Raw genomic sequence first — 226,852 nt, 5'->3', positions numbered from 1 at the left:
CGTCCTCGGCCACCACCGTGCACCCGTCCCCGACCAGATCCGCCGCCTCCTTCAGGAACGGCATCGAGGCCCGCGTACGCCCGCAGTACAGCAGCCGCACGTCCACGTCCTCCGACAGGGCCCGCAGCATCGGCAGGACCGGGGTGATCCCGATGCCGCCGGCCACGAAGACGTAGGCGGGGGCCTTCACCAGCGGGAACCGGTTGCGCGGGCCGCGCACCTCCAGCTCGATACCCTCGGTGAGCTGCTCGTGCACCTCCCGCGAGCCGCCCCGGCCGTCCTCCACCAGCCGCGCGGCCACCTCGTACGCCGAGGAGTCCGCCGGGTCCCCGCACAGCGAGTACTGGCGCACCAGCCCCGACGGCAGCACCAGGTCCAGATGCGCGCCCGGCTCCCAGGCGGGCAGGTCGCCGCCCTCCAGGCGGAGCCGCACCACGCCGTCCGCGATGCGCTCGTGCCCGGTGAGCAGCAGCCGCAGCGCCCGCGTGCGGGGGCGCCCGGAGACCGGCGGGTCCAGCGCCGGCATCGGCCACAGCGGGGAGTCCTTGACCCGGCGGCGCAGCGCCCGCCGGGTCAGCAGCCCGGCGCCCACCAGGAGCGCGGCGGCGGCGACGGAACGGGTGGTCTGCTCAGGCATCGTGCTCCGCCTTCTCCGCGGCCAGCGCCGCCGGGGACGAGGCCAGGTAGGCCACCGCCTGCGCGGTCGAGCCCTCCTGGGACGGGTGGTAGGCCCGGCTGAGATAGCGCGGGACGGACTTCAGCAGCGCGCCCGTCGCGGGCAGCGTGCCCCGGCGGCCGCCGGCGTAGAACTCCCGGAACGACGCTTTGCCGCCGGTCAGCGTCGGGTCGTGCTCCATGAAGAAGCGGGCCCCGCGCTGCCACAGGAACATCAGCGCCCCGAAGGCCAGCGCCCAGGTCCGCACCCGGCGCCGGTAGTCGCCGTCCACGTGCGTGAAGAGGTCGAAGGCGACCGAGCGGTGCTCGACCTCCTCCGCGCCGTGCCAGCGCAGCAGGTCCAGCATGGTCGGATCGGCGCCCCGCCGGTCCAGCTCGGCCGCGTTCAGCACCCAGTCGCCGAGGAACGCGGTGTAGTGCTCGATCGCCGCGATCAGCGCGATCCGCTCCAGCAGCCACCAGCGCCGCGCCCGGCCCGGCGGCAGGGTGCGGTCCCCGAGCAGCTTCTCGAAGAACCAGTCGACCTGCGCGGTGTACGGCGTCGGGTCGAGCCCCTGCTCGCGCAGATGCGGCAGCACCTCGTCATGGGCCTGGGAGTGCATCGCCTCCTGCCCGATGAACCCGATGACGTCCTCCCGCAGTCGCTCGTCCCGGATCAGCGGCAGTGCCTGCTTGTACACATGGACGAACCAGCGCTCACCGGCGGGCAGCAGCAGATGCAGCACATTGACGGTGTGCGTGGTGAACGGGTCGCCGGGCACCCAGTGCAGCGGGGTGTCCTCCCAGGCGAAGGACACCTTGCGCGCCTTCAGCGGGATGCGCTCGGCCTGCACCGGCCGGGCCTGCTTGTTAGACATGGCGTCAATGTACTGATGGGTACTCCGTCTGAGAACCCCCGTGCGACGCCTTGTTCGGCAAACTGTCAGCAGCGCCCGGTCAGTGCAGCCCGCTGATCTTCCGGCCGCCCTCCAGGGTGCCCGCCAACTGCGCCTGGGCGCCCTGCTCGGCCTTGGCCACCAGCAACTGGCCCTGTCCGGACGCGGTCACCCCGCCCGAGGACCGGATCGAGGTCACGCCCCGGCTGCCCGCCGCCAGCAGATACCAGTGGCCGCCGCTGGACTTCCACAGCACCCCGGCCAGCACATGCGGAGCACGCGGCCCGCACGCCGTGGTGTCGGTGCCCTTGGCCACGACCGCCCCGGCCGGACCGCCCGGCGTACGGAACTGCGCCAGCGCGGCCGTGCCGTCGCCGCGCCAGGTCTCCGCCCGCGTGCACACCCACTGCCCGGAGCCGCTCGCGTCCGGCAGCGGCTGCTCGGCGAACGCCCACGCGTTCACGGCGCGCACCCCGGCCGCCCGCTCCGCCGCCAGCGAGCAGGCGAACGGCGCCCAGGCGCGCAGCCCTTCGGCCCCGGTCGCCTCGCGGGTCGCACCCGGCCGGCCCGCGGTGAGATGGGCCGGCACCAGCTCGCCCAGGTCGCTGGAGAGCTGGGTGCCCGAGCCGTCCGTCAACTGGAGCACGGTCCAGGAGGTGCAGTCGCCCGTCCGCAGCGCCGGGCTGGCCAGCGGGGAGGTGACCCCGTCGGTCAGGGTGAGCGCGGTCGGCGCCGACTCCGGCTTGGCCAGGTCCCGTCCGGCCGCCTTCTTCACCCAAGGGGCGGTCAGATAACGGACGTTGCCGTCGGAGCGGCCGAGCACCAGCGCGCTCGCCTCGGCGCCGGTCGCGCCGTCGACGCGGGCGAAGTCCAGGGCCGCGCCCTCGGTGCCGTCCCTGGGCTCGGCGTAGCGGGCGATGCGCAGACCGTCGTAGAGGATCACCACGCGGGCCGCGTCCACGTCGCCCGCGTACAGGAGTTGGGGCGGTCCGGCCGGGCCGCCGGTGAAGGTGCCGGGGGTGGCCGAGACGCGGACCGTGGCGCCGGGACGGGCCCAGACCGCCAGCGCGCGGCGCAGCAGGCCGTCGTCACCGGTGAGCGGGCCGCGCGCGGGCCACACCGAGAAGTCGGTACGGGCCGAGGTCTTCCACGCGGCCGGGGTCACGCGCTGCACCTTGGCCGGGTCGAGCGCGGCCACCGCGGCCGGGTTCTCCGCGTACGCGGGGGCGGCGGCGCCGTCCGGGCCCCAGCCGCCGCCGGGCAGCGCGACCAGCACGCAGGCCACCGCGAGCGCGGCCACCGCGGCCACCGCCGCCTTGGTGTGCTGGCGGCGGCGCATCAGGTCGGTGGGCCGGGCCTGGAGCGAGCAGGCGTCGAACTCGGGGGAGGCGAGCAGCGCGTACTGCGCGGGCACCCCGTTCGCCCCGGCCAGCGCGGACTCGGTACGGGTGACCCCGGCGGCCTTGAGGATCTTGCGCACGTCGTCGTCCGCCAGCCCCTCCAGGCCGCGCAGGACATAGGCGGCACGGGCCGGACCGGTGAGGGCCGACAGCCGTTGGTCCAGGGCGAGTTCGTCGGCGCCGCCGGAGCGCGGGAAGAGCCTCAGACCCCACACCTGGGGGAGCGGGGCGGGCAGTTGGGACAGCTTGGGGAGTCCCTTGCGCGGCGCGGACGCCTCCAGCGCGCTGCGCAGCACCCTCAGCCGGACGAACTCGTAGCCGGCGTCGCCGTTCCGGCCGGTCGACTGGGCCGGGATCAGCGCGCGCTGCTTGCGGCCGCGCGGCAGGGCGCGCTGGGCGAGGGCGTGTGCGGTCAGGACCCGGCGCCCCCGGCCGAGAGCGGGCGGGAGCACCAGGTAGGCGAGCCGGACCAGCCGCGGATAGTGCTCGACGAGCGCGGCCTCGGCCCGGCCGACATCGACGGCCGGGTCCTGGTTCCGGGAGGAGGCGGGTGCGTGACGCTGGGCTACATCCTGTGACTGCACATCGGGGAGAACGAGCGAGGCGGCCGTAGGTCACCGCCGCACGGGTGATGTGCGGCCCGGATCACGCCGGTTCGGTCAGCAGGCGGGCGTAGTTGGCCATCGACCGCTGGTAGCGCGGGAGATGGGGGGCCAGCGCGCCGAGCACCAGCGAGAGGCCCTCGCGGTCCCGGCCCAGGCTGGACAGGCACAGCGCCAGACAGGCCCGTACCGCGTCGTTCAACTCGTCGGAGTGGGCGTCGAGTTCCGGGGTGAGCAGGGCGACGCCCTCCTCCGCGTGTCCGGTGTTCCGGAGCGAGCTGGCCAGTTGGATCTTCGTCCGCCGGGCCTTGTACGGGTTCGCCTCCGTGAGGCCGTTGTCCAGGGCCGCGCGGTACAGGCCGACCGCGTCGGCCGAGTGGCCGGTCGAGTCGAAGGCGCAGGCCCGCTCGAACAGGCCCAGCGGATGGTCCTCGGGCAACTCGGCGGCCAGCTTGTCGATCACGGCGCGGAAGCCCGCCGCGTCGTCCTCGGGCCAGGTGTCCAAGGCGGCCCAGGCGGCCGCCACGCGCTCTTCCCAGTCTCGGTCCATCGGACCACTCTGGCAGGCACCGGGCATACCGATCAAGGGATTTGAGCATGTCGGGCCTCGCAGCCGTACCCGTTGCGAGGGCCCGCGTGCGGGATGCTGAGGGCCCACCAGGACCACCGGGACCGGAGGAACGGATGAGGATGACCAGCGCGGTGCTCGTGGGCGCCGTGGTGCTGACGCTGGCGGGCTGCGGCGCGGACCAGGACGACTCGGCGAGGGTGCCGGCCACCGCGACCGGGAGCCTGGAGAGCCTGGCCGCCGAGGTGAAGTGCCGCCCGGACATGCAGACCGACGCCGACGAGATCCGCCAGGCGCTCTGCAAGAACGCCGACGGGAAGTTCGTCCTGGCCACCTTCGCCACCGACCGGGGCCAGCGCGAGTGGATCAACGACGCGAAGGACTACGGCGGTCACTACCTCGTCGGCCGCAAGTGGGTCGCCGTGGGCGACGACGGCGTGGTCGACGCGCTGCGCGGCACGCTGGGCGGCGAGGTCGAGGTGGGCACCGACCACAGCGGGCACGGGGCGAAGCACTCCGGCTGACGCGGTACACACACGGCGAAGGCCGGTGACGGAGTTCCCGTCACCGGCCTTCTGCCGTGATCCCCCGAGGAGGGGGGTCTTCGGAGGATCACGAGCTGTGGATCACCTGTTGTGCGTCACGCGGTGTGGCTCACGAGCAGTTCTGACCGCGGTTCACACAGTTGGCGATCTTGTTGGCGAGATTGTTGGTGGTGATGCTGATGAAGTCGTCGTGGTCGGTGGAGGGCTTGTGGAGCTGCTCCGGGAAACCGTCCACGGCGTAGGCGTTCTTCACCTGGCCGTTCTCGATGGTGGGCGGCGTGATGTCGTACACCAGGCGCATGGTGAGCTGCGGAATGGCCTTGAAGCCGTTCTGGCAGTTGCCATTGGCGTCCGCGAAGGCCACGTGGGTGCGGTGGTTGGCGCTGTCGGTGTTCTGGCCGTCCCAGCAGCTCTGGAAGGCGAAGGACCGCACGACCTTGCTGCCCTGCGGGCAGATCGGGTACTGCTCGGTGAGCTGGACCTTGTTCTCGAACCCGGTGCAGCTCCAGTGCGCGTTGGCGTTGGCCAGACCGTTGGTGGTGGTCTTCGCGTCACCGGTGATGATCCGCAGGAACTGCGGCATCGCCACGACCTTGCCGGTGGGGCTGCCGACGTACTTGATCTGCGCCTGGACCGGCGTCAGGATCTTGCCGACGTTGCCCTCCTTGCCGCCGCCGTCGTTGTTCTGGTCGAAGTCCTGCGAACCGTCCTGGACGCGGACGACCGGCCAGTAGTACGACGACAGGTCGCTCTTGTTCTGACAGCTCGTGCCGCCCTGGAGGAACGTGTCGTTGCTGGCGAACGCGTCGATCTTCTGGTTGCCGACGTAGTCGTGCAGGTGGTGCGCGCCGTTCTTCACGCCGGGCGCCACGATGACGTTGTCGGTGTTGTGGTTCTTGTTGGTGTTCACACCGCAGCGGGTGGTGAAGGTGCCCCGCGAGGCGTTGCGGGCGTTGCGCGGCTTGGCCTTCACGTTGGCCTGGGCCTTGGTGATGTCGACGAAGTCGGCCGCGACGGGGCCGTTGCCGGCCTGGCCGCCGATGTTGCCGCCCTGCTGGCCGCCGTTGTTCTGGCCGCCCTGCTGGCCGCCACCCTGCTGCTGGCCGCCGTTGTCCTGGCCGCCACCCTGCTGCTGGCCCCCGCCCTGCTGCTGACCGCCGTCCTGACCGCCCTGCTGACCGCCCGCGTTGGTCTGGTCGGCCGGGGTGCCGGTGCAGTTGGCCAGCGTGTCCAGGTCACCCGGGGCGGTGCCGCCCACGCGGGTGATCTCCAGCTTGATCCGGTCCAGGATGTTCTGGCGGCGGTCCTTGAGCGGCTGGAGGATGCTGTTCTGGACGAAGCTCGCGTCCCGCGTCTGCGCGTCCCGCGTGGTCGCCAGGCGCTGGTACGCCTCGGTGATCTGCCGGTCCAGGTTGGACAGTTCACCGGCGACATCGGTACGCGCCTTGTCCGGCACGTTGGTCAGCTTCTGGCCGACGTCCGGGCACGAGATCGTGGCGACCTGCGCGGCCGCGGCCTTGGTGCGGTTGCCTCCCCACGCGTCATTGTCCGACTCGTGAGCCGAGGCGTAGAAGTTCGCCCAGATCAGCCCGCCCCCGCCGAGCGCTAGGGCCGCCGATGCGGCGGTGACCTTGATGGCCAGCGGCGAACGGCGTTTACGTGTGTTGCGTCCCATGGAACTCCTCTGACTTCCTTGCGGGGCAGCTTCGAGGCGCCCGACAGGAGTGAAGCGGCGCCCTTCCATACGCACGCCGCCCCAGAGGTGTTCACCGGTCTCACAAATATTTCCCAGGTCTACCCGCGCTCGGCGGGTGAAATGCCTTCTGAACTGGGGGAGTTGGAATTCGCCCTGAGTGCCGCCGCCTCCTTGTCCGCGGGCACGCCCGGCGCCTTCCGGCCCGGCCGCCCGGGCACCTGCCCGCCGATCGAGGTCAGCCAGCGCCAGGTGTCGGCGACCGTCTCGTCCACCGGCCGGCAGTGCAGCCCGGTGGCCAGCGCCCGCGACACGTCCCCGCGGTGCACACAGGACAGCTCGCCGTCCGGCGGCGCCCAGACCGGCAGCTCGGTCCACGGCTCGATCCCGGCCGCGAGGACCGTCTCCGGGTCGGTCCAGCGCAGCTCGGCCACCGAGCCGGTGACCTCCCGGCACCGCTCCAGCAGCTCACCCATGGTGGTGTGGCCCGGCGCGCTCGCCAGGTCGTACGGCCCGCTCAGCCCCTTGTCCAGCGCGCTCAGCACCCAGTCGGCCAGGTCGCGGGCGTCGATGTACTGGATCGGCATCTCCCGCGGGCCCGGCGCCAGCACCTCACCGCCGCGCGCGATCCGGGTGAGCCAGTACGGGAGGCGGCCGACGTTCTCGTAGGGGCCGAGGATCAGGCCGGCCCGGACCAGCAGGGTGCGGTCGGGGCCGAAGGTGTCCAGGACGGCCAGCTCGCCGCCCCGCTTGTCGGCCGCGTAGTCGGTGGCGTCCGCGTCGGCGGCGCCCTCCACCAGGGGGCCCTCCTCGGCGAGGCCGCCCAGGGTGGGCCAGGGCCAGGTGTAGACGGAGCGGGTGGATATGTAGGCGTACCGCTCGGCGCGGTCCTTCAGGAGGCGGGCCGTTTCCAGCACGGTCCTCGGCGCGCCCGTCCAGGTGTCCACGACGGCGTCCCAGCGGGTGTCGTCGGCGGTGAGCGCGGCCAGGCCCTCGGGTGTGGTGCGATCACCATGCAACGACCGCACGTCCGGCGGGGGTTGGCGGTTGCCGCGGTTGAACGCGGTCACCTCCCAGCCCCGTTCCAGCGCGGCCTCCACCACGGCCCGGCCCACGAACTCGGTTCCGCCCAGCACGAGTAGCTTCATGCCGGGGATCATGCCCGGAGCGGACGCGGGCGGCACCCACGTCCGCTCAGAGCGGATCGGCTCAACCGGCCGTCGGGGGCGTGTACTTGTAGCCCACCCGGCGCACGGTCTGGATGGCGTGCCGGTACCGGGCGCCCAGCTTCCGGCGCAGCCGGGCGATGTGCACGTCGACCGTACGGCCGTCGCCGACGTGGCCGTATCCCCAGACCGTGGTGACCAGTTGGTCGCGAGTGTGCACCCGGTGCGGATGCGCCACCAGATGCGCGAGCAGCTCGAACTCCAGGTAGGTCAGGTCGAGTTCACGGCCGTCGACATGGGCGATCCGGCGTACCGCGTCGATCCGCACCACCGGCTCGGGGGCGGGCTCGGCCGGGGCGGGGACGGCCACCGGCGCGAAGGGCGGCCGCTGGTCGGCGGGGACCAGGACCAGGTAGCCGACCATCGGCGGGCGGCCGGGGAGGTCGGGCAGGGTGTGCGGCGGGGCGGGCAGCCAGGTGGCGCCGGGCGGGAGCAGGTCCGCCATGGTCTCCGCGACCGCCTCCGGGACGGCGGGGGAGGGCAGATGCCACTCCTCGTCCCGGTCGACGGCGCGCAGCCGGTGCCGGGGGCCTTTGGCCGGGGAGGCGGGGCGGTCGGTGAGGGTGGTGGCGGTGGACTGAGGACGGTGGGTCGCCATGAGAGGTCAGCTCTTTCGCGCGAGGAGTGTCGTCGGGCGAGGCGGCGGCCGTGACTCGTGGTCCGGGACTGGTGGTCGGGGACTGGTGGTCGGGCGCACGCCAGGGGGACGTTCGTCGTGACGCGCTGGCCGGAGGCCGTTCAGGTCCGTGAGGGCGGTGGTGTCCGGCGCTCAGGGACCGACGGTGCTCAGAGGGCTCGCGCGGTGGCCGCGCGGCAACACTCTCGGTCGAAGTCGTCGTGCTGACGGGAAGGCCAGAACGGCTCCAGGTCCTCACGACCCGTAGCTACGAAGTTCTGGATGCCGACCATGCGCCCATTGAAGCAGACGCGGGCGCCGCCGAGGAGCCCTCTCTCACCCCTCGGACGCCTCCTTGACACCTTCTTGGCCGAAACCCGCTGCCGGCCGGGGGTACGCCGAAGGGCGCCCACCGGCTCGGCGGGCGCCCTTCGGCGTATGCGGGATCAGACCTGGCCGGCCTTCTCCAGCGCGGCGCAGCAGGTGTCGACCAGGAGACGCGTCACCACGTACGGGTCGACGTTGGCGTTGGGGCGGCGGTCCTCGATGTAGCCCTTGCCGTCCTTCTCGACCTGCCACGGGATGCGGACCGAGGCACCGCGGTCGGAGACGCCGTAGCTGTACTCGTTCCACGGGGCGGTCTCGTGCAGGCCGGTGAGGCGGTCATCGATGCCGGCGCCGTAGTTCTTGACGTGATCCAGCGGCTTGGAGCCCTCGCCGAGGGACTCGCAGGCGGTGATGATCGCGTCGTAACCCTCGCGCATGGCCTTGGTGGAGAAGTTGGTGTGCGCGCCCGCGCCGTTCCAGTCGCCCTTGACCGGCTTGGGGTCGAGGGTGGCGGAGACGCCGAAGTCCTCGGCGGTGCGGTACAGCAGCCAGCGGGCCACCCAGAGCTGGTCGGAGACCTCCAGCGGGGCGAGCGGGCCGACCTGGAACTCCCACTGGCCGGGCATGACCTCGGCGTTGATGCCGGAGATGCCGAGACCGGCCTTGAGGCAGTTGTCCAGGTGGGTCTCGACGATGTCACGGCCGAAGATCTCGTCGGCGCCGACACCGCAGTAGTAGCCGCCCTGAGGGGCCGGGAAGCCGTTCTCCGGGAAGCCGAGCGGGCGGGTGCCGTCGAAGAAGGTGTACTCCTGCTCGATGCCGAAGATCGGCTCCTGGGCGCCGAAGCGCTCCTCGGTCTCGGCGAGCGCGGCACGGGTGTTGGACACGTGCGGCGTCATGTCGATGTCGAGGACCTCGCACAGCACCAGGATGTCGTCGCCGCCGCGGATCGGGTCCGGGCAGGTGAAGACCGGCCTGAGCACGCGGTCGGAGGCGTGGCCCTCGGCCTGGTTGGTGGAGGAGCCGTCGAAGCCCCAGATCGGAAGCGCGTCGAGACCGGCCGGGGCACCCGTGATGATCTTCGTCTTGGAACGGAGCTTGGCCGTCGGCTGGGTGCCGTCGATCCAGATGTACTCGGCCTTGAAGGTCACGGGGACACATCCTTCGGGGTGGTTCGGGCGCACACGAGGTGCCGCGACGCCGCGGCACGGGCGCCGCGTCGATATGTCCGGCAGCGTGCCAACAGGCGATTTCCCGATCATTGCCCGTGTGTGAACCCCGTGTTACCTGGAGGTTCTGTGTTGCGGCTCACCATGTGGTCGCCGCACATGACGGAGGCGGGGTCCGGGGGCGCCGCCTGTTCCTCCTGCGCGGGTGGGTGCGCAAGGCGGCGAGCCACGGACCCCGCCCGTCGGTACGGGGTGTGCGGGGTGCGGGAGACCGGGGAGCGGCCCGGAGCCGACATCGCGGTCGGTCCGGGCCGTCGTCTCACCGGTTTCCGTTCACCTCGTGGCGCCTCACCCCACCTTCTCGATCACGGCGCGGCGGATCAGGAACTTGCCCGGTTCCCGGACCTGCTCGAAGGCCGCGTTGTTGAGAAGGGCGCAACTGCCGGACACCGAGGCGACCTTGACGGTCGTGGACTTGTTGTTGTCCAGGTTGGTGACCTTCAGCGTGGTCCCGATCGGGAACTGGTTGCTGGACGCGGCCGGGGCGCCGCCCTCGCCGGAGAGCGTGACGGTCGAGCCGTTGCAGACCTGCTGGCCGGAGGCGGCGGCGCCACCGCCGCCTCCCTGCGCGGGCGGAGCGCTCTGCGCGGGCGGCGCACTCTGCTGACCGCCGGCCTGCTGCCCGCCACCGGCCTGCTGCCCGGCGCCCTGCTGGCCCGCGCCCTGCTGGTTGCCCGCCTGGGAGCCCTGAGCCGACTCCCCAACGGTGCAGCCGGCGGCCTGCTGCTGGACCTTGATCTGTGCGATGACCGCCTCGCGGTTGGCGATCCGGGCCGAGGACTGCGCGTCCGGGTTCGCCTTCTGGTCCGCGATGAACTTCTGGTTGTTGCCGAGGGCGGTGGCGAACCCCTGGCACACGGTCGAGTCCGCGGCGGACGACAGGGTCTTGGCGTCCTGCGGGCTCTGCGCCGCGTTCGAGGTGGCCGCCAGGGCGAAGGCCCCACCGCCCGCCACCGCGGCGGCGCTGACGAGCAGCGCGATCTTCTTCTTGGTGCCGAGACTTCTCCTGCGCGACATCGGCGCCTCCAGGGGGGTAGGGGAGCGTACGCCGCTATGTACGGGAGGCCCGGCCGCCGTGTCTCAACGGTGACACGCGTTGCGTAAGTGACCTACGTCATACGGAAGTTGGCCCGCCCCGCCGCAGAGCGTCCCGCACCGCCTCCTCCGACCGCGCCACCAGCGCCGTCCCGTCCTCGGCGGTGATGATCGGCCGCTGGATCAGCACGGGGTGCTCGGCGAGCGCGGAGATCCACCGCTCCCGCGCATCCGCGTCCCGGGCCCACTCCTTCATCCCCAGCTCCCCGGCCACGGCTTCCCCGGTCCGGGTGATGTCCCACGGCTCCAGCCCGAGCCGCCCGAGCAGCTCCCGGATCTCCGAAGCGCTCGGCACGTCCTCCAGATACCGGCGCACGGTGTACCCGGCTCCCTCGGCATCCAGTACGCCGAGCGCGCTGCGGCACTTGGAACAGGCGGGGTTGATCCAGATCTCCATGGGGGTACGGTACGCCGCGCCCGCCCTGTTCGATTTCCTGGCACCCCTCGCGCCACTCGTGTGACAGTACGCCAATTACCGGTCCCACCAGGGGATTCCGTGCTTCTTCACGCCCTCCCCGTTGTCGGTGGGCGCCGGTAGACTGGGGGCAGTGTTCGAGAGGATTCGCCGGGGGGTTCCGGTGGGTGCTCCGCTCGCCACAGGAGGGTGTTCCGTGTCCGTTGCCGCTCTGAGGAACAAGCCGTCGCCGACCCAGTCCACCGCCAGGCGGCCCGTGCCGCTCGACTCGCCGTACACGCCCGCCGTGAAGCGTCCGCTGCCCGCCGGGCGGCCGCGTGAGTGGTACGTGACGCACAACCGGCGTCTGAAGGCCATGCGCCTCGCCATAGCCCTGCTCGACTCGGGCGTCTATCTCCCGGCCCAGGCCCGCGACGAGGAGATACGCGACACGGCGGACCGGCTCGGCGTCCACCCGCCGTCCGCCACGACCTGCCGCATGGTCCGGGCGCTCCTCCACTGATCCCTCCGGCCGGGCGCCTCCCGGGGGCGCCCGGCACTCACCCCGCCGGCAGCTCGGCCGCCGGCCTGCGTCCGTCCTCCGGGTGATCGCGGAACCACAGCCCCAACCTGTGCTCCGCGTCCGGAAGTTCGAGCCTGTTGTTCACTCACGGTCACCGAACCCGGAAAAGGAGATGCACTCACAGTAGCCGCGCCGGTACGTTGAATCGCCAGGAGGTTCCGTCATGAGCGTTCTCATCGTCGCCGCCACCCTCACTCTGGCCGTTCTCGGTATCGGTAACCACCTCTACTGGCTCGCCGCCGTCGCCCTGCTCTGCCTGTACTACAGGGGCGGCCGTGGCTCGCCACCACCACCCCCGCCGCCCGGCGGAGGTCCGCCCCCGGAGACGTACCGCGCCTACCGCGACCGCCGTGACCGGCAGGCCAAGTGGGAGCGGCGCTACCGCCGCGAGCGTCCTCACGAGGCGCGGCGGCTGCAGCGGGAGAAGAGCCGCTAGCCCTTCAGCCCGTCATTCCCGGCGCGTCCCACAGCGGGAACCACCGGGACGTGTCCTTCTCGATCCGCAGGTCCCCCTCCAGCGCCGACGCCACCTGAAGCTCCAGGGTGTTGTCCCGGCGCTGGTGGCCGGGGCGGGTGCACAGCGGGTAGAAGGTGCCCCGCTTGTAGAGGTAGACCAGGGCCAGCCGGCGGTCGTCGTCCTGGTCCGCCCGCTCGAAAGCCGCGAGGGAACACAGCAGTTGGGGGCCGAAGCCGTTGGCCTCCAGCGAGCTGTTCACCGCGTGGAGGTCGTTCACCAGCTCGGGGAGCTGCTCGGGGGAGCGGTGGGAGCTGAGCCAGGAGTAGCCGTAGTCGTCCTGGGTCAGCTCCACCGGAGGGCCCTCGCGCCCGGCGTCCGCGTCCAGCAGGGCCCGCACCTCACGGTGCGTCTGCTCGAACGCCGCGCCCTCCACCGTGGCGAAGCACACCGCGCCCGCGCCGGTCGGCGTGAACCCGGCCGCCGCCTGGAGGGTGATCGCCGCCGAGGGCAGCGCGAAGAGCTGGTCGAGATCGGGCGCCACCGGCTTCGTACGCCCCAGCAGGATGTCCAGCAGACCCAATGATCAGCCCGTCTTCTCGGGGGCGGCGGCCTCGCCCAGCTCCGCGGAGATCCGGCCCAACTGGGCGAGCCGCTGCTCCAGGGGCGGGTGAGTGGAGAAGATCCGCTCGATGCCCGGCTCCTTGCCGGTCGCGGGGGTGAAGTAGAACGCGTTGAACGCCTGCGCGGTGCGCAGATCCTTGGTCGGGATACGGGCGATCTCCCCGGACACCTTCGTCAGCGCCGACGCCAGCGCCGAGGGGCGGCCGGTCAGATGCGCGGCCGCGCGGTCGGCGGCCAGCTCGCGGTACCGGGAAAGTGCCCGGATCAGCAGGAAGCTGATCGCGTACACGGCCGCCGAGACACCGATCACCGCGGCGAAGACCGCGGCGGTGTTCTGGTCGCGCCGGCCCCCGCCGAAGAGCTGCGAGTAGAACATGAACCGGACGATCAGCCCGGCGATCACACCCAGGAACGAGGCGATCGTGATCACGGCGACGTCCTTGTGCGCCACGTGCGACAGCTCGTGCGCCAGCACACCCTCCAGCTCGGCCGGCTCCAGCCGCCGCAGCAGCCCGGTGGTCACACAGACCACCGCGTGATCGGGGTTCCGGCCGGTGGCGAACGCGTTCGGCATGTCCAGCTCGGACACGGCGATCACCGGCTTCGGCATGTCCGCGATGGCACACAGCCGGTCCACCACCGCGTGCAGCTCGGGACACTGCTCCCGCTCCACCACATGCCCGCGCATCGCGAACATCGCGATCTTGTCGGAGAACCAGAACTGGGCCACGACCATCACGGCCACCAGCACCGCGACGACGATCCACGACTTCAGCAGCACGATCAGCGCGGCGACGAACCCCACGTACAGCAGCCCGAGCAGAAACATGGTGACCGTCATCCGCACGGTCAGCCGACGGTCACTGCGAAAACGGCTCCGCATCCCGCATCACCCCATACTCGGCCTCTCCCCCTGCCTCCAGTGTGCACCCGGCGCGGCCCATGCCGGTGCCCGCGACCGGCAAAGGCTTTCCCCGCGTCGCCGAGCAGCGACAGGGCCGCCGGGTCTCTGCCGTTGACCGGGTCCCTGCCGTTAATAGGGCGACCTCATCCGTGCCCAGCCCAAGAGCACGATCACCGCGGCCACGCAGCCCAGTACCAGGACCGTCGACAGCCACGAGCTTCGGCGGGAGCCGTGGGACGGGGCCGGGTCGGCGCGGAACGGGATCGGGTCCGGGGGGTTCTCCTTCCAGCGGGCCGCGAGCATGCGGGCCCGCGCGGACGGCTCCTTGTGTTCGGAGGCGTCGGCCCACCTGAGGTCGAAATCCCGCTGCTCGTCGTCCTGTTCGGCCATGTCACGCAAACCCTTTCCTACTCCCCGAGGGTCATGATCCCCCGAGAGTAGGAAGCGCGAGCGGCGCAAAAGGTTGCACGCCTGCGGCTCCGGATGCCGAGCGGGAGGTGCTCACCTAGCATCGGATAAGTGCCGCAGAGCGGGACGCGTTCCGTGTCGTCCCGGCGACCGAAGGCGGCCAGCCCACCGACCGCGCCGGACTTCCCACTCCGAGTGCGCGGCCATCCGAACCGTGCAGTCCCGTACCGCACGCGGGGTGGAAGGAAGGTACGTCCATGAATGCACAGCGCACCAGGCGTTTCGTGGCGGCGTCCGCCGCCGGTCTCCTCCTGGCGGCAGGCGGAGCGATCGCCACCGCAGGCACCGCCTCGGCCAGCACGACCACCCAGGTACCGACCAATCGCGGCTGCGGCTGGTGGGGCAACTGCGGCTACGGCTACGGGCCGGGCTACGGCTTCAACCACGGCTACGGCCCCGGCTACGGCTACAACAACGGCAGCGTCGTGGTGATCGTCGTTCCTGGATGATCACGCCAGAGCAGGCGCGGAGGGCCGCCGTCCCGGCTGGGGTGGCGGCCCTCTTCGTCACGTGGCGTCCGGCAGCTCCACCGTGATCCTGAGCCCGCCCGAGGGGCGCGGGGCGAGGGTCAGGGTGCCGTCGTGGGCGTGGGTGATGGTCTGGACGATCGCCAGGCCGAGTCCCGCGCCCGCGTGGTCGCTGTGGACACGCTCGGTGCCGCGCCGGAACGGCTCGGTGAGCGTCGCGGCCAGCTCGGGGGAGAGGTGCTCGCCGGTGTTCTCGACGGTGAGCGCCACCGTGCCGGGCCGCGCCGCCGTACTGACCCACACCCGGCCCTGACCAGGCAGGTTGTGGACGATCGCATTGTGTACGAGGTTCATGGTGAGCTGGAGCAGCAGCGCCTGCGACCCCCTCGTGGGCGTGATCTCGCCCGAGGTCTCCAGGGAGATGCCGTGCTTCTCCGCGAGCGGCAGCAGCGTCTCGGTCGCCTCCTCCGCCAGCAGGGACAGGTCGACGTCCTCCCGGCCGAAGGCCCGCTGCTCGGCCCGGCTGACCAGCAGCAACGCCTCGGTGAGGTCGATCGCGCGGGCGTTGACGGCGTGGAGGCGGTCGAGGAGTCCGGCGGTGTCGTGCTCGGGGTCGGTGCGGGCCACGTCCAGCAGGGCCTTGGAGATCGCCAGCGGGGTGCGCAGCTCGTGCGAGGCGTTGGCCGCGAAGCGCCGCTGTTCGGCGACGTGCGCGTCGAGGCGGGCCAGCATCGTGTCGAAGGCGTCCGCCAGCTCGCGGAACTCGTCCCGCCGTCCCGGCAGCCGGATGCGGTGCGAGAGGGAACCGTTCGCCGCCTTCCGGGTCGCCTCCGTGACGCGGGTCAGCGGCGCGAGCATACGGCCCGCGAGGAACCACCCGCCGGCCAGGCCGAACACCAGCAGGAACGCCAGTACCCCGGCCGCGCGCGGCGCGAAGACCCGCAGCAGGTTGGAGCGGACCGGGAAGACGTCGTACCGGATCGGCGTGCCCGAGGGCACGATCAGCGCCCGCTCTGGCACGTACCGCAGCAGGAACAGCCACACCGCGCCGAGCAGCAGCGCGCCGGCGAGCATGAGGAACCCGGCGTAGCTCAGAGTGAGCCGGAGGCGGACGCTCGGTCCCGGCGCCCTATCCACGCCCGCTCCCGGCGTCGATGCGGTACCCGACCCCCGGCACGGTGGCGATGAGCCAGGGCTCGCCGAGCCGCTTGCGCAGGGCGGAGACGGTGATGCGTACGGCGTTGGTGAACGGGTCGGCGTTCGCGTCCCACGCCCGCTCCAGCAGTTCCTCCGCGCTGACCACCCCGCCCTCGGCGGCGACGAGCACCTCCAGCACCGCGAACTGCTTGCGGGTCAGCGCGACATGACGCCCGTCCCGCTGGACCTCCCGGCGGAACGGGTCCAGCCGCAGCCCCGCGATCTCCCGTACCGGCGGCCGGTGATGGGCCCGCCTGCGGTCCAACGCCCGTAGCCTGAGCACTAGTTCGCGCAGGTCGAAGGGTTTGGTGAGGTAGTCGTCGGCGCCGAGCCCGAAGCCGGACGCCTTGTCGTCCAGCCGGTCGGCGGCGGTGAGCATGAGGATCGGCATCCCGCTGCCGGAGGCGACGATCCGCCGCGCGACCTCGTCACCGGAGGGGCCGGGGATGTCCCGGTCGAGCACGGCGATGTCGTACGCGTTGATCCCCAGCAGCTCCAGCGCGGTGTCCCCGTCACCCGCGATGTCCGCCGCGATCGCTTCCAGACGCAGGCCGTCCCGGACGGCCTCCGCCAGATAGGGCTCGTCCTCGACGATCAGCACACGCATGCCATCGAGGCTACGAGGCGCCGCGTATCGTCCGCATATCGGAAACCGCATACGCCGTCGCAACACCGCACCCTCTTGGCTGGGCGCATGATGCGAAACGCGCTCCGCGCCTGTTCCCGCCCGGAGCCCTGGAAACGCGGCCCGGTGATCGCCGCGTCGGCGCTGCTGCTGGGCCTGCTCCTGCTGCTGCACGCGACGCTCCCGGACTGGGCGGGCCTGGGAAGCCTGGTGGAGAACGTCCTGCCGTGGCTCGGCCTGTTCATCCCGCTCCTGCTGGCGGCCGCCCTGTGGCGCCGCTCCCTCTCCGCGGTGACCGCGCTGGTGCTCCCGGCCGTGGCCTGGACGACCCTCTTCGGCGGCCTCCTCCACGACAAGTCCCGCCCGGGCGGCGACCTCACCGTGGCCACCCACAACGTGGGCGCCGCCAACCCCGACCCGACGGCCACCGCCCACACCCTCGCGTCCTCGGGCGCCGACCTCCTGGCCCTGGAGGAACTGACCCCGCAGGCGACCCCGCTGTACGAGAAGGCCCTGGCGCCGGCGTACCCCCACCACGTGATCCGAGGCACGGTCGGCCTCTGGAGCAAGCTCCCCCTCTCGGCCACCCACCCGATCGACATCATGAACTACGGCCCGCTGGCGGCCACCAAATCAGCCGCCGCCAAGCTCCCCGAGAACCGAGCCCTCCGCACCACGGTGACCACCCCCGACGGTCCCCTGGCGGTCTACGTGGCCCACCTCGGCTCCGTCCGCCTCATGCCCCGCAAGGGCTTCTGGACCGCGAGCCGCGACATAGGCGCCGCCGCCCTCACCAAGGCCGTCACCACCGACCCCAGCCCCCGAGTCCTCCTCCTGGCCGACCTGAACGGCACCTGGGACGACCGGGCCTTCACAATCCTCCGCACCCACCTCCACTCCACCCAGCAGACCTCCGGCACCGGCTTCGGCTTCACCTGGCCGTCCGCCTTCCCCATGGCCCGCATCGACCAGATCCTCTACCGCGGCCTGACCCCCAACCACTCCTGGACCCTCCCCAGAACGGGCAGCGACCATCTGCCGGTGGCGGCGACGCTGACCTGGTGAAACAGAACCGCCCCCGCCTCCAGAAAGGAGACGGGGGCAGAGCCTGGCTTCAAGCAGCGGCGATCACACGTCGTAGTACAGCTCGAACTCGTGCGGGTGAGGACGGAGCTGCAGGGGCGCGATCTCGTTCGTGCGCTTGTAGTCGATCCACGTCTCGATGAGGTCCGGGGTGAAGACGTCGCCCTGGAGGAGGAAGTCGTGGTCGGCTTCGAGGCGGTCGAGGACGGCCGGGAGGGAGGTGGGGACCTGGGCGACGCCCGCGTGCTCCTCGGGGGCCAGCTCGTAGAGGTCCTTGTCGATCGGCTCGGCCGGCTCGATCTTGTTCTTGATGCCGTCCAGGCCCGCCAGGAGCAGCGCGGAGAAGGCGAGGTACGGGTTGCCCGAGGAGTCCGGCGCGCGGAACTCGACGCGCTTGGCCTTCGGGTTGGAGCCCGTGATCGGGATACGCATCGCCGCGGAGCGGTTGCGCTGCGAGTACACCAGGTTGATCGGCGCCTCGAAGCCCGGCACCAGACGGTGGTACGAGTTCACCGTCGGGTTGGTGAAGGCCAGCAGCGACGGGGCGTGCTTGAGGATGCCGCCGATGTAGTAGCGGGCCATGTCCGACAGGCCCGCGTAACCGGCCTCGTCGTAGAAGAGCGGGGCGCCGCCCGACCACAGCGACTGGTGGACGTGCATGCCCGAACCGTTGTCGCCGAAGATCGGCTTCGGCATGAAGGTCGCGGTCTTGCCGTTGCGCCAGGCCACGTTCTTCACGATGTACTTGAAGAGCTGGAGGTCGTCCGCCGCGGCGAGCAGCGTGTTGAACTTGTAGTTGATCTCGGCCTGGCCGGCCGTGCCCACCTCGTGGTGCTGGCGCTCGACCTTGAGGCCGGCCTTGTCCAGCTCCAGGGAGATCTCGGCACGCAGGTCGGCGAAGTGGTCGACCGGCGGGACCGGGAAGTAGCCGCCCTTGTAGCGGACCTTGTAACCCCGGTTGTCCTCGAGCGCGCCGGTGTTCCAGGCACCCGCCTCGGAGTCGATGTGGTAGAACGCCTCGTTCTCGGCGGTCTTGAAGCGCACGCTGTCGAACACGTAGAACTCGGCCTCGGGGCCGAAGAACGCGGTGTCGGCGATGCCGGTGGACGCCAGGTACGCCTCCGCCTTCTTCGCCACGTTGCGCGGGTCACGGGAGTACTGCTCGCCAGTGATCGGGTCGTGGATGAAGAAGTTGATGTTCAGCGTCTTGTCACGGCGGAAGGGGTCCACACGGGACGTCGACAGGTCGGCGCGGAGCGCCATGTCGGACTCGTGGATGGCCTGGAAACCGCGGATCGACGAGCCGTCGAACGCCAGCTCCTCGTCCGGGTCGAACGCCTCGACGGGCACGGTGAAGTGCTGCATGACGCCCGGCAGGTCGCAGAACCTGACGTCGACGAACTTGACGTCCTCGTCCGCGATGAACTTCTTGGCCTCGTCGGCGTTCTGGAACATCCAGCTCCTCCTACTCCCGACCGTTCCCGCCGGGGTGGTAGATCGTTCGTGCGGCCAGTGCGGTGGCACACGCTGGTCTCGACCCTAGGGATGGGTGATTTCTCGGGCGTGACTCGTTTGTTTCGCAGAAGTTAACCAGCCACCCCTACACCGTAGCCCCGACACACCCCTGCGCGTACTGCCCGAAAGCGGGCGCAGTACCGTGGTCGGGTGGACAACAGGGAAGTGATGGGGTCGTGGCTCTCCGGGCCGCGGGCGGCCATGGAAGAAGCGGGCGCCGACTTCGGGTACCGGGGCGAGCAGCTCGGGCTGCCGGAGAGCGGGCCGAACTCGATCGCCCGTCCGGGTCGCCGGCTGGGCGCGCTCGCCGTGGACTGGGGGCTGTGCGTGCTGATCGCATACGGCCTGATCACCCACGGCAACTCCCCGGCCACCAGCAACTGGGCGCTGCTCGTCTTCTTCGTGATGAGCGCGCTCACCGTGGGCACCCTCGGCTCCACGCCGGGCAAGCGGCTGCTCGGGCTGCGCGTCGTCGCCCTGGAGACCGGCACCGTCAACCCGCTGCGCGCCCTGCTGCGCACCTTCCTGCTCTGCCTGGCCGTCCCCGCCCTGGTCTGGGACCGCGACGGCCGCGGCCTGCACGACCGCCTCGCCAAGACCGTCGAGGTCAGGATCTAGCACGCGGCAAGAAGACAAGAACAGGAAGGGGCGCCCGGAGAGATCTCCGGGCGCCCCTTCTCATGTCGTAGGAGGAACTAGCGGCCCCTGCCGCCGCCCTTGGGCATCCGCATGCCCTTCGGCATCGGACCCTTGGGAAGCGGCATGTTGCTCATCAGGTCGCCCAGCGCCCGCAGCCGGTCGTTGGTGGCGGTCACCTGGGGGCCGGTCAGCACCCGCGGGTACTTCAGCATGGTCGTCCGCAGCTTCTTCAGCGGGACCTGGCCCTCACCGTCACCGACGATCACGTCGTGCACCGGCACGTCCGCGACGATGCGGTTCATCTTCTTCTTCTCGGCCGCCAGCAGGCTCTTCACCCGGTTCGGGTTGCCCTCGGCCACCAGCACGATGCCGGCCTTGCCGACCGCCCGGTGCACCACGTCTTGGCTGCGGTTCATCGCCACCGCGGGGGTGGTCGCCCAGCCCCGGCCGATGTTGTCCAGTACCGCGGCCGCCGCACCCGGCTGGCCCTCCATCTGCCCGAACGCGGCCCGCTCGGCCCGGCGCCCGAACACGATCGCCGTCGCCAGCAGACCGAGCAGCAGGCCCAGGATGCCGCCGTAGACGGGGTGCCCGATCAGGAAGCCGATCACGAGGAGGACGGCGAAAATGCCGAGCCCGACAGCCGCGAGTACAAGACCGATCGTCTTGTCGGCCTTGCGGGTCATCTTGTACGTGAGGGCGATCTGCTTCAGTCGCCCTGCGCTCGCGGCGTCCGCCGCGGTTTCCTTCCTCGCCATGCCCACGAGTCTACGTGGCCGCCGGAACACTCTCGACGGCGGTGCCCGGCGTAAGGCGGGGGTTACGGACGGGTGGCGGCGCGGTCGAGGATCTGCTGCGCCTCGACCCGGTCCTTGGCGCGGCGGCGGTCCTCCAGGACGGAGGTCCAGGCGTTGCGGCGGGCGGTGCGCTGACCGCCCTGAAGCAGCAGCGTCTCGACCGCGCGCAGGGCGACGGTGAAGGACGGGATGGCGGTGGCGCGGACGGGTGCGGCCTGCATGATCGAGGTCCCCCCTCGGTGCGGGTGGTGTACGGGGCGTGATTCCAGGGTCACTGATTGGTGTTACCAGCGCGTGACCGACCGGTCAAACGGTGGTGAAGCCTCGCCGCCGGTTCCGTACACGCCGACGCGGCCCCGCCATGCGCCCTCATCAGCGAGGACGGACGGGACCGCGTCGACTCGGCCATTACTGGCCAGTAGGAACTTGTGCGTGATTTCACACGACTCGCTCACACCGCCTGGGCGGCGATGTACGTACCACGCTTCTCGATCGCCATCCGGTAAAGGCGCCCGGCGCGGTAGGAGGAACGGACCAGCGGGCCCGACATCACACCGGAGAAGCCGATCCGCTCGGCCTCCTCCTTCAGCTCCACGAACTCCTGCGGCTTCACCCAGCGCTCGACGGGGTGGTGGCGCACGGAGGGGCGCAGGTACTGGGTGATGGTGACCAGCTCGCAGCCGGCGTCGTGGAGCTGCTGGAGCGCCTCCACGACCTCCTCGCGGGTCTCGCCCATGCCGAGGATCAGGTTCGACTTGGTGACCAGGCCGAAGTCACGGGCCTCGGTGATGACCTTCAGCGAGCGCTCGTAGCGGAAGCCGGGGCGGATGCGCTTGAAGATGCGCGGGACCGTCTCGACGTTGTGCGCGAAGACCTCGGGGCGGGACTCGAAGACCTCGGCGAGCTGCTCGGGCACCGCGTTGAAGTCGGGGGCCAGCAGCTCGACCTTGGTGCGGCCGGCCTCGCGGCCCGCGGTCTGGGCGTGGATCTGGCGCACGGTCTCGGCGTACAGCCAGGCGCCGCCGTCGGCCAGGTCGTCGCGGGCGACACCGGTGATCGTGGCGTAGTTGAGGTCCATGGTGACCACGGACTCGCCCACGCGGCGCGGCTCGTCCCGGTCGAGGGCCTCGGGCTTGCCGGTATCGATCTGGCAGAAGTCACAGCGCCGGGTGCACTGGTCGCCGCCGATGAGGAAGGTCGCCTCGCGGTCCTCCCAGCACTCGTAGATGTTCGGGCAGCCGGCCTCCTGGCACACGGTGTGCAGGCCCTCGCTCTTCACGAGGTTCTGCATCTTGGTGTACTCGGGTCCCATTTTCGCCCGCGTCTTGATCCACTCGGGCTTGCGCTCGATGGGGGTCTGGCTGTTACGGACCTCCAGGCGCAGCATCTTGCGTCCGTCGGGTGCGACTGCGGACACGACCGGCTCCCTGCTTGTTGCGAAGTTGAGTCTTCGATTCTTCGGCGTACACCAGAGTACGCCCGTGTTCTTCGGGCCCTACCGGGGGCGAAAACCTCGCGGACGCAGGCCGCATTCCCGGATCAGACCGCGGGGGCCTTCTCGATCACCCGGGGGGCGAGGACGGCCTCGGCCATGACCTCGCGCAAGTGGCGTTCGACCACGGGCACGACCTCCTCGATCGTGATGTCCCGGCCCAGCTCGTGCGCGAGCGAGGCGACGCCGGCGTCACGGATGCCGCACGGGATGATGCGGTCGAACCAGCGGTTGTCCGGGTTCACGTTGAGGGCGAAGCCGTGCATGGTGACGCCCTTGGCCACGCGGATGCCGATCGCGGCGATCTTGCGGTCCTCGCGGCGCTGTCCCGCGTTGGAGGGCGCGTACTCCGGGCCGTTCAGCCGGGGGTCGAACTCCTCGTCGGCGATCCGGGGGTCGAAGTCCAGGGAGAGACCGCCGAGGCGCTGCTCCACCGGGTCGCCCAGCACCCAGACACCGCTGCGGCCCTCGATACGGGTGGTCTGCACGCCGTACTCCGCGCAGGCGCGGATCAGGGCCTCCTCCAGGCGGCGGACGTGGGCGATGACGTCCACGGGGCGCGGGAGCTTCTGGATCGGGTAGCCGACGAGCTGGCCCGGACCGTGCCAGGTGATCTTGCCGCCCCGGTCCACGTCGATCACGGGGGTGCCGTCCAGCGGGCGCTCGCTCGGGTCGGTGCGGCGGCCGGCGGTGTACACCGGGGGGTGTTCCAGCAGCAGCACGGTGTCGGGGACCTCGTCGGCGAACCGGGCGGCGTGCACCCGGCGCTGCTCGTCCCACGCCTCCTGGTAGTCGACGGCGTCCGCGCCGAACCCCATGTGGACGAACCGCAAGTCACTCACGGCAAGCGCCTCCCTAAGCCGGGCACCCCTCGTCGGGTCTGTCAGGCGCGTACGGCGCCCACGCCACTGTACGTCCGGACGGGTGACGTCAGCCGCGCGGGTAATCCTCACACGATCGGATGAATGCACGGGGAACTGTGCGAGGGCTTGTTCACTCTCCGCTACATTCGCGCCGTTCGTGAGGCCAAAAGGGCTGTTCACAGCCCGTCCCGGCACCTCAGTGGCCTGTCAGGCAGGAGACCGCACCGCACATGACGGACCGACCCGCGCAGCGCACCCCCAACCGCCAGCTCGCCGCGCTCATCGCAGAGGCGGGGTTCTCCAACGCGGGTCTGGCCCGTCGCGTCGATCAGCTCGGCCTGGAACACGGGCTGGACCTCAGATACGACAAGACCTCCGTCACCCGCTGGCTGCGCGGCCAGCAGCCCCGCGGGACCACGCCCGCGCTGATCGCCGAGGTCTTCACCCGCCGCCTCGGCCGCCGGCTCACCGCCCAGGACCTCGGTCTGGACGCCTGTGCGCCGGTGTACGCCGGGCTGGAGTTCGCGGGCACGCCCGAGGAGGCCGTCGACATCGTCAGCGGGCTGTGGCGCAAGGACTCGGGCAGCCATGCCGAGCTGCGGAAGATCGCGTTCACGCCCGCCGGGCTGGTCGTGCCCAGCCGGGACTGGCTGATCGGCAAGGCCGACGACCGGGTGGCGCGGGAGCCCGCCGTCCGGGTACCGGCGCAGGCCGGGCCCGTACGCGCCCCGGCGCCCCCTGTCGAGCGTCCCTCCGGGCACCGGGTGACCGGCGGGGACCTCGCCGCGCTGCGCTCGGTGGCGGAGCTGTTCCGGGCGCTGGACGACCAGTACGGCGGCGGGCACGCCCGGCAGGCCCTCGTGCGCTATCTGGAGCACGAGTGCGAGCCGATGCTGCGCGGCAGCTACTCCGAGCAGACCGGCCGCAGGCTCTTCGGCGCGGCCGCCGACCTCACCCGGCTGGCCGGCTGGACCTCGTACGACATCGCCGCGCACGGGCTCGCCCAGCGGTACTTCGTACAGGCGCTGCGGCTCGCCCAGGCGGCCGGGGACCGGGCCTACGGCTCCTATGTGCTGGTCACCATGAGCCGCCAGGCCGTGTACCTCGGGCACGGGCGGGAGGCGGTCCAGTTGGCGCGGGTCGCCCAGCAGGGGATCGGCACCGGCGCGACGCCCGTCGTGCAGGCCCTGCTGCACGCGGCGGAGGCGCGGGCGCACGCCCTCCTCGGAGAGACCAGGGCGTGCACCGGCGCACTGGTACGCGCCGAGCGCGCCCTGGAGACGGCACGGCCCGGTGACGACGTGCCGCACTGGGCGCGCTTCTTCGACGAGGCCCAGCTCGCCGACGAACTCGGCCACTGCCACCGGGACCTCCACCAGTTCCGGGCGGCCGCCCAGCACGCCGAGCGCTCCCTGCGGCTGCGCTCCGCCACGCACGCCCGCAGCAGGCTCTTCTCCCGAGTCGTCCTGGCCACCGCCCGCCTCGGCCTCGGAGACCTCGACCAGGCATGCACCCTCGCCGCCGAAGCCGCCACCCAGGCCGCCGAAATGCGTTCGGTCCGAGCCGTGGAATACATCCGCGACTTCGAACGCCGCCTGGAGCCCTACCGCGACGCCGCCCCGGCCCGTGGATACCGGGAGAGGGTGGCGGCGCTGGGGTAGCGACAGGGGGGCGCCCCTCAGGGGCTGGGCCGCCGGCGGGAGGGCTGCCTGGCACCGGGCGTCCGGTGCCAGGCGCGGAGCTGGCGGGTCCCCGGCCGGGGACCCGGTTCAGGCTGCTCGGGGCATGGTTGCCGGGGGGTCGCTCAGGTGCAGCGACGTGGTGGCGCCCAGGTCGGTCAGGATGGCTGTGGTGGCTCGGGTGGCCGCGTGGAGGGTGCCCTGGAGGGTGCCGGTGTCGCGGTGGTCGCCGCAGACGTAGAGGCCCGCCAGGAGGCGTACCGGGCGGTGGGGGTCGTACGCGGGGCGTGTGGCCGGGACGGCGTCGGGGGTGTGGTGGACGGCCAGGGTCTCCCAGCGGGTGGTGGGGGTGCCGTACAGGCGGGCCAGGTGGGTGCGGACGGCGGAGTCGATGTCCTCGGGCGGGGTGCCGAGCACGGTCGAGGAGATCAGGGTGCGGCCCGCCGGGGCGCGGCTCGGGTCGACGTTGCTGATGACCGCCGTGTGCGCGACCGGGCCGCCCCGGTCCGCGTCCAGCAGCAGCGAGGTACCCGTGGACAGCGCCGGGCCGGGATCGTCGGTGGTGTGGTGGACGACGGTCACCGGGTGGAAGTCGGGGACGCGGAGCCCCGGCAGCAGCTCGGCCGCCGCACGCGCGTCCGTGGCCAGCAGCACCGCGCGACAGCGCAGTACGCCGTGCTCGGCGGTGGTGACCGAGGTGGTGGAGACCGAGGTGACCCGGACCCCGGTACGCACCGTGCCCGGCGGCAGGGCGTGCGCCAGCAGCTCGGGCAGCACCTCCGCGCCCCCTTCCGGCACGCCCAGCCGCCCCCCGGCGAACGCCCGCAGGGCGAGGTCGGCGGCCCGGCTGGACGTGCCCAGCTCCGGGTCGCACAGCAGCGCGGCGAGCAGCGGACGCAGGAAGCCGTCGACGGTACGGGCCGGAATCCCGCGCGCCGCCAGCGCGTCGGCGGCGGCCTGCTCCGGGCGGGCCAGCAGCCGGTCCACCGGCGTGGCCGCGATCCGGGCCAGCGCGGCGTTCAGCCGGGCCTGGTCCCACGCCCCGCCGACCGGCGTCCCGGTCCGGCCGGGCAGGACGGCGACCGGCCCCCTGGGGGCGCTCGCCAGGGCGCGCGCCACATGGAGTGCGCCCCTGGCGCCCCCTACGGGTGCCGGCGCGCCCGCGCGGTGCCTGCGGCCGTCCCGGTGCAGCAGCACGCCGGGCGCGAACTGCCGCAGCGCGAGCGGCTCCAGCCCCGGCACGGTGCGCAGCTCGGGGCCGGGTGTGGTCAGGGGCCGTCCGACGCGGTCGAGACGGAAACCGTCGACCCGCTCGGTCGACATGCGGCCGCCCACCGAGGGGGCGGCCTCCAGGACTGCGGTCGTCAATCCTGCGCTGGTCAGCCGATGGGCCGCCGAGAGTCCGGCGACCCCGGCCCCCACGACGACGACGTCCACCTGGTACGCGGGCTCAAGCACGAGGCCCCTCCTGTGGTTGCGCGGCCGGTGGAGAGGTCATGCCCTCAACCGGCCCGCCGGATACGCGAGTTCGGGTCGAGGTTAGGGTCATTGTCGGTCAATGCCAGTCGCGCATCGGCAGAGCACGGTCGCACGGCGGTCGCATACGGTCATGATCGCTCGGTGCCCGCCAGGATCACGCCTATGCCACCGGTCTACTCCGCCGCGCGGATCGTGTCCTCGATGCCGGGGAACGCGAACTGGAACCCGGACTCCAACAGCCGCTTCGGCACCACCCGCTGACTGCCCAGCACATCCCCCGCCATCTCGCCCAGCACCGTCTTCAGCACCGCGGCCGGCACCGGGAACGGGGTCGGCCGGTGCAGCACCCGGCCCATCGCCTCGGTGATCTCCTGGTTGGTCAGCGGATGCGGCGCGGTCAGGTTGAACGGCCCGGACAGGTCGTCCCGGTCCAGGATGTGCCGGATCGCCGCGACCTCGTCGTGCAGCGCGATGTACGACCAGTACTGCTTCCCGCTGCCCAGCCGCCCGCCGAGCCCCGCCTTGAACAGCGGGAACATCCTGGCCCACGCCCCGCCCCCGGCGGCCACCACCAGCCCGGTGCGCACGAACGCCGTCCGCACGCCCGCCTCCCGCACCGGCGCGGCCGCCTCCTCCCACTCCTCGCACACCGAGGGCAGGAAGCCGTCGCCGGGCGGGGCGTCCTCGTCCGTGATCCGGTCGCCGGTGTCGCCGTAGAAGCCGATCGCGCTGCCGTTCACGAAGACGCGCGGGGGCTCCGGCAGGGAGGCGACCGCCTCGGCGAGCGTGGTCGTGCCGAACACCCGGCTGTCGCGGATCACCCGCTTGTACTCCGGCGTCCAGCGCTTGTCGCCGATCCCGGCGCCCGCCAGGTTCACCACCGCGTCGACGCCGGCCAGCCCGGCCGCGTCCACATAACTCTCCTCGGGGTCCCAGCGCACCTCGTCGGGGCCCTGCGGCTCGCGCCGGACCAGCCGCACCACCTGGTGCCCGTCGTCGGTGAGGGACCGCACCAGGGCGCTGCCGATGAGACCGGACGCACCGGTCACCGCGATTCGGGAAGAGTCCATGATCCCAGCATGCCCCGCGGACCCGGAATCAGAGCGGCCGTCCACCCCCTCCGGTCCCTCCGGCACTCCTACGGCTCACGACGTGATCAGGTCACCCGTGTCCACCGCCACCGTCGCCGTCTCCGCGCGGGCCGCGTCCGCCGAGACCTCCGACGCCGTCAGCGCGTACCCCGTCTCGGCGCTGGAGGTGGAGCGGGCGAAGACCACGCCGAAGACCCGGCCGTCGGTGGTCAGCAGCGGGCCGCCGGAGTTGCCCGGCCGGACGGTGGAGCGGATGGAGTAGATCTCGCGGGTGACCGTGCGGTCGCTGTAGATGTTCTGGCCGGTCGCCCGCACCCGGTTCGCCACCGTCGCCGCCTGGAGGTCCAGGCTGCCGTCCTGCGGGTAGCCCGCGACCACCGCCGACTCGCCGCGCCGGGCGGAGGAGTCGAAGGGCAGCACCGGGGCGCGCAGACCCGGTACGTACAGCACGGCCACGTCCTTGTTCGGGTCGAACAGCACCACCCGCGCCTGGTACACCGCGCCGACCCCGCCGATCCGTACCGTCGGGCGGTCGATGCCGGCCACCACGTGCGCGTTGGTCATCACCCGGCGCGGGGCGTACACGAAGCCGCTGCCCTCGCGGCCCTCGGCGCCCGCCGACCCCTCGATCTTCACCGTGCTGCGCCGGGCCGCCTCCGTGGCCGCCGGGGTCACGCTGTCGCCGGACGGCTCGGCCACCTGCGCGGTCGACTCGTTCTCGAAGGGGTTGAACACCTGCGGGAAACCCGCCTCCGTCAGCGCGGAGGTCGCCCGCGAGAACCAGGCGGGGGTGGTCTCCGGCATCGTCTGCTGCACCGCGCCCAGCAGGGCGGAGTTACGGATCGCCGTCGTCACCGTCTGCGAGGGCGCCGCGCCCAGCACGCTCGCCGCGACCCACGCGACCAGGAGTACGGCGACCCCGTTGGCCGCGGCGCCCCCGATGCCGTCCGCCACCCGCAGCGGGCTGCTGCCCGCCCGGTCCATCCGGCTGCGCAGCCTGAGCGCCAGCCGGCCCGCCAGCTCGTGCCCGATCACGCCCGGCACCAGCACGGTGAGCACCGCGACCACCGTCGCGGCCGCCGAACCGCGCGTCACCAGCCCCGTCACCCACGGCAGCGCCCACACGCCGATCGCCGCACCGCCCACGAAACCGGCCAGCGAGACACAGCCGGCCACCAGGCCGCGCCGGTACCCGGAGGCCGCGTAGAGCAGGATCACCAGCACGAGCAGCACGTCGAGCAGGTCCACGAGGCCGCCTTTCTCCAGGACCCCCTAATACGGGCGGGACGGGCCCGCTGATCAGTCCCACGCCAGGGCGAACGGACGAGGGCCTCCCGTATGCGTGTACCCACAGAAACGCCCCGGACCTGGACGATGGTTCCACCGGGTGGCACACCACACATCGCGGACCCGCCGTGCCGGACCGATGGTGGGATCATGAAGTGGACGCGCCCGTGGCGTACCGCGCGCCTGCCCGGCGTCCTGGCGGCCCTGACCGCCCTCGCCGCCCTGCTGCTCCTCGTACGGGGCAGCGAACGCGCCGTCACGGCCCGCAACGCGCATCCCGCCCCCAGCACCGCCCCCGCCCACCGCGCGCCCCGCCCGGCCATCCTGCCCCGCTCCGCCTGGCTCGACCGGGCCACCCTGCGCCGCCAGCCGCCGCCGCGCCACGACGACCGGGTCGTCGCCGTCTTCATCCACCACACCGACTCGCCGAACGACTACCACTGCGCCGACGCCCCGCGCGTCATCCGCTCGCTGTACTCCGGCCAGACCGGCGCCCGGCACTGGGACGACATCGGCTACAACTTCCTCGTCGACCGCTGCGGCACCATCTACGAGGGCCGCGCCGGGGGCGCCGACCGGCCGGTCACCGGGGCCCACACCCAGGGGTTCAACCACCGCTCGGCGGGCATCGCCGCACTCGGCACCTTCACCGCGGGCGCCTCCGTCCCCGCGGCCATGACCCACGCCATCGCGGCCCTCGCCGCCTGGAAGCTCGGCCCCTCCGACACCGACCCCCGCGTCCGCGTACGCCTCACCTCCACCAGCGACCTCAGCCGCTACCACTCCGGCACCCCCGCCAGCCTCCCCGCCGTCGCCGGCCACAACGACGCCTACGCCACCACCTGTCCCGGCGCGGCCCTCACCGCCACCCTCCCCGCGATCCGGGCCGAGGCAGCCCGCCTCCAGGGCCGCACCCGTTAGGGGGTGTCTCGTCGATCACGCCTGACCGGCGAGACACCCCCTAGCCCGCCACGACCGCCCACGCCTCGATCTCGACCCGGAACTCCGGCCGCACCAGCCCCGCGACCCGCACGAGCGAGCAGGCGGGCGGATGCTCCGGGTCCTGATGCTCGTCCCGGACGCGCCGGAAGGCGGCGAGGTCGCCGAGATCGGTCAGGAAGACGGTCAGCTTTGACCACGTGCCGCAGATCCGACCCCGCCGCCCGCAGCGCGGCCGCGAGGTTCGCGTAGACCTGCCGCACCTGCGCCTCGGCGTCCCCCTCGCCCACCGGCCGGCCCTCGGCGTCCATCGGGACCTGACCGGACGAAGGGCCCCATGATCACGCCGCGTCCCCGGCCGGGTCAACGCCCGCTCACGGCTTGAAGCGCTCCCACAGGGTGGGGTACCGGTCCGCAAGGGTGCCGTCGTTGTCGAAGTCGACGGGGGTGCCGGAGGGTTCGGTGGGGGCGGGGGCGATGCCGAGGTCGGGGGCGACCACGCCGGTCAGGCGTTCGTACGCCTCGTCGGCCGCGTAGCCGAGTTCCTCGCCGTCGCCGTCCATCTCCTCGTCGAACTCGTCCAGGAGGTCCGCGAGGGAGTCGGGGTCGTGGAGGGCGCCCTCGAAGACCTCGCGGCCCTGGCCGATGAGCCAGCAGCGGAAGTAGTCGAAGGCGTCGTCGCTCGCGCCGCCCAGCAGGAGGAAGGCCGCGCCCCACAGGTCCCAGCGGTAGGCGCGGTTGTAACGGGCCTCGAAGTGACGGGCGAAGTCCAGCACCATGTCCGGGTCGTACTGGAGCAGCCGGTCCACCAGCAGGTCGGCCTGCTCCTCGGGGTCGCCCTCGGCGGCCTCGCGGGTGGCGTCGATCAGCTCCCAGAACTCCGTCTCGTCCATCACGCCACCAGCATCGGGCCTCCACCCCCGCCCCGCACGCGGAAACGGCACGGGAACCCGCGGGAGAACGAAGAAGGGGTACGGCAGCATGCCGTACCCCTTCACCGGACCTCAGGCGGTCACAGCCCGTACTTCTCGCGGGCTTCCTTCACCGCCGTCGCCTTGACCTCGCCGCGCCGGGCGAGCTGGGCCAGGGCCGCGACCACGATCGACTCGGCGTCGACACCGAAGTGCCGGCGGGCCGCCGCGCGGGTGTCGGAGAGGCCGAAGCCGTCCGCACCCAGCGAGGACCAGTCCTGGTCGACCCACTGCGCGATCTGGTCCGGGACCTGGCGCATGTAGTCGGAGACCGCGAGGACCGGGCCCTCGGCGCCCTGGAGCGCCCGCCGCACGAACGGCACCCGCTCCTCGCCGCGCAGCAGGGCCGCGTCGGCGTCCATCGCGTCCCGGCGCAGCTCGGACCAGGAGGTCGCGGACCACACGTCGGCGGCCACCCCCCACTCCTCGGCGAGCAGCTTCTGCGCGTCCAGCGCCCAGTGGATCGCCGTGCCCGAGCCCAGGAGCTGGATGCGGGGGGCGTTGGCCGGGACGGTGACGCCCGCGGACTCGGCCGTGTTGAACCGGTACAGGCCCTTGACGATGCCCTCGTCGATGCCGGGGACGGCGGGCTTGGCCGGCTGCGGCAGCGGCTCGTTGTAGACCGTCAGGTAGTAGAAGACGTCCCTGTCCTCGCCGGGCGCGGCCTCGCCGTACATCCGGCGCAGACCCTCCTTGACGATCACGGCGACCTCGTAGGCGAACGCCGGGTCGTACGTCAGCGCCGCCGGGTTGGTCGCGGCGATCACCGGGGAGTGGCCGTCGGCGTGCTGGAGGCCCTCGCCCGTCAGGGTCGTACGGCCGGCCGTCGCGCCGACGAGGAAGCCGCGGCCGAGCTGGTCGCCGAGCTGCCACATCTGGTCGGCCGTGCGCTGCCAGCCGAACATCGAGTAGAAGATGTAGAACGGGATCATCGCCTCGCCGTGCGTCGCGTACGCGGTGGACGCGGCGATGAAGTCGGCCATCGAACCGGCCTCGGTGATCCCCTCGTTGAGGATCTGGCCGTTCTTGGCCTCCTTGTAGTACATCAACTGGTCGCGGTCGACCGGCTCGTACGTCTGGCCCTTGGGCGAGTAGATGCCGAGCGACGGGAAGAGCGACTCCATGCCGAAGGTGCGCGCCTCGTCGGGGACGATCGGCACCCAGCGCTTGCCGGTCTCCTTGTCGCGGACCAGGTCCTTGACCAGGCGGACGAACGCCATGGTGGTGGCGACGTTCTGCGAACCGGAGCCCTTGTCGAAGGAGGTGAACGCCTTCTCCGCCGGGGCGGGCAGCGGCGCCAGCGCGTGCGTACGGCGGGCCGGGGCCGGACCGCCGAGGGCCGCGCGGCGCTCCTGGAGGTAGCGGACCTCGGGGGAGTCGGCGCCGGGGTGGCCGTAGGGCACCTGGCCGTCGGCGAACGCGCTGTCCGCGATCGGCAGGTCAAGCAGGTCCCGCATCGCCTTGAACTCGTCCACCGAGAGCTTCTTCATCTGGTGGTTGGCGTTCTTGGAGGCGAAGCCCGGGCCGAGGGTGTGACCCTTGACCGTCTGGGCCAGGATCACGGTCGGCGCGCCCTTGTGCTCCACGGCGGCCTTGTACGCGGCGAAGACCTTGCGGGCCTCGTGACCGCCGCGCGACAGGTGGAAGCACTCGAGGATCTTGTCGTCGCTCAGCAGCTTCGCCATCTCCACCAGCGCCGGGTCGGCGCCGAAGAAGTCCTGGCGGATGTAGGCCGCGTCGCGCGTCTGGTACGTCTGGATCTGGGCGTCCGGCACCTGGCGAAGGCGACGGACCAGCGCGCCCGTGGTGTCGAGCTGGAACAGCTCGTCCCAGGCGGTGCCCCACAGCGTCTTGATCACGTTCCAGCCGGCGCCGCGGAACTGGGCCTCCAGCTCCTGCACGATCTTGAAGTTGGCGCGGACCGGGCCGTCGAGGCGCTGGAGGTTGCAGTTGATGACGAACGTGAGGTTGTCCAGCTCCTCACGCGCGGCGAGCGCGAGGGCCGCCGTCGACTCCGGCTCGTCCATCTCGCCGTCACCGAGGAACGCCCACACGTGCGAGGCGGAGACGTCCTTGATGCCGCGGTTGGTCAGGTAGCGGTTGAACCGCGCCTGGTAGATGGCGGAGAGCGGGCCGAGGCCCATCGACACCGTCGGGAACTCCCACAGCCAGGGGAGCCGGCGCGGGTGCGGGTACGACGGCAGGCCGTTGCCGCCCGCCTCCTGGCGGAAGTTGTCCAGGTGCGCCTCGGTCAGCCGTCCGTCGAGGAAGGCGCGGGCGTAGATGCCGGGGGAGGCGTGACCCTGGATGTAGAGCTGGTCACCGGAGCCGTCGGCGTCCGGGGACTCCTTGCCCTTGAAGAAGTGGTTGAAGCCGGTCTCGTACAGCCACGCGGCCGAGGCGAAGGTGGCGATGTGGCCGCCGACGCCGTGCTTGCTGCCGCGGGTGACCATCGCCGCCGCGTTCCAGCGGTTCCACGCGGTGATCCGGGTCTCCATCGCCTCGTCACCGGGCACGCCCGGCTCGGCGGCGGTGGGGATGGAGTTGACGTAGTCCGTCTCCAGGAGCTTCGGCAGCGCGACACCGCCCGCCTCGGCACGCTCCAGCGTGCGCCGCATCAGGTACGCGGCGCGGTGCGGGCCCGCTTCCCTGGCCACGGCGTCCAGGGAGGCGCGCCACTCGGCGGTCTCCTCGGGGTCGCGGTCCGGGAGCTGGTCGAGCGCGCTCGGCTGGATGGCGTTGGGGTCGGTCATCTCGCCGCCTTCCTCAGTCGAAGGGGGAATCCCTCATGGGTGAGGGTTCGGGGTTGCCCTTGGTCTTTGGCAGGACAGGGCGAGAACTCGGTAGAAGTCCGTCGGTGACAATAACTCCCTGATCGATGATCGATCAAAGGTTTGGGGACGAAAACCCGGTCTTGAGGCGAAAGTAGGCACCCGGTGTCTTTCGTCCAGGCACCCGGTGCCTTGTTTTCCCAGGTGAGCGGGGTGCTGCTCAGTCGGTTCAGGGGCGGTTCAGGGGCGGTTCAGGGGCGGGGCGCGCAGCCCAGCACGTGCGCCTTCACCAGCTCGGCGATCCGGGGGTCGCGGCGCTGGAACGCCTGCACCAGCTCCTCGTGCTCCTCGGCGTACGACTGCTGGACGGTGCCGAGCCAGCGGATCGACAGGGCGGTGAACACCTCGATGCCCAGGCCCTCCCAGGTGTGCAGCAGCACCGAGTTGCCCGCGGCGCGGACGAGTTCGCGGTGGAAGCCGACGGTGTGGCGGACCTGGCCGGTGCCGTCGCCGGCCCGGTCGGCCTCGTAGAGGGCCGCCACGTGGGGTTCCAGGGCCGCGCAGCTCTCCGCCAGGGTCTCGGCCGCGAGTTCCGCCGCGATGGCTTCCAGCCCGGCCCGTACGGGGTAGCTCTCCTCCAGGTCGGCCGCGGTCAGGTTGCGTACGCGGACGCCCTTGTTGGGGGCGGACTCGATGAGGCGGAGGGACTCCAGTTCGCGGAGCGCCTCTCGTACCGGGGTCTGGCTGACCTCCAGTTCGGTGGCGATCCTGCGTTCCACGATGCGCTCGCCCGGCTGCCAGCGGCCGCTGACGATGCCCTCCACGATGTGCTCGCGGATCTGTTCGCGCAGCGAGTGGATTACGGGCGCGGTCATGGGGGCTCCTTTTCAAGGGGCGTGGCTCTATGACCATACGGGGGCCCCGCGGGTGCCTGGCGGCGCATCGGGGGGCTTTTGCCCAGGTGAGACGAGTTGCACAGGGTGTTTTCGATCGGTCTCGCCGTGGGGGTGTCGGTTTGGGGTGGGTGCGGCGGCGTCGTGGCTGGTCGCGCAGTTCCCCGCGCCCCTGGGTGGGTGCAGTTCACCTGCGCTGAAACGGCGAAGCCCCCTGTCCTTCGACAGGGGGCTTCCTCACAGGCCAGGGAGTTACAGGCCGGGGAGTTACAGGCCGAGCTCTACCTCGAACTCGCCTGCTTCCAGGATCTGCTTGACCGTGGTCAGGTAGCGGGCCGCGTCGGCGCCGTCGACCAGACGGTGGTCGTAGGAGAGGGTCAGGTAGGTCATGTCGCGGACGGCGATGACCGTGCCCTCCTCCGTCTCCAGGACGGCCGGGCGCTTCACCGTGGCGCCGATGCCGAGGATGGCGACCTGGTTCGGCGGCACGATGATCGTGTCGAACAGGGCGCCGCGCGAACCGGTGTTGGAGATGGTGAAGGTCGCGCCGGACAGCTCGTCCGGGGTGATCTTGTTGGCGCGGACCTTGCCGGCCAGCTCCGCGGTCGCCTTGGCGATGCCCGCGAGGTTGAGGTCACCGGCGTGCTTGATGACCGGGGTCATCAGGCCCTTCTCGGAGTCCACCGCGATACCGACGTTCTCGGTGTCGAAGTAGGTGATGGTGCCCTCGGCCTCGTTGATGCGGGCGTTGATGACCGGGTGGGCCTTCAGCGCCTGCGCGGCGGCCTTGACGAAGAACGGCATCGGGGAGAGCTTGACGCCCTCACGGGCGGCGAAGGAGTCCTTCGCCTTGCCGCGCAGCTTCATCAGACGGGTGACGTCGACCTCGACGACCGAGGAGAGCTGGGCCTGCTCGGTCAGCGCCTTGACCATGTTGTCGCCGATGACCTTGCGGATGCGGGTCATCTTGACGGTCTGGCCACGCAGCGGGGAGACCTCCAGCGCCGGGGCCTTCTTCGCGGCGGCCGGAGCCTGGGCCGCGGCCGGAGCCGGGGCGGCGGCGGCCTTCGCGGCCTCGGCGGCGGCGATGACGTCCTGCTTGCGGATGCGGCCACCGACACCGGTGCCCTTGACCGAGGCCAGGTCGACACCGTTCTCGGCGGCGAGCTTGCGCACCAGCGGGGTCACGTAGGCGCCCTCGTCGGTCGCCTGGGTGGCGGTCGGCGCGCTCGGCGCGGTGGCCGGAACGGCCGGAGCCGGGGCGGGCGCGGGAGCCGGGGCCGGGGCGGACGGGACCGGGTCGGGGGCCGGCGCGGTCTGCTGCTGCGGAGCCGGAGCCGACGGGGCCTGCGGGGCGGGAGCCTGCGGGGCCGGGGCGGCGGGCGCCTTCGGGGCCTCGGGAGCGGCGGCCGGGGCGGCACCCGCGACGCCGATGACGGCGAGCTTGGCGCCGACCTCGGCGGTCTCGTCCTCGCCGACCACGATCTCCAGCAGGGTACCCGAGGTGGGCGCCGGGATCTCGGTGTCGACCTTGTCCGTGGAGACCTCGAGCAGCGGCTCGTCGGCCTCGACGGAGTCGCCCACCGACTTCAGCCAGCGGGTGACGGTGCCCTCGGTGACCGACTCGCCCAGCGCGGGCAGGACCACGTCGGTGCCCTCGGCGGAACCGCCGCCGGAGGTGGCCTCGGCGGTCGGCGCCGGGGCGGGCGCCTCCTGCTCGGTGGAGGGGGCGGACTGCGGGGCCTCGGCGGCGGGGGCCGGAGCCTCGGCGGCAGGGGCCTCGGCGGCCGGGGCCGCGGTCTCGGCGGGGGCGCCGGAGCCGTCGTCGATCAGGGCCAGCTCGGCGCCGACCTCGACGGTCTCGTCCTCGGCGACCTTGATGGAGGCCAGCACACCCGCGACGGGGGCCGGGATCTCGGTGTCGACCTTGTCGGTGGAGACCTCGAGCAGCGGCTCGTCGGCCTCGACGCGCTCGCCCTCGGCCTTCAGCCAGCGGGTGACAGTGCCCTCGGTGACGCTCTCACCGAGCGCCGGAAGGGTTACGGAAACCGCCATGGTTTCGGTTGCTCCTTAGGAATTGCGGAAGTCTGTGTCGTCGCGCCCGGGGGCCGAAGGCTCAGTCGTGGGCGTGCAGCGGCTTTCCGGCCAGCGCCAGGTGCGCCTCGCCGAGCGCCTCGTTCTGCGTCGGGTGGGCGTGGATGAGCTGGGCCACCTCGGCGGGCAGCGCCTCCCAGTTGTAGATGAGCTGGGCCTCGCCGACCTGCTCGCCCATGCGGTCGCCCACCATGTGGACACCGACCACGGCGCCGTCCTTGACCTGGACGAGCTTGATCTCGCCCGCGGTCTTGAGGATCTTGCTCTTGCCGTTGCCCGCGAGGCTGTACTTCAGGGCGACGACCTTGTCCGCGCCGTAGATCTCCTTGGCCTTGGCCTCGGTGATGCCGACGGAGGCGACCTCCGGGTGGCAGTACGTCACACGCGGGACGCCGTCGTAGTCGATCGGGACGGTCTTCAGACCGGCCAGCCGCTCGGCGACCAGGATGCCCTCGGCGAAGCCGACGTGGGCGAGCTGGAGGGTGGGGACGAGGTCACCGACGGCCGAGATGGTCGGCACGTTGGTGCGCATGTACTCGTCGACCAGGACGTAGCCGCGGTCGATGTTGACGCCCTGCTCCTCGTAACCGAGGTTCTGGGAGACCGGGCCGCGGCCGACGGCGGCGAGGAGGACCTCGGCCTCGAACTCCTTGCCGTCGGCGAGGGTGACCTTGACGCCGTCCTGGGTGTACTCGGCCTTCTCGAAGAAGGTGCCCAGGCTGAACTTGATGCCGCGCTTGCGGAACGCGCGCTCCAGCAGCTTGGAGGAGTTCTCGTCCTCGACCGGCACCAGGTGCTTCAGGCCCTCGATGACGGTGACGTCGGCCCCGAAGGACTTCCACGCGGACGCGAACTCGACGCCGATGACACCGCCGCCGAGGATGATCGCGGACTTGGGCACGCGGTCCAGGACGAGGGCGTGGTCGGAGGAGATGATGCGGTCGCCGTCGATCTCCAGGCCCGGCAGCGACTTCGGCACGGAGCCGGTCGCCAGCAGGATGTGGCGGCCCTCGATCCGCTGCCCGTTGACATCCACCGACGTGGGGGAGGACAGCCGGCCCTCGCCCTCGATGTACGTCACCTTGCGGGAGGCGATCAGGCCCTGAAGGCCCTTGTACAGGCCCGAGATCACGTCGTCCTTGTACTTCTGGACGGCGGGGACGTCGATGCCCTCGAAGGTCGCCTTGACGCCGAACTGCTCGCTCTCGCGGGCCTGGTCGGCGATCTCGCCCGCGTGCAGCAGGGCCTTGGTGGGGATGCACCCCTTGTGCAGGCAGGTGCCGCCGACCTTGTCCTTCTCGATCAGGGCGACGTCCAGGCCAAGCTGCGCTCCGCGCAGGGCCGCGGCGTAACCACCGCTGCCACCGCCGAGGATCACTAGGTCGAAAACGGTGCTGGCGTCGTTCGCCACGTCACGTCCTCCATGCATGTGCGCCTGTGCCGGTCTCCGATGACCGGCAGGCGGCTGGTGTCCGGCCGCTCAATGCTTCGGCCCTGTGGTGGGGGCCCTGTCCTGCCGGGCTCCATCTTTGCACCTGTCGGGGGTGCGACGGACGCCGGGCCGGGGTGTGAGACGCCCCACGTCCGCTCCGGACGCCTCACGCCGGGGGCGCGGACCCGCCAGGTCCGCGCCCCCCCAGGGTGCCGTGGCCGGGTCAGCCGAGGTCGCCGTCGGCGGTCTGCTCGGCCAGCCGCACCAGGGTGCGCACGGCGGTGCCCGTACCGCCCTTGGGCGTGTAGCCGAAGGGGCCGCCCTCGTTGAAGGCCGGGCCCGCGATGTCCAGGTGGGCCCAGGTGATGCCCTCGCCCACGAACTCGCGCAGGAACAGGCCGGCCACCAGGCCGCCGCCCATCCGCTCGCCCATGTTGGCGATGTCGGCGACGGGGGAGTCCATGCCCTTGCGCAGGTGCTCGGGGAGCGGCATCTGCCAGGCCGGCTCGCCGGACTCCTCGGCCATCTCGTGCAGCGAGGTGCGGAAGGCGTCGTCGTTCGCCATGATCCCGAAGGTGCGGTTGCCCAGCGCCAGCACCATCGCGCCGGTCAGCGTGGCCACGTCCACGATCGCGTCCGGCTCCTCGGCCGAGGCCGCCCACAGCGCGTCGGCCAGCACCAGGCGGCCCTCGGCGTCGGTGTTGAGCACCTCGACGGTCTTGCCGCTGTACATGCGCAGCACGTCACCGGGGCGGGTGGCGGAGCCCGACGGCATGTTCTCGGCGAGCGCCAGCCAGCCGGTCACGTTCACCTTGAGGCCGAGGCGGGCGGCCGCGACGACGGCGGCGAACACGGCGGCGGCACCGGCCATGTCGCACTTCATCGTCTCGTTGTGCCCGGCGGGCTTGAGCGAGATGCCGCCCGAGTCGTAGGTGATGCCCTTGCCCACGTAGGCGAGGTGCTTGTCCGCCTCCGGGTGCTTGTACGCCAGCTTCACCAGGCGCGGGGTGGACGCCGAGCCGCCGCCGACGCCGAGGATGCCGCCGTAGCCGCCGTCCTTCAGCGCCTGCTCGTCCAGCACCTCGATGGTCAGGCCGTGCTCGTCGGCCGCGGCCTGGGCGATCGCGGCGAACGCCTCGGGGTCCAGGTCGTTCGGCGGGGTGTTGACGAGGTCGCGGGCGCGGTTCAGCTCCTCGCCGATCGCCGTCGCGCGGTCGACGGCGGCCTGGTAGCCGGCCTCGCCCTCCGCGCCGCCGAGCAGCACGGCCTCGCCGAGCGGGCCGCTGTCGTCCTTCGCCTTGCCGTCCTTCGGGCTCTCCTTGTACGCGTCGAAGGCGTACGCGCCGAGCAGCACGCCCTCGGCGACCGCGGCCAGCGCGCCGGGGCCGTCGACGGGGAGCGCGAAGGAAGCCTTCTTGGTGCCGGACAGCCCGCGGGCGGCCACACCGGCGGCCCGGCGCAGCGCCTCGGCGTCGTACCCGGCGTCCGCCTCGGGCTCGGCGCCCAGTCCCACCGCCACCACGAGCGGGGTGTCGAGACCGGCGGGGGCGGGCAGCTTGGTCAGCTCGCCCTCGGCGCCCGAGGCACCGAGGGTCTTCAGGACGCCGGCCAGCCCGCCGTCGTACGCCTGGTCCACGGCCTCGGCACCGGGCGCCACGACGGGGCCCGTGCCGGCCTTGGCGACACCGATCACGATCGCGTCGGCCCGCGGGCCCGGCGCCGCGGCAGGCTTGAGAGTCAGAGCAGTCACGGTGGTGAAATCTCGCTTCCGATGTGAAGTTTGCTGGGGCCGTTTGCGCAAGCCGGTCGTCCGCGAGGGGCGACCGCCGCAAGGGGTGGGTCGACTCCCTGTCGGCGAACACCCGCCACGAGACTACGCGCGTACGTGCGATCGCTCATGGCCGAGGACCACCCCGGCCGCCCGCACTTCGGGCACCGCTGTCAGCCGGGCGGGACAACTTGCCCCGGGTACGGCACAGTTGCCGTGCTCAGCCGGTCCCGCCCAGGCACAGCACGAGCAGCGCCGCCGTGGCCGAGGTCTCCGCGAGGGCGCCGAACACGTCCCCGGTGACCCCGCCGAAGCGCGCGACGCAGCGGCGCAGCAGGAGTTCGGCCGGGACCAGGCAGAGCGGTACGGCCGCCGCCGCGCGCACCGCCTCCCACGGCCCGAGCAGCGCCCCGCCCGCCCCGGCCGCCAGCGTCACCGCCGCCCCCACCGCCAGCGCCCCCACCGCCGGCACCACCCCGGCCACCGCCGCCCCCAGCCCCTCCGGACGCGCCGCCGGCACCCCGGTGCGCGCGGCCAGCGTGAGCGCCAGCCGGGCCGCGACCCCGGAGACGACGGCCCCGAGCGCGCCCCGCGCCCAGGAGTCGCCGTACAGCCCGGCGAGCGCGGCGACCTGGGCCAGCAGCGTCAGCACCAGGGTGAGCACACCGAACGGCCCGATGTCGGACCGCTTCATGACGGCGAGCGCCTCCTCGGCGGGCTTGCCGCTGCCCAGCCCGTCGGCGGTGTCCGCGAGCCCGTCCAGATGCAGCCCGCGGGTGAGCGCGGCCGGCACGGCGGCGGAGGCGACGGCGGCGAGCAGCGGGCCCGCGCCGAGCAGCAGGAGCGACAGGCCGAGCCCGGCCGCCGCGAGGCCGACGGCCAGCCCGGTCAGCGGGGCGCACAGCATGCCCGCCCGCGCGGCCGTCCGGTCCCAGCGGCGCACCTGGACCGGGATCACGGTGAGGGTGCCGAAGGCGAAGCGTGGTCCGTCGAGGAGGCCGTCCGGCGGGGGTGTCTCGGGCATCGGCGCAGGCTACCGGGGCGGTCGCCGGGCCCGGTCGGCGGGCCGGGGATAAAGTGCGCACATGGGGCACTGGTGGGAGCGGAACATCCTGGAACCGGGCAAGCTTCCGCTGCTGCTGGCCCTCTTCTCGTTCGTGCTCACCTTCGTCGTGACCCGGATCATCGTCCGGCTGATCCGCGCCGGGAAGGGCCCGTTCGGCAACGTCCAGGCGGGCGGGGTGCACATCCATCATGTGGTGCCCGGTGTGGTGCTGACCGTCGTCGGCGGCTTCGGCGCCGTCGCCAGCGACCGGCACGGGGCGGGCGGCGCGATCGCCGCCGTGGTCTTCGGGACCGGCGCCGGGCTGGTGCTGGACGAGTTCGCGCTGATCCTGCATCTGGACGACGTGTACTGGAGCGCGGAGGGCCGCAAGAGCGTCGAGGTCGTGGTCATCACGGCCGCGCTGGTCGGGCTGCTGCTCGCGGGCTTCTCCCCGTTCGGCGTCAACGACCTCTCCCAGGACGAGCTGCAGGACCGGGGCGGGGTCATCGCGTTCGTCGCGGCCAACTTCCTCGTGTCGCTGGTCGCGTTGAGCAAGGGCAAGACCCGTACCGCCGTGTTCGGGGCGATCGTGCCGCTGCTGGCCCTCGCGGGCGCCCTGCGGCTGGCCCGGCCGGCCTCGTTCTGGGCGCGGCGCTTCTACGGCCGCCGCCCGCGTGCCCGGGCCCGGTCCCTGCTGCGGGCCTACCGGCACGACCGGCGCTGGGCGGGGCCCCGGCGGGTGGTTCAGGACTGGATCGGCGGCAAGCCGGACCCGTCCCCGGCCCGGCTGCCCAGGGGCGACTGAAGTCCCGCCAGGCACAGGACGCCCACGGCGAGCAGGGCCGCGAGGTGCTCCTTGCCGGCCAGGTTGTCCTTCAGCAGCACCTCGGTCACCATCGCGGCCGGTACCGCCGCCGCCGTCACGCGGGCGCGGTGCCGTACCGCGACGTACACCGCGAGCCCGACCACGGCCGCCGACGGGCCGGTGTCCACCACCAGCGCGTCCGAGGCGGGCAGGCCGAAGGGGGCGTGCGGGCCGAGGGCGATGCCGGCCCGGGCGTACAGGGTCCCGGCGAGGGTGGCGGCGTAGGCGATGAGCAGGGTGCGGCGGCGGCCCAGGCAGAGTTCCGCGATGCCGAACACGAAGAGCACCTGGGCCAGCGCGCCCCACACCGGCAGATCCAGCGCTGGCACGAACAGGGAGAGCGGGGTGCGCAGCAGGGCCAGCCACAGCGGATCGGCGGCCCGCACGGCACCGGCCGCCTCCACCAGGGCGAAACCCCAGGGCTGGTTCTGCACGAACTGGAGCAGCGCGGTCAGGCCCACCGCGGCGAGCGTCAGCGGGGCCGCGAGCAGCGGGCCGCGCGCGAGCAGCGCCGTGCGCAGGGCCGCGTACAGCGGGCCCCACTCGGCGCGCGCCCACGCTCTCACCGGTGGGTCTCCAACTGTCTGCGGTGCAGCCACTTCGGCAGGCCCGGCGCCTCGAGGAACCCCTCCGCGCGGGCCGCCGCCAGGGCGATGCGGGGCAGGTCGGCGCTCTTCTCGAAGAGCAGGAAGCGCGGCTCCCAGATGGGCCGGTACTTGGCGTTGGCCCGGTACAGCGACTCGATCTGCCACCAGCGGGAGAAGAAGCTGAGCAGCGAGCGCCACAGCCGCAGCACCGGCCCGGCGCCGAGGCGGGCGCCGCGCTCGAACACCGAGCGGAACACGGCGAAATTCAGCGAGACCTGGGTGACCCCGATCTCCCGCGACCGGCGCAGGAGGTCGATCACCATGAACTCCATCAGGCCGTTGTCGCTGTCCCGGTCACGGCGCATCAGGTCCAGCGAGAGCCCGCCGGGGCCCCACGGCACGAACGACAGCAGGGCGCGCAGCCGGCCCTCGGCGTCGGTGCACTCCAGCATCACGCACCGGCCGTCCTCGGGGTCCGCGAGCCGGCCCAGCGCCATGCTGAAGCCGCGTTCGGTGGCGCCGTCCCGCCAGTCGTCGGCCCGCTCCACCAGCCGGGCCATCTCGGCCGCCGGGATGTCCTCGTGCCGCCGCATCCGCACCTCGTACCCGGCCCGCCGCACCCGGTTGTACGCCTGGCGCACGGTGCGCATCGCGCGGCCCTCCAGGGTGAACTCCGCGACGTCCACAACGGCTTCGTCGCCGAGTTCGAGGGCGTCCAGGCCGTGCCGGGCGTAGACGGTCCCGGCCTCCTCGCTCGCGCCCATCACCGCGGGAATCCAGCCGTGGGCCCGCGCCTCGGTGAGCCAGGGCGCGATGGCGCCGGGCCATGCCTCGGGGTCGCCCAGCGGGTCGCCGGAGGCCAGGCTGACCCCGCCCACCACCCGGTAGGCGACGGCCGCCTTGCCGGTCGGGGACCACAGCACGCTCTTCTCCCGGCGCAGCGCGAAGTAGCCGAGGGAGTCGCGTTCGCCGTGCTTGTCCAGCAGCTCCCGCAGCCGCTTCTCGTCGTCCTCGGTGAGCGGGTCGACGGCACGGCGGGAGCGGAACGCGGCGTACAGGACGGCGAGGAGGAGGGCCGTGCTGAGCACATTGACGCTGACGTCGGCCCAGTTGGGCGGGTCGATGCCCAGGAAGCCGGACTCCTCGGTGGCCACCGAGACCAGGCGCAGCGTGCCGTACTGCCAGCGCTCCCAGAAGGTCGAACGGGCCGCGTCCGGCGCCTGGTTGGTGGCCGTCACCAGCAGCGCGGCAAGCAGTGAGGCGGCCGTACCGCCGCCCAGGGCGACGCTCGCGGCGAGCCGGGGGTTGGCGCGGTCGCCCTTGGCGTAGAACTCCCGGCGGCCGAGCAGCAGGACGGTGACGAAGGCGGCCGTCAGCGCCAGCGAGACCCAGTTCTGCGGGGAGCGGCGGATCTCCGGGAACGCCATGGTGACCGCGAACAGGGCCAGGAAGGCCCCGCTGAGCACCAGGTTGAGAATCCACGCGGCCCGCTTGCGCCGCCGCATGGTGATGGCCAGGAACGCGGTGAACACACCCGAGGCGAAACCGGCCGTCAGCAGGTACGGCGTGAACAGGTTCTCCTGGTTGTGGCGGCGCACGTCCTGGCCCAGCGAGACCCACACCGCGCTGAGGAAGTTGACGAACGCGACGGCCCGCAGGTACCAGACGGCCGCCGCGGCGGCCCGGCGGGACGACACCCCGCCCGGCCGCCGCCCCGGCTCGGTCCGCCGGTCCGGTTCCGTCCGCTGGTCCGGCTCGCTCCGTCGCTCGGCAACTCGGGCATCTCCCATGAGCGGGGATCATATGTCCGCATTTGCCGTGAATCGCGCTCATCGGCGCGGTGGGGTGCGCCCGCGCTAGAGGCTGCTCTCCTGGGACTCCACGGGCTCCGCAGACCCCTCGGACTCCGCAGGCTTCTCGGACTCCGCAGACTCGTCGGGCTTCTCCGTCTCCGCCCGCTCCGGCAGCTCGGCGGCCAGTGCGGCGGCCGAGCGGACCAGGGGGAGGGCCAGCAGGGCGCCCGCGCCCTCGCCGACCCGCACGCCCTGGGTCAGCAGCGGCTCCAGCGCCATCCGGTCCAGCGCCTTCGCCTGCCCCGGCTCGCCGCTGTCGTGGCCCGCGAGCCACCAGTCCGGCGCCCGGAACGCCACCCGCTGGCCCACCAGCGCGCAGGCCGAGGCCACCACGCCGTCCAGGATCACCGGCAGCTTGCGCACCGCGCACTGGAGCAGGAAGCCGGTCATCGCCGTGAGGTCGGCGCCGCCCACGGTCGCCAGCAGTTGGAGCTGGTCGCCGAGGACGGGGCGGGCCCGGCGCAGGGCGTCGCGGACGGCCGCGCACTTGCGCATCCAGGCCAGGTCGTCGATCGCCTCGCCGCCGCGCCCGGTCACCACCGAGGCGTCCGTGCCGCACAGCGCGGCCACCAGCACCGCCGCCGCCGTCGTGCCGCCCACGCTCACATCGCCGAGCACCACCAGGTCCGTACCGGAGTCGGCCTCCTCGTCGGCCACGGCCATGCCCGCGCGGAACGCCGCCTCGGCCTCCTCGGTGGTCAGCGCGTCCTCGACGTCGATCCGGCCGCTGCCGCGCCGCACCCGGTACCGGGTCACCTCGGCGGGGAAGGCGTCCGGGTCGCAGTCCAGGGCCAGGTCGACCACCCGTACCGGCACGTCCAGCCGGCGGGCCAGCACCGCGGCCGGGCTCGCGCCCTCCAGCACCGCCCGGACCAGGTCGGCCGCGCCGCCCTCCGGACGCCGGGAGACGCCGAGGGCGGCGATGCCGTGGTCACCGGCGAAGAGGACCAGCTTCGGGTGCTCGACGGGCCGTACCGGCACCGCGCCCTGCGCGGCCGCCAGCCACTCGCCCAGCTCGTCCAGCCGGCCCAGCGCGCCGGACGGTACGGCCAGGCGCTCCCGCCGTGCCTCGGCGTCCCGGCGCACGCCGCCGTCCGGGCGCTCGATCAGATCGGTGAAGTCGTCGAGTTGAAGGCTGTCCATTCGCGGAACAGTACCGCCCGCGCGCGAGGCGCCCCGCGCCACACCGCCACCACGCCCGGCGCACGTCATTGCACCCAAGATCGGCATCCCATACGTTCCGGTTTACCGCGAAATGCCGTACAGGAGCCGCCATGCCGTCCTCGCCCTCCGCCCCGCAGGTCAGCGACCGGTTCCCCGGCCCGCGCCGCGAGGACTGTCCCTGGTGCGGCTCGGGCCGCCTGCGCACCCGGCTGCGCGGGCCCCGCGCGCTGGCCCTCGACGAGTGCGGGGCGTGCGCCCACGCCTTCCAGAACCCCCGGCCGCCCGCCGGCGCCCCCTCACCGGCCGGCCGCCGCTCCCACCGGGCCACCGCCCGCGCCCTCGCCGGACTGACCGACCCCGAGAGCTGGCTCGACGTCGGCACCGGGCACGGCCACTTCCCCGAGGCCGCGCGGGAGTTCTTCCCGTACACCAGCTTCGACGGGCTCGACCCCACCGCGCGGGTCGAGCGGGCGCTCGCCGAGGGGCGGGTCGAGGAGGCCCACCGGGGGCTGCTCACCACGCCCGGCGTCACCGACCGGCTGCGCGCCCGCTACGACGTGGTCAGCCTGCTCCACCACCTGGCCCACGTCCCCGACCCGCGCGCCGAACTCCGTGCCGCGCTGGCCGTGCTCCGCCCCGGCGGCCACCTCGTCATCGAGGCCGCCGCTCCCGACAGCGCCTACGCCACCCTCCTGGGTCCCCACTGGCTCCCGCACCGGCACGCCCACCTGCTCCCGCTGCCCAACCTGGAGGCCGAACTCCTCGCGCTGGACTGCGCGGTCACCACCACGGCCCGCGTCCACCAGCCCCAGGACCTCACCGCGACGTTCCCCCGGCCCCTGCGCGCCCCCCTGACGGCGGCCACCGCCCTGGACCGCCTCCTGGCCCCCCTGACCCGCCGCACCCGTTTCGCCAACACGTACCGCCTGGTGGCCCGCAAACCAGGCCGGTTCTAGCCCCGCAGCACCAGCGCCTGCCCCGCCACCACCAGGACGACCTGCTCGCACTCCGAGGCGAACGCCGTGTTCAGGCGGCCCAGTTCGTCGCGGTAGCGGCGGCCCGAGGGGGTGGCGGGGACGATGCCGGAGCCGACCTCGTTGGAGACGGCGACCACCGTGCGCGGAGTCTCGCGTACCGCCCGGGTCAGTTCGTGGACCCGGTCGCGCAGCGCCTTCTCGCCGCCGTCGGCCCACTGGGCGTCGTCCCAGGCGCCGACCGCGTCCATCACGTCGGCGAGCCAGAGCGAGAGGCAGTCGATGAGCAGGGGCGGGCCGTCCTCGGCGAGGAGCGGCACCAGGTCCGTCGTCTCCGCCGTACGCCAGGAGCCGGGACGGCGTTCGCGGTGTGCGGCGACCCGGTCCGCCCACTCGCGGTCCCCGGCGCGGGTGCCGCCCGTCGCCGCGTAGACCACGTCCGGGAACGACTCCAGCCGCCGTTCCGCCTCCACCGACTTGCCCGAGCGGGCGCCGCCCAGCACCAGCGTCCGGCGCGGCACGTCCGGGACCAGGTCGTACGCGCCCACCACCAGCGTCACCCCGTCCGGCACCGCCCGCGCCCCGGCCGCCGCCAGCCGCCGGGGCAACTCCGTCGCCTGCGGCACGTCATGGTCCAGGTGGACGGCGACGACATCGGTGGCCGGACCCACCCCGCCGGCCGCCCGCAGCCGGGCCAGCGCGTCCGGGCGCCCCACGAGATCGGCGAGCACCATGTGGTACGGCTCCGCCACCCGCTCAAGCCCCGCCGGGGAGCCGCCCGGCGGCAGGTACAGCAGCCTCAGCCCGTCCGGCCCGGTCACCTCGTACCCGGTGCCGCCCGCGTCCATCGCCAGCGCCCGGACCCGATGCCCCGTCAGGAGGGTCAGCTCCCGGCCGTCCGGCACCCGGACCGGCTGGGGCAGCCCGGCCGGGACCTCCACGGCGGGTCCGTCGTGCGGGTGGGTCAGCAGCACCTGGCGGACGCGGCCCAGCGAATGCCCGGCGCGGGCCGCGGCGAAGGCGGCGCCCGGTGTCAGGTCCAGCAGCAGGGCCCCGTCCACCAGCAGGGCGGTGGCCGCCCGCGCGTCCGGGCCGAGCGCGCTCGCGCACACGGCGCAGGGGCAGTCGGGGCGGGGCAGTCCCGAGGGGGCACCGGTGCCGAGCAGAGTGACGTCCACGGAACCGATTTTCACCCGTCCCGGCGGCGCCCGCGCACCGGGTCACCTGAGCGGACGATGATCCACGATGTCCTGTGGGCGGCGCCGCCGACCGCATACGCTGCCCGCAGGAGTCGGATCGAAGGAGGCCCGCATGACAGCTTGGACGTGGCGGTTCGAGAAGGCCGACGGGACGGAGGTCCCGCCCGCCGTGGAGCCCGAGGAGTTCACCACCCAGGGCGACGCCGAGTCCTGGGTCGGCGAGAACTGGAAGGCGCTGCTGGAGGGCGGCGCGGACCAGGTGCGCCTCTTCGAGGAGGGCACCGAGATCTACGGGCCGATGAGCCTCGACGCCGAAGGGGTCTGACCCCGGCCCAGCGGGGGCGGGGACAGTCCCGCTCCCGTCTGGGTGCCCTCACTGCTCCCCGAGCGTCACCTCGGCCGTGCGCCGCGCACCCGAGCGCTCGTAGGTGACCTCGACCTTGTCGCCGGGCTTCTTGTCCGCCAGCACCTCGGCGAGTTCGGTGGTGGTACCGACCGGGCTGTCGCCCAGCCGGGTGATCACATCGCCCGCCTTGAGCCCCGCCTTCGCCGCCGGGCCGCCCTGCGACACCGTGACCACCGCCGCCCCGGCGGGCCGGTAGCCGTCGTCCACCACCGTGCGGACCGTGACGCCCAGGGCGGCCCGGCCCGAGTCGGTGACCTTGCCGGTGGCGATGATCTGCCCGGCGACCGTACGCACCATGGACGCCGGGATGGCGAAGCCGATGCCCGGCGCCGCCCCGCCCTCCATGCCGGGGTCGGCCGCGCCCAGCGTCGGGATGCCGATGACCTGGCCGTTCAGGTTCACCAGGGCGCCCCCGCTGTTGCCCGGGTTGATCGCGGCCGAGGTCTGCACCATGTTGGGGATCGTGGCGCCCGTACCCCCGTCGTCGCCCGGCTCGCTGACGGTCCGTCCGGTGGCCGAGACGATGCCCTGGGTCACGCTGGAGGACAGCCCCAGCGGTGAGCCCATGGCCAGCACGATCTGGCCGACCTCCACCTCGTCCGAGCCGCCGAACTCCGCCGGGCGCAGGCCTGCCGGGACCTTGTCCAGCTTGATCACCGCGAGGTCCTGCTCGGGGTAGGAGTAGACGAGGCTCGCCGACAGCGGTTCCTCGCTGCGGGCCGTGGTCACCCGGAAGGTCTTCTCCGAGCCGACCACGTGCGCGTTGGTGACGAGGTGGCCCTTGTCGTCGTAGACCACGCCCGAGCCGAGGGACTGCCCCGCCTGGATCTGCACCACCGAGGGCAGGACGTCCTTGATGACCTTCTGGTACTGGTCCTGGAGGTCGTCCGCCGCCATCGGCAGCGCGGCCTGCGCGGTCGACGGGCCGCCCTTCCGGGCCGAGGTGGCCGGGTCCGAGCAGCCGGCCACGAGGACGGCGGCGCACACCAGCACGACGGCCACGGCACCCCTGCGCCGGGCCCGGATACGGGAAGCGTCCATGGACGAGTCTCCCCACGGGTCATGCGGACCGGCCCGCCAAGTACGCCCGAACGGGACTACCCCCGCACCCCGCACAGGTGCAGCAGCTCCGCGACCCCCCGGTACGGGTCCGTGCGGCCCGCGCGTTCCTCGACGGCGAGGAGGGTCTCCAGCTCGTCGGGGGAGACGGGGGAGACGGGCGCGGAGGGGACACGGTCGGTGAAGACCTGGACGCCGTACCAGGCGTACAGCGGGGCGGCGATGCCGTGCAGGGTGGCCGTCAGGGCGGCCAGGCGGTCGGCGCGGCCCTCGGGGGCGGGGGCCGCCGGGGCGTCGCCGTCGGCCTCGGTGCGGGAGCGGGGGAGCAGGGCGGCGCTGTCCAGCGCGGCCAGCGCCCCGGCCCAGTCGCCGCAGAGGCCGGGCCCCATGGCGAGGGCGTCGCCGTTGCGCACCAGCAGGGACAGCAGCCCGCCGGGCGCCAGCATCCGGGCCAGCCCGGCCACCAGCGCGTCCGGCTCCTCGACGTGCATCAGCACCCCGTGGCACAGCACCACGTCGAAGCTGCCCGGCAGGAAGTGCACCCCGGTGTCCCGGCCCTCGCCCTGCACCAGCCGGACCCGCTCGCGGATGCCGTCCGGCTCACCGGTCAGCGCCGCACGGGCGGCCGCGACCAGCTCCGGGTCGCGCTCGACCCCGGTGACCATGTGGCCGAGCCGGGCCAGCCGCAGCGCCTGCGCGCCCCGGCCCATGCCGACGTCGAGCACCCGCAGCCGCCGCCCGACGGCGAAGGCACGGGCGAGCTGCTCGTCCAGTTGCCGGGTGACCAGGTGCTGCCGGATCAGCTCGCCCGGCGTGTGCGGCCCCGCGAGGGCCGCCGTGCCGTGAGCGGCGTCTGCGCTCAGGGCCGCTCTCCGCGCTTGACCTGCGGCTTGGGCAGCCGCAGCCGGCGCATCTGGAGCGAGCGCATCAGGCCGTACATGACCGCGCCCCGGCGATTGGCGTCCGGGAACTTCTCGGCGAGCCGCTTCCGCAGCCGGTAGCCGCTGAAGGCGGAGTCCACGAGGATCAGCACGATCACGATCAGCCACAGCAGCAGCGCGATGCTCTGGATCGAGGGAACCCGCACCACGCTGAGGATCAGGATCACGATGGCCAGCGGCAGGAAGAACTCCGCCACGTTGATCCGCGAGTCGACCCAGTCACGGGCGAACTTGCGCACCGGCCCCTTGTCCCGGGCGGGCAGGTACCGCTCGTCGCCCCCGGCGAGCGCGCGGCGCTGCCGGTCCAGGGCCTGACGGCGGTCCTCGCGCTGCCGCTTGGCGGCGTCCTTGCGGGACACGGGCGTACTGGCGACACTGCGGCGCTGGGTCTGGGCCTCACTGCGCTTCGGCGTGGGCCGACCCTTGGGGGCCTGCGGGTCGCGGGGCTGCATGGAGCCGGTCACCTGCGCCTTGTCGGCGGGTGCCTTCTCTTCCTTCGCACGGCTACGGAACACAAAACCCAAGGGTACGGGCATCACCGGCATGGACCCCAGTCCCTCGGGGAACGATCCGGCAACGCCGGACGTCTATCGGGGTACGAAGAGGACGTCACCGGCGCTTTCCGGGCGAGTCGTGCCCCGGCGCGGCGTCATCCCCGGGGACCACCTACTCCTCACGCCGGAGGGTCCGGGCCCGGGCTCGTCCTTGGGGAGGAGCGCATCGCTCCCCGAACGGTGCGGTAATGGTGGCAGGGCCCGTACTGTGGGTTCTGTCGCAGGATCGGTGAGCTGGAGTCCGTCAGAAGGGGGCGCGCGAAGCCCATGAGCGGTGTCATGAAGCGTATGGGGATGATCTTCCGCGCGAAGGCGAACAAGGCCCTTGACCGGGCCGAGGACCCGCGCGAGACCCTCGACTACTCGTACCAGAAGCAGTTGGAGCTGCTCCAGAAGGTGCGGCGCGGTGTCGCCGACGTGGCGACCTCCCGCAAGCGCCTGGAGCTCCAGCTCAACCAGTTGCAGCAGCAGTCCGGGAAGCTGGAGGACCAGGGCCGCAAGGCCCTCGCGCTCGGCCGGGAGGACCTCGCCCGCGAGGCGCTGTCCCGCCGCTCCGCCCTCCAGCAGCAGGTCACGGACCTTCAGACGCAGCACGCCACCCTCCAGGGCGAGGAGGAGAAGCTGACCCTCGCGGCCCAGCGCCTCCAGGCCAAGGTGGACGCCTTCCGTACGAAGAAGGAGACCATCAAGGCCACCTACACCGCCGCCCAGGCGCAGACCCGTATCGGGGAGGCGTTCTCCGGCATCTCCGAGGAGATGGGCGACGTGGGCATGGCGATCCAGCGGGCCGAGGACAAGACGGCCCAGCTCCAGGCCAGGGCCGGCGCGATCGACGAGCTGCTCGCCTCCGGCGCGCTGGACGACCAGTCCGGCATGGCCAAGGACGACATCCAGGCCGAGCTGGACCGCCTCTCCGGCGGTTCGGACGTGGAGCTGGAGCTCCAGCGGATGAAGGCCGAGCTGGCCGGCGGCTCCTCCGGCAGCCAGCAGGCCATCGAGGGCGGGACGGGCGGTCAGCAGGCTCAGCAGCAGCCGCAGGACACCCCCCGCTTCGACAAGCAGTAGCCCGCCGCCGGGACCCGAGCCGAGGAGGCCGTAGTGATCGTACGGATCATGGGTGAGGGCCAGGTGAGGCTGGACGACTCCCGCTTCCCTGAGCTGAACGCGCTGGACGACGAACTGCTCGCCGAGGTCGAGGGCGGTGACGAGGAGGGCTTCCGGCGCACCCTGCACGCGCTGCTGGAAGCCGTCCGGAAGCTGGGCACCCCGCTCCCGGACGACTCCCTGGAGCCCTCCGAGCTGATCCTGCCCGCCCCGGACGCCACCGTGGCGGAGGTCCGGGAGATGCTCAGCGACGACGGGCTGATCCCCGGCTGATCAGCCCGGGTCCACGTCAGCCCAGTGTGAAGACGGTGGAGCGGGACTTCTGCCACTCCGGGTGGGCGAGGTCCTTGGCCTGGGTGCCGTCGCCGTAGAGGTCGGCGCTGCCGTCGTCGGTGATGAGCTGGACCCGGCCGCCGGACACGTCCAGGTCGGGCACCGACACCACGGACTCCCAGCCGCCCGCGTCCGCCGTGGGCAGGTCCAGCACCTTCACCGGCTGGTGCCCGGCCACCCCGTCCCAGCGGTACAGGGCGTAGGGCGCGCTGTTGTCCTCGGCCGCCCAGGACCCGGCGACGATCAGGTACTGCCCCTTGTCGTTCCGGCGCAGATCACGCACCGAGAGACCGCCGAGGTCCAGCTCGACGGGGGTGCCGAAGGCCGCCTTCGTGCCCCGGACCACCTGGTCCATGTTGGTCACCGGCACGATCAGCGCCCTCCCGCCGCTGCTCGGCGGTACCAGCGGGGCGCGGAAGCCGACGTAGGCGGTGGTGGTGGAGCCGGGCGCGAACTCCAGGCCCTCCACGTTGAGGCCGTCCACCTGCTTGGGGGTCTGGCCGTCGGCGGTGGCGGCCGCGAAGCCGTACCGGTCGCCGTTGGCCTTGTCCCAGGCCACCAGGTCGTCCCGCAGCCTGTGTCCGGCGGTGCCGAAGGCGACCGACGTGGTGGCGCCGGAGCCGGAGAGAGTGGTGGTGAAGACCGTGTTCCGGTCCGGCTTGTACTCGCCGTCCTTGTTGTTGCCGAGCGAGCCGGTCCAGTAGACGGTGTTCCCGGCGCGGGCCGCGCCCTCGATGTCCACCTCCTTGTCGGCGCCCAGCGCGGAGGACAGGTCCCAGCTCCTCACCGGCGCGCCCGAGGCCGAACCGTCGTACAGGCGCAGGGTGTTGTCCTCGTCGTTGGCCACCAGGACATAGCCGCCCCCCGCGTCCACGGCGGCGGAGGCGTCCGAGGCGCCGGTGAGGTAGCGGGCGTCGGCCGGGCGCTGGACGGCGGGGGAGGCCGCGTAGTGCAGGGTCGTGGTGGCGGACTTGCCGTCGGCGCCGGTCACCTTGAGCGTGAGGTCGGCGTACCCCTGGGCGCGGGCGGTCACCGCGACCGTACGGCTGCCGCCGGTGCCGGTGACCCGGACGTCCCCGGGGCCCGCCACCGTGCTGCGGCTGCTCCTGGACGCCGTCACCGTCAGCCCCGAGGCGTCCGCGCCGCTCTGCGCGACGGTCACCGTGACCACCGGGTCGCCGGTCGCGCCGACCGCGCCGGACAGGTAGGCGGCCGACAGCTTGATCGTGGGGGTGCCGGTGGACGCCGCGTGCACCGTGCCGGCCGGGCCGAGCACGGCCAGCAGGGCGACCGCGGTGGCGGTGGGGAGCAGACGGGAGACGGGAGGGCGCACGGTCACTGCCTTTCGACGACGACGCATCCGGTCCGGGCGGCCCGCATGCCGGTGAGAAGGCTCGGGCGGCCCGGCCAACGGCGGGCGTCCACCACGGGTATCCCCGGCGAACACCGCCCGACACCTGACGCCCCCCACCGCGGCCCACCCGTACCCGGACTTTCCCGGCGCCCCGTACTGTTCACCGGGTGAGCACTCTGCGACGCGCCCGGCACCAGTTCACGGCGCACCCCCTCACACTCGACGCGGTCATCGCGGGGGCCGTGCTGCTGTGCATGATCAGCAGCGCCTTCGCCGCACCGGACGGCGACCACGGCGTGGACTGGGGCGCCCGGCCGCCGGGCGTCCTGAGCCTGCTGCTGATGGTCCTGGCCGCCGCCGCCCTCGTACTGCGCCGCCGCTCCGCGCTCGCCGTACTGGCCGCCACCGGCACCTTCGCCCTGGTCGAGTGCGTCACCGGCGACCCGCGCGCCCCCGTGGCGATGACCACCGTCATCGCCCTGTACACCGTCGCCTCCACCACCGACCGCGCCACCACCTGGCGGGTCGGCCTGCTCACCATGACCGTGCTGACGGCCGCCGCCATGCTAGCCGGACCACTGCCCTGGTACGCGCAGGAGAACATCGCCCTCGTCGCCTGGACCGGCATCGGCGCCACCGCGGGCGACGCGGTGCGCAGCCACCGCGCCTTCGTCCAGGCCATCCGGGAGCGCGCCGAACGCGCCGAGCGCACCCGCGAGGAGGAGGCCCGGCGCCGGGTCGCCGAGGAACGGCTGCGCATCGCCCGCGAACTGCACGACGTGGTCGCCCACCACATCGCGCTGGTCAACGTGCAGGCGGGCGTCGTCGCCCACGTCATGGACCGGCGCCCCGACCAGGCCAAGGAGGCCCTCGCGCACGTTCGCGAGGCCAGCCGCTCCGCGCTGGACGAACTGCGCGCCACGGTCGGCCTGCTCCGCCAGTCCGACGACCCCGCCGCGCCCACCGAACCCGCCTCCGGCCTCGGCCGCCTCGACGAACTCGCCGGGACCTTCCGCAACGCCGGGCTGCCGGTCCAGGTGGCCCGCGCCGACCAGGACACCGAACTCCCGGCCGCCGTCGACCTGGCCGCCTACCGGATCGTGCAGGAAGCCCTCACCAACGCCCACAAGCACGCCGGGGCCGGCGCCAAGGCCGAGGTCAGTGTCGTACGGGTCGGCCCGAACATCGAGGTCAGCGTGCTGGACGACGGCGCCGGAGCCACCGGGGCGACCGGCACCGGCGGCGGGCACGGGCTGCTCGGCATGCGCGAGCGGGTCACCGCGCTCGGCGGCACCCTCACCACCGGCCCCCGGTACGGCGGCGGCTTCCGCGTCCATGCCATCCTGCCGGTCCAGACCCGTGCCGGGGCCGAGAGGAAGCCCGTATGACCATCCGTGTCCTGCTCGCCGACGACCAGGCGCTGCTGCGCAGCGCGTTCCGGGTGCTGGTCGACTCCGAGCCCGGCATGGCCGTGGTGGGGGAGGCGTCCGACGGCGCCGAGGCGGTCCGGCTGGCCAAGGAGTGCGCCGCCGACGTCGTCCTGATGGACATCCGGATGCCCGGCACCGACGGCCTCGCCGCCACCCGCATGATCGGCGCCGACCCGGCCCTGGCCCACGTCCGGGTGGTCATCCTGACCACCTTCGAGGTCGACGACTACGTGGTACGGGCGCTGCGCGCGGGCGCCTCCGGGTTCCTCGGCAAGGGCAGCGAGCCCGAGGAACTGCTCACCGCGATCCGGCTCGCCGCGAGCGGAGAGGCGCTGCTGTCCCCGGCCGCCACCAAGGGCCTGATCGCCCGCTTCCTCGCCCAGTCCGACGCCCCCGCCCCCGACCCGGCCCGGCTGGCCAGGCTCGACGCGCTCACCGTCCGGGAGCGCGAGGTGCTCGTGCTGGTGGCCGGCGGGCACTCCAACGACGAGATCGCCGAGCGTCTCGAGGTCAGCCCGCTCACCGTGAAGACGCACGTCAACCGGGCCATGGCCAAGCTGGGCGCCCGCGACCGGGCCCAGCTCGTCGTCATCGCCTACGAGTCCGGGCTGGTCCGCCCGAGGTCGGACTGACCCCCGGCCGCCCTACTGCGCGGGGAGTACCGGCCCGCCCCCGAAATGGACCTGGGGCCTACGGGCAGGGCCCCGGCGATGGACCAGGGTGTGAGGTGGGCGCACAGACGCGTCCCGCCGCAGCTTCTGCCGCTCACAGAAGAGAGACCCTGTCCCATGTCCTGGCTGTCCCGCTTCAGCCTCGCGCAACGGGCCCTGATCGGCCTGATGTCGCTCATCGCGCTGGTCTTCGGACTCATCGCGATACCCCAGATCAAGCAGCAACTGCTGCCCACCATCGACCTGCCCATGGTCTCGGTGATCGCCCCCTACCAGGGCGCCTCGCCCGACGTGGTGGAGAAGCAGGTCGTCGAACCCATCGAGGACAGCCTCCAGGGCGTCGACGGCGTCACCTCGGTCACCTCCACCGCCAGCGAGGGCAACGCCGTGATCATGGCGTCCTTCGACTACGGCAACGACACCAAGCGGCTCGTCACCGACGTCCAGCAGGCCGTCAACCGTGCCCGTGCCCAGCTCCCGGACACCGTCGACCCCCAGGTCGTCTCCGGCTCCACCGACGACATGCCGACCGTGGTGCTCGCCGCGTCCTCCGGCACCGACCAGCAGGCGCTGGCCGACAAGCTGGACCGTACGGTCGTCCCCGCGCTGAAGGACATCGACGGCGTCGGCCGGGTCCAGGTCACCGGCGTGCGCGACCTCCAGGTCGCCGTCACCCCCGACGACGCCAAGCTCGCCAAGGCCGGGATCGGCCCGGCCGCGCTGATCCCGGCGCTCCAGGCGGGCGGCGCGTCCGTCCCGGCGGGCTCCTTCGACGAGAACGGCGCCAACCGCACCGTGCAGGTCGGCGGCGGCTTCACCTCGCTGGACCAGATCAAGGACCTGCGCGTCGCGGGCCAGGGCGGCAAGCCCGTACGCCTGGCCGACGTGGCGACCGTCGCGGAGCGGCCGGCCCCGGCCGACTCGCTGACCCGGACGGACGGCAAGCCGAGCCTCGCCGTCAACGTCACCATGGACCACGACGGCAGCGCCGTCGCCATCTCCGACGCGGTCGAGGACCAGCTTCCGAAGCTCCGGGCCGACCTCGGCAAGGACGCGAAGCTCACGGTCGTCAGCGACCAGGGGCCCGAGGTGTCCAAGGCCATCGACGGCCTGACCACCGAGGGCGCGCTCGGCCTGCTGTTCGCCGTGCTGATCATCCTGGTCTTCCTGGCCTCGGTCCGCTCCACGCTGGTCACCGCGGTCTCCATCCCGCTCTCCGTGGTGCTGGCGCTGCTGGTGCTGTGGACGCGTGGTCTTTCGCTGAACATGCTCACGCTGGGCGCGCTGACCATCGCCATCGGCCGGGTCGTGGACGACTCGATCGTGGTGCTGGAGAACATCAAGCGGCACCTCGGCTACGGCGAGGAGCGCAAGGAGGCCATCCTCGGCGCCGTCCGCGAGGTCGCCGGCGCGGTCACCTCCTCCACCCTCACCACGGTCGCCGTCTTCCTGCCGATCGGCCTGGTCGGCGGCATGGTGGGCGCCCTGTTCGGCTCGTTCAGCATCACCGTGACGGCCGCCCTGCTGGCCTCGCTGCTGGTGTCGCTGACCGTGGTGCCGGTGCTGTCGTACTGGTTCCTGCGCGCCCCCAAGGGCACCCCCGAGGACGCCGAGGAGGCCCGCCGCCGGGCCGAGGAGAAGGAGGCGAACAGCCGCCTCCAGCGCCTCTACGTCCCCGTCCTGCGGTTCGCCACCCGGCGCCGGCTGGTCAGCCTGCTGATCGCGGTCGTCGTGCTGTTCGGCACCTTCGGGATGGCCGGGCTGCTGAAGACCAACTTCTTCGACCAGGGCGAGCAGCAGGTCCTCACCGTCAAGCAGAAGCTGAAGCCCGGCACCAGCCTCGCCGCGACCGACGCCCAGGCCCGGCGGGTGGAGAAGCTGCTCGGCGGGATCGACGGCATCAAGGACTACCAGGTCACCGTCGGCTCCTCCGGCTTCATGGCCGCCTTCGGCGGCGGCACCGACACCAACCAGGCGTCGTACCAGATCATGCTGAAGGACTCCGGCTCCGCCGCCGACGTGCAGCGGGAGCTGGAGGACGGGCTGAAGAAGCTGGACGGCGCGGGCACCACCACCGTCTCGGCGGGCGCGGCCTTCGGCAACCAGGACCTCAGCGTCGTGGTCAAGGCCGCCGACCCCGCGACCCTGCGCACGGCGGCCGAGAAGGTGCGCTCCACCGTGGCCGGCCTGGACGACGTCACCGACGTCACCAGCGACCTCGCGCAGAGCGTGCCGCGCATCTCGGTGCGCGCCAACGCCAAGGCGGCCGCCGCCGGGTTCGACGAGCAGAAGCTCGGCGCGGCGGTGGCGCAGTCGGTGCGCGGTGTCCCGGCGGGCAAGGCCGTCCTGGACGACACCGAGCGCGACGTCGTCGTACGGTCCGCCCACCCGGCCGCCACCCTGGCCCAGTTGAAGGACCTGCGGCTCGGCGCGGTGAAGCTCGGTGACATCGCCACGGTGAAGCTGGTCGACGGACCGGTGTCGATGACCCGGATCGACGGTCAGCGCGCGGCGACCGTCACGGCCAAGCCGACCGGGGACAACACCGGCGCGGTCAGCGCCCAGCTCCAGTCGAAGATCAAGGCCCTGAAGCTCCCGGCGGGCGCCACGGCCGAGATCGGCGGGGTCTCCTCCGACCAGGACGACGCCTTCAAGAACCTGGGTCTGGCCATGCTGGCGGCGATCGCCATCGTGTTCATGCTGCTGGTGGCGACGTTCCGCTCGCTGATCCAGCCGCTGATCCTGCTGGTCTCCATCCCGTTCGCGGCGACCGGCGCGATCGGCCTGCTCATCCTCACCGGCACCCCGATGGGCGTCCCGGCGATGATCGGCATGCTGATGCTCATCGGCATCGTGGTGACCAACGCGATCGTGCTGATCGACCTGATCAACCAGTACCGCTCGCAGGGGCACGGGGTCGTCGAGGCCGTCGTGGAAGGCGGCCGGCACCGGCTCCGCCCGATCCTCATGACCGCCCTGGCGACGATCTTCGCCCTTCTGCCGATGGCGCTCGGCGTCACCGGCGAGGGCGGCTTCATCGCCCAGCCGCTGGCGGTCGTGGTGATCGGCGGCCTGATCACCTCCACCCTCCTGACCCTCCTCCTCGTCCCGACGCTCTACGCGATGGTCGAACTCCGCAAGGAACGCCGTGCGGCGAAGAAGGCGGCGAAGCGGGCGCCGGAGGCCGAGCAGCACTCCTCGGACGAACCGGAGACGGCCGGAGTCTGACCGGCACCACCCAGAGCGGAGGCCCGTCGGACACCCTCAAGGTGTCCGGCGGGCCTCCGTCGTACGCGGGCAACCTACGGCAGCGCCAGCATCCGCTCCAGGGCCAGCTTGGCGAACGCCTCCGTCTCGCGGTCGACCTCGATGCGGTTGACCAGGGTGCCCTCGGCGAGGGACTCCAGGGTCCAGACCAGGTGGGGGAGGTCGATGCGGTTCATGGTGGAGCAGAAGCAGACCGTCTTGTCGAGGAAGACGATCTCCTTGCCCTCGGGCGCGAACCGGTTCGCCAGCCGCCGGACGAGGTTCAGTTCGGTGCCGATGGCCCACTTGGACCCGGCCGGAGCCGCCTCCAGCGTCTTGATGATGTACTCCGTCGAGCCGACGTAGTCCGCCGCGGCCACGACCTCGTGCCGGCACTCGGGGTGGACCAGGACGTTCACGCCGGGCACCCGCTCCCGCACGTCCTCGACCGACTCCAGGCTGAACCGCCCGTGGACGGAGCAGTGGCCGCGCCACAGGATCATCTTCGCGTCGCGGAGCTGCTCGGCGGTGAGCCCGCCGTTCGGCTTGTGCGGGTTGTAGAGGACGCAGTCCTCCAGGGACATCCCCATGTCGCGGACGGCGGTGTTGCGGCCGAGGTGCTGGTCGGGCAGGAACAGCACCTTCTCGCCCTGCTGGAACGCCCACTCCAGCGCCCGCTCGGCGTTGGAGGAGGTGCAGATGGTGCCCCCGTGCTTGCCGGTGAACGCCTTGATGTCCGCGGAGGAGTTCATGTACGACACCGGCACGACCTGCTCGGCGACGCCCGCCTCGGTCAGCACGTCCCAGCACTCCGCGACCTGCTCGGCCGTGGCCATGTCGGCCATCGAGCAGCCGGCCGCGAGGTCCGGCAGGACGACCTTCTGGTCGTCGGTGGTGAGGATGTCGGCCGACTCGGCCATGAAGTGCACACCGCAGAACACGATGTACTCGGCGTCCGGGCGGGCGGCCGCGTCACGGGCCAGCTTGAAGGAGTCACCGGTGACGTCCGCGAACTGGATGACCTCGTCGCGCTGGTAGTGGTGGCCGAGGACGAAGACCTTGCTGCCGAGCTTCTCCTTGGCCGCGCGGGCACGCGCCACGAGGTCCGGGTCGGACGGCTCGGGCAGATCGCCGGGGCATTCGACGCCCCGCTCGCTCCTCGGGTCGGCCCCGCGGCCGAGCAGCAGCAGGGCGAGCGGAGACGGCTGTACGTCGAGCTGCGGGGACTGGGCGGTGGTCACGGCACCTACCCTTTCTACTTTTCGTCTAACTGACGTTATCTATCATAACCGCTTCACGTCACTTTGACGATGGCGATAGCGTCCATGTGACGTGAATCCCGGCTTCTCCGGCACCGGCCCGCTGCCCCCTCTTCCGCCCGTGTGCGAGCATGAAGGGAGAGCGAAACGCGGCCAGACGGTCCGCCCGGCCCGGAATGAATCGGCCGGCGCGCCGGTTGCACTGGTCGGAAAGCAGTCTCCGTACAACTTGGGAGAGATGTAGATGTCCGTATCGGACGAGACCAGCACCGTCACCGACGGCATCATCGTGACCGACGCCGCCGCGGCCAAGGTCAAGGCGCTGCTCGACCAGGAAGGCCGGGACGACCTCGCCCTGCGGGTGGCCGTCCAGCCCGGCGGCTGCTCCGGTCTGCGCTACCAGCTCTTCTTCGACGAGCGCTCGCTCGACGGCGACGTCGTGAAGGACTTCGACGGCGTCAAGGTCGTCACCGACCGCATGAGCGCCCCGTACCTGGGCGGCGCCACCATCGACTTCGTGGACACGATCGAGAAGCAGGGCTTCACGATCGACAACCCGAACGCGACGGGCTCCTGCGCCTGCGGCGACTCCTTCAGCTAACCGGTCCCACAGCCGGGACACGACGGCGGCGGCCCCTCCTGGCGAGGGGCCGCCGCCGTCTTCGTGTGCGGAGGTGTCAGCGGGGCAGCAGGCTGTGCTCCGCCTTCGGGACCCGGTCGCCGTCGGCGCCGACCACCGCGCGGTCCGCGAGGGGGGCGTCCAGGGAGACGGTGCGGGCGTACTCCTTGGCCATGGCGACGCAGTTGCCCGGCTGCGGCTTCTCGGTGACCGTGACCGTCACCCGGCCCGCGCTCTCGTCCGCCGACGCGCGGTACTCGGAGCACACGCCGCCCATGAAGCGCACGGTCACCTTCCGGCCCTCGGCGCGGTACCCCTGCACCTTCACCCCGCGCTCCTTCGGCGCCTCGGTGGCCGGCGAGGCGAGGTACTCCGGGTCGACCGCCGGGTGCGCCACGGTGAAGCCCCCACGGGCCGCCGAACCGCGCACCTCGAACAGCCAGGACGGTACGAGGGCCCGGCGGCCGTCCACCGACTGCGCGGCCAGCCCGAACACCGCCTTCTCGACCGTCACCGAGTCCGTCGTGGGCGCGGCGGGTGAGCCGGTGCCGGCGCCGCACGGCTGCTCCAGCCGGTCCTTCAGCGGCACCGGGCTCGCACAGCCGCCGATGCCCGCCCGGTGGCCCGGCGCGGGCCGCTTGTTCATCAGCTTCACCGTGTCGGCCGCGCCCAGCACGGGGTACGTGTCGCCCTTCGTGAGCCGCGCCAGCATGCCGTGGCCGCCGACGATGTCACCCTTCTCGTCCACGGTCAGGCCGGTCGTCCAGCCGTAGGTGGGCAGACCGTCCACCACCGGGTCGGCGTTCACCACCCGCCTTGCGCCCATCACCTGGTTCGCGTCGACCTTCGCGCCGTCCTGCCCGAGCGCCTTCAGCACCGGCCGCGCCACCCGCTCCGCCTCCGCCGTATTGACCGGCTCGTCCGCCGGGGCGGCCGGGTCCTGCGCGCAGACGGTGATCTTGCGACAGTTGTCGGTACCGGGCGCATACCGGGCGTACGACCAGTCGGCGCCGGTGACCCGCAGCACGGGCCCGCCCTCCCGCTCTCCGGCCCGCCAGCCGTTCCCGTCGGCCACGGGGGTGCCGTCGATCCCCAACGCCTGTGCCAGCCGGGCTACTTGGTCTTTGCCGGCCTTGTCCTCCGCGAGGTGGACGGGGGCGGAGCGGGGGCCGTCGGGGAGGTCGCCTTCGACGACGTAACGGACGCTGCCGTTGGGGTCGGGCTCGCCGACGGCGATACCGGCTCGGCCGGTGCCGGTGCCGGTGCCGGTGCCGGTGTCAAGGGCGAGCGGCGGGGGAGCGCCGTTGCTCCCGGCCGGCTTCGCGTCGGCCCCGGCCCCGGAGGCCAGCCAGGCGCCCCCGCCGCCGACGAGCAGCACGGCGGCAGCGACAGAGGCGACGATCGCGGCGGTACGGGGGCGTCCGGCGGGGCCTTCCCGGCCGGCCCGTTCGACAGCGGGAACATCACCCACGGCCTCCGGGCTCCCCAGAGCCTCCGCCGCCTCGGCGAAACCCCGGCGCTCTGCCACCTCCGCAGCCCCTGCCGCGTCCGCGTCCTTGGGGGCCTTGGGGGCCTTGGGGGCCTCCAGGCTCTCCGAGGGGCCCGCGGCTCCGGAGGTCTCCGGGCTCTCTGCGGGCCAGGGGGTCTCGGGGCTCTCCGTGGCGTTCGCGGCCTCAGGGGCTTCCTGAGCATCCGCGGTCCCGTCGGCCGCCGGGTCCTCCGACGCCTCCGTGACCTCCCGACGCTCTGCTGCCTCCGCGGTCGCGGGGGTCTCCGGGGCGCCCTCGGTTGCGTCGGCCTCCCGGCCTTCCGTGTCCCCCTGTGCCGCCGATGCCTCTGCTGCCTCCGCGGTCGCGGGGGTCTCCGGGGCGCCCTCGGTTGCGTCGGCCTCCCGGCCTTCCGCGTCCCCCTGTGCCGCCGATGCCTCTGGTGTCGCCGAGGTCGCCGCAGGGCCCTCCTCCGACTTCGACCGGTCCGGGTTCTCGGGTCGCTCCGTGGTCACCGCATCGCTCCTCGCTGCTCGTGCCCCGCGTCTCCCGCGCGGGGGACGGCGGTGGGACGCGTGAGGGGGGCGCGCGGTTCCCTGCCGCGCGCCCGGCGAAGAACCCCGTCGAACCGCCGGAGGCAGCCTCAGTCGCCGTAGTCGGACATCGCGTCCACCAGCCGGGCCGAGCGGACCGGAACCCGGACCCCGTGGATCAGCGAGGGCGGGACAGGGCGGGTGACCTGGTGCTCGGGCGGAGCCCAGTGCGGAGCCATACGGGCGCAGTCGCCGCGCAGCGCGGGGAGGTCCACTTCGAGGTCGTCGGGCCTGAGGTTCGTCATGAGCGCACCGTAGGCACGGCGAGGGCGGTGAAGAAAGATCTACTATCGGGTAGTTTTCCCCGCTTCAGCGGGTGCCCGATTACGGGTAGCGTGAACTGTCAGCTCCCCCTCCCGCCAGGAGAACGCCTGCCGTGCGCATCGCAGTCACCGGCTCCATCGCCACCGACCACCTCATGACCTTCCCCGGCCGCTTCGCCGACCAGTTCGTAGCGGACCAACTGCACACGGTCTCGCTCTCCTTCCTCGTCGACAACCTGGACGTGCGCCGGGGCGGCGTGGGCGCCAACATCGCCTTCGGCATGGGCCAGCTCGGCACCCGGCCGATCCTCGTCGGCGCCGCGGGCTTCGACTTCGACGAGTACCGCTCGTGGCTCGACCGCCACGGTGTGGACACCGAGTCGGTCCGTATCTCGGAGACCCTGCACACCGCACGCTTCGTGTGCACCACCGACTCCGACCACAACCAGATCGGCTCCTTCTACACCGGCGCCATGAGCGAGGCCCGGCTGATCGAGCTGAAGACGGTCGCGGACCGGGTCGGCGGCCTCGACCTCGTCCTGATCGGCGCCGACGACCCGGAGGGCATGCTCCGCCACACGGAGGAGTGCCGCTCCCGGTCCATCCCGTTCGCCGCGGACTTCTCCCAGCAGATCGCCCGTATGGAGGGCGAGGAGATCCGGATACTGCTGGACGGCGCGACGTACCTGTTCTCCAACGAGTACGAGAAGGGGCTCATCGAGTCCAAGACCGGCTGGAGCGACGAGCAGATTCTCGCGAAGGTCGGGCACCGGGTGACCACGCTCGGCTCGCGGGGTGTGCGGATCGAGCGGGTCGGCGAGGACCCGATCGAGGTCGGGTGCCCCGAGGAGGAGCGCAAGGCCGACCCCACCGGTGTCGGCGACGCCTTCCGCGCCGGGTTCCTGTCCGGGCTCGCCTGGGGGGTCTCGCACGAGCGTGCCGCTCAGGTCGGGTGCATGCTGGCGACGCTCGTCATCGAGACCGTGGGTACGCAGGAGTACCAGCTCCGGCGGGCGCACTTCATGGATCGGTTCACGAAGGCGTACGGCGAGGACGCGGCTGCTGAGGTTCGTGAGCACCTGAGCTGATTGCTCGCCTCGACGGGTCCGTGGTTCGCTGCGGGCCCGTCGTGGCTTGTCGCGCCCACGCGGCGGAGCCGCAAATCCAATGCAGCCCCGCGCCCCCGATCAGCTCGGCCCCCTGATCAGCTCAGCCGGCGGACGACGTAGGCACTGCCCCGCTCCGCCTTCTCCTCGCCCACGTACTCCTGGCCCCGCATCTCGCACCAGGCCGGGATGTCCAGGCGGGCCGCCTCGTCGTCCGACAGGACCCTCACCGTGCCACCCACGGGGACCTCGGCGAACACCTTGGCCAGTTCGATCACCGGGATCGGGCAGCGCTTGCCGAGGGAGTCGACCACCAACTCGGCCGCCCGTTCCTCCACCTGGGGCTCCGGAGCGCCGAGCTGGGCGCGGACCCCCGCCACCACCCCCGGCAGCACCTCCAGGAAGCGGTCGACCTCCTCCGACGCGACGCCCAGCGGCAGCGACACGCGGACGTTGCCCTCGCTCAGTACCCCCATCGCCCTGAGCACATGGCTCGGTGTCAGGGTGCCGCTGGTGCAGGAGGAGCCGGAGGAGACGGAGAAGCCGGCCCGGTCCAGCTCGGACAGCAGCACCTCCCCGTCGACGTACAGGCAGGAGAACGTGACGATCCCCGGCAGCCGCCGCTCGGGATCGCCCACCACCTCCACGTCCGGCACCAGGCGCGGCACCCGTGCCCGAATCCGCTCGGTCAGCGCCCGCAGCCGTACCGCCTCCGCGTCGGCCTCGGCCCGTACCGCCCGCAGCGCGGCCACCGAGGCCACGATCGCCGGGATGTTGCCGAAGCCGGCGACGCGCCCCGACTCCCGTTCCTCGCCCGGGCCCTGCGCCGCGAAGCGCACGCCCTTGCGCACCACCAGCAGGCCCACGCCCGAGGGGCCGCCCCACTTGTGCGCGCTTGCCGTCAGCAGCGACCAGCCCTCGGGCACCGGTCCCCAGCCCAGCGACTGGGCCGCGTCCACCAGCAGCGGCACCCCGGCCGCCCGGCACGCCCCGGCCACCTCGGCCACCGGCTGCACCGTGCCCACCTCATGGTTGGCCGACTGCAGACACGCCAGCGCGGTGTCCGCCCGCAGCGCCTCCGCGTACGCCGACGGGTCCACCGCTCCCGCCCGGCTGACGCCCACTCGGGTGACAGCACCGCCCCCGGCCTCGAACGCGTCCGCCGAATGGAGGACCGAGGAATGTTCGACCGCTGACACGATCAGGTGACGTCCGACGCGTCGCCGCCCGGCCAACGCCCCCGCCACACCGTCCTGGACGGCCCGCGTCCCGGACGAGGTGAACACCACCTCGTCCGCCCGGCACCCCACCGCCTCGGCCGCCGCCTCCCGCGCCGCGTCCAGCAGCATCCGGGCCCGCCGCCCCTCGCGGTACAACCGCCCCGGATCGGCCCACCCCTCGTCCAAAGACGCCAACAACGCCTGACGAGCGACAGGATGAAGAGGAGCACCGGAAGCAACATCGAAGTAGGCCACACGGCCACGGTAGAACGCCGGTCCACCGGTCCCACCCAGGGGCGCGGGGAACTGCGCGACCAGCCCACCGCCTCCCGCACACACCCCCAAACCACCCCAACAACGGCGATTGGTCCCCCTGATCCACCCCTCAGAACGACCCGACGACGCGTATGCCCCCCTCCCCGCGAACCGTCGGAGACCGTCGGCTAGGGTTTGGTCCGCATAAACATCCAAACCCCTGCCCGACGCAGGGCGGCGACCGACCAGCGAGAAGGCCGCAGCCGACCGCGCGGGCGAGACTCTCGGGAAGGCGCTACGTGAGTCCCAACGGCTCCGACCTCCCCCTTCGCCCGAAAGGCGTGGGCGGTACCCCCAAGCCGCGGCGCGCGACGCGGAAGCTGCTGCAGGCACTGACCGCGGGCCTGGTCCTTGCGACCGCGACCGGTTGCACATACAAGGACTTCCCCCGCCTCGGCATGCCCACCCCGACCACGGAAGAGGCTCCCCGCATCCTCTCCCTGTGGCAGGGTTCGTGGGCGGCCGCGCTCGCTACCGGCGTGCTGGTGTGGGGCCTGATCCTGTGGAGCGCCATGTTCCACCGGCGCAGCCGCACCAAGGTCGAGGTTCCGCCGCAGACGCGGTACAACATGCCCATCGAGGCGCTGTACACGGTGGTTCCGATCATCATCGTCTCGGTGCTCTTCTACTTCACCGCGCGGGACGAATCGAAGCTCCTCAGCCTGGAGAAGAAGCCGGACGTCACGGTCAACGTGGTCGGCTTCCAGTGGAGCTGGGGCTTCAACTACATCGAGAATGTGCCGGGTTCCACCGGTGACGCCAAGAAGGACCCGAACCTCGCGGCCATCCCCACGCGGTTCGTGGACCAGTTCCCGGCCAACGCCGGTGGCGTCTACGACGTCGGTACGCCGGGTACGCGGAACCCGCAGACCGGCAACCCCGGCCCGACGCTGTGGCTGCCCAAGGGCAAGACGGTCCGCTTCGTGCTGACCTCGCGTGACGTCATCCACGACTTCTGGGTCGTGCCCTTCCTGATGAAGCAGGACGTCATTCCGGGCCACACCAACGCCTTCCAGGTGACTCCCAACAAGGAGGGCACCTTCATGGGCAAGTGCGCGGAGCTCTGCGGCGTCGACCACTCCCGGATGCTGTTCAACGTGAAGGTCGTCTCCCCGGAGCGGTACGAGCAGCACCTCAAGGACCTCGCCAAGAAGGGGCAGACCGGTTACATTCCCGCCGGCATCGCGCAGACGAGCCACGAGAAGAACCGGGAGACGAACAACCTGTGAGCATCCTCAATGAACCCCAGGGTGCCGGCGCGACCGAGGACTCGAACGACAACGAGTTGTTGATCCGGCGCAAGCAGCCCGGCAACGTCGTGATCAAGTGGCTGACGACCACTGACCACAAGACGATCGGCACGCTGTATCTGGCGACGTCGTTCGCGTTCTTCCTCATCGGTGGCGTGATGGCGCTGCTCATGCGTGCCGAGCTGGCGCGCCCGGGCATGCAGATCATCTCCAACGAGCAGTTCAACCAGGCGTTCACGATGCACGGCACCGTGATGCTGCTGATGTTCGCCACCCCGCTGTTCGCCGGTTTCGCCAACTGGATCATGCCGCTCCAGATCGGCGCGCCCGACGTGGCGTTCCCGCGGCTGAACATGTTCGCCTACTGGCTCTACCTGTTCGGCTCGACCATCGCCGTGGGTGGCTTCCTCACCCCGCAGGGCGCGGCCGACTTCGGCTGGTTCGCCTACTCCCCGCTGTCGGACGCGGTCCGGTCGCCGGGTGTCGGCGCCGACATGTGGATCATGGGTCTGGCCTTCTCCGGCTTCGGCACGATCCTCGGCTCGGTCAACTTCATCACCACGATCATCTGCATGCGTGCTCCGGGCATGACGATGTTCCGCATGCCGATCTTCGTGTGGAACGTGCTGCTGACCGGTGTGCTGGTCCTGCTGGCCTTCCCGGTGCTGGCCGCCGCGCTGTTCGCCCTGGAGGCGGACCGCAAGTTCGGCGCGCACATCTTCGACGCCGCCAATGGCGGGGCCTTGCTGTGGCAACACCTCTTCTGGTTCTTCGGCCATCCAGAGGTGTACATCATCGCGCTGCCGTTCTTCGGCATCATCTCCGAGATCATCCCGGTGTTCTCGCGCAAGCCGATGTTCGGCTACATGGGTCTGATCGCGGCCACGATCGGCATCGCCGGTCTGTCCGTGACCGTGTGGGCGCACCACATGTACGTCACCGGCGGTGTGCTGCTGCCGTTCTTCTCCTTCATGACGTTCCTCATCGCGGTCCCGACCGGTGTGAAGTTCTTCAACTGGATCGGCACGATGTGGAAGGGCTCGCTGTCCTTCGAGACACCGATGCTCTGGACGACCGGCTTCCTGATCACCTTCGTCTTCGGTGGTCTGACCGGTGTCATCCTGGCCTCGCCGCCGATGGACTTCCACGTCTCGGACTCGTACTTCGTGGTGGCGCACTTCCACTACGTGGTGTTCGGCACCGTCGTCTTCGCGATGTTCGCCGGCTTCCACTTCTGGTGGCCCAAGTTCACCGGCAAGATGCTGGACGAGCGCCTCGGCAAGATCACCTTCTGGACGCTGTTCATCGGCTTCCACGGCACCTTCCTGGTCCAGCACTGGCTGGGCGCCGAGGGCATGCCGCGCCGGTACGCCGACTACCTGGCGGCCGACGGCTTCACCGCGCTGAACACGGTCTCCACGATCGCCTCGTTCCTGCTCGGTCTGTCGATCCTGCCGTTCCTCTACAACGTGTGGAAGACCGCCAAGTACGGCAAGCCCGTCGAGGTGGACGACCCGTGGGGCTACGGCCGTTCGCTGGAGTGGGCGACCTCCTGCCCGCCGCCGCGCCACAACTTCCTCACCCTGCCGCGGATTCGCAGCGAATCCCCGGCGTTCGACCTGCACCACCCCGAGATCGCCGCGCTGGAGCAGCTTGAGCACGCCGGTCACGGCGCCGCCATCGCGGGCAGCAAGGAGGCCGGCAAGTGAAGATCCAAGGTCGGATGTTCTTCTGGCTGAGCATCTTCGTCCTGGTCATGGCCGTCGTGTACGGCGTGTGGTCGAAGGAGCCGGCCGGCACCACGGCGCTCTTCCTGGCCTTCGGCCTGTGCATCATGATCGGCTTCTACCTGGGCTTCACCGCCCGGCGGGTCGACGCGGGCGCGCAGGACGACAAGGAGGCCGACGTCGCGGACGGCGCGGGCGAGCTGGGCTTCTTCAGCCCGCATAGCTGGCAGCCGCTGTCCCTGGCGGTCGGCGGCGCGCTGGCCTTCCTCGGCATCGCGGTCGGCTGGTGGCTGCTGTACTTCTCGGCACCCCTGATCGCCGTCGGTCTCTTCGGCTGGGTGTTCGAGTACTACCGCGGTGAGAACCGCACCCAGTAACACCCCCAGCGGCACAGCACCACAGCGCAGGACACGGCGGGAGCCCGGACACTCCATCAGGAGCGTCCGGGCTCCTCCCTTTGTCGCGGTGTCCGTTTGCCGCAGTGTCCGTCCCTCATACGGGTTACGTGCCGAGCCAGTGAGGTCTTCATCTCATAGCGTGATCATATGAATCAGACTGCGCGGACCCGCACCGTGGTCAGCTCCGCCATGCTGGTGGCCGCCCTCGGCGCGGGCGTCACCGGCTGCGGTTCGGACGGCAATGCCCTGTCGTCCAAGCCGTACGACGCGGCCGACCAGATCGTCTTCAACGCGCCCACGGACAAGGCGAAGCAGGCCGATCCGGACAAGCCCCTCGAGGTCACCCTGAAGAGCGGCGAGGGCCGGATCACCGATGTCACCGCCATGGACGCCACAGGACGCTATGTGGCGGGTGAACTCGCCGCCGACGGCGGGCGCTGGCACAGCACCTCCCCGCTGGCCGCCAACGCCCATTACACGGTCCGCGTGAGCACCGAGGACGAGGACGGCGCCCCCGGCCGCAAGATCCTCAACTTCGACACCACCAAGACGGTGAGCAAGAAGAGCCTGGGTGTCACCTTCGGGCCCGAGGCGGGGGAGTACGGCGTCGGACAGCCCGTCGTCGCCAACCTCGACCAGCCCATCAAGGACAAGGCCCAGCGGGCCGTGGTGGAGAGCGGGCTGCGGGTGGACTCCGTCCCCGCCGTGCAGGGTTCCTGGTACTGGGTCAGCGACAAGGAACTCCACTACCGGCCCAAGGAGTACTGGCCGGCCCACGCCACCGTCCAGGTGCACAGCAACCTCGACGGGATCAAGATCACGGACCGGCTGCGCGGTGGCAAGAGCAAAGACCTGAAGATCACCATCGGGGACAAGGTGGAGGCCATCACCGACGCCGCCACCCACCAGCTCACGTTCTACAAGAACGGTGAGGCGATCAACACCATCCCGGTGACCACCGGCAAGCCCGGCTTCGAGACCCGCAACGGCGTCAAAGTGGTCCTGGAGAAGCAGTACTTCGTACGGATGCGCGGTACCACCGTCGGCATCGCCGAGGGCACCTCCGACTCGTACGACCTGCCGGTGTACTACGCCACTCGCGTCACCTGGTCGGGTGAGTACGTGCACGCCGCGCCCTGGTCGGTCGGCTCGCAGGGCTACGCCAACGTCAGCCACGGCTGCACCGGGATGAGCACCGGGAACGCCGAGTGGTTCTACGACCACGTCCGGGCCGGCGACATCGTCAAGGTCGTCAACTCCAACGGCCATGCCATGGAGGACTTCGGCAACGGTTTCGGCGACTGGAACCTGGACTGGAAGAAGTGGGGCGCCGGCAGCGCCCTCACCGGCGCCGCCCAGAACGGGTCGGCGCCCAGGGACTCCGTACGCCTGCGCCCCGCCGCCGCATGACGCTCCGGGGTGCGGGAGCCGGACGGAGCCCCGCACCCCTTCAGCGGGCCCTCCTAGGCGTTCTGGAGGCGCTTGCGGCGCAGCAGGGAGGCCAGCGCCTCCGCGAACTCCATCGGGTCGACCGGCAGCGTCACCGCCGCGTCGGCCCGGCTCCAGGTCGCCAGCCAGGCGTCCTGGGGGCGGCCCATGAGCAGCAACACCGGGGGAGCGTCGAAGACTTCGTCCTTGATCTGACGGCACACCCCCATGCCGCCCATGGGCACCGCCTCGCCGTCCAGTACGCAGACGTCGATGCCGCCGCGGTCCACCTCGCGCACCACGGCTTCGGGCGTGGCGCACTCGACGAACTCCACCAGGGGCACGTCCGGAGCCGGCCGGCGGCCGGTGGCGAGCCGTACCTGTTCACGGGTGTTGGAGTCGTCGCTGTACACCAGCACAGTGGCGGTCGGCTGCATGCTTCCTCCGAGACGTCGGCGTCTTACGGACAGGCCGTTGTGGGCCGGATGCTACTCCCTGGGACAGCACGTCAACACCGGTACGACAGGCGAAGACACTCCGAACGGCACCCCCGGAGTGAGGGCGAGATAAGCGACCGACATAATGTCGGTCGTGGCGACAGCAACGACAGTAGATACCGGGCACGCGCACCCGTCGGTCAACCGGCCGAACCTCACCAGCGTCGGAACCATCATTTGGCTGAGTTCCGAGCTGATGTTCTTCGCGGCCCTCTTCGCGATGTACTTCACCGCTCGATCGGTGACCGGACTGGATCACTGGAAGGAGATGGCGCACGCGCTGAATGTGCCCTTCTCCGCGACGAACACCACGATCCTGGTGCTCTCCTCCCTGACCTGCCAGCTCGGCGTGTTCGCCGCCGAGCGCGGGGACGTGAAGAAGCTCCGCGGATGGTTCATCGTCACCTTCGTGATGGGTGCGATCTTCATCGGCGGACAGATCTTCGAGTACACGGAACTGGTGAAGAAGGACGGCATCTCGCTGTCCTCCGACGTCTACGGCTCCGTGTTCTACCTGACCACCGGCTTCCACGGCCTGCACGTGACGGGCGGACTCATCGCCTTCCTGCTGGTCCTCGGCCGCACCTACGCGGCCAAGAGGTTCACTCACGAGCAGGCGACCGCCGCCATCGTCGTGTCCTACTACTGGCACTTCGTCGATGTGGTCTGGATCGGCCTCTTCGCCACGATCTACTTGATCAAGTAGCGGGCACCGCCCGCACATCCAGAAGCACCGACGCAGAAGATCCTGACACCGGGGTAATCCGTGAAAAAGCTCTCCGCACGACGACGCCATCCGCTGGCGGCGGTCGTCGTCCTACTCCTCGCGCTGGCGGCCACTGGGGGGCTGTACGCCGCGTTCGCGCCCGCGGGCAAGGCGCAGGCCGATGAAACCTCCCAGTCCCTGACCATCAAGGAGGGCCAGAAGCTCTACTCGGTGGGCTGCGCAAGCTGCCACGGCACCGGTGGCCAGGGAACCTCCGACGGCCCGAGCCTGGTCGGCGTCGGCGCCGCCGCGGTCGACTTCCAGGTCGGCACCGGCCGCATGCCCGCCTCCAGCTCGCAGATGGCCCAGATCCCGGCCAAGAAGCCGATCTACAACCAGGCCCAGATCGACCAGCTCGCCGCGTACGTCGCGTCGCTGGGCGCCGGACCGAACGTGCCGACCAAGGAGCAGTACTCCAAGGAAGGCGCGGACATCGCCGCGGGTGGCGAGCTGTTCCGCACCAACTGCGCGCAGTGCCACAACTTCACCGGCAAGGGTGGTGCCCTGACCAAGGGCAAGTACGCGCCGAGCCTTGAGGACGTCGCGCCCAAGCACATCTACGAGGCCATGCAGACCGGCCCGCAGAACATGCCGTCCTTCCCCGACACCACCATGACGGAGAAGAACAAGAAGGACATCATCGCGTACCTGAACGCGGTCAACAGCAGCGAGACCGAGAACCCCGGCGGCCTCGAGCTGGGCGGACTCGGCCCGGTCAGTGAGGGTCTGTTCGCCTGGATCTTCGGCCTCGGCGCGCTGATCGCCGTCGCCATCTGGGTCGCCGCTCGGACCGCAAAGGCCAAGAAGTCATGAGTAGCCAAGACATTCCAGAAGAGAACCTGCCCGCCGCGCAGGACCACCCGCACGGCTCGGTGAGCGTCGCGGACGAAGAGACCCCGTTCGCCGATCCGGGTATGCCGCCGCACGAGCACCGTGTGCAGGACATCGACGAGCGGGCCGCCAAGCGGTCCGAGCGCGCGGTGGCCCTGCTGTTCACGATCTCGATGCTGGCCACCCTCGGCTTCATCGCGTCGTACGTGACGATCCCGCACGACAAGTCGATCTTCGTCTTCCCGATCGGGCACATCAGCGCGCTCAACTTCGCGCTCGGCCTGACCCTCGGTACGGCGCTGTTCTGCATCGGCGCGGGCGCCGTCCACTGGGCGCGCACCCTGATGTCCGACGTCGAGATGGTGGCCGAGCGCCACCCGATCGCGGCGGAGCCCACGGTCCGTGCCCAGGTCTTCGACGACTTCCGCCAGGGAGCCGCCGAGTCCGGCATCGGCCGTCGCAAGCTGATCCGCAACACGATGTTCGGCGCGCTCGCCCTGGTGCCGCTCTCCGGCGTCATGCTGCTGCGCGACCTCGGTCCGCTGCCGCACAACTCGCTCCGCCACACGCTGTGGGCGAAGGGCAAGCTCCTCGTCAACGTCAACACCAACGAGCCGCTGCGTCCCGAGGACGTGGCCGTCGGCTCGCTGACCTTCGCCAAGCCCGAGGGCCTGGAGGAGACGGACGAGGACTTCCAGGACCAGATCGCCAAGGCCGCCCTGATGATCGTCCGGCTCCAGCCGAACGACATCAAGGACAAGCAGGAACTGGCCTGGTCCCACGAGGGCATCGTCGCGTTCTCGAAGATCTGCACCCACGTGGGCTGCCCGATCTCCCTGTACGAGCAGCAGACGCACCACGTGCTCTGCCCGTGCCACCAGTCCACCTTCGACCTCTCCGACGGTGCCCGAGTGATCTTCGGCCCCGCCGGTCACGCCTTGCCGCAGCTCCGCATCGGTGTGAACGACGAGGGCTACCTCGAGGCGCTCGGCGACTTCGCGGAGCCCGTCGGTCCTGCATTCTGGGAGCGCGGATGAGTACTGAAGCGAACGAAGCCCCCCGCTCGCGCGGGAAGGCGCCGGCCGGCGAGCGCATCGCCGACTGGGCGGACGGCCGGCTGGGGATCTTCTCCCTGGCCAAGGCCAACATGCGCAAGGTCTTCCCGGACCACTGGTCGTTCATGCTGGGCGAAGTCTGCATGTACAGCTTCCTCATCATCATCCTGACCGGTGTGTACCTGACGCTGTTCTTCCACCCGTCGATGAACGAGGTGGAGTACCACGGCAGTTACGTCCCGCTCCAGGGACAGCTCATGTCGGAGGCGTTCAACTCGACCCTGCACATCTCCTTCGATGTGCGCGGTGGCCTGCTCATCCGGCAGATCCACCACTGGGCCGCGCTGATCTTCCTCGCGGGCATGTTCGTGCACATGATGCGCGTGTTCTTCACCGGCGCGTTCCGCAAGCCGCGTGAGGTCAACTGGCTGTTCGGCTTCCTGCTGTTCGTCCTCGGCATGTTCACCGGTTTCACCGGTTACTCGCTCCCGGACGACCTGCTCTCCGGCACCGGTGTGCGCTTCACCGAGGGCGCGATCCTGTCCATGCCGATCGTCGGCACGTACATCTCGTTCTTCCTCTTCGGCGGCGAGTTCCCCGGCCACGACTTCGTGGCCCGGTTCTACTCGATCCACATCCTGCTGCTGCCGGGCATCATGCTCGGCCTGATGGTGGCGCACCTGATCCTGGTCTTCTACCACAAGCACACGCAGTTCGCGGGTCCGGGGAAGAAGGAGACCAACGTCGTCGGCATGCCGCTGCTGCCGGTGTACATGGCCAAGGCCGGAGGCTTCTTCTTCCTGGTCTTCGGTGTCATCGCGGCCATCGCGGCCGTCGCGCAGATCAACCCGATCTGGGCGATGGGCCCGTACCGGCCCGACCAGGTCTCCACCGGCGCCCAGCCCGACTGGTACATGGGCTTCGCCGAGGGTCTGGTCCGCTACATGCCGGGCTGGGAGATCAACTTCTGGGGCCACACGCTGGTCCTGGGCGTGTTCATCCCGCTGGTCCTGTTCGGTGTCGTGCTGATGGCCATCGCGGTCTACCCGTTCATCGAGTCCTGGGTCACCGGTGACAAGAGCGAGCACCACATCCTGGACCGCCCGCGCAACGCCCCGACGCGTACCGCGTTCGGCGTCGCCTGGATCACGGTGTACATGATCGGTCTGGTCGGCGGTGGCAACGACCTGTGGGCCACCCACTTCCACCTGTCGATCAACCAGGTCACCTGGTTCGTCCGGATCTTCTTCTTCGCCGGACCGGTGATCGCGTTCATCGTCACCAAGCGGATCTGCCTCGGCCTCCAGCGCCGGGACAAGGACAAGGTGCTGCACGGCCGGGAGACCGGCATCATCAAGCGCCTGCCGCACGGTGAGTTCATCGAGGTGCACGAGCCGCTCAGCCAGGACCAGCTCCACACCCTGACGGCGCACCACCAGTACGAGCCCGCCGAGATCGGCCCCACGGTCGACGAGAACGGGGTCGAGCGCAAGGTGAAGCCCACCGAGCGGCTGCGGGTCAAGCTGTCCAACGCCTACTACGGCAAGGACAACCAGATCCCCAAGCCGACCGTCGACGAGTACAAGGAGATCACGAGCGGCCACGGCCACCACTGATCCCCGCGCGCGTCGCCACGCCACGGCCGAAGGGCCCCGTCCGGAACACCGGCGGGGCCCTTCGCCCTGTTCGGGCTGGATAGGGTGGGACCGGGCACCCCGCGTGCCCGGAACACCTGTCTTCCTCACACACACCCAGGAGCGGCCTGATGAGCGCTGTGACCCCCGCTGGAGGCGACACCGCGGCGGGCCGTTCCTGGCCCGAGGTACTGAACGCCCTGCTGGAGGGCCGGGACCAGAGCGCCGACGCCACCGCCTGGGCGATGGACCGGATCATGCGCGGCGAGGCCACGGACGCCCAGATCGCGGGCTTCCTGGTGGCGCTGCGCGCCAAGGGCGAGACGGTCGAGGAGATCACCGGCATCGTCCGGGCGATGTACGACCACGCCAATGTCATCGAGGTGCCCGGCCGGACCGTGGACATCGTCGGCACCGGCGGGGACGGCGCCAAGACGGTGAACATCTCCACGATGTCCTCCATCGTGGTCGCCGGCACCGGCGCGAAGGTCATCAAGCACGGCAACCGGGCCGCGTCCTCCGCGTCCGGCTCCTCCGACGTGCTGGAGCGGCTCGGGGTCAACCTGGAGCTGACGCCGAAGCGGGTGGCCGAGGTAGCCGAGGAGGCGGGGATCACCTTCTGCTTCGCGGTCAAGTTCCACCCGGCGCTGCGCCATGTCGGCGCCGCCCGCGGCCAGCTCGGCGTCCGTACGGTCTTCAACGTGATCGGTCCGCTGACCAATCCGGCACGGGTGCGGTCCCAGGCGGTGGGCGTGGCCAACCTGGCCATGGCACCGATCGTCGCGGGCGTCTTCGCCGAGCGCGGCAACTCCTCGCTGGTCTTCCGGGGCGAGGACGGGCTGGACGAGCTGACCACGACCTCGCCCTCGCGGGTGTGGATCGTGCGCGACGGCAAGTTCACCGAGGAGGTCTTCGACCCCCGTGACGTCGGCATCGAGCTGGTGCCGGTGGAGGCGCTGCGCGGCGGTGACCCGGCGTACAACGCGATGGTGGCCCGCAAGGTGCTGGAGGGCGAGCGGGGACCGGTGCGGGACGCGGTGCTGCTGAACTCGGCGGCCGCGCTGGTCGCGCTGGACCCGACGCGGGAGCCGCTGGCGGACCAGCTCCGGGCGGGCATGGCGAGAGCGGCGGAGTCCATCGACTCCGGGGCGGCGGCGCGCACGCTGGAGCGGTGGGTGGCCGCCAGCAACCGGTAGGAGTCGTTCCGCGGGGGCGGCGGGGAGCGGTTGCTCCTCGCCGCGTCGGCGTTCCGGCATCCGGACGTCGGTTGCGCCGCGCGCTCCGTTTGGCTAGCTTCCCGATCAGGTCATGAGCGACAGCCATGCGGCCCCGGCCGGCTGTCCGGCAACCCTCCGTCCGTGGCGGGGTGCTCCGGGTGAGGACCAGGCCGTGGTCCAGAAGGTCCACGGCAAGCGCGGACCCCTCGAGAACCAGGGGTCCTGGTCGTACGAGGGAGCCTTCTTCCGTGAGCAAGCGAATGCGCTAGGGCCGCCGAGCCCCGCCTCCGCACACCCCCTTCCACCCTTTCTCCGGTGCCGCGTCCGCATGCCCTGCGCGCGGTGACTCCGGCCTGCCTCACGGGAGTTCAGCCATGTCCGTCTCCACCGCCTTCGCCCCCGCCGCCACCGATGTCGTCCCCGCCCCGCTGCCCGTGCTCGGCCGGGACGTCCGCGTGCCGCTCGTCACCGGGGGAGAGGTCGGCTACGCCGCGCTCGACTACGCCGCCAGCGCCCCCGCGCTCCAGCGGGTCTGGGACGACGTCGCCGCCTACGCCCCCTACTACGGCAGCGTGCACCGGGGCGCCGGACACCTCTCGCAGCTCTCCACCGAGCTGTTCGAGAACGCCCGCCGCACGGTCGCGGAGTACCTCCACTGCCGGGAGGACGACCAGGTCGTCTTCACCCGGTCCACCACGGACTCGCTGAACCTGCTGGCCCGCGCGCTGCCCGCCGGGTGCCAGGTGTACGTCTTCGAGACCGAGCACCATGCCGCGCTGCTGCCCTGGCGCGCGGCCGACGTGACCTTCCTGGACGCCCCGCGCAGCCACGAGGGCGCCGTGCGCACGCTGGAGCGTGCCCTCGCCGGCCGGGACACCGCGCGCCCGTCGCTGGTCTGCGTCACCGGTGCCTCCAATGTCACCGGCGAGGTGTGGCCGGTGCGTGAGCTGGCCGCCGCCGCGCACGCGGCCGGGGCGCGGATCGTGCTGGACGCCGCCCAGTTGGTGCCGCACCAGGCGGTGAGCGTGCGCGAGCTGGACGTCGACTGGATCGCGTTCTCCGGGCACAAGCTGTACGCGCCCTTCGGCTCCGGGGTGCTGGCCGGGCGGGCGGACTGGCTCTCCGCGGCCGAGCCCTACCTCGCGGGCGGCGGCGCCAGCCGCACGGTGGCACGGCGGGCCGACGGCTCGGTGGAGGTGGAGTGGCACGAGGGTGCCGCCCGGCACGAGGCGGGGTCCCCCAATGTCATCGGCGCCTACTCGATCGCCTCGGCCTGCCGGGCGCTCGCCGAGGCCGGTCCCGAGGCGCCGGCCGCGCGTGAGCGGCATCTGCTGGGTCTGCTCCGGGCGGGCCTCGCCGAGGTGCCGGAGGTGCGGGTGCTCTCCCTGTTCGGAGACGACGCCCCGCGCGTGGGCGTGCTGTCCTTCGTGGTGGAGGGCTGGAACAGCTCCCACCTCGCCGCCGCGCTCTCCGCCGAGTACGGCATCGGCGTCCGCGACGGCCTCTTCTGCGCCCACCCCCTGGTGCACGCCCTCCTCGGGGCGAACGCCGCCGAACAGGCCGGCTGCGGCACCGGCACCCTGAACGCCGTCCGCGTCAGCTTCGGCGCGGGCACCCCGGACGAGCACGTCACCCGGTTCGTCACAGCGGTCCGCGAACTGGTCACCCGGGGCGCCCGCTGGACCTACCGCACGGAGAACGGCCGCTGCGTCCCGGAGAGCTGACCGCGTACCGGGGGAGGGGACCAGCCGGGGGAGGGGACTAGTTGTCCAGGCCGATCGCGAAGGCCGCTTCCAGGTCGTGCTGGGAGTAGGTGCGGAAGGCGACGTGGGTGTCGGTGCCCTCCACGCCCTGGATCTTGCTGATGCGGCCGGGGATGACCTCGGCGAGGTCCTCGTGGCGGGCCACGCGGACCATGGCGATGAGGTCGTAGGTGCCGGTGACGGAGAAGACCTCGCTCACGCTCTCCAGCGCGGCGATCTGCTCGGCGATCTCCGGAATCCGGTCCACGCTGGTCTTGATCAGGACGATCGCGGTGATCACGGCTGGTTCTCTCCCTTGGACGCCGGAGCCGGGGCGGCCCCAACTCTAGTCTCGCCCGGACCCTCCTTCTCGCACCGCCTGCGCCCGTACCGGAGCCAGGCGTAGCCGAAGCCGAGGCAGAAGCCGATCACATGGGCGAGGTAGGCGACGCCGGGACCCTCGGGCGCGCGGCCCGCCGCGTACCACTGCAGGCCGGCCCAGAAGGGCAGCACCACCCAGGCCGGGAAGCGCAGCGGGAGGAAGAAGAGAAACGGGAGGAGACTGGTGACACGGGCCCGCGGAAAGAGGTGGAGGAAGGCGCCGAGGACCGCGGAGATGGCCCCCGAGGCGCCGACCAGGGACTGCTCGGAGTCCGCGTTGGCCAGCGCGTACCCGAGCAGGGCGAGGTAGCCGCAGCCGACGTAGAAGAGGGCGAACTCGACGCGGCCCATCCGTTCCTCGGTGAGCACGCCGAAGACGAAGAGGAACAGCATGTTGCCGAGCAGATGCACCCAGCTCCCGTGCACGAACAGCGCGGTCACCGGCGTGAGCGCCTCGCGCACCGGCTCCGCGAAGAGCCCGGCCGGGATCACCCCCCAGTGCCGGAAGTACGCCCGCTGCGCCGCGAGCAGGGCGTCCCCGGTGCCGTACGTGTGGGTGAAACCGGAGGCCGGGCCCAGCAGGAAGATCAGGCAGCACAGGGCGATGAGGCCGTATGTCAGCGGCGCCGGGTTGCCCCGGACCGCCCTGACGGTCCGGGCGGCGGTCGTGCTCCACTCTCTGATCATGAATACAGAGCATGACGTAACCGGACGCACTGGTACAGACCGCCTCGCCGCTTCGGACAGGCGGGCGGCGAACACCCGGCAGGCCGTAGGGTTACGGCCACACGCGCCGGACCGGCGCGCGTGATGTCCGCCAGACGCGACGAGAAGGAAGCGAGCTGCGCCATGACGGTTCCTCCGCCGACCGCCACGACACGCTGGCGCTGCACCCTGTGCGGCAACCTCACCCGGTTCGACGTGACCCGCTCCACCAAGGCCGTCGAGTACGTCCACCTCGACCTGGCCGGGGAGCCGACGGTCGAGGAACGCGAGGTGGTCAGTGAGACCATCGAGTCGGTCCGCTGCCGCTGGTGCAACGCGGTGGACCAGGTGGAACTCGTGGACAGGCCGGGCGCCGCCTCCTGAGGGCGGGGCGGTCCGCGCGGGATCGGACAGGTGGATCGGGCATGTCGGGCATTGGGGTGTGACGGATGGTGGAGACCGCGGGCGGGGGGCCGGAGGACGGCACCGCCGAGGTGCTTGACCGTCCGCTGCCCGACGGCGTGCGCCGCCGGGTCGTGGGAATCGTCTCGGACGCCTTCGGTGCCCTGACCATGGCCGAACTGCCCGCCCCCTTGCGGCAGTACGCCCGGTTCACACCCAACCGGCGGGCCAAGTTCGCCGGGAACGCGATGGCCGCCGCCCTGGAGACCGAACGCCTCTTCCGGCAGCGGATCGCCGAGCGGTACAGGGAGACCCAGCCCGAGCTGTGCGGCGCGCTGGAGGCGGGCGCGCCGCCCCCGGCCGCCGACCCCCTCGACGTCGCGGCCGCCGCCTATGTGCTGCGCCCGCCCGGCTGGGCCAAGCTGGTCGCCGCGGCCGGCGAGGAGGCGCAGCGCGCGGACGCCGAGCGGGTGGACGAGGAGAGCCGCGCCGAGCTGGAGAAGCTCCGCGAGGAACTGGAGCGGGCCCGCGAGCACACCAGAGCCGAGACCGCCCGGCTGCGCGCCGAGCTGGACGCGGCGAAGAAGGAGACCGACGCGCTGCACCGCAAGCTGCGCTCGGCCCTGAGCGACGTCAAGCGCGGGGAGGCGGCGCTGCGCAAGGAGCGCGCCGAGACCGAGTCCGCGCGGGCCGAGGGCCAGGCCGCCGTCTCCGCCGCCGAGAGCGAGTCGCGCCGGCTCAAGACCCGCCTCGGCGAGTCGGAGGCCGCGCTGGAGGCGACCCGCCGCGCGGTCCGCGAGGGCCGCAGCGTGGAGGACATGCGGGTACGGCTGCTGCTCGACACCGTCCTGGAGGCGGCCCAGGGGCTGCGCCGTGAACTCGCCCTGCCCCCGGTGTCGGTGCGCCCGGCGGAGACCGTGGACGCCGTCGAGCCGGGCCGGATGACCCCCAAGGACATCGCCGCCCGCGCCCTGTCCGAGCACGACCCGGCCATCCTCGACCAGTTGCTCGCGCTGCCGCAGGCCCATCTGGTGGTCGACGGCTACAACGTCACCAAGACCGGCTATCCGCAGATGCCGCTGGAGAAGCAGCGGCTCAGACTGCTCGGCCAGCTCTCCGCGCTCGCCGCGCAGACCGGCGCCGAGGTCACCTGTGTCTTCGACGGCGCCGAACTGGCCGCCCCGGTGCTGCTCGCGCCGCCGCGCGGGGTCCGGGTGCTGTTCTCCAAGCCGGGCGTGACGGCGGACGAGCTGATCCGTCAGCTCGTGCGCGCCGAACCGCCGGGCCGGCCCGTCATCGTGGCCTCCACCGACCGTGAGGTGGCGGACGGGGTCGCACGCGCCGGAGCGCGCCCCGTGGCCTCTGCGGTACTTCTCAAGCGACTGTCCTGAACGCCCGACGGACGTGGCACATGCCCGGATTGGGGGCGTCTGTGGACGACAGAGGGTCAACCTGATGTCACGTGTGGTGCGTTGAGTGCAAAATATGCAGTGAGGGACTGGATTTTTTGCTGTGAGGATTTGAACTGATCACAACTGGGTCACTAGGGTCAGTTCGAACCTCCGAGCGGGTGATCACTCACAAGAAGGAGTTCCTCCTCCGTGGCGTCCCATCGTCGACCCAAGCAGCCGAGCCGCACGCGCATCACCGTGCTGACCACGGCGGCGGCCGCCGCAGTCGCGCTGAGCGCGAACGCGGCCAACGCAGCCCCGAGTGAGAAGCCGGGCAAGACCGAGGTCAAGGCGCAGGTCGACAAGCTCTACGAGCAGGCCGAGCAGGCCACCGAGAAGTACAACGGCGCCAAGGAGAAGCAGGAGAAGCTCCAGAAGGAGATCTCCACCATCCAGGACAACGTCGCCCGCGGCCAGCAGGACCTCAACAAGCTGCGCGACGGCCTCGGTTCGCTCGCCACCGCCCAGTACCGCAGCGGCGGCATCGACCCCTCGGTCCAGCTCTTCCTCTCCGCCGACCCGGACGACTACCTCGACAAGGCGTCCACGCTCGACCAGTTGAGCGGCCAGCAGGTCGAGGCGCTGAAGAAGATCCAGGACAAGCAGCGCGAACTCGCCCAGGACCGCGCCGAGGCCACCGAGAAGCTCAAGGACCTCGCCGCCACCCGCACCGAGCTGGGCAAGAAGAAGAAGGAGGTCCAGGGCAAGCTGGGCGAGGCGCAGCGCCTGCTCAACACCCTGACCGCCAAGGAGAAGCAGGCCCTGGCCGCCGAGCAGCAGCGCGCCGACCGCTCCTCCAGCGAGCGCGTCCAGCTCGGCCACGCCGTGCCCGCTTCGGGCCGCGCCGGAGCCGCGTTCTCCGCCGCCCAGAGCAAGATCGGCACCCCGTACGTCTACGGCGCCACCGGCCCCTCCGCGTACGACTGCTCGGGTCTGACCTCCTGGGCCTACGCCCAGGCCGGGGTCTCCATCCCGCGCACCTCCGAGTCGCAGGCCAACATCGGCACGCGGATCTACTCCACGAGCGACCTCCAGGTCGGCGACCTCGTCTTCTTCTTCAACGACATCCACCACGTCGGTCTCTACGCGGGCAACGGCCAGGTACTGCACGCCCCGCGCACCGGCACGGTCGTCCGCTACGAGTCCATGAGCACCATCGGCGGCCCGTTCATGTTCGGCGTCCGCGTCTGACACAGGCTCCGGCCGACGTGCCACACCCGCCCGAACGGGCGAATCACGGCACCGCGCGACCCCTGGCGCCCCGCCGCTGACCTGCGTCGGCGCCGGGGCGTCACCGTGTGTGCGCACGGCGGTCGTTGGCCGGTGGGTGCCGCTGCGGCTACTGTCTGGCGCGTTTCCCCGGCACCGAGGGCCCCCGCCCGTCCGCGCGCCGGGGGGACGGTTCCCGTCGTCCAGGGGAAGGACCGCCGTGGCGTCCCATCGCCGTCCCGCAACATCCGGCTGCGACCGGGGTGCCGCCGCCCTGTGCGTGCTGTCGGCCGCGGCCGCCGCCCTCGGCGCCGTGCCCGCCGCCCACGCGAGCCCCCGCGACGGCGCCCGCGCCGAACTGGACCGGCTCTACGCGGCGGCCGAGCGCGCCACCGAGGACTACGACCGGGCCGACGAGCGCGCGGACAAGCTGCGCCACCAGGTCCGGGACGCCCAGGACCACATCGCCCGCACCCAGCAGCGGGTCAACACCCTGCGGGAGCACCTCGGTTCGCTCGCCGGCGCCGAGTACCGATCCGGCGGCATCGACCCGGCCGTCGCCCTGCTCTTCTCCGCCGACCCCGACGACTACCTCGACAAGGCGTCCGTCGTCGACCGCATCGACACCCGGCGGGCCGGGCAACTGCGCGAACTGAGCGGTGCGTTGCGCGACCTCGCCCAGGAGCGGGCCGAGGCCCAGGCGAAGCTCGGTGACCTGGAGCGCACCCGCAAGGCGGTCGCCGCGCACAAGCGGAACGTTCGCGAGCGGCTCACCCGCGCCCGGCGCCTCTTCGACTCCCTGTCCGCCGCCGACCGCGCCGACTACAACCGGTCCTCCCGCTCCGGCCGCCCCGATCTCACCGGCCTCGGCGACCTGAACCCCCGGGCCGCCGCCGCGCTCGCCGCGGCCCGCTCCGCGCTCGGCCGGCCGTACGTGTGGGGTGCCAACGGGCCCTCCGGCTTCGACTGTTCGGGCCTGATGCAGTGGTCGTACGCCCGGGCCGGCGTCCAGCTCCCGCGCACCTCGCAGGCCCAGCGGGGCGCCGGGCACCAGGTCCCGCTCTCCCAGGCCCGCCCCGGCGACCTGGTGATCTACCGCTCCGACGCCAGCCATGTGGCGATGTACGCCGGCAACGGCCAGGTCATCCACGCGCCCCACCCCGGCGCGGCGGTGCGCTACGACCGGGTCGGCATGCTCCCGATCTCCGCGGTGACCCGGCCCTGAGCCCAGCCCACACCCCGTACGATCGGACGGTGGCCGGCCGGGAGAGAGCGTGGCGAGCGGTGGCGGCGGGACTCTGCCTGCTGCTCCTGCCGGCGTTCTCCGGATGCGGCCACCGCGACCCCGGCACCGGCGCCCGCGCCGAGGTGCAGCGGGTGCTCGACCGCAGGGCCACCGCCCTGCTCGGCCACGACGAGGCCGCGTACGCCACCACCGGCACCCGCACCCCCTACACCCGGCTCCGGGCGCTCCCGCTGGCCGCCTGGTCCTACCGGATCACCTCGCTGCGCACCGACGGGACCAGCGCGGAGGCCGAGCTGAGCTACCGGGTCGCGGGCCAGGACACCGCGCCCGTCACCGCCCGCCGCACCCTCACCCTGAGCCACACCGCCGACGGCGGCTGGTACGTCGCCGCCGAGGGGCCCGCCCAGGGCGCCGGGCAGCAGCTCTGGGACCAGGGGGCGGTCGGCGCCGTCAGGGGCGCGCACAGCCTGGTGCTGGGCACCGGGCAGAGCACCGACGAGCTGCGCGGCTACGCCCGGCTCGCGGACCGCGCCGTACCGGCCGTCTCCCGCGCCTGGGGCGCCCGCTGGGCCCGCCGGGTGGTGGTGCTGGTGCCGCGCTCGCTGGACGGCATGGCCGCGCTGCTCGGCTCGCCCGCCGCCCAGTACCGGGGCATCGCCGCCGTCACCACCGCCGAGACACCGGGCGCCGGACGGGCCCCCGCCGACCGGGTGGTGATCAACCCGGAGGCGTACGCGGCCCTCGGTGACCTGGGCAAACAGGTGGTGCTCACGCACGAGACCACCCATGTGGCCACCCGCTCCGCGACCACCGCCGCCACCCCGCTCTGGCTGTCCGAGGGGTACGCCGACTGGACCGGCTACCTCGGCACGGGCCGCACCCCCGCCGAGGCGGCCCCCGAGCTGACCCGCGCCGTCGCGGACGGCCACGTCCCGGCCGCGCTCCCCACGGACAAGGACTTCGGCTTCACCGGCGACCCGGCCGGGCTGGCCCGGTCCTACGAGTCGGGCTGGCTGGCCTGCCGGATGATCGCCGAGCGCTGGGGCGAGGAGGAGCTGCGCGCCTTCTACCGGGCCGTCGGCGCCCACGGCACCCGGGCGGGTGCGGTCGAGGGAGCGCTGAAGACGGTGCTGGACACCACCCCGGAGGAGTTCACCGCCGCGTGGCAGGACTACGTCCGGGCACAACTGGGCTGAGTCTCAAGGGGAGACGGGCGACTGCGCCGCGGCGGGGGCGGACGCGAGGGGCACCGGGGACACGGTGGAGCGCCACAGGCGGCGGCCCGCCGCGAGGGAGGCGGCGACCAGCAGGCCGTTGCGCACGACCATCAGCGTCACGCCGTACCAGTCGCTCGTCACCACGTGGATGAAGCCGATCGGGAACTCCAGCAGCGTCACCAGGGACGCCACGGCCACCATCAGCGCGGGCGCCGTCATCCGGGTCGCGCGGTGGGTCAGGCACACCGCGGCCAGGCCGGTCAGCCACACCAGGTACTGCGGGCTGATCACCCGGCTCGTCACCGTGAACAGCAGCACCGCCGTGAACGCGGCCTCGGGGAGCGTCAGTTCGTCGGTCCGCGCCACCCGCAGCCGCCACAGCACCAGCCAGCCGAACGCGGCCCCGGTCAGCACCAGTGCGGCCGTGCTCACCACCCCGACCCACGGGCCCAGGAACTCGATCGAGCCGTAGTTCAGCAGTACCTGACCCTCCCAGCCGAAGTGCCGGGCCACATGGAAGACCAGCGCGCCCAGCGACTCCACCTCGGTGCCCCGGTCCCGCTGGAAGGTCAGGAAGGCGAACGCGCCCGGCATCGACACCGCGAACAGCGCCGCCAGCCCCGACGCCGTCACCGCCGCCGACGCCCATGGACGGCGCCGGAAGGAGCCCGTCAGCAGCAGCGCCGGCCAGACCTTCACCATCGCGCCGAGCGCGGTCAGCACCCCGAACGCGCGTGGATGCCGGGCGGCCACCAGCAGGGCGGCCACGGCCAGGGCGGTCACCATCACGTCGTAGCGCGCGTACACCGTCGGTCCGAGCAGCGGGACGGCCGCCGTCCACAGCCACGCGCCGCGCGGCGAGCGGTCCGGCCCGCGGCCGTGGCGCACCAGCAGGGCGAGCACCACGAGGTCGGTGAGGCAGCACAGGACGAAGAAGGCGTGCGTGTAGTCCAGGAACGGCAGCAGGCCGGGGGAGAGGACCGCGAGCGCCGCCGCGGGCGGGTACTGCCAGGTCACGTCGTCCAGCGGAAACGTTCCTTGCCGCAGGACCTCGTACCAGCCGCGGTAGATCACCGACACGTCCGAGGTGACGTCCGGGCCCGCGACGGTGATCACCTTGAACACGGTCAGCAGCAGGACGGCACGGCTCGCCGCCCACACCGCCGCGAGCCACGCCAGGGACCGCCCGGCGCCCTTCGTGTCCACGTGATCCCCTGCCGTTCGGTCGTGTGTCGTGCGCGTCGGAAGACTCATGATGTCCTTTACGGCCGTGTCCCTGCCACAGACTCCGCCCGGCCGGGGACCCGGCGGGCCACCCGGTAGGGTCGGCGGCGATGCACAAGACCCTGATCGTGACCAACGACTTTCCGCCCCGCCCCGGCGGCATCCAGGCGTTCCTGCACAACATGGCGCTGCGCCTGGACCCCGACCGGATCGTCGTCTACGCCTCCACCTGGAAGCGCGGCCGGGAAGGCGCCGAGGCGACCGCCGCCTTCGACGCCGAGCAGCCCTTCACCGTCGTACGCGACCGTACGACCATGCTGCTGCCCACGCCGGCGGCGACCCGGCGGGCGGTGGGGCTGCTGCGGGAGCACGGCTGCACCTCCGTGTGGTTCGGGGCGGCGGCGCCGCTCGGGCTGATGGCACCCGCGCTGCGCCAGGCCGGCGCGGAGCGGCTGGTGGCCACCACCCACGGTCACGAGGCGGGCTGGGCCCAGTTGCCCGGCGCCCGCGCCCTGCTGCGCCGGATCGGTGAGTCCACCGACACGATCACCTACCTCGGCGAGTACACCCGGTCCCGGATCGCGGCCGGGCTCACCCCTGAGGCGGCCGGACGCATGGTCCAACTGCCGCCCGGTGTGGACGAGAAGACCTTCCACCCCGGCTCCGGCGGGGACGAGGTGCGCGCCCGGCTCGGGCTCGCCGACCGGCCGGTCGTGGTGTGCGTCTCCCGGCTGGTGCCGAGGAAGGGCCAGGACACCCTGATCCAGGCGATGCCCCAGATCCTCGCCGCCGAGCCGGACGCCGTCCTGCTGATCGTGGGCGGCGGCCCCTACGAGGCCGACCTGCACCGCCTGGCCGCCGAGACCGGCGTCGCGGACTCCGTACGGTTCACCGGCGCGGTGCCCTGGGCCGAGCTGCCCGCGCACTTCGGTGCCGGGGACGTGTTCGCCATGCCGTGCCGCACCCGGCGCGGGGGGCTGGACGTGGAGGGGCTCGGCATCGTCTACCTGGAGGCGTCCGCGACCGGGCTGCCCGTCGTCGCCGGTGACTCCGGCGGCGCCCCGGACGCCGTGCTCGACGGTGAGACCGGCTGGGTGGTGCGCGGCGGCGAACCCGCCGAGGCCGCCGAGCGGATCACCGCCCTCCTCGCCGACGAGGGTCTGCGCCGCCGCATGGGCGAGCGCGGGCGGAGCTGGGTCGAGGAGAAGTGGCGCTGGGACCTGCTGGCCGAACGGCTGAAGGTGCTGCTCTGACGCGGCGGCGCCGGGGACTCCCCGGCGCCGCTCCGCTCTGTGACGGTGCGTCAGGAGACGGTCTGCTTGGCGTAGATGGCCTCGATGTCAGCCGCGTAGTCCTTGGCCACCACGTTCCGCTTCAGCTTCAGCGAGGGGGTCAGGTGCCCTGACTCCTCGGTGAACTGGATCGGCAGGATACGGAACTTGCGCACCGACTCCGCCTTGGAGACCGCCGCGTTGCCGTCGTCCACGGCCGCCTGGATCGCCGCGTTCAGCTCCGGGTCGTCGCGCAGCGAGTCCGCCGTGGAACCGGCCGGCTTGCCGTGCTCGGCGGCCCAGCGGCCCAGGAACTCCTCGTCGACGGTGACCAGCGCGCCCACGAACGGCCGCCCGTCGCCCACCACCATGCACTCCGCGACCAGCGCGTGCGCCCGGATGCGGTCCTCGATCACGGCCGGGGCGACGTTCTTGCCGCCCGCCGTGACGATGATCTCCTTCTTGCGGCCGGTGATCCGGAGGTAGCCGTCCTCGTCCAGGGTGCCGATGTCCCCGGTGTGGAACCAGCCGTCGGCCAGCGCCTCGGCGGTCGCGTCCGGGTTGTTCCAGTACTCCTTGAACAGGTGCTCGCCGTGCAGCAGCACCTCGCCGTCGTCCGCTATCCGCACGACCGAGCCGGGCAGCGGCTGGCCGACCGTGCCGATCTTCTGCCGGTCCCACGGGTTGAACGCCGTGGCCGCGCAGGACTCGGTCAGGCCGTAGCCCTCCAGCACCGAGAAGCCGATGCCCCGGAAGAAGTGGCCGAGCCGCTCGCCCAGCGGGGCGCCGCCGGAGATCGCGTACTCACCCCGGCCGCCGAGCACCGCGCGCAGCTTGCCGTAGACCAGCTTGTCGAAGACCTTGTGCTTGAGCTTGAGCTTCAGCGACGGGCCCGCCGGGGCGTCCAGCGCGCGGCTGTAGGCGATGGCCACGTCCGCGGCCTTGTCGAAGATCGCGCCCTTGCCGTCGGCCTGCGCCTTGGCGCGGGCGGTGTTGTAGACCTTCTCGAAGACGCGCGGGACGCCCAGGATCAGGGTCGGCCGGAACGCGGACAGTTCGTCGGTGAGGTTCTTGATGTCCGGGACGCAGCCCAGCTTGATCGGCGCCATCATCGGCGCCACCTGCACCAGCCGCCCGAAGACGTGCGCCAGCGGCAGGAACAGCAGCACCGAGCACTCACCGGTGCGGAACAGCGGGCGCAGCCGTTCCACGATGTTGCCGCACTCCGCGAAGAAGCTGCGGTGGGTCAGCACACAGCCCTTGGGGCGGCCGGTGGTGCCGCTGGTGTAGACGATGGTCGCCGGGTCGTCCGCCTTGGCCAGCGAGCCGCGCTCGGCGACCGTCGCGTCCGAGACGTCCTGCCCGAGCCGCGTCAGCTCCTCCAGGTCACCGGCCTCGATCTGCCACACGTGCTTCAGCGCCGGCAGCGACTCGCGCACCGAGTCCACGGCGGCGGCGTGGCCGTCCAGCTCGACGAAGGCGGCGGTCGCGCCCGAGTCGGAGAGAATCCAGCGGACCTGCTCCGGTGAACTCGTCTCGTACACCGGCACGGTGACCGCGCCCGCGCTCCAGATGGCGAAGTCCAGCAGGGTCCACTCGTAGCGGGTGCGGGACATCAGGCCGACCCGGTCGCCCGGCTGCACACCGGCGGCGATCAGGCCCTTGGCGGCGGCGTGCACCTCGGTGAGGAACTGCCGGGCCGTCACGTCCTGCCAGGCACCGCCCACCTTGCGGGCGATGACGGCGACGTCCGGATGCTGAGCGGCGTTTCTGCGGACGATGTCCGTCAGGTTGCCGTCGGCGGGGACCTCGTACAAGGCCGGAAGGCTGAACTCGCGCAAAACTGCTGCTCCTCGGGGCGGGTGCTCGGGGGGTACCGCCTGCCGGGGTGTTCTCCGGAGCACGACCGGACTGCCCGGACGTTACCCGCCGGTATGACCTCTGGGACAGGGGGTCCGTGCCAGATGTTCGCTGCGTCACACGGGATAACCCGCTTGGGCGCACAGTAGTCCACCTCTTGACCAACGGGCGAGTAACCGCAGGCCAGACGGGCCACTGTTCACGTAGACCGCACACCTCTACCCTTGATCGCCATGGCTTCCACACCCGCCCGCGGCCCCCGCACCCGCGTACACGTGATCAGCGACGTGCACGGGAACGCCCGTGATCTCGCGCGGGCCGGGGAGGGCGCCGACGCGCTGATCTGCCTCGGCGACCTCGTCCTCTTCCTCGACTACGCCGACCACTCGCGCGGCATCTTCCCCGACCTGTTCGGCGCGGAGAACGCCGACCGGATCGTGGAGCTGCGCACCGCCCGCCGCTTCGAGGAGGCGCGCGCCTTCGGACGGAAGCTGTGGTCCGGGATCGGCGCCGACCGGGACGCCGCCATCGAGCAGGCGGTACGCCGCCAGTACGCCGAGATGTTCGCCGCCTTCCCCACCCCGACCTACGCCACCTACGGCAACGTCGACATGCCGCCCCTCTGGCGCGAGTACGCCGGACCGGGCACCACCGTGCTGGACGGCGAGCGGGTGGAGATCGGCGGCCGCGTCTTCGGCTTCGTCGGCGGCGGCCTGCGCACCCCGATGAGAACGCCGTACGAGATCGACGACGAGGAGTACGCGGCGAAGATCGAGGCCGTCGGCGAGGTCGACGTGCTCTGCACCCACATCCCGCCCGAGGTGCCCGAACTCGTCTACGACACCGTCGCCCGCCGCTTCGAGCGCGGCAGCCGCGCCCTGCTGGCCGCCATCCGGCGCACCAGGCCGCGCTACTCCCTCTTCGGCCACGTCCACCAGCCGCTCGCCCGCCGGATGCGGATCGGCGCGACCGAGTGCGTGAACGTGGGGCACTTCGCGGGGACCGGCAAGCCGTGGGCGCTGGAGTGGTGACGGCGGCCCGGGGCCGGCGCGGTAGCCTTCACGCTGCACACACGTGCGCACCCCGCGCGTGAGAGAACGTCCGGCCGCATCTGGAGGAGCCACGGCGATGGCGGAACACACCAGTTCGAGCATCACGATCGAGGCGGCCCCGGCCGATGTCATGGCGGTGATCGCCGACTTCTCCCGCTACCCGGACTGGACCGGCGAGGTGAAGGAGGCCGAGGTCCTGGAGACCGACGGCCGGGGGCGCGCCGAGGAGGTCCGCCTCGTCATGGACGCGGGCGCCATCAAGGACGACCAGACCCTCGCCTACACCTGGACCGGCGAGCACGAGGTCTCCTGGACCCTGGTCAAGTCCCAGATGCTGCGCTCCCTGGACGGCAGCTACCTGCTCAAGCCCGCGGGCGCCGGGTCCACCGAGGTCACCTACCGCCTCACGGTCGACGTCAAGATCCCCATGCTCGGCATGATCAAGCGCAAGGCCGAGAAGGTCATCATCGACCGCGCGCTGGCCGGCCTGAAGAAGCGCGTCGAGACGGGTTCCTGACCCCCGCGACCGCTCCGGCCGCCGTGCGGCTCCGTTACCGTTCAGCCTCATGCGCACCCTCCTGATCACCGGGCCCGGCGGCAGCGGCCGCACCAGCGTCGCCGCCGCCACCGGGCTCGCCGCGGCCCGCACCGGCGCCCGAGTGCTCGTGCTCGGCGCCGACCGGGCCGACACGCTCGGCGCGGCCCTGGGCACGGTGACGGGACCCACGCCCACCGAGGCCGCCGAGAACCTCACCCTCTGTCGCCCCGACGCCGGTGCCCGCTTCCGCGAGGACCTCACCGCCTTCCAGCACCGCGCCGGAACCGTCCTCGACCTGCTCGGCGCCTCCCGGCTGGACGCCGAGGAGGTCACCCCGCTGCCCGGCGCCGAGGAACTCTCCGTGCTGCGCGCCCTGCGCGACGCGGCCCTCTCCGAGCGCTACGACCTGCTCGTGGTGGACCTCCCCCCGCTGCCCCAGGCCCTCGCCCTGCTCGCGCTGCCCGGGGAACTCCGCCGCTACCTGCGCCGCCTCCTGCCCCCCGAGCGCCAGGCCGCCCGCGCCCTGCGCCCCGTCCTCGGCCGCCTCGCCGGGGTCCCGATGCCCGCCGACTGGCTGTACGAGACGGCCGCCCGCTGGGACCTGGAACTCGCCGCCGTCGAAGCCGTCGTCGCCGACCGGGGCACCACCGTCCGCCTGGTCGCCGAACCCGGCCCGGCCGGGGAGGACGCCGTACGCACCGCGACCCTCGGCCTCGCCCTCGCCGGACTGCGCGCCGAGACCCTGATCGCCAACCGCGTGCTCCCCGAGTCCGCCGACGGCACCTGGCTGGCCGGTCCCGTCGCCCAGCAGCGCAAGACCCTGGCCGACTGGGCGGAGGAGTACGACGTGCACACCGTCCCGCACCTCGGCCACGACCCGCGTGGCACCGACGACCTCACCGCGCTCGCCCCGCCCGGCGTCAACCCCGCGCCCGACCCCGTCGAGTGGCCGGTCACCGACCGCCTCGCCGAGGACGGCACCCTGGTCTGGCGCCTCCCGCTGCCCGGCGCCGTACGCGACGACCTCGACCTGATCCGGCGCGGCGACGAACTCGTGGTCACCGCCGGACCCTTCCACCGGATCGTCGCCCTGCCCTCCGCGCTGCGCCGCTGCACGGTCGCCGGGGCCGCCCTGACCGACGGCGAGCTGTGTGTCCGGTTCGCGCCCGACCCCGCCCTGTGGCCCGGCACGGAACGGTGAACGGGCTGCGCCGTTCGGGTAACGTCGAAGACGCGAACCGTAGTCAGGAGCCCGCCATGAGCGAAGAGCGCCCCGCACCCCAGCCCCCCGAGGAGCCCGAAGCTCCCGAAGCGCCGCGCACGGGCGACGCCGACGCCTGGGCCACCGCCACCGCCGAGGACCTGGCCGCCGAGAAGGCCCGCCGCCGCGGCACCAGCCCGCCGCCGCCCGGCACGGCCGCCGAGGAGCTGCGCCGGCTGATGGACTCCGTGGCCGACAAGCTCTCCGGCCTCCAGTCCCCGCTGCTCGGCGCGGTCGCCGGGCCCGCCGCCCAGCAGGCGGTGCGCCAGATGGTCCAGCAGGCCAAGGCCGCCGTCGAACCGGTCGTCGAGCGCAATCCGCAGGTCTTCGACCACCTCGCCGCCGCCGGGAGCGAGCTGCTCGCCGCCTACCGCTCGGCCGTCCAGGCCCAGGAGCGGCGCTGGACCACCGGCCCCACCCCGCCCCCGGCCGACCCCCCGCCCGGCGGGCGCCGCGGCCCAGGTGAGGGCACCGGGCCGGGCGAGCGCATCGACCTGGACTGACGGTCTGTCCCGGTGGGGCCTCGGGTACCGTTGGCCCTAGCGGGGCTCGACCGGAACTGAGGGATTCATGGGACTCACCATCGGCGTCGACATCGGCGGCACCAAGATCGCGGCCGGCGTGGTCGACGAGGAAGGCAACATCCTCTCGACCTTCAAGGTGCCGACCCCCAGCACGCCCGAGGCCATCGTGGACGCCATCGCCTCGGCCGTGGAGGGCGCGCGTGCCGGACACGACATCGTCGGCGTGGGCATCGGTGCGGCCGGCTACGTGAACCGGCAGCGCTCGACCGTGTACTTCGCGCCCAACATCGACTGGCGCCAGGAGCCGCTCAAGGAGAAGGTCGAGGCCCGCGTGGGTCTCCCGGTCGTCGTGGAGAACGACGCCAACGCGGCCGCCTGGGGCGAGTACAAGTTCGGCGCGGGCAAGGGCCACCGCAACGTCATCTGCATCACGCTCGGCACCGGCCTGGGCGGCGGCATCATCATCGGCAACAAGCTGCGCCGGGGGCACTTCGGCGTGGCCGCCGAGTTCGGCCACATCCGGATGGTCCCGGACGGCCTGCTGTGCGGCTGCGGCTCGCAGGGCTGCTGGGAGCAGTACGCCTCCGGCCGCGCCCTGGTCCGCTACGCCAAGCAGCGCGCCAACGCCACCCCGGAGAACGCCGAGATCCTCCTGGGCCTCGGCGACGGCACCCCGAACGGCATCGAGGGCAAGCACATCTCGGTGGCCGCCCGTCAGGGCGACCCGGTGGCCGTGGACTCCTACCGCGAGCTGGCCCGCTGGGCGGGCGCCGGCCTCGCGGACCTGGCCTCGCTGTTCGACCCCTCCGCCTTCATCGTGGGCGGCGGCCTCTCGGACGAGGGCGAGCTGGTCCTCGACCCGATCCGCAAGTCCTACAAGCGCTGGCTGGTCGGCGGCAACTGGCGCCCGGTGGCCGACGTCATCGCCGCCCAGCTCGGCAACAAGGCCGGCCTGGTGGGCGCGGCGGACCTGGCGAGGGAGCCGGACCCGGTGATGTAGACCGGACGAGGTACCGACTTCAGGGGCGCGGGGAACGATCCTCGCGCCCCGAGTAGGTTGATCACATGCCAACCCCGTTCCCCAACTCCCGTACGGAGTCAGACGGTTCCGCGATCATCAGGGTCCTCAGCTACAACGTCCGCTCCCTGAGGGACGACACCGACGCCCTGGCGCGAGTGATCAACGCCTGCGCCCCGGACGTACTCCTCCTCCAGGAGGCCCCCCGCTTCTTCCGCTGGCGCAAGAAGCTGGCCCGCCTGGCCAAGGCCACCCGCCTCGTCTACCTCACCGGCGGAGCCCCCGCCGCCGGCCCGGCGATCCTCTGCTCCCTGCGGGCCACGGTCGAGCACACCGAGGACGTCCTGCTGCCCCTCACGCCGGGCCAGCACCGAAGGGGCCTCGCCACCGCGATCGTCCGCTTCGGCAAGGCCCGCACCGGGCTCGTCTGCTGCCACCTCGGCCTCCAGAAGGCCGAGCGCCAGACGCAGAGCGGCCTGCTCCTGGACCGCCTGGGCACCCTGGGCGTGGAGCACGCCGTGATCGGCGGCGACCTGAACGAGGGCCCGACCGGCCCCGCCTTCACCCTCCTCGCCGATGCCCTCCAGGACGCCGCGACCGTCGCGCCCCAGGGCGGCACGGACACCTTCCCCGCCGAGGCACCCGCCCGCCGTATCGACGCCGTCCTCGCCACCAAGGGCGTCGAGGTACTGGCCTGCGGAGTACCCACCGACCTGCCCGGCGTCACCGGGAGCGACCTGAGGGCGGCCACGGACCACCTTCCGGTCCTGGCCGCCCTCAGAATCCCGGCGAGCGCCTGAGCGGGGTGTCTCAGACGACGGCCCCCCGGCCGGGGTCGTCGTCATCGTCGTCGTCCGTGCGCATCCGGGTCACCAGGGTGACGAAGCCGCCGAGGAACCCGCCGATGGCGAGCGTCGTCAGCCACCAGGTCATCTCCCAGCCCAGCAGCACGGCGAGCAGCAGGAGGACCGGCCCGCCGACCACTCCGAGCCAGGCGAACTTGGCGGTGGTGTCGGCGACGGGCAGCGGGGGCGGCTCGGGCGGGACGAAGTGACCCTCGTCATCGTCATCGTCATCGTTGTCGGCGCCGCCGCCGCCCTCGTCGGTGGGCTCGGCCGGGGTGTGGTCGCGGGGGCCGACGCCGGGCGCGAAGGTGACCGAACTGCCCAGCGGCCGTACCGGCGCGGGCTTCCGCTCGGTGCCTTCCTCGTCCTCGTCCTCGTCCGGCTCCGGGTCCTTCTCCAGCAGCGCGAGGTCCTCGATGGAGCGGAAGGGCCTGGAGCCGGGCGGGTCCGGCGGCTCGTCGCCGTACCCCGCGACGATGGCCCGCCAGGCGGCGTCCTCGTCGAAGGGCGTACCGTGCTCGTCCGGCTCGCGGCCCTCGCGGTCGGAGTCGTGCTCAGCCAACGGGGGCCGTCCCTTCCTTGCCGACACGGGGAGCGATCCGGTCGATGAAGGCGAGGCTCTCCTCGACGATCCGGTCCGCGTCATGGTCCAACGTCGCCACGTGGTAGCTCTGTTCCAGCACGCTCTCCGTTACGTCCGTGGAGGACACCCGGCTCAGCACCCGCGCCGAGTCGGCCGCCGGGACCACGTGGTCCACCGCGCTGCGCAGCAGCAGCAACGGCTGCGTGACCTGCGGCAGCTCACCGTCCAGCACGCGCAGGAAGCGGCGCAGGGAGTGGGCGGCGTGCAGCGGGACCCGGTCGTAGCCCAGCTCGGTGGTGGCGCCCTTGGCGATGTCGCTGGCGATGCCCTTGGTGGAGGGCACCAGGTGCCGGACGACGGGCAGGGCGTGCGCGGCGAGTCCGTGCACCCGGTTCGCCGGGTTGACGACGACCACTCCGGCGACGCGCTCGCCGTGCCTGGCCGCCAGCCGGAGCGCCAGCGCCCCGCCCATGGACAGACCGGCCACGAACACCTGTTCGCAGCGTTCGGAGAGCTGCCACAGCTCGCGGTCGACGTGCGCGTACCAGTCCTCCCAGCCGGTGGCCCGCAGGTCCTCCCAGCGGGTGCCGTGTCCGGGCAGCAGGGGCAGCGACACCGACAGATCGTGCGCGGCGAGGTGCTCCGCCCAGGGGCGCAGCGACTGGGGCGAGCCGGTGAAACCGTGGCAGAGGAGAACCCCCACCTCCCCGCCGTCGTGGCGGTACGGCTCGGCTCCGGGAAGGACCGGCACCTTTGGGGCTCCTGTTCCGGTATGTGGATCTATGGGGAGTGCGGTACTGGCGGATGTGGGTTCACCGTACGCGACCGCATCGCCACCGACCAGGGTCGTCGGCGCCATTGGCGGCGGTCCGGGATAAGGTCTGTGCGACGGAATCGGGAGGCACGTGGGTGTTGTACGGCACGATGAAGGTTGCCATCGGAGGGCCGCTGAAGGTCGCCTTCAGACCCTGGGTCGAGGGGCTGGAGAACATCCCGGCCGAGGGGCCCGCCATTCTGGCGAGCAATCACCTCTCGTTCTCGGACTCGTTCTTCCTGCCCACGATGCTGGACCGCAAGGTCACCTTCATCGCCAAGGCCGAGTACTTCACCACCCCCGGACTCAAGGGACGGCTGACGGCCGCCTTCTTCAAGGGCGTCGGGCAGCTCCCCGTCGACCGGTCCGGCGCGCGGGGTGCGGGCGAGGCCGCGATCAAGAGCGGCATAGAGGTGCTGGAGCGCGGTGAGCTGTTCGGCATCTATCCCGAGGGCACCCGCTCTCCCGACGGCCGCCTCTACCGGGGCAAGCCCGGCGGTCTGGCCCGCGTGGCGCTGGCCACCGGGGCGCCGGTGATCCCGGTGGCGATGATCGACACCGAGAAGATCCAGCCGCCCGGCAAGGTGATGCCGAAGCTGATGCGTCCCGGCATCCGGATCGGCAAGCCGCTGGACTTCAGCCGCTACCACGGCATGGACCACGACCGGTTCGTGCTGCGGGCGGTGACGGACGAGGTCATGTACGAGATCATGAAGCTCTCCGGCCAGGAGTACGTCGACATCTACGCGACCGCCGCCAAGCGGCAGCTCGCGGAGGCGGCGAAGGCGGCGAAGGAAGCCGGCAAGGCCGGGAAGGCGGAGAAGACCGGGGCCTAGCGACCCGGCTCGGGGGAGGCGGGGGCGCCATGGCCAGGGGCGAACGGGTCATGCGGATGTCGGTCGAGCTGCCGCTGTGGCGCGCGCTCACCGGCTACCGCGTCCTGACCATGCTGTACGCGCTCGGTCTGGGCGCCACCGCCTACACCCACTTCGTCCGCCCCTGGGTGGCCCTCGCCTACTACGCCCTGCTGGTGCTCTGGACGCTCGCCACCGTGACCCGGGTGACCAGTGCCGCCCGCTGCACCCGGCGGTTCCTCGCGGCCGACCTGGCCGTGGCGGTGCTCGGCATCCTGCTCACCCCGCTCGCCGACGACCCGCACCGGATCGCGGACGGCGGCCCCACCCTGCCGTCGATATGGACGGCAGGCGCGGTGCTGGCCTTCGCCCTCAAGGGCGGCTGGCGCTGGGCGGCCGGTGCCTCCACGGCGGTCGCCGTGGCCAACCTGGTCGAGCGGGGCGCCCCGGCGCGGGACACCGTGCACAACGTGATCCTGGTCTGGGTCGCCGCCATCGCCATCGGCTACGTGGTCGAGGTGGCCCGCGCCTCCGAGCGCACCCTGGCCCGTGCCTTGGAGATCGAGGCCGCCACCCGCGAACGCGAGCGCCTCGCCCGCGACATCCACGACAGCGTGCTCCAGGTGCTGGCCATGGTCCAGCGGCGCGGCGCGGTCATCGGCGGCGAGGCGGCCGAGCTGGGCCGGCTCGCGGGGGAACAGGAGATCGCCCTGCGCACCCTGGTCTCCGGCGGCCTGCTCCCCGCCGGCCGCACCCCCGCCGACCCGCCCCCCGCTGACACCGGCCCGCTCGACCTGCGCTCCCTGCTCGCCCCGTACGCCGGGTCGCGCGTGAGCCTCGCCGAACCCGGAGCGCCGGTCACGCTGGAGGCGACGGCGGCGCGGGAGCTGGCGGCCGCCGTCGGGGCCGCGCTGGACAATGTGCGCCGGCACGCGGGCGAGGAGGCCCGCGCCTGGATTCTGGTCGAGGACGAGCCCGACGGGATCGTCGTCACCGTCCGCGACGACGGCCCCGGCATACCCGAGGGCCGGCTCGCGCTGGCCGAGGGCGAGGGCAGGCTCGGGGTGGCCCAGTCGATCCGGGGACGGCTGCGCGACCTCGGCGGCAGCGCCGAGGTGATCTCCGTGCCCGGCCAGGGCACCGAGGTCGAGTTGAAGGTACCGAAGAGCGCCGAGGCGGCGCGGGGGAAGGCGGAACGGCGATGACCGAGCAGGACCCGATCAAGGTGATGGTGGTCGACGACCATCCCATGTGGCGCGACGCGGTCGCCCGCGACCTGGCGGAGTCCGGGCTGAACGTCGTCGCCACCGCGGGCGACGGCGAGCAGGCGGTGCGCCGGGCCAAGGCCGCCGCCCCCGACGTACTCGTGCTCGACCTCAACCTGCCCGCCAAGCCCGGTGTGCAGGTCTGCAAGGAACTCATCGCCCACGACCCGGGCCTGCGCGTCCTGGTGCTCTCCGCCAGCGGCGAGCACGCCGACGTGCTGGAGGCGGTGAAGTCGGGGGCCACCGGCTATCTGCTGAAGTCCGCCTCCACCGGCGAACTGCTGGACGCGGTCCGCCGTACCGCCGTCGGCGACCCGGTGTTCACCCCCGGCCTCGCCGGACTGGTCCTCGGCGAGTACCGGCGGCTGGCCGCCGAGCCCGCGCCCGCCCCCGAGGCCGGGACACCGGGCGCGCCCCGGCTCACCGACCGGGAGACCGAGGTGCTGCGCCTGGTCGCCAAGGGGCTGAGCTACAAGCAGATCGCGGAACGCCTGGTCATCTCGCACCGCACGGTCCAGAACCACGTCCAGAACACCCTGGGCAAGCTCCAGCTCCACAACCGGGTGGAACTGGTGCGGTACGCGATCGAGCGGGGCCTGGACGACGACTGATTCACCGGTTTCGCCCTTCCCACCTCGTTGTGTGACCTGTATCACCATTACCGTGGCTGAGTCGGTTACCGCGGCGAAGGGACGGACCATGCGCGTCGGAGTGCTGACCGGGGGCGGCGACTGTCCGGGCCTGAACGCCGTCATCCGGGCCATAGTCCGCAAGGGTGTCCAGGAGTACGGCTACGACTTCACCGGCTTCCGGGACGGCTGGCGCGGCCCCCTCGAAGGCCGGACCGTCCCCCTCGACATCCCCGCCGTGCGCGGCATCCTCCCGCGTGGCGGCACCATCCTCGGCTCCTCGCGCACCAACCCCCTCAAGGCCGAGGACGGGGTGCGCCGGGTCCGGGCGAACCTCGCCGAGCAGGGCGTCGACGCGCTGATCGCCATCGGCGGCGAGGACACCCTCGGCGTCGCCGCCACGCTGTACGAGGAGCACGGCGTGCCCTGCGTGGGCGTGCCCAAGACCATCGACAACGACCTCTCCGGCACCGACTGGACCTTCGGCTTCGACACCGCCGTCAACATCGCCACCGAGGCCATCGACCGGCTGCACACCACCGCCGAGTCCCACATGCGGGTGCTGGTCTGCGAGGTGATGGGCCGGCACGCGGGCTGGATCGCGCTGCACTCCGGGCTCGCCGGCGGCGCCAACGTCATCCTCATCCCCGAGCACCGCTTCGACCTCGACGAGGTGTGCGGCTGGATCACCTCCCGCTTCGAGGCGGCGTACGCCCCGATCGTGGTCGTCGCCGAGGGCGCGATGCCGAGCGAGGGCGACATGGTGCTCAAGGACGAGTCGCACGACTCCTTCGGGCATGTGCGCCTCTCCGGGGTGGGGGAGTGGCTGGCCAAGCAGATCGAGCAGCGCACCGGCAAGGAGGCCCGCACCACCGTGCTCGGGCACGTCCAGCGCGGCGGCACCCCGAGCGCCTTCGACCGCTGGCTCGCCACCCGTTTCGGGCTGCACGCCATCGACTGCGTCCACGACGGCGACTTCGGCAAGATGGTCGCCCTCCAGGGCACCCGCATCGTCCGCATCCCGATCTCCGAGGCGACCGCCGAACTGAAGACGGTCGACCCGGAGCTGTACGCGGAGGCCGGGGTGTTCTTCGGCTGAGCCCCGCTACGAGCCGGTGCGCGCCGTCAGCAGTCCGGAGACCAACTCCCGCACCAGGCCGGCCCCGTTGACGGTCAGCACCGACTCCGGGTGGAACTGCACCGACGCGAACCGGCCGGCGCGCAGCGCGTGCACCTCGCCGTCCTCGGTACGGCTCACCTCGACGCCGTGCGCGGCCAGTTCCCGCGCCGCCTCGTCGTCGCAGCGGGCCGTGAAGCTGTTGTAGAAGCCCACCGTCTCCGCGCGCCCGAACAGGTCGATCACCGTCTGCGCCCCCTGGTACGGCACCCGCTTGCGGACGATCTCCAGCCCCAGTTCCGCCGCGATCAGCTCGTGCCCCAGGCACACCCCGAGCACCCCGTGCCGGTGCCCGCGCAGCACGGTGGCCGTCAGCTCCCGCAGCGCCCGCATCTTCGGGTCGGCCGCGTCCGAGGGGTCACCGGGGCCGGGGCCCAGCACCACCGGGCCCTCGTGCGCCCGCACCGCCTCGGTGAGCCCCGGCTCGTCGAAGCGCCGTACCGTCACCTCCAGGCCGGCCGAGCGCAGGACGTGGGCCAGCATCGCGGTGAAGGTGTCCTCGCCGTCGACCACCAGCGCGTGCGCGCCCAGCGGGGCGGCCGGCTCCCGCATCCGCAGCCAGAACGGCGCCAGCGCCGCCCGGCGCCCGTCCAGTGCGGCCCGCACCCGAGGGTCGTCCGCCAGCCGGGGCCGCTCCCGCTCGGTGTGCGGCCGGGCCGGGCGCACCCCGAGGGCGGCCAGCACGCCCGCGGCCTTCGCGTGGGTCTCGGCCACCTCGCCGGCCGGGTCCGAGCCGCGCACCAGGGTCGCGCCGACCGGCACGCTCAGCCGGCCGTCGGCGGCGATGTCGGCGGTGCGGATCAGGATGGGGGAGTCCAGGGTGCGGGCGCCCCCGGCGTCCCGGCCGAGCAGGGCGAGCGCGCCCGCGTAGTAGCCGCGCCCGGTGGGCTCGTACCGCTCGATCACCCGGCAGGCGTTCTGCACCGGGGACCCGGTGACGGTGGCGGCGAACATGGTCTCGCGCAGCACGTCCCGCACGTCCAGCGAGGTCCTGCCGCGCAGCTCGTACTCGGTGTGCGCGAGGTGGGCCATCTCCTTCAGCCGGGGGCCGATCACCACCCCGCCCCGGTCGCCGACGGTGCACATCATCTTCAGCTCCTCGTCGACCACCATGGACAGCTCCTCGGTCTCCTTGGCGTCGGCGAGGAAGTCCAGCAGGTGCTCCGGGGTCGGACCCTCGGCCGGATAGCGGTACGTCCCGCTGATCGGGTTCATCACCACCGTGCCGCCGGACATCCGCACATGGACCTCGGGACTCGCCCCCACCAGCGTCCGGGCGCCGGTGTGCACCACGAACGTCCAGTACGCGCCCCGCTCGCCCGCCAGCAGCCGCCGGAACAGCGCGAGCGCGTCGGCCCGCGAGAAGCCGGGGATCTCGCCCCGGTAGGTCCGCCGGATCACGAAGTTGGCGCCCTCGCCCCGCCCGATCTCCTCGCGCAGCACCCGGCCGACGATCTCCCCGTACTCCGCGTCGGGCACGTCGAACCCGCCGTCCTCCACCCGCACCGGGTGCGCGGGCAGGGTGTCCAGCGCCCGGTCGAGCGGGACCTCGTAGGACTCCTCGGGGTGCAGCACCAGCAGCGGGGTGCCGTCGTCGCGGACGTCGAAGCCGCGCTCGCGGATCTGCCGGAACGGGATAAGCGCCAGGCCCTCGTCGGGCAGCTCGGCCAGCTCCTCGTGGGCGGTGACCGGGCCGAGCAGCACCTCCACGAAGGAGGTGTCCCGGCCGGGGGTGCGGCGGTGCAGCAGGGCGAAGGGGCGGTCGCCGTCGGCGAGACGGGCCAGGTCGGGCTGGTTCATGGGGGTCCTCATGCGTAGGGCGGTCCGGAAAGCGGGACGACGGACGCCGGTCGTGGGACGGACCCCGGAAACACCGAAGGCCGCCCCTCGGGCGGCCTTCGCGGAAGTCTCGGTGGTGCGCGCGAAATCAGTGGGCCGCCGGAAGAGCGGTCCACCACCAGTTCTGGATCTGCTGCGCGAACATGGCGCCGACCCTACCGCATCGGCCCGGCCCGGCGCGGGGAAAGGCGTCCACGGAGCAGTCACCCCGTCTCACCTTTCGAGCGGGGCCGGGAGCACGGGCTGCGACCCCGTAATGTTTAGAGCGTGACCGTGAACGCTGATTCCCGAGCCGTGGCCGCCGAGGCGACCTGGCGAGACCTGCCCGCGGCGCAGCAGCCCGAATACCCGGATACCGAGGCTCTGCGCGAAGTGATCGCGGAGCTGTCGACCTATCCGCCCCTCGTCTTCGCGGGCGAGTGCGACCAGTTGCGCGCCCGGCTGGCGTCCGTCGCCAAGGGCGAGGCGTTCCTGCTCCAGGGCGGCGACTGCGCCGAGTCCTTCGACGCGGTGGGCGCCGAGCACATCCGGGCCAAGGTCAAGACGATCCTGCAGATGGGCGCCGTGCTGACGTACGCCGCGTCCGTGCCCGTCGTCAAGGTCGGCCGGATCGCGGGCCAGTACTCCAAGCCGCGCTCCAAGCCCACCGAGACCCGTGACGGCGTGACCCTGCCGGTGTACCGGGGCGACTCCGTCAACGGCTTCGACTTCACCGAGAAGAGCCGCTACCCGGACCCCGAGCGGCTGAAGCGGATGTACCACGCCTCCGCCTCCACGCTGAACCTGGTCCGCGCCTTCACCACCGGCGGCTACGCCGACCTGCGCCAGGTGCACGCCTGGAACCAGGACTTCGTGAAGTCCTCGCCGTCGGGCCAGCGCTACGAGCAGCTCGCCCGCGAGATCGACCAGGCGCTGAACTTCATGCGGGCCTGCGGCGCGGAGCCGGAGGAGTTCAAGACCGTCGAGTTCTACTCCTCGCACGAGGCGCTGCTGCTGGACTACGAGTCCGCGCTGACCCGCGTCGACTCCCGCACCGGCAAGCTGTACGACGTCTCCGGGCACATGGTGTGGATCGGTGAGCGCACCCGGCAGATGGACGGTGCGCACATCGAGTTCGCGTCCAAGATCCGCAACCCGATCGGCATCAAGCTCGGCCCGACCACCACGGCCGAGGACGCCCTGCGCTACATCGACCGTCTCGACCCCGACCGGGAGCCGGGCCGGCTGACGTTCATCGTCCGCATGGGCGCCGACAAGATCCGCGACCGGCTGCCCGAGCTGGTGGAGAAGGTCACGGCGTCCGGCGCGACGGTGGCGTGGGTGACCGACCCGATGCACGGCAACACCTTCGAGGCGGCCTCCGGGCACAAGACCCGCCGCTTCGACGACGTGCTGGACGAGGTCAAGGGCTTCTTCGAGGTCCACAAGGGCCTGGGCACCCACCCCGGCGGCATCCATGTGGAGCTGACCGGCGACGACGTCACCGAGTGCGTGGGCGGCGGCGACGAGATCTTCGTCGACGACCTGCACCAGCGCTACGAGACGGCGTGCGACCCCCGGCTCAACCGCAGCCAGTCGCTCGACCTCGCCTTCCTGGTCGCGGAGATGTACCGGGACCAGTGAGGCCGAAGCGGCGTCAGGCGTGAAGTGGGGCGCGGATCACATGAGATCCGCGCCCTTCCGCTTTCCCGCCCCCCGGCCACTGGGTTAGGTTAGGTTTGCCTCACCGAAATCCGGCGACGGCATGGATACGACGGTCGCGTCGGGAGGTGAACCTGGTGTTCGTCTGCAGTTGCTTCGGCATCACCGAGCAGCAGGTCAAGCAGCACGCCGAGGACGGCGCCTGCACCCCGCGCCAGATCGCCTCCGCCTGTAAGGCCGGCACCGACTGCGGCGGCTGTGTCCGGCGCATCCAGGCTCTCCTCGGCCGGGGCGCCTGCCCGCGCCGCGAGCAGATCGCCCAGCGCCCGCCGGTGCTCGTCACCGCCGCCGAGGCGCCCGTACGACGGCTCGGTGACGCGGCCTGACCAGGGCCTACGGGGTGTCGGGCTGGGTCTGCTCGATCACCGTGGACAGGTAGAGCGACTCGCCCAGCTTCTCGATCAGGTCGAGCTGGGTCTCCAGGTAGTCGATGTGCAGTTCCTCGTCGGCGAGGATGGCCTCGAAGACGTTGGCCGAGGTGATGTCGCCCTTGGCGCGCATGATCTCCACGCCCCGGCGCAGCCGGTCGATGGCCTCGACCTCGATCTGCCGGTCCGCCCGGAACATCTCCGTCACCGTCTGGCCGACCGAGACATGGAAGAGCCGCTGGTAGTTGGGCAGACCGTCCAGCATCAGGATGCGGTCGGTCAGGGACTCCGCGTGCCGCATCTCGTCGAAGGACTCGGCCCTGGTGTACCGGGCGAGCTTCGTCCACCCCTTGTGGTCCTGGAGCTTGGCGTGCAGGAAGTACTGGTTGATCGCGGTCAGCTCGGCGGTGAGCTGTTCGTTGAGCAGCTCGATGACCTCGGGGTCGCCTGACATGGTGAACGGGCTCCTTCCGGACATACCTGGCAGATGCTGCCGCATGATTTCACCGGCGCCCCGGGCCGTCCAGTAAGCGCACACTTAGTACGCATTGCCGGAAATATCCCTGTGCTGGTCGGATGCACCCCGCCCGGTCTGTCAGGATGGAGACATGGCTCATCCGGTGGAACGCGCGTCTGGGACGGGGGCAGCGGCAGATCTTCCGCCGGGGCAGCGGCTCCAGCGCGGCTGGCCGGTCACGCACTACGGGCCCGTGCCCAAGTTCCGCCCCGAGCGCTGGGACTTCCGGGTCTTCGGCGCCACCGCCGACGGCGACAAGCGGTCCTGGACCCACGAGGAGTTCACCGCCCTGCCGTACGCCACCGTCGTGGCCGACCTGCACTGCGTGACGAAGTTCAGCATGCTCGGCGCGGAGTGGGGCGGCGTGCCCGCCCGCGCGATCCTCGACCTGGTTCCGCCCGCGCCCGACGTCACCCATGTGATGGTGTGGGCCGAGTACGGCTTCAGCGCCAACCTCCGGCTGGCCGACTTCGCCGACGAGCGCGCCATCTTCGCCATCCACAAGGACGGCGAACTCCTCACCGCCGAACACGGCTTCCCGGCCCGCCTGGTCGTCCCGCACCTGTACGCCTGGAAGGGCCCCAAGTGGGTCCGGGGCGTGGAGTACATGACGGCCGACCGCCGGGGCTTCTGGGAGCAGCGTGGCTACCACAACGTGGGCGACCCCTGGAAGGAACAGCGCTACTCCTACCAGGAGGAGCCGGGGGACGGGCCGGAGCTGTAGCTCTATGCGTCCCTGAGGCGCTTCAGGCGGGCCACGTCCGCCGCGTGCCCCTCCTTGCCCCCGGGGGTCTCGATGACCAGCGGGACGCCCGCCGTGGCCGGGTGCGCCATCAGCGCGCGGAACGGCTCCTCGCCGATGTGTCCGGAGCCAATGTTCTCGTGGCGGTCCTTGTGTGCGCCGGCCACATCTTTGGAGTCGTTGGCGTGGATCAGCTTCAGCCGTCCCTCGCCCACGGTCTCCACCAGCAGATCGAGGGTCTGCCGCATGCCGTCCGGGCCGGTCAGGTCGTGCCCGGCGGCGTAGATGTGGCAGGTGTCCAGACAGACGCCGAGCTTCGGGTGGGCGTCCAGCGCGTCGAAGTACGGGCCGAAGTCCCAGGTCCGCGAGCACAGTGAGGAACCCTGCCCGGCCGTCGACTCCAGCAGCAGAAACGGGTCGTCGTCGTGGGTCAGCTCGTCCAGCAGCGGCAGCAGATGCTCGCGCACCTGCTTCAAAGCCACCTCGCGCGGGCGCCCGCCGGTCGCGCTCCCGGTGTGCACCACCACGCCGAGCGCCCCGATGTCCCGGCCGCGCCGCAGGGAGTGCCGCAGCGACTCCACCGACCGCTCCACCGTCGCCTCGGTGTGCGAGCCGAAGTTGATCAGGTAGGGCGCGTGCACGTAGACCGGTATCGACTCCGCCGCGCAGGCCGCCCGGAACGCCTCGTCCTGGGCCGGGTTCCCGGCCGGGGTGGCCCAGCCGCGCGGGTTGGCCACGAAGACCTGCACGGTCTCCGCCCTCAGCTCACGGGCGTACGGAAGCCCCGTCGAGTGCAGGCCGCCGGCCACCGGCACATGCGCGCCGACGGGGTTGCGGAGGGCACCGGGGACGGTGAGGGGAGCTGCGGGGGACGGCTGGAGTGTCACCCGTTCAGGGTGTCACGCCGTCCCCGGCGCCCGGACCGGCGGCCGCGGTGAGACCGGTCACCGGATGGTGATCGTGACCTTCGAACCCTTGGGCGCCTCGTCGCCGCCCGCCACCGACTGCTTCTTCACGGTGTCGCCGAACAGCCCCAGCAGCCCACGGTCCTCGTGGACCTCGAACCCGGCCGCCTCCAGCTTCCGGTGCGCGTCGTCCACGTTCGACCCGACCACGTCCGGGACCTTCACCATCTCCGGGCCCTTGGACAGCGTCAGCGTCACCGTGTCGCCCTCGGCACCCCGGGCGCCCGCCTCCGGCGACTGGAAGGCGACCTGGCCCTTGTCGTAGTCGGAGTTGACGCGCTCGGCGGCGATTTTCACCTTCAGCCCGGCGTCCGTCAGGTCCTGGCGCGCGCTCTCCACGTCCTCACCGCTGACGTCCGGGATGTCGACCGGGGCACCCTTGCTGACGACCAGCGCGATCGCCGACCCGGCATGCCGCTCGATGCCCGCCTCCGGCGTCGTCCGGATCACCGAGCCCCGCTCGACCTCGTCGCTGAACTCGCGCGTGACCATGCCCGGCTCCAGCCCGGCCGACTTCAGCCGCTCCCGCGCCCGCTCCAGCGGCTGGCCCGCCACCCGGGGCACCGAGACGGTACGCGGGCCCAGCGAGACCGTGAGCCCCACCGAGGCGTGGCCCCGTACGCGCGAGCCGGCCGTCGGGTCCGTGCTGATGACCGTGCCCCGGTCCACCGTGTCGCTGTAGGCGTGCTTCACGCCGCCCACTTCCAGCCCGGCCGCTCTCAGCCGTTGCTCGGCCTGGTCCTGGGTGCGCGACAGCACCGGCGGGACCTTGGTGAACTGGCCGGAGTTGATGTACCAGACCCCGCCGCCGACGCCGAGGACCACCAGCACCGCCGCCAGCAGGGTGAGCAGCCCGCGCCGGGAGCGTCCGGTGCCGCGCCGGGCGGGCGGGGGCTCGATGTCGGTGGTGTGCAGCACGCTCGTGACGTCGTGAACGTCCTCGCCGTCCCCGTTCACCGGGAGCGGCCGGACCGTCAGGGCGCGCGGCAGCACGCTCGTCCGGTCGCCCGCGTTGTCGTGGTCGCCCGACAGGGCCTGCGGGGGCAGCGCGTCGAGCTGCTCCTCGGTGAGCGTGCCGCGCACCCGCAGCACCTCGCCGAGCAGCGCGGCCGCGTCCGCGGGGCGCAGAGCCGGGGTGCGGGCGGTGGCGGCGGCGACCAGGCCGTCCAGCTCGGGGGCCAGGCCCGGTGCCAGCGCCGAGGGCGGGGGCACGTCGTCGTTGAGGTGCTTGTAGATGACCTGGGCCGGGGAGTCCCCGGAGTGCGGCTTGGCGCCGGTCAGCATCTCGTACAGCACGACACCGCAGGCGTACACGTCCACGCGCGGGTCGGCGGTGCCCTGCTCGATCTGCTCCGGGGCCAGGTAGGAGACGGTGCCGAGGACCGCGCCGGTGGTGCTGGTGACCGTGTCGACCGAGCGGACCAGGCCGAAGTCGGCGACCTTGACCCGGCCGTCGTCCCCGATCAGCACGTTCTCCGGCTTCATGTCCCGGTGCACGAACCCGGCCCGGTGCGCGGCGCCCAGCGCGGCGAGCACCGGCTCCAGGATGTCCAGGGCCGCCCTCGGCCGCAGCGCGCCCCGCTCGCGCAGCACGTCGCGCAGGGTGCATCCGGCGACGTACTCCATGGCGAGGTAGACGTAACCGCCGTCGGTGCCCTGGTCGAAGACCTGCACCACGTTGGGGTGGGACAACCGGGCGACCGACTTGGCCTCGCGGATGAACCGGTCCACGAAGGCGCCGTCGGCGGCCAGCGCCGGATGCATCACCTTGAGCGCCAGGACCCGGTCCAGCCGGATGTCCAGGGCCCGGTAGACGGTCGCCATCCCGCCGACGGCGATCCGCGCCTCGACGCGATAGCGGCCGTCGAGCACCTGGCCGAGGAGGGGGTCCGAGAGGGTCGTATCCACGCGGGCGAGTCTACGAGGGGTGCGCGGACGTGGCTCCCGCTGCGCCGTCCGGGTGAGCGACCGCAGCAGAGCTGTGACGGTCCGGGGACGTGAACGCCGGGCGCTCGGGGTCGAGGTCCGCGCGCCCCTCCACGGGGGAGGACGCCCGCGCGAAATGGCGGCGCGGGATGCGTCCGGCCCGCCGCGCCAGGTGCCCGGCATGCACGGCGTACCGCATGGCCGAGGCCATCGTCTCGGGGTCCTGCGCACGGGTGACGGCCGAGGCGAGCATCACACCGGCGCACCCCAGCTCCATCGCCAGCGCCACGTCGGACGCCGTACCGGCACCGGCGTCCAGGATCACCGGGACGTACGACTGCTCCACGATCAGCTCGAAGTTGTGCGGGTTGCGGATGCCGAGACCGGAGCCGATCGGGGAGCCCAGCGGCATCACGGCCGCGCACCCCACGTCCTGGAGCCTGCGGGCCAGCACCGGGTCGTCGTTGGTGTACGGCAGCACGGTGAAGCCGTCGTCGACCAGCGTCTCGGCCGCGTCCAGGGTCTCCACCGGGTCCGGCAGCAGCGTCCGTTCGTCGGCCACCACCTCCAGCTTCACCAGGGAAGTGCCGAGCGCCTCGCGGGCCAGCCGTGCGGTCAGCACCGCCTCCCCTGCGGTGAAGCAGCCCGCGGTGTTCGGCAGCACGCGGATGCCGAGCCTCTCCAGCACCGACAGCACCGAGCCGTGCGCGCCGGGGTCGACCCGGCGCATCGCCACCGTGGTCAGCTCGGTGCCGGACGCGATCAGCGAGCGCTCCAGCACGTCCAGGCTGGGGGCGCCGCCGGTACCCATGATCAGCCGGGAGTCCAGGGCCAGGCCGCCGAGGACCAGGGGTTCGGTGGTTCCGGTGGTCATGGTCAGCCTCCCTGCACGGCGGTGAGGACCTCGACCCGGTCGCCCTCGGCCAGGCCGGTCTCGGCCCACCGGGTGCGCGGGACCACGGTCTCGTTGACGGCGGCGGCCACCCCGGAGGGCGCCGGGGCGAGGACACGTACGACGGCGTCCAGGGCGGTGCCGGGAGCCACCTCGCGGCGCTCGCCGTTGACGGAGATGTTCATGCGGAGTGCTCCAGAGTGGGGGAGGGGGCGGCGAAGCGGCGCGGCGAGAACGGGCGGGCCACCTCGGGCAGGCCCGCGCCGCACAGCACGTCGGCCATGACGTCCCCGGTGACCGGGGTGAGCAGCACGCCGTTGCGGAAGTGCCCGGTGGCCAGCAGCAGGCCGTCCAGGCCCGAGGGGCCGAGCAGCGGGGCGTTGTCGGGGGAACCGGGGCGCAGCCCGGCCAGGGTCTCGGTGAGCGGCAGCTCGGTGATGCCGGGCACCAGCTCATGGGCGTCACGCAGCAGCTCGTACACCCCGCCCGCGGTGACCGTGGTGTCGTACCCCAGCTCCTCGCTGGTCGCGCCGATCACCAGCTCGCCGTTCTCGCGCGGCACCAGGTACACCGGGCCGCCTCGCACCACGGCCCGCACGGTACGGCTGAGGAACGGCCGGTAGCGGGGCGGCACCGTCAGCCGCAGCACCTGCCCCTTCACCGGGCGCACCGGCGGTACGAGCGCCTCGGGCACGCCCTCCAGCCGCCCGCTCAGGCTGCCGCCCGCCAGCACCACCTGCCCGGCGGCCAGCGCGGCGCCGTCCGCCGTGGTGATCCCCGTGGCCCGGTCGCCCGTCACGTCCAGCCGCTCGGCCCAGGCGCGGTGGAAGACCACCCCGGCCCCCTCGCAGGCGGCCAGCAGTGCCGCCGCCAGCCGCCGGGGGTCGATCTGGTGGTCGCCGTCGGCCCGCAGCCCGCCGCGCACACCGGGCGCCAGCATCGGCTCCAGCCGGCGGCACTCCCGCCCCGACAGCCACGCGGAGTCCAGCCCGCAGCGGAGCTGGAGGTCGTGCACCTCGCGGAGCTGGGCGCGGTCGTCGGTGTCGAAGGCGACGGCCAGCGTGCCCGAGCGGCGGTAGCCCAGATCGTGGCCGGTGGCCTCGGCCAGCTCGGCGGCGAACGCGGGATAGCGGCGCGCGGAGGCCAGGTTGAGGGCGAGCAGCCCCTCCTCGCCGTGGTGCAGCTCGGTGACCGCGGCCAGCATCCCGGCCGCGACCCGCGCGGCCCCGCCACCGGGCTCGGGGTCCACGACGGTGACACTCAGCCCCCGCCCGGCCGCGCGCCAGGCGGTGACCAGGCCGATGAGCCCGCCCCCCACGACCAGGACGTCGGGGGCACCGGGTCGTTCGGACATACGTGACGGCATGGGCGTCCCGCCCCTCCCTTCGCCGGCATGACCCGGATCAGGTTCGTACGGTCGGAGGCCGCCAGCCTCCCTCTCAGCCCGGTGCGTCCGGGCTCCCGCGAGTGCAGTTACGGTGGCAAGCCTAGCCGCCCGCCCAGCTCACCCGTAAGGGAGCCCACGCATGCCCCGCTCGCTCGACGGACTCACCCTCGCCCCCGTGGCCGACCAGGCGCCGGGCCAGGTGGGCACCGGCACCCGGTTCGCCTACCACGAGCGCGACGGGCGGATCTGGGCCGAGTACGCGGGCGGCGACATCGCCCGCGGCCACCTCGTCGGCACCCGCGCCGGGGACCGGCTGGACTTCCGCTACGTGCAGCTCCGGCACGACGGCAGCACCGCCTGCGGGCACTGCGTCTCCACCGTGGTCGAGCTGCCCGACGGCCGGGTCCGGCTGGAGGAGGAGTGGGAGTGGGAGTCCGGGCCGGGCGCGGGCACCAGCGTGGTGGAAGAGGTCGGTGCCGGGCGCACGGGCTGACGCGGAGTCAGGTGACTTAGGGTGGCGATGTGAGCGAGCAGAGATCTCCGGAGGGTTCGGTACAGGAGCGGCACGTGGTCGTCGTCGGGGCGGGGATGGCCGGGGTGCAGACCGCCGTCGCCCTGCGCGAACAGGGCTTCACCGGGCCCGTCACCCTGATCGGCGCCGAACCGCACCCGCCCTACGACCGGCCCCCGCTGTCCAAGGCCGTCCTGCTGGGCACCGCCGACGGCTCCGCCTTCGACGTGGACTTCGCCTCGCTCGGCATCGACCTCCGGCTCGGCTGCGAGGCGCTGGGCGTCCGCCCCGCCGACCACGAGGTGGACACCGCCGACGGGCCCGTCCCGTACGACGTGCTGGTCCTCGCCACCGGCGCCGAACCCGTCCGGCTGCCCGGCACCGGCCAGGCGCCCGGCGTGCACCTCCTGCGCACCCTGGACGACGCCGAGCGGCTGCGCCCGGTGCTCGCCGGACAGCACGACGTGGTGGTCGTCGGCGCGGGCTGGATCGGCGCCGAGTTCGCCACCGCCGCCCGTGAGGCGGGCTGCGCGGTGACCGTCGTCGAGGCCGCCGACCGCCCGCTGGCCGGCGCCCTGCCCGCCGAGGTCGCCGCCCCGATGACCGCCTGGTACGCCGACGCCGGCGTCACCCTGCGCACCGGCACCCGGGTGGCGGCCGTCGAGCCCGGCGCGGTCGTGCTGGACGACGGCGCCCGGCTGCCCTCCGGCGCCGTCGTGGTCGGCATCGGCGCCCACCCCGCCACCGGCTGGCTGGCCGGCTCCGGCATCGCCCTCGGCCCGCACGGCGAGGTGCTGGCCGACGACCGGCTGCGCACCTCCGCGGAGGACGTGTACGCGGTCGGTGACTGCACCTCCTTCCCCTCGGCCCGCTACGCCGAGCGGCTGCTCGTCCACCACTGGGACAACGCCCTCCAGGGCCCCCGTACGGTCGCCGCCGACATCCTGGGCGAGGAGGCCGCGCCCTACGACCCGGTGCCGTACTTCTGGTCCGAGCAGTTCGGGCGGTTCGTGCAGTACGCGGGCCATCACGCGGCCGCCGACCGCACGGTGTGGCGTGGCGACCCGGCCGACCCCGCGTGGACCGTGTGCTGGCTGCGCGAGGGCCGTCTGGTGGCCCTGCTGGCGGTGGGCCGCCCGCGCGACCTGGCCCAGGGCAGACGGCTGATCGAGGCGGGCCGGCTGATGGACGCCGAGGCCCTGACCGACCCCGCGCTCCCGCTGAAGCAGGCCGTGGCCGAGTAGGCCGGGGGCCCGCGCCCGGAGTGGCCCGACTACCGGCTGTCGGTGGGGGATGGCAGGCTAGATGTCGTGACCGAGATTGACACCAAGACCGACGCACTTGTCCCCGCCTGGCTCACCCTCCCCGACATCGCCGAACAGCTCGACGTCGAGGTGACGCGTGTACGGCAGTTGGTCAAGGAGGGCCAGCTCATCGCCGTACGCCGCGGTGAGAACCGCGCGCTGCACGTCCCCGCCGCCTTCATCGACGAGGACAAGGTCGTCAAGGGCCTCACCGGCACCCTGACGCTCCTGCGGGACAACGGTTTCACGGACGAAGAGATGATCGAGTGGCTCTTCACCCCGGACCCCTCCCTGCCCGGCACCCCCGCGCAGGCCCTCAGTGAGAACCGCGGCACGGAGGTGAAGCGCCGGGCCCAGGCGCTGGCCGTCTGACCCACCGCGCACCAGGGCGGCACCCGGCCGGGTGCCGCCCCCGCAGTACGACCCGCACACCGAACACCGGGGGACCCACCGCATGCCCGACACCGCCCGCGCCCGCCTCGCCGACGCCCGGCTCTACCTCTGCACGGACGCCCGCAAGGAGCAGGGCGACCTCGCCGAGTTCCTGGACGCGGTGCTGGCCGGCGGTGTCGACATCGTCCAGTTGCGCGACAAGGGCATGGAGGCCGCCGAGGAGCTGGCCCACCTGGAGGTGTTCGCCGACGCCTGCGCCCGGCACGGCAAGCTGCTCGCGGTCAACGACCGGGCCGACGTGGCCCACGCAGCCGGTGCCGACGTGCTCCACCTCGGCCAGGGCGACCTGCCGGTGTCCGCCGCCCGCGCCATCCTCGGCGACCGGGTCCTGGTCGGCCGCTCCACCCACGCCGAGGCGGAGGCCGCCGCGGCCGCCGTCCAGGACGGCGTGGACTACTTCTGCACCGGCCCCTGCTGGCCCACCCCCACCAAGCCCGGCCGCCACGCCCCCGGCCTCGGCCTCGTCCGGTACACGGCGGGCCTCAAGACCGAGCGCCCCTGGTTCGCCATCGGCGGCATCGACCGCACCAACCTGGACGAGGTGCTCGACGCGGGCGCCCGCCGGGTCGTCGTGGTCCGCGCGCTCACCGGGGCGGACGATCCCGGTGCCGCCGCGGCCGAGTTCGCCAAGCGGCTCCGCGAGGTCTGAGCGCAGGCCGTCCCGGGAACCTGTCCCAAGGGGTGGACAAGTGGCCCGGCAATTCGGCCAAATCGCCGGTGCCCGGTTGGGTCACCGCCCACCCGTGGCTAACCTGCGGGTATGGCCCTCGGAACCGCATCCACCAGGACTGATCGCGCCCGGACCGTGCGGGACATCCTCGCCACCGGCAAGACGGCGTACTCCTTCGAGTTCTACGCGCCGAAGACCCCGCAGGGCGAGCGCAACCTGTGGAACGCGCTGCGCAGGGTCGAGGCCGTCGCGCCCGACTTCGTCTCCGTCACCTACGGCGCGGGCGGCACCACCCGTGCCACCACGGTCAAGGAGACCCAGCAGATCGTCGTCGACACGACGCTCACCCCGGTCGCCCACCTCACCGCCGTCGACCACTCGGTGGCCGAACTCCGCAACATCATCGGCCAGTACGCCGACGCCGGCATCCGCAACATGCTCGCCGTGCGCGGCGACCCGCCCGGCGACCCGATGGGCGACTGGGTGGCGCACCCCGAGGGGCTGCGGTACGCGGCCGAACTGGTGCGCCTCATCAAGGAGTCGGGGGACTTCTGCGTGGGCGTCGCCGCCTTCCCGGAGATGCATCCGCGCTCCGCCGACTGGGACACCGACGTCGCCCACTTCGTGGACAAGTGCCGTGCGGGCGCCGACTACGCCATCACGCAGATGTTCTTCCAGCCCGAGTCCTACCTCCGGCTGCGCGACCGGGTCGAGGCCGCGGGTTGCGAAACCCCCGTCATTCCGGAGATCCTGCCGGTCACCAGCGTGAAGATGCTGGAACGGCTGCCGAAGCTGAGCAACGCGCTGTTCCCGGCCGAGCTGAAAGAGCGCATCCTCTCGGCGAAGGACGACCCGGCGGCGGTACGCTCCCTGGGCATCGAGTTCGCCACGGAGTTCTGCGCTCGGCTGCTCGCCGAAGGAGTGCCCGGACTGCACTTCATCACGCTGAACAACTCCACGGCGACGCTGGAAATCTACGAGAACCTGGGCCTGCACCACCCCCCGCGGGCCTAGACCGGCCGCACCGCGATGGGACACACTGCGTAACGGTCACTGGGAGAGGGGCGTACATGGGCTGGACGGTCCTCTACATCGCGTTCGGCGTCGTCGCGCTGTGGTTGCTCGGCGAAGTGCTGCTGCAGTACAAGGCGCGGCTGCGCTGGCGGCTGCTCGCCTTCACCGGGTTCCTCGGTGTGGTGGTCGGCGTGCTGATGCCGTCGGTCGTCGTCATCGGTCTCGGCGCCATCGCGTTCGCCGTCGGGCAGACCTACGTCACGCTGTCGTTCCGCAAGGGCTTCGCGGCCGGCTGGGCCGTCAAGCGCCCCGACGACGAGGAGGCGGGCCCGGTCACCCGGCGCCGCCGCAACCGCTCCGAGCACCAGGACCCGGCCCTCAGCGCCCCCGAGCCGGACGAGTCCGCCGACTTCGGCCAGGACCACCCCGGCCCGGCGACCGCGGCCCACACCGACGGCTACGGCGCCTACGACGGGGACGACGCCTACGACCGCGACGACGTGTTCACCCCGGTCCGCCCCGACCCCACCGCCGCCGAGACCACCTCGGTCTACGAGCCCCAGCCCATGCCCGACGACACCGGCAGCTACGGCGTCTACGGCGACGGCACCCCGGCCCAGCCCCAGCAGACCGACCAGGCGTACGCCTACGACTACTCGGGCTACGGCCAGCAGGGCTACGCCCCGAGCGGCTACGACACCGGCGCCCAGCAGGCGTACCCCGGCTACACCGACCCCTACGGCCAGGGCTACGAGGGCGGCTACGACAACTCCGGCTACGCGCAGCAGGGTTACGCCCAGCAGGGCTACGGCCAGGACGCGTACGGCGGCCAGGGCGAGACCCCGGCGGGCGGGGTGTGGGTGCCGCAGCAGCGCACCGACGAGAACTACGACGGCGAACTCCCGCCCGAGCAGCAGCAGTACCCCTACCAGGGCTAGACCCAGCAGCACACCACCGGCTACGACGAGCAGTACCGCTACTGAGCGCCGCTCACGTCGAGCCGCGGAACTCCGGCCCCTCCACCACGAGTCCGGCCACCATCGCCCCCGACATCCCGGCGTGCGGCAGCCCGCCGCCGGGGTGGGACCAGCCACCGACCCGGTACAGGCCGGGCAGGCGCGTGGAGTTGGCGGGGTGCAGGAATCCGCCGTCGCCCGCCGCGAGTGAGGGGGCGGGGACCGCGCCGCAACGGGCGCCGGTCTCGGCCGAGTTGTGGTCCGGGGTGCGGATCTCGTGCCAGAGCAGGCGGTCGCGCAGGGCCGGGATCGCCCTGGCGGCCGCGTCGAGCAGGACCTCCGCATGGCGGGCGTCCACGTCCAGGCCGGCGGGCAGGGTCGCCCGCACCACCGCCGACTCGTGGGCGTCGTCCGGGCGCAGCGCCGGGTCGTCGGGACGCAGCACGGTGACCGTGGGGACGGGGAAGGGATCGCCGCCCGGGTTCGCCAGGAAGTCCAGCTCCGCCGCCGCGTCCGGCGCGTGGACGACCGTACGGTGCGCGGCCCCCGCCTCGCGGGCGCCCCTCAGCGCCAGCAGCAGGGTCAGCCGGGCGGCGCCGCGCTCGCCGGGGCGCACATCGCCAGTGCCGTCCAGCGGGCGGTCCGTCAGGCGGGCCGGCAGCGCCGGGTCCACGCCGGCCACCACGTGGTCGGCGTCCACCACCGTGCCGTCGGCCAGCTCGACACCCGCCGCGCGGCCGTCCTTCACCGTGATCCCGGTGACCTCGGCGCCGAACACGAACTCCACCCGGCGCCGCACACAGCGCTCGTACACCGCGCGGGCCAGCTCGCGGATGCCGCCGCGTACGTACCAGGTGCCGAAGGCATGCTCCAGGTACGGCAGGACGGCCGCGCTCGCCGGAGTGGTGCGCGGGTCCAGGCCGTGGGCGAGGGCGTGGCCGGTGAGCAGGGCGGTGAGGCGGTCGTCGCGCAGCTCCCAGCCGGCGACCTCGGCGAGGGTGGTGGCCCGGCGGGTGCGCAGCAGGCGCTTGTGCGGGACGGCCGGATAGGGCTCGCGCTCCGCCAGCACCTGCCAGTTGGGCCACAGCGGCTCCTCCAGCAGAGGGCGCCGGGTGCGGTCCCAGGCTTCGCGGGCCCGCACCAGGAAGTCGCCCCAGCGCTGTCCGACCCCGGCGCCCAGCGCCTCGTCCAGCGCGGAGACGACACCGGCGCGCGAGGCGTTGGGCACGGCGACTTCGGTGCCGTCCGCGAAGAGGTGGCGGGAGGAGGGGTCGACCTGGACCAGCTCGACCAGGTCCTCCAGCGGCTCCTTGCCGGTCTTCAGGAACAGGTCACGCCAGACCGCGGGCAGCGGCAGCAGACCGGGGCCGGTGTCGAAGGCGAACCCGTCCCGCTCGAAGCGGCGCACCGCCCCGCCGTACGTGTCCGTCCGCTCGTACACCGTCACCCGGTGGCCCGCGACGGCCAGCCGGGCGGCCGCCGCCAGCGCGCCCATCCCGGCGCCGATCACCGCAATCCGTGCCATGACGGCGACTTTACCGACCACCACCGACAGTGCCCGGCCCCGGGCCCGAACGCGGGGGCTTGAGTACCCGTACCTAGACGTACAGATGAGTAGCCGCGCGGATGGGCCGGGGACGGCCCGGACGGGAGAGTGGAGACACGGCCAGGGGGCGCGGCCCGGCACCGCCGACACGGGGCGGCGGAACGGACCCGCCCGCCGGCCGCTCCTTCCGCCGATCCGTCGGCGGAAGCGAGACATGGGGCCGTGGCCGTGAGGGCCACGGGGACCGCGGTGGGAACCGTACGGGGGAGCCACGGGGGAGTACGGGGGAGAGCGAGGGCGCCGGACCGGCAGTACGCGGTCCGGCGCCCTCCGCGCGCCCCTGGGTCCCGGAGTGCGGCCTCAGCCCCCGCTGACCCGCCCCTGGAGCAGCCGGGACAGCGCGGAGTGCACGTCGTCCAGCGACCGCTCCGGCTGGAACGCCTGCCAGTCCAGCGCGGCCACCAGCACCATCCCGACCAGCGCGGCCGCCGTGAGCTGGACATCGATCTCGGCGCTGAACTCCCCGGCCGCCACGCCGTCGCGCAGCACCCCCTCCACCACGGCCACGGCCTGCTGGCGCACCACCATCAGGGTCGACTGCCAGGCGCGGTTGGTGCGCCACAGCTCGGCCACGTAGAGCTGGGTGAAGGCCGGGTAGCGGTCGATGAAGACCAGGCCCGCGCGGACCATCGCGTCCAGCGCGTCCACCCCGCCGCCGCCCTCGCGGGCGGTGCGCTCGGCGGCCTCCCGCAGCGAGGCGGTGAGCAGGCCGACGCCGTGCCGCAGCAGCTCCTCGAAGAGCACCGACTTGCTGGCGAAGTTGTAGTAGACGGTGCCCTTCGCCACCCCGGCGCGCTCGGCGATCTCGTCCACCGTGGTCGCGGAGAACCCCTGCTCGGCGATGAGGGTGACGGCCGCCTCGTAGAGCTTCTGCCGGGTGGCCTCGCGGCGCGTGCCGCCGGCGGGCCGGGCGCTGGTGCTTTCCATGGACCCGATTCTCACAGGTGCGCCGGGCCGCCGGGCCGCCTCCGCCGCCCCGGCGCTCACAGGCTCAGCTCCGGGTGCAGCCGCTGGAGCGTCCACACCTGGCGGCGCCGGGCGGTGAGCGCGGTCAGCGCCAGGGCGCCCGCGGTGAACGCCGTCAGCACCAGGCACGCCTGCCACACCGGGCCGAGCCCGCCGCCGGTGATCAGCCGGCGCAGCGCGGAGACCACGTAACTCATCGGCAGGAACGGGTGGATGGCGTTGAAGAAGCCCGGACTGGTCTGCACCGGGTAGGTGCCGCCCGCCGAGGTGAGCTGGAGCATCAGCAGCGCCAGCACCAGGATGCGCCCCGCCGCGCCGAAGCGGGCGTTGAGCCACTGCACGATCGCCGTGAAGCACGCCGTGACCAGGAACAGGAACGCGGTCGTCCCGGCCGCCCGCGCCATCTCCAGCCCGATGCCGAAGTGCAGTACGGACATCAGCGCGGCCGTCTGGAGCACCCCCACCGCCAGCACCGGCAGCCAGCCCGCCAGCGCGATCCGCCAGGACGGGGCACCGGCCGCCAGGGCCCGCCGGTTGAGCGGCGGGATCAGCATGTAGGCGACCATCGCGCCGACCCACAGCGACAGCGGGATGAAGTACGGGGCGAACCCGGTGCCGTAGTTGGGCGCGTGGTGCAGATCGGCGGAGGAGAGCCGGACGGGGTCCGCCATGACGCCGGTCCGCTGGTCGCGGGCGCGCTCGTCGTAGTCGGGGATCTTCCCGGCACCCTCGTGCAGGCCGTCCGCCAGCCGCTCGGCGCCGTCGGTCAGCTTGTACAGGCCGCTGTCCAGGGACTTCGCGCCCGACTCGGCGGTGCCGATGCCCCGGTGCAGGGTGGCCGCGCCGGACTGGGCGGTGCCGAGGCCGGTGTGCAGCTTCTTCGCCCCGGCGGCGACCGCGTTCGCGCCCGCGTTCAGCCTGTCGATCCGGGCGACCGCGTCGGCGACGTCCTGGTGCAGGTGCGGGGCGCGCTCGGCGAGGGCGTCGGCCTGCCGGCGCAGGGTGGTGAGGTTCTTCCGCATGGTCGTCAGATCACCGCCCTGCGCGGCGACGACCTTGTTCAGATCGTCGGCCACCACCGACACGTCGTCCGCCGCCTTCTGGGCCTTCGCCAGGTCCGGGCAGGCCGGGTCGGGTACGGGCGGGGTCTCGCAGCGGGTCCTGTGCACCCGGTCCAGTACGGCGGCGGAGGCGTGGGCGGTCCTCGCGGCGCCGGGGGCGAGCCGGACCAGGGTGTCGAGGTTGTCCTGCACCGTCGCGGCCGAGTCGGAGACCAGGCGGGCGGTGGCCCCGATCGTCCTCCCGTTCTTCTGGAGGAACGGCCCGGCCTTGGCGTACGCCCCGTCGACCTTGTTCGCCAGGGTCTGGGTGCCGGCCGCGACCTGGCGGGAGCCGTCCTCCAGGTCACCGGCGCCCTTGTCGAGCCGGGTCAGGCCCTTGGCGAGCTTGCCGCTGCCGCTGTCGGCCTCCTTCAGGCCGTCCGCGAGCTTCCGGGCGCCCTTCTCCGCCTTGCCCAGTCCCTTCCTCAGCTTGTCGGCGCCCTCGGCGGCGGTCTCGGTCCTGTCGTGCAGGGTGGAGAAGTTGACGAAGATCCGGTCCAGGAAGGTCCGGGAGGTCTTAGTGGACGCGGCCGAGCGGACCTCGGCGAACACGGTCCGGGAGATCTGGCCGACGATGTAGTTGTTCGCGTCGTTGGTGCGCACCTGGAGCGCGCCGGTCTCCGGGGAGTCACCCGAACTGGACGCGATACGGCGGCTGAAGTCGGCCGGGAGGGTCAGCGACAGGTAGTACGTGCCGTCCTCCACACCCCGCCGGGCCTCGGCCGCGTCGACCTCGTGCCACTCGAAGGTCCGCCGCTCACGCAGCCCCTCGACGATGTCGGCACCGGCATGGATCTTCTTCCCGGCCGCCGTCGCGCCCTGGTCCTCGTCGACGAGGGCGACGGGGACGCGGTCCAGGCGGCCGTACGGGTCCCAGAACGACCACAGGTACAGGGCGCCGTAGAGCAGGGGCAGCACCAGCAGCGCGACCAGCGCGGCGCGCGGCAGCCGGCCCCGGCCGAACCGGCGCAGCTCAAGCGCGGCCAGCTTCGGTGAGCGCATCGGGGGCCTCCTCTCGGGGGGCGTCCTCGGTGTCTTCTGAGGCTTCGGTGTCTTCGGTCGGCTGGTCCTTGGTGGGCTCGTCGTCTTCCTCGGGTCCGGCCTCGGCGGGCGCCGTGGAGACGGTGACGCAGTCGTCGGGGGCGGTGCGGCACACGGCCAGGACCGTCGTCCCCGCGTCGGCCAGGGAGCGCAACAGGTCCCACACCTCGGCCCGTTCGGCCGCCGAGAGCTTCAGCTCCACGTCGTCCACCGCCAGCAGCCGGGGCCGGCCGATCAGTGCCAGCGCCACGGACAGCCGCAGCTCCGCCGGCCGCTCCAGGTCCCGTACGGCCGTGCGTGAGCCCTTCGGCAGCCCGTCCAGGTCGAGCCCGGCGGCGGCCAGGGCCGCGTCCGCGCGCAGCCGGGCCTCGTGGGCGCGCTGCGGACGCGGATGCAGCGCCTCGCGCAGCGAGTCGCCGAACCGGCGCTGCAGCAGGGCCCGTTCACGCAGGTGCTCGCCCACGGTCAGCGCGGGCTCCAGGTCGGTCACCCCGGCGACGTTGGCCACCGCGCTGAACCGGCGTACCGCCCCCATCCGCCGGGGGAGGGCGAGGCCGCCGACGGACGCCTCGCCCTCCGTCGGCCTCATCCGCCCGGTGAGCGCCAGCAGCAGAGACGTACGGCCGGAGCCGGACGGTCCCTCCACGGCGATCAGCGAACCCGGCCCGGCCTCGAAGCCGATGTCCCTGAAGGCCCACCCCCGTGGCCCCTTGAGCCCGAACCCCCCGGCCGTGACGTCCACGCCGTGCACAAGCCCCCGCCTCTCCCCGGAACAACTTTTGAACTGACTGGTCAGTTCAAAAGTATGCCCGAACAGACGTGCGCGACAAAGCCCGGATGCCCCACAGGTGTTCCCCGATGCCCCCGCGTGCGGGCCCAGTTGGGGTGAAACGCCAGGTCGGAACGGATTGTCAGTGGCATACCGCACGATGTGGGCATACGGCATCCGTGCCGTCACCGGACGACAGGAGGTTCGTCATGACCAGCTCGTCAGCGGCCACCGCCGCGAGCGACGTCCACCCCGTGCTCCGCCGGTCCACAGCACCGCCCGCCGCCCTCGCCCTGCTCGCCCAGGCCCACACCACGCTGGACGAGGCCACCGCCATGGAGACCCCGAACGAGCGGTACGCCCTGGCCCACCTCGCCGCCCTCCGCGCGGCCGCCGCCGTCCTCGCCGTCCGGGGACGGCCCGAGGCCACCGCGCGCCGCCGGGCCCGTATCCGCCCCGCCTGGGAGGTGCTGCCCGAGCTGGCGCCGGAGCTGGCCGAGTGGAGCGCCCTGTTCGCCTCCGGCGCCGACCGCCGGGCCCGCGCCGAGGCCGGCATCCGGGGCGCGGCCGGCCCCCGCGACGCGGACGACCTGATACGCGACGCGGGCATGTTCCTCCGCCTGATCGAGCGGATGCTCGCCCTCCAGCCGGTGCTGCCCCGGACCAGCCCGGAGAACGCCTGACGCGGGGTTGTCGTCCACTGGGCGAGACGCGGACCACCGCACCCGGCGGGGGTGGCGGGGCGCGGCGGGCGAGGCCATAGGGTGGAGGCGCCTTACGTCTCCACCTGCCGCGCACCTCCCCGTGACCGGCCGGGGAGACCCCCATCGCGCCGCCGGGCAACGGGCGGTGCCGTGCCGAGGAGCAACAGCCGTGCCGGACCCGACGCGCCCCCGCGCCTCTCTCCGTACCGCCGTGGTGTGGGACGTCCTCAAGGACGCCCTCGACCGCCGGGTCAAGGCCACGGGGCGGGACTCGCTGGACGTGCTGGACACCGGCGGCGGCAGCGGCAACTTCGCCGTGCCCGCCGCCCGGCTCGGCCACCGCGTCACCGTCGTCGACCCCAGCCCCAACGCGCTCTTCGCCCTGGAGCGCCGGGCCGCCGAGGCGGGCGTGGCCGAGCGCGTCCGGGGCGTCCAGGGCGACGCCCACGGCCTCTTCGACGTGGTCGAGCGCGGCGGCTACGACGCGGTGCTCTGCCACGGCGTGCTGGAGTACGTGGACGACCCCGCCGAGGGCGTCGGCAACGTGGTCGCCGCGCTGCGCCCCGAGGGCGTGCTCAGCCTGCTCGCGGCCGGCCTCGGGGGCGCCGTCCTGGCCCGCGCCCTGGCCGGGCACTTCACCGAGGCCCGCCAGGCCCTCGCCGACCCCGACGGCCGCTGGGGCGAGGGCGACCCCGTGCCGCACCGCTTCACCCCCGAACAGCTCACCGCCCTGGTCGAGGGCGCGGGTCTGCGGGTCGGCGCCGTGCACGGCGTCCGCGTCTTCGCCGACCTGGTGCCCGGCGTCCTGGTGGACACCGAGCCGGGCGCGCTGGACGCCCTGCTGCGGCTGGAGGCCGCCGTGGCGGAGCTGCCCGCCTTCCACTCCGTGGCCACCCAGGTCCATGTGCTCGGCGAGACCCGCGGGACGGAAGTGCCCGCGGAAGGCGCCGGAGACTGAACCGGCCCCGCGGGACACGGCGCTGATCAGGGGCGCGGCGGCAGATGGAGTACGCCACAAGCCCCCCGATCGAGGGGTTTGCGCCGTATGATCGAGGTACACCGACCGGCATGACGGGTCGGCCGCCGGGGAATGACAGCCTCAGCGAGCCGGGACGCCCTGACGGACCGGTTGGCCAGATGGCGCAGAGGGGCGGGTTTCACGGGGGCGATTCCCTGCCTATCCTGAAAGGACCCCCCAGAGTCGCCCCGGCGACTGCACGATGAGGAGGACTCCGTGCCGCTCTCGGAGCACGAGCAGCGCATGCTCGAGCAGATGGAGCGAGCGCTGTACGCCGAAGATCCCAAGTTCGCGTCGGCGCTCGAGGGAAACGGGCTGCGGACCTACACCCGGCGCCGGGTCTACCAGGCGGTCGCGGGCTTCCTCGTCGGTATCGCGCTCCTCATGGCCGGTATGGTCGCCCAGTTGATCTGGATCAGTGTCGTCGGCTTCCTCGTGATGCTCGGCTGTGCCGTACTCGCCGTCACCGGATGGCGCAAGGCGCCCAAGCCGGGTGAAACCCCCAAGGGCCACACCAGGCGCCGCCCCGTCCGGCGGAAACGTACCGTCATGGAACGCATCGAGGACCGCTGGCAGCGCCGCCGGGACGAACAGGGCCACTGAGCCGGACTCCCCAGGTTTTCGTACGAGGGGGTGACCACCGATTCCGGTGGTCACCCCCTCGGCCGTGTCCGGCCCCGCTACGCCTCCCCGCGCGCCGGCCGCAGCGCCGCCGCCCGCGCCCGGAGCGCCGCCCAGCGGTCCCGCGCCGACCACAGCACCCGCCGGGCCGAGCGCGGCGCGAACAGCGCCCGCAGCCGGGTGCCCCGGCCCACCGGGGCCGCCAGCCCGGCGATCACCCGGCGCACGTCCTGGGCGAGGTCCGGCGCCGATCGCGGCTCCGGCGCGTACAGCACCTGCTCCAGCGCGGCCGCCACCCGGTGCACCGCGGCCCCGGCCTCCCCGTCCAGTCGCCCCAGCCGCACGATGCGGGCCGCCGAGCCGCGCGGGGTCAGCGAGTCGTCCGGTATCACCCCGTGGTCCCAGGCACTGTCGGTCAGCTCCCGCCAGGCCGCCGGCGTCTGCTCGGCCGGGCCGGGGAAGTGCCCGTCCAGCCGTCTGGCCCGCGCCCGGGTCCGCCACAGCATCGGGGACAGCGGGAGCACCACCAGCGCCAGCGCGCCCAGCACGATCAGCGCGGTCCACAGCCCGTTCGACGGACCCGCGCCCCCACCCGGCGCCGCGACCGCCGCCGACGGGCCGGCACACGCCCCCGACTTCTCCCGCGCCGCGCACGTCTCGCTCTGCGTCGCCGCCGCCGAAGGCTCTTCGGACGCCCCGCGCGAGGGCAGTTCCCGGTCCGGGCGGGCGCTGCCCGGGGTGTCCTGCCGGGTGTACGCCGGGGTCGTGCCCCGCGTCGGCGTCGGCTCGAACCGGGTCCAGCCCACTCCCTGGAAGTACAGCTCCGGCCAGGCGTGCGCGTCCTTCAGGCTCACCGACACCGAGCCGTCGCCCTGCGGAGTCCCCGGCGCGAAACCGACCGCCACCCTGGCCGGAATGCCCAGCGTGCGGGCCATCGCGGCCATGGCGAAGGAGAAGTGGACGCAGAACCCCTCCTTCTTCTTGAGGAAGTTGGCGATCGCGTTCGCGCCCCGGCCCACCTGCACCTCGGTGTCGTACCGGAAGCCGCCGTCCACCGAGAACCAGTCCTGGAGCCGTACCGCCTCCTCGTAGTGGTTGCGCGCCCCCGAGGTGACCTCCTCGGCGGTCCGCGCCACCACGTCCGGCAGCCGGGACGGCACCCGGGTGTACTCCCGTTCCAGCGCGGCCGGCGGCTTGGGGGCGTCGGCGAGCTGCTTCGCGGTCGGCCGCAGGTCCAGGCTGGTGACCTGGTAGGTCTCGCCGCGCGTGGTCTGCCCGTGGTCGCCGACCAGGGTCATGCCGACCGGCTCGTACCGCCAGTTGCCGTCGATCCGGACCCCGCTCGGCGGATACGGCATCGGCAGCCAGTCCTGGGCGTACCAGTCCGCCGCCGTGATCACCGTGCGCAGCGTGGTCCGCTTGACGTCGTCGCTCAGGCCCGCCGGGGCCGGGAAGACCCCTGGCACCGCCGCGATGCGGCGCTGGGACGGCTTCCAGTCGGTGCCGTCGAAGTCGTCCAGGGACACTATCCGCACATACATGTCCGGCACCTCGCCGGAGCTGGGCCGCAGGGAGAGCACCTGGCGGTCGTCGTCCACGTTCAGGCTGTCCCGCAGCGACACCAGCGGGTTCACCGCCGAGATCGTGCCGCCCCGGCCGTTGCCCGCGCCGACACCCGACCCCGCCTGGCCCAGCAGGCCGCCGTTCAGCGTCGGCAGGGCCAGCGGCACCACCAGGGCCACGCCCAGCGCCACCGCGCCGATCCGGCGCCCGGTGCGCGCCGGGGCCGTCACCCCGGCCGCCGGGGCACCGGCGCGCGGGGCGCCGCCGAAGACCCGGCCCCACTGGGCGAGCCGCTCCCGGCCCTCCGCGAGCAGCAGCATCAGATAACCGGCCGCCGCCACCAGGAACCACAGCCAGTCCGCCGCCCCGTCCGACAGCCCGGCCGCCACCGAGTACAGCGCCAGCAGCGGCAGCCCCGCGGGTGCCGCGCGCCGGAAGGTCACCGCCAGGGTGTCCACCAGCAGATGCACCAGCAGCACCCCGCCGACCAGCAGCAGCCGGATGCCGTCGGTGAGCGGCGCCGGGATCGCGTAGTGGTTCACGTCGTCCGCGCCCTGCCCGAACAGTGCCCCGAACCGCAGGAACGCATCCGGCCCCGGCAGCAGCCCGCCCAGCGCCTCGGCCCGCGCGAAGACCAGCGTCAGCAGCACCAGCGTCACCAGCAGTTGCGCCGACAGCGTCAGCGACCGGGACAGCGGAACCCGCCGGGCCGCGATGCCCACCCCCGCCTGCACGGCCACCAGCAGGGCCGACAGCAGCAGCCAGGTGGGGCCGTCGACCAGGGGCAGCAGGGCCGAGGACGCCATCAGCGTCGCCGCCGCCGCGCACAGCGCCAGTCGTGCCCGCCCGCTCATCCCCGTGCCCTCCCGCTCAGCGCGGCCGGACCCGGCCGCTCCTGGTCCGCCTGCCGCCACAGCTCCTCCAGCGAGGCCCCGCGCGGCACACCCAGCGCCGTCCAGCCGCCCTCGCGCAGCACCCGGAGCCGCTGGGGCAGCGGGGCGTTCGGCTCGGGTACCGCCGTCGGCTCGCGCGTCCAGTCGTCCGGGTCCAGTACGAAGGCGACCGCGCCGCCGCGCCTGCGCATCCGGGCCACCGAGGCCGCCTGGCCGCCGTCCAGGTCACCGAGGAAGGCGACCAGCAGCCCGTCGTGCCCGTCGCGCAGCACGTCGTACGCGCCCGCCAGGTCGGTGCCGTCGGAGTGATCGATGACCGCGAGGGTGTCCATCATCAGCGCGGCCGCCGCCGCCCGTTCGTGCCCCGAGCCGCCCTCGCCGGACACCGTGACCCCGAAGTCCGTCAGCAGCCGCACCGAGAACCCCCGCTCCAGCAGATGCGCCACCACCGAGGCTGCCCCCGACACCGCCCACTCGAAGGCCGAGCCGGGGCCCGCGCCCTCGTAGGCCACCGCGCGGGTGTCCAGCAGCACGGTGCACCGCGAGCGGCGGGGCTGCTCCTCGCGGCGCACCATCAGCTCGCCGTGCCTGGCGGTGGAGCGCCAGTGCACCCGGCGCAGGTCGTCGCCGTGCCGGTAGCCGCGCGGGATCAGGTCGTCCTCGCCGGCCAGTGCCAGCGAGCGCTGCCGCCCGTCGCCGTGCCCGAGCGACTCCCCGCCGAACCGGACCGGCGGCAGCGGCTCCACCCGGGGCAGCACCGTCAGCGTGTCGTACGCCGAGGAGGACCGGGTCAGCTCGCACATCCCGAACGGGTCGCTCAGCCGCACCTGGAGCGGCCCGAGCCGGTATCGGCCGCGCAGGTCCGAGCGCACCCGGTAGGACACCTCGCGATGCCCGCCCGGCTCGACCCGGTCCAGCACGAACCGCGGCCGGGGCCCCAGCACGTACGGCACCCGGTCCTGGAGCATCAGCAGGCCGGTGGGCAGGCGGGAGACGTTGTCCACGCGCAGCCGCACCCGTGCCTCCCCGGCCGCGGGCACCCGCGTGGGGGCCAGACCGCGCTCGGCGGTCACCCGGTGCCGGGTGCGGTGCAGCACGGTCGCGCAGAGCAGCGGCAGCACCGCCAGGAGCAGGCCCACCCGCAGCAGATCGTCCTGGCCCAGCACATAGGCGCAGATCGCGGCGGCGATCCCGGCGGCCAGGAAGGAGCGCCCGCGGGTGGTGAGCCCCGACAGCGTCGCACGCACCCCGCCCCGCCCCCCGGCGGACATCACCGACCCCTGGGAGACCGCAGCGGACGCGGGGGACGGGCCGGTGAGGCGTCCAGGCCGTCGTAGCCGCTCTGCCGGCCGGTGGTGGGCACGGCCGTGTGCTGAATGATCTCCCGCACCACGTCCTCCGCCGTCCGGCCGCCGAGCTGCGCCTCCGAGGTGGGCAGCAGGCGGTGGGCCAGCACGGGCGGGGCGAGCGCCTGGAGGTCGTCCGGCAGCGCGTACTCCCGGCCCTCCAGGGCGGCGGACGCCTTCGCCGCGCGCAGCAGGTGCAGCGTCGCGCGCGGGGAGGCGCCGAGTCTGAGGTCGGGGTGGGACCGGGTGGCGGCGACCAGCTCCACCGCGTACCGCCGCACGGCCTCGGAGACGTGCACCGCGCGCACCGCCTCGATCAGCTTCACGATCTCGTGCGCGTGCGCCACCGGCTCCAGGTCCTCCAGCGGGGAGGCCCCGCCGTGCACGTCCAGCATCCGCAGCTCGGCCTCGACGCTCGGATAGCCCACGGAGACACGGGCCATGAAGCGGTCGCGCTGGGCCTCGGGCAGCGGGTACGTGCCCTCCATCTCGACCGGGTTCTGCGTCGCCACCACCATGAAGGGGCTCGGCAGTTCGTAGCTGTGGCCGTCGATGGTGACCTGGCGCTCCTCCATGGACTCCAGCAGCGCCGACTGGGTCTTGGGGGAGGCGCGGTTGATCTCGTCGCCGATCACGATCTGCGCGAAGATCGCCCCCGGCTTGAACTCGAAGTCACCGCCGCGCTGGTCCCAGATGGAGACCCCGGTGATGTCCGAGGGCAGCAGGTCGGGGGTGAACTGGATGCGCCGCACCGAGCAGTCGATGGACCGCGCCAGCGCCTTGGCCAGCATGGTCTTGCCCACGCCGGGCACGTCCTCGATCAGCAGATGCCCCTCGGCCAGCAGCACGGTCAGCGCCAGCCGTACGACCTCGGGCTTGCCCTCGATCACGTCCTCCACCGAAGCGCGGACCCGCTCCGCGGTGGCCGTCAGCTCCCGCCCCGCGCCCGACTCCGTTCGAGCGGGGACGCCCCCCTGGCTCGCCCGATCGTCATAGGTCGTCACCCGGCCCTCCTCGGCCCGTCATCACCCAGGGCCTGTGCACGCGAGCGCGACCGGCCCACCCCGGAACTGCGACGCCGCACGGACCAGGCCGCGCGCCGTCACACCACGCATTCTTGCCGCCGTTACGGATTCGTGTCACCGCCTGTGGACAACTGCCCCCGTGATGCCGGGCTTGCGGCCCTTTCACCCCCCGCCACAAGGGCGGGAGGAGGGGCCGCCGGGGCGTCAGGCCGACTGCGCGTCGCCGCCGTCGGCCGGGTCGATCTCCCGGAGCAGACCGGTGCGCACGTCGAAGACGAAGCCGCGCACGTCGTCGGTGTGCAGCAGGAACGGGGAGGTCCGCACCCGCTGCATCGACTGCCGTACGTCCTGGTCCACGTCCCGGAACGCCTCCACCGCCCACGCCGGGCGCTGGCCGACCTCCATCTCCAGCTCGTGCCGGAACTCCTCGGTGAGGGACTCCAGACCGCACCCGGTGTGGTGGATCAGGACCACGCTGCGGGTGCCCAGCGCGCGCTGACTGATGGTCAGCGAGCGGATCACGTCGTCGGTGACCACGCCGCCCGCGTTGCGGATGGTGTGGCAGTCGCCCAGCTCCAGGCCGAGCGCGGCGTGGAGGTCGAGGCGGGCGTCCATGCAGGCGACGACGGCGACCTGGAGCACCGGACGCGCGTCCATGCCGGGGTCGGTGAACTCGCTCGCATACGTCTGGTTGGCGCCGACCAGGCGGTCCGTGACGCTGCCGCCACCCGTTATGGCGTTGTCGGACCCGGTCGGAACTGCTGCGGAAGTCGTCATGCTCCCGACGTTACTGGTCACCCGTGTCCCCGGCCTGCTGTGGACGGCCACAAAGAACCACTTCGTGGCTTGTTGTGAGCTAACCCACACGGAGCGCGAACCTCCGCCGGACGGGTGAATCCCGGCGAATCGCAGGCCCGCTCCACAAGCCGTACGCGACGCGCAGGCCGGTTGATTGACCGCGACACAGGGTGGACTAAAGTGACGCGAAGCGGGAGGCGCGGCTCTTCCCGCTGGTGAAACCCCCGGAGACCCCGGCATCCGTCCGGACCGTCTCCCCGCGTGCGCGGCGCGTACGTGCGGCCCGGCCTCCTCCCGCTCCCGGCCGGCCGACGCTTCCGGCGCCGGCGGGCCTCCCCTTCACGGAGCGGGCGGGGACCCGGCGGTGCGTACCGCCCGCCGGAATGAGAGGCCCCCTTGACCGAGAGTCGACACGTCCCGGTGATGCTCCAGCGGTGCCTGGACCTGCTGGCGCCCGCCCTGGAGCGGCCGGGAGCGGTGGTCGTCGACTGCACCCTCGGCCTCGGCGGCCACAGCGAGGCGCTGCTGGCCCGCTTCCCCGAGGTCCGGCTGATCGGCCTCGACCGGGACAAGGAAGCCCTCCGGCTCTCCGGCGAACGCCTCGCCCCCTACGGCGACCGCGCCACCCTCGTGCACGCCGTCTACGACGAACTCCCCGAGGTCCTCGACCGCCTGGGCATCCCGTCCGTCCAGGGCGTCCTGTTCGACCTCGGCGTCTCCTCCATGCAGTTGGACGAGGCCGACCGAGGCTTCGCCTACGCCCAGGACGCCCCGCTCGACATGCGTATGGACCAGACGGCCGGCATCAGCGCCGCCGAGGTCCTCAACACCTACCCGGCCGGTGAACTGGTCCGCATCCTGCGCGCCTACGGCGAGGAGAAGCAGGCCAAGCGGATCGTCTCGGCGATCGTCCGCGAGCGCGAGAAGGAGCCGTTCACCAACAGCGCCCGCCTCGTCGAGCTGATCCGGGACGCCCTGCCGCAGGCCGCCAAGCGCACCGGCGGCAACCCCGCCAAGCGCACCTTCCAGGCCCTGCGTATCGAGGTCAACGGCGAACTCTCCGTACTGGAGCGTGCCGTGCCGGCCGCGGTGAAGGCGCTGGCGGTCGGCGGGCGGATCGCCGTGCTGTCGTACCAGTCGCTGGAGGACCGGCTGGTCAAGCAGGTCTTCGCGGCCGGTGCCGCCAACACCGCGCCGCCCGGACTGCCCGTGGTGCCCGAGCGCTACCAGCCCCGCCTCAAGCTCCTCACCCGCGGTGCCGAACTTCCCACCGAGGAGGAGATCGCCGAGAACCGCCGGGCCGCCCCGGCCAGGCTGCGCGGCGTCGAGCGCATCAGGGAGGACACCGAGTGAACGAACGGGGCCGGCCGGGTGCCACGACCCGCCGGGAGGGACAGTGAGCAGCAAGCCCGCACCTCGGGGGAGGGCGGCCCGGCTCGCCCGGCTCATCCCCGCCGGCCGCGCCCGCGCGGCCCGCACCCCCTTCGTCCTCCTCGTCGTCCTGCTCCTGGGCGGCGGACTCCTCGGCCTGCTGGTGCTCAACTCCGCGCTCAGCGAAGGGTCGTTCGAGCTGGACGACATACAGCGCAAGACCAAGAGCCTCACCGACGAGGAGCAGGCCCTCCAGCGGGACATCGACGCCTACTCCGCGCCCGACGCACTCCAGCGCCGCGCCCGCGAACTCGGCATGGTGCCCGGTGGCGACCCCGCCTTCCTCGACCCCGACGGCAGCGTCAAGGGCGTGCCCAGCGCGGCCCCCCGTTCCGCCGTCCTCACCGGCCCCCGCGCCCCCGAGGCGCTGACCGCCGCCCCCACCACCACCCCGGCCACGCCGAGCAGCACCCCCAGCACCACCCCGGCGACCCCCGCCGCCACGACTCCCGCGCCGGGCGGCACCCTCCGGTCCGCCCCCACCACCCCGACCCCCGGCAGGTGACGGAAGTGTCCGACAGGGAAACGCCGCGCCGCCGCGTGCCCGGACCCGCGAGGCCGCCCCGTCCCCGGAGCGCGGCCCCCCGCCGCCCCGGCCCCGGCGCCCGCCCCGCACGCCGCCCCTCCGGCGGCCGCCGGCCCCCGGCCAAGCCCGCCCTGCGGCTCGGCAGCCCCCGGCCCCGGCTGCGCCTGGTCGGCCTCGCCCTCGCCCTGGTGCTGACCGCCTTCACCGTGCGCCTCCTCCAGGTGCAGGCCGTGGACGCCGCCACCTACAGCGCCAAGGCCGAGCAGAACCGCTACGTGGCGCACACCCTGACCGCCGAGCGCGGCGGCATCACCGACCGCAACGGCGTCGCCCTCGCCGTCAGCGAGGACGCCTACGACATCACCGCCGACCCGATGATGTTCAACAGCGAACAGCTCAAGATCTCCGACGGGCCCGAGCAGGCCGCCGCGCTGCTCGCGCCGATCCTCGGCCAGGACCAGGAAACGCTCGTCAAGAAGCTCCGCCCCGCCAACAAGCAGTCCCGCTACGCCCGGCTGGCCTCCCGGCAGACCCCGCAGGTCTGGAAGCAGATCAAGGACCTCAAGGCCGCCTTCGTCAAGAAGGGCACCCCCAACGTGCTCGCCGGGGTCTTCGCCGACCCCAGCAGCCAGCGGGTATACCCCAACAAGGAGCTGGCCGCCGGGATACTGGGCTGGGTCAACAGCGAGGGCCGGGGCGGCGGCGGCATCGAGCAGCAGCTCGACAAGCAGCTCTCCGGCAAGGACGGCAAGATCCGCTACGCCCAGTCCGGCGGCCGCGAGGTGCCCACCGCGGGCTCCACCGAGACGCCCGCCGTGCCCGGCAGCGACGTCGAGCTGACCATCGACCGCGACATCCAGTGGGCCGCGCAGAACGCGATCTCCGAGCAGGTGAGGAAGTCCAGGGCCGACCGCGGCTACGTCGTCGTCCAGGACACCGCCACCGGCCAGATCCTCGCCATGGCCAACTCGCCCGGCTTCGACCCCAACGACCTGTCCAAGGCCGACTCCGCCGCCATGGGCAACCCCGCCCTCCAGGACGCCTACGAACCCGGCTCGACCGCCAAGGTGATGTCCATGGCGGCCGTGCTGGAGGAGAACGCGGCCACCCCGCTCACGCATGTCGTCGTACCCAACCGGCTGCACCGGGGAGACCGGCTCTTCCAGGACGACGTCGACCACGCCACCTGGTACCTCACCCTCAACGGCGTGCTCGCCAAGTCCAGCAACATCGGCACCATCCTCGCCGCCGGCCAGCTCGGCAAGACCCAGCGGGCCGCCAACGACACGCTCTACTCCTACCTGCGCCAGTTCGGCATCGGCCGCTACACCGGGCTCGGCTTCCCCGGCGAGACACCGGGCATCCTCGCGCCCGCCGCCAAGTGGTCCACCTCGCAGCAGTACACGATCCCTTTCGGCCAGGGCTTCTCCATCAACGCCATGCAGGCCGCCTCCGTCTACTCCACCATCGCCAACGGTGGAGTACGCGTCGCGCCCACCCTGGTGCGCGGCACCAGGGGCGCCGACGGCCGCTTCGCCCCCGCGCCCAAGCCCAAGAAGACCCGTGTGGTCAGCGAGAAGACCGCGAAGACCGTCGCCCAGATGCTGGAGTCGGTCGTCGACGACGAGCAGGGCACCGGCGTCAAGGCCCGCATTCCGGGGTACCGGGTGGCGGGCAAGACCGGCACCGCCAACCGCGTCGATCCGGCCACCGGGAGGTACCACGGCTACACCTCGTCCTTCGCCGGATTCGCCCCCGCCGACAAGCCCCGCCTCACCGTCTACTGCGCCATCCAGAACGCCACCTCCGGCAGCTACTTCGGCGGCCAGATCTGCGGTCCGGTCTACAAGCAGGTGATGGAGTTCGCGCTGAAGACCATGCAGGTGCCGCCGACCGGAGCCAAGGCCGCCGCCCTGCCCGTCTCCTACCGGCCCTGACCGCCCCACCGGAACCAGGCAACGACCACCAGGAACGAGCCCGTGACAACGATCACCCCCGACGACGGGAACCGAGGGACCCTCCGCACCGACCGCGAGCCCCGTTTTAGCTCCGGAGCGGGTACTCCCGGTACGCTCACCGCCGTGCCACACGCCGATCAGTCCCAAACCACTCAGAAAGGCGCTTCCGTGACAAATCCGGGACCGCCGCGACCCGTTCAGGTCTCCGCCATCTCCCTCGCGGAACTGGCCGGTCAACTGGGTACCGCCGCGCCCGCCGAGTCCGCCGCGTCCGTCGGGGTCACCGGCATCACCCACGACTCGCGGGCCGTCCGCCCCGGTGACGTGTACGCCGCCCTGTCCGGCGCCAGACTGCACGGCGCCGACTTCGCCACCCAGGCGGCCGGCCTGGGCGCCGTCGCCGTCCTCACCGACCCGGCGGGCGCCGACCGCGCCGCCGCGACCGGCCTGCCGGTCCTGGTCGTGGAGGACCCGCGCGCGGAGATGGGCGAACTGGCGGCCACCATCTACGGCCGGCCCGGCCGGGGCATGCTCCAGATCGGCATCACCGGCACCTCCGGCAAGACCACCACCGCCTACCTGGTCGAGGGCGGCCTGCGGGCCGCCGGCCGGACCACCGGACTGGTCGGCACGGTCGAGACCCGCATCGGCGACGAGCGCATCAAGTCCGAGCGCACCACCCCCGAAGCCACCGACCTCCAGGCCCTGTTCGCCGTCATGCGCGAACGCGGCACCGACGCCGTCGCCATGGAGGTCTCCAGCCACGCCCTGGTCCTCGGCCGGGTCGACGGCTGCGTCTTCGACATCGCGGTCTTCAACAACCTCAGCCCGGAGCACATGGAGTTCCACTCCGGCATGGAGGACTACTTCCAGGCCAAGGCGAGCCTGTTCACCCCCGAGCGCAGCAGGCTCGGCGTGGTCAACGCCGACGACGAGTACGGCCGCAGGCTCGTCACCGAGGCCGGCGTCCCCGTCGTCACCTTCTCCGCCGAAGGCCATCCGGACGCCGACTGGCGCGCCGAGGACGTCCAGATCGGGCCCATGGACTCGACGTTCACCGCGCTCGGGCCCAACGGCGAGCGCGTACACGCCCGTTCGCCGCTGCCCGGCCCGTTCAACGTGGCCAACACCCTCGCCGCGCTGGCCGCCCTCGCCGCCGCCGGGATCGACCCGCAGACCGCCGCCGACGGCATCGCCACCGTGCCCGGCGTCCCCGGCCGCCTGGAGCGCGTCGACGCCGGACAGCCCTACCTCGCCGTCGTCGACTACGCCCACAAGACCGACGCGGTCGAGTCGGTGCTCAAGGCGCTGCGCAAGGTCACCAAGGGCCGGGTGCACCTGGTGCTCGGCTGCGGCGGCGACCGCGACCGCACCAAGCGCGGCCCGATGGGCGCGGCCGCGGCCCGGTACGCCGACACGGCCGTACTGACCTCCGACAACCCCCGCTCCGAGGACCCGCTGGCGATCCTGGCGACCATGCTCGAAGGCGCCGCCTCCGTCCCCGCGCACGAGCGGGGCGAGGTGCTGCTCTTCGAGGAGCGGGCCGCCGCCATCGCCGCCGCAGTGGGCCGCGCCGCCGCCGGTGACACGGTGCTGGTCGCGGGCAAGGGCCACGAGCAGGGCCAGGACATCGCCGGCGTGATCCGTCCCTTCGACGACCGCCAGGTGCTCCGCGAAGCAATCCAGAACACCCAGGGATGAACTTGTGATCGCCCTCTCCCTCGCCGAGATCGCATCAGTCGTCGGCGGGCAGACGCACGACATACCGGATACGTCCGTCCAGGTCACCGGCCCGGTCGTCCGGGACTCCCGCGAGGTGGTGCCCGGCACCCTGTTCGTCGCCTTCGTCGGCGAGCGGGTGGACGGTCACGACTTCGCGGCCCAGGTCGTCGAGGCGGGCGCCGTCGCCGTACTGGCGACGCGTCCCGTCGGCGTGCCCGCGATCGTCGTGGACGACGTGCAGACCGCCCTCGGCGCCCTCGCCCGGCACGTGGTGGAGCGCCTCGGCGCCACCCTCGTCGCGCTGACCGGCTCGGCCGGCAAGACCAGCACCAAGGACCTGATCGCCCAGGTGCTGGGCGGCAAGGCGCCGACCGTGTTCACGCCCGGCTCGCTCAACAACGAGATCGGGCTGCCGCTGACCGCCCTGTCCGCCACCGAGGAGACGAAGTTCCTCGTGCTGGAGATGGGCGCCCGCGGCATCGGACACATCCGGTACCTCGCCGAACTCACCCCGCCGAAGGTCGGGTTGGTGCTCAACGTGGGCAGCGCCCACATCGGCGAGTTCGGTGGCCGCGAGCAGATCGCCCAGGCCAAGGGCGAGTTGGTGGAGAGCCTGCCCGCAGCGGCCGACGGCGGCGTGGCGATCCTCAACGCCGACGACCCGCTGGTGCGCGCGATGGCCTCCCGTACCAAGGCGAAGGTGGTCCTTTTCGGAGAGTCGGCCGAAGCGGACGTACGCGCCGAGAACGTACGACTCACGGACAGCGGACAGCCCTCCTTCAGGCTTCACACACCCTCCGGTGCAAGCGACGTGACCATGCGCCTGTACGGTGAGCACCACGTGTCGAACGCGCTCGCCGCGGCCGCCGTCGCCCATGAGCTGGGCATGTCCGCAACCGAGATTGCCACCGCGCTCTCCGGGGCGGGCACCCTCTCCCGCTGGCGCATGGAGGTCACCGAGCGCCCGGACGGCGTGACCATCGTCAATGACGCCTACAACGCCAACCCCGAGTCCATGCGGGCCGCCCTCAGGGCGCTCGCGGCCATGGGCAAGGGGCGCCGCACGTGGGCGGTGCTCGGCAAGATGGCCGAGCTGGGGGACGAGGCTCTCGCCGAGCACGACGCGGTCGGACGGCTCGCCGTCCGGCTCAACGTCAGCAAGCTCGTCGCGGTCGGTGGCATCGAAGCCTCCTGGCTGCAACTGGGCGCATACAACGAGGGTTCGTGGGGTGAGGAGTCGGTGCACGTGTCCGACGCACAGGCGGCGATCGACCTTTTGCGCAAGCAGTTGCGTCCGGGGGACGTCGTGCTGGTGAAGGCGTCCCGGTCGGTGGGGCTGGAGAGTGTCGCGCAGACGCTCGCCGAGGCCGGTACCGAGGGTGAGGTCGCCGCCCGATGATGAACCAGGTCCTGTTCTCGGGCGTCATCGGTCTCTTCCTGACGCTGATCGGCACCCCGCTGCTGATCAAGCTCCTCGCCCGCAAGGGTTACGGCCAGTACATCCGCGACGACGGCCCGCGCGAGCACGCCAGCAAGCGCGGTACGCCGACCATGGGCGGTATCGCCTTCATCCTGGCCACGATCGCCGCGTACTTCCTCAGCAAGGTGATCACCGGCAAGCCGCCGACCTACTCCGGTCTGCTGGTGCTCGGCCTGATGTTCGGCATGGGCCTGGTCGGCTTCCTCGACGACTACATCAAGATCGTCAAGCGCCGTTCGCTCGGTCTGCGGGCCAAGGCGAAGATGGCCGGCCAGCTCATAGTCGGCATCGGCTTCGCCGTCCTCGCCCTCCAGTTCCCCGACAACCGGGGCAACACGCCGGCCTCCACCAAGCTGTCGTTCATCACGGACTTCGGCTGGACCATCGGCCCGGTGCTGTTCGTGGTCTGGGCGCTCTTCATGATCCTCGCCATGTCCAACGGCGTGAACCTCACCGACGGTCTGGACGGCCTGGCCACCGGCGCCTCCGTCCTCGTCTTCGGCGCCTACACGTTCATCGGCGTCTGGCAGTTCCAGGAGTCCTGCGCCAACGCCATGACCCTGACCAACCCGGCCGCCTGCTACGAGGTGCGCGACCCGCTGGACCTCGCGGTGGTCGCCTCCGCCCTGATGGGCGCCTGCCTGGGCTTCCTGTGGTGGAACACCTCCCCGGCGAAGATCTTCATGGGCGACACCGGCTCGCTCGCCCTCGGCGGTGTCCTCACCGGCCTGGCCATCCTCTCCCGCACGGAGCTGCTGGTGGCCATCATGGGCGGCCTGTTCGTCCTCATCACCATGTCGGTCGTCATCCAGGTCGGCTCCTTCCGGCTCACCGGGAAGCGCGTCTTCCGGATGGCGCCGCTCCAGCACCACTTCGAACTCAAGGGCTGGTCCGAGGTCCTTGTCGTGGTCCGCTTCTGGATCATCCAGGGCATCTGCGTCATCGTCGGACTGGGCCTCTTCTACGCGGGATGGGCAGCGGACAAGTGACCTCCTCGGTGCCCTCGGGGCCCAGCGAATTCCAGGGCAAGCACGTCACCGTCGCCGGGCTCGGCGTCTCCGGCCTGCCGGCCGCGAAGGCGCTGCACGCGCGCGGGGCGGTCGTCACGGCCGTCAACGACGGCGACGACGCCCGCGCCCGCGAGCAGGCGGCGGAACTGGAGGCGCTCGGCATCACCGTCCGCCTCGGCGACGGCGCGACCCTGCCCGAGGGCACCGAGCTGATCGTCACCGCGCCCGGCTGGCAGCCCGGCAAGCCGCTGTTCCGCGCCGCCGAGCAGGCGGGCGTCCCCATTTGGGGCGACGTCGAGCTGGCCTGGCGCCTGCGCGGCCCCGACGCGGCTCCCTGGCTCGCCGTCACCGGCACCAACGGCAAGACCACGACCGTGCAGATGCTCGCCTCCATCCTCAAGGCGGCGGGTCTGCGCACGGCCGCGGTCGGCAACATCGGCGTCTCCCTGCTGGACGCCGTCCTCGGCGACGAGAAGTACGACGTGCTCGCCGTCGAGCTGTCCAGCTACCAGCTCCACTGGGCGCCCTCCCTGCGCGCCTACTCCGGCGCCGTCCTCAACCTCGCCCCGGACCACCTCGACTGGCACGGCTCCATGGACGCCTACGCCGCCGACAAGGGCCGCATCTACGAGGGCAACAAGGTCGCCTGCGTCTACAACGTGGCCGACCCGCGCACCGAGGACCTGGTGCGCGAGGCCGATGTCGAAGAGGGCTGCCGGGCCGTCGGGTTCACGCTCCAGGCGCCCGCGGTCTCCCAACTCGGCGTCGTGGACGGCATCCTGGTCGACCGCGCCTTCGTGGAGAACCGGCAGAAGAACGCGCAGGAGCTGGCCGAGGTCTCCGACGTCGACCCGCCCGCCCCGCACAACATCGCCAACGCCCTTGCCGCGGCGGCCCTCGCGCGCTCCTTCGGGGTGCCCGCGCAGGCGGTGCGCGACGGACTGCGCGCCTTCAAGCCGGACGCCCACCGCATCGCCCACGTCGCCGACATCGACGGCGTGGCCTACGTGGACGACTCCAAGGCGACCAACACCCATGCCGCACAAGCGTCGTTGGCCGCCTACGAGCCGATCGTGTGGATCGCGGGGGGACTGGCCAAGGGTGCCGAGTTCGACGAGCTGGTGGCCAACTCCGCGAAGCGGTTGCGGGGCGTCGTCCTGATCGGCGCCGACCGCGCGCTGATCCGCGAGGCCCTCGCGCGACACGCCCCGGAAGTACCCGTCGTGGACCTCGACCGGACCGACACTGGGGCGATGCTCCAGGCGGTGACGGAGGCGAAGCGGCTGGCCCGGGCGGGCGACACGGTCCTGCTGGCCCCGGCCTGCGCCTCCATGGACATGTTCACCAACTACAACCAGCGCGGCGACGCGTTCGCGGCCGCGGTCCGCGAACTCGGCGCCTGACCCCGGCCGCCCGTGCCGGGCGGACCTTGGGAGGGACGCGTGGGACGGTCGACGTTCAGCGGAGGCCAGGATGCCCAGTAGCCGTACCGGACGGCCGCCCGTACAGCGGGCGGCCCGTCCCGCGCCCCCGAGGATCGCGGGCGAGAACCCGCTGCGCCGGCTGCGCACCCGCGCCCGCAAGGCGTGGGACCGCCCGCTGACCGCCTACTACCTGATCCTGGGCGGCAGCATGCTGATCACCGTCCTGGGGCTGGTGATGGTCTACTCGGCCTCCCAGATCACCGCGCTGCAGCTCTCGCTGCCCGGCTCGTTCTTCTTCCGCAAGCAGTTCCTCGCCGCGCTCATCGGCGGCGCGCTGCTGTTCGCCGCCTCCCGGATGCCGGTCAAGCTGCACCGGGCGCTGGCCTACCCGATCCTGGCCGCCGCCGTGTTCTCCATGGCCCTGGTGCAGGTGCCGGGGATAGGGATGTCGGTCAACGGCAACCGGAACTGGATCGCGCTCGGCGGCTCCTTCCAGATCCAGCCCAGCGAGTTCGGCAAGCTCGCCCTGGTGCTGTGGGGCGCCGACCTGATCGCCCGCAAGCAGGAGAAGCGGCTGCTGACCCAGTGGAAGCACATGCTGGTCCCGCTGGTCCCGGTCGCCTTCCTGCTGCTCGGACTGATCATGCTCGGCGGTGACATGGGCACCGCGATCATCCTCACCGCGATCCTCTTCGGCCTGCTCTGGCTGGCCGGCGCCCCGACCCGGCTCTTCGCCGGGGTGCTGTCGGTGGCGGGGCTGATCGGTGTGATCCTCATCAAGACCAGCCCCAACCGGATGGCCCGGCTCGCCTGCATCGGCGCCACCGAGCCCAAGGCGGGCGCCGCCGACTGCTGGCAGGCCGTGCACGGCATCTACGCCCTGGCCTCGGGCGGGATCTTCGGTTCCGGACTCGGCGCCAGCGTGGAGAAATGGGGCCAACTCCCCGAAGCCCACACGGACTTCATCTTCGCCGTCACAGGTGAGGAACTGGGTCTCGCGGGCACGCTGTCGGTACTGGCCCTGTTCGCGGCTCTAGGCTATGCGGGTATCCGCGTGGCCGGACGCACGGAGGACCCCTTCGTGAGGTACGCCGCGGGAGGCGTGACGACGTGGCTCATCGCCCAGGCGGTGATCAACATCGGTGCGGTGCTCGGCCTGCTGCCGATCGCCGGCGTCCCGCTCCCGCTGTTCTCCTACGGAGGGTCCGCCCTGCTGCCGACCATGTTCGCCGTCGGGCTGCTGATCGCGTTCGCGCGTGACGAGCCCGGTGCGCGGGCGGCACTTGCGATGCGGCAACCCCGCTTTGGTAGAAAGCGGTCGGGGGGCTCCCGTGCCGAGCGGGTGCCACGGAGATGGAACACGATGCGACGGCGTGCCTCGGCGGCGCGTCCGTCCGGAGAGCGGTGAATTTCGGTGCATGTCGTACTCGCCGGCGGGGGTACCGCGGGCCACATCGAGCCCGCGCTCGCCCTCGCGGACGCCCTGCGGAGGCAGGACCCCACCGTGGGGATCACGGCCCTGGGCACGGAGCGCGGCCTGGAGACCCGGCTCGTCCCGGAGCGCGGCTACGAGCTGGCGCTGATCCCGGCGGTCCCGCTGCCGCGCAAGCCCACCCCCGAGCTGATCACCGTGCCGGGCCGGCTGCGGGGCACGATCAAGGCCGCCGAGCAGGTCCTGGAGCGCACCAAGGCGGACGCGGTGGTCGGCTTCGGCGGCTACGTCGCGCTGCCCGCCTACCTGGCCGCCAAGCGCCTGGGCGTGCCGATCGTGATCCACGAGGCCAACGCCCGCCCCGGCCTGGCCAACAAGATCGGCTCGCGCTACGCGGCCCGGGTCGCGGTCTCCACGCCCGACAGCAAGCTGCGCGACGCCCGCTACATCGGCATCCCGCTGCGCCGCTCCATCGCCACCCTGGACCGTGCCGCCGCGCGCCCCGAGGCCCGCGCCCGCTTCGGCCTGGACCCCAACCTGCCCACGCTGCTCGTCTCCGGCGGCTCCCAGGGCGCCCGGCACCTCAACGAGGTCGTGCAGCGGGTCGCGCCCTGGCTCCAGCAGGCAGGCATCCAGATCCTGCACGCGGTCGGCCCGAAGAACGAACTACCGCAGGTGCAGCAGATGCCGGGGATGCCCCCGTACGTCCCGGTAAGTTATCTGGACCGGATGGACCTCGCGTACGCCGCGGCCGACATGATGCTCTGCCGCGCGGGCGCGATGACCGTCGCCGAACTGACCGCCGTCGGGCTCCCGGCCGCCTACGTCCCGCTGCCCATCGGCAACGGCGAACAGCGGCTCAACGCCCAGCCGGTGGTCAAGGCGGGCGGCGGACTCCTCGTGGACGACGCGGAACTGACGCCGGAGTGGGTGCAGCAGAACGTGCTCCCCGTCCTCGCCGACCCGCACCGTCTCTACGAGATGTCCCGCGCCGCCGGTGAGTTCGGCCGCCGGGACGCCGACGACCTGCTCGTCGGCATGGTGTACGAGGCCATCGCCTCCAGCCGTTAGGCATCGCACGACGAAGGGACAGCGAGCGTGGCCGGTTCGACCACCGCCGAGCGCGGTGAACGCCAGCAGGAGTCGGCCGGCCCGCCGCTCGTCCGCCGATGGAGGCGCCCCCGCCTTCGTGTGATCATCGTTCTGGCCGTCGTGCTGGTCCTGTCGGCCGCAGGCACCGTCTGGCTGCTCTACGGCTCCGAGTGGCTGCGCGTACGGCACGTCTCGGTCTCCGGCACCGAGGTGCTCACCCCCGCCGAGGTCCGCCACGCGGCTGCCGTGCCGGTCGGCGCCCCGCTGGCCTCCATCGGCACGGACGCCGTGGAGGCCCGGCTGCGGGGGAAGTTGCGCCGTATCGACACCGTCGAGGTGTCCCGGTCCTGGCCCGACGGCATCACGCTGAAGGTCACCGAGCGCACCCCGGTACTGCTTGCCCGCGAGAACGGGAAGTTCACCGAGATCGATCACGAGGGCGTACGGTTCGCGGTCGTGGGGAAGGCGCCGAAGGGTGTACCGATGCTCGAACTCGCCGCTTCCCGCAAGGGATCGGGTGCCGCCAGCCTGCGCCGCTTCGGCACCGGGCGTCTCGTGCGCGAGGCGGTCCGGGTGGCCGGCAGCCTCCCGCCCGCCGTCGCCCGCGACACCGGGACGGTCAAGGTGGGCTCGTTCGACGCCATCACGCTGGAGTTGGGCCGCGGGCGCACCGTCGAGTGGGGGAGCGGGGAGCAGGGCCGCGCCAAGGCACGGGCCCTCACAGCTCTCATGAAAGCAGCTCCGGACGCCCGGCACTTCGATGTGAGTGTGCCCACCGCCCCCGCGTCAGCGGGGAGTTGACGCACATCAGCGCAGGCCAGCACCCTGGTTGGGCACTGCTACGGCTGATCACATAGGGTGAAAAGAAAAACGGGAGGTTCGGCGTGTTCGTTGAACGGGCGCCGCTTGTCGACTTAGTGTCCTGTTCAGAAGACTCCAGGGAACAGACACACTGGTAACCCTAAACTTCAGCGTTAGGGTTCGGGTCGGCGTTCGGACCGTCCCAATTCGGCATCCGTCGTCCCGGTCGGGGAACCGCCCGGCGCGACAACGTAATTCGAGGCGAGAGGCCTTCGACGTGGCAGCACCGCAGAACTACCTCGCAGTCATCAAGGTCATCGGTGTCGGCGGCGGTGGTGTCAATGCCATCAACCGGATGATCGAGGTCGGCCTCAAGGGCGTTGAGTTCATCGCCATCAACACCGACGCACAGGCATTGTTGATGAGCGACGCCGACGTCAAGCTGGACGTCGGCCGTGAACTCACCCGCGGACTCGGCGCCGGCGCCAACCCGGCCGTCGGCCGCAAGGCCGCCGAGGACCACCGCGAGGAGATCGAAGAGGTCCTCAAGGGGGCCGACATGGTCTTCGTGACCGCCGGCGAGGGCGGCGGCACCGGCACCGGCGGCGCGCCCGTCGTGGCCAACATCGCCCGCTCGCTGGGCGCCCTCACCATCGGCGTGGTCACCCGCCCGTTCACCTTCGAGGGCCGCCGCCGCGCCAACCAGGCCGAGGACGGCATCGCGGAGCTGCGCGAAGAGGTCGACACCCTCATCGTGATCCCCAACGACCGGCTGCTGTCCATCTCGGACCGCCAGGTCTCGGTCCTGGACGCGTTCAAGTCCGCCGACCAGGTCCTGCTCTCCGGTGTCCAGGGCATCACCGACCTGATCACCACCCCCGGTCTGATCAACCTCGACTTCGCCGACGTCAAGTCGGTCATGTCCGAGGCCGGTTCGGCCCTCATGGGCATCGGCTCGGCCCGCGGCGACGACCGGGCGGTGGCCGCCGCCGAGATGGCGATCTCCTCGCCGCTGCTGGAGGCGTCCATCGACGGCGCCCGGGGCGTCCTGCTCTCCATCTCCGGCGGTTCCGACCTCGGCCTGTTCGAGATCAACGAGGCGGCCCAGCTCGTCAGCGAGGCCGCCCACCCCGAGGCCAACATCATCTTCGGCGCGGTCATCGACGACGCCCTCGGCGACGAGGTGCGGGTCACCGTGATCGCGGCCGGCTTCGACGGCGGCCAGCCCCCGGCCCGCCGGGACAACGTCCTCGGCTCGTCCTCGGCCTCCTCCTCCACCTCCTCGGCCCCGCGCCGCGAGGAGCCCGCTCCGCCGCGCCAGCAGCAGGCGGAGAGCCGTCCGACCTTCGGGTCGCTCGGCAGCGTGACCCCGAAGGACGAGCCGGAGCCGGCCCCCGAGCCGGTGGTCGAGATCCCGGTGGCCCCGCCGGTGCCGCAGTCCCGTACCTACGCGGACAGCGCGGCCGAGGAGCTGGACGTGCCGGACTTCCTGAAGTGATAGGACAGCGCGAACACGTGAGCGGCGCGCACTTCGCCTTCACCGACAGGTGGGGCGGGGTGAGCGCCGCTCCGTATGCGGAGCTCAACCTCGGCGGCGCGGTCGGCGACGACCCCGGCGCCGTGCGGACCAACCGCGAACTGACCGCGAAGGCGCTGGGCGTGGACCCGGCGCTCGTGGTCTGGATGAACCAGGTGCACGGCGCCGGGGTCGCGGTCGTGGACGAGCCCTGGGGCGAACGCCCGGTGCCGGAGGTCGACGCGCTCGTCACCGCGCGGCGCGGCCTCGCCCTCGCCGTGCTCACCGCCGACTGCGTACCGGTGCTGCTCGCCGACCCCGTCGCGGGTGTCGTCGCGGCGGCGCACGCGGGACGGCCCGGCATGCTCGCCGGGGTCGTCCCGGCCGCCGTGCGCGCCATGACCGGACTGGGCGCCGAGCCCGGCCGGATCGTCGCCCGCACCGGACCCGCCGTGTGCGGCCGGTGCTACGAGGTGCCGGAGGCGATGCGCGCCGAGGTGGCCGCCGCCGAACCGGCGGCGCACGCCGAGACGAGCTGGGGCACTCCCGCCGTCGACGTGAGCGCCGGAGTGCACGCGCAACTCGACCGGCTCGGCGTGCGAGACCGGGAGCAATCCCCGGTGTGTACAAGGGAGTCGGACGATCACTTCTCGTACCGCCGCGACCGCTCCACCGGGCGGCTCGCCGGCTATGTGTGGCTGGACTGATGGGGCATGACGGACCGTAGGACCGAACTCGCCGGGAATCTGGCGAAGGTTGAGGAACGCATCGCCGCCGCGTGCGCGGCCGCGGGGCGGGCGCGTGAAGAGGTGACCCTGATCGTGGTCACCAAGACCTACCCGGCCGACGATGTCCGCATCCTGTCGGAACTGGGGGTGCGTCAGGTCGCGGAGAACCGGGACCAGGACGCGGCCCCCAAGCACGCCGAGTGCGCGGATCTGCCCCTGGAATGGCACTTCGTGGGTCAGTTGCAGACCAACAAGGTGCGTTCCGTGGTCGGTTATGCCGATGTCGTGCAGTCCGTCGACCGGGACCGGCTCGTCACCGCACTCTCCAAGGAGGCCGTGCGGGCCGGGCGCGAGATCGGCTGCCTCATCCAGGTCGCCCTGGACGCGGGCGCGAGCGGCCGGGGCGAGCGGGGCGGGATCGCACCGGCCGGGATCGGGGAGTTGGCCGACCTGATCGCCGGCTCGCCCGGACTGCGGCTGGACGGCCTGATGACGGTCGCGCCGCTCACCGGGGAGTACGCGGGACGCGAACGCGCGGCGTTCGAACGGCTCGTGGATTTGTCGACCGACCTGCGCCGGGCCCATCCTGCTGCAACCATGGTGTCCGCAGGGATGAGCGCGGACCTCGAGGAGGCCGTGGCGGCCGGGGCGACACATGTGCGCGTCGGCAGCGCGGTACTCGGAGTCCGTCCCAGGCTCGGGTAACGTCGCCAAGAAGTCGGACCACAGCAGAAAATATGGTCAATGCCCGCCGAAAGCGGGCGCAACGACCGAGTGGATCGCGGGAACTTGGCAGTCGTCACCCGATCCACCACAGAGCGGAGGACTCAGAGCATGGCCGGCGCGATGCGCAAGATGGCGGTCTACCTCGGCCTCGTGGAGGACGATGGGTACGACGGCCGGGGTTTCGACCCCGACGACGACTTCGAGCCCGAACTGGACCCGGAGCCCGAGCGGGACCACCGACGACATGAGCCGACACACCAGTCGCACAGTGCACATGTGTCCCAAAGGGATGAATCGGTGCGAGTGGTGCAGCCTCCGGCGCAACGCGAACCGGTGTCCCATTCCCCGGCGCTGACCGCGGAATCGGGCCGCCCGGCGCGTATCGCGCCCGTGGCGTCCATCACACAAGAACGTCAGTCCCTGGAGAAGAACGCGCCGGTGATCATGCCCAAGGTCGTGTCGGAACGAGAGCCGTACCGCATCACCACGCTGCACCCGCGGACCTACAACGAGGCCCGTACCATCGGGGAACACTTCCGTGAGGGCACCCCGGTGATCATGAATCTGACCGAGATGGACGACACCGACGCGAAGCGACTTGTCGACTTTGCGGCGGGTTTGGTGTTTGGACTCCACGGCAGTATCGAACGGGTGACGCAGAAGGTCTTCCTGTTGTCTCCTGCTAACGTCGATGTCACGGCGGAGGACAAGGCCCGCATCGCAGAGGGCGGGTTCTTCAACCAGAGCTGAAGACGTACCACCGGAAGACGCACGGAACAGGGGAGAGGGAACCAGTAGCCATGAGCGTGTTCGCGCAGGTGATCTACATCGCGCTGATGGTGTTTCTCGTCGTCCTGATCTTCCGGCTGGTCATGGACTACGTCTTCCAGTTCGCCCGCTCGTGGCAACCCGGCAAGGCGATGGTGGTCGTACTGGAGGCCACCTACACTGTCACCGATCCACCGTTGAAGCTTCTGCGGCGGTTCATCCCGCCGTTGCGGCTCGGGGGCGTGGCACTCGACCTGTCCTTCTTCGTCCTGATGATCATCGTCTACATCCTCATCACCGTGGCGGGGAGCTTCGTGCGATGAGGGTGGACGATACGGTCTTGCCGACTGCCGATGACTACGTTGAGGTGAAGAGATGCCGTTGACCCCCGAGGACGTGCGGAACAAGCAGTTCACGACCGTCCGCCTCCGAGAAGGCTATGACGAGGACGAGGTCGATGCCTTCCTCGACGAGGTCGAAGCCGAACTGACCCGTCTGCTCCGCGAGAACGAGGATCTGCGCGCCAAGCTGGCCGCCGCCACGCGGGCCGCCGCGCAGAACCAGCAGAACATGCGCAAGCCCCCGGAGCAGGGTGGGCAGGACCAGCAGCAGGGCATGCGCGGTCCGGGCGCCCCGGTTCCCGCCGGGATATCGGGCCCGCCGCAGCAGCAGATGGGTGGCCCCATGGGTGGCCCGCCCCAGCTGCCGAGCGGTGCCCCGCAGCTCCCCGCCGGTCCCGGCGGACAGGGCGGCCCGCAGGGCCCCGGCCCGATGGGCCAGGGTCAGATGGGTCCCGGTCCGATGGGCCAGGGCCAGGGACAGATGGGCCAGGGCCCGATGGGTCAGGGTCCGATGGGCCAGCAGGGCCCCGGCCCCATGGGTCAGGGTCCCGGTCCGATGGGCCAGGGTCCGATGGGCGGCCAGCCGCCCATGCCGCAGCAGATGGGCGGCCCCATGGGCGGTCCGATGGGCGGCCCCGGCCTGCCCGGTCAGGGTGGCCCCGGCGGCGACAGCGCCGCGCGTGTCCTCTCGCTGGCCCAGCAGACCGCCGACCAGGCGATCGCCGAGGCCCGCTCCGAGGCCAACAAGATCGTCGGCGAGGCCCGCAGCCGCGCCGAGGGTCTGGAGCGCGACGCCCGTGCCAAGGCCGACGCCCTGGAGCGGGACGCGCAGGAGAAGCACCGCGTGGCCATGGGCTCCCTGGAGTCCGCGCGCGCCACGCTGGAGCGCAAGGTCGAGGACCTGCGCGGCTTCGAGCGCGAGTACCGGACGCGTCTGAAGTCGTACCTGGAGTCTCAGCTCCGTCAGCTCGAGACGCAGGCCGACGACTCGCTCGCTCCGCCGCGTACTCCGGCCGCCGCGTCCCTCCCGCCGTCCCCGGCGCCCTCGATGGCTCCGGCCGGCGCGAGCGCCCCGTCCTACGGCGGCGGCAACCAGGGCATGGGCGGTCCCCAGTCGCCCGCCGGCCCGTCGTACGGCGGCCAGCAGCAGATGACACCGGCCATGACCCAGCCGATGGCTCCGGTCCGGCCGCAGGGTCCGTCCCCGATGGGCCAGGCTCCCTCGCCGATGCGTGGGTTCCTGATCGACGAGGACGACAACTGACGGCCGCGCACGGCCTGTAGTACGCCACAGGCGTCGGCAGCGTTCAGGGCGGCCCCCGGACTTGAGGTCCGGGGGCCGCCCTGTTTTACGCGTGTTGAGCAGGGTTGCCGACACAGCCGACGGACGGGTGCCCACCTCAAGGGGCGCGGGGAACCGCCCGACCAGCCACAACGCTCCGCAGCCTCGAAACGACAACGGCGGCCCCCTTACGGGGAGCCGCCGTTGCCATGCGCCGAGCGTTACACCTTGCGCAGACGGAACGTCAGGGACAGCCCCTCGTCCGCGAACACATCGCCATAGCTCTCGTCCCCCTCGCCCTGGGCGAAGTCCGTGGAGAGAACCTCCTCCGAGATGATCCCGGAGTGCCCGGACAGGGCGGCGACCACCGCGGGGTCGGCGGCCGACCACCGCAGCGCGATCCGGTCCGCCACGTCGAGCCCGCTGTTCTTACGGGCCTCCTGGATCAGCCGGATCGCATCCCGCGCGAGCCCCGCCTGCCGCAGCTCCTCGGTGATCTCCAGATCCAGCGCCACCGTCGCGCCGGAGTCGGAAGCCACCGACCACCCCTCACGCGGCGTCTCCGTGATGATCACCTCGTCCGGGGCGAGAGCAACCGTCTCCCCGTCGACCTCGACGGAGGCCGTACCCTCGCGGAGCGCGAGCGACAGCGCGGCGGCGTCGGCGGCGGCGACCGCCTTGGCCACGTCCTGCACCCGCTTGCCGAACCGCTTGCCCAGGGCGCGGAAGTTGGCCTTGGCGGTGGTGTCCACCAGCGAGCCGCCCACCTCGGACAGCGAGGCCAGGGACTCGACGTTCAGCTCCTCGGTGATCTGCGCGCGCAGCTCCGGACCGAGGGTGTCGAAGCCGGCCGCGCCGACCAGCGCACGGGACAGCGGCTGACGGGTCTTCACGCCCGACTCGGCACGCGTGGCGCGGCCCAGCTCCACCAGCCGCCGGACCAGCACCATCCGCTTCGACAGCTCCGGGTCGATCGCCGAGAGGTCGGCCTCCGGCCAGGTGGAGAGGTGGACGGACTCCGGGGCGTCCGGGGTGACGGGCACGATCAGGTCCTGCCAGACCCGCTCGGCGATGAACGGGGTGATCGGCGCCATGAGCTGGGTGACCGTCTCGACCACCTCGTGCAGCGTGCGCAGCGCGGCCTTGTCGCCCTGCCAGAAGCGGCGGCGCGAGCGGCGCACGTACCAGTTGGACAGGTCGTCCACGAACGCGGAGAGCAGCTTGCCGGCGCGCTGGGTGTCGTACGCCTCCAGCGCCTTGGTCACCTGGTCGGTGAGGGCGTTCAGTTCGGACAGCAGCCAGCGGTCCAGCAGCGGGCGGTCGGCCGGGGCCGGGTCCGCCGCACTCGGGGCCCAGCCGGAGGTGCGGGCGTACAGCGCCTGGAAGGCGACGGTGTTCCAGTACGTGAGGAGCGTCTTGCGGACGACCTCCTGGATGGTGCCGTGGCCGACCCGGCGGGCCGCCCAGGGGGAGCCGCCGGCCGCCATGAACCAGCGCACCGCGTCGGCGCCGTGCTGGTCCATCAGCGGGATGGGCTCCAGGGTGTTGCCCAGGTGCTTGGACATCTTGCGGCCGTCCTCGGCGAGGATGTGGCCGAGGCACACGACGTTCTCGTAGGAGGACTCGTCGAACACCAGGGTGCCGATCGCCATCAGGGTGTAGAACCAGCCGCGGGTCTGGTCGATGGCCTCGGAGATGAACTGCGCCGGGTACCGGCTCTCGAACAGCTCCTTGTTCTTGTGCGGGTAGCCCCACTGCGCGAACGGCATCGAACCCGAGTCGTACCAGGCGTCGATGACCTCGGGCACGCGGGTGGCGGTGTCGCCGCACTCGGGGCAGGGGAAGGTCACCGCGTCGATGTACGGGCGGTGCGGGTCCAGGCCCGACTGGTCGGTGCCGGTCAGCTCGCTCAGCTCGGCGCGGGAGCCGACGACCGTGAGGTGGTCGTTGTCGCAGGTCCACACGGGCAGCGGGGTGCCCCAGTAGCGGTTGCGGGAGAGCGCCCAGTCGATGTTGTTGCTCAGCCAGTCGCCGAAGCGGCCGTGCTTGACCGTCTCCGGGAACCAGTTGGTGCCCTCGTTCTCCGCGAGCATCCGGTCCTTGACGGCGGTGGTGCGGATGTACCAGGACGGCTGGGCGTAGTACAGCAGCGCGGTGTGGCAGCGCCAGCAGTGCGGGTAGCTGTGCTCGTAGGGCAGGTGGCGGAAGAGCAGGCCGCGCTCGCGCAGGTCCTCGGTGAGCTGCTCGTCGGCCTTCTTGAAGAAGACGCCGCCGACAAGGGGGACCTCCTCCTCGAAGGTGCCGTCGGGGCGGACCGGGTTGATCACCGGCAGGCCGTAGGCGCGGCAGACCTTGAGGTCGTCCTCACCGAAGGCGGGGGACTGGTGGACCAGACCGGTGCCGTCCTCGGTGGTGACGTACTCGGCATTGACCACGAAGTGCGCGGGCGCGGGAAACTCGACCAGCTCGAAGGGGCGCTGGTAGGTCCAGCGCTCCATCTCGGCGCCGGTGAAGGACTGGCCGGTGGGCTCCCAGCCCTCGCCGAGCGCCTTCTCCAGCAGCGGCTCGGCGACGACGACCTTCTCCGTGCCGTCCGTGGCGACGACGTAGGTGACCTCGGGGTGGGCGGCGACGGCCGTGTTGGACACCAGGGTCCACGGGGTCGTCGTCCACACCAGCAGGGACGCCTCGCCGGCCAGCGGGCCGGAGGTGAGGGGGAAGCGGACGTAGACCGAGGGGTCGACGACCGTCTCGTAGCCCTGGGCCAGCTCGTGGTCGGAGAGGCCGGTGCCGCAGCGGGGGCACCAGGGGGCGACGCGGTGGTCCTGGACCAGCAGGCCCTTGTCGAAGATCTGCTTCAGCGACCACCAGACCGAGTCGATGTACTCGGGGTCCATCGTGCGGTACGGGTCCTCGAGGTCCGTCCAGTACCCCATGCGGGTCGTCAGCTCGGCGAAGGCGTCCGTGTGCCGGGTCACCGACTCGCGGCACTTGGCGTTGAACTCGGCGATGCCGTACGCCTCGATGTCCTTCTTGCCGGAGAAGCCCAGCTCCTTCTCCACGGCCAGCTCGACCGGCAGGCCGTGGCAGTCCCAGCCCGCCTTGCGGCCGACGTGGTAGCCGCGCATGGTGCGGAAGCGGGGGAAGACGTCCTTGAAGACGCGGGCCTCGATGTGGTGGGCGCCCGGCATGCCGTTCGCGGTCGGCGGCCCCTCGTAGAACACCCACTCGGGGCGGCCCTCGGACTGCTCCAGGGTCTTGGCGAAGATCTTCTGGTCGCGCCAGAAGTCGAGCACGGCGTGCTCAAGCGCGGGCAGGTCGACCTGGGCGGGCACCTGGCGGTACGTCGGCGCTGTCATCTGCGAGCATCCTCCAACGGAACTTGCTGCCTTCCGTCGGAGGGACGAGAGCGTTCTTCCTGTTCACGCCGTGTGCGGCGCGCTCCCGCGGTACCACCCTCCTTGGCCCGCCACCGGGGTTTGTCCGGCGGTGAGCCCCCTCATTGGGGTCGCGAAGCCGGTTCTACTCGCCCCGAGGGGCTTTCCTCCGGCGGCTCCGGGGTGATCTTCACATCGCGCTCGCCACCGGGCTTCCACCGACCCCGGCTCGCTCTGGGCTGCGTTACGACGCTACTCGTCCCCATCCACGCTTCTCGCTCCGCCCAGTGTACGGCGCCGTGCGGACAGCGGCCGACCGCTTTTCCGGCCCGGTGGTGTGACCCGATCGGCGGCGGGGCGGGAGTGACGGGTTACGGGCCGGGGAGCTGGGCACAACGGATGCAGGTCTGCTGCGCGGGGGGTGCGGGGCGGGCGAATCGGGCGGCGTGCCCCGTTGCCGCGGGCCCCAAGTCGATTTATCGTCCCAGCACGATTCGCCTGCAATCTCACATATGTGAAGGGGTCCCGGCCATGGTGGCGAAGAAGACCTCCGGCGGTTCGGCAGGAAGGGGGAGCAGGCGGCCAGGAAAGACGGACAAGGCTGCCGACGCGGGCGCCACCGGGAAGAGGGCCGCAGGTGAGAAGGGCGCGTCCGCCGAGAAGACGACCACGGACAGGAAGACGGCCGGTGAGAAGACGGGCGGCGAGACGGTGACCCCCAGGAAGACGGCCGCCAAGGCCACCGCCGCCGAGGCGGCGACCCCGCAGGGCACGACGGCCGGGAGCGGGAGAACGGCGGCCAAGAAGACGACGGCGAAGAAATCGGCCGCCAAGAAGACCGCCACCCGGAGCGCTGCCAAGACCCCCCCCAAGAGTGCTGCCAAGGCCACCGCCAAGACCGCCACCAAGACGACTGCCACGAAGACGCCCGCCAAGAAGCGCGCCGCCAAGGAAACGGCGGGCAAGAAGGCGGTCGCCAAGAAGAGCGCCACCAGGAAGACCGCGGCCGTGAAGGCGCCCGCGAAGAAGGCGGTCGCCGAACAGGCGGCCGGGAAGAGCACGGCCGAGAAGACGGGAGCCACGAGGGTGGTTGCGAAGAAGACTCCTGGCACGGCCACGGCGGAGGGGAGCGCGCTTCCGGGCGCGCGTCTGACCGCCGCGGAACCCGGTGACCTGGCCGTACGTCCCGGTGAGGACCCCTGGACCCCGGAGGAGGTCGCCGAGGCGCGCGCGGAACTGGCCGCCGAGGCGGACCGGCTCGGCATCGAGATCTCCTCCTCGGAGGCGTCCCTGGTCGGCATGATGCGCGACTCGGCGGACGGCGCCGGTGACGACGAGGCCGACACCGGCAGCAAGAACATCACCCGCGAGCACGAGCTGGCCCTGGCCGCCAACGCGCGCGAGATGCTCAGCCAGACCGAGCGCGCCCTGGAACGGCTCGACGCGGGCACCTACGGCCTGTGCGAGAACTGCGGCAACCCCATCGGCAAGGCCCGCATGCAGGCGTTCCCGCGGGCCACCCTGTGCGTGGAGTGCAAGCAGAAGCAGGAACGCCGCTCCTGACCTCCGGGTCCGCTCTCCGCCCCCGCCGGGGGTGTGCCGTACTCTCTCCTCAGTCAGGCACCTAGGTTGAGGGACTCACGTGGCAGAGGCGGAGCGCATCATCGGTACGCCGGACACTCCGGAAGGCAGTACTCCGCAGGCCGGCGGAGAGCGGGCGCCGGCCCCCGCGCCCCGGACCGGGCGCGGCCGGCGGATCGCCGTGCTCTTCGCGGTGGCCGCGTTCGCCTACGCCCTCGACCTCGGCAGCAAGCTGCTGGTGGTGGCGAAGCTGGAGCACCACGCCCCGGTCCAGTTGATCGGCGACCTCCTGGAGCTGCACGCCATCCGCAACCCCGGCGCCGCCTTCGGCTTCGGCGCGGCCTTCACGATCATCTTCACGGTGATCGCCGTCGCCGTGATCGTGGTGATCGTCCGGCTCTCCCGCAAGCTCTACAGCTTCCCCTGGGCCGTCGCGCTCGGCCTGCTGCTCGGCGGCGCCCTCGGCAACCTCACCGACCGGATCTTCCGCGCCCCCGGCGTCCTCCAGGGTGAGGTCGTCGACTTCATCGCGCCCCGCGGCTTCGCCGTGTTCAACCTGGCGGACTCCGCGATCGTGTGCGGCGGCATCCTGATCGTGCTGCTGTCCTTCCGCGGTCTGGACCCGGACGGCACCGTCCACAAGGACTGACGGGCCCCGCACCGGTTTTCCACAGGCTCGTTCGGTGCCTTCCGGCCCGTCCGTCATACTCGACGGGTGAGCACGTTTCCCGAGATCCGAACCCTGCCCGTGCCCGACGGCCTGGAGGGCGAGCGCGTCGACGCCGCCATCTCCCGGATGTTCGGCTTCTCCCGCACGAAGGCGGCCGAGCTGGCCGCGGCCGGCAAGGTCCAGGTCGACGGCGCCGTGGTCGGCAAGTCCGAGCGCGTGCACGGCGGCGCCTGGCTGGAGGTGGAGATGCCCCAGGCACCCGCCCCGGTGCAGATCGTCGCCGAGCCGGTCGAGGGCATGGAGATCGTCTACGACGACGACGACGTGGTCGTCATCGTCAAGCCCGTCGGCGTGGCCGCGCACCCGTCGCCCGGCTGGACCGGCACCACCGTCATCGGCGGTCTCGCCGCCGCCGGGTACCGGATCTCCACCTCCGGCGCCGCCGAGCGCCAGGGCATCGTGCACCGGCTGGACGTGGGCACCTCCGGCCTGATGGTGGTCGCCAAGTCCGAGCGGGCGTACACCTCGCTCAAGCGCCAGTTCAAGGAGCGCACGGTGGACAAGCGCTACCACACCCTGGTCCAGGGCCACCCGGACCCCACGAGCGGCACGATCGACGCCCCCATCGGCCGCCACCCCCAGCACGACTACAAGTGGGCCGTCACCGCCGAGGGCAAGCCCTCGGTCACGCACTACGACCTCATCGAGGCGTTCCGCGCCGCCTCCCTGCTGGACGTGAAGCTGGAGACGGGCCGCACCCACCAGATCCGCGTCCACATGGCCGCGCACCGCCACCCCTGTGTCGGCGACCTGACCTACGGAGCCGACCCCACCCTCGCCAAGCGGCTCAAGCTGGAGCGCCAGTGGCTGCACGCGGTCCGGCTCGGCTTCGAGCACCCGGCGGACGGCCAGTGGGTCGAGTTCGAGAGCGACTACCCCGAGGACCTCAGCCTCGCCCTCGACCGGGTCCGTGAGGAGACGTACGCGTGAGCACCCCGTTCACCGTCCGGGTCGCCGGGGACCCCGCCGACCGCGAGGCGTGCTTCGCGGTCCGCAAGGAGGTCTTCGTCGGCGAGCAGGGCGTGCCCGAGGACATCGAGTACGACGCGTACGACGCCACCGCGCTGCACGTACTGGCCGTCGGTGAGGACGGCATACCGCTCGGTACCGGCCGGCTGCTGCACGGCGCGGCGGCCGCGGGCAGGACGGGCGGGGACGCCTCGGTGGGCTCGCTGGGCCGGCTCGCGGTGACCCGGCGGGCGCGCGGTCTCGGCGTCGGCGCCGCCCTGGTGCGGGCCATCGAGGACGCGGCCCGCGGCCTCGGCCTCACCGCCGTCGACCTGCACGCCCAGACCCGGGCCCTCGGGTTCTACGAGCGCCTCGGCTACACCGCGTACGGCCCCGAGTTCCAGGACGCCGGGATCGCGCACCGGGCGATGCGCCGCCCGCTTCCGCCCGCGTAGGACTGCCGTACGAGGGCGGGCCGTTGACCGGGCTTTTCCGGCCGGCGTGGCAGGCTGGAGGCTCGCGGTGATCGTTTACCTCCGGAGCGCGCTACGTGGATCAGTTGGCCCTGTTGTTCGTGATCCTGCTGGCCGCCCTGGTGAGCGTGCCGGTGGGCGAGTACCTGAACCTCCCCGCGCCGGTGCTGATGACGGTGTTCGGCGGGGTGCTGGCCGTGCTGCCCTTCGTGCCCAACGTCGACATCCCGCCCGACCTGATCCTGCCCGCGCTGCTCCCCCCGCTGCTCTACGCGGCCGTACGGCGCACCTCCTGGCGGCAGTTCACGGCGAACATCCGGCCGATCTTCCTGCTGGCCGTCGCCCTGGTCTTCGTCACCACGATCTGCGTGGCCGCGGTCGCGCACGCCATAGTGCCGGGTCTGCCGGTCGCCGCCGCCGTCGCGCTGGGCGCGCTGATCGCCCCGCCTGACCCGGTCGCCGCGACCGCCGTCGCCGGCCAACTGGGCCTGCCGCGCCGCCTGGTGTCCATCCTGGAGGGCGAGGGGCTGTTCAACGACGTCACCGCGATCGTGCTCTACCACGTGGCCATCGCCGCCGCGATCAGCGGTGAGTTCTCGCCCTGGGAGGCCGGTCTCGACCTGGTGCTCTCCGCGGTCGTCGCCGTCGCCATCGGCCTGGCGCTCGGCTGGGGCGCCAACAAGCTGATGTCCCTGCTGGGCGACGCCACCCTCCAGATCGGCCTCACCCTGCTGGTGCCGTACGCCTCCTACGTGCTCGCCGAGGAGCTGCACGGCTCGGGCGTGCTCGCGGTGCTCACCACCGCGCTGTTCCTCTCCGAGTACGCCACCGACGCCGACGACGTGATGACCCGGCTGGCCGGGCACACCTTCTGGGACATCATCGACACCCTCGTCACCGGCGTCGCCTTCGGGCTGATCGGCCTCGAACTGCACAACGCAGTCCGCACCGCCTCCGGCCGCTGGGGCGAGCTGCTGGGCTGGGCGGCGGCGGTCGCGGCCGTGGTGATCCTGGTCCGCCTCCTCTGGCTGCTGCCGGCGACCTGGCTGACCAAACGGCTGCACGCCCGGCGGGACATCGACGAGGAGATCCCGGTCGGCTGGCGCGAGACCGTGGTGATGTGGTGGTCCGGGATGCGCGGGGTGGCTTCGGTCGCCCTGGCCCTCGCCATCCCGCTCACCACCGAGGACGGCGGGCCCTTCCCGGACCGGGACATCATCGTCTTCATCGCCTTCGGGGTGATCATCGCCACCCTCGTGCTCCAGGGGCTCACCCTGCCCTCGCTGGTGCGCAGGCTCGGGGTGCGGGCCGACGCCGGGCGGGAGAAGGACTTCGAGAAGGAACTCGCCGTCCGCGCGACCAAGGCGGCCCGGCGCAAGCTGCGGGAGATCGAGCAGGTCGAGGACCTCCCCGAGGAGCTGTCCGAGCAGATGCTGCGGCGCGCCTTCGACATCGGCATCCGCATCAGCCCCGACATGGGCGAGGAGGAGCGCCGGGAGGCCCACCAGAAGCGGGCCCGGCGCCTGAAGCGGGTGCGGCAGATCCAGTCCGAGATGATGAGCGCCGCCCGCCACGAGGTGCTCGCCGCGCGCAGCGAGCCGGGGGCGGACCCGGAGATCGTGGACCGGGTGCTGCGCCACCTCGACGTACGCAGCCTGCGCTGAGCCGCCCCCGGCTCCCTAGACCCGGCCGGTGCGCGGGAAGTCGTACGCCTTGCGCAGGGTGGACCGGTCCGGGGACGGGATCTGGTACGGCGCCTTGACCGCGTCGGAGGTGTTGACGCGGGGGAGCGCGTACGGGTGCTCGGCGGACAGCCAGGCGATGATCTGCTCGCGGACCGTGACCCGGACCGTCCAGATGTCGTCCGCGTCCTTGGCGGTCACCAGGGCGCGCACCTCGATGGTGTTCGGGGTGGTGTCGGTCACCACCAGGCCGTAGGCGCGGCCGTCCCAGGCGGCGCAGTGGCGCAGGATGTCGCGGAGCTTCTCCCGCATCGCCTCCACCGGCGCGCTGTGGTCGAGGTACCAGAAGACGGTGCCGGTCATCTGCGGGGTGCCGCGCGACCAGTTCTCGAACGGGCGCGAGGTGAAGTAGGAGACCGGCATGGTGATCCGGCGCTCGTCCCAGGTGCGTACCGTCAGAAAGGTCAGGGTGATCTCCTCGACGGTGCCCCACTCGCCGTCCACGACCACGGTGTCGCCGATGCGCACCATGTCGCCGAAGGCGATCTGGAGCCCGGCGAACAGGTTGGCCAGCGTCGACTGGGCCGCGACACCGGCCACGATGCCGAGGATGCCGGCCGAGGCCAGCAGCGAGGCACCGGCCGCGCGCATCTCCGGGAACGTCAGCAGCATCGCCGCCACCGCGACCACCCCGACCGTCGCCGACACCACCCGCATGATCAGCGTGACCTGGGTGCGCACCCGGCGCACCCGCGCCGCGTCCCGGTGCATGCGGGCGTACCGGCTGTACGAGGTCTCCACGACGGCGCCCGCGATGCCGATGACCAGCCAGGCGGCCGACCCGATCAGCACCAGGGTCAGGGTCCGCCCGATGCCGACCCCGTGGCCGCGCAGCCACGGCACCTGGGCGTAGGACCCTCTGAGCAGGGCGGCGAGCAGGACGAGCTGGTAGGGGATGCGGCAACGGCGCAGCAGGTCCCACAGCGGGGTCTCGCCGTGCCGTTCGTCGGCCTTGCGCAGCAGCAGATCGGTGGCCCAGCCGAGCAGCACGGTGAGCGCTACGGCACCGCCGATCACGGCCAGGGGCCGGATGACGTTCTCCATGAGGGGGAACGTAACCGCGTGGCGGCGGCATGAACCTGTGTGTTCGGTCTCGCGCTGGGTAGACGGGCCGCGCCGGAACCGCCCCGACCTGGTGCGGCTGGCACCATGGGGGGCATGAACATCATGCTCTTTCACTCGGCCTACGGGCTCACCCCCGCGGTGCGCGACGCGGCGGAACGGCTGCGCGCGGCCGGTCACGAGGTGTGGACGCCGGACCTCTTCGAGGGCCGCACCTTCGACTCGGTCGAGGAAGGCATGGAGTACCAGCAGTCCGTCGGCAAGGAGGAGCTGCTCAAGCGGGCCGTGCTCGCCGTCGCCCCCTACTCCGAGCGCGGGCTCGTCTACTCGGGGTTCTCGCTCGGCGCCTCCATCGCGCAGACCCTGGCGCTCGGCGACGACAAGGCGCGCGGGCTGCTGCTCCTCCAGGGCACCTCGGACATCGCGCCGAACGCCTTCGTGGACGAGCTGCCGGTGCAGTTGCACGTGGCCGAGCCGGACCCGTTCGAGACGGACGACTGGCTGAGCGCCTGGTACCTCCAGATGGGCCGCACCGGCGCGGACGTGGAGGTCTACCGCTACCCCGGCGCCGGCCACCTCTACATGGACCGCGACCTGCCCGACTACGACGCCGAGGCCGCCGAGGCCACCTGGCGGGTGGCACTCGGCTTCCTCGACTCGCTGTGACCCGTCGGCCGTGTCCGGTCAGGCCGCCGCGCGGTACGCCGCCCAGCTCTGCTGCATGCGCGCCACCTGACCCGCGGTGAACTGGTACATGCAGGAGTCGTACGTGTAGTCCATGAAGTTGTGGATCGGGTCGGCGCCGGCCGAGCGGGCGCAGGTGTCCCGGCCCTCGGGGCACTGGAACGCGGCGCTCTTCTCGGCCGGGGTGTCGGAGACGTAGTCACCGTTGCCGTTGCAGCCGCCCTGGAAGGTGTGGTAGAGCCCGAGCCAGTGGCCGACCTCGTGAGTCGCGGTGTCACCCTGGTCGTAGTTGGCGGCCGAGCCGCCCGGCAGGGACGCGTCGAGGACGACGACGCCGTCCATGGAGGGGCTGGACGCGTAGGAGCTGGGGAAGGTGGCCCAGCCCAGCAGGCCGCCGCCGAGGTTGGCGGTGTACACGTTGAGCGCGTTCGCGCCGCCCTTGCGCAGGGCGGACTTCATCGCCTTCTCCTCCGGTGAGCCGGAGGAGAGGTTGTACCAGGCCGCGTTGTCCGTGTAGTCCGTGCCGGCCAGGGTGAACTGGAAGCCGGAGTCGGTGTTGCCGGTGCCCTGGCCGGCGTAGGCCGCGTTCAGCACGTTCATCTGCGCGCTGATGTCGGTCGAGCTGAGCTGGCCGGCCGCGCCGTCGTGGATGACGTGGAAGTACACCGGGACGGTGGCCGACGCGGCGGCGGCCAGACTGCGGCTGCCCGAGGAGGGAAGCTTGCCGAGCTTCTCGCGCAGGTCGGCGTTGATCGCCTCGGCCCTGGCGGTGCTGATCTCGTTCGGCTCGGTGACGCCCGTGTCGCCGTGCGCGGGGCGGGCCTTGCGGGCCGCGGACTGGCCGGTCTCCCCGGCGCACTTGGCGGCGGGAGCGTGGGCGGGCGCGGCGACGACCTGCGTCGGCGCCGACAGGGGAGAGAGCAACAGCGTTCCGGCCGCGAGGGCCGTGCCGACAAGGCGTCTGGACGTGAGGCGGGGTATCCGGACGAGCGCGCGCATGCGGACTCCAAGGTGATGCGTCGGGGAGGGCGTGTGGGGGTCTTCCCAGTCGCCGCCCGGAGATTACGTGGACATGACCAACCGATCAAGCCATCAAGCACCCAATAAAAGTGGCCAGTTGACCGAAGACGGGGCGGGTGGTGTGTGCCGAACGCACACACCACCCGCCCCGTCACGAGGAACTACACCGGGTCGTACGACCGCTCCACCCTCTGCGTGCCGCTGCGGGTGCGGTACGAACGCGCCCACGCCGACGTGGCGGCCGGGTCCCTGCGGTCGGAGATCACGTAGTAGTCCATCTGCGCCCGCTCGGCGGTGATGTCGAGCACGCCGTAGCCGTGGCGGTCGGTGTCGACCCAGCGGACGTGCCGGTTGGCGGCCTGGATGACCGGCGCGGCGACGGCGGAGACCGTGCCCTCGGGGACCTTCACGATGTCGTCGAGGTTGTCCGAGGTGACCGAGGTGACCACGAACTCGGTGGCCGCGGACGCCGACAGCGGGTAGGTGCCCGCGTCGTAGGGCACGTCGTTGGCCCACGCCATGTGGATGTCACCGGTGAGGAAGACGGTGTTGCCGATGGCGTTGGCCTTGAGGTGGGCCAGCAGTTCGCGCCGGTCGTCGGTGTAGCCGTCCCACTGGTCGGTGTTGACGGCGATGCCCTCCTCCGGCAGCCCGAGCAGCTTCGCCAGCGGGCGGAGCAGATCGGCGGAGAGCGCGCCCACCGCGAACGGCGAGATCATCACCGAGTTGCCGACCAGTCGCCACTTGGTGTCCGACGCCCTCAAACCGGCCTTGAGCCAGTCCAGTTGGGCCCGCCCGGTGAGCGTGCGGTCCGGGTCGTCCACCGAGCCCGAGGCGGTGGCCGCCTGCTGGGAGCGGTACGAACGCAGGTCCAGCAGGGACAGGTCGGCCAGCTTGCCGAAGCGCAGCCTGCGATAGGTGGTGCCCGCGACGGCCGGGCGAACCGGCATCCACTCGAAGTACGCCTGCTTCGCGGCCGCCTGACGGGCCGCCCACGCCCCCTCGGCGCCTTCGGTGTGGTTGGTGGCGCCGCCCGACCAGGCGTTGTCCGCGAACTCGTGGTCGTCCCAGATGGCGACGACCGGGGCGGCCAGGTGCAGCGCCTGGAGGTCGGGGTCGGTCTTGTAAGTGGCGTGCCGTATCCGGTAGTCGGCCAGGGTGAGGATCTCGTGCGCGGGGGAGTGCGGGCGCACGACGGTACCGCGGGTGCCGTACTCGCCGTTGCCGTACTCGTAGATGTAGTCGCCCAGGTGCAGCCAGGCGTCCAGGTCGCCGCGGGCCGCGAGGTGGCGGTAGGGGCTGAAGTGGCCCGCCTCCCAGTTGGCGCAGGAGACCACGCCGAAGCGGAGCCCCGGCACGGCGGCGTCGGCGGCGGGTGCGGTGCGGGTGCGGGCCACGGGGGACTCGGCGCCGCCGCTGGTGAAGCGGAACCAGTAGTCGGTGCCCGGCTGAAGGCCCCGGATGTCGGCCTTCACGGTGTGGTCGGTGGCCGCCGTGGCGGTGGTGGAGCCGGTGGCGACGACGTCGGTGAACGCCTTGTCGCGGGCGACGGCCCAGCCGACCTCGGTGTCCGGGCCGACCCCGGAGCCGGGCAGCGCCTCGGGCACGGGGGTCACCCGGGTCCAGAGCAGGACGCCGTCGGGCAGCGGGTCGCCGGAGGCGACGCCGTGCCGGAAGACGGGGGCCTGGGTGGCGGCGCGGGCGGGCAGCGCGGCGGCGAGCGGCCCGGCCAGGACGGCGCCGGCCGCCGCGGCCTTGACGACCGTACGGCGGCTGGGGGCAAGGGAGTTGCGGGCCGTTATGGCCTCGACGGATCTGTGGGGACTGGTCACGGCCGATCAGGTTACTGATCGGTATGCATGAAGGGCGGGCGAACCCCGAAAGTTCGCCCGCCCTTCATGCGGTGCGCCTCGGCGCGAAGGGCTCAGCCCTTGAGGGCCTTGGTGATCGCGGTGACGTACTCGCCCTGCGTCATCGGCGCGTTCTGGCCGTCGGAACCGGTGACCTTCTTGCCGTCCATCAGCAGCGTCGGCGTGCCCTGGAAGCCGTACTTCTTGCCGTCCGTGTTGAACTTGTCGCTCATCACCAGCGCCCACTTGTCGTAGGTGCCGTCCTTCACCGCCTTCTGGAAGGCCGCGTTGCCCTTGAGCGCGGGCACGGTGTCGGCCACCTTGATCAGGTAGTCGTCGCTCTTGAACTTGTCCTCCTGCTCGTCGGGGTGGTACTTCGCCGAGTACAGCGCCGACTTGTACTTGAGGAACGCCTCCGGGTCGACGTTCAGGGCCGCGCCGAGCGCGCTGAGCGCGTTCTTGGAGCCCTCGCCCGGGATGTTGTCGTCGATGAAGGTCGCGCCGACGTACTGGAGCTTGTACTTGCCGTCCGCGACGTCCTTGTCCACCGTGGCGCCGGACGCCTGCTCGAACTGGGCGCAGACCGGGCAGCGCGGGTCCTCGTACATCGTGAGGGTCTTCTTCGCGGTGTCCTTGCCGATGACGACCGTCGTGCCGTCCTTGCCCGTGGTGTGGGCGGGCTTGACCAGGGTGGCCTTCTCGGCCGCGTCCCAGCCGCTCGGCTTGCTGTTCTGGACGACCGCGTAACCTATGCCGCCCGCGGCGGCGAGCACCGCCACCACCGACAGGCCGACGATCGCCTGCCGCTTCACCTTGTCCCGCTTGGCCTGCCGCTCGCGCTCCTCGCGCAGCCGCTCCCGCGCCGCCGTCTTCGCCGCCTGGGTGTTCCGCTTGCTCATGTTGGTGATCTCCATAGGGGACGCGCACATGCCGTACGCGAGGTACGTGTGCGCGGGTTACGTGTGGGGAACTGGGTCGTGCTCGGGATCGCCCGGAGTCCGCTCAGGGGCGGGCGAGGGCGACGGAGCGCGGCGGTCCGCGCCGTCCCAGGGAGTGCGCGAGGAGCAGGGCCCGCGCGGCGGCCGGACACGGCGCCGGGCGGGGCGTCCGGCGGGCCGGGGCCGGCCGGACCGCACCGGCGGCGACCGCCAGCAGCAGCGGCCGGAACGTGGTCGCGGCGAGGGCCCGCACCAGCTCGGCCAGGGCCCGCTCGCCCCGGCGCAGCCAGGCGGCGGCCACCAGCCCCACCCCGAGGTGCGCGGCGAGCAGCAGCCAGGAGGCGGCCGGGTCGGTGTGCGCGAGCAGCGCGCCCGCGCGGTCCGGGGAGCCGGAGACACCGGCGCCACCGGAGACATGGGCCAGCGGGCCGCCCACGGCGCCGCCCCGGCACAGCAGGTCCAGGCCCACCGCGTGCAGCGGGCCGGTGACCGGGCCGCCGGCCCGGCCGTAGCAGGCGTGCTGGCCGGTGGTGAACACCGTGTCGGCGGCCAGTTCCAGCGGGACCAGCAGGGCCGCGATCGGGCCGAAGCCGCGCTCCCGGCCCGCCAGGGCGTACGCGGCGGTGAACACCCCGGCGGCGACCGCGAGCACGGTCGCCACCGGCAGCGGGGACCGGGACAGCAGCACGTGCGACGCGGTGCTGAGCGTCACGGTGAAGGCCGTGAACAGCGCCGCGCGCACGGCTCTGAGCTGGGTCCCGGATATGTCCATAGCGAGAGGAGAGTGTGTCACGGACCGCCGTGAGACACCCGTAAAGGGTGTGCGGCGGCTACAGCCCCGGAATCCGGCCGTTGCGGAACAGGTCCAGGAAGGTCTGGTGGTCGGCGCGGGCCCGGGCGCCGTAGCTGTGCGCGAAGTCCACCAGCAGGGGCGCGAAGCCCTCCTCGTCGGCCGCGAGCGCCGCGTCGATGGCCCGCTCGGTGGAGAACGGCACCAGGGACTCGCCCGAGGTGGTCTCGTCCGCCGCCGCGTGCATGGTGGCCGTGGCCCGGCCGAGGTCGGCGACGACGGCCGCGATCTCCTCCGGGTCGTCGATGTCGCTCCAGTCCAGGTCGACCGCGTACGGCGAGATCTCGGCGACCAACTGGCCCGCGCCGTCCAGCTCGGTCCAGCCCAGCCACGGGTCGGCGTGCGCCTGGAGGGCGCGCTGGGAGATCACCGTGCGGTGACCCTCGTGCTGGAAGTACCCGGCGATGGCCGGGTCCGTGATGTGCCGGGAGACGGCCGGGGTCTGCGCCTGCTTGATGTAGATCACCACATCGTTCTCCAGTGCGTCCGTCGCCCCCTCCAGCAGGATGTTGTACGAGGGCAGCCCCGCCGAGCCGATGCCGATGCCCCGCCGCCCCACGACGTCCTTGACCCGGTAGGACTCCGGGCGGGCCAGCGAGGTCTCCGGGAGCGTCTCCAGGTAGCCGTCGAAGGCGGCCAGCACCTTGTACCGGGTGGCCGCGTCCAGCTCGACCGAGCCGCCGCCCGGCGCGAACCGGCGCTCGAAGTCGCGGATCTCCGTCATCGACTCCAGCAGCCCGAACCGGGTCAGCGAGCGGGCGTCGCGCAGCGCGTCCAGCAGCGGGCCCTGCGCGGTGTCCAGGGTGAAGGGCGGCACCTCGTCGTCCTTGGCGCCGGTGGCCAGGGCGCGGATGCGCTCGCGGTAGGCGACGGCGTAGATCGTCACCAGCTCGGTGATCTGCTCGTCGCTGAGCGCCTTCGCGTACCCGATCAGCGCGACGGAGGCGGCCAAGCGCTTGAGGTCCCAGGTGAAGGGGCCGACGTACGCCTCGTCGAAGTCGTTGACGTTGAAGACCAGGCGGCCGTTGGAGTCCATGTAGGTGCCGAAGTTCTCGGCGTGCAGGTCGCCGTGCACCCACACCCGCGAGGTGCGCTCGTCCAGGTACGGGCCGCCCCGCTTCTCGGCGTCGAGGTCGTGGTAGAAGAGGCTCGCCGTGCCCCGGTAGAAGGCGAAGGCGCTCGCGGCCATCTTGCGGAACTTCACCCGGAACGCGGCCGGGTCCGCGGCCAGCAGCCGGCCGAAGGCGGTGTCGAAGACGGCGAGGATCTCCTCGCCGCGCTGCTCGTCGCTGAGCTGGGAAACCGACATCGCGGGGTGCCTCCTGGTGCGGATCGTGCGGGGGATTTACGCGGGAACACGGGGGAGCCGTACCGCCGCGTCCCCCCGTCCACAACGGGCGACGCCGCGCCGGAGTGCCCGGTTCCCACCTGAAGGTACGCGGACCGGACCCGGTGGTGTCAGTGCCGGGGCATAGACTTCCTCGCTGTCCCCTTCCTGTTCATCCGGAGGCCGAAACCGTGTCGAAGCCGCCCTTCACGCACCTGCACGTCCACACCCAGTACTCGCTGCTGGACGGTGCCGCGCGGCTCAAGGACATGTTCAACGCCTGCAATGAGATGGGCATGACGCACATCGCCATGTCCGACCACGGCAACCTGCACGGGGCGTACGACTTCTTCCACTCCGCGAAGAAGGCCGGGATCACCCCGATCATCGGGATCGAGGCGTATGTCGCCCCCGAGTCCCGGCGCAACAAGCGCAAGATCCAGTGGGGCCAGCCGCACCAGAAGCGGGACGACGTCTCCGGCTCCGGCGGTTACACCCACAAGACGATGTGGGCGGTGAACAAGACCGGCCTGCACAACATCTTCCGGCTGTCCTCCGACGCGTACGCCGAGGGCTGGCTCCAGAAGTGGCCCCGGATGGACAAGGAGACCATCTCCAAGTGGTCCGAGGGGATCGTGGCCTCCACCGGCTGCCCCTCCGGCGAGGTGCAGACCCGGCTCCGGCTCGGCCAGTTCGACGAGGCCCTCAAGGCCGCCTCCGACTACCAGGACATCTTCGGCAAGGACAAGTACTTCCTGGAGCTGATGGACCACGGCATCGACATCGAGCACCGGGTCCGCGACGGCCTGCTGGAGATCGGCAAGAAGCTCGGCATCCCGCCGCTGGTCACCAACGACTCGCACTACACCTACGCGCACGAGGCGGCCGCCCACGACGCCCTGCTGTGCATCCAGACCGGCAAGAACCTCTCCGAGCCCGGCCGCTTCAAGTTCGACGGCACCGGCTACTACCTGAAGTCCACGGACGAGATGTACGCCATCGACTCCTCCGACGCCTGGCAGGAGGGCTGCGCCAACACCCTCCTGGTGGCGGAGATGGTCGACACCACGGGCATGTTCGAGGCCAAGAACCTCATGCCCAAGTTCGACATCCCCGAGGGCTACACCGAGGTCACCTGGTTCAAGGAGGAAGTGCGCCGGGGCATGGAGCGCCGCTTCCCCGACGGCATCCCCGACGACCGCCAGAAGCAGGCCGAGTACGAGATGGACGTCATCATCTCGATGGGCTTCCCCGGCTACTTCCTCGTGGTCGCCGACTTCATCATGTGGGCCAAGAACAACGGCATCGCGGTCGGTCCCGGCCGAGGCTCCGCGGCCGGCTCGATCGTCGCCTACGCTATGGGCATCACCGACCTCGACCCGATCCCGCACGGCCTGATCTTCGAGCGGTTCCTCAACCCCGAGCGCATCTCGATGCCCGATGTCGACATCGACTTCGACGAGCGCAGGCGCGTCGAGGTGATCCGGTACGTGACCGAGAAGTACGGCGCCGACAAGGTCGCCATGATCGGCACCTACGGCACCATCAAGGCCAAGAACGCGATCAAGGACTCCGCGCGCGTGCTGGGCTACCCGTACGCGATGGGCGACCGGATCACCAAGGCGATGCCCGCCGACGTCCTCGGCAAGGGCATCAACATCGACGGCATCACCAACCCCGAGCACCCCCGTTACTCGGAGGCGGGCGAGGTCCGGGCGATGTACGAGAACGAACCGGACGTGAAGAAGGTCATCGACACCGCGCGCGGTGTGGAGGGCCTGGTCCGGCAGATGGGTGTGCACGCCGCCGGCGTGATCATGTCCAGCGAGACCATCACCGAGCACGTCCCGGTGTGGGTGAGGCACACCGACGGCGTGACCATCACCCAGTGGGACTACCCGAGCTGTGAGTCGCTCGGCCTGCTGAAGATGGACTTCCTGGGTCTGCGCAACCTCACGATCATGGACGACGCCGTCAAGATGGTGAAGGCCAACAAGGGGATCGACATCGATCTCCTGAGCCTCCCGCTCGACGACCCCAAGACCTTCGAGTTGCTCCAGCGCGGCGACACCCTGGGCGTCTTCCAGTTCGACGGCGGCCCCATGCGCTCGCTGCTGCGCCTGATGAAGCCGGACAACTTCGAAGACATCTCCGCCGTCTCGGCCCTGTATCGGCCGGGCCCGATGGGCATGAACTCCCACACGAACTACGCGCTGCGCAAGAACGGGCAGCAGGAGATCACGCCGATCCACCCGGAGCTGGAGGAGCCGCTCCGGGAGGTCCTGGACGTCACCTACGGCCTGATCGTGTACCAGGAGCAGGTGCAGAAGGCCGCCCAGATCATCGCGGGCTACTCGCTCGGCGAGGCCGACATCCTCCGCCGTGTGATGGGCAAGAAGAAGCCCGAGGAACTGGCGAAGAACTTCGTCCTGTTCCAGAAGGGCGCCCGCGACAAGGGCTTCAGCGACGAGGCCATCCAGGCGCTGTGGGACGTGCTGGTCCCCTTCGCCGGATACGCGTTCAACAAGGCGCACTCCGCCGCGTACGGCCTGGTGTCCTACTGGACCGCCTATCTCAAGGCCAACTACCCGGCCGAGTACATGGCCGGTCTGCTGACCTCGGTCAAGGACGACAAGGACAAGTCGGCCGTCTACCTCAACGAGTGCCGGCGCATGGGCATCAAGGTGCTCCCGCCGAACGTCAACGAGTCGGAGTCCAACTTCGCCGCCCAGGGCGACGACGTGATCCTCTTCGGCCTCTCCGCGGTGCGCAACGTGGGCACCAACGTGGTCGAGGCGATCATCCGCGGCCGCAAGACCAAGGGGAAGTACCTCTCCTTCCCGGACTACCTCGACAAGGTCGAGGCGGTCGCCTGCAACAAGCGCACCACCGAGTCGCTGATCAAGGCCGGCGCCTTCGACTCGATGAACCACACCCGCAAGGGCCTCACCGCGCAGTACGAGCCGATGATCGACAACGTGGTCGCGGTCAAGCGCAAGGAGGCCGAGGGGCAGTTCGACCTCTTCGGCGGCATGGGCGACGACGCCGGCGACGAGCCCGGCTTCGGACTCGACGTCCAGTTCACCGACGAGGAGTGGGAGAAGACCTATCTCCTCGCCCAGGAGCGGGAGATGCTCGGTCTCTACGTCTCCGACCACCCGCTCTTCGGCCTGGAGCACGTGCTCTCCGACAAGGCCGACGCGGGCATCTCCCAGTTGACCGGCGGCGAGCACTCCGACGGCGCGGTGGTGACCATCGGCGGCATCATCTCCGGCCTCCAGCGCAAGATGACCAAGCAGGGCAACGCCTGGGCCATCGCCACCGTGGAGGACCTCGCCGGCTCCATCGAGTGCATGTTCTTCCCGGCGACCTACCAGCTCGTCTCGACCCAACTCGTCGAGGACGCCGTGGTGTTCGTCAAGGGCCGGCTCGACAAGCGGGAGGACGTGCCCCGGCTGGTCGCCATGGAGCTCCAGGTCCCCGACCTGTCCAACGCGGGCACCAACGCCCCCGTGGTGCTCACCATCCCGGCGGTCCGGGTCACCCCGCCGATGATCAGCCGCCTCGGCGAGATCCTCACCCATCACAAGGGCGACAGCGAGGTCCGCATCAAGCTCCAGGGCCCGCACAAGACCACCGTGCTGCGCCTGGACCGGCACCGGGTCAAGCCCGACCCCGCGCTCTACGGCGACCTGAAGGTCCTGCTCGGCCCGTCCTGCCTGGCCGGCTGAACCCGGCGGTAACCAGAGCAAAAGGGGCGCACCCCGCGGAGGTGCGCCCCTTTTCGTATGCTCACTGCCGGCACAAATGCCCTGCTAAGGCACTCAGTTGTGGCCGAAGCGCTTGTTCTGCTTGCGGGTGTAGTCCTGCTGGCCGCCCGCGATCTGGGCGGTGGCCTCCTGCGCCTCGGGGGCCTGCTCGGCGGAGCGCTGGGACTGCTCGGCCTGGGAAGCGCGGTTCTTCGGGCCGGTCTGCTTGCGGTTCTTGTTCTTGGCCATGGGGATCTGCCTCCTGAAGGGGGTCTAGGGGCCAGGGCCGAAATTAGATTCACATACGCTGACATCAAGCGCATGTCGGATAATTACCGTGTGTGACAGGGTTGGTGGGGACACCGGCTCCCGAAACGCCACGCCGAAGATCGAGTTCCGGCCGTTAACCCCCGCGCGGTCGGGCAGACTCGAAGGAACGCCGAAGCAATACCTCCCGGAAAGAGGGTGAGTCGCGTGGACCGCTGCATCGTCCTGGTGGACGCCGGGTATCTGCTGGGAGCCGCCGCGAGCCTCCTCGCCGGTGAGCCCTCGCGGTCCCGGATCATCGTCGACCACACCGCGCTCATCCAGGCGCTGCGCGAACGCGCCGAGTCCGAGACCGGCCGCCCGCTGCTGCGCATCTACTGGTTCGACGGCGCCCCCGACCGCGTCCCCCAGCCGGAGCACCGCAGGCTCCGGGTGATGCCCCGGGTGACCGTCCGGCTCGGCGCCCTGACCAGAAGCGACGGCCGCTGGGCGCAGAAGGGCGTCGACGCGGCCATGCACGCCGAGCTGACCGAGCTGGCCCGCAACCGCGCCTGCTCCGACATCGTCCTGGTCACCGGCGACGGCGATCTGCTGCCCGGCATGATGGCGGCCAAGGAGCACGGCGTCGCCGTCCACCTGTGGGCCGTGCAGGCCGCCGACGGCGACTACAACCAGTCCGAGGACCTGGTCGCCGAGGCCGACGAACGGCGCGTGCTGGACCGGGCCTGGATCATCAAGGCCGTCCGCGCCAAGGAACTGACCGGCGTCTGCGCCCCGCCCCCGGCGCCGCGCCCCGAGATCGCCGCGATCCTCTCCGCCCCGCTGCCCGAGTCCGCGCCCAACGGCCGCGAGCGCACCGCCGAGGACGACACCCACCGCCCGGCCGCCACCGCCCCGGAGAACGGCACCCAGGACCGGGCCGCCGCCCACAAGGGCGTCCCCACCCCCAAGGACCTGGCCGCGCTGCGCACCCCCGGCGCCCCGCCCGCGCAGCCCCCGACGAGCGCCACCCTGCGCTGGTCCTCCGACAAGGGCTGGGTCGACCGGCCGGGCACCGCCGCCGAACCGCCGGAGGTCGCCGCCATGCCGACGCTGGCCCAGCTCACCACCGCCGAGCAGCGCTGGGCCGACCGCGAGGAGGACATCACCACGGTCGGCGGCGACCCCTACGAGGTCGGGCAGGTCTTCGCCCGCCGCTGGATGGCCCGGCTCGGCGACCAGGGCCACCTCCAGCGGCTGTCCGCGATGTACCCGCGCATCCCGCACCGCATCGACGGCGAGCTGCTGCGCTACGCGGCCCGCTTCGGCCTGCTCGCCCACAAGGACGACCAGATCGACGAGCACGACCGTTACGCCATCCGGGCGGGGTTCTGGCGGGAGTTCGACGTCCCGGCCGCGGCGGAGAACGCCTCCGCCGGGGAGTGAACGCGCCCTGACCGGCGGATGCCGAGATGAGGTGCCCCAAAGGCGAGTAAAGGGGCCGCACCGCGTAGTCTCGTCCCTCGTGACCACGCGCGCGGGAGAGCCACTCAGGTACGACGACGTCGTACGCGTGCGCGCGCTCAGCAAGACCTATCCGCCCGTCAAGGGGCGGCGCGGAGCGGCCGGGGCGCCGGAGGTGCGGGCCACCGACGAGGTGACCCTGGACGTGCGGCACGGTGAGATCTTCGGGCTGCTCGGCCCGAACGGCGCCGGCAAGTCCACCCTGGTCCGCCAGCTCACCGGGCTGCTGCGCCCCGACTCCGGCAGCGTCGAGATCCTCGGCCACGACATCGTGCGCCACCCCGAGCGGGCCGCCCGCATCCTCGCCTACCTCGGCCAGGAGTCCTCCGCGCTGGACGAGCTGACCGTCGCGCTGGCCGCCGAGACCACCGGCCGGCTGCGCGGCCTGGAGGCACGGGCCGCCCGCGCCGAGCGCGACGCCGTCCTGGACGAGCTGGGCCTCGCCCCGCTCGCCGGGCGCCCGCTGAAGAAGCTGTCCGGCGGCCAGCGGCGGCTCGCCTGCCTGGCCGCCGCGCTCGTCGGCGCGCGCCCGCTGCTGGTGCTGGACGAGCCGACCACCGGCATGGACCCGGTGGCCCGGCGGGCGGTCTGGGCCGCCGTCGACCGGCGCCGCGCCGAGCAGGGTGCGACCGTGCTGCTGGTCACCCACAACGTCATCGAGGCCGAGACCGTCCTCGACCGGGTCGCCGTGCTCGACCAGGGCCGGGTGATCGCCTGCGACACCCCGGCCGGGCTCAAGGAGCGGGTCTCCGGCGAGGTCCGGGTCGAGCTGGTCTGGCGGGAGCAGGCGCCGCTGGACGTGCCCGAGGTCGCGGTCCTGCGGGAGCGGGCCGTGGAGGCCGGGCGCCGCTGGACGCTCCGGCTCGCCCCCGAGGAGGCGCGGGCCGCCGTGGCCACCGTCACCGGCGGGGCGGCCTTCGCCGCGCTGGACGACTTCACCCTGGCCACGCCGAGCCTGGAGGACGTCTACCTGGCCCTTGGCGGGGCCGCACGGCAGGGGCTGGTCAAGGCGTGAGCACGGTCCTGATCGCATCCGTACGGTCTTCGGGGGACGTCTGTCCGGCCGCCGTCGTCAAGAGGAGCAGCGCGTCGTGAGTGTCGTACCCGCCGAGGTCCTGCCGGGCGCCGCGAGGAGCGTGCCGGGGCAGGCGCGGCGCGCGGCCGAGCTGGGGCCGCCCGTGCGGCTGTGGCCGTCGCTGGCCGCCGTCTACCGGGCCCAGTTGTCGCGGGCCCGGGTGGCGCGCATCCCGCTGCTGTTCGTGGCGACCTTCCAGTCGGTCGGCATCGCCGTGATGATGCGGGGCGTCGTGGACGACGGGCCCGAGGCGCAGGCCGTGGTCGCCGGGTCCTCGGTGCTGGTCGTCGCCTACGTGGCGCTGAACCTGCTCTCGCAGTACTTCGGCCAGTTGCGCGCCAGCGGCGGGCTCGACCACTACGCCACGCTGCCCGTGCCGCCCGCCGCCGTGGTGCTGGGCGCGGCGGCCGCGTACGCCTCCTTCACCGTGCCGGGGACGCTGGTCACCGCGGTCGTGGGCTGCGCGCTGTTCGGGCTGCCGCTGTCCAACCTGTGGGTGCTGCTGGCGGTGATCCCGCTGGCCGGGGCCGCGCTGTCCGGGCTCGGCGCCGCCTGCGGGCTGCTCGCCCCGCGCCCCGAACTCGCCACGCTGCTCGGCCAGCTCGGCATGTCGGCGGCGCTGCTGCTCGGCGTGCTGCCCGCCGACCGGATGCCCGGCGTCGTGCGCTTCGCCCGCGACCTGCTGCCCTCGACCTACGGGGTGGAGGCGTACGCGCGCACCTTCGGCCCGGACCCCGACTGGGCGGTGGTCCTCGCTGACCTGGGCGTGTGCGCGGGCGTCGGAGTGATCTCGCTGGCCGTGGCCACCCGCGCGTACCGCCGGGCCGCCGTCCGGTGACGCGGCGCGCGACGCGACCTGGCACGATGTCAGGGTGACCGCACCGCTGACTCCGCCACCGCCGCCGCACGACGACTTCGCGCATCAGCACGGAGGGGGCCCCGCGGGCGGGACACCGGTCACGGACCCGTACGGACAGGACGGCCCCGGTATGAAGACCGAAGTACGCGAAGCCGTCGTCGTGGCCGTGGCGGTGGCGCTCTCCGGGGTGCTGCTCGGACTGCTGTGGTGGTGGCTGGCTCCGCACGTGCCGCTCGTGGGCGAGGAGACCGACCGGAGCTGGGTGGTCTACCTCAAGGACACCGAGGGCGAGCAGGCGGCCGGGGTGGACGGCACCTTCGCCCTGCTGGGCCTGGCGTTTGGCCTGGTCAGCGCGGTGGTGGTGTTCCTGCTGCGGCGGCGCGGAGGCGTGCCGCTGGTGGTGGGCCTCGGTGTCGGCGGGCTGCTCGCCTCGCTGCTGGGCTGGCGGCTCGGCGTCTGGCTGGGTCCGACCTCGGACGTCATCGCGCACGCCAAGGCGGTCGGCGCGGGCGTCACCTTCCCGGCCCCGCTCCGGCTCGGTGCCAAGGGCGCCCTGCTGGCCTGGCCGCTGGGCGCGCTCCTGGTCCATCTGGGTCTGACGGCCCTCTTCGGCCCCCGCGACCCCGACCCGTTCGAGCAGGGCCCGTACGACCACGAGCCGCGGGGCCCGTACGGGACGCCGCCCGCGTAAGGGATCAGCCGCGGCCGATGGGTGCCAGGACCGCCTTGGTCAGGGTGGCCAGGTCGGCCGGGGCGAGTTCGACCTCCAGGCCGCGCCGGCCCGCCGAGACGCAGATGGTGGGGTGGTCCCCTGCCGACTCGTCCAGCACGGTGGGGAGCTTCTTGCGCTGGCCCAGCGGGGAGATGCCGCCGCGTACGTAGCCGGTGGTGCGCTCGGCGAGCGCGGGGTCGGCCATCGCCGCCCGCTTGCCGCCGACGGCCGCGGCCAGCGCCTTCAGATCCAGCGTGCCGGAGACCGGGACCACGGCGACGGTCAGGGCGCCGTCCACGTCGGCCACCAGGGTCTTGAAGACGCGGTCGGGGGAGACGCCCATCGCCTCGGCCGCCTCCTCGCCGTAGGAGGGGTGGGCCGGGTCGTGCTCGTAGGAGTGGACCGTGTGGTCCACGCCCGCCGCGGTGAGCGCCACCGTGGCGGGCGTGCCGCCCGCCTGCTGCTTCTTGGACTTCTTCGCCATCGCGGGTGCCGGCCCTCTGTTCCCTCAGTTCAGACTGGTACGCGCCCGCGTCAGCTCGAACGCGGGCAGTGACGGCAGACTACGGATGATCGCCGTCTCCGCGCGAAGCAGTTTCAGCTCGTCCCGCAGCCGGGACGCGGTGTCCGGCGCCTGGAGGAGCCGCTGCTTGGTCGGGGTGTCCAGCACCATGGCCGCCGCCACCAGGTAGGAGATCACACTGGGCTCGTCCGGCAGGTCGGAGTCGGCGGAGATGGAGCGCTCATGGGCGCCCGCCAGCCGCTTCTGGTACTGCTGGAAGGAGCGCAGCACCCCCTCGGCGAGCGCCCCCGCCTCGTCGCCGGGCTCCTCCGGCAGCTCCTCCACCTCGGCGGTCAGGAACGCCCCGGAGTCGTCCACCGAGAGCAGCCGTACGCGCGTGGTGCCCGTGCACAGCACCTCGAAGGTGCCGTCGGGCCGCTCCCGGATGGTCGCGGCGTCGGCCACGCAGGCCACCCGGTGCAGCGCCTTGAGCGGGTCGGAGCCGAAGCCGGCCGCCGGGCCCTCCTCGGTGTCGGCGTCGGGGTCCGGCAGTCCCGTGCCGCTCGGCGCCACCTGGTGGCCGTCGCGGATCGCTACGACGACGAACCGGCGCGGCTCGTCCTCCGGGGTCTTCAGCAGCTCGCGCATGATGGCGCGATACCGCTCCTCGAAGACGGACAGCGGCAGCACGAGTCCCGGGAACAGCGCCGTGTTCAGCGGGAAGAGGGGCAGGCGGGCGGTGGTCACGACGCCCCAGCCTAATGGTCCGGCCCGCGGGAGCGTCCGCGGCGCCAGCGGCAGTCTCACCGATCTTGGCCCGGCCGGGCCCCGCCGGACTCAGCCGCGCGAGCGCGGCGGGGTCGGAAGCAGGGCGGCCAGGGCGGCGGGCGGGGCGTCGGCCAGCAGGGCGTCGCGCAGCCGCAGGAAGTGGCCGAGCGGGTCCTCGGACACCCGGCTCCAGGGGTACGAGGTGGCGTACGGGCCGATCAGCGCGAGCTGGGCGCGGGCCTCCTCCCGGCGCTCCAGGCGCAGCAGGACGTAGAGCAGCTTGTTGCGGACCTGGGCGAGACGGGGGTCGGCGGCCGGGAAGCGGGCCGAGAGGGCCACCGCTCGGTCGGCCGCCGCGTGCAGCCGCTCCTGGGGCACCTCGGGGCCGCAGGCGTCGGTGAGGTAGCCGAAGGCGGCGCGCAGCGGGAGTGCCTGCACCAGCGAGCCGGACGGGGCGTCCTGGGCGGCCGGCTCGGCGAAGTCGAAGCACTCGCGGTGCGAGCCGTGCCAGAACGTGGCCAGATAGCGCAGCGCGGCCACATGGCAGCCGTAGTGGTGCGGGGAGCGGCGTACTGCCGCCTCCCACAGCTCCTCGAAGTAGCGGTGGCCCGCGCGGGAGCCGCGCGCGTGGTCCAGCGCGATGCGCCACGGCACCGGGTCGCGGTCGTCGGCGCGGGCGGCGGCCGTGATCAGCGGGCTGGCCTCGCGCAGCAGCTCGGCGCGGCCCGGCGAGGGCCAGGCGCGGTCCACGGCCAACTGGGCGCCGACGAGCAGCCCGCCCGGATCGCCCGGTTCGGCCGCGCGCCACGCCTCGAACCACTCGGGGCGGGAGCGGGCGAAGGCGGCGAGCCGGGTGGCGTACGCATCGCGCTCCTCCCACTGGGCCGCCGCGCGGGTGGCCGCGAGGAGGGCGGCGGCGACCGCGAACTCGCCCTGCCCGGCCGCGACCAGGGCGGGGGAGAGGCGGTCGTCGGGCGCGTCGAGGATGACGTCGTCGGCCGGTGCGGGGGAGTCCGGGCGCGAGGCGCGTCGTGTCTTCCGGGTGGGGCGGAGGAACGCCGGCAGCAGAACCATGGTGCCGACCATTGAAAGTCCGCAGGTCGGGCCCGCGCCAGAGGGTTGGGACAACTTGTGGAAGGTTGTACCGCCGAGGGTCAAGGAACCGCAAAAAGGTAGCTTTTCAGCTATTGTCACGCCCCTGCCACACACAAGGCCCCACAAGGCCCCGCGAGGCCCACGCGCCCCCTCCGGCTCAGCTCCGCCGCAGCAGCCGTGTCGCCCCGGCCGCCACCGACGTCGCCAGCACCCAGCCCAGGATGATCAGCGCCGCCGCCAGCCACGGCCACGCCCCGCGCAGCCGCCACTGGTCGAGCTGGCCCAGGTCGATCACCGGCAGCAGCAGGTCCAGTGTGAGCAACGCCGGGCTCCACGCCGGACGGTCCGCCGAGTGCGCCGGGGGCGGATCGGCCTGCGCGAACGCCAGCGTGCCCGCCGCCCACAGCACCGCCAGCCACAGCGCGGCCCGGCCCGGCCGGTAGCCGTAGGCGACCGTCCAGTCCTGGGCGTACCCCCACAGCTTGGCCGCGAGCGGCAGCGTCTCGCGGCGTCTGCGGTGCTTGGCGAGCAGCACGTCGCGGGCGTCCTCGTCCTCCCCGGCCGCGCGCAGCACGGCGGCCAGCCGCTCGTACGGCTCCGGGTGGTACTCGGCGGTAGCCGCCGCCACCCAGTCCAGCCGGTGCGCCAGCGGGAAGGGCCCGCGCGGTACCAGGTTCTCGTACGCGAAGCCGCTCATCTGGAGGTTGCCCGGCTCCGGCCAACTGCCCACGTGGTCCACCAGGTTGACGATCCGGGCGCCCGACAGCACCACCCGGCCCGACGGCGGCCGGTCCCCGAGGAAGCGCAGCTCGGGCGTCTGCACCCGGCGCAGCGACAGCTCCTGGTCGTCGGTGAGCACGAACCGCGCCCCCTCCAGGTCCACCGCGTCCCCGAACCGCCCGTCGTCCAGCCGTATCCCGCCCCGGCACTCGAACCGCTGCACCCGCGTCCCGCGCGCCGGTGTCGTCCCGCTCAGCAGCGGGCTGCCCACCGCGGCCGGGGTCAGATACAGGGTCCGCTCCACCGTGAGCTGCGGGGCGTTCAGCGCGAGCCGGGCGTACGGGTTGGACAGCCGGGCCCCGCGCAGGCTCAGCGACACCCCGACCTGGGCGCCGCGCAGCCGCAGCTCGCCGTACGACTCCAGCATCTCCGCCTGGAGGTCCTGGCCCACCGTCATGCCGTCCGCCGTGATGGACCGCCCGCCCCGGTCCCGGTGCGCCACCGCCTGGTTCAGCATCAGGTCGGTGCCTATCCGGGCGTCGGTCAGCCGGATGCCGGTACGGAAGCGGCAGCGCGCCAGATGCAGATCGCCCTCGGTACGCACCCGCGCCGCCTCCAGGCGGGGCACCGCGCAGTCCACCAGGCGCACGGTGGTGAAATGCGCCTCCGGCATGCGGACCTCGTCGTCGAACCGGCAGCCGCGCAGCTCCATGTACGGCGTGACGGTGCCGCCCGCCAGGTCCACGGTGCCGGTGATCCTCACCCCCGTCAGCTTCAGCGAGGAGACCCGGCCCGCGAGCGCGGGCGGGCCGTCCAGCAGCAGCCAGCACACCACCCGCGCCCGCACACTGCGCTCCGGACCCCAGGGGATGCCGCCGTGCGGATCGTCCACGCCGAGCTCGCCGCTGCTCAGGTCGTACACGCTGCCGTTGCGGAACGCCTGCCACATGCCCGCCTCGGCCGGGGTCAGATCGTCCGGCAGCTCCTCGGCGCCCGGACCCGCCGTCAGTACCTCGGTCACCGCGGCTCCTCTCCCGCGAGCCGGCCACGGGCGTCACCGCCCGGCCCGCCGCCCACGTCCGTCCCACACGTCGTTCCCCGGCTCATGCCCGCTGAGTGACGGGTTCGACACACAAAGTGAGGGTGAATTCGCGGGTTCCGGCCACGCTCTGTCCCACTGGTTGTCCCATGTTCTGTATCAGCCATTGATACGCGCGGACGGGGCCCGGCGCCGGTCTGAGAGAATTGGGAGTGTGATCTCCCGAATCGATCTGCGCGGCGACGCCCTCCCCGAGGGCCCCGCCCTGCGCGACCTGCTGCCCCGAGCCGACTTCGACGTCTCGGCCGCCCTGGAGAAGGTGCGTCCGATCTGCGAGGCCGTGCATCATCGTGGCGACGCGGCACTGATCGACTTCGCGGAGAAGTTCGACGGAGTACGGCTGGAATCCGTCCGTGTCCCGGCCGAGGCGCTCACCGAGGCGCTCCAGGCCCTCGACCCGGCTGTGCGCGCCGCCCTGGAGGAGTCCATCCGCCGGGCCCGCCTGGTCCACCGCGCCCAGCGCCGCACCACCCACACCACCCAGGTCGTCCCCGGCGGCACCGTCACCGAGAAGTGGGTCCCCGTCGACCGCGTCGGGCTGTACGCGCCCGGCGGCCGCTCGGTCTACCCCTCCTCCGTGATCATGAACGTGGTGCCCGCGCAGGAGGCCGGCGTCGGCTCCGTCGCGCTCGCCTCCCCGCCGCAGGCCGAGTTCGGGGGCCTGCCGCACCCGACGATCCTGGCCGCCTGCGCCCTGCTCGGCGTGGACGAGGTGTACGCGGCCGGCGGCGCCACCGCCGTGGCGATGTTCGCCTACGGCACCGAGTCCTGCCCGCCCGCCAACATGGTCACCGGCCCCGGCAACATCTGGGTCGCCGCCGCCAAGCGCTTCTTCACCGGGAAGATCGGCATCGACGCCGAGGCCGGCCCGACCGAGATCGCCGTCCTCGCCGACGACACCGCCGACCCGGTGCACGTCGCCTCCGACCTGATCAGCCAGGCCGAGCACGACCCGCTGGCCGCCGCCGTCCTCGTCACCGACTCGGTCGCGCTGGCCGACGCGGTGGAGGCGGAGCTGAAGACGCAGGTCGCCGCCACCAAGCACATCGACGACCGGATCGTGCCCGCGCTGAACGGGCAGCAGTCCGCGATCGTCCTCGTGGACGGCGTCGAGGAGGGCCTGCGGGTGGTCGACGCCTACGGCGCCGAGCACCTGGAGATCCAGACCCGCGACGCGGCCGCCGTAGCCGACCGGGTGCGCAACGCGGGCGCGGTCTTCATCGGCCCCTGGGCGCCGGTCTCCCTCGGGGACTACGCGGCCGGGTCCAACCACGTGCTGCCCACCGGCGGCTGCGCCTGCCACTCCTCCGGCCTGTCCGTGCAGTCCTTCCTGCGCGGCATCCACATCGTGGACTACACGAAGGACGCGCTCGCCGAGGTCGCCCACCACGTGGTGACCCTCGCGGAGGCGGAGGACCTGCCCGCGCACGGCGCGGCGGTCAAGGCCCGCTTCGGATGGAAGGTACCGGGGACCAAGTGACCGGCAACAGCGTTCAGTCCCCCTGGGACGAGCTCCCCATCCGTGACGAGCTGCGCGGCACGTCCCCCTACGGCGCGCCCCAGTTGGACGTCCCCGTCCGGCTGAACACCAACGAGAACCCCTACCCGCTGCCCGAACCGCTGGTCGAGCGGATCGCGGAGCGGGTGCGCGAGGCGGCCCGGAACCTGAACCGCTACCCCGACCGGGACGCGGTCCAGCTCCGCACCGAACTGGCCAAGTACCTCACCACGACCGGCCACCACCCCCTCGGCGCCCGGAACGTCTGGGCGGCCAACGGCTCCAACGAGGTCATCCAGCAGCTCCTCCAGACCTTCGGCGGACCCGGCCGCACCGCGATCGGCTTCGAGCCGTCGTACTCGATGCACGCGCTGATCGCGCGCGGCACCGGGACCGGCTGGATCTCCGGGCCGCGCGGCGCGGACTTCACCATCGACCTGGCCGCCGCCGAGCGCGCCATCGCCGAGCACAAGCCCGACGTCGTCTTCATCACCACCCCCAACAACCCCACCGGCAACGCCGTCCCGTCCGAGACCGTCCTCGCGCTCTACGAGGCCGCGCAGGCGGCGAAGCCGTCCATGGTGGTCGTGGACGAGGCGTACATCGAGTTCAGTCACGGCGACTCGCTGCTGCCGCTGCTCGAAGGCCGCCCCCACCTGGTGATCTCGCGGACCATGTCCAAGGCGTTCGGCGCCGCCGGACTGCGCCTCGGCTACCTGGCCGCCGACCCCGCCGTGGTGGACGCCGTCCAGTTGGTCCGGCTGCCCTACCACCTGAGCGCCGTCACCCAGGCGACCGCGCTCGCCGCGCTGGAGCACACCGGCACGCTGCTCGGCTATGTCGAGCAGCTCAAGGCCGAGCGGGACCGGCTCGTCGCCGAACTGCGGGCCATCGGCTACGAGGTGACCGAGTCCGACGCCAACTTCGTGCAGTTCGGCCGCTTCGAGGACACCCACGGCGCGTGGCGGCGCATCCTCGACCGCGGGGTGCTGGTCCGGGACAACGGCGTGCCCGGATGGCTGCGGGTGACCGCCGGAACCCCCGAAGAGAACGACGCGTTCCTCGACGCGGTACGGGACTTGAAGAAGGAGCTTGACGCATGAGCCGCACAGGACGCGTGCAGCGCACCACCAAGGAGACCTCGGTCCTCGTCGAGATCGACCTCGACGGCACCGGCAAGACCGACATCGCCACCGGCGTCGGCTTCTACGACCACATGCTCGACCAGCTCGGCCGGCACGGTCTGTTCGACCTCACCGTGAAGACCGACGGCGACCTGCACATCGACACCCACCACACCATCGAGGACACCGCCCTCGCGCTCGGCGCCGCCTTCAAGCAGGCGCTCGGCGACAAGGTGGGCATCTACCGCTTCGGCAACTGCACGGTCCCGCTGGACGAGTCCCTCGCCCAGGTCACCGTCGACCTCTCCGGCCGCCCCTACCTCGTGCACACCGAGCCCGAGAAGATGGCGCCGATGATCGGCGAGTACGACACCACGATGACCCGGCACATCCTGGAGTCCTTCGTCGCCCAGGCCCAGATCGCGCTGCACGTGCACGTGCCCTACGGGCGCAACGCGCACCACATCGTGGAGTGCCAGTTCAAGGCCCTCGCCCGCGCCCTGCGCTACGCCAGCGAGCGCGACCCGCGCGCGGCCGGCATCCTCCCCTCCACGAAGGGCGCGCTGTAACCCCATGACCGGACTGTCCACCATCCTGATCGTCGTCGGCCTCTTCCTGGTCGGCGGCATCATCTCCTTCGTCAAGCAGAAGATGCCCGCCAGCCTGATCGTGCTGGTCTCCATCGGCGCGGCCATGTGCCTGGTCGCGGGTGTCATGCGGCTGGAGGTGTGGAGTTGAGCGACGTGAAGAAGGTCGTGGTCTTCGACTACGGCTTCGGCAACGTCCGTTCCGCCGAGCGCGCTCTCGCCCGCGTGGGCGCCGACGTGGAGATCACCCGCGACTTCGACAAGGCCATGAACGCCGACGGCCTGCTGGTGCCCGGCGTCGGCGCGTTCGCCGCCTGCATGACCGGCCTGCGCGAGGCCCGCGGCGACTGGGTCGTCGACCGGCGCCTCGCCGGCGGCCGCCCGGTGCTCGGCATCTGCGTCGGCATGCAGATCCTGTTCGCGCGCGGCATCGAGCACGGCGTGGAGACCGACGGCCTGGACGAGTGGCCCGGCACGGTCGGCCCGCTCAAGGCCGACATCGTGCCCCACATGGGCTGGAACACCGTCGACGCCCCGGCCGACTCGCGCCTCTTCGCGGGTCTCGACCCGGAGAGCCGCTTCTACTTCGTGCACTCCTACGCCGTGCAGGACTGGGACTTCGAGCAGCTCAACGCGGCCATGACCCCGCCCGCGGTGACCTGGTCGACCTACGGCGGGCCGTTCGTGGCCGCCGTGGAGAACGGCGCGCTGTCCGCCACCCAGTTCCACCCCGAGAAGTCCGGCGACGCCGGTGCCCAGCTCCTCACCAACTGGATCGGAACCCTCTAAGACCATGGCCAAGCTCGAACTGCTCCCCGCCGTCGACGTCCGCGACGGCCAGGCCGTACGCCTCGTGCACGGCGAGTCCGGCACCGAGACCTCCTACGGCTCCCCGCTGGAGGCGGCCCTCGCCTGGCAGCGCGCGGGCGCCGAGTGGCTGCATCTGGTCGACCTGGACGCCGCGTTCGGCACCGGGGACAACCGGGCCCTGATCGCCGAGGTCGCGGGCGCGATGGACATCAAGGTGGAGCTGTCCGGCGGCATCCGCGACGACGACACCCTCGCCGCCGCCCTCGCCACCGGCTGCACCCGCGTCAACCTCGGCACCGCCGCCCTGGAGACCCCCGAGTGGGTCGCCAAGGTCATCGCCGAGCACGGCGACAAGATCGCCGTCGGCCTCGACGTACGCGGCACCACCCTGCGCGGCCGCGGCTGGACCCGCGACGGCGGCGACCTCTACGAGACGCTCGCCCGTCTCGACCAGGAGGGCTGCGCCCGCTACGTCGTCACCGACATCGCCAAGGACGGCACCCTCCAGGGCCCCAACCTGGAACTGCTGAGGAACGTCTGCGCGGCCACCGACCGCCCGGTCGTCGCCTCCGGCGGTGTCTCCTCGCTGGACGACCTGCGCGCCATCGCCGACCTGGTTCCGCTCGGCGTCGAGGGCTCCATCGTGGGCAAGGCGCTGTACGCCAAGGCGTTCACCCTGGAAGAGGCCCTCGCGGCGGTGTCCCGGTGAGCGACGTACGCCGGGTGAGCACCGGCGCGCCCTGGGAGGACCAGTTCGGCTACTCCCGCGCCGTCGAGCTGCCGAACGGTCTGGTGCTGGTCTCCGGCTGCACCTCCATAGTGGACGGGCAGATCGCCGGGGGCGGCCCGTACGAGCAGGCCGTCAACGCCTTCGGCGTCGCGCTGGACGCGCTGGCGCGGGTGGGCCTCGGCCGTGACGATGTGGTGCGCACCCGTATGTACATCACCCATGCCCGCGACGTGGAGGAGGTGGGCCGCGCACACAAGGAGCTGTTCGACAGCGTCCGGCCCGCCGCATCCATGATCATCGTCTCCGGTTTCGTGGACCCCAGCCTGGTCGTCGAGATCGAGGTGGAGGCGTTCCGAGGAGTGTCCGCATGACCCTGGCCGTACGCGTGATCCCCTGCCTGGACGTGGACAACGGCCGGGTCGTCAAGGGCGTCAACTTCCAGAACCTGCGCGACGCGGGCGACCCGGTGGAGATGGCCAAGGTCTACGACGCCGAGGGCGCCGACGAGCTGACCTTCCTGGACATCACCGCCTCCTCCGGCGACCGGGAGACCACCTACGACGTGGTGCGCCGCACCGCCGAGCAGGTCTTCATCCCGCTCACCGTCGGCGGCGGCGTCCGCACCGCCGAGGACGTGGACAAGCTGCTGCGGGCCGGTGCCGACAAGGTGGGCGTCAACACGGCCGCCATCGCCCGGCCCGACCTCATCCGCGAGATCGCCGAGCGGTTCGGCCGCCAGGTGCTGGTCCTCTCGGTGGACGCCCGCCGCACCCCCTCCGGCTCCTTCGAGGTCACCACCCACGGCGGCCGTACCGGCACCGGCATCGACGCGGTCGAGTGGGCCCACCGGGCCGCCGAGCTGGGCGCGGGCGAGATCCTGCTCAACTCGATGGACGCGGACGGCACCAAGGACGGCTACGACCTCGACATGCTCGCGGCCGTCCGCAAGCACGTCTCCGTCCCGGTCATCGCCTCCGGCGGGGCTGGCGCCCTCTCGCACTTCCCGCCGGCCGTGGACGCGGGCGCGGACGCGGTGCTGGCCGCCTCCGTCTTCCACTTCGGCGACCTCCGCATCGGCCAGGTCAAGCAGACCCTGCGAGAAGCGGGCCACCCGGTCCGTGTCTGAACCGGCCCCCCGCACCGACACCGAGATACGCCCGGCCGCCCCGACAGGCGACCGGGCGGCTCATCGTGACCCCAACGTCCTGCGCTGGCTGGGCGCGTACACCGCGTCCATGCTCGGCGACAACGTCTACTACATCGCCCTGTCCTGGGCCGCCGTGCGGGCCGGGAGCCCGGCGGAGGCCGGCGCCGTGATGGCGGCCAGTGCCGTGCCCAGGGCCTTGCTGCTGCTGGGCGGCGGGGTGATCGCGGACCGGTTCGGCCCGCGCCGGGTGGTCGTCGGCAGCGACGCCGTGCGCTGCGCGGCCGTGCTCGCCGTGGCCGCGCTGCTGTCCGTCACCACGCCCGGACTGTGGCCGCTCGCCGTGCTGGCGCTGGTCTTCGGCACCGTCGACGCCGTCTTCATGCCGGCCGTCGGCGCGCTCCCGGCCCGGATCACCGCACCCGGCCAGCTCGCCCGTGTGCAGGGCCTGCGCGGGCTCGCCATCCGGGTCGCCGGTGTCGTCGGCGCCCCGCTCGGCGGGCTCGGCGTCGCCATGGGCGGCGCGGCCACCGCCTTCGGCCTGGCCGGACTGCTCATCGCGCTCTCGCTGCCGCTGCTGGTCTCGGTCCGGATCAGGCCGCTGCCCGCCGAGGAGACCGCCCGCGAGGCGGGCACCGCCTGGGCCGGCCTGGTGGACGGACTGCGCTACGTCCGCCGCCACCGCGTCCTCGGCCCGCTGATGCTCGCCATCGCGCTCGGCGACTTCGGCTTCGTCGGCCCGCTCAACGTCGGCCTCACCCTGCTCGCCGACCGGCGCGGCTGGGGCGCGGCCGGCATGGGCTGGGTGCTCGCCGGGTTCGGTGTCGGCGCGGGCGCCGTATCGGCTCTGCTCGCGGTACGCGGCCGGGTCCCGCGCGCCGGACTGACCGCCGCCTGCTCGATCCTCGCCGGGTCCGTCGCCATCGGCGCCCTCGCCTATGTGCCGGTGCTCCCGGCGGCGGTCGGGGTGGCCTTGCTGGTCGGACTGCTCGCCGGGCTCAGCGGCGCGATGTGCGGGGCGCTGCTCCAGACCCAGGCCGACCCCGCCTACCTGGGCCGGATCACGGCGGTCGCCAGTCTGGTCAGTCTCGGGCTCGCCCCGCTGAGCATGCCGTTCGCGGCCACCGCGATAGGTGTCCTCGGGCTCGGGCCGGTGTTCGTGGCCAGCGCGGCGGTGTGCGGGCTCGGCGGGGTCGTCGTGCTGTGCTTCCCGCACCTCAGGCGGGCCGAGCTGCCCCTCTGAGGCGGTCAGCGCAGCCGCTGGGTGAGCTGGACCAGATTGCCCACCGTGTCGTCGAACACGGCCGCCAGCACCGGCCCCTGCTCCTGCGGGGGATGAGTGAACCGGACCCCGGCGGCGCGCAGCCGCTCGTACTCCACGCGCATGTCGTCCACCTCGAACACGATGGTCGGCAGGCCCGCGTCGTACAGAGCGGTGCGGTACGGCTCGGCGATGGGGCCCCCGCCGGGCTCCAGCAGCAACTGGAGGTCCGGCTGGGCGCCCTGGGGCGCGCCCACCGTCACGAACAGCACACCGTCGCCGAGGTCCATGTGGAGCCGGGTCTCGAACCCCAGCACCTCCGTGTAGAAGGCGTGCGCCCGCGCCACGTCGTCCACGTACACCCCGGTCATGGCGACCTTGATCACGAGCGCTCCCGGTGGGTCAGAGGCCGAGCTGACGGCAGTCGTGCAGGGAGGTGATCGCGTCCGCGTCGCCCTCCAGCGCCACCTTGGCCGCGTCCTGCCGCCCGTAGGCGAACATCAGCAGCTCCGAGGGCTCTCCGGTCGCCGTGACCACCGGCGTGCCCCGGTGCGCCACCGCCGTACGGCCGTCCGGGCGGCGCAGCACCAGTCCGGTCGGCGCGTGCCGCCCGGTCATCCGGGCCGTGCGCTCCAGCCGCGACCACAGCACGTCCTGGAACACCGGGTCCAGCTCGCGCGGGCTCCAGTCCGGCTGGGCGCGGCGCACGTCCTCGGCGTGGATGTAGAACTCCACGGTGTTGGCCGCCTCGTCCACCTGCTTCAGCCGGAACGGGGAGTATTTCGGCGGGCCGGTGCGGATCAGCCCGATCAGCTCGTCGTAGGGCTTGGCCGCGTACTCGTCCATCACCCGGTCCAGCCGGGAGGCCAGCGGCTTGGCGAGCATCCCGGCCGCCGCGTCGGGGCGCCGCTCGCGCACCACCACGTGCGCGGCCAGATCACGGGTCGTCCAGCCCTCGCACAGGGTCGGTGCGTCCGGGCCGGCGGTTTCCAAGAGGTCTGCGAGCAGGAGCCGTTCACGCTTGGCGAAGGTCGACATGACTTCAGCGTACGGCCACCCCCGAGGACCACGCAGCGGACACGGAACGTGACCCCGGGCACCGCACGGCACAATGGCACCCATGACCCGTACGACCGGCAGCCCCCGTCCCAGCGGCCTCGACCCCGAGATCGCCGCCCGCCTCAAGCGCGACCCGGACGGCCTCGTCCCCGCCGTGGCCCAGCAGTACGACACCGGCGAGGTGCTGATGCTCGGCTGGATGGACGACGAGGCGCTGCACCGCACGCTGACCACCGGCCGCTGCACGTACTGGTCCCGCAGCCGCCAGGAGTACTGGGTCAAGGGCGACACCTCCGGCCACGTCCAGCTCGTGAAGTCGGTCGCGCTGGACTGCGACGCCGACACCGTGCTGGTCAAGGTCGACCAGACCGGCGCCGCCTGCCACACCGGCGAGCGGACCTGCTTCGACGCCGACGTGCTGCTCAAGGGGGAGGACCGGTGAACGCCATGGACCTCGACACCTTCCGCAAGCTCGCCGCCGACCGGCGTGTCATTCCGGTCACCCGCAAGCTCCTCGCCGACGGCGACACCCCCGTCGCCCTCTACCGCAAGCTCGCCGCCGAACGCCCCGGCACCTTCCTGCTGGAGTCCGCCGAGAACGGCCGCACGGCGTTCCAATGGTCCCGGTACTCCTTCGTCGGCGTCCGCTCGGCCGGCACCCTCACCACCCGCGACGGCGAGGCCCACTGGCTCGGCACCCCGCCGGTCGGCGTCCCCACCGACGGCGACCCGCTCGCCGCGCTGCGCGCCACCCTCCAGGCCCTGCACACCCCGCACCTTCAGGGCCTGCCGCCCTTCACCGGCGGCATGGTCGGCTACCTCGGCTACGACATCGTCCGCCGCCTGGAGAAGATCGGCCCCGGCGAACGCGACGACCTGAACCTGCCCGAGCTGACCATGCTCCTCACCAGCGACCTCGCGGTGATGGACCACTGGGAGGGCTCGGTCCTGCTGATCGCCAACGCGATCAACCACAACGACCTCGACACCGGCGTGGACGAGGCGTACGCCGACGCGGTCGCCCGGCTCGACGCCATGGAGGCCGACCTGGCCCGCCCGGTCGCCCAGCCCCCGGCCCTGCTCCCGCCCTCCGAACTGCCCGAGTACACCGCGCTGTGGGGCGGCCCCGACTTCCAGGAGGCCGTGGAGGACGTCAAGGAGCGCATCCGCGCGGGCGAGGCGTTCCAGGTCGTCCCCTCCCAGCGCTTCGAGACGCCCTGCACCGCTAGCGCGCTGGACGTGTACCGGGTGCTGCGGGCCACCAACCCGTCCCCGTACATGTACCTGTTCCGGTTCGAGGGGTTCGACGTGGTCGGCTCCTCGCCCGAGGCGCTGGTCAAGGTCGAGGACGGCCGCGCCATGGTGCACCCCATCGCCGGCACCCGGCCCCGGGGCGCCACCCCGCAGGAGGACCAGGCGCTCGCCGACGAGCTGATGGCCGACCCCAAGGAGCGCGCCGAGCACCTGATGCTGGTCGACCTCGGCCGCAACGACCTCGGCCGGGTCTGCGAACCCGGCTCGGTGGAGGTCGTCGACTTCATGTCGATCGAGCGGTACTCGCACGTGATGCACATCGTGTCCACCGTCACCGGCGAGGTCGCGGGAGGCCGGACCGCCTTCGACGTGCTCACCGCCTGCTTCCCGGCCGGCACCCTCTCCGGCGCCCCCAAGCCCCGCGCGATGCAGATCATCGACGAACTCGAGCCCTCCCGGCGCGGCCTGTACGGCGGCTGCGTCGGCTACCTCGACTTCGCGGGCGACTCCGACACCGCCATCGCCATCCGCACCGCCCTGCTGCGCGACGGCACGGCATATGTGCAGGCCGGAGCGGGGATCGTCGCGGACTCCGACCCGGTCGCGGAGGACCAGGAGTGCCGCAACAAGGCGGCGGCCGTGCTGCGCGCCGTCCACACCGCCAACCGGCTGGGCACGGTGTGACCCGTTCGCGGGAACCCCGGATGACGCTTCGTCCGGGGTTCAGGCGATAGTGGAGTACGTGACTGCCGTACCGCACCCCCGTTCCGAAGCCGCCGCGCCCGCCCGCTCCGGCCGGCGCAGCCTCGCCGCCGCCCTGCTGTCCGGCGCGCTCGGCGCGGCCGTGGCGCTGCTGGCGACCCGGCAGCGCTGGGCCGAGGGGACCGCGACGGTCGCCGGCGGAAACTTCCCCCTGACCGCCACCGGCAGCGACGTCACCGGCGTCCCGGCCGCCCTCGCCGTCGTGGGCCTCGCCGCGCTGGTCGCCGTGTTCGCGGTGCGCCGGGCGGGCCGGTTCGCCGTCGCCGCGCTGCTCACGCTCTCCGGCGCGGGCATCGTCGCCGCCGCGCTCACCGGGGTCGCCGACGGCTCGGCACTGGACGAGAAGGCGGCCGCCACCACCGGCGACACCTCGGCCACCGTCCAGGCCCTCAGCCACACCGCCTGGCCCTACGCGGCCGCCGCCGGAGGCGTGCTGATCCTGCTCGCCGGACTCCTCGCGCTGCGCTACGGCCCCCGCTGGCCCGCCATGTCCGGCCGCTACGAGCGCGGCACGGACCGCCCCCGGCGCAGCGCCCGCCCGGTCGACCCGGAGCGCCCCGAGGAGATCTGGAAGGCCCTGGACCGGGGCGAGGACCCCACCGGAGCCTGAACCACCGCCCGAGTGTGGGCAACCAGACTCCACCCCCTGCGTCGATCGCGGGCGGGCGTACGGGACAATGGACCGCGAGCGACCCGGCCAGGACAGTGACGGGCGGGCTCGGACCGTACGACCTGTACGGCATGTACTCGACACGTACACAGCAACGAGGAGCAAGTCATGGCGGGCAGCAGCCACGGTCACACCCCGGCCGCCTGGACCGGTGTCATCATCGCCTTCATCGGTTTCTGCGTCTCGGGCGCGTTCATCGTGATGGCCCAGCCCGTCGGCTTCTGGGCCGGCATGGTCGTCGTGGCCCTCGGTGGCGTCGTGGGCTGGATCATGCGCTCCATGGGCCTCGGCATGCCGAAGGAGAGCGCCGCCCCGGTCCGCCCTACCGCCGCGGCCACCCGTGAGCCGGTCGCCGCGGAGAGCTGAGCGAAGCAAAGCGAAGCACCTCGAAGGGGCGCCCCCAGGCCGTACGGACGGCTCGGGGGTGCCCCTTCGCGCGTCCGCGCCGGGGCCACGGCACAATGCCAGGGTGAACGCCGACAGCGGTGCCCCGCCCTTCGCCCCGCCGGCTCAGGCCCCGCACGCGGAGACTCCGCTGTGGCGGCGCCTGGCCACCCCGGCCGGGGTCCTCGCGGCGGTGGCCGGGGCCTTCGCCTATGTCGGCACCGTCGACCCCAACCAGCCCGGCCACTACCCCGTCTGCCCGCTCTACGCGCTGACCGGGCTGTACTGCCCAGGCTGCGGAGGGCTGCGCAGTGCGCACGCCTTCGTCCACGGCGACCTCCTCGGCGCCCTGCACGACAACGCGGCCGGCGTCGCCGCCTACCTCGCCTTCGCCGTGCTGTGGACCCTCTGGGCGGTCCGCGCCGCGCGGGGCCTGCCGGTGCGCCTGGTCCTCGGCCGCACCCCGCTGTGGGTGCTCGGCTCCGCGCTGCTTCTCTTCACCGTCGTCCGGAACCTGCCGTTCGGTGGCTCGATCCGTCCTTGATCAACAAGGAATGTCCAGGTAATGGGACCGCCGCCCGCTGGATGCGAGCCCTGGCACTTCCTGCGGATACCATCGCAGTGACCATGGGTTTTCGAACCCGCCCCAGACCAACCGCTGAAAGGGGGCCGCTCGCGTGAGCGTGCTCGACGAGATCATCGACGGAGTCCGGGCCGACCTCGCGGAGCGGCAGGCTCGCGTCAGCCTCGACGAGCTCAAGGAGCGCGCGGCCCAGGCCCCGGCCGCCAAGGACGGCGTGGCCGCCCTCAAGGGCGACGGCGTCAAGGTCATCTGCGAGGTCAAGCGCTCCAGCCCGTCCAAGGGCGCGCTGGCCGCGATCGCCGACCCCGCCGCCCTCGCCGCCGACTACGAGGCGGGCGGCGCCGCCGTCATCTCCGTCCTCACCGAGCAGCGCCGCTTCGGCGGCTCGCTGGCCGACCTGGAGGCCGTCCGCGCCAGCGTCGACATCCCGGTGCTGCGCAAGGACTTCATCGTCACCTCGTACCAGCTCTGGGAGGCCCGCGCGTACGGCGCCGACCTGGCGCTGCTCATCGTGGCCGCGCTGGAGCAGCCCGCGCTGGAGTCGCTGATCGAGCGTGCCGTCTCCATCGGGCTGACCCCGCTGGTCGAGGTGCACGACGAGGACGAGATCGAGCGTGCCGTGGACGCGGGCGCCAGGATCATCGGGGTGAACGCGCGCAACCTGAAGACCCTGGAGGTCGACCGGGGCACCTTCGAGCGGATCGCCCCGGAGATCCCCGACGAGCTGGTCAAGGTCGCGGAGTCCGGCGTGCGCGGCCCGCACGACCTGATCGCCTACGCCAACGCGGGCGCCGACGCCGTCCTGGTCGGCGAGTCCCTGGTCACCGGCCGCGACCCCAAGACCGCGGTGGCCGACCTGGTGGCGGCCGGCGAGCACCCCGCGCTCCGGCACGGCCGCGGCTGATCCCCCGGTAGGCTTGACCTCGATGACGACCCTCACCCTGACCGCCACCGTGGACCGCCACGCCCGCCTCGCGCGCGGCTGCCGTCCCCGTGGCTGCCGTGCCCCGGCCCGCCGGGTCCACGGCCGCAGGGTCAGGTACCACATCGGGGCGGAGCCGGGCCAGATCAACGGCATGCGATGGCGACAGCCGACCTGTAGGGGCGCGGGGAACGGCGCGAGGAGCCACGAACGGCCCGCAGCCGGATAACCATCCCCGCCCCCACGGCGAATAGTGTCTTTTCACACGCACTCACCGTGAGGTACCGGCATGCCCAGCAGCAACTACTTCTTCCCTGACCCGGAGGGGCAAGTCCCCACCGTCCAGGGCTACTTCGGCGCATTCGGCGGCAAATTCATCCCGGAGGCCCTCGTCGCCGCCGTGGACGAGGTCGCCGTCGAGTACGACAAGGCCAAGCAGGACCCGGAATTCGCCCGCGAGCTGGACGACCTCCTGGTCAACTACACCGGCCGCCCCAGCTCACTCACCGAGGTCCCCAGGTTCGCCGAACACGCCGGGAACGCTCGCGTGTTCCTCAAGCGCGAGGACCTGAACCACACCGGCTCGCACAAGATCAACAACGTCCTGGGCCAGGCCCTCCTCACCAAGCGCATGGGCAAGACCCGCGTGATCGCGGAGACCGGCGCCGGCCAGCACGGCGTCGCCACCGCCACCGCCTGCGCCCTGTTCGGACTCGACTGCACCATCTACATGGGCGAGATCGACACCGAGCGCCAGGCCCTCAACGTGGCCCGGATGCGCATGCTCGGCGCCGAGGTCGTGGCCGTGAAGTCCGGCAGCCGCACCCTGAAGGACGCCATCAACGAGGCGTTCCGGGACTGGGTCGCCAACGTCGAGAACACCCACTGCCTCTTCGGTACGGTCGCCGGCCCGCACCCCTTCCCGGCGATGGTCCGCGACTTCCACCGCGTCATCGGCGTGGAGGCCCGCCGCCAGATCCTGGAGCGCGCCGGGCGCCTGCCGGACGCCGCCATCGCCTGCGTCGGCGGCGGCTCCAACGCCATCGGCCTCTTCCACGCCTTCATCCCCGACGCGGACGTGCGCCTGATCGGCTGCGAGCCCGCAGGCCACGGCATCGACACCGGCGAGCACGCGGCCACCCTGACCGCGGGCGAGCCCGGCATCCTGCACGGCTCCCGCTCCTACGTCCTCCAGGACGACGAGGGCCAGATCACCGAGCCGTACTCGATCTCGGCCGGACTGGACTACCCCGGCATCGGCCCCGAGCACGCCTACCTCAAGGACTCCGGGCGGGGCGAGTACCGCGCGGTCACCGACGACGCCGCCATGCAGGCGCTCCGCCTGCTGTCGCGCACCGAGGGCATCATCCCGGCCATCGAGAGCGCGCACGCGCTGGCCGGCGCCCTGGAGGTCGGCAAGGAACTGGGCCCGGACGGGCTGATCGTCGTCAACCTCTCCGGACGCGGCGACAAGGACATGGACACCGCCGCCCGGTACTTCGGGCTCTACGACACCGACGCCGAGGTCGCGGCCGACGCGGCCCACACCGCCGAGATCGAGGGGGACGCCAAGTGAGCGGCAACATCAACCTGCTGTCGGACACCCTCGCCGCCGCCAAGGCCGAGGGCCGTGCCGCGCTCATCGCCTACCTCCCGGCCGGGTTCCCGACCGTGGACGGCGGCATCGAGGCGATCAAGGCCGCCTTCGAGGGCGGCGCCGACGTCGTCGAGGTCGGCCTGCCGCACAGCGACCCGGTGCTCGACGGCCCGGTCATCCAGACCGCCGACGACATCGCGCTGCGCGGCGGGGTGCGGATCGCAGACGTCATGCGCACGGTCCGTGAGGCCCACACGGCCACCGGCAAGCCGGTGCTGATCATGACGTACTGGAACCCCATCGACCGCTACGGCGTCGAGCGGTTCACCGCCGAGCTGGCCGAGGCGGGCGGCGCGGGCTGCATCCTGCCCGACCTGCCCGTGCAGGAGGCCGCGCTGTGGCGCGAGCACGCCGAGAAGCACGGCCTCGCCACCGTCTTCGTCGTCGCCCCCAGCAGCAGGGACGCCCGGCTCGCCGAGATCACCGCGGCCGGCAGCGGCTTCGTCTACGCGGCCTCGCTGATGGGCGTCACCGGCACCCGCGAGTCCGTCGGCGCGCAGGCCGAGGACCTGGTGACGCGCACCCGCGCCACCCGTGCCGACCTGCCCGTCTGTGTCGGCCTCGGGGTCTCCGACGCGGCCCAGGCCGCCGAGGTGGCCGCCTTCGCCGACGGCGTCATCGTCGGCTCGGCCTTCGTCAAGCGCATGCTGGACGCCCCCGACGAAGCCTCCGGTGTCGACGCCGTCCGCGCGCTCGCCGCCGACCTGGCGAAGGGTGTCCGCCGGGGCGCCTGACCCGGATCGCTCCAGGTCACTCGAACGGGTGGACCTCCGGCCGGGGAGGCGCAATGCGCCTCCCCGGTTCGTTCAGGGGGTGTGAGCGAGAAGAACCGTGACGGAAAGCGCAACGCCCGCCAGCGCCTGGCCGCCGAGCGCGAGAAGCAGAAGTCCGCGGAGAAGCGCCGGCGCGCGCTGATCGTCGGCGTCAGTGTCGTCGGCGTGCTCGGCCTCGCCGCGGTGATCGGGGTCATCGCGGCCAACGCGGGCAAGGACAAGGGCAGCAAGAACGCGGGTCCGGTCGTCGCCCCCTCCGGCGCCCAGGGCAAGGACAGCCTGGCGATCCCGGTCGGCGAGGAGGGCGCCAAGTCCACGCTCACCATCTGGGAGGACTTCCGCTGCCCCGCCTGCCAGTCCTTCGAGACGCGGTACCGCTCCACACTCCACGAGCTGACCGACGCGGGCAAGCTCCGGGTCGAGTACCACCTGGTCCGGCTGATCGACGGCAACATGGGCGGCACCGGCTCGCTGCGCTCGGCCAACGCGGCGGCGTGCGCCCAGGACGCGGGCAAGTTCCGTGACTTCCACGACGTGCTGTACGCGAACCAGCCCCCGGAGACCGACGACGCCTTCGCGGACAACGGCAAGCTGATCGACCTCGCGGGCAAGGTCAAGGGCCTCGACACGCCGACGTTCCGTAAATGTGTGAACGACGGCACCCACAACACCTGGGTCGACCGCTCCCAGCAGGCGTTCGCCTCCGGCGGCTTCGGCGGCACGCCGACCGTGCTGTTCGGCGGCAAGAACATCTACCAGGACCAGTCCATGACCCCCGAGAAGCTCAAGGAGATGGTGGAGAGCGCCGACCGCGGATGAGGGGGTTTTCTCACCTCCCCGTTATGGACCCGTAGCCCGGCCGCGCGGCGACCGTACGGCCCGGCACGGTAGCGTCGGTCCTGCCATGGAACTTGCCTACATTCCCAGTCCGTCGCGCGGGGTGCTGTACCTCGGCCCCATCCCGCTGCGCGGTTACGCCTTCTGCATCATCATCGGCGTCTTCGTCGCCGTCTGGCTCGGCAACAAGCGCTGGGTCGCGCGGGGCGGCCGACCCGGCACCGTCGCCGACATCGCGGTGTGGGCCGTGCCCTTCGGCCTCGTCGGCGGCCGGCTCTACCACGTGATCACGGACTATGAGCTGTACTTCAGTCCGGGCCGTGACTGGGTGGACGCCTTCAAGGTGTGGGAGGGCGGCCTGGGCATCTGGGGCGCCATCGCCCTCGGCGCGGTCGGCGCCTGGATCGGCGCCCGCCGCCGTGGCGTGGCCCTGCCCGCCTACGCCGACGCGGTCGCCCCCGGCATCGCCTTCGCGCAGGCCATCGGCCGCTGGGGCAACTGGTTCAACCAGGAGCTGTACGGCCACGAGACCCACCTGCCCTGGGCCCTGCACATCACCTCCTCCGAGGGCGGCCGGGTGCCGGGCTACTACCACCCGACCTTCCTCTACGAGTCGCTGTGGTGCGTGGGCGTCGGCTTCCTGGTCATCTGGGCCGACCGCCGCTTCAAGCTGGGCCACGGCCGCGCCTTCGCGCTGTACGTCGCCGCGTACTGCTCGGGCCGCGCCTGGATCGAGTACATGCGGGTGGACGACGCCCACCACATCCTGGGTGTCCGGCTGAACGTGTGGACCGCCGTCGTGGTGTTCCTGCTCGCGGTGACCTACCTGGTGCTCTCCGCCCGGCGCCGGCCGGGCCGGGAGGCGGTGGTGGAGCAGGGTGGCTCCGACGATCCGGACGCCGGTGAGGCGGAGCCCACGACCGAGTCCGAGAGCAAGGACGAGGCGAAGGTCGACGTGACCAAGGCCGAGCAGGCCGAGAAGGCCGAACCCGTGGCTGAGACCGAGACCGAGACCGAGACCGATTCCGGCTCTGCGCCGGAGGCCAAGGCCGGGATGAAGGACACCGCCGACTCCGGCAAGAAGGGCTGACGCCAGGCCCCGTACGCATCCGAAGGGCGCCCGGAACTCGAACCGGGCGCCCTTCGGCGTGTTCAGGCCCCGCCCGCCGTCGACAGGATGCGCTGGGCCTGTGCCACCGCCGCCGCGTCGATGAAGCGGCCGTCCGGGAGGGCGAGGGCGCCCTGCTCGGTGGCCGCCGCCTTCAGTACCGTCTCCGCCTCGGCGATCTCCTCCGGGGTGGGGAGATAGGCCCGCGCGATCACCGGGAGCTGGCGGGGATGGATCGCCGCGCGGCCTACGAAGCCCAGCGCGCGGCCGTGGGCGCAGGACGCGGCGAGCCCGTCCAGGTCCCGTACGTCGGGATGCACCGACTGGGGCGGCGGGGCGAGGCCCGCCGCGCGGGCGGCCACCACCACGCGGGAGCGGCACCAGTCCAGGCCCGCGTCGGCCCGTACCCCGAGGTCGGAGCGGAGGTCGGCCTCGCCGAGGGAGAGGCCCCGCAGCGAGGGGTGGGCGGTGGCGATGGCGTAGGCGTGTTCGATGGCGAGGGCGGACTCCAGCAGCGCGTACAGCGGGTGCGCGGTCGCCCCGGCGGTACGGCTGATCTGCTCCGGCCCGGCGACCTTGGGCAGCCGGAGCCCGGAGACGCCCGGCAGGCGGGCCAGGGCGGCGAGGTCGGCCGCCGCCCAGGGTCCTTCGGTGCCGTTGAGGCGGACGTGGACCGGGACCGGCTGGGGGTCCGCCAGCCGCTCGGCGGTGGCCGCGCGGGCGTACTCCTTGCGGTCCGGGGCGACCGCGTCCTCCAGGTCGATCACCACCACGTCGGCGCCCGCCGCGAGCGCCTTGTCGACCACGTGCGGCCGGTCGCCGGGGACGTACAGCCAGGTCAGCGGGGTCACAGCGCGCCCTCCTCGCGCAGTGCGCCGATCTCGGCCGGGCCGAGGCCCAGCTCGGTGAGGACCGCCTCGGTGTCGGCGCCGTGTCCGCGCCCGGCCCAGCGGATCGCGCCGGGGGTCGCGGAGAGCCGGAAGAGCACGTTCTGCATGCGCAGCGGGCCGAGGTCGGGGTCGGCCACGGTGGTGACCGTGTCCAGTGCCAGGTACTGCGGGTCCTCGAACACGTCCCGTACGTCCTGCACCGGGGCGATGGCGGCCTCCGCCTTCTCGAAGGCGGCCAGCACCTCGTCACGGGGGCGGGCGGCGATCCAGTTGCCGACCGCCTCGTCCAGTTCGTCGGCGTGCGCGGCGCGCTGCACGCCGGTGGCGAACCAGGGCTCGTCGATCAGCTCCGGGCGGCCCACCAGGCGCATCACCCGTTCCGCCACCGACTGCGCGGAGGTGGAGACCGCGACCCAGGAGCCGTCCAGGGTGCGGTAGGTGTTGCGCGGGGCGTTGTTCGCGGACCGGTTGCCGGTGCGTTCCTGGACGTAGCCGAGCTGGTCGTACCAGGTCGGCTGGGGGCCCAGCACGGCGAGCATCGGCTCGATGATCGCCATGTCCACCACCTGGCCGGCGCCGGTGTGCTGCCGGGCGGCCAGCGCGGTGAGCACGGCGTAGGCGGTGGCCAGGGCGGTGACGGAGTCCGCGAGCCCGAAGGGCGGCAGGGTCGGGGGTGCCTCCGGCTCGCCGGTGAGGGCCGCGAAGCCGCTCATCGCCTCGGCCAGCGTGCCGAAGCCGGGCCGGTGCGCGTACGGGCCGAACTGGCCGAAGGCGGTGACCCGCGCGAGGACCAGCCGGGGGTTGGCCGCCGACAGCTCCGGCCAGCCCAGGTCCCACTTCTCCAGGGTGCCGGGGCGGAAGTTCTCGATCACCACGTCGGCGGTGGCGGCGAGCCTCAGCAGGATCTCCCGGCCGCCGGGGCGGGACAGGTCCAGGGTGACGGTCCGCTTGTTGCGGCCGAGCGTCTTCCACCACAGGCCGATGCCGTCCTTGGCCGGGCCGTGCCCGCGGGACGGGTCGGGCCGCAGCGGATGCTCCACCTTGATCACCTCGGCGCCGAAGTCACCGAGCATGGTGGCGGCCAGCGGACCGGCGAACAGCGTGGCCAGGTCCAGCACCCGCAGGCCGTCCAGCGGCGGGCGGGTGGCGTTCTCGGGGCGGTCGGCGCTCATGCGGTGTACTGCGCCTCGATCTCGGGGCGGTACGGCATCGACGCCGACGCGCCCTCCCGCTGCACCGACAGCGCGGCCGCGGCCGCCGCCCAGGACAGCGCCTCCCGCAGCGGCTTCTCCTCGGCCACGGCGACCGCGTACGCCCCGGCGAAGGTGTCGCCCGCGCCGGTGGAGTCCACCGCGGCGACCTGGTGCGCGGGCACCGCGAGCGGCTCGGTGTCGCGGGACACGTACAGCACGCCCGCCTCGCCCAGGGTGAGGACCACCTCCGGCACCAGGTCGAGCAGGCCGACGGCCGCGTCGAGGGGGTCGGTGCGGCCGGTGAGGGTGACGGCCTCGTACTCGTTGGGCACCAGCACGTCGGTCACGCTCAGCAGCTCCTCCGGCAGCGGCTGGGCGGGGGAGGGAGTGAGCACCGTACGGACGCCGTGGCGCCGCGCGGCCTCCGCGCCCGCGATCACGGCCGGGAGCGGCACTTCGAGCTGGAGCAGCAGGGCGTCGGCGGAGGCGATCAGGCCCTCGTCGCCGGGGGAGAGATGGTCGACGGTGCCGTTGGCGCCGGGGACGACGACGATGGCGTTGTTGCCCTCGTCGTCCACCACGATGTGCGCGGTGCCGGACGGGCCCTCGACCGTGCGCAGGAAGTCGGTGTCCACGCCGGAGTGTTCGAGGTTGTCGCGGAGCCGGACGCCGTACGCGTCGTTGCCGACCGCGCCGATCAGCGACACCGTGGCGCCCGCGCGGGCGGCGGCCATCGCCTGGTTGGCGCCCTTGCCGCCGGGGATGGTGCGGAACTCCCGGCCGGTGACGGTCTCGCCGCGCTGGGGTGCCCGGGCGACATAGGTGACGAGGTCCATGTTCGTGCTGCCGAGCACGACGATGTGGGTCATGGGCGGGTCGCCTCCAGGTGGGTGAGTCGGGCGAGGGTGTCGAAGCCGGTGCCGTCGAAGTCGGCGACCGTGGTGGCCAGCCGGTTCTTCAGCGGGGCCCGCCAGCGCTCCGGCAGCGCGTCCGGGGTGCCCGCGAGGAGGCCCGCGACGCAGCCGGCGGTGGCGCCGCCTGAATCGGTGTCCCAGCCGCCCGACACCGCCCGGCAGACCGAGCCGGTGAAGTCGCCGTCCGCGTGGGTGAGCGCGGCGGCGATCAGGGCGGTGTTGGGGAGGGCGTGCACCCAGTGGTGGGTGGGGCTGTACAACATGTGGAGCGCATCCACCACGTCATCGAAGTCTGTGTGCCGCTGCGCCAGTTGGACGGCATGGCCGATGGCGTCGGCCAGCCGTGAGGCGGGCGGGACCACCGCGAGGCCGGTGCGCAGGCAGGCGTGCACGTCCTGGGTGCCGGTGGAGGCTGCGGCGATGACGGCGGCCGTGAACATCGCCGCGTGCACGCCGGTCGCCGTGTGGCTGAGGACCGCGTCCCGGTGCGCCTGCGCGGCGGCCGCCCCCGGATCGCCCGCGTTGGTCCAGCCGTGCACGTCGGCCCGGATCAGGGCGCCGATCCACTCCCGGAACGGGTTGCGGAACCGGGCGGTGTGCGGGGGCTCGACCCCGGCGAGGAGGTTGCGCAGGGCGACGCGCTCGGCGGTGAAGGCGCGGCCCGGCGGGAGTTCGTCCAGCCAGAGCCGGGCCACGTCGTCGGTGGTGAAGGCGCGGCCGTGGCGGGCGAGGAGCAGCAGGTTCAGCAGGGGGTAGTTGAGGTCGTCGTCCTCCGGCATGCCGTCGATGTTCTCGGCCAGCGAGGTCGGGGCGGAGCGGCGGTTCCACGGGTGCCGGGCGAGCAGGTCGCCGGGCACGCCCTTGGCGGTGAACCACGTGGTCAGCGGCCAGTTGCCGGTGGCGCGGGCCAGCTCGCGGATACCGTCGAGCGGGAGCTTCTCCACCGGCTTGCCGAGCAGGCAGCCGACGGCCCGGCCCAGCCAGGCGGCCTCCAGCGCGTCCGGGTCGGGGGCCGTGCGCGCGGCGGGGGAGGCGGGCCAGTCGGGGCACAGGGCCGTGATGCGGTCCAGTGCGGTCGGCTCCAGCTCGGACAGGTCGCTGGGCAGCTCGGCCAGTTCATCCAGCAGGTCCTCGGCCAGCAGCCGCAGATAGCGGGAGGGCGGCTCCGGCGAGGCTCCGGCCCGCTCGGGGGCGTCCGTGCCGCCCGCCGCGCGCCAGCGCGCCTCGATCCGGGTGGCGTTGCGGCCGTCCAGGCGGGCCTGGCGCAGCTCGTGGCCGACCAGGTCCTCGGGCTGCACCCAGGTCAGTCGCAGCATGCCGGGCCTCCCAGCGCGATGAACGCCCGCTCGTGCGCCCGGCGCCGCTCGGTGTCCCGTACGAAGACCTCGCGGGCGACCTCGGTCAGCTCGCGGGCCGGGGCCCACAGGTCCAGGCGGCTGGCCTCGGCGACCGTCTTGGACCACTCCTCGGGCACCGGCGAGCCGAGGGCGCCCGCGAGAGCGCCGGCCATGGTGGCGATCGAGTCGCAGTCCCGGCCGTAGTTGACCGCGCCGAGTACCGCGTGCCGCAGGTCTCCGCCCGCGACCACCAGCATGCCGAGCGCGACGGGGAGTTCCTCGATCGCGTGCAGCCGGGAGGGGCGGCGGGCGCCGAGCGAGGGGGCGCGATAGTCGGGACCGACGGTGTCGTACGGTGCGACCGCCTGGCGCAGCGGGAGCAGCGCCGACTCGAAGTCGCCGTGTCCGGCGGCCACTTCGCAGACCTTCTCGATGGCTTCGCGGGTGCCGTCCTTGGCCAGCGCCAGACAGGCGGCCACCACCGAGTCGGGGGTCGCGCCCGGCGCGCAGGCGGCGGCCACGGCGGCCGCGAACACCCCGGCCGCCTCCCGGCCGTACGACGACTGGTGGGCGCCGGCCACGTCCAGCGCCTCGGCGTACGCGCCCGCCGGGTTGGCCGCGTTGACCAGGCCGACCGGGGCCATGTACATCGCCGCCCCGCAGTTGACGATGTTGCCGGTGCCCGCCTCACGCGGGTCCACGTGCCCGTACGCGATCCGGGCCACCAGCCACTTCTCCGCGAGGAAGATCCGCTGGAGCGGCAGCGCCTCCGCCTCCAGCTCGGGAATCCAGCGCGGCTCGGTCATCAGGTCCGGCACCAGGTGCTCGGCGACGGCGTACGCGTCGAGGTGGTCCCGGACGCGGGCGTAGACCCGGATCAGCGCGTGCGTCATCAGGGTGTCGTCGGTGACGTGCCCGTCGCCCTTGTGGTACGGCGCGATCGGGCGGGCAGTGCGCCAGTCGTCGCCGTTCCAGGGGCCGACGATCCCGTGCACCCGGCCGCCGTGCCGCTCGGCGATCTGGTCGGGGCTGTAGCCCTCCACCGGTCCGCCGAGCGCGTCGCCCACGGCGGCCCCGAGCAGGGCGCCGGTGATCCGCTCGTCCAGGCCGATTCCACCGGAATTTGAGATTTCATCACTTTTCGGCGTCATGCCCGCATCATCCCCCCGGCCGGGTCCGTTGGGCGGCTTCCAGCAGCCCGGCGAGTTCCACCAGATCGGTGCCGGTCAGCCGGGGCAGGACGCAGCCGGAGAGGGTCCGGCAGGAGTGCCGCCACGCCTCCGGCACGCACTCCCCGCCGCCCAGCGCCCCGCAGAGCGCGCCGGCGAGCGCGGGCGCGGAGTCCGCGACGCGGGAGAGGCAGGCGGCGGCCGGTACCGCCTCCGCGAGCCGCCCGGCCGCCGCGAGGGTCAGCGCCAGCGCCACCGGGACGGTCTCGGCGGCGGCGACGCCGTAGCTGTAGACGTGGTCCACGATCTGGTGCTCCAGCAGCGGGACCAGGGCGAACGCGGTGTCGGTGGCGGTCACCAGGGCCAGCGCGTGCCGGGCGTTGCGGCCGATCTCGGTGCCCTCGGGCAGCTCGTCCAGCGCCGCCGCCACACACGCGTCCGCGCCCGCGCCGGACAGGGCGGTGGCCAGCGCCGCCGCCATCGCCCGCGCGCCGTGCACGCCGTCGCCGTCCTGGGTGTAGCGGGCGTCGAACTCCGCCAGGCCGGCGGCGCGTGCCGGGTCGCCGGGGTGGGCCACGGCCAGCACGCAGGCGCGTACGCAGGCCGCGTCGTCGAAGTAGTGCGGGTTGTCGTGGCCGGTGGCGGGCGGGCGCAGCCCGGCGGCGAGGTTGCCGAGGCCGGCGCGGACCGAGATGCGGGCACGCAGGGGGAGTACGGCCGACTCGATCTCCGGCGCGCGTTCGGCCGCCGCGGCGACCTCGGAGGCCACGGCGGTCCAGGTCAGGTCGATGGCGGCGCGTATCCGGCGGTCCCGGCTGAGGTCGCCCAGGACGTCGTCCCCGGCCCGCAGTACGGCCTCCGCCGCGAACGCCGCCCACTCGGCGTCGTCGGAGGGGCCGAGGCGCAGCGGCTCGGGGGGCTGGTTCAGCGCGATGGGCACCGGCAGGGTGGTGGTGGCGTTCTGCTCGGCGAAGGTGTCCAGCTCGCGCGTCAGCCGCCGCGTCCACTCCGGCATCCGGGCGGCCCGGTGCCGGGCGGCGGGCCAGCCCGCCGCGTCCCCGGCGGCGAGCCCCAGCAGCAGTCCCTCGATCCGCCGGGTCACGACCGGTCCTCGGTCCCGGTGTTCCGCACGGCCGCCGCGCGGGGGAACGGCGTCTCCACGACGCCGCCCACCAGGGTGAGCGGGGGCTCAACGACCGGCCGCAGTCCCTCCGGCAGCAGGTCCGGCGGCACCACCCCCTCGCCCCACTTACCGCCCTCCTCCGGGGTCAGCAGCTCGGCCACGTCGAGAATATGGTGGCCCGACATGGCGGGCAGGCACCTGCCGCGCGCCGGACCAATGGCGGCGGCCCACATACCGGGGATGGCGGCCACCCCGTTGGTCGCCCCGGCCAGGGCGCCCGCGACCGCCGCCGTAGTGTCGGCGTCCCGGCCCATGTTGACGGCCGTCAGCACCGCTTCCCGGAAGTCCCCGTCGGCCGCCGCGTACGCGCCGAAGGCCAGGGCGACCGCCTCGGGGGCCAGGTCGGTCCACGGATAGCCGCCGATCACCACCGCCGTACGGACCGCGCGCTCGCCCCGGTGCGCGACCGCGACCGCCCGGCGCAGCGAGCGGGCGGTCCAGGAGTCGTCCGGTACGACGGCGAGGGCGGCGGCGATCACCACGGCCGGTTCCGCGCCCGCCATGGCGGCGGCCACCCCGGCCGCGACCGCCTGGCCGCCGTAGATGCCCTCGCCCTCGTGACTGACCGAGCCGTCGATCGCCACCAGCCGGGCCGCCTCCGAGGGCCGCCCCGCCGCGAACACCCCGAACGGCGCCGCCCGCATCGCCAGCCCGTCGCTCCAGGCGTGCCGGTGCTGGGCCGAGATGGGCGCCGCCAGCCCCCGGCGCAGGTTCTCCAGCGTGCCCCGCTCGCTGAACCCCGCGCCCCGGAAGGGCCCCTCCGCCCGGTCGGCGATCCACTGGTGCCAGGCCGCCTCGACATGGGCCGGGGTGAGCGCGGAGCCGTGCCGGGCGAGCAGCAGCCCGGAGAAGATCGCGTACTCGGTGTCGTCCGTGCCGCACGGCCGGTCGGTGACGTACCCGGTGATGCGGCCCCAGCGGGCGCGGATCTCGGAGGGCTTCAGGTTCTCGGCGGGGGCGCCCAGCGCGTCGCCCACGGCCAGGCCGAGCAGCGCGCCGCGGGCCCGCTCGCCGAGTCCGGGTCCGGCGGGGGCGGGCAGTGGGGAAGCGGGTGCGTTCGATGCCATGGGCGGGACCCTCCTTCGCCAGGACCGCGTGGACCGCGTGGACCGCGTGGCCTTTTGCGGATGTGTCCCACCCGAGGGGCGGCGCCCTAGCCTCCCGGCCGCCGCCATCACCCGCTCGGTACCGGGAAATCCCCGCCACGGGTGCCTGAGCTGCGCGGACACCGGGGTTAGCGCAGCCTCGCCTTGCTGGCGGCGAAGCGCTGATCATCGTAGATTGGAAGGCGTTCGAAAAATAGAATCAGTCCAAAGTTAGCTTTGGCTCAGCTTATCGGGGGTCCTCATGGCCGTCATCGAGACCGGGGCCGCGCCGCACGAGGCGCACCGCGACAACCACACGCACCGCGACGTCAACGGCGGCTGGCTGCGGCCCGCCGTGTTCGGCGCGATGGACGGCCTGGTCTCCAACCTCGCGCTGACGACCGGTGTGGCGGGCGGCTCGGTGGGCCACCAGACCATTGTGATCACCGGCCTCGCCGGGCTGGCGGCCGGTGCCTTCTCGATGGCGGCCGGCGAGTACACCTCGGTCGCCTCGCAGGCCGAACTCGTCCAGGCCGAGCTGGACGTCGAGCGCCGTGAGCTGCGCAGGCACCCGCAGGCCGAGGAGGAGGAGCTGGCCGCGCTGTACGCCTCCCGCGGTGTGGAGCCCGACCTCGCCCGCGAGGTGGCCCGGCAGCTCTCCAAGGACCCCGAGCAGGCCCTGGAGATACACGCCCGCGAAGAGCTGGGCGTCGACCCCGACGACCTGCCCTCCCCGCTGACCGCCGCCGTCTCCTCCTTCGGCTCCTTCGCGCTGGGCGCCCTGCTGCCGGTGCTGCCGTACCTGCTGGGCGCGACCGCGCTGTGGCCCGCCGTTCTGCTGGCGCTCGCCGGACTCTTCGGCTGCGGCGCGGTGGTGGCGCGGGTGACCGCCCGCAGTTGGTGGTTCAGCGGCCTGCGCCAGCTCGCGCTCGGTGGCGCGGCCGCGGGTGTCACCTTCGCGCTCGGCACCCTGTTCGACACCGCTGTGAGCTGAGAGACCCTGGACATATGCCGGGGCCCGCATAAATAATTGTTACTCGCGGGTTTCGCACGCTTGACCGTCGGGCATGAGCCGTAAGCACTGCGGGCAACGGCGCTCGCGGTGCACTCGCGGGACGGGCGACGACGCCTCTTCCGCCCCCTGGGTCCGACCGGTCACCACCCGTCTGGCCCAGTCGCAGAACCCCGCTCGAAACGCAGTGACACCCCGCTGTTCCCGCCGCCCGGAGCGGCGTCCGCCGTACCCCACGGCACCCCGCCGCGCCCCCTGTGGCGTCCGCATGGTGGAACGGAGTATCCGGTTCCCGGCAAGCGTTCCATCATGTAACCTGCACGAAATTTTGCACCAGCAGAGGGCCAGCGTCGTCCCTCGGCACCTGCCACACGCCACTGACGACGACGGGAGAGCCGATGCGTACGACGCGCCAGCCGTCCCCGCATTCCGTGACCGACCGAGCCTGGTCCTTCATGGATGCCCGCCCTGCCGCGCAGGGCATGTACGACCCCCGCGACGAGCACGACGCCTGCGGCGTCGGCTTCGTGGCCACCCTCACCGGTGAGGCGAGCCACGCGCTGGTCGAGCAGGCGCTGACCGTACTGCGCAATCTCGAACACCGCGGCGCGACCGGCTCCGAGCCCGACTCCGGGGACGGCGCCGGCATCCTCTCCCAGGTGCCCGACGCGTTCTTCCGCGAGGTGGCCGGATTCGACCTCCCGGCCGCGGGTTCCTACGCCGTCGGCATCGCCTTCCTGCCCGAGGACGGCACCCCCGAGGTCGTCTCACGTATCGAGACGATCGCCGCCGAGGAGGGCCTCACCGTCCTCGGCTGGCGCGAGGTCCCCGTCGCCCCCGAACTGCTCGGCGCGACCGCCCGCTCGACCATGCCGGCCTTCCGCCAGCTCTTCGTCTCCGACGGGGTCAGCGAGGGCATCGCTCTGGACCGCAAGGCGTTCGTGGTGCGCAAGCGCGCCGAGCGGGAGGCCGGGGTCTACTTCCCGTCCCTGTCCGCCCGGACGATCGTCTACAAGGGCATGCTGACCACCGGCCAGCTCGAACCCTTCTTCCCGGACCTGTCCGACCGCCGGTTCGCCTCCGCGATCGCGCTGGTGCACTCCCGCTTCTCCACGAACACCTTCCCGTCGTGGCCGCTGGCGCACCCGTACCGCTTCGTCGCCCACAACGGCGAGATCAACACCGTCAAGGGCAACCGCAACTGGATGCGCGCCCGCGAGTCCCAGCTCGCCTCGGACCTCTTCGGCACCGACGACAACCTCGCGCGCACCTTCCCGGTCTGCACGCCGGACGCCTCCGACTCGGCGTCCTTCGACGAAGTGCTGGAACTGCTCCACCTCGGCGGGCGCTCGCTGCCGCACGCGGTGCTGATGATGATCCCGGAGGCGTGGGAGAACCACGCCACCATGAACGTGAAGGACGCCGACCGCCGCGCCTTCTACCAGTTCCACTCCACGATGATGGAGCCCTGGGACGGCCCCGCCTGCGTCACCTTCACCGACGGCACCCAGGTCGGCGCCGTCCTCGACCGCAACGGCCTGCGCCCCGGCCGCTACTGGGTCACCGACGACGGCCTGGTCGTCCTCGGCTCCGAGGTCGGCGTCCTCGACATCGACCCCGCCAAGGTCGTCCGCAAGGGCCGCCTCCAGCCCGGCCGCATGTTCCTGGTGGACACCGCCGAGCGCCGCATCATCGAGGACGACGAGATCAAGGCGTCCCTCGCCACCGAGCAGCCCTACGCCGAGTGGCTGGAGGCCGGCGAGATCGAGCTGAGCGACCTGCCCGAGCGCGAGCACATCGTGCACACCCACGCCTCCGTCACCCGCCGCCAGCAGACCTTCGGCTACACCGAGGAAGAGCTGCGCGTCATCCTCGCCCCGATGGCCAAGGCCGGCGCCGAGCCCATCGGCTCCATGGGCACCGACAGCCCCATCGCGGCCCTCTCCGAGCGCCCCCGGCTGCTCTTCGACTACTTCACCCAGCTCTTCGCCCAGGTCACCAACCCGCCGCTGGACGCCATCCGCGAGGAACTCGTCACCTCGCTGCGCTCCTCGCTGGGCCCCCAGGGCAACCTGCTCGATCCCACCGCGGCCTCCTGCCGTTCCGTCGTGCTGCCCTTCCCGGTGATCGACAACGACGAGCTGGCCAAGCTCATCCACATCAACGCCGACGGCGACATGCCCGGCTTCAAGGCCGCCACCCTCTCCGGCCTGTACCGGGTCTCCGGCGGCGGCGAGTCGCTCGCCGCCCGCATCGAGGAGATCTGCGCCGAGGCGGACGCCGCCATCGACAACGGCGCCCGGCTGATCGTGCTCTCCGACCGGCACTCCGACGCCGAGCACGCCCCGATCCCGTCGCTGCTGCTCACCGCGGCCGTCCACCACCACCTCATCCGCACCAAGCAGCGCACCCACGTGGGCCTGCTGGTCGAGGCCGGTGACGTCCGCGAGGTCCACCACGTCGCCCTGCTGATCGGCTACGGCGCCGCCGCGGTCAACCCCTACCTGGCGATGGAGTCCGTCGAGGACCTGGTCCGCGCGGGCACCTTCCTGCCCGGCATGGAGCCGGAAGCGGCCATCCGCAACCTCATCCACGCCCTCGGCAAGGGCGTGCTGAAGGTGATGTCCAAGATGGGCATCTCCACCGTCGCCTCCTACCGGGGCGCACAGGTCTTCGAGGCCGTCGGCCTGGACGACGCCTTCGTGGAGAAGTACTTCGACGGCACCACCACCAAGATCGGCGGCGTCGGCATCGACGTCATCGCGAAGGAGGTCGCCGCCCGGCACGCCAAGGCGTACCCGGCCAGCGGCATCGCGCCCGCGCACCGCACGCTCGACATCGGCGGCGAGTACCAGTGGCGCCGCGAGGGCGAGCCGCACCTGTTCGACCCCGAGACGGTCTTCCGCCTCCAGCACTCCACCCGCTCCGGCCGCTTCGACATCTTCAAGAAGTACACCGACCGGGTGAACGAGCAGTCCGAGCGCCTGATGACGCTGCGCGGCCTGTTCGGCTTCGACTCCGGCCGCGCCCCCGTCCCGGTGGACGAGGTCGAGCCGGTCTCCGAGATCGTCAAGCGCTTCTCCACCGGCGCCATGTCGTACGGCTCCATCTCCCAGGAGGCGCACGAGACCCTCGCCATCGCCATGAACCAGTTGGGCGGCAAGTCCAACACCGGTGAGGGCGGCGAGGACCCCGAGCGGCTGTACGACCCGGCCCGGCGCAGCGCCATCAAGCAGGTCGCCTCCGGCCGCTTCGGCGTGACCTCCGAGTACCTGGTCAACGCCGACGACATCCAGATCAAGATGGCCCAGGGCGCCAAGCCCGGCGAGGGCGGCCAGCTCCCCGGCCACAAGGTGTACCCGTGGGTGGCCAAGACCCGGCACTCCACGCCCGGCGTCGGCCTGATCTCGCCGCCGCCGCACCACGACATCTACTCCATCGAGGACCTCGCCCAGCTCATCCACGACCTGAAGAACGCCAACCCCTCGGCCCGCATCCACGTGAAGCTGGTCTCCGAGGTCGGCGTCGGCACGGTCGCGGCCGGGGTGTCCAAGGCGCACGCCGACGTGGTGCTGGTCTCCGGCCACGACGGCGGCACCGGCGCCTCCCCGCTCACCTCGCTCAAGCACGCGGGCGGCCCCTGGGAGCTGGGCCTCGCCGAGACCCAGCAGACCCTGCTGCTCAACGGGCTGCGCGACCGGATCGTCGTCCAGACCGACGGCCAGCTCAAGACCGGCCGGGACGTGGTCATCGCCGCGCTGCTGGGCGCCGAGGAGTTCGGCTTCGCCACCGCGCCCCTGGTGGTCTCCGGCTGCGTGATGATGCGCGTCTGCCACCTGGACACCTGTCCGGTCGGCATCGCCACCCAGAACCCCGTGCTGCGCGAGCGCTTCGAGGGCAAGGCCGAGTACATCGTCAACTTCTTCCGGTTCATCGCCGAAGAGGTCCGCGAACTCCTCGCCGAGCTGGGCTTCCGCTCCATCGAGGAGGCCGTCGGCCACGCCGAGGTGCTCGACGTGGAGCGCGCGGTCGACCACTGGAAGGCCCAGGGCCTGGACCTGGAGCCGCTGTTCCACGTGCCCGAGCTGGCCGAGGGCGCGGCCCGCCACCAGGTGGTCTCCCAGGACCACGGGCTGGAGAAGGCGCTCGACAACGAGCTGATCAGGCTCGCCGCCGACGCGCTGGCCGCCACCGACGCCACCGAGGCGCACCCGGTGCGCGCCCAGGTCGCCATCCGCAACATCAACCGCACGGTCGGCACCATGCTCGGCCACGAGGTGACGCGGAAGTTCGGCGGCGCGGGCCTGCCCGACGACACCATCGACATCACCTTCACCGGCTCGGCCGGCCAGTCCTTCGGCGCCTTCCTGCCGCGCGGGGTCACCCTCCGTCTGGAGGGCGACGCCAACGACTACGTCGGCAAGGGCCTCTCCGGCGGCCGGATCGTGGTCCGCCCCGACCGGGCGGCCGACCACCTCGCCGAGTACTCCACCATCGCGGGCAACACCATCGGCTACGGCGCCACCGGCGGCGAGCTGTTCCTGCGCGGCCGTACCGGCGAGCGGTTCTGCGTCCGCAACTCCGGGGCCCTGGTGGTCTCCGAGGGCGTCGGCGACCACGGCTGCGAGTACATGACCGGCGGTCACGCGGTCGTCCTCGGCCCGACCGGCCGCAACTTCGCGGCGGGCATGTCCGGCGGCATCGCGTACGTCATCGACCTCGACCCGGACAACATGAACGCGGGCAACGCGAACGCGGTCGAGCCGCTGGACGACGCCGACCGGACCTGGCTGCACGATGTGGTGCGCCGCCATGCCGAGGAGACCGGGTCCACGGTCGCGGCCAAGCTGCTCGCGGACTGGGACCGGTCCGTCGAGCGCTTCAGCAGGATCATCCCCAGCACGTACAAGGCAGTGCTCGCCGCCAAGGACGCCGCCGAGCGAGCCGGTCTCTCCGAGACCGAGATCACCGAGAAGATGATGGAGGCGGCGACCAATGGCTGATCCCAAGGGCTTTCTGAACCACGGCCGCGAGGTCGCCCGGACCCGTCCCGTCGACGAGCGCGTCAAGGACTGGAACGAGGTCTACGTCCCCGGCGCCCTGCTGCCGATCATCGGCAAGCAGGCCAGCCGGTGCATGGACTGCGGCATCCCCTTCTGCCACAACGGCTGTCCGCTCGGGAACCTGATCCCGGAGTGGAACGACTACGCCTACCGGCAGGACTGGGCGGCCGCCTCCGAGCGGCTGCACGCGACCAACAACTTCCCCGAGTTCACCGGGCGGCTGTGCCCCGCGCCCTGTGAGTCGGCCTGTGTGCTGGGCATCAACCAGCAGCCGGTGACCATCAAGAACGTCGAGGTCTCCATCATCGACCAGGCGTGGGAGACCGGGGACGTGGCCCCGCGCATCCCCGAGCGGCTGTCCGGCAAGACGGTCGCGGTGATCGGCTCCGGACCGGCCGGACTGGCCGCCGCCCAGCAGCTCACCCGCGCCGGCCACACGGTCGCCGTCTACGAGCGCGCCGACCGCGTCGGCGGCCTGCTGCGGTACGGCATCCCCGAGTTCAAGATGGAGAAGCGGCACATCAACCGCCGTATCGAGCAGATGCGCGCGGAGGGCACCCGGTTCCGCACCGGCGTGGAGATCGGCCGCGACCTCAAGGCCGGCGACCTGAAGAAGCGGTACGACGCGGTCGTCATCGCGGCCGGCTCCACCACGGCCCGTGATCTCCCCGTCCCCGGGCGGGAGTTGACCGGCATCTACCAGGCGATGGAGTACCTGCCGCTGTCCAACAAGGTCCAGGAGGGCGACTTCGTGGCCCCGCCGATCTCGGCCGAGGGCAAGCATGTCGTGGTCATCGGCGGCGGTGACACCGGCGCCGACTGCGTGGGCACCGCCCACCGCCAGGGCGCGGCCTCCGTCACCCAGTTGGAGATCATGCCCCGCCCGAACGACGCGCGGCACCCGCTGAACCAGCCCTGGCCCACCTTCCCCATGCTGTACAAGGTCACCAGCGCCCACGAGGAGGGCGGCGAGCGGGTCTACGCCGTCTCCACCACCCACTTCGAGGGCGACGAGGACGGCAACGTCCAGGCGCTGCACCTGACCGAGGTCGAGTTCATCGACGGCAAGCTGACCCCCAAGCCGGGCAGCGAGCGGAAGATCCCGGCCCAACTGGTCACCCTGGCCATGGGCTTCACCGGCACCGACCGGGAGAACGGCCTGGTCGACCAGTTCGGCCTGGAGCTGGACGAGCGGGGCAACATCGCCCGCGACGCCGACTTCCAGACCAACGTGCCCGGTGTGTTCGTGGCCGGTGACGCGGGCCGGGGCCAGTCCCTGATCGTGTGGGCCATCGCCGAGGGCCGCTCCGCAGCCCGCGGCGTGGACCGCCACCTCACCGGGGCCAGCGACCTGCCCGCCCCGATCCGCCCCACCGACCGCGCCCTGGCGGTCTGACACCCTCACACCCGGTGTGCCGTACAACGGCGTACGGAACATCAGACGGCGCCTGCCCGACAGTCCCCGACCGGACGCCCGGGCAGGCGCCGCCGCCTTGTCAGTAGGTGCCGCTGGTCAGCGTGGCCACCTTCACCGCCGCCAGGACCAGCAGCAGGACCAGCAACCCCGCGCACGCCGCCCACTGGATCAGGGCGCGGCGCTCGCCGCGCGGGGCGTAGGCGAAGGCCAGGGTGACGACGGCGCCCGCGAGCAGGCCGCCGAGGTGGCCCTGCCAGGAGGTCGCGAAGGCCGAGACCACCAGCCAGATCAGCAGGCCGGTCATGTACTGGTTGACCGACCGCATGTCGTAGCCGAGCCGCCGTCCCATCACCCAGTACGCGGCGCCCAGGCCGAACACCGCGCCCGAGGCGCCCACCGTCGGCACGTCCGGCGCGATCAGCAGGACCAGGACCGAGCCGCCGAGCGCCGAGAGCAGATACAGCGCGAGATAGCGGGCCCGGCCGAGCTGGGTCTCCACCACCCGGCCGACGTTCACCAGCGCCACCATGTTCAGCACGATGTGCACCACGCCGATCCCGTCGTCCGGCGGCAGGTGCAGGAACGCGCCGGTCAGCAGCCGCTCCCACTGCCCGCCCACCACCCCCTCCGGGGTCAGCACCGAGTCGTACGGGTACTGCCACAGGTAGTGGCCGCCGTCCGGGCCGACCAGCCCCGCGCCCAGCATCCCGAACCGGTCCACCACCGAGGGCCGGGCCAGCTCCACGAGGTAGGCGAGCACGTTCAGCGCCACCAGCACCCAGGTGACCAGCGGAAACGTACTGATCCGGCCGCCGAACGCGGTCCGCGCCTGCCGTACCGAGCGGGCGCCCTCCTGGACGCACTCCACGCACTGGTGGCCGACCGACGCCTCCCGCATGCAGTCCGGGCAGATGTAGCGGTCGCAGCGGGTGCAGCGGACGTGCGACTCCACCCTGGGATGACGGAAGCAGGTGGTCACGGCGGACTCGGCGGTCACGGCCGGCTCCTTCGGGGAAATCGGGGAAGGGGGTGCGGAGGGGAGCCGGTGGGGACGGCGGCGAACAAAATATCGGATCATCGCAGGATGGCCGCGCCCCCGGCTGTGATCAACCGATTTCCCGACGCCGCGTCACCACCCCGCCCGCTCCGCACTCGTGCGGATGAACCCCTCGGCGCGGCATGTTCCCGCAGGTCGGGGGCGCGCTGAGGATGGCCCGGAGCGCCGCGCCAACCGCAGTCACCCGGCCCGCACTTGACGGGCCGCTGCGCCGTGCGCGGGTCCGGAAGGAGCCGGCCTTGACCGAGCAGATCGAGCAGATCGAGCAGATCGAGCAGGCGGAGTGCGGCGTCGGGGAGTTCACCCTCACCGGCCCGCTGGCCAGCGCGCCCCCGGCCGGGTACACCGCCCCCGAGCCCGACGAGAAGTGGACGTTCCGCGGCGGCTTCGCCCACGTCCACTACGGCGAGCGCAACCAGGGCATCGTCCGCCCGGTGCTCATGGCCGACGGCTTCAACCTCGGCAAGAGCGACCTCGCCTGGCTCTACGCGGGCCTCGACGGCGACTTCCCCCTCCTGACCGAGCTGCGCCGTCGGGGTTGCGACGTCATCCTGGTCGGCTTCGACGAGCGCAGCGCCTCCGTGCTCGACAACGCCCGGACGGTCACCGAGGCCGTGCTGCGGACCATCGCCGAACGGCTCGGCTCCAGCCCCCTCACGGTGGGCGGCTTCAGCATGGGCGGCCTGGTCACCCGCTACGCGCTCGCCAGGATGGAGCACGAGCGCATGGACCACCAGACCGCCGTCTCCTTCTCCTACGACACCCCGCACCGCGGCGCCTACATCCCCCTCGGCCTCCAGGCGTTCGCGCACTTCATCCCGGTGCCCAACGACTTCGCCCGGCAGATGAACAGCCCCGCCGCCCGTCAGATGCTCTGGCGGCACCACGACGCGATGACCGGCCAGAACGGCATCGCCCCCGAGCGCCGCGACTTCCTCCAGCGCCTGGCCGACGTCGGCGGCTGGCCGCGCCTCCCGCGCGTCCTGGCCCTCGCCAACGGCCGCGGTGACGGCACCGGCATCGCCGTCCCGCCCGGCGAGACGGTGCTGAAGTCGGAGCGGGTCTACCCCGGCACCGTCTTCTCCGCCCAGGCGCAGGGCCGCGAGGTCACCGTCGCCGAGCTGAAGCGCCGCTTCCCCGCGTCCGAGAAGACGATCACCACCGGCGACCTCCCCGAGCTGGACGGCGCCCCCGGCGGCACCCTGCGCTCCTACGGCATCCTCGCCGACGCCCTGAGGAAGGCCGGCGCGCAGGTCGATCTGCGGCACGAGGAGATCTGCTTCGTGCCCACGGTCAGCGCGGTCGCCCTCCGCGACCTGGACCAGCAGAAGGACCTCTACGTGAACGTGGAGGACGTCGACCCGGACGAGAGCGAGGCCGACGACTTCATCTGGTCCTCCACGACCACCGCGCACACGGCGGTCACCGAGGAACTCGGCACCTGGCTGCTGGAGCGCCTCCCCGGCTGACCCGGCCCGGCCCCCGCTAGGTGTCGCACTCCAGCACCGTCCGGCACAGCCCGCAGCGGGCCCTGACCCGGCCCTGCACCGGCACCCGGATGCGCTGGTGGCACACCGGGCAGGGGAACGACACCTTCAGCCCCGCCCCGTCCGGGGTGAACGCGTAGGGGGAATCCGGACGGGGCCCGCCGGTGCCATGGCCGGCGGTGCCGTGCCGGGCCGTGTCCCGCCGGTCGTGGGCGTACCGGCGGCGGGCCGCCCAGCCCGCCCCGCTCAGCGGCGCGCTCCGCTCGTCCGCCCGCGCCCGGTCCCGGCCCGCGACATACGCCGTGTACGCCTGCGGGCTGGTGAACCACACCGCCGGGTCCTCCCCGAACACCGCCGCCCGCTTCGCCAGGACGTAGCCGAACTCCTCCGGGGTGAGATAGCCCAGCTTCTGCGACGCCTCGCCGTGCTCCCGGTAGGCGTCCAGCAGCAGCCAGCCCGCGCCGAGATACGTGGTCACCGTGTCGGTGAGGATCTCGTTCTCGGCGGTCGTCGGGAACTCCAGGCCCAGCCGGTGCAGATACACATGGGCCACCTCGTGCGCGAGGGCCGCGCCGATGTCCCGCCGGTGGGTGCGGAAACGGTCGTTCAGCTCCACGAAGTACTCCGGGCCCGCCGCGAGTTCCACATCGGCCGCGTGCGTCATCTCCCGGAAGCAGACGATCAGCCGCGCGTCCGGCAGCCGGAAGTGCCGCACCAGCTCCCGCGCCACCCGCTGCGCGCCCAGATGCAGATCGTCGTCGTCGCCGAACGCCACGTCGGCCGGGGCCACGCTCGCCGCGAAGGTCCGCAGACCGTCCTCCGACAGCCGCCGGTACAGCGCCGTGACCGCCGACCGCACCGTGTGAAGGTGCGGGAAGCCGTGTTCCACCGGTCCGCCTGCCACCACGCCCGCACCCCCGAAGGTCGTCCGGAACACCCCCTCCCACTGTAGAACCGCCCACCGCCACCGCGACCGCCCCGCGCCCCGTAGGGTTGACCCCCATGACCATCAGCAACACCGGCACCGGTGACGTCGACCCCGAGGCCCGCGAGGAACTGGAGCGGCTGCGGGCCAGCATCGACAACATCGACGCGGCCGTCGTCCACATGCTGGCCGAACGCTTCAAGGCCACCCAGCAGGTCGGCCGCCTCAAGGCCCGCCACCACCTGCCGCCCGCCGACCCCGCCCGCGAGAGCCGGCAGATCGAGCGGCTGCGCAGCCTCGCCGAGGACGCCCGCCTCGACCCCGCCTTCGCCGAGAAGTTCCTGAACTTCATCGTCGCCGAGGTGATCCGGCACCACGAGCGCATCGCCGAGGACACCGCCCACACCCGACCCTGACCCGCGTACGCCCGGCGCGGGACCGGCGCGGGCCCGCGGGGCCGGACATAAGCCGTGTACCGAACCGCCCCTGTCCGCCGCCGGGGGCGATCGGGCAGCATGGCCCCCATGTCCGTACTGACGCGCGACGAAGCGCAAGCCCGAGCAGAGTTCCTCGACGTCCACCACTACACCGTCGATCTCGACCTCACACGTGGTGACGAGACCTTCGGCTCCCGTACCGCGGTCCGGTTCACCGCGCGCACGGACGGGGACACCTTCGTCGAGCTGAAGCCCGCCGAGCTGCGCGCCGTCACCCTCGACGGACAGCCCCTGGACACCGAAACCCTCGACGGCAACCGGCTGCCGCTGAAGAACCTCACCGCGGGCGAGCACGAACTCACCGTCGACGCGGTCATGCGCTACTCCCGCACCGGCGAGGGCATGCACCGCTTCACCGACCCCACCGACGGCGAGACCTACGTCTACACCCAGCTCTTCCTCGACGACGTCCAGCGCGTCTTCGCCGCCTTCGACCAGCCCGACCTCAAGTCCGTCTTCGACGTGAGCGTCACCGCCCCCGAGGGCTGGCAGGTGCTCGCCAACGGCGTCACCGAGCACCTCGGCGAGGGCCGCTGGCGCGCCGCCACCACCCCGCTGATCTCCACCTACCTCGTCGCCGTCGCCGCCGGCCCCTGGCACTCCGTACGCACCGAGCACCGCGGCCTGCCCTTCGGTATCCACTGCCGCCGCTCGCTCGCCCCCCACCTCGACGCCGACGCCGACGAACTCCTGGACATCACCCGCGCCCTGTACGACCGGTACCACGAGAAGTTCGAGGAGCCCTACCCCTTCGACTCCTACGACCAGGCGTTCGTCCCCGAGTTCAACGCCGGCGCCATGGAGAACCCCGGACTCGTCACCTTCCGCGACGAGTTCGTCTTCCGCTCCGCCGTCACCGACACCGAGCGGCAGACCCGCGCCATGGTCATCGCGCACGAGATGGCCCACATGTGGTTCGGCGACCTCGTCACCCTCAAGTGGTGGGACGACATCTGGCTGAACGAGTCCTTCGCCGAGTACATGGGCTACCAGACCACCCTGGAGGCCACCCGCTTCACCCAGCCCTGGGTGGAGTTCGGCGTCACCCGCAAGTCCTGGGGCTACGACGCCGACCAGCGCCCCTCCACCCACCCCGTCGCCCCCGAGTCCGTCGACGACACCGCCGCCGCCCTGCTCAACTTCGACGGCATCTCCTACGCCAAGGGCGCCTCCGCGCTGCGCCAACTCGTCGCCTGGCTCGGCGAGAAGGACTTCCTGGCCGGCATCAACGTCCACTTCGAACGGCACAGGTTCGGCAACGCCACCCTCGCCGACTTCATCGACTCCCTCGCCTCCGCCACCGAACGCGACGTCCCCGCCTGGGCCGACGCCTGGCTGCGCACCACCGGCGTCGACAAGCTCACCCCCCGCCTCACCACCACCGACGGCGAGCGCACCCTGACCGTCGAGCACGACGGCAGCCGCCCGCACCGCGTCACCGCCGGCGTCTACGACCACGACCTCACCGAGGAGGGCCGCCTGACCCTGCGCGAACGCGTCGGCCTCGACGTCCCGCAGACCGCGCCCCAGCCGCTCGGCAAGCGGCCCGCGCTGCTCCTCCTCAACGACGGCGACCTCACCTACGCCAAGGTCCGCTTCGACCCCGAGTCCTTCGAGACCCTGCGCACCAGCCTCTCCGGCCTGCCCGACCCGCTCACCCGCGCCGTCGTCTGGAACGCCCTGCGCGACGCGGTCCGCGACGGCGAACTCCCGCCCGCCGCCTACCTGGAGACCGCCCGCGCCCACCTGCCGCTGGAGACCGACCTCGCCCTCGTCCAGGGCGTCCTGGCCTTCGCCGGCGCCCACATCGCCGACCGCTACCTCACCCCCGAGGAGCGGCCCGCCGCCCTCGCCACCCTGCGCTCCCTCTGCCGCGACCTGCTGCGCCGCACCGAGGACGGTGACAACCCCGGTCTGCGCCTGGTCGCCGTACGGCACTTCATCGACTTCGCCGCGCACCCCGACACCATCGCGGCCTGGCTGGCCGACGGCACCGTGCCCGGCGGGCCCGAACTCGACCCCGAGCTGCGCTGGCGCGTCCTCGGCCGGCTCGCCGTGCTCGGCGCCACCGACGAGGCCGCCATCGCCGCCGAACTGGAGCGCGACCCCTCCGCCAACGGCCAGGAAGGCGCCGCCCGCTGCCGCGCCGCGCTGCCCGACCCGGAGGCCAAGCGGCGGGCCTGGGAGGCGATGTTCGCCACCGACGACCTCTCCAACTACCTGTTCAAGGCCACCGCCCAGGGCTTCTGGCAGCCCGAACAGGCCGACCTCGTCGCCGAGTACGTACCCCGCTACTACGACGAGGCGGTCGCGGTGTCCGCCCGGCGCGGGCCCGCCATCGCCACCGCCGCCGGCGCCTGGGCCTTCCCGCACCACGCCGTCGACGCCGAGAACCTGGCGCTCGGCGAGGCGTGCCTGCGCGACGCCGACCCGGTGCCGGCCCTGCGGCGCAGGCTCGCCGACGAGCTCGACGACCTGGCACGGGCGTTGCGGGTGCGCGGGGAGTAGCTTCTCGGCGCCGGGCGGTGTGGCTCAGGACCCCCTCAGCCACTCCGCCCGGCGCAGCACGCCGTCCGGCGCCTCCAGGGCGAAACCGAGCCCTGCTAGGAAACGCTCACCCGCCGTCCACCCGGCCGGCACCGTCGCCGTGACACGGGAGGCGCCCCGCGCGAGCAGCGACTCCGCCACCGCCCGCCCCAGACCCCGGCCCCACCAGGAGCAGCACCTTGGCATCGGGGTCCGCGCCCTCGGGCAGCGCGTAGTACAGGCTCTGCACATCGCCCGGCGCCGACGGCAGACCGGTCGCCGCCGTGAACCAGTCCTCGCACTCCTCGAACAGCCGCAGCAGCGCCGCCTCGTCGGCCGGACCCGGCTCGCGCAGCAGCACCCGCTCACCCGGCAGCTCCACCGTCCACGTCTCGCACATCCCGGCGACGGTAGTGCCGCCCGGACGCCGCTCCAACGCGTTTTCCCCGTACGGCAGTACCCATTTCCCGCTCCCGCTCGTTGTGCAGCGCGGACACCCGGCTCCCGAACCAGAGCGCCGGTGCGCGTCCCCGCCCCGCAGGAGAGCCCATGAGCATTCCGCCCCTCGCCTCAGGACCCCACGGCCCGGACGCCCTGCGCCCGCTCCTGGACACCGTCCTCGACGCCCTCACCACCGGCGCCGCCGCCCGCGGCGGCCCGCTCCCCGCGGGCGGGCCCGACGCCGTCGCCGCCCGCGTCACCGACGCCCTCGGCGACGTACTCCCCGAACACGGCGACCCCGACGCCCTGCGCGCCCTCACGCACGCCCTCGCCGCAGGCGCCGCCGACCCCGCCGACCCGCTCTGCGCCGCCCACCTGCACTGCCCGCCGCTCGCCGTCGCCACCGCCGCCGACCTCGCCGTCAGCGCGCTCAACCCCTCACTGGACTCCTGGGACCAGGCACCCGCCGCCTCCGCCCTCGAAGCCCGCGTCACCGGCGCTCTGGCCGCCCGCATCGGCCTCGCGGACGCCGTGGTCACCACCGGCGGCACCGAGGCCAACCAGCTCGCCCTGCTGCTCGCCCGCGAGGCCCACGGCGCCCACGTCCGGCTGGTCTGCTCGGCCGCCGCCCACCACTCCCTGCCCCGCGCCGCCTGGCTGCTCGGCCTGCCCGACCCCGTCGTCCTGCCCGCACCCAACGGCACCCTGGACCCCGCCGCGCTGGACGCCGCCCTCACCGAGCTGACCGGCCCCCTCCTCGTCGCCGCCACCGCGGGCACCACCGACGCCGGGCTCATCGACCCGCTGCCCGAGATCGCCGCCCGCTGCGCCGCCCACGGCGTCCGGCTGCACATCGACGCGGCCTACGGCGGCTGCCTCGCCCTCAGCGACCGCCACCGCGCCCTGCTCAGCGGCCTCGACGCCGCCCACACCGTCGCCCTGGACCTGCACAAACTCGGCTGGCAGCCCGTCGCCACCGGCTTCCTCGCCGTGGCCGACGCAGACGAACTCGACGCCCTCCACCAGCGCGCCGACTACCTCAACGCGGGCGACGACACCGAGGCCGGCCTCCCCGACCTCCTCGGCCGCTCCACCCGCACCACCCGCCGACCCGACATCCTGAAGGCCGCGGTCACCCTGCGCACCCTCGGCCGCACCGGCCTCGCCGACCTCATCGACCAAGTCCTCACCCTCGCCCGCGACTTCGCCGACCGCGTCGAGGCACACCCCGGCCTCGAACTGTACGACCGGCCCACCCTCGCCACCGTGCTGTTCCGGCCCGCCCACGCGAGCGACGACGCCGTGGCCGCCGCCCGCCGCACCCTGCTGCACGAGGGCCACGCCGTCCTCGGCCGGGCCCGCGCCGACGGCCGCCTCTGGCTCAAGGCCACCCTCCTCAACCCCCACACCGGGCCCGACGACCTGGCCCACCTCCTGAAACTCGCCGAAGGACACACCCCCGCATGAGCCACCCGACCAACCCCCCACACCAGGAGCCCGAGTCCCCCCGCGACCTCGTCGGCATCGGCATCGGCCCCTGCAACCTCTCCCTGGCCGCCCTCGCCGCTCCGCTGGCCGAACTCGACGCCGTCTTCTACGAACAGCGCCCCGGCTTCGACTGGCACCCCGGACTCCTCATCGACGGCGCCACCCTCCAAGTCCCCTTCCTGGCCGACCTGGTGACCCTCGCCGACCCCACCAGCCCATGGAGCTTCCTCAACTGGCTCCGCACCCGCGACCGGCTCTTCCCCTTCTACTTCGCCGAGCACTTCCACATCCAGCGCGCCGAGTACGACGCCTACTGCCGCTGGGTCGCCGGCCAGCTCCCCGGACTCCGCTTCCGCCACCAGGTCGACGCCGTCCGCTGGAACCCCGAACGCGACGTGTTCGAGGTCGACTTCACCCGGCTCGACGCCGACGGCCACGCCGAGGCCCTCGGCCGCACCCGCACCCGCAACATCGTCCTCGGCATCGGCAGCGCCCCCCACGTGCCCGAACCACTGCGCCCCCTCGCCGCCGCCCCCGGCGTCCCCGTCCTGCACGCCGCCGACTACCTCGCCCACCGCGAGGCGCTGCTCGCCGCCGGGCACGTCACCGTCGTCGGCTCCGGCCAGTCCGGCGCCGAGGTCTTCCTCGACCTGCTCCGCCACCGCCCCGCCGGACGCGAACACCTGCACTGGATCGGCCGCACGGCCGCCTTCGCACCCATGGAGTACTCCAAGCTCGGCCTGGAACACTTCACCCCCGACCACACCCGCTACTTCCACGCCCTCGCCGAGCCCGTCCGCGACCGGCTCGTCGCCGCCCAGTGGCAGCTCCACAAGGGCGTCGACGCCGGGACCCTCGCCGCCATCCACGACGAGCTGTACCGGCGCACCCTCGACGGCGGCTGGCCCGACGCCGTCCTCACCCCCGGCGTCCAGGTCCGCACCGCGGGCCGCCTCGGCACCGGACAGGTCGAACTCCACCTGGAACACCTCGACCAGGGCAGCCGCACCCGCCTCGCCACCGACGCCGTCGTCCTCGCCACCGGCTACCGCATGCGCCCCCTCGACGGCCTCCTCGCCGGACTCGACCCCCACCTGCGCCGCGACAGCGCCGGACGCCCCCGGATCGACGACGAGTTCCGGCTCGTCCTCGACCCCGCCGTCAGCGGCCGCGTCCACGTCCAGAACGCCGAACTCCACACCCACGGCGTCGGCGCCCCCGACCTCGGACTCGCCGCCTGGCGCAGCGCCACCATCCTCAACTCCCTGACCGGCAAGGAGCAGTACCCACTCCCCACCCGGACCGCCTTCACCACCTTCGGCCTGCACCCGCAACGCCGAAGCCCCGGCGAGGGCACGGCCGACCGGGCCCGTGCCGCCACCGGGGCTCCACCCGGACCGGCGTACTAGAACACCGGCGTCCCGTTCCGCGTCAGCCTCCAGTCCACCGACGCGAAGTCCTTCGGGTCCAGCACACCCTTCGCGGTCACCCACTCCGCGATCCGGGTCCGGATCTCCGTCGACTCCGACCACAGCTCCTTCGCCGCCGCGACATACGGGAACGCGCCGCCGCCGTTGGCCCGGTAGTTGTTCACCGCGAACACGAACCGGGCCGCGTCGTCCAGCGGAGCCCCGCCGAAGGTCAGGTTCTTGATCCGCGACCCGGCGGGCTGCGCGATGTCGATGTCGTACGACAGCCCCGACACGTAGTCGTAGTTGTAGTCGGGGCGGTCGGCCGCGTTCGTCAGCTTGTCCACGTCCACCGGCGCGCCCGGCGCGGTCTGCACGTAGTACTGCGCCGAGAACTCCAGGTACGCCCGCACCTGCGCGCCCGTCAGCAGCTTCGCCACCAGCGTGTTGTCGTACACGTACAGACCCGACAGGTCCCGGATGGTCACATCGCCGGCCGGGATCTCGCTCGTCCGGGAGAACGGCGACGCCTGCGCCAGCACCGGCAGCGAGGCGTACTCGGTGCCCGCCAGCGCGGCCTTGACCACGTCCTCCTGCACTTTGGTGATCAGGTCGATGATCGGGGCGTCCTTGTACCGCGCCTCCACCGTGGTCAGCGTCTCGGTCGCCCGGCCCACCACCTGGTTGACGTATGCCACCACCTTCGCGTGCTCCTTGGAGAGCAGCTTGGTGATCTTCGGGTCGTCCGCCACCGTCCGCGAGTCCCTGAGCGACGCCTTCACCGACTCCACCTGCCAGCGGCCCCGGCTGAAGACCAGCTCGAAGTCGAACAGGGTCAGCCGCTCCGCGAAGCACAGCGGCTCCGACAGCACGACCGTCTTCCCCGACTTCTCGTTGACGACCCGCAGCTCCGGGATCTCCTGGTGCGCGTGCCCGACCAGGATCGCGTCGATCCCCGGCACCTGCCGGGCCACGTTCGCCGCCGCGTTCTCCACGTACGGCACCTGGTCACCGTAGGACGAGGTGCCCGAGGTGCCCGAGTGCGCCGAGACCACCACGATGTCCGCGCCCATCGAGCGCAGCTTCGGCACCCACTTCGCGGCCTGCTCCTCAAGCCCCTCGAAGGCCAGCTTGCCCTGCACGAACGCCTTGTCCCAGATGGCGATGCCGGGGTTGGTGAGCCCCAGCACCGCGACCTTCACCGGCGGCGCGCCCGGCACATGGAACCGCTTCATGAAGTACGGCGCGAACGCCGGCCTCAGCGTCTTGGCGTCCACCGCGTTCGCGCCCAGCAGCGGGAAGTCGAGCTGGTCCTCGAAGCGGCGCAGCGTCTCGATGCCGTAGTTGAACTCGTGGTTGCCGAGCGCCGCCGCGTCGTACCCGATCGCGTTCATCGCCTTCGCCATCGGGTGCACCGGGCCGCCCTCGGCGGTGATCGGATCCACCTTGGCGTAGTAGTACGTCAGCGGGGTGCCCTGGATGGTGTCGCCCGCGTCCAGCAGCAGGGTGTTGCCGCGGCCCTTCTCCTCACGGACCTGGTTCACCAGCGTCGAGACCCGGGCCAGGCCCTGGGCGTTGCCCGCCGCGTCCTTGTAGTCCGCGTTCTTGAAGTAGTCCCAGTTGAAGACGTGGCCGTGCAGGTCGGTGGTCCCCATCACGGTCAGCGCGTACCGCTTCCCGGAGTGCCCGTGGCGGCCACCGGCGGCCTCGGCAGCCTCCGCCGCCGGGGCTCCCGCCCCGCCCGCGATCGCCACGCCCGCCCCGGTGACGGCGGACTGCTTCAGGAACTTCCGGCGGTCGAACGGCATCTCTCGGTCTCCTCGGCAAGGGGTCGACAACGCGCGTAGATTGTGGCCCGACCATGACAGGTCGCAACAGACCCCCCAGGTTGCGATCCGGTGACCGATTTCCGTCAACTCCCCCCGCCGGCGCGCCGGACACATGACACAGTGGGACGTATGACCCCTGAGGCGACCCCCGCGTACGGCACCGCCGACGCCCCGCTCCTCGCCGTCCGGGGCGAGGCCGAGTTCCAGACCGAGGCCGAGATCGCCCGCATCGGCGTCACCGTCACCGCCCGCGGCCGCGACCGCCGCGCCACCCTCGACGACCTCAGCCGCCGCAACACCGCCGCACTCGACGTGCTCAAGTCCTACGGCGACGCGGTCCCCGACCTCACCACCGGCTCCCTCGGCGTCACCCCCGAACTCAGCGACCGCGGCCGGGGCGAGCGGGTGCGCAGCCACCAGGGAGTCGTCCGCATCGACGCCGAGATCACCGACTTCGCCGTCCTCGGCGAACTCACCGCCCGACTGGCCGAGTTGGAGCTGACCGAGCTGGACGGCCCCTCGTGGTCGCTGCGCCCCGACTCCCCGGCCCACGCCGAGGCCCGCCGCCGCGCCGTCGCCGACGCCCTCCAGCGGGCCCGCGCATACGCCGACGCGCTCGGCACCTCCCTCGCCGCGCTGACCGAACTCGCCGACACCGGTACCGACCGGCCCCGCAGCGTCTCCGCCTTCGGCCGCTCCGCCCGCCGGGCCGACGCCGCCGAATCCGCCGAGCCGTTCGATCTCCAGCCCGCGCGATTGTGGGTCTCCGCGCAGGTCACCGCGCGGTTCACGCTGGTACCGCCCCGGCTTTAGCGGAGCCTCTGGTGCAAAGAACTATTGCTGGTTCAAAGAACTATTGCGCGAAAAACATCGCTCATAGGAGCGGGTCATCGCACAATTCAACACTTGTCAATAACCCTTTCCTCAAAGGTTGTTGAGTGGTCATGGAGCCCGAATTCTCTACCCGCCGGTAAGCCATAGGCTCGACCCATGCGCCGAGCAAAGATCGTCTGCACCCTGGGGCCCGCCACCGACTCGTACGACCAGATCAAGGCACTGGTCGAGGCCGGAATGGACGTCGCCCGGTTCAACCTCAGCCACGGCACCCACGCCGAACACGAGGCGCGTTACCAGCGCGTTCGCCGGGCCGCCGACGAGACCGGCCGCAGCGTCGGAATCCTCGCCGATCTTCAAGGCCCGAAGATCCGGCTCGGCACTTTCGCCGAAGGGCCCGTACTCCTCGAACGCGACGACACCTTCACCATCACCGTCGAAGAGGGCGTCCAGGGCGATCGCCACCAGTGCGGCACCACCTACGCCGGTCTCGCGGAGGACGTCCGGACCGGCGAGCGCGTCCTCGTCGACGACGGCCGCGTCTGCCTGGAGGTCACCGCGGTGGACGGCCCCCGCGTGCGCACCCGTGTGCTGGAGGGCGGCGTGATCTCCGACCACAAGGGGATCAACCTGCCCGGTGTCGCCGTCTCCGTCCCCGCCCTGTCCAAGAAGGACCAGGACGACTTGCGCTGGGCACTGCGCACCGGCTTCGACGTCGTCGCCCTCTCCTTCGTCCGCAGCGGGCGCGACGCCGCCGAGGTGCACCGGATCATGGCGGAGGAGGGGCGCCGGCTGCCCCTCATCGCCAAGATCGAGAAGCCGCAGGCCGTGGAGAACATCGAGGACGTCGTCGCCGCCTTCGACGGGCTCATGGTCGCCCGCGGCGACCTCGGCGTGGAGCTGCCGCTGGAGCAGGTGCCGATCGTGCAGAAACGCGCCGTCAAGCTCGCCAAGCGCAACGCCAAGCCGGTCATCGTCGCCACCCAGATGCTCGACTCGATGATCGACAGCGCCCGGCCGACCCGCGCGGAAGCCTCCGACGTGGCCAACGCGGTGCTCGACGGGGCGGACGCGGTGATGCTCTCCGGCGAGACCAGCGTGGGGCGGTACCCCGTCGAGACCGTGTGCACCATGGCGAAGATCGTCGCGGCCGCGGAGGAGGAGATGCTGGCGAAGGGGCTGCCGCCGCTGACCGAGCGGAACAAGCCGCGCACCCAGGGAGGCGCGGTCGCGCGGGCGGCCGCCGAGATGGGGGACTTCCTCGGGGCCCGCTTCCTCGTCGCCTTCACCCAGTCCGGCGACACCGCCCGCCGCCTCTCCCGCTACCGCTCACCCATCCCCGTCCTCGCCTTCACCCCCGAACCCGCCACCCGCTCCCAGCTCAGCCTCACCTGGGGCGTGGAGACGTTCCTGGGCCCGCATGTCGACTCCACCGACGCGATGGTCGACCAGGTGGACGAGCTGTTGTTGAAGCACGCCCGCTGCCAGAAGGGCGACACCGTCGTCATCACCGCCGGCTCCCCACCCGGCCTCCCCGGCACCACCAACCTCGTCCGAGTCCACCACATCGCGGAGGACGACAGCCCGAAGTAGGGGTCAGTACTTGGGCCCCACGTGAGCATCCATGAGGGCTACGGAGGCTTTGCGGGCGACGGAGATGTTGTACGGCTTTCCGTCGCGGTTCAGCACCGTCCAGGTGATGCCCAGCGCGTCCAGGGCCCCGGTGAAGAGCGCCCTGACGTCGTCGGACTTGTTGGTGAAGAGGTAGCGCGGATACTCGTACCGTCTGCGCTCCCCGCCGACGGTGCGAGTGGTCCAGTTGGTGATCCGGCAGCCGTCGGAGTGGATCAGCCCCCGGACGAACTCCCAGGGATGTACGTCGACGACCTCCTCCTGCCAGGGCTCCAGCACGATCCGCCGCTCGTGCTTGGGGCCGGCTCCGTGCTGGGGGAAGAGGCACTTCCAGTGCTGGGTGTACGACTTCACCTCGACGCAGCCGTTCCGGCTGCGCCGCCCCGTGGCGGCGGACGGCAGCACCGTCCGCATGGCGTCCTCGGCGGCCGCGACCAGGCCGGTGTACCGGGCGTCGCAGTAGACCGACAGATGATGCTGTCCTCGCTTGGAGACGATGTGCCCGTCGCCCAGGTAGAGGCCCAGCAGGTACGAGTACGCGGTCCGGTCCATGACGCGCTCCGTGCACCGGGGGCAGTCGGACGGCCGCTGGTACTCCTCGCCGCGTGCCCTGCGGTCCTCGCTGCGCCACCAGCCGACAGTCCCGCGCGGGACCCCCAGCCGCTCGGCGACCTTACGGTTGGGGACGCCGTCGCGCAGAAGAACCAGCGCGTCAGCGCGCTTCGAAGGTGTGTGCGATGCCATGACGACTACTGTGCGTGGCCAGTCGCGGCGCCGCGCAGCAAAAAGCGGAGAACCACGCGAACGTGATCCTCCGCTTACTGTGTCGCAGAGTGCCGGGTGCGGGACTCGAACCCGCAAGCCCTTTCGGGCAGATGTGTTTGAGACATCCGTGTATGCCATTCCACCAACCCGGCGGGACTGGCTCCCGGAAGCATACCGGGTCACCGTGCCGGGCCGCCGCTAGGTAGGCTGCATAGACAGCAGCACCTGTCCGGCCCGTACATAGGAGCCCCCGTGACCCCCGAGTCGCCCCAGCCCGCAGACGTGTCCGACGACGACAAGTCGCATGTGCCCCCGCTGACGACCCGGGTCGTCATCGCCGAGGACGAGGCGCTGATCCGGCTCGACCTCAAGGAGATGCTGGAGGAGGAAGGGTACACGGTCGTCGGTGAGGCCGGGGACGGTGAGCAGGCCGTGGAGCTGGCCCGTGAGCACAAGCCGGACCTGGTCATCCTGGACGTGAAGATGCCGAAGATGGACGGCATCTCCGCGGCGGAGAAGATCGCCGAGGAGTCCATCGCGCCGGTCCTGATGCTCACCGCCTTCTCCCAGCGCGACCTCGTGGAGCGGGCCCGCGACGCCGGCGCGATGGCGTACCTGGTGAAGCCGTTCAGCAAGACCGACGTGGTCCCGGCCATCGAGATGGCCGTCTCCCGCTTCACCGAGCTGAAGCAGTTGGAGCAGGAGGTCGCCGACCTCAGCCAGCGCCTGGAGACCCGCAAGCTGGTCGACCGCGCGAAGTCGATCCTGCAGACCGAGTACGGCCTGAGCGAGCCCGCGGCCTTCCGCTGGATTCAGAAGACCTCGATGGACCGCCGCCTGTCGATGCAGCAGGTGGCGGAGGCGGTCATCTCGGACGACCAGGAGAAGAAGTCGGCCAAGAAGGGCTGACCGACGGCAGGAAGAAGGCCCGCGCCCCCTGAGCCGGAGGGACGCGGGCCTTCGCCGTACCGCTGCTCAGTCCTCGCCGAGGTACGCCTTGCGCACCGACTCGTCGGTGAGCAGGTCCCGCCCGGTGCCGGAGAGCACGATGTTGCCGACCTCCATGACATGCCCCTGGTCCGCGAGCGAGAGCGCCGCCTGGGCGTTCTGCTCGACCAGCAGGATCGTCGTACCGCTCGCCTTCAGCTCGGCGATCGTCGCCATGATCTTCTGCATCATGATCGGCGAGAGCCCCATGGACGGCTCGTCCAGCATGAGGAGCTGCGGCTGGGACATCAGCGCCCGCCCCATGGCGAGCATCTGCTGCTCACCGCCGGAGAGGGTGCCCGCGGCCTGCTTCCGGCGTTCCCCGAGGATGGGGAAGAGGTCGTAGGCGCGCTGGATGTCCTTCTCGATGCCGGGCTTGTCGTTGCGCAGGAAGGCCCCGAGGCGCAGGTTGTCCTCGATGGTCATGCGCGGGAAGATGTGCCGCCCCTCGGGGGAGTGGGCGAGCCCGAGGGAGACCACCTGGTGGGCGGGGACCTTCTTCAGCGACCTGCCGTTGAAGCGGATCTGCCCGCCGACCGGCTTGAGCAGCCCGGACAGGGTGCGCAGCGTGGTGGTCTTGCCGGCGCCGTTGGTGCCGATGAGGGTGACGACCTGGCCGGCCTCGACCTTGAACGAGATGCCTTTGACGGCCTCGATCTTGCCGTAGGCGACCCGCAGGTCCTCGACTTCGAGCAGTGCGGTCATCGGTCGTTCTCCTTGCGGTTCTCCTTGCCGGGCGTGGTGTCCGCCTGTGCCTCGGCCGCCTCGACCTCGGCGGCCTCCTCGGCGCCGGGGGCGTCCTCGAAGGGTTCACCGAGGTAGGCGGCGACTACACGTTCGTCGCCCTGGACGGTGGCGCTGTCGCCCTCGACGAGCTTCTGGCCCTGGACGAGGACGGCGACGCGGTCGCAGAGGTTGAAGATGAAGCGCATGTCGTGCTCGATGACGAGGACGGCGATGCCCTGGTCGCGGATGGCGAAGACCAGTTCCTCGGTGGCGCGGGTCTCCTGCGGGTTCATGCCCGCGGTGGGCTCGTCGAGCAGGAGCAGGCCGGGCTCGCTGGCCAGCGCGCGGGCGATCTCCAGCTTGCGCTGCTCGCCGTAGGGGAGGTTGCGGGCGAGGTGTTCGGCCTTGGCGTCCAGGCCGACGAACTCCAGGAGTTCCATGGCGCGGGCGCGGGAGGCGGCTTCGGCCCTGTGGAAGCCGGGGCCGCGCAGCAGGGCGGACCAGAGCCCTTCCTTGGTCCGGGTGTGCCGGCCGACGAGGACGTTCTCCAGGACGGTCATGTTGGCGAAGAGCCGGATGTTCTGGAAGGTGCGGGCGATGCCGGCCGCGGTGACCTTGAAGGACTTGGGCGGCAGGACGGTGCCCTTGTAGCGGACCTCGCCCTCGGTGGGGATGTAGAGACCGGTGAGGCAGTTGAAGAAGGTGGTCTTTCCGGCGCCGTTGGGGCCGATGAGGCCGACGATCTCGCCGCTGTTGACGGTGAGGTTCACGTCGCGGACGGCGGTGAGGCCGCCGAAGCGCATGGTGACGCCGCGGGCGTCGAGGACGGTCTCGCCGGGGGTGGTGCCGGGTGCGGTGTCCTGGGTGGTGGTGTCGGTGGTCATGGTGGTCAGGCCCCTGCCTTGCTGAGGACGGCGGGCGCGGCGGTGTCCTCGTGGAACTCGAGTTGGCGGCGCCGGTTGGGGATGAGGCCCTCGGGGCGGAAGCGCATCAGCAGGACGAGCGCGACGCCGAAGGCGAAGAGCTGGTATTCGCCCAGGAACTGGAGCTTGGCCGGGATCAGGTAGAGCAGCGAGGCGCCGACGAGGGGTCCGGAGATGGTGCCCATGCCGCCGAGGACGACGGCGGCCAGCAGGAAGGCCGAGTTGGGCGGGACGACGTGGGCGAACTGGTACTGCTCGGGTGTCACGGTGTAGGTGACGTGGGCCTGGACGGAGCCGGCGAGTCCGGCGAGGCAGGCGCCGAGGGCGAAGGCGATGAGCTTGACCCGGAAGCCGTTGATGCCCATGGCGAGCGCGGCGGTCTCGTCCTCGCGGATGGCGATCCAGGCGCGGCCGATGCGGGAGTCGCTGCTGCGCCGGAAGACGACGACCACGACGAGGGTGATGAGGAGCATCAGCAGGAAGTAGTTGGCGAACCGCCCGATGGTGGTGCCGAAGAGCTGGTGTTCCTGGCCGAAGTCGAAGCCGAGGATGTTCAGGTTGGGGACGGAGGAGATGCCGTTGGAGCCGTTGGTGACGTCGGGTCCGGAGGTGCCGTCCATGTTGAGGACGGTGATGCGGAAGATCTCGCCGAAGCCGAGGGTGACGATGGCGAGGTAGTCGCCGCGGAGCCGCAGGGTCGGGGCGCCGATGAGGACGCCGAAGATCATGGCGACGACCGCGCCGAGCAGGGCGGAGGCCCAGAAGGGCCAGTGCACGTGCAGCGGCGAGGAGGGGGAGCCGGAGACGAGGGCGGCGGTGTAGGCGCCGACGCCGAGGAACGCGACGTAGCCGAGGTCGAGCAGGCCGGCGAGGCCGACGACGATGTTCAGGCCCAGGGCGACGGTGGCGAAGATGAGGATGTAGACGCCGATGGTGGCGTACTGGTCGTCGGACTGGGTGAAGGGGAAGGCGGCCGCGGCGACGAAGGCGCCGGTCATGGTGACGGTGCGGTGCCGCGCGGTGATCGCCGAGATCCGGGCCACGAGTCCGGCCTTGGCGAGTGCGGCGAAGCCGAAGGCGGCGGTGATGAGGAAGCCGATGAAGAGTTCGTCGTACTCGGTGCCGATGCCGTAGGTGAAGACGAGCAGGCCGAAGGCCATGACGCCGGTGATGACGAGGATCTCCGCCCAGGCGGGCAGGGTGCGGCCGGGGGCGGGGGAGTCGCTGGCGAAGGCGGCCTTGAAGTTCTGCCAGTTCTGCCGGGCGCGGTGCCGGAAGGCTTCCCAGCCGGTGTCGTCGGGGTCGGCCGGGTCGGGCTCGGGCCGCTGATAGGGCAGAGCGAGGGCGCCGAGCAGGGCGGCCAGCGTGGCGAGGGCGACGAGGTAGCCGCCGGGTTCGAGGTTGACGACGCCGCCGAGTTCGACGCTGATCGCGAGGACGGTGTACCAGGCGGTGGCGAAGGTGCCGAGCGCGGCGAGCTTGAGGGCGCTGTCGGCGCTGCCGGGGGTGAGGAGCTTGAGGCCCTTGACGCCGTAGGAGGCGAGGCCGAACAGGGTGGTGAGGAGGCCGCCGATGAGGACGAGCACCTGGAGGCCGCCGGGGTAGCCGTAGACGGTGAGGTCGCCGGGGAACTCGGAGGTCCAGGTCCAGGCCAGGAAGGTGGAGACGACGGTGAGGGCGCCGCCGCCGGTGGCGAGGGCCCGGCCGGTGGAGGCGGGCAGGCCGATCAGGCCGGTGGCGGCGGGGGCGGCGCTGTCCGGGGTGTCCGGGGTGCCGGGTGCGGTGGTCTGTGTGGTCATCGAGGTCACGCCCTGTCCGCGACGCGCTCGCCGAGCAGGCCCTGTGGCCTCAGCAGGAGCACGAGGATGAGGAGTACGAACGCCCAGACGTCTGCCCAGGACTGGCTGCCGAACTTGTCCATGCCGGGGATGTCGGCGATGTAGGCGGTGGACAGGGCTT

Annotated in this window: 209 protein-coding genes, 1 tRNA gene, 2 pseudogenes and 2 riboswitches (2 of these 214 only partly in view); of the genes and pseudogenes, 114 read left to right on the top strand and 98 right to left on the bottom strand. The window is 72.4% G+C overall.

The window, feature by feature from the left end; genetic code table 11:
* The 4 genes from ACZ3HQ_RS24165 to ACZ3HQ_RS24150 form a co-directional block, all read right to left on the bottom strand.
* A protein-coding gene (locus tag ACZ3HQ_RS24165; protein WP_467513948.1) for a PDR/VanB family oxidoreductase crosses the window boundary here: on the bottom strand, positions 1–637 show its 5' portion. 428 nt of this gene lie to the left of the window's left edge; 637 of the gene's 1,065 nt are visible here — the first part of the coding sequence; its start codon is at positions 635–637; its stop codon lies off the left edge, out of view.
* Complete coding sequence (locus ACZ3HQ_RS24160) at positions 630–1,532, bottom strand: metal-dependent hydrolase (protein ID WP_467513946.1); 903 nt, start codon at positions 1,530–1,532, stop codon at positions 630–632. The genes ACZ3HQ_RS24165 and ACZ3HQ_RS24160 overlap by 8 nt, the downstream gene beginning before the upstream one ends.
* A 79-nt stretch (positions 1,533–1,611) precedes the next feature.
* Positions 1,612–3,534, bottom strand: a complete 1,923-nt coding sequence (locus ACZ3HQ_RS24155; RefSeq protein WP_467513945.1) for a hypothetical protein — start codon at positions 3,532–3,534, stop codon at positions 1,612–1,614.
* A gap of 61 nt (positions 3,535–3,595) precedes the next feature.
* The gene (locus ACZ3HQ_RS24150) at positions 3,596–4,102 is read right to left on the bottom strand and encodes a tetratricopeptide repeat protein (protein ID WP_467513944.1); all 507 of its coding nucleotides are present in this window, start codon (positions 4,100–4,102) and stop codon (positions 3,596–3,598) included.
* 134 nt (positions 4,103–4,236) lie between these two features.
* Between ACZ3HQ_RS24150 and ACZ3HQ_RS24145 the strand changes: the two genes are divergently transcribed.
* Complete coding sequence (locus ACZ3HQ_RS24145) at positions 4,237–4,644, top strand: hypothetical protein (RefSeq protein ID WP_467513942.1); 408 nt, start codon at positions 4,237–4,239, stop codon at positions 4,642–4,644.
* A 130-nt stretch (positions 4,645–4,774) separates the two neighbouring features.
* On the opposite strand, the gene ACZ3HQ_RS24140 is transcribed toward ACZ3HQ_RS24145, so the two are convergent.
* The 6 genes from ACZ3HQ_RS24140 to ACZ3HQ_RS24115 form a co-directional block, all read right to left on the bottom strand.
* Positions 4,775–6,340 carry a DUF1996 domain-containing protein gene (locus tag ACZ3HQ_RS24140; RefSeq protein WP_467513941.1) on the bottom strand — a complete coding sequence of 522 codons (1,566 nt, stop codon included), beginning with the start codon at positions 6,338–6,340 and terminating at the stop codon, positions 4,775–4,777.
* A gap of 119 nt (positions 6,341–6,459) precedes the next feature.
* A complete protein-coding gene (locus ACZ3HQ_RS24135) occupies positions 6,460–7,506 on the bottom strand; it encodes an NAD-dependent epimerase/dehydratase family protein (protein ID WP_467513939.1) in 1,047 nt (348 codons plus the stop codon).
* Between the two features lie 61 nt (positions 7,507–7,567).
* Positions 7,568–8,182: a winged helix-turn-helix domain-containing protein gene (locus ACZ3HQ_RS24130; RefSeq protein WP_467513938.1), complete on the bottom strand. Its 615-nt coding sequence runs from the start codon at positions 8,180–8,182 to the stop codon at positions 7,568–7,570.
* Positions 8,183–8,646: 464 nt separating this feature from the next.
* Positions 8,647–9,678 carry a glutamine synthetase gene (gene glnII, locus ACZ3HQ_RS24125; protein WP_467513937.1) on the bottom strand — a complete coding sequence of 344 codons (1,032 nt, stop codon included), beginning with the start codon at positions 9,676–9,678 and terminating at the stop codon, positions 8,647–8,649.
* 366 nt (positions 9,679–10,044) lie between these two features.
* Positions 10,045–10,773 carry a hypothetical protein gene (locus ACZ3HQ_RS24120; protein WP_467513935.1) on the bottom strand — a complete coding sequence of 243 codons (729 nt, stop codon included), beginning with the start codon at positions 10,771–10,773 and terminating at the stop codon, positions 10,045–10,047.
* A 97-nt stretch (positions 10,774–10,870) separates the two neighbouring features.
* Positions 10,871–11,248 (bottom strand): ArsC/Spx/MgsR family protein, encoded by a 378-nt coding sequence (locus tag ACZ3HQ_RS24115; protein ID WP_467513934.1) that lies wholly within the window; start codon positions 11,246–11,248, stop codon positions 10,871–10,873.
* A 214-nt stretch (positions 11,249–11,462) separates the two neighbouring features.
* Between ACZ3HQ_RS24115 and ACZ3HQ_RS24110 the strand changes: the two genes are divergently transcribed.
* Together ACZ3HQ_RS24110 and ACZ3HQ_RS24105 are read left to right on the top strand one after the other, a co-directional pair.
* Positions 11,463–11,768 carry a hypothetical protein gene (locus tag ACZ3HQ_RS24110; RefSeq protein WP_467513932.1) on the top strand — a complete coding sequence of 102 codons (306 nt, stop codon included), beginning with the start codon at positions 11,463–11,465 and terminating at the stop codon, positions 11,766–11,768.
* Positions 11,769–11,991: 223 nt separating this feature from the next.
* Positions 11,992–12,264, top strand: coding sequence for a hypothetical protein (locus ACZ3HQ_RS24105; protein WP_467513931.1), 273 nt, complete (start codon positions 11,992–11,994; stop codon positions 12,262–12,264).
* Between the two features lie 4 nt (positions 12,265–12,268).
* On the opposite strand, the gene pspAB is transcribed toward ACZ3HQ_RS24105, so the two are convergent.
* From pspAB to ACZ3HQ_RS24090, 3 genes are all read right to left on the bottom strand, one after another.
* Complete coding sequence (pspAB, locus tag ACZ3HQ_RS24100; protein WP_467513929.1) at positions 12,269–12,865, bottom strand: PspA-associated protein PspAB; 597 nt, start codon at positions 12,863–12,865, stop codon at positions 12,269–12,271.
* 3 nt (positions 12,866–12,868) lie between these two features.
* A complete protein-coding gene (gene htpX, locus ACZ3HQ_RS24095; RefSeq protein ID WP_467513928.1) occupies positions 12,869–13,789 on the bottom strand; it encodes a zinc metalloprotease HtpX in 921 nt (306 codons plus the stop codon).
* Between the two features lie 150 nt (positions 13,790–13,939).
* A complete protein-coding gene (locus ACZ3HQ_RS24090; protein ID WP_467513926.1) occupies positions 13,940–14,200 on the bottom strand; it encodes an SCO2583/SCO2584 N-terminal domain-containing protein in 261 nt (86 codons plus the stop codon).
* A gap of 275 nt (positions 14,201–14,475) precedes the next feature.
* Here ACZ3HQ_RS24090 and ACZ3HQ_RS24085 point away from each other — a divergent pair, with 275 nt between their 5' ends.
* Entirely contained in the window at positions 14,476–14,727 is a 252-nt protein-coding gene (locus ACZ3HQ_RS24085) for a hypothetical protein (protein WP_467513925.1), read from the top strand.
* A gap of 57 nt (positions 14,728–14,784) precedes the next feature.
* Here the strand turns inward: ACZ3HQ_RS24085 and ACZ3HQ_RS24080 are convergent, their stop codons facing one another.
* Positions 14,785–15,882 carry a sensor histidine kinase gene (locus tag ACZ3HQ_RS24080; RefSeq protein ID WP_467513924.1) on the bottom strand — a complete coding sequence of 366 codons (1,098 nt, stop codon included), beginning with the start codon at positions 15,880–15,882 and terminating at the stop codon, positions 14,785–14,787.
* Positions 15,875–16,549: a response regulator transcription factor gene (locus tag ACZ3HQ_RS24075; protein ID WP_401631294.1), complete on the bottom strand. Its 675-nt coding sequence runs from the start codon at positions 16,547–16,549 to the stop codon at positions 15,875–15,877. Before ACZ3HQ_RS24075 ends, ACZ3HQ_RS24080 begins: the two co-directional genes overlap by 8 nt.
* Before the next feature lie 90 nt (positions 16,550–16,639).
* Here ACZ3HQ_RS24075 and ACZ3HQ_RS24070 point away from each other — a divergent pair, with 90 nt between their 5' ends.
* Positions 16,640–17,632, top strand: coding sequence for an endonuclease/exonuclease/phosphatase family protein (locus ACZ3HQ_RS24070; RefSeq protein WP_467514184.1), 993 nt, complete (start codon positions 16,640–16,642; stop codon positions 17,630–17,632).
* 63 nt (positions 17,633–17,695) lie between these two features.
* On the opposite strand, the gene glnA is transcribed toward ACZ3HQ_RS24070, so the two are convergent.
* Positions 17,696–19,105: a type I glutamate--ammonia ligase gene (glnA, locus tag ACZ3HQ_RS24065; RefSeq protein ID WP_030807690.1), complete on the bottom strand. Its 1,410-nt coding sequence runs from the start codon at positions 19,103–19,105 to the stop codon at positions 17,696–17,698.
* Between the two features lie 210 nt (positions 19,106–19,315).
* Here glnA and ACZ3HQ_RS24060 point away from each other — a divergent pair, with 210 nt between their 5' ends.
* A complete protein-coding gene (locus ACZ3HQ_RS24060; protein ID WP_467513922.1) occupies positions 19,316–19,783 on the top strand; it encodes an RDD family protein in 468 nt (155 codons plus the stop codon).
* A gap of 77 nt (positions 19,784–19,860) precedes the next feature.
* On the opposite strand, the gene ACZ3HQ_RS24055 is transcribed toward ACZ3HQ_RS24060, so the two are convergent.
* From ACZ3HQ_RS24055 to lipB, 4 genes are all read right to left on the bottom strand, one after another.
* A complete protein-coding gene (locus tag ACZ3HQ_RS24055) occupies positions 19,861–20,562 on the bottom strand; it encodes a DUF4191 domain-containing protein (protein WP_030807686.1) in 702 nt (233 codons plus the stop codon).
* 62 nt (positions 20,563–20,624) lie between these two features.
* Positions 20,625–20,822, bottom strand: a complete 198-nt coding sequence (locus ACZ3HQ_RS24050) for an SCO2195 family GlnR-regulated protein (RefSeq protein WP_467513921.1) — start codon at positions 20,820–20,822, stop codon at positions 20,625–20,627.
* A 230-nt stretch (positions 20,823–21,052) separates the two neighbouring features.
* On the bottom strand, positions 21,053–22,018 hold the full coding sequence (lipA, locus tag ACZ3HQ_RS24045; RefSeq protein ID WP_467513919.1) for a lipoyl synthase: 966 nt from the start codon (positions 22,016–22,018) through the stop codon (positions 21,053–21,055).
* 122 nt (positions 22,019–22,140) lie between these two features.
* Positions 22,141–22,935, bottom strand: a complete 795-nt coding sequence (lipB, locus tag ACZ3HQ_RS24040) for a lipoyl(octanoyl) transferase LipB (protein ID WP_467513917.1) — start codon at positions 22,933–22,935, stop codon at positions 22,141–22,143.
* Positions 22,936–23,186: 251 nt separating this feature from the next.
* On the opposite strand from lipB, the gene ACZ3HQ_RS24035 reads away from it, so the two are divergent.
* Positions 23,187–24,617: a regulator gene (locus ACZ3HQ_RS24035; protein ID WP_467513916.1), complete on the top strand. Its 1,431-nt coding sequence runs from the start codon at positions 23,187–23,189 to the stop codon at positions 24,615–24,617.
* A 108-nt stretch (positions 24,618–24,725) separates the two neighbouring features.
* On the opposite strand, the gene ACZ3HQ_RS24030 is transcribed toward ACZ3HQ_RS24035, so the two are convergent.
* The 3 genes from ACZ3HQ_RS24030 to ACZ3HQ_RS24020 all read right to left on the bottom strand — a co-directional run bounded on the left by ACZ3HQ_RS24030 (position 24,726) and on the right by ACZ3HQ_RS24020 (position 28,453).
* Positions 24,726–26,093 (bottom strand): NAD(P)/FAD-dependent oxidoreductase, encoded by a 1,368-nt coding sequence (locus ACZ3HQ_RS24030; protein WP_467513914.1) that lies wholly within the window; start codon positions 26,091–26,093, stop codon positions 24,726–24,728.
* A 194-nt stretch (positions 26,094–26,287) separates the two neighbouring features.
* Positions 26,288–27,184: a TIGR01777 family oxidoreductase gene (locus tag ACZ3HQ_RS24025; protein WP_467513913.1), complete on the bottom strand. Its 897-nt coding sequence runs from the start codon at positions 27,182–27,184 to the stop codon at positions 26,288–26,290.
* Positions 27,185–27,259: 75 nt separating this feature from the next.
* A complete protein-coding gene (locus tag ACZ3HQ_RS24020) occupies positions 27,260–28,453 on the bottom strand; it encodes a MarP family serine protease (protein ID WP_467513912.1) in 1,194 nt (397 codons plus the stop codon).
* 189 nt (positions 28,454–28,642) lie between these two features.
* Between ACZ3HQ_RS24020 and ACZ3HQ_RS24015 the strand changes: the two genes are divergently transcribed.
* The gene (locus ACZ3HQ_RS24015) at positions 28,643–29,413 is read left to right on the top strand and encodes a peptidoglycan recognition protein family protein (RefSeq protein ID WP_467513910.1); all 771 of its coding nucleotides are present in this window, start codon (positions 28,643–28,645) and stop codon (positions 29,411–29,413) included.
* 40 nt (positions 29,414–29,453) lie between these two features.
* On the opposite strand, the gene ACZ3HQ_RS24010 is transcribed toward ACZ3HQ_RS24015, so the two are convergent.
* The 9 genes and pseudogenes from ACZ3HQ_RS24010 to ACZ3HQ_RS23970 all read right to left on the bottom strand — a co-directional run bounded on the left by ACZ3HQ_RS24010 (position 29,454) and on the right by ACZ3HQ_RS23970 (position 40,384).
* The gene (locus ACZ3HQ_RS24010) at positions 29,454–29,609 is read right to left on the bottom strand and encodes a RidA family protein (protein WP_467514182.1); all 156 of its coding nucleotides are present in this window, start codon (positions 29,607–29,609) and stop codon (positions 29,454–29,456) included.
* Positions 29,610–29,685: 76 nt separating this feature from the next.
* Positions 29,686–29,742, bottom strand: a pseudogene (locus tag ACZ3HQ_RS24005) (hypothetical protein); the annotation flags it as partial.
* A 63-nt stretch (positions 29,743–29,805) separates the two neighbouring features.
* The gene (locus ACZ3HQ_RS24000; protein WP_467514180.1) at positions 29,806–30,324 is read right to left on the bottom strand and encodes a DUF4240 domain-containing protein; all 519 of its coding nucleotides are present in this window, start codon (positions 30,322–30,324) and stop codon (positions 29,806–29,808) included.
* A gap of 119 nt (positions 30,325–30,443) precedes the next feature.
* On the bottom strand, positions 30,444–33,155 hold the full coding sequence (gene aceE, locus ACZ3HQ_RS23995) for a pyruvate dehydrogenase (acetyl-transferring), homodimeric type (protein ID WP_467513908.1): 2,712 nt from the start codon (positions 33,153–33,155) through the stop codon (positions 30,444–30,446).
* 269 nt (positions 33,156–33,424) lie between these two features.
* The gene (locus ACZ3HQ_RS23990) at positions 33,425–34,048 is read right to left on the bottom strand and encodes a GntR family transcriptional regulator (protein ID WP_359707845.1); all 624 of its coding nucleotides are present in this window, start codon (positions 34,046–34,048) and stop codon (positions 33,425–33,427) included.
* Positions 34,049–34,333: 285 nt separating this feature from the next.
* Positions 34,334–36,121 (bottom strand): 2-oxoglutarate dehydrogenase, E2 component, dihydrolipoamide succinyltransferase, encoded by a 1,788-nt coding sequence (sucB, locus tag ACZ3HQ_RS23985; protein ID WP_467513907.1) that lies wholly within the window; start codon positions 36,119–36,121, stop codon positions 34,334–34,336.
* Between the two features lie 61 nt (positions 36,122–36,182).
* Entirely contained in the window at positions 36,183–37,571 is a 1,389-nt protein-coding gene (lpdA, locus tag ACZ3HQ_RS23980; protein WP_467513906.1) for a dihydrolipoyl dehydrogenase, read from the bottom strand.
* 244 nt (positions 37,572–37,815) lie between these two features.
* A complete protein-coding gene (locus ACZ3HQ_RS23975; protein ID WP_467513904.1) occupies positions 37,816–39,342 on the bottom strand; it encodes a leucyl aminopeptidase in 1,527 nt (508 codons plus the stop codon).
* A 238-nt stretch (positions 39,343–39,580) separates the two neighbouring features.
* Positions 39,581–40,384: an adenosylcobinamide-GDP ribazoletransferase gene (locus tag ACZ3HQ_RS23970; protein WP_467513903.1), complete on the bottom strand. Its 804-nt coding sequence runs from the start codon at positions 40,382–40,384 to the stop codon at positions 39,581–39,583.
* 61 nt (positions 40,385–40,445) lie between these two features.
* Here ACZ3HQ_RS23970 and ACZ3HQ_RS23965 point away from each other — a divergent pair, with 61 nt between their 5' ends.
* Positions 40,446–41,210, top strand: a complete 765-nt coding sequence (locus tag ACZ3HQ_RS23965) for a hypothetical protein (protein ID WP_467513902.1) — start codon at positions 40,446–40,448, stop codon at positions 41,208–41,210.
* On the opposite strand, the gene ACZ3HQ_RS23960 is transcribed toward ACZ3HQ_RS23965, so the two are convergent.
* From ACZ3HQ_RS23960 to cobT, 3 genes are all read right to left on the bottom strand, one after another.
* A complete protein-coding gene (locus ACZ3HQ_RS23960) occupies positions 41,150–41,836 on the bottom strand; it encodes a hypothetical protein (protein ID WP_467513900.1) in 687 nt (228 codons plus the stop codon). The two genes, ACZ3HQ_RS23965 and ACZ3HQ_RS23960, sit on opposite strands and share 61 nt — an antisense overlap.
* Positions 41,833–43,647 carry a phosphatidylglycerol lysyltransferase domain-containing protein gene (locus ACZ3HQ_RS23955; protein ID WP_467513899.1) on the bottom strand — a complete coding sequence of 605 codons (1,815 nt, stop codon included), beginning with the start codon at positions 43,645–43,647 and terminating at the stop codon, positions 41,833–41,835. Before ACZ3HQ_RS23955 ends, ACZ3HQ_RS23960 begins: the two co-directional genes overlap by 4 nt.
* Positions 43,648–43,713: 66 nt before the next feature.
* The gene (gene cobT / locus ACZ3HQ_RS23950; protein WP_467513897.1) at positions 43,714–44,853 is read right to left on the bottom strand and encodes a nicotinate-nucleotide--dimethylbenzimidazole phosphoribosyltransferase; all 1,140 of its coding nucleotides are present in this window, start codon (positions 44,851–44,853) and stop codon (positions 43,714–43,716) included.
* A 131-nt stretch (positions 44,854–44,984) separates the two neighbouring features.
* On the opposite strand from cobT, the gene ACZ3HQ_RS23945 reads away from it, so the two are divergent.
* Positions 44,985–45,830: a class I SAM-dependent methyltransferase gene (locus ACZ3HQ_RS23945; protein WP_467513896.1), complete on the top strand. Its 846-nt coding sequence runs from the start codon at positions 44,985–44,987 to the stop codon at positions 45,828–45,830.
* Here ACZ3HQ_RS23945 and ACZ3HQ_RS23940 read toward each other — a convergent pair.
* The gene (locus ACZ3HQ_RS23940) at positions 45,827–47,026 is read right to left on the bottom strand and encodes a bifunctional adenosylcobinamide kinase/adenosylcobinamide-phosphate guanylyltransferase (RefSeq protein WP_467513894.1); all 1,200 of its coding nucleotides are present in this window, start codon (positions 47,024–47,026) and stop codon (positions 45,827–45,829) included. The two genes, ACZ3HQ_RS23945 and ACZ3HQ_RS23940, sit on opposite strands and share 4 nt — an antisense overlap.
* A gap of 133 nt (positions 47,027–47,159) precedes the next feature.
* On the opposite strand from ACZ3HQ_RS23940, the gene ACZ3HQ_RS23935 reads away from it, so the two are divergent.
* Positions 47,160–47,372, top strand: a complete 213-nt coding sequence (locus tag ACZ3HQ_RS23935) for a hypothetical protein (RefSeq protein ID WP_135785599.1) — start codon at positions 47,160–47,162, stop codon at positions 47,370–47,372.
* A gap of 48 nt (positions 47,373–47,420) precedes the next feature.
* On the opposite strand, the gene ACZ3HQ_RS23930 is transcribed toward ACZ3HQ_RS23935, so the two are convergent.
* Genes ACZ3HQ_RS23930 through ACZ3HQ_RS23920 form a run of 3 tightly spaced genes read right to left on the bottom strand, consistent with a single transcriptional unit; the run spans position 47,421 to position 49,968 of the window.
* Positions 47,421–48,494 carry a S1C family serine protease gene (locus ACZ3HQ_RS23930; RefSeq protein WP_467513893.1) on the bottom strand — a complete coding sequence of 358 codons (1,074 nt, stop codon included), beginning with the start codon at positions 48,492–48,494 and terminating at the stop codon, positions 47,421–47,423.
* 56 nt (positions 48,495–48,550) lie between these two features.
* Positions 48,551–49,312 carry a class I SAM-dependent methyltransferase gene (locus ACZ3HQ_RS23925; protein ID WP_467514179.1) on the bottom strand — a complete coding sequence of 254 codons (762 nt, stop codon included), beginning with the start codon at positions 49,310–49,312 and terminating at the stop codon, positions 48,551–48,553.
* Positions 49,313–49,371: 59 nt separating this feature from the next.
* Positions 49,372–49,968 carry a DUF3043 domain-containing protein gene (locus tag ACZ3HQ_RS23920; RefSeq protein ID WP_467513892.1) on the bottom strand — a complete coding sequence of 199 codons (597 nt, stop codon included), beginning with the start codon at positions 49,966–49,968 and terminating at the stop codon, positions 49,372–49,374.
* A 306-nt stretch (positions 49,969–50,274) separates the two neighbouring features.
* Here ACZ3HQ_RS23920 and ACZ3HQ_RS23915 point away from each other — a divergent pair, with 306 nt between their 5' ends.
* The gene (locus ACZ3HQ_RS23915; protein WP_467513890.1) at positions 50,275–51,072 is read left to right on the top strand and encodes a PspA/IM30 family protein; all 798 of its coding nucleotides are present in this window, start codon (positions 50,275–50,277) and stop codon (positions 51,070–51,072) included.
* Positions 51,073–51,105: 33 nt separating this feature from the next.
* On the top strand, positions 51,106–51,384 hold the full coding sequence (gene pspAA, locus ACZ3HQ_RS23910; RefSeq protein WP_467513889.1) for a PspA-associated protein PspAA: 279 nt from the start codon (positions 51,106–51,108) through the stop codon (positions 51,382–51,384).
* A gap of 16 nt (positions 51,385–51,400) precedes the next feature.
* Here pspAA and ACZ3HQ_RS23905 read toward each other — a convergent pair whose 3' ends face one another.
* Positions 51,401–52,777, bottom strand: coding sequence for a DUF3616 domain-containing protein (locus ACZ3HQ_RS23905; RefSeq protein ID WP_467513888.1), 1,377 nt, complete (start codon positions 52,775–52,777; stop codon positions 51,401–51,403).
* A 188-nt stretch (positions 52,778–52,965) separates the two neighbouring features.
* Between ACZ3HQ_RS23905 and ACZ3HQ_RS23900 the strand changes: the two genes are divergently transcribed.
* From ACZ3HQ_RS23900 to ACZ3HQ_RS23890, 3 genes are all read left to right on the top strand, one after another.
* The gene (locus tag ACZ3HQ_RS23900; RefSeq protein ID WP_467513887.1) at positions 52,966–54,186 is read left to right on the top strand and encodes a sensor histidine kinase; all 1,221 of its coding nucleotides are present in this window, start codon (positions 52,966–52,968) and stop codon (positions 54,184–54,186) included.
* Positions 54,183–54,860 (top strand): response regulator, encoded by a 678-nt coding sequence (locus ACZ3HQ_RS23895; RefSeq protein ID WP_161204475.1) that lies wholly within the window; start codon positions 54,183–54,185, stop codon positions 54,858–54,860. The genes ACZ3HQ_RS23900 and ACZ3HQ_RS23895 overlap by 4 nt, the downstream gene beginning before the upstream one ends.
* A gap of 156 nt (positions 54,861–55,016) precedes the next feature.
* Positions 55,017–58,127 (top strand): efflux RND transporter permease subunit, encoded by a 3,111-nt coding sequence (locus ACZ3HQ_RS23890; protein ID WP_467513885.1) that lies wholly within the window; start codon positions 55,017–55,019, stop codon positions 58,125–58,127.
* A gap of 74 nt (positions 58,128–58,201) precedes the next feature.
* Here ACZ3HQ_RS23890 and nadA read toward each other — a convergent pair whose 3' ends face one another.
* Positions 58,202–59,386: a quinolinate synthase NadA gene (gene nadA, locus ACZ3HQ_RS23885; protein WP_467513883.1), complete on the bottom strand. Its 1,185-nt coding sequence runs from the start codon at positions 59,384–59,386 to the stop codon at positions 58,202–58,204.
* Positions 59,387–59,648: 262 nt separating this feature from the next.
* On the opposite strand from nadA, the gene erpA reads away from it, so the two are divergent.
* Complete coding sequence (erpA, locus tag ACZ3HQ_RS23880) at positions 59,649–60,005, top strand: iron-sulfur cluster insertion protein ErpA (RefSeq protein WP_030807593.1); 357 nt, start codon at positions 59,649–59,651, stop codon at positions 60,003–60,005.
* 76 nt (positions 60,006–60,081) lie between these two features.
* On the opposite strand, the gene ACZ3HQ_RS23875 is transcribed toward erpA, so the two are convergent.
* Both ACZ3HQ_RS23875 and ACZ3HQ_RS23870 read right to left on the bottom strand, forming a co-directional pair.
* The gene (locus ACZ3HQ_RS23875; protein ID WP_467513881.1) at positions 60,082–62,025 is read right to left on the bottom strand and encodes a hypothetical protein; all 1,944 of its coding nucleotides are present in this window, start codon (positions 62,023–62,025) and stop codon (positions 60,082–60,084) included.
* A 128-nt stretch (positions 62,026–62,153) separates the two neighbouring features.
* The gene (locus ACZ3HQ_RS23870) at positions 62,154–62,348 is read right to left on the bottom strand and encodes a hypothetical protein (protein WP_467513880.1); all 195 of its coding nucleotides are present in this window, start codon (positions 62,346–62,348) and stop codon (positions 62,154–62,156) included.
* Positions 62,349–62,479: 131 nt separating this feature from the next.
* On the opposite strand from ACZ3HQ_RS23870, the gene ACZ3HQ_RS23865 reads away from it, so the two are divergent.
* Positions 62,480–63,454 carry a carbohydrate kinase family protein gene (locus tag ACZ3HQ_RS23865; protein ID WP_467513878.1) on the top strand — a complete coding sequence of 325 codons (975 nt, stop codon included), beginning with the start codon at positions 62,480–62,482 and terminating at the stop codon, positions 63,452–63,454.
* 116 nt (positions 63,455–63,570) lie between these two features.
* Here the strand turns inward: ACZ3HQ_RS23865 and ACZ3HQ_RS23860 are convergent, their stop codons facing one another.
* Positions 63,571–64,947: an aminotransferase class V-fold PLP-dependent enzyme gene (locus ACZ3HQ_RS23860; RefSeq protein WP_467513877.1), complete on the bottom strand. Its 1,377-nt coding sequence runs from the start codon at positions 64,945–64,947 to the stop codon at positions 63,571–63,573.
* Positions 64,948–65,246: 299 nt separating this feature from the next.
* Between ACZ3HQ_RS23860 and ctaC the strand changes: the two genes are divergently transcribed.
* From ctaC to ACZ3HQ_RS23840, 4 genes are all read left to right on the top strand, one after another.
* A complete protein-coding gene (ctaC, locus tag ACZ3HQ_RS23855; protein WP_434975314.1) occupies positions 65,247–66,236 on the top strand; it encodes an aa3-type cytochrome oxidase subunit II in 990 nt (329 codons plus the stop codon).
* Positions 66,233–67,966: an aa3-type cytochrome oxidase subunit I gene (gene ctaD, locus ACZ3HQ_RS23850; protein ID WP_130334277.1), complete on the top strand. Its 1,734-nt coding sequence runs from the start codon at positions 66,233–66,235 to the stop codon at positions 67,964–67,966. The genes ctaC and ctaD overlap by 4 nt, the downstream gene beginning before the upstream one ends.
* Complete coding sequence (locus ACZ3HQ_RS23845; protein ID WP_030810349.1) at positions 67,963–68,361, top strand: cytochrome c oxidase subunit 4; 399 nt, start codon at positions 67,963–67,965, stop codon at positions 68,359–68,361. The genes ctaD and ACZ3HQ_RS23845 overlap by 4 nt, the downstream gene beginning before the upstream one ends.
* A 168-nt stretch (positions 68,362–68,529) precedes the next feature.
* Positions 68,530–69,792, top strand: a complete 1,263-nt coding sequence (locus ACZ3HQ_RS23840; protein ID WP_467513875.1) for a L,D-transpeptidase — start codon at positions 68,530–68,532, stop codon at positions 69,790–69,792.
* Between the two features lie 53 nt (positions 69,793–69,845).
* Here the strand turns inward: ACZ3HQ_RS23840 and ACZ3HQ_RS23835 are convergent, their stop codons facing one another.
* The gene (locus ACZ3HQ_RS23835; RefSeq protein WP_467513873.1) at positions 69,846–70,247 is read right to left on the bottom strand and encodes a response regulator; all 402 of its coding nucleotides are present in this window, start codon (positions 70,245–70,247) and stop codon (positions 69,846–69,848) included.
* Positions 70,248–70,392: 145 nt separating this feature from the next.
* Between ACZ3HQ_RS23835 and ctaE the strand changes: the two genes are divergently transcribed.
* From ctaE to ACZ3HQ_RS23805, 6 genes are all read left to right on the top strand, one after another.
* Positions 70,393–71,013, top strand: coding sequence for an aa3-type cytochrome oxidase subunit III (gene ctaE, locus ACZ3HQ_RS23830; RefSeq protein ID WP_030810341.1), 621 nt, complete (start codon positions 70,393–70,395; stop codon positions 71,011–71,013).
* A 60-nt stretch (positions 71,014–71,073) separates the two neighbouring features.
* Entirely contained in the window at positions 71,074–71,886 is an 813-nt protein-coding gene (gene qcrC / locus ACZ3HQ_RS23825) for a cytochrome bc1 complex diheme cytochrome c subunit (RefSeq protein WP_467513872.1), read from the top strand.
* On the top strand, positions 71,883–72,941 hold the full coding sequence (qcrA, locus tag ACZ3HQ_RS23820) for a cytochrome bc1 complex Rieske iron-sulfur subunit (protein WP_467513870.1): 1,059 nt from the start codon (positions 71,883–71,885) through the stop codon (positions 72,939–72,941). The genes qcrC and qcrA overlap by 4 nt, the downstream gene beginning before the upstream one ends.
* Complete coding sequence (gene qcrB / locus ACZ3HQ_RS23815) at positions 72,938–74,575, top strand: cytochrome bc1 complex cytochrome b subunit (protein ID WP_467513869.1); 1,638 nt, start codon at positions 72,938–72,940, stop codon at positions 74,573–74,575. The genes qcrA and qcrB overlap by 4 nt, the downstream gene beginning before the upstream one ends.
* A 149-nt stretch (positions 74,576–74,724) precedes the next feature.
* Complete coding sequence (gene trpD, locus ACZ3HQ_RS23810) at positions 74,725–75,789, top strand: anthranilate phosphoribosyltransferase (protein ID WP_467513868.1); 1,065 nt, start codon at positions 74,725–74,727, stop codon at positions 75,787–75,789.
* Positions 75,790–75,897: 108 nt separating this feature from the next.
* A riboswitch (SAM riboswitch) is annotated at positions 75,898–76,014 on the top strand.
* A 170-nt stretch (positions 76,015–76,184) separates the two neighbouring features.
* On the top strand, positions 76,185–77,534 hold the full coding sequence (locus tag ACZ3HQ_RS23805) for an aminotransferase class V-fold PLP-dependent enzyme (RefSeq protein WP_467513867.1): 1,350 nt from the start codon (positions 76,185–76,187) through the stop codon (positions 77,532–77,534).
* A 37-nt stretch (positions 77,535–77,571) separates the two neighbouring features.
* On the opposite strand, the gene ACZ3HQ_RS23800 is transcribed toward ACZ3HQ_RS23805, so the two are convergent.
* Together ACZ3HQ_RS23800 and ACZ3HQ_RS23795 are read right to left on the bottom strand one after the other, a co-directional pair.
* Positions 77,572–77,853, bottom strand: coding sequence for an Lrp/AsnC family transcriptional regulator (locus ACZ3HQ_RS23800; protein ID WP_399709287.1), 282 nt, complete (start codon positions 77,851–77,853; stop codon positions 77,572–77,574).
* Complete coding sequence (locus ACZ3HQ_RS23795) at positions 77,850–78,620, bottom strand: rhomboid family intramembrane serine protease (RefSeq protein ID WP_467513865.1); 771 nt, start codon at positions 78,618–78,620, stop codon at positions 77,850–77,852. The genes ACZ3HQ_RS23800 and ACZ3HQ_RS23795 overlap by 4 nt, the downstream gene beginning before the upstream one ends.
* A 162-nt stretch (positions 78,621–78,782) precedes the next feature.
* On the opposite strand from ACZ3HQ_RS23795, the gene ACZ3HQ_RS23790 reads away from it, so the two are divergent.
* The 5 genes from ACZ3HQ_RS23790 (at position 78,783) to ACZ3HQ_RS23770 (ending at position 84,142) form a co-directional block, all read left to right on the top strand.
* Positions 78,783–79,022, top strand: coding sequence for a hypothetical protein (locus tag ACZ3HQ_RS23790; RefSeq protein ID WP_467513864.1), 240 nt, complete (start codon positions 78,783–78,785; stop codon positions 79,020–79,022).
* A 65-nt stretch (positions 79,023–79,087) separates the two neighbouring features.
* A complete protein-coding gene (locus ACZ3HQ_RS23785) occupies positions 79,088–80,431 on the top strand; it encodes an NYN domain-containing protein (RefSeq protein WP_467513863.1) in 1,344 nt (447 codons plus the stop codon).
* A 210-nt stretch (positions 80,432–80,641) separates the two neighbouring features.
* Positions 80,642–81,682 carry a C40 family peptidase gene (locus tag ACZ3HQ_RS23780; RefSeq protein ID WP_467513861.1) on the top strand — a complete coding sequence of 347 codons (1,041 nt, stop codon included), beginning with the start codon at positions 80,642–80,644 and terminating at the stop codon, positions 81,680–81,682.
* Positions 81,683–81,920: 238 nt separating this feature from the next.
* Positions 81,921–82,925, top strand: a complete 1,005-nt coding sequence (locus ACZ3HQ_RS23775) for a C40 family peptidase (protein WP_467513860.1) — start codon at positions 81,921–81,923, stop codon at positions 82,923–82,925.
* Between the two features lie 59 nt (positions 82,926–82,984).
* Entirely contained in the window at positions 82,985–84,142 is a 1,158-nt protein-coding gene (locus ACZ3HQ_RS23770) for a hypothetical protein (RefSeq protein WP_467513858.1), read from the top strand.
* A gap of 3 nt (positions 84,143–84,145) precedes the next feature.
* On the opposite strand, the gene ACZ3HQ_RS23765 is transcribed toward ACZ3HQ_RS23770, so the two are convergent.
* On the bottom strand, positions 84,146–85,369 hold the full coding sequence (locus ACZ3HQ_RS23765; protein WP_467513857.1) for a glycosyltransferase 87 family protein: 1,224 nt from the start codon (positions 85,367–85,369) through the stop codon (positions 84,146–84,148).
* A 128-nt stretch (positions 85,370–85,497) separates the two neighbouring features.
* On the opposite strand from ACZ3HQ_RS23765, the gene ACZ3HQ_RS23760 reads away from it, so the two are divergent.
* On the top strand, positions 85,498–86,640 hold the full coding sequence (locus ACZ3HQ_RS23760) for a glycosyltransferase family 4 protein (protein WP_467513856.1): 1,143 nt from the start codon (positions 85,498–85,500) through the stop codon (positions 86,638–86,640).
* A gap of 50 nt (positions 86,641–86,690) precedes the next feature.
* Here the strand turns inward: ACZ3HQ_RS23760 and ACZ3HQ_RS23755 are convergent, their stop codons facing one another.
* On the bottom strand, positions 86,691–88,499 hold the full coding sequence (locus tag ACZ3HQ_RS23755; protein WP_467513854.1) for an AMP-dependent synthetase/ligase: 1,809 nt from the start codon (positions 88,497–88,499) through the stop codon (positions 86,691–86,693).
* Between the two features lie 252 nt (positions 88,500–88,751).
* Between ACZ3HQ_RS23755 and ACZ3HQ_RS23750 the strand changes: the two genes are divergently transcribed.
* From ACZ3HQ_RS23750 to ACZ3HQ_RS23725, 6 genes are all read left to right on the top strand, one after another.
* A complete protein-coding gene (locus tag ACZ3HQ_RS23750) occupies positions 88,752–89,549 on the top strand; it encodes a metallophosphoesterase family protein (RefSeq protein ID WP_467513852.1) in 798 nt (265 codons plus the stop codon).
* A 97-nt stretch (positions 89,550–89,646) separates the two neighbouring features.
* The gene (locus ACZ3HQ_RS23745; protein WP_030810292.1) at positions 89,647–90,087 is read left to right on the top strand and encodes an SRPBCC family protein; all 441 of its coding nucleotides are present in this window, start codon (positions 89,647–89,649) and stop codon (positions 90,085–90,087) included.
* Positions 90,088–90,136: 49 nt separating this feature from the next.
* Positions 90,137–91,309, top strand: a complete 1,173-nt coding sequence (locus ACZ3HQ_RS23740; protein WP_467513851.1) for an ArsA family ATPase — start codon at positions 90,137–90,139, stop codon at positions 91,307–91,309.
* A 56-nt stretch (positions 91,310–91,365) separates the two neighbouring features.
* Positions 91,366–91,872: a DUF5304 domain-containing protein gene (locus ACZ3HQ_RS23735; protein WP_467513849.1), complete on the top strand. Its 507-nt coding sequence runs from the start codon at positions 91,366–91,368 to the stop codon at positions 91,870–91,872.
* A gap of 67 nt (positions 91,873–91,939) precedes the next feature.
* Positions 91,940–92,893, top strand: a complete 954-nt coding sequence (locus ACZ3HQ_RS23730) for an ROK family glucokinase (protein WP_467513847.1) — start codon at positions 91,940–91,942, stop codon at positions 92,891–92,893.
* Between the two features lie 65 nt (positions 92,894–92,958).
* Positions 92,959–93,711 carry an endonuclease/exonuclease/phosphatase family protein gene (locus tag ACZ3HQ_RS23725; protein WP_467513845.1) on the top strand — a complete coding sequence of 251 codons (753 nt, stop codon included), beginning with the start codon at positions 92,959–92,961 and terminating at the stop codon, positions 93,709–93,711.
* A gap of 10 nt (positions 93,712–93,721) precedes the next feature.
* On the opposite strand, the gene ACZ3HQ_RS23720 is transcribed toward ACZ3HQ_RS23725, so the two are convergent.
* Positions 93,722–94,318, bottom strand: a complete 597-nt coding sequence (locus ACZ3HQ_RS23720; RefSeq protein WP_467513843.1) for a hypothetical protein — start codon at positions 94,316–94,318, stop codon at positions 93,722–93,724.
* Positions 94,311–95,090, bottom strand: coding sequence for an alpha/beta hydrolase (locus ACZ3HQ_RS23715; protein WP_467513842.1), 780 nt, complete (start codon positions 95,088–95,090; stop codon positions 94,311–94,313). Before ACZ3HQ_RS23715 ends, ACZ3HQ_RS23720 begins: the two co-directional genes overlap by 8 nt.
* A gap of 161 nt (positions 95,091–95,251) precedes the next feature.
* Between ACZ3HQ_RS23715 and ACZ3HQ_RS23710 the strand changes: the two genes are divergently transcribed.
* From ACZ3HQ_RS23710 to ACZ3HQ_RS23695, 4 genes are all read left to right on the top strand, one after another.
* Complete coding sequence (locus ACZ3HQ_RS23710) at positions 95,252–95,989, top strand: lysophospholipid acyltransferase family protein (RefSeq protein WP_467514178.1); 738 nt, start codon at positions 95,252–95,254, stop codon at positions 95,987–95,989.
* A 29-nt stretch (positions 95,990–96,018) separates the two neighbouring features.
* Positions 96,019–97,212 (top strand): MacS family sensor histidine kinase, encoded by a 1,194-nt coding sequence (gene macS / locus ACZ3HQ_RS23705; protein ID WP_467513840.1) that lies wholly within the window; start codon positions 96,019–96,021, stop codon positions 97,210–97,212.
* A complete protein-coding gene (locus ACZ3HQ_RS23700) occupies positions 97,209–97,883 on the top strand; it encodes a response regulator (RefSeq protein WP_467513838.1) in 675 nt (224 codons plus the stop codon). Before macS ends, ACZ3HQ_RS23700 begins: the two co-directional genes overlap by 4 nt.
* Positions 97,884–97,971: 88 nt before the next feature.
* Positions 97,972–99,000, top strand: a complete 1,029-nt coding sequence (locus ACZ3HQ_RS23695; protein ID WP_467513837.1) for a 6-phosphofructokinase — start codon at positions 97,972–97,974, stop codon at positions 98,998–99,000.
* Between the two features lie 6 nt (positions 99,001–99,006).
* Here the strand turns inward: ACZ3HQ_RS23695 and ACZ3HQ_RS23690 are convergent, their stop codons facing one another.
* Together ACZ3HQ_RS23690 and ACZ3HQ_RS23685 are read right to left on the bottom strand one after the other, a co-directional pair.
* Complete coding sequence (locus tag ACZ3HQ_RS23690) at positions 99,007–100,878, bottom strand: anthranilate synthase family protein (protein ID WP_467513835.1); 1,872 nt, start codon at positions 100,876–100,878, stop codon at positions 99,007–99,009.
* Positions 100,879–101,005: 127 nt separating this feature from the next.
* Positions 101,006–101,062, bottom strand: a complete 57-nt coding sequence (locus ACZ3HQ_RS23685; protein WP_350749699.1) for a trp operon leader peptide — start codon at positions 101,060–101,062, stop codon at positions 101,006–101,008.
* 122 nt (positions 101,063–101,184) lie between these two features.
* Between ACZ3HQ_RS23685 and ACZ3HQ_RS23680 the strand changes: the two genes are divergently transcribed.
* Positions 101,185–102,540: a class II 3-deoxy-7-phosphoheptulonate synthase gene (locus tag ACZ3HQ_RS23680; RefSeq protein ID WP_031179927.1), complete on the top strand. Its 1,356-nt coding sequence runs from the start codon at positions 101,185–101,187 to the stop codon at positions 102,538–102,540.
* 155 nt (positions 102,541–102,695) lie between these two features.
* On the top strand, positions 102,696–102,944 hold the full coding sequence (locus tag ACZ3HQ_RS23675) for a (2Fe-2S)-binding protein (protein ID WP_467514176.1): 249 nt from the start codon (positions 102,696–102,698) through the stop codon (positions 102,942–102,944).
* Positions 102,945–102,951: 7 nt separating this feature from the next.
* Here the strand turns inward: ACZ3HQ_RS23675 and bfr are convergent, their stop codons facing one another.
* On the bottom strand, positions 102,952–103,440 hold the full coding sequence (bfr, locus tag ACZ3HQ_RS23670) for a bacterioferritin (RefSeq protein WP_467513833.1): 489 nt from the start codon (positions 103,438–103,440) through the stop codon (positions 102,952–102,954).
* A 154-nt stretch (positions 103,441–103,594) separates the two neighbouring features.
* Here bfr and ACZ3HQ_RS23665 point away from each other — a divergent pair, with 154 nt between their 5' ends.
* Positions 103,595–104,227, top strand: coding sequence for a sulfite oxidase-like oxidoreductase (locus ACZ3HQ_RS23665; RefSeq protein WP_467513831.1), 633 nt, complete (start codon positions 103,595–103,597; stop codon positions 104,225–104,227).
* A gap of 2 nt (positions 104,228–104,229) precedes the next feature.
* Here the strand turns inward: ACZ3HQ_RS23665 and ACZ3HQ_RS23660 are convergent, their stop codons facing one another.
* The 5 genes and pseudogenes from ACZ3HQ_RS23660 to thiO all read right to left on the bottom strand — a co-directional run bounded on the left by ACZ3HQ_RS23660 (position 104,230) and on the right by thiO (position 109,382).
* Entirely contained in the window at positions 104,230–105,132 is a 903-nt protein-coding gene (locus tag ACZ3HQ_RS23660) for a deoxyribonuclease IV (protein ID WP_467513829.1), read from the bottom strand.
* 57 nt (positions 105,133–105,189) lie between these two features.
* Entirely contained in the window at positions 105,190–107,118 is a 1,929-nt protein-coding gene (gene pknB / locus ACZ3HQ_RS23655; protein ID WP_467513827.1) for a Stk1 family PASTA domain-containing Ser/Thr kinase, read from the bottom strand.
* Between the two features lie 91 nt (positions 107,119–107,209).
* Positions 107,210–108,010: pseudogene (locus ACZ3HQ_RS23650) on the bottom strand (thiazole synthase); the annotation flags it as partial.
* Between the two features lie 2 nt (positions 108,011–108,012).
* On the bottom strand, positions 108,013–108,213 hold the full coding sequence (gene thiS / locus ACZ3HQ_RS23645; protein WP_031179934.1) for a sulfur carrier protein ThiS: 201 nt from the start codon (positions 108,211–108,213) through the stop codon (positions 108,013–108,015).
* Positions 108,210–109,382, bottom strand: coding sequence for a glycine oxidase ThiO (thiO, locus tag ACZ3HQ_RS23640; RefSeq protein WP_467513825.1), 1,173 nt, complete (start codon positions 109,380–109,382; stop codon positions 108,210–108,212). Before thiO ends, thiS begins: the two co-directional genes overlap by 4 nt.
* Positions 109,383–109,390: 8 nt before the next feature.
* Positions 109,391–109,503, bottom strand: a riboswitch (TPP riboswitch).
* A gap of 51 nt (positions 109,504–109,554) precedes the next feature.
* Here thiO and ACZ3HQ_RS23635 point away from each other — a divergent pair.
* The 6 genes from ACZ3HQ_RS23635 to ACZ3HQ_RS23610 all read left to right on the top strand — a co-directional run bounded on the left by ACZ3HQ_RS23635 (position 109,555) and on the right by ACZ3HQ_RS23610 (position 114,305).
* Complete coding sequence (locus ACZ3HQ_RS23635) at positions 109,555–109,908, top strand: avidin-fold protein (protein ID WP_467513823.1); 354 nt, start codon at positions 109,555–109,557, stop codon at positions 109,906–109,908.
* 74 nt (positions 109,909–109,982) lie between these two features.
* Positions 109,983–111,170 (top strand): NAD(P)/FAD-dependent oxidoreductase, encoded by a 1,188-nt coding sequence (locus tag ACZ3HQ_RS23630; protein WP_467514175.1) that lies wholly within the window; start codon positions 109,983–109,985, stop codon positions 111,168–111,170.
* Positions 111,171–111,236: 66 nt separating this feature from the next.
* Positions 111,237–111,602, top strand: a complete 366-nt coding sequence (locus ACZ3HQ_RS23625; RefSeq protein WP_031179938.1) for an Rv2175c family DNA-binding protein — start codon at positions 111,237–111,239, stop codon at positions 111,600–111,602.
* An 82-nt stretch (positions 111,603–111,684) separates the two neighbouring features.
* Positions 111,685–112,332: a thiamine phosphate synthase gene (gene thiE / locus ACZ3HQ_RS23620; protein WP_467513821.1), complete on the top strand. Its 648-nt coding sequence runs from the start codon at positions 111,685–111,687 to the stop codon at positions 112,330–112,332.
* A gap of 111 nt (positions 112,333–112,443) precedes the next feature.
* The gene (gene metF, locus ACZ3HQ_RS23615) at positions 112,444–113,367 is read left to right on the top strand and encodes a methylenetetrahydrofolate reductase [NAD(P)H] (RefSeq protein WP_467513819.1); all 924 of its coding nucleotides are present in this window, start codon (positions 112,444–112,446) and stop codon (positions 113,365–113,367) included.
* A gap of 56 nt (positions 113,368–113,423) precedes the next feature.
* Positions 113,424–114,305, top strand: coding sequence for an SCO2102 family sporulation regulator (locus tag ACZ3HQ_RS23610; protein WP_467513817.1), 882 nt, complete (start codon positions 113,424–113,426; stop codon positions 114,303–114,305).
* Positions 114,306–114,357: 52 nt separating this feature from the next.
* Here ACZ3HQ_RS23610 and ACZ3HQ_RS23605 read toward each other — a convergent pair whose 3' ends face one another.
* From ACZ3HQ_RS23605 to ACZ3HQ_RS23590, 4 genes are all read right to left on the bottom strand, one after another.
* Positions 114,358–115,848, bottom strand: coding sequence for a phytoene desaturase family protein (locus ACZ3HQ_RS23605; protein WP_467513815.1), 1,491 nt, complete (start codon positions 115,846–115,848; stop codon positions 114,358–114,360).
* 381 nt (positions 115,849–116,229) lie between these two features.
* Positions 116,230–116,856 carry a TetR/AcrR family transcriptional regulator gene (locus ACZ3HQ_RS23600; protein WP_467513813.1) on the bottom strand — a complete coding sequence of 209 codons (627 nt, stop codon included), beginning with the start codon at positions 116,854–116,856 and terminating at the stop codon, positions 116,230–116,232.
* A gap of 56 nt (positions 116,857–116,912) precedes the next feature.
* Complete coding sequence (locus ACZ3HQ_RS23595) at positions 116,913–118,997, bottom strand: YhgE/Pip family protein (protein WP_467513811.1); 2,085 nt, start codon at positions 118,995–118,997, stop codon at positions 116,913–116,915.
* Entirely contained in the window at positions 118,969–119,787 is an 819-nt protein-coding gene (locus ACZ3HQ_RS23590) for an ATP-binding cassette domain-containing protein (RefSeq protein WP_467513809.1), read from the bottom strand. The genes ACZ3HQ_RS23595 and ACZ3HQ_RS23590 overlap by 29 nt, the downstream gene beginning before the upstream one ends.
* Before the next feature lie 227 nt (positions 119,788–120,014).
* Between ACZ3HQ_RS23590 and ACZ3HQ_RS23585 the strand changes: the two genes are divergently transcribed.
* From ACZ3HQ_RS23585 to ACZ3HQ_RS23575, 3 genes are all read left to right on the top strand, one after another.
* Entirely contained in the window at positions 120,015–120,488 is a 474-nt protein-coding gene (locus ACZ3HQ_RS23585; RefSeq protein WP_467513807.1) for an SAV_6107 family HEPN domain-containing protein, read from the top strand.
* A gap of 190 nt (positions 120,489–120,678) precedes the next feature.
* Positions 120,679–121,467, top strand: coding sequence for a methyltransferase (locus ACZ3HQ_RS23580; protein WP_467513805.1), 789 nt, complete (start codon positions 120,679–120,681; stop codon positions 121,465–121,467).
* Positions 121,468–121,743: 276 nt separating this feature from the next.
* Positions 121,744–122,130, top strand: a complete 387-nt coding sequence (locus tag ACZ3HQ_RS23575) for a DUF3040 domain-containing protein (protein ID WP_031179948.1) — start codon at positions 121,744–121,746, stop codon at positions 122,128–122,130.
* A 77-nt stretch (positions 122,131–122,207) separates the two neighbouring features.
* Here the strand turns inward: ACZ3HQ_RS23575 and ACZ3HQ_RS23570 are convergent, their stop codons facing one another.
* The 4 genes from ACZ3HQ_RS23570 to ACZ3HQ_RS23555 form a co-directional block, all read right to left on the bottom strand.
* Entirely contained in the window at positions 122,208–124,565 is a 2,358-nt protein-coding gene (locus tag ACZ3HQ_RS23570) for a transglutaminase TgpA family protein (protein ID WP_467513803.1), read from the bottom strand.
* On the bottom strand, positions 124,562–125,875 hold the full coding sequence (locus tag ACZ3HQ_RS23565) for a DUF58 domain-containing protein (RefSeq protein ID WP_467513801.1): 1,314 nt from the start codon (positions 125,873–125,875) through the stop codon (positions 124,562–124,564). Before ACZ3HQ_RS23565 ends, ACZ3HQ_RS23570 begins: the two co-directional genes overlap by 4 nt.
* On the bottom strand, positions 125,875–126,954 hold the full coding sequence (locus ACZ3HQ_RS23560; protein WP_467513799.1) for an AAA family ATPase: 1,080 nt from the start codon (positions 126,952–126,954) through the stop codon (positions 125,875–125,877). Before ACZ3HQ_RS23560 ends, ACZ3HQ_RS23565 begins: the two co-directional genes overlap by 1 nt.
* Before the next feature lie 225 nt (positions 126,955–127,179).
* Complete coding sequence (locus ACZ3HQ_RS23555; RefSeq protein WP_467513797.1) at positions 127,180–127,752, bottom strand: beta-class carbonic anhydrase; 573 nt, start codon at positions 127,750–127,752, stop codon at positions 127,180–127,182.
* A gap of 417 nt (positions 127,753–128,169) precedes the next feature.
* Here ACZ3HQ_RS23555 and rsmH point away from each other — a divergent pair, with 417 nt between their 5' ends.
* From rsmH to ACZ3HQ_RS23475, 16 genes are all read left to right on the top strand, one after another.
* Positions 128,170–129,126, top strand: a complete 957-nt coding sequence (gene rsmH / locus ACZ3HQ_RS23550; protein WP_467513796.1) for a 16S rRNA (cytosine(1402)-N(4))-methyltransferase RsmH — start codon at positions 128,170–128,172, stop codon at positions 129,124–129,126.
* A gap of 43 nt (positions 129,127–129,169) precedes the next feature.
* Positions 129,170–129,709 carry a cell division protein FtsL gene (gene ftsL / locus ACZ3HQ_RS23545; protein WP_467513794.1) on the top strand — a complete coding sequence of 180 codons (540 nt, stop codon included), beginning with the start codon at positions 129,170–129,172 and terminating at the stop codon, positions 129,707–129,709.
* Between the two features lie 5 nt (positions 129,710–129,714).
* Positions 129,715–131,667 (top strand): peptidoglycan D,D-transpeptidase FtsI family protein, encoded by a 1,953-nt coding sequence (locus ACZ3HQ_RS23540; RefSeq protein WP_467513792.1) that lies wholly within the window; start codon positions 129,715–129,717, stop codon positions 131,665–131,667.
* Positions 131,668–131,709: 42 nt separating this feature from the next.
* Positions 131,710–133,389 carry a UDP-N-acetylmuramoyl-L-alanyl-D-glutamate--2,6-diaminopimelate ligase gene (locus ACZ3HQ_RS23535; RefSeq protein WP_467513790.1) on the top strand — a complete coding sequence of 560 codons (1,680 nt, stop codon included), beginning with the start codon at positions 131,710–131,712 and terminating at the stop codon, positions 133,387–133,389.
* 4 nt (positions 133,390–133,393) lie between these two features.
* Entirely contained in the window at positions 133,394–134,809 is a 1,416-nt protein-coding gene (locus tag ACZ3HQ_RS23530) for a UDP-N-acetylmuramoyl-tripeptide--D-alanyl-D-alanine ligase (protein ID WP_467513788.1), read from the top strand.
* Entirely contained in the window at positions 134,806–135,879 is a 1,074-nt protein-coding gene (gene mraY / locus ACZ3HQ_RS23525) for a phospho-N-acetylmuramoyl-pentapeptide-transferase (protein ID WP_030810142.1), read from the top strand. The genes ACZ3HQ_RS23530 and mraY overlap by 4 nt, the downstream gene beginning before the upstream one ends.
* Positions 135,861–137,303 carry a UDP-N-acetylmuramoyl-L-alanine--D-glutamate ligase gene (gene murD, locus ACZ3HQ_RS23520; protein ID WP_467513786.1) on the top strand — a complete coding sequence of 481 codons (1,443 nt, stop codon included), beginning with the start codon at positions 135,861–135,863 and terminating at the stop codon, positions 137,301–137,303. Before mraY ends, murD begins: the two co-directional genes overlap by 19 nt.
* A 70-nt stretch (positions 137,304–137,373) precedes the next feature.
* Complete coding sequence (gene ftsW, locus ACZ3HQ_RS23515) at positions 137,374–138,732, top strand: putative lipid II flippase FtsW (protein WP_467513784.1); 1,359 nt, start codon at positions 137,374–137,376, stop codon at positions 138,730–138,732.
* Positions 138,733–138,738: 6 nt separating this feature from the next.
* Positions 138,739–139,827, top strand: coding sequence for an undecaprenyldiphospho-muramoylpentapeptide beta-N-acetylglucosaminyltransferase (gene murG / locus ACZ3HQ_RS23510; protein WP_399567267.1), 1,089 nt, complete (start codon positions 138,739–138,741; stop codon positions 139,825–139,827).
* A gap of 27 nt (positions 139,828–139,854) precedes the next feature.
* Positions 139,855–140,649 (top strand): cell division protein FtsQ/DivIB, encoded by a 795-nt coding sequence (locus tag ACZ3HQ_RS23505; RefSeq protein WP_467513782.1) that lies wholly within the window; start codon positions 139,855–139,857, stop codon positions 140,647–140,649.
* 277 nt (positions 140,650–140,926) lie between these two features.
* The gene (gene ftsZ / locus ACZ3HQ_RS23500) at positions 140,927–142,147 is read left to right on the top strand and encodes a cell division protein FtsZ (protein ID WP_467513780.1); all 1,221 of its coding nucleotides are present in this window, start codon (positions 140,927–140,929) and stop codon (positions 142,145–142,147) included.
* Positions 142,144–142,872 (top strand): peptidoglycan editing factor PgeF, encoded by a 729-nt coding sequence (pgeF, locus tag ACZ3HQ_RS23495; RefSeq protein ID WP_467513777.1) that lies wholly within the window; start codon positions 142,144–142,146, stop codon positions 142,870–142,872. The genes ftsZ and pgeF overlap by 4 nt, the downstream gene beginning before the upstream one ends.
* Before the next feature lie 6 nt (positions 142,873–142,878).
* The gene (locus ACZ3HQ_RS23490) at positions 142,879–143,598 is read left to right on the top strand and encodes a YggS family pyridoxal phosphate-dependent enzyme (protein WP_467513775.1); all 720 of its coding nucleotides are present in this window, start codon (positions 142,879–142,881) and stop codon (positions 143,596–143,598) included.
* 129 nt (positions 143,599–143,727) lie between these two features.
* The gene (locus ACZ3HQ_RS23485; protein WP_161146522.1) at positions 143,728–144,369 is read left to right on the top strand and encodes a cell division protein SepF; all 642 of its coding nucleotides are present in this window, start codon (positions 143,728–143,730) and stop codon (positions 144,367–144,369) included.
* A 50-nt stretch (positions 144,370–144,419) separates the two neighbouring features.
* Positions 144,420–144,710 (top strand): YggT family protein, encoded by a 291-nt coding sequence (locus ACZ3HQ_RS23480; RefSeq protein ID WP_030810117.1) that lies wholly within the window; start codon positions 144,420–144,422, stop codon positions 144,708–144,710.
* A 52-nt stretch (positions 144,711–144,762) separates the two neighbouring features.
* Positions 144,763–145,992, top strand: a complete 1,230-nt coding sequence (locus tag ACZ3HQ_RS23475) for a DivIVA domain-containing protein (RefSeq protein WP_467513773.1) — start codon at positions 144,763–144,765, stop codon at positions 145,990–145,992.
* A 239-nt stretch (positions 145,993–146,231) separates the two neighbouring features.
* On the opposite strand, the gene ileS is transcribed toward ACZ3HQ_RS23475, so the two are convergent.
* Complete coding sequence (gene ileS, locus ACZ3HQ_RS23470) at positions 146,232–149,369, bottom strand: isoleucine--tRNA ligase (protein WP_467513771.1); 3,138 nt, start codon at positions 149,367–149,369, stop codon at positions 146,232–146,234.
* Between the two features lie 549 nt (positions 149,370–149,918).
* On the opposite strand from ileS, the gene ACZ3HQ_RS23465 reads away from it, so the two are divergent.
* The 5 genes from ACZ3HQ_RS23465 (at position 149,919) to ACZ3HQ_RS23445 (ending at position 154,783) form a co-directional block, all read left to right on the top strand.
* A complete protein-coding gene (locus ACZ3HQ_RS23465; protein WP_467513769.1) occupies positions 149,919–150,950 on the top strand; it encodes a TraR/DksA family transcriptional regulator in 1,032 nt (343 codons plus the stop codon).
* A 79-nt stretch (positions 150,951–151,029) separates the two neighbouring features.
* Entirely contained in the window at positions 151,030–151,617 is a 588-nt protein-coding gene (lspA, locus tag ACZ3HQ_RS23460; protein WP_467513767.1) for a signal peptidase II, read from the top strand.
* A gap of 66 nt (positions 151,618–151,683) precedes the next feature.
* On the top strand, positions 151,684–152,628 hold the full coding sequence (locus ACZ3HQ_RS23455) for an RluA family pseudouridine synthase (RefSeq protein WP_467513765.1): 945 nt from the start codon (positions 151,684–151,686) through the stop codon (positions 152,626–152,628).
* A complete protein-coding gene (locus tag ACZ3HQ_RS23450) occupies positions 152,625–153,101 on the top strand; it encodes a GNAT family N-acetyltransferase (RefSeq protein WP_467513763.1) in 477 nt (158 codons plus the stop codon). The genes ACZ3HQ_RS23455 and ACZ3HQ_RS23450 overlap by 4 nt, the downstream gene beginning before the upstream one ends.
* Positions 153,102–153,196: 95 nt before the next feature.
* The gene (locus ACZ3HQ_RS23445; RefSeq protein WP_467513761.1) at positions 153,197–154,783 is read left to right on the top strand and encodes a Na+/H+ antiporter; all 1,587 of its coding nucleotides are present in this window, start codon (positions 153,197–153,199) and stop codon (positions 154,781–154,783) included.
* A gap of 15 nt (positions 154,784–154,798) precedes the next feature.
* Here the strand turns inward: ACZ3HQ_RS23445 and ACZ3HQ_RS23440 are convergent, their stop codons facing one another.
* Positions 154,799–155,905 (bottom strand): mechanosensitive ion channel family protein, encoded by a 1,107-nt coding sequence (locus tag ACZ3HQ_RS23440; RefSeq protein ID WP_467513759.1) that lies wholly within the window; start codon positions 155,903–155,905, stop codon positions 154,799–154,801.
* A gap of 114 nt (positions 155,906–156,019) precedes the next feature.
* Between ACZ3HQ_RS23440 and ACZ3HQ_RS23435 the strand changes: the two genes are divergently transcribed.
* Positions 156,020–156,589, top strand: a complete 570-nt coding sequence (locus ACZ3HQ_RS23435; RefSeq protein WP_467513757.1) for a dienelactone hydrolase family protein — start codon at positions 156,020–156,022, stop codon at positions 156,587–156,589.
* Between the two features lie 18 nt (positions 156,590–156,607).
* Here ACZ3HQ_RS23435 and ACZ3HQ_RS23430 read toward each other — a convergent pair whose 3' ends face one another.
* The 5 genes from ACZ3HQ_RS23430 to ACZ3HQ_RS23410 form a co-directional block, all read right to left on the bottom strand.
* The gene (locus ACZ3HQ_RS23430) at positions 156,608–157,606 is read right to left on the bottom strand and encodes a zinc metalloprotease (RefSeq protein WP_467513755.1); all 999 of its coding nucleotides are present in this window, start codon (positions 157,604–157,606) and stop codon (positions 156,608–156,610) included.
* Between the two features lie 182 nt (positions 157,607–157,788).
* Complete coding sequence (locus tag ACZ3HQ_RS23425) at positions 157,789–159,459, bottom strand: alkaline phosphatase D family protein (RefSeq protein WP_467513753.1); 1,671 nt, start codon at positions 159,457–159,459, stop codon at positions 157,789–157,791.
* 92 nt (positions 159,460–159,551) lie between these two features.
* Positions 159,552–160,376, bottom strand: a complete 825-nt coding sequence (locus tag ACZ3HQ_RS23420; RefSeq protein WP_467513751.1) for a thioredoxin domain-containing protein — start codon at positions 160,374–160,376, stop codon at positions 159,552–159,554.
* A gap of 103 nt (positions 160,377–160,479) precedes the next feature.
* Positions 160,480–161,187, bottom strand: a complete 708-nt coding sequence (locus tag ACZ3HQ_RS23415; RefSeq protein ID WP_467513749.1) for a hypothetical protein — start codon at positions 161,185–161,187, stop codon at positions 160,480–160,482.
* Between the two features lie 58 nt (positions 161,188–161,245).
* Positions 161,246–162,574 (bottom strand): DUF2252 domain-containing protein, encoded by a 1,329-nt coding sequence (locus tag ACZ3HQ_RS23410; protein ID WP_467513747.1) that lies wholly within the window; start codon positions 162,572–162,574, stop codon positions 161,246–161,248.
* Between the two features lie 209 nt (positions 162,575–162,783).
* Here ACZ3HQ_RS23410 and dnaE point away from each other — a divergent pair, with 209 nt between their 5' ends.
* Positions 162,784–166,323, top strand: a complete 3,540-nt coding sequence (dnaE, locus tag ACZ3HQ_RS23405) for a DNA polymerase III subunit alpha (RefSeq protein ID WP_467513745.1) — start codon at positions 162,784–162,786, stop codon at positions 166,321–166,323.
* Between the two features lie 93 nt (positions 166,324–166,416).
* Here the strand turns inward: dnaE and ACZ3HQ_RS23400 are convergent, their stop codons facing one another.
* A complete protein-coding gene (locus ACZ3HQ_RS23400; protein WP_167513517.1) occupies positions 166,417–166,590 on the bottom strand; it encodes a hypothetical protein in 174 nt (57 codons plus the stop codon).
* Between the two features lie 225 nt (positions 166,591–166,815).
* On the opposite strand from ACZ3HQ_RS23400, the gene ACZ3HQ_RS23395 reads away from it, so the two are divergent.
* The 4 genes from ACZ3HQ_RS23395 to ACZ3HQ_RS23380 all read left to right on the top strand — a co-directional run bounded on the left by ACZ3HQ_RS23395 (position 166,816) and on the right by ACZ3HQ_RS23380 (position 170,736).
* Entirely contained in the window at positions 166,816–168,033 is a 1,218-nt protein-coding gene (locus ACZ3HQ_RS23395; protein ID WP_467513743.1) for an NYN domain-containing protein, read from the top strand.
* 79 nt (positions 168,034–168,112) lie between these two features.
* Positions 168,113–169,126, top strand: a complete 1,014-nt coding sequence (locus ACZ3HQ_RS23390; RefSeq protein WP_467513741.1) for an ABC transporter ATP-binding protein — start codon at positions 168,113–168,115, stop codon at positions 169,124–169,126.
* A gap of 76 nt (positions 169,127–169,202) precedes the next feature.
* Positions 169,203–170,024: an ABC transporter permease gene (locus tag ACZ3HQ_RS23385; protein ID WP_467513739.1), complete on the top strand. Its 822-nt coding sequence runs from the start codon at positions 169,203–169,205 to the stop codon at positions 170,022–170,024.
* A gap of 34 nt (positions 170,025–170,058) precedes the next feature.
* Entirely contained in the window at positions 170,059–170,736 is a 678-nt protein-coding gene (locus ACZ3HQ_RS23380) for an AAA family ATPase (protein WP_467513737.1), read from the top strand.
* A 4-nt stretch (positions 170,737–170,740) separates the two neighbouring features.
* Here the strand turns inward: ACZ3HQ_RS23380 and ybaK are convergent, their stop codons facing one another.
* The 4 genes from ybaK to ACZ3HQ_RS23360 all read right to left on the bottom strand — a co-directional run bounded on the left by ybaK (position 170,741) and on the right by ACZ3HQ_RS23360 (position 174,791).
* Complete coding sequence (ybaK, locus tag ACZ3HQ_RS23375) at positions 170,741–171,241, bottom strand: Cys-tRNA(Pro) deacylase (RefSeq protein WP_467513736.1); 501 nt, start codon at positions 171,239–171,241, stop codon at positions 170,741–170,743.
* A 24-nt stretch (positions 171,242–171,265) separates the two neighbouring features.
* Complete coding sequence (locus ACZ3HQ_RS23370; RefSeq protein ID WP_467513734.1) at positions 171,266–172,006, bottom strand: LON peptidase substrate-binding domain-containing protein; 741 nt, start codon at positions 172,004–172,006, stop codon at positions 171,266–171,268.
* Positions 172,007–172,096: 90 nt separating this feature from the next.
* Complete coding sequence (locus ACZ3HQ_RS23365) at positions 172,097–173,113, bottom strand: hypothetical protein (protein WP_467513732.1); 1,017 nt, start codon at positions 173,111–173,113, stop codon at positions 172,097–172,099.
* Positions 173,114–173,279: 166 nt separating this feature from the next.
* Positions 173,280–174,791, bottom strand: coding sequence for an oxidoreductase (locus tag ACZ3HQ_RS23360; protein WP_467514173.1), 1,512 nt, complete (start codon positions 174,789–174,791; stop codon positions 173,280–173,282).
* A 304-nt stretch (positions 174,792–175,095) separates the two neighbouring features.
* Here ACZ3HQ_RS23360 and hisD point away from each other — a divergent pair, with 304 nt between their 5' ends.
* Genes hisD through ACZ3HQ_RS23315 form a run of 9 tightly spaced genes read left to right on the top strand, consistent with a single transcriptional unit; the run spans position 175,096 to position 182,077 of the window.
* On the top strand, positions 175,096–176,421 hold the full coding sequence (gene hisD / locus ACZ3HQ_RS23355; protein ID WP_467513730.1) for a histidinol dehydrogenase: 1,326 nt from the start codon (positions 175,096–175,098) through the stop codon (positions 176,419–176,421).
* Positions 176,418–177,542 (top strand): histidinol-phosphate transaminase, encoded by a 1,125-nt coding sequence (locus ACZ3HQ_RS23350; protein ID WP_467513728.1) that lies wholly within the window; start codon positions 176,418–176,420, stop codon positions 177,540–177,542. The genes hisD and ACZ3HQ_RS23350 overlap by 4 nt, the downstream gene beginning before the upstream one ends.
* Complete coding sequence (hisB, locus tag ACZ3HQ_RS23345; protein ID WP_026248532.1) at positions 177,539–178,132, top strand: imidazoleglycerol-phosphate dehydratase HisB; 594 nt, start codon at positions 177,539–177,541, stop codon at positions 178,130–178,132. Before ACZ3HQ_RS23350 ends, hisB begins: the two co-directional genes overlap by 4 nt.
* A 4-nt stretch (positions 178,133–178,136) precedes the next feature.
* Positions 178,137–178,301 (top strand): hypothetical protein, encoded by a 165-nt coding sequence (locus ACZ3HQ_RS23340; protein ID WP_467513726.1) that lies wholly within the window; start codon positions 178,137–178,139, stop codon positions 178,299–178,301.
* Positions 178,292–178,939: an imidazole glycerol phosphate synthase subunit HisH gene (hisH, locus tag ACZ3HQ_RS23335; protein ID WP_467513724.1), complete on the top strand. Its 648-nt coding sequence runs from the start codon at positions 178,292–178,294 to the stop codon at positions 178,937–178,939. Before ACZ3HQ_RS23340 ends, hisH begins: the two co-directional genes overlap by 10 nt.
* Positions 178,940–178,943: 4 nt before the next feature.
* Positions 178,944–179,669, top strand: coding sequence for a bifunctional 1-(5-phosphoribosyl)-5-((5-phosphoribosylamino)methylideneamino)imidazole-4-carboxamide isomerase/phosphoribosylanthranilate isomerase PriA (gene priA / locus ACZ3HQ_RS23330; protein WP_467513722.1), 726 nt, complete (start codon positions 178,944–178,946; stop codon positions 179,667–179,669).
* Entirely contained in the window at positions 179,666–180,061 is a 396-nt protein-coding gene (locus ACZ3HQ_RS23325) for a RidA family protein (RefSeq protein ID WP_467513720.1), read from the top strand. Before priA ends, ACZ3HQ_RS23325 begins: the two co-directional genes overlap by 4 nt.
* Entirely contained in the window at positions 180,058–180,816 is a 759-nt protein-coding gene (hisF, locus tag ACZ3HQ_RS23320; RefSeq protein WP_451219384.1) for an imidazole glycerol phosphate synthase subunit HisF, read from the top strand. Before ACZ3HQ_RS23325 ends, hisF begins: the two co-directional genes overlap by 4 nt.
* Complete coding sequence (locus tag ACZ3HQ_RS23315; protein WP_467513718.1) at positions 180,809–182,077, top strand: MFS transporter; 1,269 nt, start codon at positions 180,809–180,811, stop codon at positions 182,075–182,077. Before hisF ends, ACZ3HQ_RS23315 begins: the two co-directional genes overlap by 8 nt.
* A gap of 5 nt (positions 182,078–182,082) precedes the next feature.
* Here the strand turns inward: ACZ3HQ_RS23315 and ACZ3HQ_RS23310 are convergent, their stop codons facing one another.
* Both ACZ3HQ_RS23310 and ACZ3HQ_RS23305 read right to left on the bottom strand, forming a co-directional pair.
* A complete protein-coding gene (locus ACZ3HQ_RS23310; protein WP_350904934.1) occupies positions 182,083–182,481 on the bottom strand; it encodes a VOC family protein in 399 nt (132 codons plus the stop codon).
* Positions 182,482–182,497: 16 nt separating this feature from the next.
* Positions 182,498–183,133, bottom strand: a complete 636-nt coding sequence (locus ACZ3HQ_RS23305; RefSeq protein WP_467513715.1) for a TIGR03085 family metal-binding protein — start codon at positions 183,131–183,133, stop codon at positions 182,498–182,500.
* Positions 183,134–183,215: 82 nt separating this feature from the next.
* On the opposite strand from ACZ3HQ_RS23305, the gene hisI reads away from it, so the two are divergent.
* The 11 genes from hisI (at position 183,216) to lgt (ending at position 192,086) form a co-directional block, all read left to right on the top strand.
* Entirely contained in the window at positions 183,216–183,596 is a 381-nt protein-coding gene (gene hisI / locus ACZ3HQ_RS23300; protein ID WP_467513713.1) for a phosphoribosyl-AMP cyclohydrolase, read from the top strand.
* A 5-nt stretch (positions 183,597–183,601) separates the two neighbouring features.
* Positions 183,602–185,092 (top strand): anthranilate synthase component I, encoded by a 1,491-nt coding sequence (locus ACZ3HQ_RS23295; RefSeq protein WP_467514172.1) that lies wholly within the window; start codon positions 183,602–183,604, stop codon positions 185,090–185,092.
* 49 nt (positions 185,093–185,141) lie between these two features.
* Entirely contained in the window at positions 185,142–185,780 is a 639-nt protein-coding gene (locus tag ACZ3HQ_RS23290) for a TIGR02234 family membrane protein (protein ID WP_467513711.1), read from the top strand.
* Between the two features lie 168 nt (positions 185,781–185,948).
* Positions 185,949–186,206, top strand: coding sequence for an HGxxPAAW family protein (locus tag ACZ3HQ_RS23285; protein WP_467513709.1), 258 nt, complete (start codon positions 185,949–185,951; stop codon positions 186,204–186,206).
* Positions 186,207–186,375: 169 nt separating this feature from the next.
* On the top strand, positions 186,376–186,768 hold the full coding sequence (locus tag ACZ3HQ_RS23280) for a DUF2752 domain-containing protein (RefSeq protein ID WP_467514170.1): 393 nt from the start codon (positions 186,376–186,378) through the stop codon (positions 186,766–186,768).
* Between the two features lie 133 nt (positions 186,769–186,901).
* Complete coding sequence (gene trpC / locus ACZ3HQ_RS23275) at positions 186,902–187,711, top strand: indole-3-glycerol phosphate synthase TrpC (RefSeq protein WP_467513708.1); 810 nt, start codon at positions 186,902–186,904, stop codon at positions 187,709–187,711.
* 22 nt (positions 187,712–187,733) lie between these two features.
* A complete protein-coding gene (gene trpM / locus ACZ3HQ_RS23270; RefSeq protein WP_467513707.1) occupies positions 187,734–187,958 on the top strand; it encodes a tryptophan biosynthesis modulator TrpM in 225 nt (74 codons plus the stop codon).
* Positions 187,959–188,018: 60 nt separating this feature from the next.
* Positions 188,019–189,305 carry a tryptophan synthase subunit beta gene (gene trpB / locus ACZ3HQ_RS23265; RefSeq protein WP_467513705.1) on the top strand — a complete coding sequence of 429 codons (1,287 nt, stop codon included), beginning with the start codon at positions 188,019–188,021 and terminating at the stop codon, positions 189,303–189,305.
* Entirely contained in the window at positions 189,302–190,120 is an 819-nt protein-coding gene (gene trpA / locus ACZ3HQ_RS23260; protein WP_467513703.1) for a tryptophan synthase subunit alpha, read from the top strand. Before trpB ends, trpA begins: the two co-directional genes overlap by 4 nt.
* 81 nt (positions 190,121–190,201) lie before the next feature.
* Positions 190,202–190,978, top strand: coding sequence for a DsbA family protein (locus ACZ3HQ_RS23255; RefSeq protein WP_467513701.1), 777 nt, complete (start codon positions 190,202–190,204; stop codon positions 190,976–190,978).
* Positions 190,979–191,063: 85 nt separating this feature from the next.
* Positions 191,064–192,086, top strand: a complete 1,023-nt coding sequence (gene lgt / locus ACZ3HQ_RS23250; protein ID WP_467513699.1) for a prolipoprotein diacylglyceryl transferase — start codon at positions 191,064–191,066, stop codon at positions 192,084–192,086.
* A 62-nt stretch (positions 192,087–192,148) separates the two neighbouring features.
* Here lgt and ACZ3HQ_RS23245 read toward each other — a convergent pair whose 3' ends face one another.
* From ACZ3HQ_RS23245 to ACZ3HQ_RS23215, 7 genes are read right to left on the bottom strand one after another with little or no spacing between them, the layout of a single operon-like run.
* Positions 192,149–192,955, bottom strand: coding sequence for an HpcH/HpaI aldolase/citrate lyase family protein (locus ACZ3HQ_RS23245; protein ID WP_467513697.1), 807 nt, complete (start codon positions 192,953–192,955; stop codon positions 192,149–192,151).
* Positions 192,952–194,166 (bottom strand): CaiB/BaiF CoA transferase family protein, encoded by a 1,215-nt coding sequence (locus ACZ3HQ_RS23240; RefSeq protein ID WP_467513696.1) that lies wholly within the window; start codon positions 194,164–194,166, stop codon positions 192,952–192,954. The genes ACZ3HQ_RS23245 and ACZ3HQ_RS23240 overlap by 4 nt, the downstream gene beginning before the upstream one ends.
* On the bottom strand, positions 194,163–195,056 hold the full coding sequence (rbsK, locus tag ACZ3HQ_RS23235) for a ribokinase (RefSeq protein ID WP_467513695.1): 894 nt from the start codon (positions 195,054–195,056) through the stop codon (positions 194,163–194,165). Before rbsK ends, ACZ3HQ_RS23240 begins: the two co-directional genes overlap by 4 nt.
* The gene (locus tag ACZ3HQ_RS23230) at positions 195,053–196,417 is read right to left on the bottom strand and encodes an ADP-ribosylglycohydrolase family protein (RefSeq protein ID WP_467513693.1); all 1,365 of its coding nucleotides are present in this window, start codon (positions 196,415–196,417) and stop codon (positions 195,053–195,055) included. Before ACZ3HQ_RS23230 ends, rbsK begins: the two co-directional genes overlap by 4 nt.
* Entirely contained in the window at positions 196,405–197,589 is a 1,185-nt protein-coding gene (locus ACZ3HQ_RS23225; RefSeq protein ID WP_467513692.1) for an ADP-ribosylglycohydrolase family protein, read from the bottom strand. Before ACZ3HQ_RS23225 ends, ACZ3HQ_RS23230 begins: the two co-directional genes overlap by 13 nt.
* Positions 197,590–197,596: 7 nt before the next feature.
* A complete protein-coding gene (locus ACZ3HQ_RS23220; RefSeq protein WP_467513690.1) occupies positions 197,597–198,709 on the bottom strand; it encodes an ADP-ribosylglycohydrolase family protein in 1,113 nt (370 codons plus the stop codon).
* Positions 198,706–199,857: an ADP-ribosylglycohydrolase family protein gene (locus tag ACZ3HQ_RS23215; RefSeq protein ID WP_467513689.1), complete on the bottom strand. Its 1,152-nt coding sequence runs from the start codon at positions 199,855–199,857 to the stop codon at positions 198,706–198,708. The genes ACZ3HQ_RS23220 and ACZ3HQ_RS23215 overlap by 4 nt, the downstream gene beginning before the upstream one ends.
* A 280-nt stretch (positions 199,858–200,137) precedes the next feature.
* Here ACZ3HQ_RS23215 and ACZ3HQ_RS23210 point away from each other — a divergent pair, with 280 nt between their 5' ends.
* From ACZ3HQ_RS23210 to ACZ3HQ_RS23200, 3 genes are all read left to right on the top strand, one after another.
* Positions 200,138–200,869 carry a VIT1/CCC1 transporter family protein gene (locus tag ACZ3HQ_RS23210; protein WP_467513687.1) on the top strand — a complete coding sequence of 244 codons (732 nt, stop codon included), beginning with the start codon at positions 200,138–200,140 and terminating at the stop codon, positions 200,867–200,869.
* A gap of 416 nt (positions 200,870–201,285) precedes the next feature.
* Positions 201,286–205,890, top strand: coding sequence for a glutamate synthase large subunit (gene gltB, locus ACZ3HQ_RS23205; protein WP_467513685.1), 4,605 nt, complete (start codon positions 201,286–201,288; stop codon positions 205,888–205,890).
* A complete protein-coding gene (locus tag ACZ3HQ_RS23200) occupies positions 205,883–207,346 on the top strand; it encodes a glutamate synthase subunit beta (RefSeq protein ID WP_467513683.1) in 1,464 nt (487 codons plus the stop codon). Before gltB ends, ACZ3HQ_RS23200 begins: the two co-directional genes overlap by 8 nt.
* A gap of 100 nt (positions 207,347–207,446) precedes the next feature.
* On the opposite strand, the gene ACZ3HQ_RS23195 is transcribed toward ACZ3HQ_RS23200, so the two are convergent.
* Positions 207,447–208,364, bottom strand: coding sequence for a rhomboid family intramembrane serine protease (locus tag ACZ3HQ_RS23195; protein WP_467513681.1), 918 nt, complete (start codon positions 208,362–208,364; stop codon positions 207,447–207,449).
* A 299-nt stretch (positions 208,365–208,663) separates the two neighbouring features.
* Here ACZ3HQ_RS23195 and ACZ3HQ_RS23190 point away from each other — a divergent pair, with 299 nt between their 5' ends.
* A complete protein-coding gene (locus ACZ3HQ_RS23190; RefSeq protein WP_467513679.1) occupies positions 208,664–209,893 on the top strand; it encodes an esterase/lipase family protein in 1,230 nt (409 codons plus the stop codon).
* 16 nt (positions 209,894–209,909) lie between these two features.
* Here ACZ3HQ_RS23190 and ACZ3HQ_RS23185 read toward each other — a convergent pair whose 3' ends face one another.
* The gene (locus ACZ3HQ_RS23185) at positions 209,910–210,818 is read right to left on the bottom strand and encodes a hypothetical protein (protein WP_467514169.1); all 909 of its coding nucleotides are present in this window, start codon (positions 210,816–210,818) and stop codon (positions 209,910–209,912) included.
* Positions 210,819–210,913: 95 nt separating this feature from the next.
* Between ACZ3HQ_RS23185 and ACZ3HQ_RS23180 the strand changes: the two genes are divergently transcribed.
* Entirely contained in the window at positions 210,914–211,252 is a 339-nt protein-coding gene (locus ACZ3HQ_RS23180; protein ID WP_467513677.1) for a chorismate mutase, read from the top strand.
* Between the two features lie 108 nt (positions 211,253–211,360).
* Positions 211,361–213,841 (top strand): aminopeptidase N, encoded by a 2,481-nt coding sequence (gene pepN, locus ACZ3HQ_RS23175; RefSeq protein WP_467513675.1) that lies wholly within the window; start codon positions 211,361–211,363, stop codon positions 213,839–213,841.
* Positions 213,842–213,947: 106 nt separating this feature from the next.
* Here pepN and ACZ3HQ_RS23170 read toward each other — a convergent pair whose 3' ends face one another.
* Complete coding sequence (locus tag ACZ3HQ_RS23170) at positions 213,948–214,259, bottom strand: hypothetical protein (RefSeq protein ID WP_467513673.1); 312 nt, start codon at positions 214,257–214,259, stop codon at positions 213,948–213,950.
* 149 nt (positions 214,260–214,408) lie between these two features.
* On the opposite strand from ACZ3HQ_RS23170, the gene ACZ3HQ_RS23165 reads away from it, so the two are divergent.
* A complete protein-coding gene (locus ACZ3HQ_RS23165) occupies positions 214,409–215,767 on the top strand; it encodes a pyridoxal phosphate-dependent decarboxylase family protein (protein WP_467513671.1) in 1,359 nt (452 codons plus the stop codon).
* Positions 215,764–217,197, top strand: a complete 1,434-nt coding sequence (locus ACZ3HQ_RS23160) for a lysine N(6)-hydroxylase/L-ornithine N(5)-oxygenase family protein (protein WP_467513670.1) — start codon at positions 215,764–215,766, stop codon at positions 217,195–217,197. Before ACZ3HQ_RS23165 ends, ACZ3HQ_RS23160 begins: the two co-directional genes overlap by 4 nt.
* On the opposite strand, the gene ACZ3HQ_RS23155 is transcribed toward ACZ3HQ_RS23160, so the two are convergent.
* Positions 217,194–219,005, bottom strand: a complete 1,812-nt coding sequence (locus tag ACZ3HQ_RS23155; RefSeq protein ID WP_467513668.1) for a bifunctional metallophosphatase/5'-nucleotidase — start codon at positions 219,003–219,005, stop codon at positions 217,194–217,196. The genes ACZ3HQ_RS23160 and ACZ3HQ_RS23155 overlap by 4 nt on opposite strands.
* 150 nt (positions 219,006–219,155) lie before the next feature.
* On the opposite strand from ACZ3HQ_RS23155, the gene ACZ3HQ_RS23150 reads away from it, so the two are divergent.
* Both ACZ3HQ_RS23150 and pyk read left to right on the top strand, forming a co-directional pair.
* Complete coding sequence (locus ACZ3HQ_RS23150) at positions 219,156–219,839, top strand: SIMPL domain-containing protein (protein WP_467513666.1); 684 nt, start codon at positions 219,156–219,158, stop codon at positions 219,837–219,839.
* Positions 219,840–220,016: 177 nt separating this feature from the next.
* On the top strand, positions 220,017–221,453 hold the full coding sequence (gene pyk / locus ACZ3HQ_RS23145; protein WP_467513664.1) for a pyruvate kinase: 1,437 nt from the start codon (positions 220,017–220,019) through the stop codon (positions 221,451–221,453).
* Positions 221,454–221,456: 3 nt separating this feature from the next.
* Here pyk and ACZ3HQ_RS23140 read toward each other — a convergent pair whose 3' ends face one another.
* A complete protein-coding gene (locus ACZ3HQ_RS23140; protein WP_467513662.1) occupies positions 221,457–222,236 on the bottom strand; it encodes a helix-turn-helix domain-containing protein in 780 nt (259 codons plus the stop codon).
* Between the two features lie 90 nt (positions 222,237–222,326).
* Positions 222,327–222,409, bottom strand: a tRNA-Leu gene (locus tag ACZ3HQ_RS23135).
* A gap of 100 nt (positions 222,410–222,509) precedes the next feature.
* Between ACZ3HQ_RS23135 and ACZ3HQ_RS23130 the strand changes: the two genes are divergently transcribed.
* Positions 222,510–223,166, top strand: coding sequence for a response regulator (locus ACZ3HQ_RS23130; RefSeq protein ID WP_161187853.1), 657 nt, complete (start codon positions 222,510–222,512; stop codon positions 223,164–223,166).
* A gap of 66 nt (positions 223,167–223,232) precedes the next feature.
* Here the strand turns inward: ACZ3HQ_RS23130 and ACZ3HQ_RS23125 are convergent, their stop codons facing one another.
* The 4 genes in view from ACZ3HQ_RS23125 to ACZ3HQ_RS23110 are tightly spaced (at most 5 nt apart) and all read right to left on the bottom strand, a layout consistent with a single transcriptional unit that may run on beyond the window.
* Entirely contained in the window at positions 223,233–223,949 is a 717-nt protein-coding gene (locus tag ACZ3HQ_RS23125; protein WP_467513659.1) for an ABC transporter ATP-binding protein, read from the bottom strand.
* Complete coding sequence (locus tag ACZ3HQ_RS23120; RefSeq protein WP_467513657.1) at positions 223,946–224,854, bottom strand: ABC transporter ATP-binding protein; 909 nt, start codon at positions 224,852–224,854, stop codon at positions 223,946–223,948. The genes ACZ3HQ_RS23125 and ACZ3HQ_RS23120 overlap by 4 nt, the downstream gene beginning before the upstream one ends.
* Positions 224,855–224,859: 5 nt before the next feature.
* Positions 224,860–226,692, bottom strand: coding sequence for a branched-chain amino acid ABC transporter permease (locus tag ACZ3HQ_RS23115; RefSeq protein ID WP_467513655.1), 1,833 nt, complete (start codon positions 226,690–226,692; stop codon positions 224,860–224,862).
* A gap of 5 nt (positions 226,693–226,697) precedes the next feature.
* Positions 226,698–226,852: the 3' portion of a branched-chain amino acid ABC transporter permease gene (locus ACZ3HQ_RS23110; protein WP_031182872.1), read on the bottom strand. The gene runs 778 nt beyond the window's last position; only the last 155 of its 933 coding nucleotides appear in the window; the start codon falls outside the window, past its right edge; the stop codon is at positions 226,698–226,700.

It is taken from the genome of Streptomyces sp. NPDC018263, assembly GCF_055562575.1.
This window is presented reverse-complemented; position numbering and strand designations above follow the sequence as displayed.

Excerpts from the sequence above, each read along its gene's own strand:
- ACZ3HQ_RS24160 (WP_467513946.1), bottom strand. The coding sequence starts at position 1,532 with ATGTCTAACAAGCAGGCCCGGCCGGTGCAGGCCGAGCGCATCCCGCTG.
- ACZ3HQ_RS24150 (WP_467513944.1), bottom strand. The coding sequence starts at position 4,102 with ATGGACCGAGACTGGGAAGAGCGCGTGGCGGCCGCCTGGGCCGCCTTG.
- ACZ3HQ_RS24145 (WP_467513942.1), top strand. The coding sequence starts at position 4,237 with ATGAGGATGACCAGCGCGGTGCTCGTGGGCGCCGTGGTGCTGACGCTG.
- ACZ3HQ_RS24140 (WP_467513941.1), bottom strand. The coding sequence starts at position 6,340 with ATGGGACGCAACACACGTAAACGCCGTTCGCCGCTGGCCATCAAGGTC.
- ACZ3HQ_RS24135 (WP_467513939.1), bottom strand. The coding sequence starts at position 7,506 with ATGAAGCTACTCGTGCTGGGCGGAACCGAGTTCGTGGGCCGGGCCGTG.
- ACZ3HQ_RS24130 (WP_467513938.1), bottom strand. The coding sequence starts at position 8,182 with ATGGCGACCCACCGTCCTCAGTCCACCGCCACCACCCTCACCGACCGC.
- ACZ3HQ_RS24120 (WP_467513935.1), bottom strand. The coding sequence starts at position 10,773 with ATGTCGCGCAGGAGAAGTCTCGGCACCAAGAAGAAGATCGCGCTGCTC.
- ACZ3HQ_RS24115 (WP_467513934.1), bottom strand. The coding sequence starts at position 11,248 with ATGGAGATCTGGATCAACCCCGCCTGTTCCAAGTGCCGCAGCGCGCTC.
- ACZ3HQ_RS24105 (WP_467513931.1), top strand. The coding sequence starts at position 11,992 with ATGAGCGTTCTCATCGTCGCCGCCACCCTCACTCTGGCCGTTCTCGGT.
- htpX (WP_467513928.1), bottom strand. The coding sequence starts at position 13,789 with ATGCGGAGCCGTTTTCGCAGTGACCGTCGGCTGACCGTGCGGATGACG.
- ACZ3HQ_RS24090 (WP_467513926.1), bottom strand. The coding sequence starts at position 14,200 with ATGGCCGAACAGGACGACGAGCAGCGGGATTTCGACCTCAGGTGGGCC.
- ACZ3HQ_RS24085 (WP_467513925.1), top strand. The coding sequence starts at position 14,476 with ATGAATGCACAGCGCACCAGGCGTTTCGTGGCGGCGTCCGCCGCCGGT.
- ACZ3HQ_RS24075 (WP_401631294.1), bottom strand. The coding sequence starts at position 16,549 with ATGCGTGTGCTGATCGTCGAGGACGAGCCCTATCTGGCGGAGGCCGTC.
- ACZ3HQ_RS24070 (WP_467514184.1), top strand. The coding sequence starts at position 16,640 with ATGCGAAACGCGCTCCGCGCCTGTTCCCGCCCGGAGCCCTGGAAACGC.
- glnA (WP_030807690.1), bottom strand. The coding sequence starts at position 19,105 with ATGTTCCAGAACGCCGACGAGGCCAAGAAGTTCATCGCGGACGAGGAC.
- ACZ3HQ_RS24055 (WP_030807686.1), bottom strand. The coding sequence starts at position 20,562 with ATGGCGAGGAAGGAAACCGCGGCGGACGCCGCGAGCGCAGGGCGACTG.
- ACZ3HQ_RS24050 (WP_467513921.1), bottom strand. The coding sequence starts at position 20,822 with ATGCAGGCCGCACCCGTCCGCGCCACCGCCATCCCGTCCTTCACCGTC.
- ACZ3HQ_RS24035 (WP_467513916.1), top strand. The coding sequence starts at position 23,187 with ATGACGGACCGACCCGCGCAGCGCACCCCCAACCGCCAGCTCGCCGCG.
- ACZ3HQ_RS24025 (WP_467513913.1), bottom strand. The coding sequence starts at position 27,184 with ATGGACTCTTCCCGAATCGCGGTGACCGGTGCGTCCGGTCTCATCGGC.
- ACZ3HQ_RS24015 (WP_467513910.1), top strand. The coding sequence starts at position 28,643 with ATGAAGTGGACGCGCCCGTGGCGTACCGCGCGCCTGCCCGGCGTCCTG.
- ACZ3HQ_RS24000 (WP_467514180.1), bottom strand. The coding sequence starts at position 30,324 with ATGGACGAGACGGAGTTCTGGGAGCTGATCGACGCCACCCGCGAGGCC.
- aceE (WP_467513908.1), bottom strand. The coding sequence starts at position 33,155 with ATGACCGACCCCAACGCCATCCAGCCGAGCGCGCTCGACCAGCTCCCG.
- ACZ3HQ_RS23990 (WP_359707845.1), bottom strand. The coding sequence starts at position 34,048 with ATGACCGCGCCCGTAATCCACTCGCTGCGCGAACAGATCCGCGAGCAC.
- sucB (WP_467513907.1), bottom strand. The coding sequence starts at position 36,121 with ATGGCGGTTTCCGTAACCCTTCCGGCGCTCGGTGAGAGCGTCACCGAG.
- ACZ3HQ_RS23970 (WP_467513903.1), bottom strand. The coding sequence starts at position 40,384 with ATGCCCGAGACACCCCCGCCGGACGGCCTCCTCGACGGACCACGCTTC.
- ACZ3HQ_RS23965 (WP_467513902.1), top strand. The coding sequence starts at position 40,446 with ATGGGGCACTGGTGGGAGCGGAACATCCTGGAACCGGGCAAGCTTCCG.
- ACZ3HQ_RS23955 (WP_467513899.1), bottom strand. The coding sequence starts at position 43,647 with ATGGGAGATGCCCGAGTTGCCGAGCGACGGAGCGAGCCGGACCAGCGG.
- cobT (WP_467513897.1), bottom strand. The coding sequence starts at position 44,853 with ATGGACAGCCTTCAACTCGACGACTTCACCGATCTGATCGAGCGCCCG.
- ACZ3HQ_RS23945 (WP_467513896.1), top strand. The coding sequence starts at position 44,985 with ATGCCGTCCTCGCCCTCCGCCCCGCAGGTCAGCGACCGGTTCCCCGGC.
- ACZ3HQ_RS23935 (WP_135785599.1), top strand. The coding sequence starts at position 47,160 with ATGACAGCTTGGACGTGGCGGTTCGAGAAGGCCGACGGGACGGAGGTC.
- ACZ3HQ_RS23930 (WP_467513893.1), bottom strand. The coding sequence starts at position 48,494 with ATGGACGCTTCCCGTATCCGGGCCCGGCGCAGGGGTGCCGTGGCCGTC.
- ACZ3HQ_RS23915 (WP_467513890.1), top strand. The coding sequence starts at position 50,275 with ATGAGCGGTGTCATGAAGCGTATGGGGATGATCTTCCGCGCGAAGGCG.
- ACZ3HQ_RS23895 (WP_161204475.1), top strand. The coding sequence starts at position 54,183 with ATGACCATCCGTGTCCTGCTCGCCGACGACCAGGCGCTGCTGCGCAGC.
- ACZ3HQ_RS23890 (WP_467513885.1), top strand. The coding sequence starts at position 55,017 with ATGTCCTGGCTGTCCCGCTTCAGCCTCGCGCAACGGGCCCTGATCGGC.
- erpA (WP_030807593.1), top strand. The coding sequence starts at position 59,649 with ATGTCCGTATCGGACGAGACCAGCACCGTCACCGACGGCATCATCGTG.
- ACZ3HQ_RS23870 (WP_467513880.1), bottom strand. The coding sequence starts at position 62,348 with ATGACGAACCTCAGGCCCGACGACCTCGAAGTGGACCTCCCCGCGCTG.
- ACZ3HQ_RS23840 (WP_467513875.1), top strand. The coding sequence starts at position 68,530 with ATGAATCAGACTGCGCGGACCCGCACCGTGGTCAGCTCCGCCATGCTG.
- ACZ3HQ_RS23835 (WP_467513873.1), bottom strand. The coding sequence starts at position 70,247 with ATGCAGCCGACCGCCACTGTGCTGGTGTACAGCGACGACTCCAACACC.
- ctaE (WP_030810341.1), top strand. The coding sequence starts at position 70,393 with ATGTCGGTCGTGGCGACAGCAACGACAGTAGATACCGGGCACGCGCAC.
- qcrA (WP_467513870.1), top strand. The coding sequence starts at position 71,883 with ATGAGTAGCCAAGACATTCCAGAAGAGAACCTGCCCGCCGCGCAGGAC.
- qcrB (WP_467513869.1), top strand. The coding sequence starts at position 72,938 with ATGAGTACTGAAGCGAACGAAGCCCCCCGCTCGCGCGGGAAGGCGCCG.
- trpD (WP_467513868.1), top strand. The coding sequence starts at position 74,725 with ATGAGCGCTGTGACCCCCGCTGGAGGCGACACCGCGGCGGGCCGTTCC.
- ACZ3HQ_RS23805 (WP_467513867.1), top strand. The coding sequence starts at position 76,185 with ATGTCCGTCTCCACCGCCTTCGCCCCCGCCGCCACCGATGTCGTCCCC.
- ACZ3HQ_RS23795 (WP_467513865.1), bottom strand. The coding sequence starts at position 78,620 with ATGATCAGAGAGTGGAGCACGACCGCCGCCCGGACCGTCAGGGCGGTC.
- ACZ3HQ_RS23790 (WP_467513864.1), top strand. The coding sequence starts at position 78,783 with ATGACGGTTCCTCCGCCGACCGCCACGACACGCTGGCGCTGCACCCTG.
- ACZ3HQ_RS23785 (WP_467513863.1), top strand. The coding sequence starts at position 79,088 with ATGGTGGAGACCGCGGGCGGGGGGCCGGAGGACGGCACCGCCGAGGTG.
- ACZ3HQ_RS23760 (WP_467513856.1), top strand. The coding sequence starts at position 85,498 with ATGCACAAGACCCTGATCGTGACCAACGACTTTCCGCCCCGCCCCGGC.
- ACZ3HQ_RS23750 (WP_467513852.1), top strand. The coding sequence starts at position 88,752 with ATGGCTTCCACACCCGCCCGCGGCCCCCGCACCCGCGTACACGTGATC.
- ACZ3HQ_RS23745 (WP_030810292.1), top strand. The coding sequence starts at position 89,647 with ATGGCGGAACACACCAGTTCGAGCATCACGATCGAGGCGGCCCCGGCC.
- ACZ3HQ_RS23740 (WP_467513851.1), top strand. The coding sequence starts at position 90,137 with ATGCGCACCCTCCTGATCACCGGGCCCGGCGGCAGCGGCCGCACCAGC.
- ACZ3HQ_RS23735 (WP_467513849.1), top strand. The coding sequence starts at position 91,366 with ATGAGCGAAGAGCGCCCCGCACCCCAGCCCCCCGAGGAGCCCGAAGCT.
- ACZ3HQ_RS23730 (WP_467513847.1), top strand. The coding sequence starts at position 91,940 with ATGGGACTCACCATCGGCGTCGACATCGGCGGCACCAAGATCGCGGCC.
- ACZ3HQ_RS23725 (WP_467513845.1), top strand. The coding sequence starts at position 92,959 with ATGCCAACCCCGTTCCCCAACTCCCGTACGGAGTCAGACGGTTCCGCG.
- macS (WP_467513840.1), top strand. The coding sequence starts at position 96,019 with ATGGCCAGGGGCGAACGGGTCATGCGGATGTCGGTCGAGCTGCCGCTG.
- ACZ3HQ_RS23700 (WP_467513838.1), top strand. The coding sequence starts at position 97,209 with ATGACCGAGCAGGACCCGATCAAGGTGATGGTGGTCGACGACCATCCC.
- ACZ3HQ_RS23695 (WP_467513837.1), top strand. The coding sequence starts at position 97,972 with ATGCGCGTCGGAGTGCTGACCGGGGGCGGCGACTGTCCGGGCCTGAAC.
- ACZ3HQ_RS23690 (WP_467513835.1), bottom strand. The coding sequence starts at position 100,878 with ATGAACCAGCCCGACCTGGCCCGTCTCGCCGACGGCGACCGCCCCTTC.
- bfr (WP_467513833.1), bottom strand. The coding sequence starts at position 103,440 with ATGTCAGGCGACCCCGAGGTCATCGAGCTGCTCAACGAACAGCTCACC.
- ACZ3HQ_RS23665 (WP_467513831.1), top strand. The coding sequence starts at position 103,595 with ATGGCTCATCCGGTGGAACGCGCGTCTGGGACGGGGGCAGCGGCAGAT.
- thiS (WP_031179934.1), bottom strand. The coding sequence starts at position 108,213 with ATGAACATCTCCGTCAACGGCGAGCGCCGCGAGGTGGCTCCCGGCACC.
- thiO (WP_467513825.1), bottom strand. The coding sequence starts at position 109,382 with ATGTCCGAACGACCCGGTGCCCCCGACGTCCTGGTCGTGGGGGGCGGG.
- ACZ3HQ_RS23635 (WP_467513823.1), top strand. The coding sequence starts at position 109,555 with ATGCCCCGCTCGCTCGACGGACTCACCCTCGCCCCCGTGGCCGACCAG.
- thiE (WP_467513821.1), top strand. The coding sequence starts at position 111,685 with ATGCCCGACACCGCCCGCGCCCGCCTCGCCGACGCCCGGCTCTACCTC.
- metF (WP_467513819.1), top strand. The coding sequence starts at position 112,444 with ATGGCCCTCGGAACCGCATCCACCAGGACTGATCGCGCCCGGACCGTG.
- ACZ3HQ_RS23610 (WP_467513817.1), top strand. The coding sequence starts at position 113,424 with ATGGGCTGGACGGTCCTCTACATCGCGTTCGGCGTCGTCGCGCTGTGG.
- ACZ3HQ_RS23605 (WP_467513815.1), bottom strand. The coding sequence starts at position 115,848 with ATGGCACGGATTGCGGTGATCGGCGCCGGGATGGGCGCGCTGGCGGCG.
- ACZ3HQ_RS23600 (WP_467513813.1), bottom strand. The coding sequence starts at position 116,856 with ATGGAAAGCACCAGCGCCCGGCCCGCCGGCGGCACGCGCCGCGAGGCC.
- ACZ3HQ_RS23595 (WP_467513811.1), bottom strand. The coding sequence starts at position 118,997 with ATGCGCTCACCGAAGCTGGCCGCGCTTGAGCTGCGCCGGTTCGGCCGG.
- ACZ3HQ_RS23585 (WP_467513807.1), top strand. The coding sequence starts at position 120,015 with ATGACCAGCTCGTCAGCGGCCACCGCCGCGAGCGACGTCCACCCCGTG.
- ACZ3HQ_RS23570 (WP_467513803.1), bottom strand. The coding sequence starts at position 124,565 with ATGAGCGGGCGGGCACGACTGGCGCTGTGCGCGGCGGCGGCGACGCTG.
- ACZ3HQ_RS23565 (WP_467513801.1), bottom strand. The coding sequence starts at position 125,875 with ATGTCCGCCGGGGGGCGGGGCGGGGTGCGTGCGACGCTGTCGGGGCTC.
- ACZ3HQ_RS23555 (WP_467513797.1), bottom strand. The coding sequence starts at position 127,752 with ATGACGACTTCCGCAGCAGTTCCGACCGGGTCCGACAACGCCATAACG.
- mraY (WP_030810142.1), top strand. The coding sequence starts at position 134,806 with ATGATGAACCAGGTCCTGTTCTCGGGCGTCATCGGTCTCTTCCTGACG.
- murD (WP_467513786.1), top strand. The coding sequence starts at position 135,861 with ATGGGCAGCGGACAAGTGACCTCCTCGGTGCCCTCGGGGCCCAGCGAA.
- ftsW (WP_467513784.1), top strand. The coding sequence starts at position 137,374 with ATGCCCAGTAGCCGTACCGGACGGCCGCCCGTACAGCGGGCGGCCCGT.
- ACZ3HQ_RS23490 (WP_467513775.1), top strand. The coding sequence starts at position 142,879 with ATGACGGACCGTAGGACCGAACTCGCCGGGAATCTGGCGAAGGTTGAG.
- ACZ3HQ_RS23485 (WP_161146522.1), top strand. The coding sequence starts at position 143,728 with ATGGCCGGCGCGATGCGCAAGATGGCGGTCTACCTCGGCCTCGTGGAG.
- ACZ3HQ_RS23480 (WP_030810117.1), top strand. The coding sequence starts at position 144,420 with ATGAGCGTGTTCGCGCAGGTGATCTACATCGCGCTGATGGTGTTTCTC.
- ACZ3HQ_RS23475 (WP_467513773.1), top strand. The coding sequence starts at position 144,763 with ATGCCGTTGACCCCCGAGGACGTGCGGAACAAGCAGTTCACGACCGTC.
- ileS (WP_467513771.1), bottom strand. The coding sequence starts at position 149,369 with ATGACAGCGCCGACGTACCGCCAGGTGCCCGCCCAGGTCGACCTGCCC.
- ACZ3HQ_RS23465 (WP_467513769.1), top strand. The coding sequence starts at position 149,919 with ATGGTGGCGAAGAAGACCTCCGGCGGTTCGGCAGGAAGGGGGAGCAGG.
- ACZ3HQ_RS23440 (WP_467513759.1), bottom strand. The coding sequence starts at position 155,905 with ATGGAGAACGTCATCCGGCCCCTGGCCGTGATCGGCGGTGCCGTAGCG.
- ACZ3HQ_RS23435 (WP_467513757.1), top strand. The coding sequence starts at position 156,020 with ATGAACATCATGCTCTTTCACTCGGCCTACGGGCTCACCCCCGCGGTG.
- ACZ3HQ_RS23430 (WP_467513755.1), bottom strand. The coding sequence starts at position 157,606 with ATGCGCGCGCTCGTCCGGATACCCCGCCTCACGTCCAGACGCCTTGTC.
- ACZ3HQ_RS23420 (WP_467513751.1), bottom strand. The coding sequence starts at position 160,376 with ATGAGCAAGCGGAACACCCAGGCGGCGAAGACGGCGGCGCGGGAGCGG.
- ACZ3HQ_RS23415 (WP_467513749.1), bottom strand. The coding sequence starts at position 161,187 with ATGGACATATCCGGGACCCAGCTCAGAGCCGTGCGCGCGGCGCTGTTC.
- ACZ3HQ_RS23410 (WP_467513747.1), bottom strand. The coding sequence starts at position 162,574 with ATGTCGGTTTCCCAGCTCAGCGACGAGCAGCGCGGCGAGGAGATCCTC.
- ACZ3HQ_RS23400 (WP_167513517.1), bottom strand. The coding sequence starts at position 166,590 with ATGGCCAAGAACAAGAACCGCAAGCAGACCGGCCCGAAGAACCGCGCT.
- ybaK (WP_467513736.1), bottom strand. The coding sequence starts at position 171,241 with ATGGCGAAGAAGTCCAAGAAGCAGCAGGCGGGCGGCACGCCCGCCACG.
- ACZ3HQ_RS23365 (WP_467513732.1), bottom strand. The coding sequence starts at position 173,113 with ATGGTCGGCACCATGGTTCTGCTGCCGGCGTTCCTCCGCCCCACCCGG.
- ACZ3HQ_RS23360 (WP_467514173.1), bottom strand. The coding sequence starts at position 174,791 with ATGTGGCAGGCGTTCCGCAACGGCAGCGTGTACGACCTGAGCAGCGGC.
- hisB (WP_026248532.1), top strand. The coding sequence starts at position 177,539 with ATGAGCCGCACAGGACGCGTGCAGCGCACCACCAAGGAGACCTCGGTC.
- ACZ3HQ_RS23340 (WP_467513726.1), top strand. The coding sequence starts at position 178,137 with ATGACCGGACTGTCCACCATCCTGATCGTCGTCGGCCTCTTCCTGGTC.
- priA (WP_467513722.1), top strand. The coding sequence starts at position 178,944 with ATGGCCAAGCTCGAACTGCTCCCCGCCGTCGACGTCCGCGACGGCCAG.
- hisF (WP_451219384.1), top strand. The coding sequence starts at position 180,058 with ATGACCCTGGCCGTACGCGTGATCCCCTGCCTGGACGTGGACAACGGC.
- ACZ3HQ_RS23305 (WP_467513715.1), bottom strand. The coding sequence starts at position 183,133 with ATGTCGACCTTCGCCAAGCGTGAACGGCTCCTGCTCGCAGACCTCTTG.
- hisI (WP_467513713.1), top strand. The coding sequence starts at position 183,216 with ATGACCCGTACGACCGGCAGCCCCCGTCCCAGCGGCCTCGACCCCGAG.
- ACZ3HQ_RS23295 (WP_467514172.1), top strand. The coding sequence starts at position 183,602 with ATGGACCTCGACACCTTCCGCAAGCTCGCCGCCGACCGGCGTGTCATT.
- ACZ3HQ_RS23285 (WP_467513709.1), top strand. The coding sequence starts at position 185,949 with ATGGCGGGCAGCAGCCACGGTCACACCCCGGCCGCCTGGACCGGTGTC.
- trpM (WP_467513707.1), top strand. The coding sequence starts at position 187,734 with ATGACGACCCTCACCCTGACCGCCACCGTGGACCGCCACGCCCGCCTC.
- trpB (WP_467513705.1), top strand. The coding sequence starts at position 188,019 with ATGCCCAGCAGCAACTACTTCTTCCCTGACCCGGAGGGGCAAGTCCCC.
- lgt (WP_467513699.1), top strand. The coding sequence starts at position 191,064 with ATGGAACTTGCCTACATTCCCAGTCCGTCGCGCGGGGTGCTGTACCTC.
- ACZ3HQ_RS23240 (WP_467513696.1), bottom strand. The coding sequence starts at position 194,166 with ATGAGCGCCGACCGCCCCGAGAACGCCACCCGCCCGCCGCTGGACGGC.
- rbsK (WP_467513695.1), bottom strand. The coding sequence starts at position 195,056 with ATGACCCACATCGTCGTGCTCGGCAGCACGAACATGGACCTCGTCACC.
- ACZ3HQ_RS23230 (WP_467513693.1), bottom strand. The coding sequence starts at position 196,417 with ATGCTGCGACTGACCTGGGTGCAGCCCGAGGACCTGGTCGGCCACGAG.
- ACZ3HQ_RS23225 (WP_467513692.1), bottom strand. The coding sequence starts at position 197,589 with ATGACGCCGAAAAGTGATGAAATCTCAAATTCCGGTGGAATCGGCCTG.
- ACZ3HQ_RS23215 (WP_467513689.1), bottom strand. The coding sequence starts at position 199,857 with ATGGCATCGAACGCACCCGCTTCCCCACTGCCCGCCCCCGCCGGACCC.
- ACZ3HQ_RS23210 (WP_467513687.1), top strand. The coding sequence starts at position 200,138 with ATGGCCGTCATCGAGACCGGGGCCGCGCCGCACGAGGCGCACCGCGAC.
- gltB (WP_467513685.1), top strand. The coding sequence starts at position 201,286 with ATGCGTACGACGCGCCAGCCGTCCCCGCATTCCGTGACCGACCGAGCC.
- ACZ3HQ_RS23200 (WP_467513683.1), top strand. The coding sequence starts at position 205,883 with ATGGCTGATCCCAAGGGCTTTCTGAACCACGGCCGCGAGGTCGCCCGG.
- ACZ3HQ_RS23180 (WP_467513677.1), top strand. The coding sequence starts at position 210,914 with ATGACCATCAGCAACACCGGCACCGGTGACGTCGACCCCGAGGCCCGC.
- pepN (WP_467513675.1), top strand. The coding sequence starts at position 211,361 with ATGTCCGTACTGACGCGCGACGAAGCGCAAGCCCGAGCAGAGTTCCTC.
- ACZ3HQ_RS23170 (WP_467513673.1), bottom strand. The coding sequence starts at position 214,259 with ATGTGCGAGACGTGGACGGTGGAGCTGCCGGGTGAGCGGGTGCTGCTG.
- ACZ3HQ_RS23165 (WP_467513671.1), top strand. The coding sequence starts at position 214,409 with ATGAGCATTCCGCCCCTCGCCTCAGGACCCCACGGCCCGGACGCCCTG.
- ACZ3HQ_RS23160 (WP_467513670.1), top strand. The coding sequence starts at position 215,764 with ATGAGCCACCCGACCAACCCCCCACACCAGGAGCCCGAGTCCCCCCGC.
- ACZ3HQ_RS23155 (WP_467513668.1), bottom strand. The coding sequence starts at position 219,005 with ATGCCGTTCGACCGCCGGAAGTTCCTGAAGCAGTCCGCCGTCACCGGG.
- ACZ3HQ_RS23150 (WP_467513666.1), top strand. The coding sequence starts at position 219,156 with ATGACCCCTGAGGCGACCCCCGCGTACGGCACCGCCGACGCCCCGCTC.
- pyk (WP_467513664.1), top strand. The coding sequence starts at position 220,017 with ATGCGCCGAGCAAAGATCGTCTGCACCCTGGGGCCCGCCACCGACTCG.
- ACZ3HQ_RS23140 (WP_467513662.1), bottom strand. The coding sequence starts at position 222,236 with ATGGCATCGCACACACCTTCGAAGCGCGCTGACGCGCTGGTTCTTCTG.
- ACZ3HQ_RS23125 (WP_467513659.1), bottom strand. The coding sequence starts at position 223,949 with ATGACCGCACTGCTCGAAGTCGAGGACCTGCGGGTCGCCTACGGCAAG.
- ACZ3HQ_RS23120 (WP_467513657.1), bottom strand. The coding sequence starts at position 224,854 with ATGACCACCGACACCACCACCCAGGACACCGCACCCGGCACCACCCCC.
- ACZ3HQ_RS23115 (WP_467513655.1), bottom strand. The coding sequence starts at position 226,692 with ATGACCACACAGACCACCGCACCCGGCACCCCGGACACCCCGGACAGC.